Origin of the sequence: Nonomuraea sp. NPDC049158 (assembly GCF_040648335.1) — a bacterium.
Classification (GTDB): Bacteria; Actinomycetota; Actinomycetes; order Streptosporangiales; family Streptosporangiaceae; genus Nonomuraea.
The window spans coordinates 405,120-619,701 of record NZ_JBEZDM010000003.1; the positions used below are offsets into that span (position 1 = coordinate 405,120).

General features: G+C 70.6%; 157 protein-coding genes and 1 pseudogene. 91 read left to right on the forward strand and 67 right to left on the reverse strand.

Annotation, left to right across the window (positions count from 1 at the left end; translation table 11 throughout):
* Positions 1-406: 406 nt before the first annotated feature.
* The gene (locus tag AB0B61_RS09545) at positions 407-1,369 is read right to left on the reverse strand and encodes a D-glycerate dehydrogenase (protein WP_358430055.1); all 963 of its coding nucleotides are present in this window, start codon (positions 1,367-1,369) and stop codon (positions 407-409) included.
* A 164-nt stretch (positions 1,370-1,533) separates the two neighbouring features.
* Complete coding sequence (locus AB0B61_RS09550; RefSeq protein ID WP_358430058.1) at positions 1,534-2,382, reverse strand: phytanoyl-CoA dioxygenase family protein; 849 nt, start codon at positions 2,380-2,382, stop codon at positions 1,534-1,536.
* A gap of 104 nt (positions 2,383-2,486) precedes the next feature.
* On the opposite strand from AB0B61_RS09550, the gene AB0B61_RS09555 reads away from it, so the two are divergent.
* From AB0B61_RS09555 to AB0B61_RS09565, 3 genes are all read left to right on the forward strand, one after another.
* The gene (locus AB0B61_RS09555) at positions 2,487-3,359 is read left to right on the forward strand and encodes an AraC family transcriptional regulator (RefSeq protein WP_358430061.1); all 873 of its coding nucleotides are present in this window, start codon (positions 2,487-2,489) and stop codon (positions 3,357-3,359) included.
* Positions 3,360-3,488: 129 nt separating this feature from the next.
* Positions 3,489-4,766, forward strand: coding sequence for an ABC transporter substrate-binding protein (locus AB0B61_RS09560; protein WP_357952227.1), 1,278 nt, complete (start codon positions 3,489-3,491; stop codon positions 4,764-4,766).
* A gap of 127 nt (positions 4,767-4,893) precedes the next feature.
* Positions 4,894-6,339 carry a peptidoglycan recognition family protein gene (locus tag AB0B61_RS09565; RefSeq protein WP_358430063.1) on the forward strand — a complete coding sequence of 482 codons (1,446 nt, stop codon included), beginning with the start codon at positions 4,894-4,896 and terminating at the stop codon, positions 6,337-6,339.
* A gap of 56 nt (positions 6,340-6,395) precedes the next feature.
* Here AB0B61_RS09565 and AB0B61_RS09570 read toward each other — a convergent pair whose 3' ends face one another.
* A complete protein-coding gene (locus AB0B61_RS09570; protein ID WP_358430065.1) occupies positions 6,396-7,169 on the reverse strand; it encodes a FadR/GntR family transcriptional regulator in 774 nt (257 codons plus the stop codon).
* A 101-nt stretch (positions 7,170-7,270) separates the two neighbouring features.
* Between AB0B61_RS09570 and AB0B61_RS09575 the strand changes: the two genes are divergently transcribed.
* From AB0B61_RS09575 to AB0B61_RS09590, 4 genes are read left to right on the forward strand one after another with little or no spacing between them, the layout of a single operon-like run.
* Positions 7,271-8,641 (forward strand): extracellular solute-binding protein, encoded by a 1,371-nt coding sequence (locus AB0B61_RS09575; protein WP_358430068.1) that lies wholly within the window; start codon positions 7,271-7,273, stop codon positions 8,639-8,641.
* Between the two features lie 11 nt (positions 8,642-8,652).
* Complete coding sequence (locus tag AB0B61_RS09580) at positions 8,653-9,525, forward strand: sugar ABC transporter permease (protein ID WP_358430071.1); 873 nt, start codon at positions 8,653-8,655, stop codon at positions 9,523-9,525.
* A complete protein-coding gene (locus AB0B61_RS09585; protein WP_358430074.1) occupies positions 9,515-10,405 on the forward strand; it encodes a carbohydrate ABC transporter permease in 891 nt (296 codons plus the stop codon). Before AB0B61_RS09580 ends, AB0B61_RS09585 begins: the two co-directional genes overlap by 11 nt.
* Positions 10,406-10,419: 14 nt before the next feature.
* Positions 10,420-12,339, forward strand: a complete 1,920-nt coding sequence (locus AB0B61_RS09590) for a hypothetical protein (protein ID WP_358430076.1) — start codon at positions 10,420-10,422, stop codon at positions 12,337-12,339.
* Here AB0B61_RS09590 and AB0B61_RS09595 read toward each other — a convergent pair.
* From AB0B61_RS09595 to AB0B61_RS09605, 3 genes are all read right to left on the reverse strand, one after another.
* Entirely contained in the window at positions 12,256-14,184 is a 1,929-nt protein-coding gene (locus tag AB0B61_RS09595; protein ID WP_358430079.1) for a cytochrome c oxidase assembly protein, read from the reverse strand. The two genes, AB0B61_RS09590 and AB0B61_RS09595, sit on opposite strands and share 84 nt — an antisense overlap.
* A 103-nt stretch (positions 14,185-14,287) precedes the next feature.
* Entirely contained in the window at positions 14,288-15,844 is a 1,557-nt protein-coding gene (locus AB0B61_RS09600; RefSeq protein WP_358430082.1) for a M28 family peptidase, read from the reverse strand.
* Positions 15,845-16,020: 176 nt separating this feature from the next.
* On the reverse strand, positions 16,021-16,959 hold the full coding sequence (locus AB0B61_RS09605) for a methionyl-tRNA formyltransferase (RefSeq protein ID WP_358430085.1): 939 nt from the start codon (positions 16,957-16,959) through the stop codon (positions 16,021-16,023).
* Between the two features lie 81 nt (positions 16,960-17,040).
* Here AB0B61_RS09605 and AB0B61_RS09610 point away from each other — a divergent pair, with 81 nt between their 5' ends.
* From AB0B61_RS09610 to AB0B61_RS09640, 7 genes are all read left to right on the forward strand, one after another.
* Positions 17,041-18,366: a SidA/IucD/PvdA family monooxygenase gene (locus tag AB0B61_RS09610; RefSeq protein ID WP_358430088.1), complete on the forward strand. Its 1,326-nt coding sequence runs from the start codon at positions 17,041-17,043 to the stop codon at positions 18,364-18,366.
* On the forward strand, positions 18,366-19,448 hold the full coding sequence (locus AB0B61_RS09615) for an iron chelate uptake ABC transporter family permease subunit (RefSeq protein WP_358430091.1): 1,083 nt from the start codon (positions 18,366-18,368) through the stop codon (positions 19,446-19,448). The genes AB0B61_RS09610 and AB0B61_RS09615 overlap by 1 nt, the downstream gene beginning before the upstream one ends.
* Positions 19,445-20,506, forward strand: a complete 1,062-nt coding sequence (locus AB0B61_RS09620) for an iron chelate uptake ABC transporter family permease subunit (protein ID WP_358430093.1) — start codon at positions 19,445-19,447, stop codon at positions 20,504-20,506. Before AB0B61_RS09615 ends, AB0B61_RS09620 begins: the two co-directional genes overlap by 4 nt.
* A 99-nt stretch (positions 20,507-20,605) precedes the next feature.
* Complete coding sequence (locus tag AB0B61_RS09625) at positions 20,606-20,851, forward strand: MbtH family protein (RefSeq protein ID WP_358430096.1); 246 nt, start codon at positions 20,606-20,608, stop codon at positions 20,849-20,851.
* A gap of 53 nt (positions 20,852-20,904) precedes the next feature.
* Positions 20,905-22,806, forward strand: a complete 1,902-nt coding sequence (locus AB0B61_RS09630) for an ABC transporter ATP-binding protein (RefSeq protein WP_358430099.1) — start codon at positions 20,905-20,907, stop codon at positions 22,804-22,806.
* Positions 22,807-22,873: 67 nt separating this feature from the next.
* Positions 22,874-24,739 (forward strand): ABC transporter ATP-binding protein, encoded by a 1,866-nt coding sequence (locus AB0B61_RS09635; protein WP_358430102.1) that lies wholly within the window; start codon positions 22,874-22,876, stop codon positions 24,737-24,739.
* A gap of 5 nt (positions 24,740-24,744) precedes the next feature.
* Positions 24,745-48,441, forward strand: a complete 23,697-nt coding sequence (locus AB0B61_RS09640; RefSeq protein WP_358430105.1) for a non-ribosomal peptide synthase/polyketide synthase — start codon at positions 24,745-24,747, stop codon at positions 48,439-48,441.
* A gap of 94 nt (positions 48,442-48,535) precedes the next feature.
* Here AB0B61_RS09640 and AB0B61_RS09645 read toward each other — a convergent pair whose 3' ends face one another.
* The gene (locus AB0B61_RS09645) at positions 48,536-49,546 is read right to left on the reverse strand and encodes an ABC transporter substrate-binding protein (protein WP_358430108.1); all 1,011 of its coding nucleotides are present in this window, start codon (positions 49,544-49,546) and stop codon (positions 48,536-48,538) included.
* A 130-nt stretch (positions 49,547-49,676) separates the two neighbouring features.
* Here AB0B61_RS09645 and panD point away from each other — a divergent pair, with 130 nt between their 5' ends.
* Positions 49,677-50,093, forward strand: coding sequence for an aspartate 1-decarboxylase (gene panD / locus AB0B61_RS09650; protein ID WP_358430110.1), 417 nt, complete (start codon positions 49,677-49,679; stop codon positions 50,091-50,093).
* A 77-nt stretch (positions 50,094-50,170) separates the two neighbouring features.
* On the opposite strand, the gene ugpC is transcribed toward panD, so the two are convergent.
* The 6 genes from ugpC to AB0B61_RS09680 form a co-directional block, all read right to left on the reverse strand.
* A complete protein-coding gene (gene ugpC, locus AB0B61_RS09655) occupies positions 50,171-51,280 on the reverse strand; it encodes a sn-glycerol-3-phosphate ABC transporter ATP-binding protein UgpC (RefSeq protein WP_358430113.1) in 1,110 nt (369 codons plus the stop codon).
* Positions 51,281-51,295: 15 nt separating this feature from the next.
* Positions 51,296-52,309 carry an NAD(P)-dependent alcohol dehydrogenase gene (locus AB0B61_RS09660; RefSeq protein ID WP_358430116.1) on the reverse strand — a complete coding sequence of 338 codons (1,014 nt, stop codon included), beginning with the start codon at positions 52,307-52,309 and terminating at the stop codon, positions 51,296-51,298.
* An 8-nt stretch (positions 52,310-52,317) separates the two neighbouring features.
* On the reverse strand, positions 52,318-53,259 hold the full coding sequence (locus AB0B61_RS09665) for a carbohydrate ABC transporter permease (protein WP_358430119.1): 942 nt from the start codon (positions 53,257-53,259) through the stop codon (positions 52,318-52,320).
* The gene (locus AB0B61_RS09670) at positions 53,256-54,191 is read right to left on the reverse strand and encodes a sugar ABC transporter permease (RefSeq protein ID WP_358430122.1); all 936 of its coding nucleotides are present in this window, start codon (positions 54,189-54,191) and stop codon (positions 53,256-53,258) included. Before AB0B61_RS09670 ends, AB0B61_RS09665 begins: the two co-directional genes overlap by 4 nt.
* On the reverse strand, positions 54,192-55,604 hold the full coding sequence (locus tag AB0B61_RS09675; RefSeq protein ID WP_358430125.1) for an extracellular solute-binding protein: 1,413 nt from the start codon (positions 55,602-55,604) through the stop codon (positions 54,192-54,194).
* Between the two features lie 191 nt (positions 55,605-55,795).
* Positions 55,796-57,283, reverse strand: a complete 1,488-nt coding sequence (locus tag AB0B61_RS09680; protein WP_358430128.1) for a mannitol dehydrogenase family protein — start codon at positions 57,281-57,283, stop codon at positions 55,796-55,798.
* Between the two features lie 139 nt (positions 57,284-57,422).
* On the opposite strand from AB0B61_RS09680, the gene AB0B61_RS09685 reads away from it, so the two are divergent.
* Positions 57,423-58,220: a hypothetical protein gene (locus AB0B61_RS09685; RefSeq protein WP_358430129.1), complete on the forward strand. Its 798-nt coding sequence runs from the start codon at positions 57,423-57,425 to the stop codon at positions 58,218-58,220.
* Between the two features lie 43 nt (positions 58,221-58,263).
* On the opposite strand, the gene AB0B61_RS09690 is transcribed toward AB0B61_RS09685, so the two are convergent.
* From AB0B61_RS09690 to AB0B61_RS09710, 5 genes are all read right to left on the reverse strand, one after another.
* Positions 58,264-65,322, reverse strand: a complete 7,059-nt coding sequence (locus AB0B61_RS09690) for a hypothetical protein (protein WP_358430131.1) — start codon at positions 65,320-65,322, stop codon at positions 58,264-58,266.
* A gap of 99 nt (positions 65,323-65,421) precedes the next feature.
* Complete coding sequence (locus AB0B61_RS09695; RefSeq protein ID WP_358430133.1) at positions 65,422-65,775, reverse strand: hypothetical protein; 354 nt, start codon at positions 65,773-65,775, stop codon at positions 65,422-65,424.
* Positions 65,762-66,178: a YbaB/EbfC family nucleoid-associated protein gene (locus AB0B61_RS09700; protein WP_358430135.1), complete on the reverse strand. Its 417-nt coding sequence runs from the start codon at positions 66,176-66,178 to the stop codon at positions 65,762-65,764. Before AB0B61_RS09700 ends, AB0B61_RS09695 begins: the two co-directional genes overlap by 14 nt.
* Positions 66,179-66,277: 99 nt before the next feature.
* Positions 66,278-66,670: a hypothetical protein gene (locus tag AB0B61_RS09705; protein ID WP_358430138.1), complete on the reverse strand. Its 393-nt coding sequence runs from the start codon at positions 66,668-66,670 to the stop codon at positions 66,278-66,280.
* Positions 66,671-66,728: 58 nt separating this feature from the next.
* Positions 66,729-67,586: an SseB family protein gene (locus tag AB0B61_RS09710; RefSeq protein ID WP_358430140.1), complete on the reverse strand. Its 858-nt coding sequence runs from the start codon at positions 67,584-67,586 to the stop codon at positions 66,729-66,731.
* Positions 67,587-67,722: 136 nt separating this feature from the next.
* On the opposite strand from AB0B61_RS09710, the gene AB0B61_RS09715 reads away from it, so the two are divergent.
* Positions 67,723-68,181: a DUF1761 domain-containing protein gene (locus AB0B61_RS09715; protein ID WP_358430142.1), complete on the forward strand. Its 459-nt coding sequence runs from the start codon at positions 67,723-67,725 to the stop codon at positions 68,179-68,181.
* 155 nt (positions 68,182-68,336) lie between these two features.
* Here AB0B61_RS09715 and AB0B61_RS09720 read toward each other — a convergent pair whose 3' ends face one another.
* From AB0B61_RS09720 to AB0B61_RS09730, 3 genes are all read right to left on the reverse strand, one after another.
* Complete coding sequence (locus tag AB0B61_RS09720) at positions 68,337-68,567, reverse strand: hypothetical protein (protein WP_225295534.1); 231 nt, start codon at positions 68,565-68,567, stop codon at positions 68,337-68,339.
* A 49-nt stretch (positions 68,568-68,616) separates the two neighbouring features.
* Positions 68,617-69,744: an inorganic phosphate transporter gene (locus AB0B61_RS09725; RefSeq protein WP_358430145.1), complete on the reverse strand. Its 1,128-nt coding sequence runs from the start codon at positions 69,742-69,744 to the stop codon at positions 68,617-68,619.
* A 113-nt stretch (positions 69,745-69,857) separates the two neighbouring features.
* Positions 69,858-71,312, reverse strand: coding sequence for an alkaline phosphatase PhoX (locus AB0B61_RS09730; protein ID WP_358430147.1), 1,455 nt, complete (start codon positions 71,310-71,312; stop codon positions 69,858-69,860).
* Between the two features lie 201 nt (positions 71,313-71,513).
* Between AB0B61_RS09730 and AB0B61_RS09735 the strand changes: the two genes are divergently transcribed.
* A complete protein-coding gene (locus AB0B61_RS09735; protein WP_358430150.1) occupies positions 71,514-72,698 on the forward strand; it encodes an esterase-like activity of phytase family protein in 1,185 nt (394 codons plus the stop codon).
* 55 nt (positions 72,699-72,753) lie between these two features.
* Here AB0B61_RS09735 and AB0B61_RS09740 read toward each other — a convergent pair whose 3' ends face one another.
* From AB0B61_RS09740 to AB0B61_RS09785, 10 genes are all read right to left on the reverse strand, one after another.
* Entirely contained in the window at positions 72,754-73,845 is a 1,092-nt protein-coding gene (locus tag AB0B61_RS09740) for a hypothetical protein (protein ID WP_358430152.1), read from the reverse strand.
* Positions 73,842-74,183 (reverse strand): hypothetical protein, encoded by a 342-nt coding sequence (locus tag AB0B61_RS09745; protein ID WP_358430154.1) that lies wholly within the window; start codon positions 74,181-74,183, stop codon positions 73,842-73,844. Before AB0B61_RS09745 ends, AB0B61_RS09740 begins: the two co-directional genes overlap by 4 nt.
* A 43-nt stretch (positions 74,184-74,226) precedes the next feature.
* Positions 74,227-74,607, reverse strand: coding sequence for a YbaB/EbfC family nucleoid-associated protein (locus AB0B61_RS09750; RefSeq protein ID WP_358430156.1), 381 nt, complete (start codon positions 74,605-74,607; stop codon positions 74,227-74,229).
* Positions 74,608-74,758: 151 nt separating this feature from the next.
* The gene (locus AB0B61_RS09755; RefSeq protein ID WP_358430158.1) at positions 74,759-76,588 is read right to left on the reverse strand and encodes a glycoside hydrolase family 15 protein; all 1,830 of its coding nucleotides are present in this window, start codon (positions 76,586-76,588) and stop codon (positions 74,759-74,761) included.
* Positions 76,589-76,646: 58 nt separating this feature from the next.
* Positions 76,647-77,249 carry a nucleoside-triphosphatase gene (locus AB0B61_RS09760; protein ID WP_358430160.1) on the reverse strand — a complete coding sequence of 201 codons (603 nt, stop codon included), beginning with the start codon at positions 77,247-77,249 and terminating at the stop codon, positions 76,647-76,649.
* Positions 77,242-78,033, reverse strand: a complete 792-nt coding sequence (locus AB0B61_RS09765; RefSeq protein WP_358430162.1) for a caspase family protein — start codon at positions 78,031-78,033, stop codon at positions 77,242-77,244. The genes AB0B61_RS09760 and AB0B61_RS09765 overlap by 8 nt, the downstream gene beginning before the upstream one ends.
* Positions 78,030-78,908, reverse strand: a complete 879-nt coding sequence (locus tag AB0B61_RS09770) for a PfkB family carbohydrate kinase (RefSeq protein WP_358430435.1) — start codon at positions 78,906-78,908, stop codon at positions 78,030-78,032. Before AB0B61_RS09770 ends, AB0B61_RS09765 begins: the two co-directional genes overlap by 4 nt.
* A gap of 23 nt (positions 78,909-78,931) precedes the next feature.
* Complete coding sequence (locus AB0B61_RS09775) at positions 78,932-79,546, reverse strand: hypothetical protein (RefSeq protein ID WP_358430163.1); 615 nt, start codon at positions 79,544-79,546, stop codon at positions 78,932-78,934.
* Positions 79,547-79,550: 4 nt separating this feature from the next.
* On the reverse strand, positions 79,551-79,802 hold the full coding sequence (locus AB0B61_RS09780; protein ID WP_358430166.1) for an SWIM zinc finger family protein: 252 nt from the start codon (positions 79,800-79,802) through the stop codon (positions 79,551-79,553).
* 1 nt (position 79,803) lies between these two features.
* Positions 79,804-82,515, reverse strand: coding sequence for a tetratricopeptide repeat protein (locus AB0B61_RS09785; protein ID WP_358430168.1), 2,712 nt, complete (start codon positions 82,513-82,515; stop codon positions 79,804-79,806).
* Positions 82,516-82,848: 333 nt separating this feature from the next.
* Between AB0B61_RS09785 and AB0B61_RS09790 the strand changes: the two genes are divergently transcribed.
* Positions 82,849-84,375, forward strand: a complete 1,527-nt coding sequence (locus AB0B61_RS09790) for a glycoside hydrolase family 71 protein (RefSeq protein WP_358430170.1) — start codon at positions 82,849-82,851, stop codon at positions 84,373-84,375.
* A 103-nt stretch (positions 84,376-84,478) separates the two neighbouring features.
* Here AB0B61_RS09790 and AB0B61_RS09795 read toward each other — a convergent pair whose 3' ends face one another.
* Positions 84,479-86,290: a DUF1996 domain-containing protein gene (locus tag AB0B61_RS09795; RefSeq protein ID WP_358430172.1), complete on the reverse strand. Its 1,812-nt coding sequence runs from the start codon at positions 86,288-86,290 to the stop codon at positions 84,479-84,481.
* A 597-nt stretch (positions 86,291-86,887) separates the two neighbouring features.
* On the opposite strand from AB0B61_RS09795, the gene AB0B61_RS09800 reads away from it, so the two are divergent.
* The 4 genes from AB0B61_RS09800 (at position 86,888) to AB0B61_RS09815 (ending at position 91,049) form a co-directional block, all read left to right on the forward strand.
* Entirely contained in the window at positions 86,888-87,967 is a 1,080-nt protein-coding gene (locus AB0B61_RS09800; protein WP_358430175.1) for a dihydrodipicolinate reductase, read from the forward strand.
* Positions 87,964-88,470, forward strand: coding sequence for a carboxymuconolactone decarboxylase family protein (locus AB0B61_RS09805; RefSeq protein ID WP_358430177.1), 507 nt, complete (start codon positions 87,964-87,966; stop codon positions 88,468-88,470). Before AB0B61_RS09800 ends, AB0B61_RS09805 begins: the two co-directional genes overlap by 4 nt.
* Before the next feature lie 76 nt (positions 88,471-88,546).
* A complete protein-coding gene (locus tag AB0B61_RS09810) occupies positions 88,547-90,181 on the forward strand; it encodes a GMC oxidoreductase (protein ID WP_358430179.1) in 1,635 nt (544 codons plus the stop codon).
* 151 nt (positions 90,182-90,332) lie between these two features.
* On the forward strand, positions 90,333-91,049 hold the full coding sequence (locus tag AB0B61_RS09815) for a class I SAM-dependent methyltransferase (RefSeq protein WP_358430181.1): 717 nt from the start codon (positions 90,333-90,335) through the stop codon (positions 91,047-91,049).
* 199 nt (positions 91,050-91,248) lie between these two features.
* Here AB0B61_RS09815 and AB0B61_RS09820 read toward each other — a convergent pair whose 3' ends face one another.
* The gene (locus tag AB0B61_RS09820) at positions 91,249-92,313 is read right to left on the reverse strand and encodes a peptidase (RefSeq protein ID WP_358430183.1); all 1,065 of its coding nucleotides are present in this window, start codon (positions 92,311-92,313) and stop codon (positions 91,249-91,251) included.
* A 148-nt stretch (positions 92,314-92,461) separates the two neighbouring features.
* On the opposite strand from AB0B61_RS09820, the gene AB0B61_RS09825 reads away from it, so the two are divergent.
* The 6 genes from AB0B61_RS09825 (at position 92,462) to AB0B61_RS09850 (ending at position 97,608) form a co-directional block, all read left to right on the forward strand.
* Positions 92,462-93,646, forward strand: a complete 1,185-nt coding sequence (locus AB0B61_RS09825) for a DUF1266 domain-containing protein (RefSeq protein WP_358430186.1) — start codon at positions 92,462-92,464, stop codon at positions 93,644-93,646.
* Positions 93,647-93,804: 158 nt separating this feature from the next.
* Complete coding sequence (locus tag AB0B61_RS09830; protein WP_358430188.1) at positions 93,805-94,311, forward strand: toxin-antitoxin system HicB family antitoxin; 507 nt, start codon at positions 93,805-93,807, stop codon at positions 94,309-94,311.
* 61 nt (positions 94,312-94,372) lie between these two features.
* Complete coding sequence (locus AB0B61_RS09835) at positions 94,373-95,278, forward strand: DUF4097 family beta strand repeat-containing protein (protein WP_358430190.1); 906 nt, start codon at positions 94,373-94,375, stop codon at positions 95,276-95,278.
* Between the two features lie 28 nt (positions 95,279-95,306).
* A complete protein-coding gene (locus AB0B61_RS09840) occupies positions 95,307-96,275 on the forward strand; it encodes an ATP-binding cassette domain-containing protein (RefSeq protein WP_358430192.1) in 969 nt (322 codons plus the stop codon).
* Positions 96,272-97,075 carry an ABC transporter permease gene (locus tag AB0B61_RS09845; RefSeq protein WP_358430195.1) on the forward strand — a complete coding sequence of 268 codons (804 nt, stop codon included), beginning with the start codon at positions 96,272-96,274 and terminating at the stop codon, positions 97,073-97,075. Before AB0B61_RS09840 ends, AB0B61_RS09845 begins: the two co-directional genes overlap by 4 nt.
* Positions 97,072-97,608, forward strand: a complete 537-nt coding sequence (locus tag AB0B61_RS09850) for a DUF1707 domain-containing protein (RefSeq protein ID WP_358430197.1) — start codon at positions 97,072-97,074, stop codon at positions 97,606-97,608. Before AB0B61_RS09845 ends, AB0B61_RS09850 begins: the two co-directional genes overlap by 4 nt.
* A gap of 38 nt (positions 97,609-97,646) precedes the next feature.
* On the opposite strand, the gene AB0B61_RS09855 is transcribed toward AB0B61_RS09850, so the two are convergent.
* Complete coding sequence (locus AB0B61_RS09855) at positions 97,647-100,553, reverse strand: AAA family ATPase (RefSeq protein ID WP_358430199.1); 2,907 nt, start codon at positions 100,551-100,553, stop codon at positions 97,647-97,649.
* Positions 100,554-100,722: 169 nt separating this feature from the next.
* Between AB0B61_RS09855 and AB0B61_RS09860 the strand changes: the two genes are divergently transcribed.
* Positions 100,723-104,508 (forward strand): S8 family serine peptidase, encoded by a 3,786-nt coding sequence (locus tag AB0B61_RS09860; protein WP_358430200.1) that lies wholly within the window; start codon positions 100,723-100,725, stop codon positions 104,506-104,508.
* Here the strand turns inward: AB0B61_RS09860 and AB0B61_RS09865 are convergent.
* Positions 104,481-106,418 carry a BTAD domain-containing putative transcriptional regulator gene (locus AB0B61_RS09865; protein WP_358430202.1) on the reverse strand — a complete coding sequence of 646 codons (1,938 nt, stop codon included), beginning with the start codon at positions 106,416-106,418 and terminating at the stop codon, positions 104,481-104,483. The two genes, AB0B61_RS09860 and AB0B61_RS09865, sit on opposite strands and share 28 nt — an antisense overlap.
* A gap of 204 nt (positions 106,419-106,622) precedes the next feature.
* Between AB0B61_RS09865 and AB0B61_RS09870 the strand changes: the two genes are divergently transcribed.
* From AB0B61_RS09870 to AB0B61_RS09925, 12 genes are read left to right on the forward strand one after another with little or no spacing between them, the layout of a single operon-like run.
* Complete coding sequence (locus AB0B61_RS09870; protein WP_358430204.1) at positions 106,623-108,200, forward strand: amino acid adenylation domain-containing protein; 1,578 nt, start codon at positions 106,623-106,625, stop codon at positions 108,198-108,200.
* A 13-nt stretch (positions 108,201-108,213) separates the two neighbouring features.
* Positions 108,214-108,450, forward strand: a complete 237-nt coding sequence (locus AB0B61_RS09875; protein WP_358430206.1) for a phosphopantetheine-binding protein — start codon at positions 108,214-108,216, stop codon at positions 108,448-108,450.
* Positions 108,447-109,787, forward strand: a complete 1,341-nt coding sequence (locus AB0B61_RS09880; RefSeq protein WP_358430209.1) for an FAD-dependent oxidoreductase — start codon at positions 108,447-108,449, stop codon at positions 109,785-109,787. The genes AB0B61_RS09875 and AB0B61_RS09880 overlap by 4 nt, the downstream gene beginning before the upstream one ends.
* Positions 109,780-111,480, forward strand: coding sequence for a class I adenylate-forming enzyme family protein (locus tag AB0B61_RS09885; protein WP_358430212.1), 1,701 nt, complete (start codon positions 109,780-109,782; stop codon positions 111,478-111,480). The genes AB0B61_RS09880 and AB0B61_RS09885 overlap by 8 nt, the downstream gene beginning before the upstream one ends.
* Entirely contained in the window at positions 111,477-112,847 is a 1,371-nt protein-coding gene (locus AB0B61_RS09890; RefSeq protein ID WP_358430215.1) for a lysine 2,3-aminomutase, read from the forward strand. The genes AB0B61_RS09885 and AB0B61_RS09890 overlap by 4 nt, the downstream gene beginning before the upstream one ends.
* On the forward strand, positions 112,844-113,836 hold the full coding sequence (locus tag AB0B61_RS09895; RefSeq protein WP_358430217.1) for a hypothetical protein: 993 nt from the start codon (positions 112,844-112,846) through the stop codon (positions 113,834-113,836). Before AB0B61_RS09890 ends, AB0B61_RS09895 begins: the two co-directional genes overlap by 4 nt.
* Positions 113,833-115,062: an AMP-binding protein gene (locus AB0B61_RS09900; RefSeq protein WP_358430219.1), complete on the forward strand. Its 1,230-nt coding sequence runs from the start codon at positions 113,833-113,835 to the stop codon at positions 115,060-115,062. Before AB0B61_RS09895 ends, AB0B61_RS09900 begins: the two co-directional genes overlap by 4 nt.
* Entirely contained in the window at positions 115,059-116,312 is a 1,254-nt protein-coding gene (locus AB0B61_RS09905; RefSeq protein WP_358430222.1) for an MFS transporter, read from the forward strand. Before AB0B61_RS09900 ends, AB0B61_RS09905 begins: the two co-directional genes overlap by 4 nt.
* Positions 116,309-117,157: an SDR family NAD(P)-dependent oxidoreductase gene (locus tag AB0B61_RS09910; protein ID WP_358430224.1), complete on the forward strand. Its 849-nt coding sequence runs from the start codon at positions 116,309-116,311 to the stop codon at positions 117,155-117,157. The genes AB0B61_RS09905 and AB0B61_RS09910 overlap by 4 nt, the downstream gene beginning before the upstream one ends.
* A 20-nt stretch (positions 117,158-117,177) precedes the next feature.
* A complete protein-coding gene (paaI, locus tag AB0B61_RS09915) occupies positions 117,178-117,591 on the forward strand; it encodes a hydroxyphenylacetyl-CoA thioesterase PaaI (RefSeq protein WP_358430227.1) in 414 nt (137 codons plus the stop codon).
* Complete coding sequence (locus tag AB0B61_RS09920; protein WP_358430230.1) at positions 117,588-118,919, forward strand: MFS transporter; 1,332 nt, start codon at positions 117,588-117,590, stop codon at positions 118,917-118,919. The genes paaI and AB0B61_RS09920 overlap by 4 nt, the downstream gene beginning before the upstream one ends.
* A 9-nt stretch (positions 118,920-118,928) precedes the next feature.
* A complete protein-coding gene (locus tag AB0B61_RS09925) occupies positions 118,929-120,185 on the forward strand; it encodes a hypothetical protein (RefSeq protein WP_358430233.1) in 1,257 nt (418 codons plus the stop codon).
* Between the two features lie 10 nt (positions 120,186-120,195).
* On the opposite strand, the gene AB0B61_RS09930 is transcribed toward AB0B61_RS09925, so the two are convergent.
* A complete protein-coding gene (locus AB0B61_RS09930; RefSeq protein ID WP_358430236.1) occupies positions 120,196-120,672 on the reverse strand; it encodes a hypothetical protein in 477 nt (158 codons plus the stop codon).
* Positions 120,673-120,822: 150 nt separating this feature from the next.
* On the opposite strand from AB0B61_RS09930, the gene AB0B61_RS09935 reads away from it, so the two are divergent.
* Positions 120,823-121,428, forward strand: a complete 606-nt coding sequence (locus tag AB0B61_RS09935; protein ID WP_358430239.1) for an urea carboxylase-associated family protein — start codon at positions 120,823-120,825, stop codon at positions 121,426-121,428.
* A complete protein-coding gene (locus AB0B61_RS09940; protein ID WP_358430242.1) occupies positions 121,425-122,540 on the forward strand; it encodes an NADH:flavin oxidoreductase in 1,116 nt (371 codons plus the stop codon). The genes AB0B61_RS09935 and AB0B61_RS09940 overlap by 4 nt, the downstream gene beginning before the upstream one ends.
* Positions 122,541-122,560: 20 nt before the next feature.
* Here AB0B61_RS09940 and AB0B61_RS09945 read toward each other — a convergent pair whose 3' ends face one another.
* The 5 genes from AB0B61_RS09945 to AB0B61_RS09965 are packed head-to-tail and all read right to left on the reverse strand — an operon-like array spanning position 122,561 to position 128,150.
* A complete protein-coding gene (locus tag AB0B61_RS09945) occupies positions 122,561-124,120 on the reverse strand; it encodes a PucR family transcriptional regulator ligand-binding domain-containing protein (RefSeq protein ID WP_358430245.1) in 1,560 nt (519 codons plus the stop codon).
* Between the two features lie 54 nt (positions 124,121-124,174).
* The gene (locus AB0B61_RS09950) at positions 124,175-124,756 is read right to left on the reverse strand and encodes an ATP/GTP-binding protein (protein ID WP_357952297.1); all 582 of its coding nucleotides are present in this window, start codon (positions 124,754-124,756) and stop codon (positions 124,175-124,177) included.
* On the reverse strand, positions 124,737-125,087 hold the full coding sequence (locus AB0B61_RS09955) for a DUF742 domain-containing protein (protein WP_358430248.1): 351 nt from the start codon (positions 125,085-125,087) through the stop codon (positions 124,737-124,739). The genes AB0B61_RS09950 and AB0B61_RS09955 overlap by 20 nt, the downstream gene beginning before the upstream one ends.
* The gene (locus tag AB0B61_RS09960; protein WP_357641159.1) at positions 125,084-125,509 is read right to left on the reverse strand and encodes a roadblock/LC7 domain-containing protein; all 426 of its coding nucleotides are present in this window, start codon (positions 125,507-125,509) and stop codon (positions 125,084-125,086) included. The genes AB0B61_RS09955 and AB0B61_RS09960 overlap by 4 nt, the downstream gene beginning before the upstream one ends.
* A complete protein-coding gene (locus tag AB0B61_RS09965; protein ID WP_358430251.1) occupies positions 125,502-128,150 on the reverse strand; it encodes a nitrate- and nitrite sensing domain-containing protein in 2,649 nt (882 codons plus the stop codon). Before AB0B61_RS09965 ends, AB0B61_RS09960 begins: the two co-directional genes overlap by 8 nt.
* Positions 128,151-128,530: 380 nt before the next feature.
* Here AB0B61_RS09965 and AB0B61_RS09970 point away from each other — a divergent pair, with 380 nt between their 5' ends.
* Entirely contained in the window at positions 128,531-130,132 is a 1,602-nt protein-coding gene (locus AB0B61_RS09970; RefSeq protein ID WP_358430254.1) for a carboxylesterase family protein, read from the forward strand.
* 178 nt (positions 130,133-130,310) lie between these two features.
* On the opposite strand, the gene AB0B61_RS09975 is transcribed toward AB0B61_RS09970, so the two are convergent.
* Positions 130,311-131,147, reverse strand: coding sequence for an SDR family oxidoreductase (locus AB0B61_RS09975; RefSeq protein WP_358430257.1), 837 nt, complete (start codon positions 131,145-131,147; stop codon positions 130,311-130,313).
* A gap of 69 nt (positions 131,148-131,216) precedes the next feature.
* Here AB0B61_RS09975 and AB0B61_RS09980 point away from each other — a divergent pair, with 69 nt between their 5' ends.
* Complete coding sequence (locus AB0B61_RS09980) at positions 131,217-131,588, forward strand: helix-turn-helix domain-containing protein (protein WP_357952302.1); 372 nt, start codon at positions 131,217-131,219, stop codon at positions 131,586-131,588.
* A 71-nt stretch (positions 131,589-131,659) separates the two neighbouring features.
* On the opposite strand, the gene AB0B61_RS09985 is transcribed toward AB0B61_RS09980, so the two are convergent.
* From AB0B61_RS09985 to AB0B61_RS09995, 3 genes are all read right to left on the reverse strand, one after another.
* The gene (locus AB0B61_RS09985; RefSeq protein WP_358430260.1) at positions 131,660-132,259 is read right to left on the reverse strand and encodes a hypothetical protein; all 600 of its coding nucleotides are present in this window, start codon (positions 132,257-132,259) and stop codon (positions 131,660-131,662) included.
* Positions 132,256-133,350 (reverse strand): PASTA domain-containing protein, encoded by a 1,095-nt coding sequence (locus AB0B61_RS09990; protein ID WP_358430262.1) that lies wholly within the window; start codon positions 133,348-133,350, stop codon positions 132,256-132,258. Before AB0B61_RS09990 ends, AB0B61_RS09985 begins: the two co-directional genes overlap by 4 nt.
* 227 nt (positions 133,351-133,577) lie before the next feature.
* Positions 133,578-135,047, reverse strand: coding sequence for an MFS transporter (locus AB0B61_RS09995; RefSeq protein WP_358430265.1), 1,470 nt, complete (start codon positions 135,045-135,047; stop codon positions 133,578-133,580).
* Between the two features lie 128 nt (positions 135,048-135,175).
* On the opposite strand from AB0B61_RS09995, the gene AB0B61_RS10000 reads away from it, so the two are divergent.
* From AB0B61_RS10000 to AB0B61_RS10015, 4 genes are all read left to right on the forward strand, one after another.
* Positions 135,176-136,396, forward strand: coding sequence for a cytochrome P450 (locus tag AB0B61_RS10000; RefSeq protein WP_358430267.1), 1,221 nt, complete (start codon positions 135,176-135,178; stop codon positions 136,394-136,396).
* 4 nt (positions 136,397-136,400) lie between these two features.
* A complete protein-coding gene (locus AB0B61_RS10005; RefSeq protein ID WP_358430270.1) occupies positions 136,401-137,048 on the forward strand; it encodes a TetR family transcriptional regulator in 648 nt (215 codons plus the stop codon).
* 185 nt (positions 137,049-137,233) lie between these two features.
* On the forward strand, positions 137,234-139,360 hold the full coding sequence (locus tag AB0B61_RS10010) for a PQQ-dependent sugar dehydrogenase (protein ID WP_358430272.1): 2,127 nt from the start codon (positions 137,234-137,236) through the stop codon (positions 139,358-139,360).
* 10 nt (positions 139,361-139,370) lie between these two features.
* Positions 139,371-140,267, forward strand: coding sequence for a sugar phosphate isomerase/epimerase (locus tag AB0B61_RS10015; RefSeq protein ID WP_358430275.1), 897 nt, complete (start codon positions 139,371-139,373; stop codon positions 140,265-140,267).
* Positions 140,268-140,433: 166 nt separating this feature from the next.
* Here AB0B61_RS10015 and AB0B61_RS10020 read toward each other — a convergent pair whose 3' ends face one another.
* Positions 140,434-141,825, reverse strand: coding sequence for an MFS transporter (locus AB0B61_RS10020; RefSeq protein WP_358430277.1), 1,392 nt, complete (start codon positions 141,823-141,825; stop codon positions 140,434-140,436).
* A 233-nt stretch (positions 141,826-142,058) separates the two neighbouring features.
* Positions 142,059-142,976: a LysR family transcriptional regulator gene (locus AB0B61_RS10025; RefSeq protein WP_358430279.1), complete on the reverse strand. Its 918-nt coding sequence runs from the start codon at positions 142,974-142,976 to the stop codon at positions 142,059-142,061.
* A gap of 308 nt (positions 142,977-143,284) precedes the next feature.
* Here AB0B61_RS10025 and AB0B61_RS10030 point away from each other — a divergent pair, with 308 nt between their 5' ends.
* Genes AB0B61_RS10030 through AB0B61_RS10045 form a run of 4 tightly spaced genes read left to right on the forward strand, consistent with a single transcriptional unit; the run spans position 143,285 to position 148,106 of the window.
* Positions 143,285-145,768 (forward strand): CoA transferase, encoded by a 2,484-nt coding sequence (locus AB0B61_RS10030; protein WP_358430281.1) that lies wholly within the window; start codon positions 143,285-143,287, stop codon positions 145,766-145,768.
* Positions 145,761-146,549 (forward strand): crotonase/enoyl-CoA hydratase family protein, encoded by a 789-nt coding sequence (locus AB0B61_RS10035; protein ID WP_358430283.1) that lies wholly within the window; start codon positions 145,761-145,763, stop codon positions 146,547-146,549. The genes AB0B61_RS10030 and AB0B61_RS10035 overlap by 8 nt, the downstream gene beginning before the upstream one ends.
* Positions 146,546-147,709 carry a thiolase family protein gene (locus AB0B61_RS10040; RefSeq protein ID WP_358430285.1) on the forward strand — a complete coding sequence of 388 codons (1,164 nt, stop codon included), beginning with the start codon at positions 146,546-146,548 and terminating at the stop codon, positions 147,707-147,709. The genes AB0B61_RS10035 and AB0B61_RS10040 overlap by 4 nt, the downstream gene beginning before the upstream one ends.
* 10 nt (positions 147,710-147,719) lie before the next feature.
* Complete coding sequence (locus AB0B61_RS10045) at positions 147,720-148,106, forward strand: Zn-ribbon domain-containing OB-fold protein (protein WP_358430287.1); 387 nt, start codon at positions 147,720-147,722, stop codon at positions 148,104-148,106.
* 54 nt (positions 148,107-148,160) lie between these two features.
* Here the strand turns inward: AB0B61_RS10045 and AB0B61_RS10050 are convergent, their stop codons facing one another.
* From AB0B61_RS10050 to AB0B61_RS10060, 3 genes are all read right to left on the reverse strand, one after another.
* Positions 148,161-148,919, reverse strand: a complete 759-nt coding sequence (locus tag AB0B61_RS10050; RefSeq protein WP_358430289.1) for a glucose 1-dehydrogenase — start codon at positions 148,917-148,919, stop codon at positions 148,161-148,163.
* 13 nt (positions 148,920-148,932) lie between these two features.
* Positions 148,933-149,184 (reverse strand): hypothetical protein, encoded by a 252-nt coding sequence (locus tag AB0B61_RS10055; protein WP_358430291.1) that lies wholly within the window; start codon positions 149,182-149,184, stop codon positions 148,933-148,935.
* A 67-nt stretch (positions 149,185-149,251) separates the two neighbouring features.
* Positions 149,252-149,629, reverse strand: coding sequence for a nuclear transport factor 2 family protein (locus tag AB0B61_RS10060; protein ID WP_358430293.1), 378 nt, complete (start codon positions 149,627-149,629; stop codon positions 149,252-149,254).
* Positions 149,630-149,746: 117 nt separating this feature from the next.
* Here AB0B61_RS10060 and AB0B61_RS10065 point away from each other — a divergent pair, with 117 nt between their 5' ends.
* Positions 149,747-150,187: a GNAT family N-acetyltransferase gene (locus tag AB0B61_RS10065; RefSeq protein ID WP_358430295.1), complete on the forward strand. Its 441-nt coding sequence runs from the start codon at positions 149,747-149,749 to the stop codon at positions 150,185-150,187.
* A 24-nt stretch (positions 150,188-150,211) separates the two neighbouring features.
* Here AB0B61_RS10065 and AB0B61_RS10070 read toward each other — a convergent pair whose 3' ends face one another.
* From AB0B61_RS10070 to AB0B61_RS10100, 7 genes are all read right to left on the reverse strand, one after another.
* The gene (locus tag AB0B61_RS10070; RefSeq protein WP_358430298.1) at positions 150,212-151,708 is read right to left on the reverse strand and encodes an FAD-dependent monooxygenase; all 1,497 of its coding nucleotides are present in this window, start codon (positions 151,706-151,708) and stop codon (positions 150,212-150,214) included.
* 38 nt (positions 151,709-151,746) lie between these two features.
* On the reverse strand, positions 151,747-152,637 hold the full coding sequence (gene sigJ / locus AB0B61_RS10075; protein ID WP_358430301.1) for an RNA polymerase sigma factor SigJ: 891 nt from the start codon (positions 152,635-152,637) through the stop codon (positions 151,747-151,749).
* A complete protein-coding gene (locus AB0B61_RS10080; RefSeq protein ID WP_358430304.1) occupies positions 152,634-153,824 on the reverse strand; it encodes an FAD-dependent oxidoreductase in 1,191 nt (396 codons plus the stop codon). Before AB0B61_RS10080 ends, sigJ begins: the two co-directional genes overlap by 4 nt.
* A 118-nt stretch (positions 153,825-153,942) precedes the next feature.
* Complete coding sequence (locus AB0B61_RS10085; RefSeq protein ID WP_358430306.1) at positions 153,943-154,698, reverse strand: hypothetical protein; 756 nt, start codon at positions 154,696-154,698, stop codon at positions 153,943-153,945.
* Positions 154,699-154,812: 114 nt separating this feature from the next.
* On the reverse strand, positions 154,813-157,416 hold the full coding sequence (locus AB0B61_RS10090; protein WP_358430307.1) for an AAA family ATPase: 2,604 nt from the start codon (positions 157,414-157,416) through the stop codon (positions 154,813-154,815).
* An 81-nt stretch (positions 157,417-157,497) separates the two neighbouring features.
* On the reverse strand, positions 157,498-158,901 hold the full coding sequence (locus tag AB0B61_RS10095) for a glycoside hydrolase family 28 protein (RefSeq protein ID WP_358430309.1): 1,404 nt from the start codon (positions 158,899-158,901) through the stop codon (positions 157,498-157,500).
* 126 nt (positions 158,902-159,027) lie between these two features.
* Positions 159,028-159,999: a LysR family transcriptional regulator gene (locus AB0B61_RS10100; RefSeq protein WP_358430311.1), complete on the reverse strand. Its 972-nt coding sequence runs from the start codon at positions 159,997-159,999 to the stop codon at positions 159,028-159,030.
* Positions 160,000-160,210: 211 nt separating this feature from the next.
* Between AB0B61_RS10100 and AB0B61_RS10105 the strand changes: the two genes are divergently transcribed.
* From AB0B61_RS10105 to AB0B61_RS10155, 11 genes are all read left to right on the forward strand, one after another.
* Complete coding sequence (locus AB0B61_RS10105; RefSeq protein ID WP_358430313.1) at positions 160,211-160,918, forward strand: SDR family oxidoreductase; 708 nt, start codon at positions 160,211-160,213, stop codon at positions 160,916-160,918.
* Between the two features lie 97 nt (positions 160,919-161,015).
* Positions 161,016-162,320, forward strand: a complete 1,305-nt coding sequence (locus tag AB0B61_RS10110; RefSeq protein ID WP_358430315.1) for a YbfB/YjiJ family MFS transporter — start codon at positions 161,016-161,018, stop codon at positions 162,318-162,320.
* A gap of 119 nt (positions 162,321-162,439) precedes the next feature.
* Positions 162,440-162,808, forward strand: coding sequence for a hypothetical protein (locus AB0B61_RS10115; RefSeq protein ID WP_358430318.1), 369 nt, complete (start codon positions 162,440-162,442; stop codon positions 162,806-162,808).
* Between the two features lie 68 nt (positions 162,809-162,876).
* The gene (locus AB0B61_RS10120; protein ID WP_358430320.1) at positions 162,877-164,121 is read left to right on the forward strand and encodes a CoA transferase; all 1,245 of its coding nucleotides are present in this window, start codon (positions 162,877-162,879) and stop codon (positions 164,119-164,121) included.
* Positions 164,118-165,140 (forward strand): LacI family DNA-binding transcriptional regulator, encoded by a 1,023-nt coding sequence (locus AB0B61_RS10125; protein WP_358430323.1) that lies wholly within the window; start codon positions 164,118-164,120, stop codon positions 165,138-165,140. The genes AB0B61_RS10120 and AB0B61_RS10125 overlap by 4 nt, the downstream gene beginning before the upstream one ends.
* A gap of 92 nt (positions 165,141-165,232) precedes the next feature.
* Positions 165,233-167,623 carry a glycoside hydrolase family 2 protein gene (locus tag AB0B61_RS10130; RefSeq protein ID WP_358430325.1) on the forward strand — a complete coding sequence of 797 codons (2,391 nt, stop codon included), beginning with the start codon at positions 165,233-165,235 and terminating at the stop codon, positions 167,621-167,623.
* The gene (locus AB0B61_RS10135) at positions 167,620-169,311 is read left to right on the forward strand and encodes an ABC transporter substrate-binding protein (protein WP_358430327.1); all 1,692 of its coding nucleotides are present in this window, start codon (positions 167,620-167,622) and stop codon (positions 169,309-169,311) included. Before AB0B61_RS10130 ends, AB0B61_RS10135 begins: the two co-directional genes overlap by 4 nt.
* 54 nt (positions 169,312-169,365) lie before the next feature.
* On the forward strand, positions 169,366-170,352 hold the full coding sequence (locus AB0B61_RS10140; protein ID WP_358430330.1) for an ABC transporter permease: 987 nt from the start codon (positions 169,366-169,368) through the stop codon (positions 170,350-170,352).
* Between the two features lie 4 nt (positions 170,353-170,356).
* Positions 170,357-171,226, forward strand: coding sequence for an ABC transporter permease (locus tag AB0B61_RS10145; protein WP_358430332.1), 870 nt, complete (start codon positions 170,357-170,359; stop codon positions 171,224-171,226).
* Positions 171,223-172,293: an ABC transporter ATP-binding protein gene (locus tag AB0B61_RS10150; protein WP_358430334.1), complete on the forward strand. Its 1,071-nt coding sequence runs from the start codon at positions 171,223-171,225 to the stop codon at positions 172,291-172,293. Before AB0B61_RS10145 ends, AB0B61_RS10150 begins: the two co-directional genes overlap by 4 nt.
* A complete protein-coding gene (locus AB0B61_RS10155; RefSeq protein WP_358430336.1) occupies positions 172,290-173,207 on the forward strand; it encodes an oligopeptide/dipeptide ABC transporter ATP-binding protein in 918 nt (305 codons plus the stop codon). Before AB0B61_RS10150 ends, AB0B61_RS10155 begins: the two co-directional genes overlap by 4 nt.
* 4 nt (positions 173,208-173,211) lie before the next feature.
* On the opposite strand, the gene AB0B61_RS10160 is transcribed toward AB0B61_RS10155, so the two are convergent.
* Positions 173,212-174,120 (reverse strand): LLM class F420-dependent oxidoreductase, encoded by a 909-nt coding sequence (locus AB0B61_RS10160; protein ID WP_358430339.1) that lies wholly within the window; start codon positions 174,118-174,120, stop codon positions 173,212-173,214.
* Between the two features lie 249 nt (positions 174,121-174,369).
* Between AB0B61_RS10160 and AB0B61_RS10165 the strand changes: the two genes are divergently transcribed.
* The 3 genes from AB0B61_RS10165 to AB0B61_RS10175 all read left to right on the forward strand — a co-directional run bounded on the left by AB0B61_RS10165 (position 174,370) and on the right by AB0B61_RS10175 (position 178,620).
* Positions 174,370-176,709 (forward strand): glycoside hydrolase family 6 protein, encoded by a 2,340-nt coding sequence (locus tag AB0B61_RS10165; RefSeq protein ID WP_358430342.1) that lies wholly within the window; start codon positions 174,370-174,372, stop codon positions 176,707-176,709.
* A gap of 263 nt (positions 176,710-176,972) precedes the next feature.
* Positions 176,973-177,842 carry an MEDS domain-containing protein gene (locus AB0B61_RS10170; RefSeq protein ID WP_358430344.1) on the forward strand — a complete coding sequence of 290 codons (870 nt, stop codon included), beginning with the start codon at positions 176,973-176,975 and terminating at the stop codon, positions 177,840-177,842.
* Positions 177,832-178,620 carry an STAS domain-containing protein gene (locus AB0B61_RS10175; protein ID WP_358430345.1) on the forward strand — a complete coding sequence of 263 codons (789 nt, stop codon included), beginning with the start codon at positions 177,832-177,834 and terminating at the stop codon, positions 178,618-178,620. Before AB0B61_RS10170 ends, AB0B61_RS10175 begins: the two co-directional genes overlap by 11 nt.
* A gap of 26 nt (positions 178,621-178,646) precedes the next feature.
* Here AB0B61_RS10175 and AB0B61_RS10180 read toward each other — a convergent pair whose 3' ends face one another.
* Positions 178,647-180,062, reverse strand: coding sequence for a hypothetical protein (locus AB0B61_RS10180; RefSeq protein ID WP_358430347.1), 1,416 nt, complete (start codon positions 180,060-180,062; stop codon positions 178,647-178,649).
* Positions 180,063-180,539: 477 nt separating this feature from the next.
* Here AB0B61_RS10180 and AB0B61_RS10185 point away from each other — a divergent pair, with 477 nt between their 5' ends.
* Together AB0B61_RS10185 and AB0B61_RS10190 are read left to right on the forward strand one after the other, a co-directional pair.
* Entirely contained in the window at positions 180,540-181,859 is a 1,320-nt protein-coding gene (locus AB0B61_RS10185) for a hypothetical protein (protein ID WP_358430350.1), read from the forward strand.
* A 206-nt stretch (positions 181,860-182,065) separates the two neighbouring features.
* Complete coding sequence (locus AB0B61_RS10190; protein WP_358430352.1) at positions 182,066-182,863, forward strand: zeta toxin family protein; 798 nt, start codon at positions 182,066-182,068, stop codon at positions 182,861-182,863.
* A 1-nt stretch (position 182,864) separates the two neighbouring features.
* On the opposite strand, the gene AB0B61_RS10195 is transcribed toward AB0B61_RS10190, so the two are convergent.
* From AB0B61_RS10195 to AB0B61_RS10210, 4 genes are read right to left on the reverse strand one after another with little or no spacing between them, the layout of a single operon-like run.
* Complete coding sequence (locus AB0B61_RS10195) at positions 182,865-183,938, reverse strand: hypothetical protein (RefSeq protein WP_358430354.1); 1,074 nt, start codon at positions 183,936-183,938, stop codon at positions 182,865-182,867.
* Complete coding sequence (locus tag AB0B61_RS10200) at positions 183,935-188,089, reverse strand: zeta toxin family protein (protein ID WP_358430357.1); 4,155 nt, start codon at positions 188,087-188,089, stop codon at positions 183,935-183,937. Before AB0B61_RS10200 ends, AB0B61_RS10195 begins: the two co-directional genes overlap by 4 nt.
* 45 nt (positions 188,090-188,134) lie before the next feature.
* A complete protein-coding gene (locus AB0B61_RS10205) occupies positions 188,135-188,455 on the reverse strand; it encodes a hypothetical protein (RefSeq protein WP_358430358.1) in 321 nt (106 codons plus the stop codon).
* Positions 188,452-188,850 carry a YbaB/EbfC family nucleoid-associated protein gene (locus tag AB0B61_RS10210; protein WP_358430360.1) on the reverse strand — a complete coding sequence of 133 codons (399 nt, stop codon included), beginning with the start codon at positions 188,848-188,850 and terminating at the stop codon, positions 188,452-188,454. Before AB0B61_RS10210 ends, AB0B61_RS10205 begins: the two co-directional genes overlap by 4 nt.
* A 437-nt stretch (positions 188,851-189,287) precedes the next feature.
* Between AB0B61_RS10210 and AB0B61_RS10215 the strand changes: the two genes are divergently transcribed.
* Both AB0B61_RS10215 and AB0B61_RS10220 read left to right on the forward strand, forming a co-directional pair.
* The gene (locus AB0B61_RS10215) at positions 189,288-189,545 is read left to right on the forward strand and encodes a hypothetical protein (protein ID WP_358430362.1); all 258 of its coding nucleotides are present in this window, start codon (positions 189,288-189,290) and stop codon (positions 189,543-189,545) included.
* A gap of 75 nt (positions 189,546-189,620) precedes the next feature.
* Positions 189,621-190,349, forward strand: a complete 729-nt coding sequence (locus AB0B61_RS10220) for a hypothetical protein (protein WP_358430364.1) — start codon at positions 189,621-189,623, stop codon at positions 190,347-190,349.
* A 126-nt stretch (positions 190,350-190,475) separates the two neighbouring features.
* On the opposite strand, the gene AB0B61_RS10225 is transcribed toward AB0B61_RS10220, so the two are convergent.
* On the reverse strand, positions 190,476-191,153 hold the full coding sequence (locus AB0B61_RS10225) for a GntR family transcriptional regulator (RefSeq protein ID WP_358430366.1): 678 nt from the start codon (positions 191,151-191,153) through the stop codon (positions 190,476-190,478).
* Positions 191,154-191,250: 97 nt separating this feature from the next.
* Between AB0B61_RS10225 and AB0B61_RS10230 the strand changes: the two genes are divergently transcribed.
* From AB0B61_RS10230 to AB0B61_RS10295, 14 genes are all read left to right on the forward strand, one after another.
* Positions 191,251-192,102 (forward strand): FAD binding domain-containing protein, encoded by an 852-nt coding sequence (locus AB0B61_RS10230; protein ID WP_358430368.1) that lies wholly within the window; start codon positions 191,251-191,253, stop codon positions 192,100-192,102.
* 49 nt (positions 192,103-192,151) lie between these two features.
* Complete coding sequence (locus AB0B61_RS10235) at positions 192,152-192,658, forward strand: (2Fe-2S)-binding protein (protein WP_358430370.1); 507 nt, start codon at positions 192,152-192,154, stop codon at positions 192,656-192,658.
* A gap of 49 nt (positions 192,659-192,707) precedes the next feature.
* A complete protein-coding gene (locus AB0B61_RS10240; protein ID WP_358430372.1) occupies positions 192,708-194,138 on the forward strand; it encodes a molybdopterin cofactor-binding domain-containing protein in 1,431 nt (476 codons plus the stop codon).
* Between the two features lie 2 nt (positions 194,139-194,140).
* Complete coding sequence (locus tag AB0B61_RS10245; RefSeq protein WP_358430374.1) at positions 194,141-195,154, forward strand: molybdopterin cofactor-binding domain-containing protein; 1,014 nt, start codon at positions 194,141-194,143, stop codon at positions 195,152-195,154.
* Entirely contained in the window at positions 195,148-195,450 is a 303-nt protein-coding gene (locus AB0B61_RS10250; RefSeq protein ID WP_358430376.1) for an EthD family reductase, read from the forward strand. The genes AB0B61_RS10245 and AB0B61_RS10250 overlap by 7 nt, the downstream gene beginning before the upstream one ends.
* Complete coding sequence (locus tag AB0B61_RS10255) at positions 195,447-196,310, forward strand: MoxR family ATPase (protein WP_358430379.1); 864 nt, start codon at positions 195,447-195,449, stop codon at positions 196,308-196,310. The genes AB0B61_RS10250 and AB0B61_RS10255 overlap by 4 nt, the downstream gene beginning before the upstream one ends.
* Positions 196,303-197,517 (forward strand): VWA domain-containing protein, encoded by a 1,215-nt coding sequence (locus AB0B61_RS10260; protein WP_358430382.1) that lies wholly within the window; start codon positions 196,303-196,305, stop codon positions 197,515-197,517. The genes AB0B61_RS10255 and AB0B61_RS10260 overlap by 8 nt, the downstream gene beginning before the upstream one ends.
* Positions 197,518-197,519: 2 nt before the next feature.
* Positions 197,520-198,407, forward strand: coding sequence for an amidohydrolase family protein (locus tag AB0B61_RS10265; protein WP_358430384.1), 888 nt, complete (start codon positions 197,520-197,522; stop codon positions 198,405-198,407).
* Between the two features lie 99 nt (positions 198,408-198,506).
* Positions 198,507-200,129, forward strand: coding sequence for a protein kinase (locus tag AB0B61_RS10270; RefSeq protein ID WP_358430386.1), 1,623 nt, complete (start codon positions 198,507-198,509; stop codon positions 200,127-200,129).
* 110 nt (positions 200,130-200,239) lie between these two features.
* A complete protein-coding gene (locus AB0B61_RS10275) occupies positions 200,240-202,081 on the forward strand; it encodes a glycoside hydrolase family 97 catalytic domain-containing protein (RefSeq protein ID WP_358430389.1) in 1,842 nt (613 codons plus the stop codon).
* A gap of 183 nt (positions 202,082-202,264) precedes the next feature.
* Complete coding sequence (locus AB0B61_RS10280) at positions 202,265-202,411, forward strand: twin-arginine translocation signal domain-containing protein (RefSeq protein ID WP_358430391.1); 147 nt, start codon at positions 202,265-202,267, stop codon at positions 202,409-202,411.
* A gap of 143 nt (positions 202,412-202,554) precedes the next feature.
* Positions 202,555-203,448 (forward strand): CHRD domain-containing protein, encoded by an 894-nt coding sequence (locus AB0B61_RS10285; RefSeq protein WP_358430394.1) that lies wholly within the window; start codon positions 202,555-202,557, stop codon positions 203,446-203,448.
* A gap of 239 nt (positions 203,449-203,687) precedes the next feature.
* Positions 203,688-207,659: a metallophosphoesterase gene (locus tag AB0B61_RS10290; protein ID WP_358430396.1), complete on the forward strand. Its 3,972-nt coding sequence runs from the start codon at positions 203,688-203,690 to the stop codon at positions 207,657-207,659.
* Positions 207,660-207,717: 58 nt separating this feature from the next.
* Positions 207,718-208,851, forward strand: coding sequence for a HupE/UreJ family protein (locus AB0B61_RS10295; protein WP_358430398.1), 1,134 nt, complete (start codon positions 207,718-207,720; stop codon positions 208,849-208,851).
* A 25-nt stretch (positions 208,852-208,876) separates the two neighbouring features.
* On the opposite strand, the gene AB0B61_RS10300 is transcribed toward AB0B61_RS10295, so the two are convergent.
* Both AB0B61_RS10300 and AB0B61_RS10305 read right to left on the reverse strand, forming a co-directional pair.
* Positions 208,877-209,788 (reverse strand): LysR family transcriptional regulator, encoded by a 912-nt coding sequence (locus AB0B61_RS10300; protein WP_358430400.1) that lies wholly within the window; start codon positions 209,786-209,788, stop codon positions 208,877-208,879.
* Positions 209,789-209,856: 68 nt separating this feature from the next.
* Positions 209,857-210,378 (reverse strand): MauE/DoxX family redox-associated membrane protein, encoded by a 522-nt coding sequence (locus AB0B61_RS10305; protein ID WP_358430402.1) that lies wholly within the window; start codon positions 210,376-210,378, stop codon positions 209,857-209,859.
* Positions 210,379-210,752: 374 nt separating this feature from the next.
* On the opposite strand from AB0B61_RS10305, the pseudogene AB0B61_RS10310 reads away from it, so the two are divergent.
* The 4 genes and pseudogenes from AB0B61_RS10310 to AB0B61_RS10325 form a co-directional block, all read left to right on the forward strand.
* A pseudogene (locus AB0B61_RS10310) lies at positions 210,753-210,914 on the forward strand (BTAD domain-containing putative transcriptional regulator); the annotation flags it as partial.
* A gap of 435 nt (positions 210,915-211,349) precedes the next feature.
* A complete protein-coding gene (locus AB0B61_RS10315; RefSeq protein ID WP_358430437.1) occupies positions 211,350-211,481 on the forward strand; it encodes a S26 family signal peptidase in 132 nt (43 codons plus the stop codon).
* 178 nt (positions 211,482-211,659) lie between these two features.
* Positions 211,660-212,556 carry a hypothetical protein gene (locus AB0B61_RS10320; RefSeq protein WP_358430405.1) on the forward strand — a complete coding sequence of 299 codons (897 nt, stop codon included), beginning with the start codon at positions 211,660-211,662 and terminating at the stop codon, positions 212,554-212,556.
* 324 nt (positions 212,557-212,880) lie between these two features.
* Entirely contained in the window at positions 212,881-213,882 is a 1,002-nt protein-coding gene (locus AB0B61_RS10325; protein WP_358430408.1) for an SPFH domain-containing protein, read from the forward strand.
* A 49-nt stretch (positions 213,883-213,931) separates the two neighbouring features.
* Here the strand turns inward: AB0B61_RS10325 and AB0B61_RS10330 are convergent.
* Positions 213,932-214,582: cytochrome P450 (locus AB0B61_RS10330; protein ID WP_358430411.1), on the reverse strand; the 651-nt coding region annotated here is incomplete at its 5' end.

The window sequence follows — 214,582 nt, forward strand, 5'->3', positions numbered from 1 at the left end:
TCCTAGGGTGACGTCGACTCCGACGGCGACTCCTAGGGTGACGTCGACTCCGACGGCGACTCCTAGGGTGACGTCGACTCCGACGGCGACATCCACCTCCAGGACGACCACGCCCGATCACCACCGTGATCATCACCACCGTGATCATCACCACCGTGATCATCACCACCGCGGCCGCCACAACTGCGGTCACCACTGCGAGCTCGAACCGGCGCCCGAGCCCGTCCCGGTCGGCTCGCACCTGCGTGTGGCCGGCTGACGATCCTGTCCGGCTGACTGTTTCGGGGCGATGCGCGGGATGACCAGCTCGCTGAGGCCATCCCGCACGTTGCCGCAGCCGGTCGCTTCTGTGAGCATCAAGGCTGGGCGCGCAGAGAGTCATCGCCGCGTGGCCAGAGGACGGGCCTCAGGGGATAGGCGTCAGGGGTGGTTCGCCGTTCAGCACCGCGATGATGTTGTCCACGGCCAGGTCCACCATCCGGGCCCGGGTCGCCTCGGTGGCCGAGCCGATGTGCGGGAGGGCCGCCACGCGTTCGTGCTGGATCAGCGGGTCGCCGACGCCGTTGCGCGGCTCGCGGTCGAACACGTCCAGCCCGGCCGAATGGAGCCGCCCGGCCTGCAGGGCGGCGAGGAGCGCGCTCTCGTCGAGGACGCCGCCGCGCGCGGTGTTGACGAGTGTCGCGGTGGGTTTCATCATCGCGAGCTCGGCCGCGCCGATGAGGCGGCGGGTCTGTTCGGTGAGCGGTACGTGCAGGGACACCACATCGCTGGTGCTCAGGAGCTTGGGCAGGGACACCGCCTGGGAGAGCTCGTCGTCGGGTTTGCGGGACAAGGTGTGCTGCACCGTCATGCCGAACCCGACCGCCCGCCGGGCGACGGCCTGCCCGATCTCGCCGTAGCCGATGAGGCCCAGGGTCGCCCCCGCCACGTCGAGCCCGAGGTAGGCGTCCAGCCGGCTCCCGGTCCACCCGCCGCTCCTGAGGCTGTCGGCCGCGGTGAGCAGCCGCCGCCGCGCCATCAGGATGAGGGCGAAGGCGGTGTCGGCGGTGGTCTCGTGCAGGACACCCGGAGTGTTCGTGACCACGACGCCGCGGGCCTGCGCGGTGGCGACGTCGGTGCCGTCGTAGCCCGCGCTCGGCAGGGCCAGCACGCGTAGCCGGTCGCCCGCCTCGAGCACCGCGGCGTCGACGTGGTCGGAGTTCTGGCACAGCAGCGCGTCCGCGCCGGTGAGGAGGTCGCGCAGCCGCTCGGGCGGCGGCGGCGTGACCTCGGACCACTGGCGTAGCTGGGCGACGCGGCCGAGCCGTTCGAGACCCGTGCCCGGCAATGTCGGCCGGGTGACCACCACGATCGGCGCCGTCGCCTGCATATCGTTCTCTCCTCCCGATGGGGTCCGGCCTGAGCACGGACAACATCCCTCCATCAACATAGATCACCTGGATGTTGACCAAGTCAGGGGGAGGGTGGGCAGACGAGGTCGGCGAAGTTGGAAGGCGGGTGGGGGGACGAGCGGGCGAGGGAGGAGAGGTCGGATCAGTGTGGGTCGGTGGCTCCGGTGAAGGGCATGTGCTCGCCTTCCACGTACTTCGGGAACGGCTGGTAGACGTTCGCGCCCGGTTGGCCGCGCAGCAGCAGCGCCGAGACGAACGGCTGCTCCTCGCTGGTGATCCGGGTCGAGGTCGGGATGTAGCGGATGGTCAGGCCGCAGCGGCGCTTGGGGGAGGTGTTGGCGCTGGAGGCGTGCAGGATGTTCGGGTGGTGCACCTCCACGTCGCCGGGTGACAGCACCAGGTCCACGGCTTGGGACTCGTCCACCGTCACGGCGCTCTCCGAGCCGAGCACGTTGGCGACGTCGTCGCGCTGCCGCAGCTCGTGCAGGGCCTCCTTGTGCGAACCGGGGATCACCCGCATGCAGCCGTTCTCCGGCGTGGACTCGTCGACGGCCAGCCAGAGCGTGATCACCCGCATCGGCTCCAGCGGCCAGTAGGCACCGTCCTGGTGCCAGAGGACCGCCTTGCCGGAGAAGGGTGGCTTGCTGATGTAGTGCGAGGCGAACAGCGCGAGGTCCGGGCCGACAAAGAGCTCGGCGATGTCCAGCAGCCGATCGTCGGAGATCAGCCGCACCCAGAACGGGTCGTCGGCCACCAGTTCGGTGCCCAGGTCCTCGCCGAGCAGTTCGGGGTGCTTGGCCTGGAGCCAGGCGACGTGGTCGCCGGCCTCGGCGATCAGATCGGAGTCGATGACGTTCCGGAAGATCGTGTAGCCGTCGCGGTCGTAGTCCTGAAGACGGTCGTGGTCCTGAAGACGGTCGTGGTCCTGAAGACGGTCGTGGTCCTGAAGGCGGGTCGAGTCCTGAAGAGTGCGGTCGGCTTCCTGGGTCACGATGTTCTCCTGTGCGCGGGAGCGATGGACATCGATCCGGATTCTTCGGCCTCCGCGCCCCGACTTACTAGCACTCGCCGCCCCATAACTATTAATTTCCTGACATGCCGACTGTGCTGCGCTGGGTGGAGTTCGCGTACGGCCTGCCCTACCACGCGGCGCTGGTGCCAGTGAGCGGCGGCCGTCGCGACCGGCCCGAGCCGCACAGTCATGCCGATTTCCATGAGTTCGTCTTCGTGACCGCGGGAGCCGGCGCGCAGCGCGTCGGTGAGGCGGAGATGCCGCTGCGCGCGGGCGACGTGGTGCTGGTCCGGCCGCACGACCGGCACGAATTCGCGGGTACGGCGGCCGACGGGATGCGCTTCATCAACATCGCCTTCCCCAGTTGGCGCTGGCGTGCCTTCGCCGACCTCGCCGGGCTGGCGGGCACGGCGGAATGGGAGCGGCGCGACCTTCCCCTGGCGGCGCGCACCGACCTGGACGGGCCGGTCGCGGCGGAGTTCGCCCGCGTGCTGGCCGCGTATTCCGGCGTGCCGCGCGTGCTCGACCTGGTCGGGCTGTGGACGACGGTCGTGCCGCTCCTGGAACGGGCCGACGGCACGGCCGTGGACCGGCGGCCGGGCTGGCTGGTGGCGGCCTGCGTGGCGATGAGCCGCGAGGAGAACCTACGCGACGGGCTGCCCAGGCTGCTCGCGATGGCCGCGGTCAGTCCGGGGCATCTGGCCCGTTCCATGCGTACGCACCACGGGTGCACGCCGATCGCGTTCGTCTCCGCGCGCCGCCTGGAGCATGCCGCGCTGCTGCTCACCACGACGACCGAGGGCATCGGCCAGATCGCCCAGCGCTGCGGTTTCTCCGGCCAGTCGTACTTCGGCAGGCTCTTTCACCAGAAATACGGCCTAGCGCCCCGCGACTATCGGGAGGCCACCCGGCGAGCGGTGGTTCCGGCGGCCCTGGACACCCCACACATCAAGTGATTAGATGACTTCACTTGGGCGAAGGACGCATGGTGCGGCCGCCCGATCCACCTCCGGCGGACACGAGCACGCCCTCCCACTCGACGCCCACGTACGAGACACCCCCCAAGATCGAACAGGAGGCCGGGCATGATCCGGTCGCGTTTACTGTGCATGGCCGCCATCTGCGCCGTCGTCACCCCGCTCGCCCTCACGGGCTGCTCCTCCAGCGGTGACACGGCGAAGGAGGCGGGCAAGACCGAGCTGAAGCTGTACAACGACAAGGGCGCCTGGAGTAAGTACTTCGACCAGATGGGTGCCCTGTCCAAGCAGCAGATCGGGCTGTCGATGAAGCCGGTCGGCTACACCGACGAGCCGACGTACCAGGCGTTCATCAAGGCGTCCTTCCGCACCAACGTCAAGCCCGACCTGTTCACCTGGACGACCGGCGGCGGGCTGGCCGAGGTCGTCGCCCAGAAGCAGCTGGCCGAGACGACCGCCCTCTGGCAGGAGGCCATCAAGAACGGCGACCTGTCGGCGGACCTGGCGAAGTACTACACCGTGGGCGGGAAGCAGTACTGCGTGCCGCTGAACGCCGCCTACTGGGGGATGTTCTACAACAAGAAGGTCTTCGACAAGTACGGTCTCAAGCCCCCCACCACCTGGGACGAGCTGATCAAGATCGCCGACACGCTGAAGAAGAACGGCGTGCCCGCGTTCTACCACACCTCGGTGCTGTTCTCCTTCGTCTGGTTCGAGCAGCTGCTCGCCGGCACCGATCCCGACCTGTACGACCGCCTCTCCACCGGCCAGGCGAAGTACACCGATCCCGGTGTGGTCGAGGTCATGAAGCGGTGGAAGTCGATGATCGACGCCGGATACTTCAACAACGCCGGCGACAAGACCGACCCGGGTGACGTACTCAAGACCGGCAAGACCGCGATGGTGTCGTTCGGTACGTGGTTCAACACGAGCATGACGCAGCGCGATCTGAAGGCCGGCACCGACTACGGCTACTTCACGATCCCGAACGTCAACCCCGCGCTGCCCAAGACCTCGATGATCTTCGAGAGCGGCCCGCTCTGCTCGCTGGCCAAGGCGCCCGACCCCGAGGCCAGCACGAAGTACCTCAAGTGGTGGGTGACGCCGGCCGCGCAGGAGAAGTGGGCGACCGCCAGGGGAGACGTCTCGGCCAACCCCAAGGTCACCATCACCGACCAGGCGATCGCGGAGGTCAGCAAGGCGGCGGGCAGCGGACAGTATCGCCTGGTCAACCGCTACTTCGAGGCCACGCCGCCGCCCGTGCTCACGGCCGCGCTGGACGGCTTCGGCGCCTTCCTCGTCAAGCCGGACAGCTACCAGAAGGTCCTTGAGGACATCCAGGGCGCCGCCGACGAGTACTGGAGCAGTCACCAGCCCGGCAGCTGAGATTCGAGGGCGCACCGGCACCTGTACGAATTCTGTACGCCGCGCTTGCAGGCTGATCAACAGCGGGTGCCGCGTGCGGCCTCCACTCCTTGCGATGCCCCCCGGAACTGTTCTTGAGGAGAAACCTGTGCAGGTCCGACTCCGTCGTTCGGCCGCGCTGCTTGCCGGTGCGCTCATCCCCCTCTCGCTGCTCACCGGCCAACCGGCCGGAGCCGCGTCCGCCGATCCCATGACCGACGCCTTCGCCCGCGCGGCCACCACGTACGAGGTGCCCCGCGACCTGCTGGTGTCCCTCGCCTACTCCGAAACCCACCTGGACGGTCACCGCGGCCAGCCCAGCGCGTCCGGCGGCTACGGCGTGATGCACCTGGCCAGCAACCCTGTCACGCACACCCTTGAGCGTGCGGCCACGCTGACGAAGCAGCCCGTCTCGGCCCTGAAGGCGGACGCCGCGGCCAACATCACGGGCGGCGCCGCCGTGCTGCGCGCCTACGCCGACGAGCTGGGGCTGGACGCCAAGGCCCGCAAGGACGCCGCCAAGTGGTACCAGGCGGTGGCCAAGTACGGCGGCGCCTCCTCACCGGAGGTCGCCCGCCTGTACGCCGACACCGTCTACGACCTGATGGCCCAGGGGATCCGCGCCACCACCCCGGAGGGCGAGACCCTCACGGCCGCGCCGAAGGTCGTCGAGCCCGAGCGTGGTTCCTACGCCAAGGCGCAGGAGCTGGGCAAGACCAACACGCTCGCGGCGGCGGTCGACTACCCGGGGGCGACGTGGGCGGCGGCGCACAGCAGCAATTACGCCGTCTCCAACCGCCCGACCAGCGACGCGATCGACCGCATCGTCATCCACGTGACCCAGGGCTCCTACGCCGGGACGATCGACTGGTTCCAGACCGGGCCGCGGCCGAACCCCACGTCGGCGCACTACGTCATCCGTTCGTCGGACGGCGCCATCACCCAGATGGTCAGGGAGAAGGACCGGGCCTTCCACGCCGGTGACTACAACCGGCGCTCTGTGGGCATCGAGCACGAGGGATTCGTCGACAACGCCTCCTGGTTCACCGACGCGATGTACCGCTCCTCGGCGGCGCTGACCCGCAACATCGCCGACCGGTACGGCATCCCGAAGGACCGGGCGCACATCGTCGGCCACAGTGAAGTTCCCGGGGCCGACCACACCGACCCGGGTCCGAACTGGAACTGGACCACGTACATGAACTACGTCACCGGCGGCAGCGGCCCCACCAACCCGCACACCGCCGAATCGGTCTGCGGCACCGGGTTCAAGGTGATCGACTCGGCGGCGCTGGGCACGGCGGGCACCGTCTACCTGACGTACAACTCGACCACCGGCTACAACTGCGTGGCCACGATCAAGAAGACCCAGCTCGGCACGGCCTCGGCGACCACTGCCTACCTGGAGGTGGAGGGCCAGACGCGCATCACCGACACCGGCAACTTCGCCTACTACGCGGGTCCGGTACGCGCCAACGCGGCCGACAAGTGCGTCAGATGGGGCGGCAAGGCCGGCGCGTCCACCTACGACAGCCCGTCCGAGCACTGCGGATAACCAGAAACACCTGGGCCCCGACGCTTCGCCGTCGGGGCCTTCGTCGTGTCAGGCGGTCACTGGGCCGGAGTGGGGCGCCGCCGGTTCCAGGAGTCGAGGATGTGCGTGCGCATCGCCGCGGCCGCCGCCTCGGGATCGCCGGCCGAGATCGCGTCGCTGATCGCCTGGTGCTCGTCCAGCGTCTGGCGCATGACCTCCTCGTTGTACTGGCCGTGGTAGCGCATGCTGGTGCGGGCCTTGTCGTGGATGCTGTTGACGATGGCCCGGCCGAGCCGGTTGCGGGAAGCCGCCATGATCGCGTCGTGGAAGCGGACGTCGGCCGCGCCGAAATCGGGGGGAGAGGCGAGGTTCGACCGCATGACGCCCAGCGCCTCGGCGATGCGCTGATCGTCGCCGGCGGTGCGGGCCAGCGCCGCGGCGGCGGCCATCTCGGCTTCGAGCGCGGTGCGTACGATGACCAGCTCGTCGAGGAAGGCCGCGGTCTCGTCGTGCGCGATCACTGAGGTGAGCACGACGTCGTCGAGGAGGTTCCACTGCCTCGGCTCGGTGACCTGGGTGCCGCGACCGTGCTCGATCCGGACCAGGCCCTTCTCCTGGATCACCTTGACCGACTCGCGGATCACCGTGCGGCTGACGCCGAACTCCTCGCACAGGTCGGCTTCGGGCGGCAGCGTGGCACCCGGGCGCAGCGTGCCGCGGATGATGTCGTCGACCAGCTGCTCGACCACCGTGGTGCCCAGTTTGGGGGCGCGCTCGCGGCGTGGCCGCTTCGCGGGTGGTTGGGGCCGCACCGCGTCGTCCGTCCACGGACCCTCCGCGTGCTGAGTCAACGTGCCCTCCCTTGATCACGACAGCGCCTTGAGTATAGGCCATTGTGTCGACGTCATTCGTATGATGTCATATCTCGAAACATGCCGTTAACGGAGGCCCAATGAGACGACGCAGTCATGCCGCGTACCGCCGTGCGGTGCCTGCGGCCACCGCCGCCGCGGCGGTTCTTCTCGCCGTCGCGGCCTGCGGTCCCCCCAACCCCACGGCTTCGTCGAAGCCGACCGGCGCCGCCTCCCAGTACGGGTTCAGCACGGCCGAGCAGAAGGACGGCAAGCTCGTGGTCTGGGTGGACTCCACCCGGCTCGACGCCGCGAAGGCCTACCAGACGGCGCACCCCGGCGTGCCGCTGGACATCGTCACCTACGACGGCAACGCCAACGGCTCCAACACCCTCAAGACCAAGGTGCAGCTGTTCAACCGGGCCGGCGAGGGCTGGCCGGACGTCGTGTTCACCACCGACAACAACACCGCCTCCTGGGCCTCGCAGGGTGATGACGCCTTCGTCGCCCCGCTCAACAAGGGCCTGCTCGACGACGCCACGCTGAGCGGCTTCGCCAAGGGCGCGCTCGACGTGTGCGCCGTCGACGGCACGGTCTACTGCCTGCGCAACGACCTGGCCCAGGTGGTGCTCTGGTACAACAAGAAGCTGCTCGACAAGTTCGGCTACACGTTGCCCAAGACGTGGGAGGAATACACCGCGCTGGGGGAGAAGGTGGCCGCCGAGCACCCGGGATACATCATCGGCACGGCCGGTGACGCGTGGGCGCCGGAGATCTACATGTGGGGCGGCGAGTGCCCGGCCAACCAGGTCACCGGCGCCAAGGCGATCACCGTCAAGGCGACGGACGCCAAGTGCGTACGGACCGCGCGGATGCTGGACAAGCTCGTCGCCAACAAGACGATGTCCATGCTGCCGCTGTTCGGCCCCGACTTCGTCAAGAACCAGGGCGACAAGGTGCTCATGCTGCCCGGCCCGGCCTGGTACGGCGGGGCGGTGTTCCAGGGGACGATCAAGACCCCGAAGGGCGAACTCGCGGTCGGCGACGCGCTGCACTGGGCGGACCAGACCCAGCCGGTGACCGGCAACGTCGGCGGCGGCACCTGGTGGCTGTCGCGGCACACCGCGCGCCTGAAGGCGGCCAAGGACTTCATCAGCTGGGTCGCCACCGCCGACGAGTACCAGGTCGCCCTCTCACCGGGCTACCCCGCCTTCTCGGCCGCCGCGACGAAGTGGATCAAGAAGCAGCAGGACAGCGGTTACTACGCGGGCGACATCGCCGCCCCGATCGCGGCCGCGGCCGGACAGGTCTGGTCCGGCTGGGGCTCGCCCGAGTTCAGCCAGGAGGCGATCTGGGCCAAGACCGTCATCCCCGGGCAGACCGCCGGAAAGACCATCGAGTCGCTGCTGCCGGACTGGCAGACGGCGATCGAGCAGCAGGCTCAGGTGTCCGGATACCAGGTCACCAAGTGAGCGTTACGCACGTGCGGAGTCGTTCCTGGCGGCCTGCCGCCGGGCACGTCTTCGTCTCCGGGTACGTGGTGCTGCTGGTCGCGTTCGGCATCGCGCCCACGATGTACGCGCTCAATCTGGCGTTCACCGACAGCGAGGGGCGCTTCGCCGGCATCTCCAACTTCCTGCGTACGGCCCAGGACTACCGGTTCGTGGCCGCGCTCGGCCATGTGGCCACCTACCTCGTGCTGTGGCTGGTCACCCTGACCGTGCTCGTCCTGCTGCTCGCGCTGGTGGTGCACCGGCTCGCCTCGCGCTGGTCGCGGGCCGCGCTGCGGTTCGTCTACTACGTGCCGGGCGCGCTGGCCGGCGCGTCGAGCGTGCTGCTGTGGCTGTTCATGCTGGACCCCTCGGTGAGCCCGGTCGACGGCCTCGTCCGCTCGCTGTGGGGTGACACATTCGTGCAGGTGATCGCGCCGGGACACCTGCCGTGGATCTTCACGATCATCGCCTTCTGGACCGGCGCGGGCGGCTGGATCACGGTCATGTACGGCGCGTTGAACAGCATCCCGTACACGGTGATCGAGGCGGCGCGGGTGGACGGCGCCGGGCCGGTGAAGACGGCGCTGCGGGTGCAACTGCCGATGCTGCGCAAGTGGATCGTCTACATGCTGATCCTGTCGCTCGCCGCGGGCACGCAGCTCTTCGTCGAGCCGCAGCTCGTCTCGCAGGCCGGTTTCGGGGTGGTCGGGACCGACTACTCGCTCAACCAGCTCGCGTATCTGTACGCCTTCGACCAGAACGACTTCAACGGCTCGGCGGCGATCGCGATCGACCTGCTCATCGTGGCGCTGTGCTGCGCCGGGCTGTTCGTCGCACGGGGAGGTCTCTTCGATGCGGACTGACCAACGGCCCGGCATCGTCAGGATGGTCGGCCGGGGGCTGATCGCAGTCCTGCTGCTGGCCTTCGCGCTGTTCTTCGTCCTGCCGATGGTGTGGCTGCTGCTCGCCTCGACCAAGAGCCCGGCCGACCTGATCCACGCCAACCCGCTGTCACCGGGCTCGATCGGCACGCTCGTCACGAACTGGCAGCACCTCATGTCCTTCCAGGACGGGGCGGTGCTGACGTGGATGACGAACTCCGTCGTCTACTCGGCGCTCTCGGTGGCGCTGACGCTGCTGGTCGGCATCCCGGCCGGGTACGCGATGGCGCTCATGCGATTCGGCGGACGCCGCCTGCTGCTCATCGTCACCCTGGTGGTGATGCTGATGCCGGCCACCGCCCTGGTGCTGCCGATCTTCCTGGAGCTCAGCTACCTCGGGCTGATCAACAAGACGGCCTCGGTCGTGCTGCCGATGTCCTTCTTCCCCTTCGGCGTGTACCTGACCTACATCTACTTCTCCACCAGCGTCCCCGGCGACCTGCTGGACGCGGCCCGGCTCGACGGTTGCGGCGAGACCGCGACCTTCTTCCGGGTGGCGCTCCCGCTGGCCAAGCCGGTCGTCGCGCTGGTCGCCTTCTTCAGCTTCGTCAACAACTGGAACAACTTCTTCCTGCCGTACGTGATGCTGCCGAACAGCGGCAACTACCCCATGCAGGTCGGCCTGACGCAGATGCTGGCCGCGACCCCCACCTTCAACCCCGTCGTCGGCGCCAACGCCGAGGTTCAGCCGCCCGAACTGGTGCTGGCCACCCTCATCTCCATCGCGCCGGTGTTGCTGGTGTTCCTGTTCTCTCAGCGCTTCCTGGTCGCCGGGCTGACCGCCGGCGCGACCAAGGGATGAGGAGTACGCACCAAATGACCGACAGCTCCGCCCGGCGCCCGCCCGTTGTCACGGCGAGCGTCCCCGTCATCGAGCCCCCGGCCTGGGCGCTGTCCCAGCGCGCGCTGTTCGACCTGCTGGACAGCGGGTGGCGGCTGTTCTCCTCCCGGTACGCCCGCCCTGACGGCTCGCTGCGTTACTCCGGCCGGTTGTCCAGCCGCGACGGCGCGGACGACTTCTTCGAGCCGTTCTTCAACTGGCCCCAGCTCTACCTGCTGGGTGGCGCGGACGACCTGCTCCCGGCGTGCGCCCACCACTGGGAGGGGGTGGTGGCCCAGATGACCGAGCTCGGCATGTTCGCCGAGGAGTTCGAGATCGGCTACGACTGGTTCCACCAGGGCGAGAGCCTGCTCTTCACCTACTTCCTCACCGCCGCCGACCCGGCGGCCTGGGCGGAGCGGGCGACCCGGTTCGCCGACCTCTATCTCGGCCCGGCCAATTACGACCCGGACCACCGCATCATCAAGGCCCCGCACAACGGCAGCGGGGGAGCCCGCGACGGGGTGTCCGACACGCCCGCCTATCCCTGGACCGAGGCCGAGGCCGCGCAGTACGGCTACCCGCTGGACTGGCTGGTCCCGCCCGACGCGCCGGTGCCGCCGCTCGCCGACGACCCGCGGCTGGGCGCGGAGATGCGCGAGCGTATGGGCCGGGGCGACGCGGTCGGCAACCTGAGCGTGGCCGGCCTGGTCTGCAACGCCTTCCTGGTCTCCGGCGACGAGCGATACGCCGCCTGGCTGCGCGAGTACGTCGGCGCCTGGCAGCGCCGGGCCCAGGACAACGGCGGGATCGTCCCGGACAACGTCGGCCTGGATGGTGTGGTCGGCAGCCAATTGGACGGGCGCTGGTACGGCGGCCACTACGGCTGGACCTGGCCGCACGGCATGTACAGCGTCGGCCAGGCGACCGCCGTCGGCGCGCTCAGCGCCGCGCTCGCCACGCGGGACGACGGCTACCTCGACCTGCTCCGCTCGCTTCTGGACGCGATCATCGGCCTGGGCGTCGAGCTGCCCTTCAGCCAGAGCGACTCGGCCAACCAGGGCCGCTGGCGCGCCCATCTCGGCTCGGACGTGGACACCGCCACCCTGCTCGTGCCCTACCGGCACAGCGACAAAGGCTGGTTCGACTACAACCCGATCCAGACCTCGGTCCCGCTCGCGCTCTGGCACCACACCGGCGCGGCCGAGGACCGGGCCCGCCTGGACGCGCTGCGCGCCGCCGCCGGTTATGACTGGGCGACGGTACGGCCGTTCCGCGACAAGGAGGAGGCCGGGCACGAGGAGCCGTGGTACGCCTACCTGTGCGGCGACAACCCCGACTACCCCCAGCGGATCCTCGCCGCCGCGCACGCCCAGGCCCGGCGCCGCGTCGCCCTGCTGCTCGCCAACGCCGACCGGGACCTGCCGGAGGAGGCGATCCACCTGTGGCAGAACGTCAACCCGGTGGTGACCGAGGCGCTGGCCCAGACGATGTGGGGCGGCCCGCAGGTCATCTACAACGGCGGCCTGCAGCAGGCCAGGGTCCGCTACTTCGACGCCGAACGCCGCCGCCCCGGCGTGCCCGAGCAGGTCGCCGCGCTGGTCAGCGCGATCGAGCCGGAGGCCACCGTGGTCACGCTGGTCAACCTCTCGGCCACCGAGGACCGGGTGCTCATCGTGCAGGCGGGGGCGTTCGGCGAGCACGAGATCGCCACCGCCGTCGCGACCGGGGCCGAGCCCGGCTGGACCGGCCACGACACCGAGTACATCCACCACCAGCCGGTGCCGTCCGCCACCGAGCTCACCGTCGGCGGCCCGCACCTCACGGTGGAACTACCGGCCGGCACCACCGTCACGCTGACCCTGCGGCTGCGGCTGCACGCTTACCAGCCGTCGTACCGGCAGCCGTGGGACTGAGCCTTTCCGCCCTGCGGCCTTCCGCGACCGGGTCAGCCGTACGGCCAGGAGGGCGAGGGCGGCCACGGGGAGCGCCAGGTAGATCAGGCCGGCCAGCCATTGCCCGGCCGCCACGCCCGGCGCGCCGCGCGGCGTCACCTGCGCGAACCAGTCTCCGGCCAGCACCGGCCCGTACAGCAGGAGCAGGCCGACCACCACCTGCGTCGCGACGACGGCCGCGAGTAGCCGCGTGCGATCGCGCCGCGCGATCGTCTGGGGCAGCGGGTCGACCCCGGCCAGCACCCAGCAGCACAGCAGCCCGGTACTGAAGAACAGGCCCTGGGTGAGCAGGTGGACCGCCTGGTTGGTGACCGACCAGGCCAGCCACTCGGTGCCGTAGAGGACGAGGACCGGCAGGACGTAGATGGCCAGGAGGATCAGCGGATGAGTGAGCCGCCTGGCCAGGGGGCTGTTCAGGATGACGGAGGCGACGTCGCCGTACTGTGAGCCGGGTGTGATGGCCCGCGCGGTCAGCGTCAGCGGCGCCCCGAAGGCCAGCAGCAGCGGGCCGACGACGTTGAGCACCGTGTACTGCAGCGCGTGCGCCGACGGCATCGCCCGCGCGTAGGCGCTCACGCCGCCGGCGAGCACCAATGCCAGCACCGCCACCCCGGCGAACCAGGCGATCGTCCGGCCCACCGGCCACGGCACGCCGGCGCGGGCGAGCCTGCGCAGCCCGGCCAGATAGCCGATGACCGGAAGCGCCAGGGCGAGCAGGACCAGCGGGTTCGGCCGGAACTCGGTGATCAGGTGGCCGATCGAATAGGGCGCCAGGTTGTAGCCCAGGAGGTCGTCATGGCTGCCGGTGGTCGGCGGCGCGGAGCGCGACAGGCCGACGGCCAGGCCCATGGCCGCCGCCATCACCACGATCTCGCCGGTGGCCAGCCGGACGAAGGTGCCGCGCTTGGAGCGTTCGGCGATCCCGGCGACGGTACGGCGGCGGTGCATCCACCCGATGACGCCCAAGGCCACCAGCGCCGTCACCTTGGCCAGGACGAGCGTGCCGTACCTCGTCGTCCACAACTGCGGTACCGAGTCCAGCCGGACCCAGGCGCCGGCCACTCCGGACACGGTCACCGCGACGAAGCAGCACAGGGCCAGCGTGCTGAATCTGGCGACGACGCCGGCCAGCCGGTCCGAGCGGCGGAAGTGGATCAGCACGGCCACCAGGCCGCCGACCCACACGGCCGCCGCGAGCAGGTGTGTCATCAGCGCGGAGACCGCGACGTCGTGGTCTCCGGCCGAGGCGGCGTGACCGACGTAGGCGGGCGGCAGCAGGCCGAACGCGGCGGCCGCGAGCAGGGCGACCGCCCACCGGGGCCGCCGGCCGTCCCGTACCCGTGAGGAGCCGAGCACCACGACCGTGGCCGTGCACGTCACCACGAGCATGGCCTGCGTCTGGGGGAGGGTGGTGCCGAAGTTCAGCAGGGTGAAGTCGCCGAACACCTGGCTCGCCGGGAGGCTGAGGATGTTCGCGAGTGTCAGCAGGTAGGTCAGCAGCGCGCAGAGCGCCCAGCCCAGTGCCCAGCCGCCCGCGGCGCGTACGCAGGCGCTCGCCTCCGGCGCGTCACGCCGGACCAGGACCACCCCGGCGACCAGGGTACCCACCGTGCCGACGGAGCACAGCTCCAGCGCCAGCCGGGCCAGCGGCACTCCCCAGACGGTCAGCGGATCGGGTGTCGGCAGTCCCTGGATCGGCGGCGGCGTTCCGCCCCCGCCGATCCATGACGCGCCTACCAGCGCCAGGACGCCGACCGCGACGGCTACCCCGGCGTATAACGGCGCCCGACGCCCGGATGACAGCACCAGCGTCCTCCTTTGTCAGGGGGCGTCCCTCCGTTGGGTAAGCGTCCCCTATGGACGGGTACGTCCGCGTCCCTGCGGTGGTTCGATGGCCGCAGGGACGGATTTATTGCCTTGTTCTTCCGTGAAGCTTGGCGCCGGTGTCGGTGATCGCGGTGATCGCCGCGGTTTCCGCGGCGGCCGCGGCCGGGCCGGGCGGGGTGGGCTTGGAGGCGTAGACCAGGGCGGCGGTGGCAATGGCGCCGGTGTTCAACGCGAGAGCCCGGTCGTTGATGTTGGTCATGGTGTCGCAGGCCTTGTGGTAGCACGCGTCGTACGGCTGGCCGGCCGTACCACCGAACAAGGTCGCCTCCTCGGCCGTCTTGGTGCCCTCGGCCCCGGTGAACAGGCCGCCGGAGGCGATGCCCGCCGCGATGAACGGGCCGTAGTCGGAGCGGCCGTCGAAGTCGGTGCCGTTGTGGCCCTGGTGCAGCAGGTCGTAGTAGGTCTCGAACAGCTTCTCGATCTCGGCCGAGCCGGGCGGTCCGGCGGGCTCGCCCGTGGCGTCGGAGTCGTCACCGTCGTAGATCTTGAGGGCGTAGTTCGGCGAGGCGATCATGTCGTAGTTAAGGTAGAGCTTGATCCTGCTCCGCCGGGCGGGGGTCAGGTGCTCCACGTAGAACTTCGAGCCCAGCAGGCCCAGCTCCTCCGCGCTCCACCAGGCGAAGCGGAGCTTGTTCCGGGTGGGGATCTTGCCGAGCGCCTCGGCGACGGCCAGGAGCGCGGCGCTGCCCGAACCGTTGTCGTTGATGCCCGGCCCCTCCAGGACGGAGTCCAGATGCGCCCCGGACATGACCACCTTGTTCGGGTTGCCCCACGGGGAGTCGGCGATCACGTTGGAGGTGGTGCGTACCTCGCTGATCGTGTCGGTCTTGAGGTGGACCGTCGCCCCCGTGGCGAGCTCCTGGCCGACCGCGAAGGAGGCGCCGACGACCGGGATGGGGACCGGTTCGCCGAGGTTGCCGCGCGGAGTCTCGGTACGGCCCGGCTGGCCCTCGTTGAAGATGATCGCGGCCACGGCGCCCGCCGCCTGGGCGTTCCGCGCCTTGACGAGGAAGGTGCAGGTGCCGCGCTGCAACAGCGCGATCTTGCCCGGCGTGAACCCGGCGAAGTCGGTGGCCTCGCAGCCGGAGGTGGAGGTGCTCGGTGCCGGACCGGGCGGCAGGACCAGGTCGACGTTCTGCAGGGCCGCGATGACGTCGCCGCGCCCCGAGTAGCTCATCGTGGCGAAGTCGCCGAGGCTGGAGCCGTCGGGCGGGGTCGGGGCGTAGACCTTGTGCGCCGGGGCGACCCGCTCCATCAGCGCGGTGGATCTCTCCTGGTAAAAGGGGAACTCGAACGGCTGGACGGTCACCTGGTAACCGGCGGCCCTGAGCTTGGCGGCCACGTAGTCGCGCGACGCCTCGTGGCCGCGGGTGCCCGCCGCGCGGGTGCCGTGGTGGATGTTGGCGAAGAGCTGCAACGCCCGCAGGTGCTCCTTGACCGCCGTGAGGGCCCGGAGGCCGATCAGCCTCCCCTCGGCAGGGCCGGGGGCGGCGTCGGCGTGGGCGGCGACGGGGGCGAGGGTGAGTGCCGCGACCACGGTGAGGGCGCGGTAGACACCCCCGCGCATGACGGTACGCATAGGGCTCCTCCAACTGGCGGTGGGTGTAGTGCGATTCGGACACCATCAGCCGGGAAGAACCTGGCGACCGCCAGTCAGATGATCACCCCATTCTAGGAGCCGCCCCCGCGAAAACCGGACACCTTCCGGCAGCCAGGCATGTCGTGGCGCTATCCGAGGTGGCCGCGCCTGTTGCTTTATCCGAGGTAGCCGCCCATGGCGCGGAAGTAGTCGGTGGCCGCGTGCTCGGCGCCGTCCGGTGTTCGCAGCCGTTTGACCACCAGCCCGCGCCGCTGCCCCGTCCGCGCGTCCGCGCCGGCGACGATGACCACCCCGTCCCCCTCCCGGATGAAGATCCGTCCGGGGGTGCCTCCGTAGCGGGCCTGCGACACCGCGGCTGAGACGATCTGGATCCGCTCCCCGCGATGGTGGGTGAAGGCGTTCGGGTACGGGTCGGACTGGGCTCGTACCAGCCGTTCCAGGTCCTCAGCCGGCCAGGACCAGTCGATCCGGCTGTCGTCGATCGACCGCTTGTGGAAGAAGCTGGCCTGGGTGCGATCCTGGGCGACCCAGCGCGCCCGGCCGGAGGCGATCAGCTCCAGCGACTCCCGCACGAGCGGCTCGATCAGGTCCACCGTCCGGTGGAAGAGGTCGGTCGTGGTGTCGTCGTCCTTCACGGGTACGGCCCGTTGCAGCAGGATGTCGCCCGCGTCCAGTTCGGCGTTCATGCGGTGCGCGGTGACGCCGACCTCCCGCTCGCCGTTGATCAGGGCCCAGATCAGCGGGGAGAAGCCCGCGTACGCCGGAAGCAAAGAATCATGGATGTTGAGCGTGCCGTGCGGCGGCAGGTCGAAGATCTCCGGCGGCAGCCAGGTCCGCCAGTTGTTGGCGACGATGATGTCCGGCGCGGCGTCCCGGAGCGCCTGGAGGAGGCCGGCGTCGTCGGGCCGGTTGCGCAGCAGCACCGGCACGTCGTGCCGCTCCGCGAGCTCCGCGACCGAGTCGTCCCAGATCTTCTCGTAGGCGTGCTCGCTCTTGGGATGGGTGACGGCGAGGACCACGTCGTGGCCGGAGTCGAGCAGGGCGCGTAATGTCCGATGGCCCCACGTCTGGTACCCGAACATGACCACTCGCATGATCGATCCTCTCTGCCATGTTTCTTGAAAGGTTAGCCTTACCTTATCTACTATTGCCCCGATAAGGGAGGCGATGCCGCGGTGGAGACCCTGCCGAGTGGTCCGGACACGATCTACGACATCCTGGGAGTCGGATTCGGGCCATCCAACCTGGCGCTGGCCATAGCCGTCGACGAGCACAACGCGCGGGTCCCGGAAACGGACCGGCTGCGCGCCGGGTTCCTGGAGAAGCAGGCCGCCTTCGGCTGGCATCGGGGCATGCTGCTCGACGACGCCACCATGCAGGTGTCGTTCCTGAAGGACCTGGTCACCATGCGGGACCCGGCGAGCGACTTCAGCTTCCTGTGCTACCTGAAGGAGCGCGGCAGGCTGGTGGACTTCCTCAACCACAAGACGCTGTTCCCGTTACGGATCGACTTCCACGGCTACTTCGAGTGGGCCGCGGCCCGGATGCGGGAGATGGTCGAGTACTCCGCCGAGGTCCTGTCCATCGAGCCCGTCGTCACCGAGGACGGCGCGGTCCCCCTGTTCGACGTGACCAGCCGCGACCCCGGCGACCCGGAGCGCGTCATCGTCCGCCGGACCCGCAACATCTGCCTCGCCACCGGCCTGGAACCGCACCTGCCGCCGGACGCCGCCCTGTCCGACCGGGTGTGGCACAACAGCGAGCTGATCCCGCGCGTGGCCGCCCTCACCGAGGCCGGCGTCCCGGTACGCCGGATCCTGGTGCTCGGGGCCGGGCAGAGCGCGGCGGAGACGGCCGACTATCTCCACCGGACCTTCACCGGCGCCGAGGTGTGCGCGGTGTTCGCGAAGTACGGCTACACCCCGGCCGACGACAGCCCCTTCGCCAACCGGATCTTCGACCCCGAAGCCGTCGACACCTTCTTCCAGGCTCCGCCCCCGGTCAAGCAGGCGCTCCACGACTATCACCGGGGCACCAACTACTCGGTGGTCGACATGGACCTCATCGAGTCCCTGTACGCGACCATGTACCGCGAGAAGGTCCAGGGCAACGAACGCCTGCGCATCCTCAAGGTCTCCCGCATCAGGGACGTCAGCGTCAACGGCGACCGCCTGGACGTCACGGTGGAGTTCCTGCCCACCGGCGAGCGGGAGGTGCTGGCCACGGACATCCTCGTGCACGCCACCGGCTACCGCCCCCAGGACCTCGGCGTCGTGCTCGGCGAGACGGCCAAGCTCTGCCTGCGCGACGAGGAGGACGAGGTCCGGATCGGCCGCGACTACCGCGTCGAGGTGCCCTGGCACGTGTCGGCCGGCATCTACGTACAAGGGGCCAGCGAGCACACGCACGGCATCACCTCAACCCTGCTGTCCACCACGGCCGTCCGCGCCGGGGAGATCCGCGACTCGCTGCTCGCCAACCGCGCGCGAGCCACGAGCTAGTGGTCTCCCTGCGCCCACAACCTTCGCCGAAGCAGCCCAGGCAGCCGAAGCGGACGGAGCGGCAGCCGGCCGGCGGCGTCGCCGCGACGAACGCGGGCCGGAGCGCGTGGCTGGGGGTGTGCCTGGCGCTACTGGCCGTCGCCTGCGTCCTGAGCATCGTCATCGGCACCAAGAACATCGCCCCGAACACGGTCTGGAACGCCTTCGCCCACTTCACCAACACCGACGACCAGGTGCTCGTACGCGAGCTGCGCGTCCCCCGGACGGCGCTGGGCCTGCTCGTCGGCGCGGCGCTGGGCATCGCGGGCGCGCTCCTCCAGGCCGTGACCCGCAACCCGCTCGCCGACACCCAGATCCTGGGCGTCAACGCGGGCGCGGGCCTGTTCGTGGTCTTCGCGATCGGGGTGCTGGGGCTCACCGGGATCTGGTCGTACGTGTGGTTCGCCTTCCTCGGGAGTGCCGTCGCGATGGTCCTGGTGTACGCGCTGGGCTCGGCGGGCAGCAGGGGCGCTACGCCGATCCAGCTGACGCTGGCCGGTGTGGCGCTCGGCGCGGTCATGGAGGGCGTCTCGGCCGGGATCCGGCTGCTGAAGCCGCGGGCGTTCGACTACCTGCGGTTCTGGGACGTCGGCACGCTGGCGGGCAGACCGCTGTCGATCGCGGGGGCCGTGGCGCCGTTCGTCGCGGCGGGGCTGGTCCTGGCGCTGGCCGTCGCGCCTTCGCTCAACGCTCTCGCGCTCGGGGAGGATCTCGCCCGGTCCCTGGGCACGAACATCGCGCGGGCGCGGGCGCTGTCCATGATCGCGGTGACCCTGCTGGCCGGCGCGGCGACCGCGGCCGTGGGCCCGATCGGGTTCGTGGGCCTGATGGTGCCGCACGCCGTCCGCTGGATCGTCGGGGCGGACCAGCGCTGGATCTTCGCGTACACGATGGTGTGCGCGCCGGTCCTCATGCTCGCCGCCGACGTCGTCGGGCGGGTGGTCATCCGGCCGGCGGAGCTGCAGGTGGGGATCGTGACGGCGTTCGTGGGCGGGCCGGTGCTGATCTGGCTGATCCGCCGCAGAACGGTGAGCGGCCAGTGACCGGCCCAGCGGGATCCGGTCTGGGCTTCGGCCGGCGGGTCGTGGTCGTGCGTGGGGCGTCGGTGTCGTTGCGGTTCGGCGTGCGGACGGCGGTCATCTGCGGCGTGCTGGGTCTGGCGGCCCTCGCGGTGGGCGTCCTCGCTCTCGGCACCGGCGAGTTCGAGGTGCCCGTGGGGGAGGTGGTCCGCGTCCTGCTGGGCGGCGAGCCGGGGCCCGCCCGGCTGGTGATCGTGGAGTGGCGGCTGCCACGGGTGCTGCTGTCCCTGCTCATCGGGATGGCCCTGGGGCTGAGCGGTGCCGTGTTCCAGTCGTTGATGCGCAACCCTCTGGGCAGCCCCGACGTGATCGGCTTCAACACCGGCGCCTACACCGGAGTGCTGGTCGCGATGATGTTCGTCGGCCGCGACTACTACCAGACGGCCGCGGGCGCGCTCGTGGGCGGCCTGCTCGCCGCCGCCGTGGTCTACCTCCTTGCCTACCGGAAGGGCGTGCAGGGGTTCCGGCTGATCATCGTGGGGATCGCGGTCAGCGCGATCCTCGGCGCGGCCAACCAGTGGTTCGTCATCAAGGTGAACCTGCAGACCGCCGTCGCCGCCGCGATCTGGGGCCAAGGCAGCCTGAACACCCTGACCTGGGACCAGGTCCTGCCCGTGGCCGTCTCGGTCGCGCTGCCGACCGCGCTCCTGGTGGCCCTCGGGCCGCGCCTGTCCCTGCTGGCCATGGGGGACGACGCCGCCGCGGCGCTCGGCGTACGGACGGAGCGGTCGCGCCTGGCGTACCTCGTCCTCGGGGTCGCGCTGACGGCGGTGGCGACGGCCGCCGCCGGACCGATCTCGTTCGTCGCGCTCGCCGTCCCGCAGCTGGCCCGCCTGCTGACGCGTACGGCCGGCATCGCGCTCGCGCCGTCCGCGGTCACGGGCGCGCTGCTGCTGGCCACGAGCGACTGGCTCGCGCAGCGGGTCTTCGCCCCCACCCAGCTCCCGGTCGGCATCGTCACGGTGTCGCTGGGCGGCGTCTACTTCGCCTGGCTGCTGGCCAGGCACGCGCGCGGCCGATGAGGAGGGTCATCGCCGCCGTGGCGCGGGGCGACCCGTAGACGCACACGCCGCTGGTCATCCCGCGCTCCTATCCACCCACCCCGATGCCGAGGAGGCACAGTGTCCGACAACCCCTTCGACGACGAGAACGGCACCTTCTACGTCCTGGTGAACGACGAGGAACAGCACTCCCTGTGGCCGACCTTCAAGGAGGTACCCGGCGGCTGGCGGATCGTCTTCGGCGAAGGCGGCCAGAGCAAGCGGCAGGAGTGCCTTGATTACGTTGACGCGAACTGGACGGACCTGCGTCCCAAGAGCCTGCGTGAGAGCATGGCCCGCGCGTCGGCCCAGGGGAACGACAGCTGAACACGTCAGCCACGGCGCGGCCCCGGACGGGGTGGCGCGTTCTCCTGCGTACGGTGACCCGCAACCGGCGGCGGCTGGGCCTGGGAACCGGCCTCATCAGCCTCCATCAGGTGTGCGAGTCACTCGTGCCGATTCTCATCGGGGTCATCGTCGACCGGGCCATCGGCCCCGGCGACGGTGGCGCCCTCGTGCTCTGGGTGGCGGTCCTGGCGGTGCTGTTCGTCGTGCTGACGACGGTGTACCGGTTCGGCGCCCGGCAGCTCATGCTCGCCATCGCGGTGGAGGCCCATACCCTCCGGGTCGAGGTGGCGGAGAAGATCATGCATCCGCGCGGCATCCGTACCGACCGGCGCGCCGGCGACCTGCTCACCGTCTCGACCACCGACACCGACAACACCTCGTACCTGCTGGACTACGTGCCGCGCGTCGCCGGCGCGGTGACGGCGACCGTGGTGAGCGCGGTCGCGCTGCTCGTGATCGACGCCCGGCTCGGGCTGGCCGTCCTCGTCGGGACGCCCGTTGTGCTCCTCGCGCTGCAGGCGGGCACGCCGCTGATCACCAAGCGGGTGACCGAGCAGCAGGAACGCGCGGCGGAGGCCACATCACTGGCGACCGACCTGGTCAGCGGGCTACGCCCACTGCGCGGCCTCGGCGCCGAGGAGGCGGCCGCCCAACGCTACCGGGAGGTCAGCGGGCGGTCCTTGCGGGCCGTCGTCCGGGCGGCCCGCACGCAGGGCGTGTACGTGGCCGCCTCGACGACCTGCGGCGCGCTGCTGGCCTGCGGCATCGCGATCCTGGCCGGGTGGTTCGCGCTGACCGGCCGGATCAGCGCCGGGGAGCTGATCACCGTGATCGGGCTGGCTCAGTTCCTGATGGAGCCGATCGGGCTGCTCGCCATCGTCCCGAGCTGGGTGGCGGAGGCGCGGGCATCGGCCGAGCGCGTGGCCGTCATCCTGAACGCGGACCCACTGGTACCCGACGGCACCGAGCCACACGACAACGGGACGTCCGGTAACGGGGCGTCCGCCGACGGAGCGCCCGGTCTGGAGGTGTGCGCCCTCAGATACGGCACCCTCGACGGGGTGGACCTGCTCGTGCGTCCCGGCGAGTTCGTGGGCGTCGCGGCACACCGCTCCGCCGACGGAGAGGCGCTGGTCAAGGTCCTCTCGGGGCGGGTGGCGCCGGAGGAGTACGACGGCCGGGTCCTGGTCGGCGGTCGGGAGCTGGCCCGGATACGGCTGGCGCACGCCCGCCGGACGATGCTGGTGGAACCCCATCAAACGGACCTGTTCACGGGCACAATCCGGGACAACCTCGACGTCGGCGCACTGGCGGCGGGCCGAGACCCGGTGGACGTGGTGAACCCGGTGGGCCGAATAACCCCGGCGGACCCCGTGGGCTCGGTGGGCGCGGTGAGTTCGGTGAGTTCGGCGGATCAGGCGGGCTCGGTGGACTCGGCCGCTCAGGCTCTGCCGGCCGGGGTATCAGCTGGGGCGCTGGCTGGAATCCTGGCTGCCTCGGCTGCCGACCAGGTGCTGTCCGCCCATCCCGACGGTCTGGAGCACCTGGTCACCGAGCGGGGTGCCAGCCTGTCGGGCGGGCAGCGACAACGGGTCGCGCTCGCCCGGGCGCTGCTGGCCCGGCCGCCGATCCTCGTCCTGCACGACCCGACGACGGCCGTGGACGCCGTCACCGAACACGCGATCGCCCAGGGCGTACGGGCGTTACGGCACGCACAGGACCCAGGACAGGCCCCCGAGCAGGGCGTACAGGCTCCGTGGCACCCGCGCGGCGAGGCGGGGCCGTTCACCACCGTCGTGGTCACGAGCAGCCCCGCGATGCTGGCCGCGACGGACCGAGTCGTCGTCATCGACGGCGGCCGGGTGGTCGCCGAAGGCAGCCACGCCGAACTGGCCGCGACCGACAGCGACTACAACCGGGCGGTACTGAGATGAGCGGACCAGACGGGCGCAGTGCTGGCATGACCGCATCAGGCGGAAACCACGACCAGGCGAGGCCGACATGACCGGATCAGACGGCCAGGGGACGGACACTGGGCGAGATCGCGAGGTGCTCCCAGTCGCCGGTGCGCGCCTCACATGGTCGTGGCTGTGGCGCCGGCTGCGCGCCCGGTGGCCGGATCTCACCTTCGCGCTGCTGGTGGGCCTGGTGGGGGCGGTCGCCTCCGTGGTGCCGGCGTACGCGCTGGGCGCTCTCGTGGACCGGGTGCGGGAGCACGCCCCCGGTTCCGCGATCGTGCCCATCACGATCGTGATCACCGTCGCGGCCGTGGTCGGCGGGCTGGCCACCGGCCTGGCGACGTACCTGATCGGCCGGTTGTGCGGGCAGATCCTCGCGGTGCTGCGGGAGGCGACCGTGGCCAGGGCGCTGACCCTGCCGGCCACGACGCTCGAACGGACCGGGAAGGGCGACCTGCTCTCACGGGTGGGCAGCGACGCGGCCGCGATCGGCAAGGCGGCCTCCGACGTGATCCCCACGATGATCTCGGCGTTCCTGCTGGGCGTCCTGAGCGTCGCCGCGATGGCCGGGATCGACTGGCGGCTCGGGCTGGCCGGCGCGGTGGCGGTGCCGTTGTACGCGGTGGCGCTGCGGTGGTACCTGCCGCGCGCGGCGCCCCAGTACGCCCGGGAGCGGCAGGCGGTGGCGGACTCCTCGCAGCTCCTGGTCGAGAACATGCAGGGTGTACGCACGGTGCACGCCTACCGTCTGGAGCAGGCGCGGCTGCACGACATCGGGATCGCCTCCGGGCGGGCCCGCGACATCTCGGTCTCGGTCTTCACGCTGTTCACCCGCTTCGTCGGCCGGGTCAACCGGGCGGAGTTCTTCGGGTTGGCCGCGATCCTGGTGGCGGGGTTCCTGCTGGTGCGCGGGGGGTCGGTGACGGTCGGTGAGAGTGCCGCCGCGGCGGTCCTCTTCCATCGGCTGTTCAACCCGATCGCGATGCTGCTGTTCACCTTCGACGAGGTACAGGCGGCGGGCGCGAGCCTGGCCCGGCTCGTCGGGGTGGTCGAACTCCCCCCGGCACCCCGACTGGTCACCGGCGATGGCCCGCCACGACCGGTCACCGGCCATGGCCAGGACCGGGCGTCGCGCGTACCTGCGGACGGTTCGCTTGAGTTGTCCGGCGTGCGCTTCAGCTACGACGGCCAGGTCGATGTGCTCCACGGCGTGAGCGTGCGGGTCGCGGCGGGTGCGCGGGTGGCGCTGGTGGGGTCGACGGGGGCGGGCAAGTCCACCCTCGCGGCGATCGCGGCCGGGATCCTGCGGGCCGGGCACGGCGAGGCGCGCGTCGGCGGGGTGCCACTGGCGGAGCTGGCTCCGGCGGAACTGCGTGAGCGGGTGGCGATCGTCACCCAGGAGACCCATGTCTTCGCCGGGCCGCTGATCGAGGACCTGCGCCTGGCCCGGCCGGGGGTCTCGCCGGAGGAGGCCGCCGCGGCACTGGACACCGTCGGCGCGCTGGACTGGGCGCGGAGCCTTCCGGACGGCCTGGACACGGTGGTCGGTGAAGGCGGTCACGAGCTGACCGCGGCCCAGGCCCAGCAACTCGCCCTCGCGCGGCTGGTACTCGCCGACCCCGCGATCGCCGTCCTGGACGAGGCCACGGCGGAGGCGGGCAGCCTGGGCGCCCGCGACATCGAGGCGTCCGCCGCCGCGGCGACCCGGGGACGTACCGCCCTGATCGTCGCCCACCGCCTCACCCAGGCGGCGTCGGCCGACCGGGTGGTCGTCCTCGAACACGGCAAGGTCGTCGAGGAGGGGCCGCACCACGAACTGGTCGCCGCCGGCGGCCGGTACGCCGAACTGTGGCGGGCCTGGGAGACGCGCACACCCACTTCCCCATCAAGTAAGGCTAGGCTAACCTAAATCGCGTGGCGAATACCGTGAACCCAGGGCGTCCGGACGGCATAGGCGAGCGACTTGAGGCACTGCGCAGGTGGAACAACGCGACCACTCCAGAGACGATCACCACGGTCGCCGACCTGTTCACCGCACAGGTACACCGCACCCCCCACGCCCTCGCGGTGGTGGCGCCCGGCGCCCGCCTCACGTACGCCGAACTGAGCACCCACGTCTTCCAGCTCGCGCACCACCTGCGCGGTCGCGGCCTGGAGGCGGAGGACGTCGTCGCGGTGTCCACGCCCCGCTCCGCGGAGCTGGTCGTCGCCGTGCTGGCGGTCATGGTCGCGGGCGGCGCCTTCGTACCGGTCGAGCCGTCCTGGCCCGCGGAACGCCGAGCCAAGGTACGTGCCGAGGCCGGGGCGGGCCTGGTCATCGCCGCCCCCGGCATGGAGACCGGCGACTCCGTCGTAGAGGTGGACCTCGGCACCTGGCGCTACGGCCACGAACCCGTCGAACCGCCGCAGCTGCCGCCCATCGACGGGGGACGGCTCGCGTACGTGATGTTCACCTCCGGCTCCACGGGCACGCCCAAGGGAGCGATGATCCGGCACGAGGCGATCAGCACCCGGCTGCTGTGGCAGGTCGAGGAGATCCTCGGGTTCGGGCCGGGGGACGCGTCGCTGTTCAAGGCGCCGCTGTCGTTCGACATCTCGGTCAACGAGATCCTGCTGCCGCTCGTCTCCGGCGGTTACGTGGTCGTCGCCGAGCCCGGTGGCGAACGCGACCCCCAATACCTGCTGGACCTGATCGCGCGGGAACGGGTGACGTTCGTCTATCTGGTGTCGTCGATGCTCGACACCCTGCTGGAGATGGCGGACGGGACCTCGCTGCTGTCCGGGCTCAAGCACGTCTGGTGCGGCGGCGAGGTGCTCACCCCGGAGCTGTTCGACCGGTTCCGGAGCCGGCTGTCCACCACGCTCTACCACGGCTACGGTCCGGCCGAGGCGACCATCGGCGTCTCGCACGTCATCTACCGGGACACCGCCGAGCGCATCGCGACCTCGATCGGCCGCCCCAACCCGCACACGCAGCTCTACGTCCTCGACGACCGGCTGGAGCCGCTGGCCGTGGGTGCGGTCGGCGAGTTGTACGCGGCGGGGTTCCTGCTCGGGCGCGGATACATCAACGCTCCCACGCTGACCGGCTCCCGGTTCGTGGCCAACCCGTTCGGTGACGGCGGCTCGCGGATGTACCGCACCGGGGACCTCGCGCGCTGGAACGCCGACGGCTCGCTGGAGTTCGTGGGGCGGGCGGACAACCAGGTGAAGATCCGTGGCATGCGGCTGGAGCCGGAGGAAGTGGAGGCCGTGCTCGCCACCTATCCGGGGGTTCGGCAGGCGACCGTCACGGTGGGCACGAACGCGGCGGGCGTACGGCACCTCATCGGGTACGTGACCTCCCACGACGACCTTCCGGCGGCGGAACTACGGGGCTGGTGCGCCGACCGGCTGCCCGAGTACATGGTGCCGAGCGCCTACGTCGTCCTGGACCACTTCCCGGTCACCGCCAACGGCAAGGTGGACCGCCGAGCTCTGCCAGAGCCGGAGATGGGCCGCCGCAGCGGACAGGGTGGCGGCGTGGGCGAGTCGCGGGTCGCGCGGGAACGTGCTCTCTGTGAGATCTTCGCGCGGGTCCTCGGCCTGGAGGAGGTGGGGGCCGAGGAGGACTTCTTCGCGCTGGGCGGTGACAGCATCGTCGCGATCGGCGTGGTCCGGCAGGCGCGGCGCGCGGGACTCGTGGTGCGGGCGCGCGACCTGTTCGCCCATCCCACCCCCGCCGCGCTGGCGGTCACGGTGACCGAGGTCGCCCCGGCCCCGGGGCCCACCACCGGCGCCGTCGGGGAGGTGCCCGCGACCCCGATCACCGAGTGGCTCCAGGCCACCGGGCCATCGATGGACGGGTTCATCCAGTCGATGACGGTCCGCACACCCGCCGGCATGACGGCCGAACAGCTCGAACGCGTCGTCGACGCCGTACTCACCACCCACGACCTGCTGCGGGCCCAGACCGATGGCGCATCCCCCTGGGCCCTGTCGGTTCAGCCGGTGGGCTCACCCCGGGCGGCACAGCTGATCACCCGCGTGGACGTGACCGACCCGGCACAGGCGGCGGTCGTCCCGGACGGCGGGACGACAGCGGAGGCCGTCGGCGGACGGGAGCTCACGGCGGGGATGGATGCCGTGGCCAGCCGCGCGATCGCACCGGCGGCGCGGCGGCTCGACCTCGTGGTGGATCGTGAGGTCACGGCGGCGGCGCGGCGGTTGGATCCGGTCGGCGGCCGGATGGTCGATCTGGTGTGGCTGGATGCCGGGCCGCACGCGCAGGGCCGGCTCGTGGTGGTGATCCATCACGTGATCGTGGACGGGGTGTCGCTCCGCGTGCTCCTGGAGGACCTCGGCCATGCCTGGGCGGCGGTACGCGACGGGCGGGCGGTGTCGCTGCCCGGCGTACCCACCTCATTCAGGCAGTGGGCGACCCTGCTGCGCGAACGTACCCGCGCGGGCGCGTTCGCCGACGACGAGGCGTACTGGCGGCGGGCCGCGGCCACGCCGGACCCGATGCTGGGGGTGCGGCCCCTGGACCCGCGTCGTGACGTGGTGGCCGCCGAGGAGTCGCTGACCGTCGTGCTCCCCTCACCCGTGGCCGCCCGCCTGCTCGGCGCGGTGCCCGCGGCCGTTCATGGCGGCGTACACGATGTGCTCGTCGCGGCGGCGGCGATCGCCCTGGGCCGATGGCGGGCCGAACACCGCCCGGACGCTGGTTCCGAGACCGCCCTGGGCCGGTGGCGGGCCGGGCACCGCCCGGACGCCGGTTCCGAGGTGCTGCTGGAGCTGGAGGGGCACGGGCGCGAGGAAGACGCCGTGGGGGACGTCGATCTTTCCCGTACCTTTGGCTGGTTCACCACGCTCTTCCCGGCCGTACTCGATCCGGGCCCGGCCGACGCCGCGTACGGCGATGCGGTGAAGGCGGTCAAGGAGCAGCTCCGCGCGGTCCCTGGGCGCGGGCTGAGTTACGGCGCTCTGCGGTATCTCGGCGACGAGCCCCGTCCCGACCTGGCGGTGGCGCCGCAGGTGCTGTTCCACTACCTGGGGCGGTTCGCGGCCGGGTCCACGGAGGCGTGGGCGGCCGTCGGTGACACCGAGATCGTGGTCGAGCGGCGCGACCCGCGCATGCCGCTGCCGCGCGTGCTGGAGATCAACTCCGTCGCCGTGGACACGGCCGGCGGGCCGGTGCTGGAGACGCGGTTCAGCTGGCCCGGCGGCGTGCTCGACGCCGGCCGGGTACGGGCGCTGGCCGATCTGTGGACCGAGGTGCTCACCGGCATCGCCACGAGTGAGACAGTCGCCGGGCACACCCCCTCGGACTTCCCCCTGCTCGCCCTGGAGCCCGGCGACGTGGCCGCCATCGAGGCCGCGGCACCGGAGCTGCGGGACGTGCTTCCCCTGTCGCCGCTGCAGCTCGGCCTCTACTTCCACGCCACCTTCTCCCGCGACGCCGACCCGTACGTCGTCCAGCAGACCATCGAACTGACCGGCCCGCTCGACGGCGACCGATTGCGGCTGGCGGCGGACCTGCTGATCGACCGGTACCCCAACCTGGGCGCGGCCTTCCGTACCGTCGGCGATGGGCGGGTCGTGTCCGTGATCGCGGGCCGTCCCCGGGTGCCGTGGCGGGTGGAGGATCTCACCGGTACCGATGTCGCAGCCTTAGGGGCGGACGACTTCGCCGCCTTTGGTGCCGAGGACGTCGCAGTGCGGGTGGCCGCCATCGCCGCGGCGGAGCGGTCCGTGCCGTTCGATCTGGGTCGGCCGCCGTCCATGAGGTACGCGCTGCTCAGGCTCGGCGAGCGACGGCATGTGCTGATCCACACCGTGCACCACATCCTGGCCGACGGCTGGTCGGTGCCGCTGCTCCTGCGCGACCTGCTGGCGCTCTACGAGGCCGGGGGACGGTCCGAGGCGCTGCCCGCGCCCGCGCGGTACCGGGAGTTCCTGCGGATGCTGGCCGCGCAGGACCCTGACCTGGCGACCGAGGCATGGGCGGACGTCCTGGCTGACGTGCAGGAGCCGACCAGGCTCGCCGACGCGCTGGGCGCCCCCCAAGAAACCGGGCTCGCCGAAGGGGAGTTCGGACGGGTCGAGTGGGAGTTGCCCGCGGACGTCGGCGACCGGGTGCGTGACTGGGCGCGGGAGCACGGGCTGACGGTCGGTGCCGTCATCGGCGCCGCTTGGGGGATCCTCGTCGGGCGGTTGGCCGGTCGGTCCGACGTGACGTTCGGCTCGACCGTGTCCGGCCGCGGGGCGGCCGATGTCGCGGGCATCGACTCCATGGTCGGACTGCTGATCAACACCGTTCCGGCGCGGGTACGGTGGGTGCCCGGGGACTCGATCGCCACCGTGGTATGGCGCTTCGCTCGCGACCGGCGTGAGGTGGTGGAGCACGAGCACGTCTCGCTGGCCCGGCTGCAGCGGCGGCTGGGCGTGCCGGAGCTGTTCGACACGCTGGTGGTCATCGAGAACTACCCGGCCGAGCCCACCCCGGCGGGCGAGGTACAGATCGCGGCGGTGCACACCGTCGAGGCGCCGCACTACCCGGTGACCCTGATGGCCAAGCCGGGTGCGCGGATCGCCGTCACGCTGACCCACGACCGGCGGGTGGTCGGGGCGGACGCCGCGGCCCGGCTGGCCCGCCAGTACGAGATGGTGCTGACCGCCCTCGCCGACGACCCCGAGCGGGCCTGCGAGCGGCTGGACCTGGTGACCGAGGAGGAACGCGAGCGGCTGACGGCCGTCGGCTCCGGTGCTCCGGCTCGGGTGGGCAGCACGGTGGTGGAGCTGTTCGCGCGGCAGGTGGCCGGGCACCCGGAGCGTACGGCCGTCGTCTGCGGGGAGCGCGTGCTCACCTACGCCGAGCTGGACGATCGCGCGCGGAGGGTCGGCCGGGCGCTGACCCGGGCGGGGGTGCGGCGCGGCGACGTCGTCGCGGTGGCGACGAGCCGCTCGGCGGACATGGCCGTGGCTCTGCTTGCCGTCATGCGCGCCGGGGCCGCCTACCTTCCGGTCGATCCCGGGTATCCGGCGGCCCGGATCGAGTTCATGCTCGGGGACGCGCGTCCGGTGTGCGTACTCACCGACGAGGCGAGCGCCAGATCGCTGCCGCCGCACGACCTGCCGACGCTCACCGTACGAGCCGCGGCCGCCATCGCCGACACGGACGTCACCGCTGACGGGACTGGCGACGAACTTGGTGACGGGTCCGGCAACGAGGCCCGTGACGAGACTGGGGCGGGCGCGGGGGATGCCGTTTCGGTTGTGTACACCTCCGGCTCGACGGGACGGCCGAAGGCGGTCGTCGGGACGCAGGAGGCGCTCGCCAACCGGCTGGTTTGGGCCGCTCGAGAGTGGGGGTCCGGCGTCCGGGTGGCGAAGAGCTCGCTGAGCTTCATCGACGGCACCACGGAGCTGCTCGGCGGCCTGGTCGCCGGGGCCACGACGGTCATCGCCGACGCCACCGAGGCCACCGACGGCGCCGCGCTGGCCAGGCTCGTCGAGCGGTCCGGGGCGACCCAGCTGCTCGCCGTGCCCAGCCTGGCCGGTGCGCTGGCGGACACGGAACCGGTGCGGCTCAGCGCGCTCAGCCGCTGGATCTGCAGTGGGGAACCCCTCGATCGGGCCTGCGTGAACGCGCTCCGGCAGGCGTCCCCCGGTGCCCTGATCGTCAACTCGTACGGGTCTTCGGAGGTGGCGGGTGACGTACTCCAGGGTGAGGTCGAAGCGGCGGGGCCGGTGACGCTGGGCGCGCCTGTGCCCGGCGCTCGGGTCTACCTGCTGGATGCCGCTCTGGATCTCGTTCCGCCCGGTGCGGTCGGGGAGATTTACGTCGGCGGGGTTCAGCTCGCGCTCGGGTACCTGGGTCAGGGCGGCGTGACGGCCACCCGTTTCGTGGCCGATCCGTACACCGACGGCGCCCGGCTCTACCGCACCGGCGATCTCGGCCGGTGGACGGCTGACGGCCGGGTGGAGTTCCTCGGCCGGGCCGATGACCAGGTGAAGATCAACGGCTATCGGGTCGAACCGGGCGAGCTGGAGGCCGCCCTGATGCGCCGCCCAGGCGTGGCCGACGCCGTGGTCGCCGTACGCACTACAGGCAAGAGCACGCGTTCCCTGCACGCGTACGTGGTGGCTGCCCCAGGTGAGGAGCTCGATCCCAACGCTCTTCGCGCGATCCTGCGTGCCGAGCTGCCCGCCTACCTGGTCCCCGCGACCGTGACCGTCCTGGACCGCCTGCCGACCCTGCCCAACGGCAAGCGGGACCGGCGGGCACTGCCGGACCCCGAGCCCATCGCCAGAGGCGGGCTGCCGCGTACCGCCAGGGAGGCGCTGGTCTGCCGGCACTTCGGTACGGTGCTCGGCCTCGACGGCATCGGTGTCCACGACGACTTCTTCGCCGCCGGGGGCGACAGCATCCTCGCCATCCGCGTCGTCAGCCTGCTCGCCAAGGACGGGATCGAGCTGACCACGGAAGACGTCTTCCGCCTGCGCACTCCGTCCGTCATTGAGGCGCACCTGACCGGCGGCGAACCGGCGGCCCAACCGGTCCCGCCCCCACTGGCTCCGGCCGACCTGTCGACCGTGTCGCTGACGCGGGCGGAGATCGACCACGTTGTGGCGAACAGCCCGGTTCCGGTGGCCGACATCTGGGCGGTGTCGCCCCTCCAGGAGGGCGTCTACTACCAGGCGGCCTACTCCGAGGGCGCAGGCACGTACATCGCGCAGAATGTGTTCGACTTCGACCACCGGCTCGACGTCGAGGCCATGACCACGGCGTTCGTGGCGCTGCTGCGGCGCCATCCCACGCTACGGGCCGGGTTCACCGGCGACGGCGTGCCCGGTGTCGTGCAGTACATCGGCGCCGAGGTCCCGGCCGAGGTCGCGGTCGTGGACCTGTCCACCGACTCCAGAACGGATCCGTCGACCGCCTCCGGGACGGACGTGCCGACCGGTTCCGGAACGGGCCGCTCGACCGACACTACGGATCGGGCGGATGCCCTCGCTGAGCTGCTGCGGTCCGACCGAGAGGAGCCGTTCGACCTCAGTCGGCCGCCCCTGGTCCGGTTGACCGTCATCCACCTCCCCGGCGGCCGGGACCGGTTGCTGCTGACCGCCCACTTCCTGCTCTGGGACGGCTGGTCGCGCGAGCTGGTGCTGCGCGAGCTGTTCGCGCTGTACGAATCCCGAGGCGAGCGTGGCGCCTTGCCGCCGGCGCAGGCGGCGTTCACCGACCACCTCGCCTGGATCGCCGCCCGCGACCGCGACGCCTCCGCCGCCGCCTGGGCAGCCGCGCTCGCCGATGTCTCCGAGCCGACCATCCTGGTCCCGGAGGCGGCCGGCCGGGAGCCGATCCCGTCCGAACGCGTCCTGGCCGCGCTCCCGGCCGAGGTGACGACCCGGCTGGGGGAGCAGGCCCGGCGCGGCGGGGTCACGCTCAACTCGCTGCTGACCGCCGCGCTCGGCCTCCTCCTCGGGTACGAGACCGGGCGCACCGACGTCGTGTTCGGCACGACGGTCGCGGGACGGCCCGCGGGGTTGCCCGGGATCGAGAACGTGATCGGCCTGTTCCTCAACACCGTCCCGGCCCGGGTGACGGCCTCGCCCGACCTGACGGTGATCGAGCTGGCGCGCCGGGCCCAGGAGGACCGCATCCGGCTGGCGCCGCACGAGTACCTGGGGCTCGGCGACATCCAGCGCGCCGCCGGTCAAGAGCAGCTCTTCGACACCTTGTACGTCCTGCAGAACTTCCTGTCCGACACCACCTTCACCGACCTGGAGCGCGAGCAGGGCATCGTCGGAGTGGAGTACGTCGACACCACCCACTACCCCTACACCTGGGTCCTGACCCCCGGCGCCAACCTGCGGATCAAGCTCGAATACCGCCCCGACGCGGTGACGGAGGCGGACGCGCGGCGGCTGGTCCGGCGCTTCAGGCGGCTGCTGGAGTCGCTCGCCGGCGGCCTGTCGGTCCAGGCGGGCGCGCTGGACCCGCTGCTCGACGAGGAGCGCGCCGAGCTGGCCGGGCAGTGGACGGCCACGGAGCACCCGATCGGCGAGGCGACCATCGCCGACCTGCTCGCCGAGCGGGCCAAGGGTTGCCCGGACGAGGTCGCCCTGGTGTTCGGTGAGCTGTCGCTGACCTGCGCCGAGCTGGACGGCCGGATCAACCGCTGCGCCCGGCTGCTGCTGGCCAAGGGCGCGGGACCGGGCCGGATCGTGGCGCTGGGGCTGCCGCGCGGCGTCGAGATGGTGGTCGCGCTGTTCGCCGTCCTGCGTACTGGCGCCGCCTATCTCCCGCTCGACCTCGATCACCCGGTGAACCGGCTCGCCGAGATGCTCGACGACGCGCGGCCGGTGCTGCTGGTGTGCGCCGACGCGAGCACACCGCTGGCCGAGCGGCAGCGGCGGCTGGGCGGGGACTGCCTCGTGCTCGACGGCGAGCCGGCCACACCGCCCGCACAGCCGCTGAACGACGCCGAGCTGGGGGCGTTCGCCGGTACGGTTCCGGGCAGGCTGGAGCATCCGGCGTACGTCATCTACACCTCCGGCTCCACAGGCCGGCCCAAGGGCGTGGTCACCCCGTACCGGGGCCTGACCAACATGCAGCTCAACCACCGGGCCGAGATCTTCGACCCGGCCGTCGCCCGCGCGCGGAGCGCCGGGCGGGAGCGGCTGCGCATCGCGCACACGGTGTCGTTCTCCTTCGACATGTCGTGGGAGGAACTGCTGTGGCTCGTCGAGGGCCACGAGGTGCACATCTGCGACGAGGAGCTGCGCCGGGACGCCGCCGCGCTGACCGCCTACTGCCGCGCGAACCGCATCGACGTGATCAACGTGACCCCCACGTACGCCCACCACCTGTTCGAGGAGGGGCTGCTCGACCGGGACGGGCACCCGCCCCGCCTGGTGCTGCTGGGCGGCGAGGCGGTCAGCGAAGCCGTCTGGGACAGGCTGAGCGAGCCGGACGGCGCCGAGGGCTACAACCTGTACGGCCCGACCGAGTACACGATCAACACCCTGGGTGCGGGCACGCGCGACAGCGCCACCCCGACCGTTGGCCGGCCCATCTGGAACACCCGCGCGTACGTGCTGGACGCCTGGCTGCGCCCGGTCCACCCCGGCGTGCTCGGCGAGCTCTACGTGACGGGCGCCGGGCTCGCGCACGGCTACCTGCACGCGCCCGGCCTGAGCGCCGCGCGGTTCGTGGCGGATCCGTTCGTGCCGGGCGGGCGCATGTACCGGACCGGGGACCTCGTACGGCAGCGCCCGGACGGCAACCTCGACTTCCTCGGCCGGGTCGACGACCAGGTGAAGATCCGCGGCTACCGGGTCGAGCCCGGCGAGGTGGAGTCGGCGCTGGCCGCGCTGCCCCAGGTCCGGCAGGCCGCGGTCATCGCCCGTACCGACTCGGCGGTGACCGGCCTGAAGAAGCTGGTCGCGTACGTGGTGCCGACGACTGGGTCCGACCAGGCGGACGGATGCGACCAGGCGGACGGGTCCGACCCGGCCGCCGTCGTCGCGGACCTGCGAGCGGCGCTGGCCGAGCGGCTGCCCGGCTACATGGTCCCGGCCCTGTACGGCGTCGTCGGCGAGCTGCCGCTGACCGTCAACGGCAAGCTCGACGTCACCGCGCTGCCCGAGCCCGTGGCGCCCGTCAGCGGCGGCGACCGGCCGCGCGACGACCGCGAACGTACCCTTTGTGGCATCTACGCCGAGGTGCTCGGCCTGCCGGAGGTCGGCATCGACGACGACTTCTTCGCCCTCGGCGGCGACAGCATCTCCTCGATCGCCGTGACCGGCCGCGCCCGCAAGGCGGGTCTGCACCTCACCCCGCGCGACGTATTCCGCCGCCGCACCGTGCGTGCGCTTGCCGCGGCCGCGCCCCAGGCCGCTCCGAGCGCCGGGGCACGGGACAACGGCGAAGGTACGGTCGCGCTCACCCCGATGCTCGTCGAGACCATGCGGGCGGGTACGCCGCTGGAGCACTTCTACCAGTCGATGGTCTTCCGCACCCCGTCCGGCATGACCCGCGCGCACCTGGAACGCGTGCTCCAGGCCGTCGGCGAACGCCACGACCTGCTGCGGGCCCGGCTCGAGCGCGACGGCGACGCCGAATGGGCGCTGTCGGTGCCGCCACCGGAGGCGTTCCGCGCGGCGGACGCGCTCACCCGGTCCGCCCTCGGGGACATGGAGGAGGCCACCCGGCAGGCCGCCGACCGGCTCGACCCGGATCGCGGGATCATGCTGCGGGCGGTCTGGTTCCCCGATGAGCCCGAGCCGGGCCGGCTGCTGCTGGTCATCCACCACCTGGTGATCGACGGTGTCTCCTGGCGGGTGCTCGCCGACGACCTCGCGCGGGCCTGGGCGGAGGTACGGGCGGGGCGCGAGCCCGTGCCCGACGAGGTGCCGACCTCCTTCCGTACCTGGTCGAAGCTGGTCGAGGAGGCGACCGCGCGGGGGACGTTCCGCGACGAGCTCGACCACTGGCGGGCCGTCCTCGCCACCGAGGACCCCCGGCTGGGTACGCGCCCGCTCGACCCCGTGGCCGACACGGCCGCCACCGTGGAGTCGCTGACGGTCTCGCTGCCCGGCGAGGTGAGCGCCGCCCTGCTGTCGGCCGTGCCCGCCGCGATGCACGGCGGCGTCAACGACGTCCTGCTGACCGGCTTCGCCGCCGCACTCGCCCATTGGCGCGGCGAGACGGCCGGTTCGGCCGTGGTCCTCAGCCTGGAGAGCCACGGCCGCGACGCCCTCGACGGCGTGGACCTGTCCCGTACGGTCGGCTGGTTCACCGCCATCTACCCCGTACGCCTCGACCCCGGACCGCTGCGCTGGACGGACGTCACCGAGGCGGGACCCGCCCTGGCGGCGGCGGCGAAGCGGATCAAGGAGCAGCTCCGCGCCGTACCCCGGCAGGGCCTGGGCTACGGGATCCTGCGCTACCTGGACGGCGAGGCGGACCTTCAGGGCGAGCCACCGCAGATCCTGTTCAACTACCTGGGCCGGTTCGCCGCCGACGAGGGCGGGGACTGGGCGGCGGCCGGTGCGCTGCGCGAAGGCGTCCACCCGAGCAATCCCGCGATGGGGCTGGAGATCAACGCGCTGGCCCAGGACGGACGGGCGGGCACCGTGTTCTCGGCCACGCTGTCCTGGCCGTCGGGCGTCATGACGGCCGCCGACGTGGGCGAACTGGCGGAGCTGTGGATGGCCGCGCTGACCGCCCTGACCCGGTGCGCCGAGCTGGCCGGGCGTACTCCCTCGGACTTCCCGCTGGTCGAGCTGACCCAGGGCGATGTGGACCGGCTCGCGCCGGCGGGCGTGCGGGACGTTCTCCCGCTGCTGCCGTTGCAGGAGGGCATGTACTTCCACGCGTCCTTCGCCGAGGACCAGACCGACACCTACATCGTGCAGCAGGTGGCCGAGCTGTCCGGCCCGGTCGACCGGGCGGCGTTGCGCCGTGCCGTGGAGGCGGTGGTCCACCGCCACGACGCCCTGCGCGCCTGCTTCCGGGAGGTGGCCGACGGCCGGGTGGTCCAGGTGATCGCCGGCGCCGTGGACGTACCGTGGCGGGAAGTGGACCTGACCGCTCTCGACGCGGCGGTGGCGAGCGAGCGGCTGGCCGAGGTCATGGCCGCCGAGCTGGCCACGCCCTTCGACCTGTCGGCCGCGCCCCTGCTGCGCTACGCGCTGGTCTCGCTCGGTCCCACCGACCATCGGCTAGTGGAGACCATGCACCACATCCTCGCTGACGGCTGGTCGTACCCGCTGGTGTTCGGCGACCTGCTCGATTCCTACGAGCGCGGCCGGTCCGGAAGCGGGTACGACCTGCCCGCCCCGGCGGTGACGTTCCGCGACCATGTCGAGGCGGTGGCCGCCCTGGACCGGGTACGGGCCCGCGAGGTGTGGACCCGCGCGCTGTCCGGCATCGACTCCGCCACCCGCCTGGTCAGCGTCGCGCAGGGGGAGAAGGTGTCGCGGCACGACAGCGTCCACGTGGCGCTGCCCGCCGAGCGGACGGGCGCCCTCGTCGAGGCCGCCCGCGAGCAGGGGGTGACTCTCAGTACGTTCGTGCACGGCGCCTGGGGTCTGCTGCTCGGCAGGCTGCTCGGGCGGGAGCGGGTGGTGTTCGGCTCCACGGTGTCGGGGCGGGGCGGAGAGCTGCCCGGCGTCGAGTCGATCGTCGGGCTCCTGATCAACACCGTCCCGGTGCCGATGTCCTGGCGTCCCGGCGACACGCTGCGCGAGGTGCTCGCCCGGCTGCAGGAGCAGCAGACGGACCTGCTGGACGTACAGCAGGTGGGGCTGGGGGAGCTCGCCGCCGTGGCCGGGGTCCGGGAGTTCTTCGACACGATGGTGGTGGTGGAGAACTTCCCCGCCGTACGGGCCGGGGCGCGGGACGGGCTGAGCGTGCTGGGCTTCACCGGCACTGACGCGCCGCACTATCCGGTCTCTCTGGTGGCCTTCCCTGGGGAGCGGCTGACGCTGGAGATCAAGTACGACGTCGAGCTGGTCGGGGAGCGGGCGGCCCGCCGGCTGCTCGACCAGGTGGAACGCGTCCTCGACCAGCTGGCCACCGCGCCGAGCACGCCGGTCTCGCGGCTGGACGTGCCTGAGGTGCTTGATGTGCTGGGGGCGCGGTCCGAGCCGTCGTCCGGGTCGGCTGATTCCCGGGTTTCCCGGGTTTCCTCGGTGGTGGACGGTTTGACGCTCGCCGACGCGTACGCCGCCGCACCGGTCCGGCCGGGCTCCATCGCCGTCACCTCGGGCGAGACGGCGCTCACACACGCCGAACTGGACGCGGCCGCCGACCGGCTGGCCCGCGCGCTGGCCGCCGGCGGCGTACGGCCGGAGTCGCGGGTCGCCGTCGCGCTGCCCCGCTCGGCGGACCTCGTGGTCGCGCTGCTCGCGGTCGTGAAGGCGGGCGGCTGCTACGTACCGCTGGACATCAGTGCCCCGGCCGGACGGCTGAGCCACATCCTCGCCGACTCGGCCCCCGTATGCCTGCTGACCGACAGCGCGACGCTGGACTCACTGCCCCCCGTCACGGTGCCGGTCCTGCTGCTGGACGACCTGAACATCCTCGCGGGCCACCCCACCGCCCCACCGCCCGGGGGCCAGCCGTCGGCGGACAACGCGGCGTACGTCATCTACACCTCGGGTTCGACGGGGCTGCCCAAGGGTGTGGCGGTGACCCATCGCAACGTGCTGTCGCTGTTCGCGGCGGCTGGGGAGCTGTTCGACTTCGGTCCCACTGACGTGTGGACCATGTTCCACTCGTACGCGTTCGACTTCTCGGTGTGGGAGCTGTGGGGCGCGCTGCTGCACGGCGGGCGCCTGGTCGTCGTCGACCGCGACGTGGCCCGCGACCCGCGCCGCTTCCTGGCGCTGCTGGAACGCGAACGCGTGACCGTGCTGAACCAGACACCGTCCGCGTTCTACCCGCTGATGGAGGCCGAACGGAAGCGGCCGGGCGAGCTCGCGCTGCGGTACGTGGTCTTCGGCGGCGAGGCGCTGGACCTCGCGCGCCTGGCGCCCTGGTATCAGGGTCACGCGGACGGGGCGCCGCGCCTGGTGAACATGTACGGGATCACCGAGACCTGTGTACACGTGTCGTTCCATGCGCTGACCTCGGCCGACGCGGGCGGTGACAGTGTCGTCGGCGGGCCGCTGCCCGGCCTCGGCGTACACCTGCTCGACGGCCGTCTCCAGCCGGTCCCGCCGGGCGTCACCGGCGAGATCTACGTCTCGGGCGATCAGCTGGCCCGCGGCTACCTCGACCGCCCCGGCCTGACCGCCGAGCGGTTCGTGGCGCACGCCGGCGGCGGCCGGCTCTACCGCAGCGGCGACCTCGCGAGGTGGACTCCCGACGGTGACCTGGTCTATGTGGGCCGCTCCGACCAGCAGGTCAAGGTACGGGGATACCGCGTCGAACCCGGCGAGATCGAGTCCGCGCTGTTGACGCTGGACGGAGTCGTGAACGCCGCCGTCACCGTACGGGAGGACGAGCCGGGGCGGCGGCGGCTGGTGGCGTACCTGGTCGTGCGGAGCGGGGTGCGTCTCGGTGCCGCCGAGGCTCACGCCCACCTGGCCGAGCGGCTGCCCGGGTACATGATCCCGGCGGCGTTCGTCCCGCTCGACGCGCTGCCACTCACGGTGAACGGCAAGCTCGACCGCACGGCTCTGCCCGCCCCTTCGCCCGCTCGGGCCGCCGTCGTTGGCGACACCGGGGGGTCGCCTGTGGCTGTGTTGCGGGCGCTGTACGCGGAGGTTCTGCGGCTGGACGGTGTGGGCCCCGACGACGATTTCTTCGTGCTCGGGGGTGACAGCATCGTTGCCATCCAGCTGGTCAACCTGGCCCGGCGCCGGTCATTGCGGCTGTCCCCCCGGGACGTGTTCATCCACCGCACTCCGGCCGCGCTCGCCGGGGTGATCGGCGATGGTGTGCGTGGTGCGGTCGCCGGGGTGATCGGCCATGGTGAGCGCGGTGCGGTCGCCGGAGCGATCGGCCACGGCAGCGCGGACGCCGCGGCCAGCGGCCCGGACACCGGACCCGGTCGGGCGCCGGAGGAGGCCGTGTCCGACGGGTTGGGCGAGGTCATGCTGATGCCGATCGTGCACCGGCTGGCCGAGCTGGGCGGGCGGATCTCCCGGCTGAACCAGTCCGAGCTGCTGCTCACCCCACCGGGCGCGACCCACGAGCAGATCGTCACGCTGATCCGCACGCTCGTCCGGCGTCACGACGCGCTCCGGATGCGGCTGCACCGGCCGTCCCCGCTGCTGTGGTCCCTGGAGGTCCGCCCGGCCGCCGACATCCCCGGTCCCGCCGACATCCCCGGCCCCGGTGGTGTCCCCAGCTCGGCAGGCGTCTCCGATCCCGCTGTGACCTCGGTTGACGCAGTGGGTCTCGACGACGACGCCCTGCGCGCCCTGGTCGCCGCCGAGTCCGACGCCGCCGCCGACCGGCTGGATCCCGACGGCGGCCACGTACTGCGGGCGGTGTGGTTCGATCGGGGACCCGAGCACCAGGGCAGGCTGCTGCTCGTCGCGCACCACCTGGTGGTCGACGGGGTCTCGTGGCGGATCTTGACCGATGACCTGCGGCAGGGCTGGGACGCCGTGAGCACCGGGCGACGCGTACGGCTCGACCCGGTTGGCACGTCATTGCGCGCCTTCGCGCGGTCCATCGCGGAGAACGCCACCCAGGCGGCCCGGCTCGCCGAGTTCGAGCACTGGACGACGACCCTGGCACCAGGCGGCGAACTCGACCCGTCAACCCCGGCCATCGGCCTGACAGCAGGTCAAACCCGGGACCACGCCGTGCGCCTGCCCCCCGAGGTGACCGCACCACTGCTGACCACCGTGTCGGCCGCACCCGTTGTCGATGTGACCGCCGTACTCGTTGCCGCGCTGCACCTCGCCGTGTCGCGCTGGCGTGCGGCGCGTGGCGGTGACCCCGTGGCGCCGCTGGTGATCGACCTGGAGCGGCACGGGCGCGAGCAGATCGCCGACGGAGACGACCTGTCCAGGACCGTGGGGTGGTTCACCGCCATCGCCCCCGTACGCCTACCGGCGATCACCGGTGACCCCCGAGACGTACTCGGCGATGTGGGCCAGACGCTACGAGCCGCCCCGGACAGAGGCCTGGGATATGGGCAGTTGCGTTACTGCAACGCGCGCACCGCCCCCGCGCTCGCCCGGCTGGGCACACCCCAACTGCTCTTCAACTATCTCGGCCGATTCCCCACCGGAGGCTCCGGCGACTGGGACTCCGCACCCGAGGCGACGGCGCTGCGGGTACACCCGGACCCCGACCTGGGCACCCCGTACCTGCTGGAGATCAACGTCGCCTGCCACGACACGGCGGCGGGGCCGGAGCTGCACGCCGTGTTCACCTACGCGGACGGCGGGCTCAGCGCGGTCGACGTGGACGCGCTCGCCGGCGGCTGGGTGACGGCCGCCCGCGAGCTGGCCGCCACATCATCAAGCTCCGCCCACCCCAGCCTCACCCCCGATGAGATCGACCGGGTGGTTGCTGCGGCCCCGGTTGACGTACAGGACATCTGGCCCCTGTCGCCGCTCCAGGAGGGCCTGTACTTCCAGGCGGGCTACGCGGGTGACGCCGACGTTTACGTGGCGCAGAACGCGTTCGACTTCGCCGGGCGACTCGATGTCGCGGCCCTTCGCCGCGCCTACGCCACCGTGCTCGACCGGCACGCGGCCATGCGGCTCGGCTTCACCGCGGAGGGCACGACCCGGCCCGTCGCCCTGGTCGGGACCGCGCTGGACAGCGCGATCCACGTGATTGACCTGTCGGACGTGGCCGACGACCACTCGGACGTGGTCTACGGCGACGCGGCCGCAGCCAGCGGCGACTCGGACGTGGTCTACAGCGACGCGGCAGCAGCCGGCGGCGACTCAGAAGTCGTCTACGGCGACTCGGACGCGGCCGACGACGGCTCGGAAGGGGGCGACGACGATCGGCTCCGGGTGCTGATGGAGGAGGATCGTCGGCGGCCGTTCGACCTGGCCCGGCCGCCGCTGTGCCGCCTGACCGTGGTCCGGCTGCCCGGCGGGCGCGACCGGCTGCTGCTCACGTACCACCTGCTGCTGTGGGACGGGTGGTCGCGGGAACTGGTGCTGCGCGAGCTGTTCGGCCAGTACGCCCTCGCCCGCGACGACCGCCCGACCCCGGAGACCGCCGAACAGACGGCGACGTCCACCGACCACCCCGCCCCGCCGTCACCCGAACAGACGGCGACGTTCACCGACTACCTTGCCTGGCTGGGACGGCAGGACACGGACGCGTCCGCGCGGGCTTGGGGGCGGGCGCTTGCCGGGGTCGAGGAGCCGACCATCCTGTTCCCGGCCGCCGTGGGGACCGCGCCGGTGCTGGCCACCAGCCTGTCGTTCCGGTTGACCCGGGAGCAGACCGGGCGTGTCACCGACCGGGCGCGACGTGGCGGGGTCACGCTCAACGCGCTGCTCAGCACGGCACTGGCGATGGTACTGAGTCATGCCTCCGGCCGTCAGGAGGCCGTGTTCGGGACGACCGTCGCCGGACGGCCGACCGAGCTGGACGGCATCGACTCTGTGATCGGGGTCTTCCTCAACACCGTTCCGGTCCACGTTCGGTTGGCTGCGGGCGAGCCCGCGCTGGAGGTCATGCGGCGAGTGCAGGCCGACCGCGTGGAGATGATGCCGCACGAGTACCTCGGCCTGGGCGACATCCAGCGCGCGGCCGGCCGAGACCAGCTCTTCGACAGCCTGTACGTCCTGCAGAACTTCCTCGACGACGACACCTTCACCGACCTGGAGCAGGAGCACGGCATCGTCGGCGTGCAGAGCGTGGACGCCACGCACTACCCGCTCACCTGGGTGGCCACGCCGGGGGCGCGGCTGGCGGTGCGGCTGGAGTACCGCGCCGACGTGGTCGCGCCGGAGCAGGCGCGGGCGCTGCTGTCCCGGCTGGAACAGGTACTGCTCCACCTCTCCGAGCACCCCGCCACGACCGTGGCCGACGTGCCCGTCCTCCTCCCGTACGAGCACGCGGCGCTGGAGGCCGGATGGGACGCCGTCACCCACCCCATCGGCGCCGAGACCATCGCGGAGCTGATGGAAGCCCAGGCCCGGCGGACACCGGACGCCGCCGCGCTCACCTCAGGCGCGCGTACGCTGACCTACGCCGAGCTCGACGCGCGGGTGAACCAGCTCGCGCGCCTGCTGCTCGACAGGGGAGCGGGCCCCGAGCGGATCATCGCGCTGGCCGTGCCCCGGTCCATCGACATGGTGGCCGCGTTGTTCGCCGTCCTGCGCACCGGGGCCGCCTACCTTCCCCTCGAACTGGACCATCCCGACGACCGCCTGCTGGCGATGCTGGCCGACGCCGGGCCGGTCCTGCTGGTCACCACCGAAGCGGTGGCGCCCCGGCTCGCCTCCCACCCCGTGCCGGTGCTGTGCCTGGACGGCGCCGACGGGCGTACCGGATCGGCGGACCCGATCGAGGACCGCGAGCTGGGTGACTTCGCGCCCGGCAGTCCGGGACGGCTCGACCACCCGGCGTACGTCATCTACACCTCCGGCTCCACCGGACGGCCGAAGGGCGTGGTCACGCCGTACCGGGGACTGACGAACATGCAGCTCAACCACCGCGAGGCCATCTTCGCCCCCACGATCGCCGCCGCCGGGAACCGGATCCTCACGATCGCGCACACGGTCTCGTTCTCCTTCGACATGTCGTGGGAGGAACTGCTGTGGCTGGTCGAGGGCCATCACGTGCACATCTGCGACGAGGAGCTGCGCCGCGACGCCCGCGCGCTCGTCGCGTACTGCGACCGGCACCGCGTCGACGTCGTCAACGTGACCCCGACGTACGCCCAGCACCTGCTCGACCAAGGACTGCTCGACGGCGCGCGGTACGGGGGGCCGCCCGGTTCGTACCGTCCGGCTCTGGTGCTGCTCGGCGGCGAAGCGGTGTCGCAGACATTGTGGAACGCGCTGAGCGAGGCCGAGGGGGTGGCGGGTTACAACCTGTACGGCCCGACCGAGTACACGATCAACACCCTCGGCGCGGGCACCGAGGACAGCGCGGGCACCACGGTCGGCCGGCCCATCTGGAACACCCGCGGCTACGTCCTGGACGCCGCCCTGCGACCGGTGCCCGTGGGGGTGCCCGGCGAGCTCTACATCAGCGGGACGGGGCTGGCGCGCGGATACCTCGACCGCGCCGAGCTGACCGCCTCGCGATTCGTGGCGGATCCCTATCGTGGCGGCGGGCGGATGTACCGTACGGGCGACCTGGTGCGTGCCCGTGCCGACGGGAACCTCGACTTCCTGGGCCGTACTGACGATCAGGTCAAGATCCGCGGTTATCGGGTGGAACCGGCGGAGGTCGAGGCTGCCGTGACGGCACGGCCGGGCGTGCACCAGAGCGCGGTGCTCGCGGTCCCCGGGCCGTCGGGCGGCAAACAGTTGGTGGCCTATATCGTTCCCGACGAGCGCGGTGACGAGGACTCACTGCTTGTGGCCGTCCATCGCGAGCTGAAGTCGGTGCTGCCCGGGTACATGGTGCCGTCGGCCTTCGCGGTCGTGGAGGCGCTGCCGCTGACGATCAACGGCAAGCTGGACACCGCCGCGCTGCCCGCGCCGCGGTCGCTGCCGTCGAGTTCGAGGCCGCCGGCGGGTGAGCTGGAACGGCGGCTGTGCGAACTGTTCGGCGAGGTCCTCGGTGACCTCGGCGGGTTCGGGGCTGAGGACGACTTCTTCGACCGGGGTGGGCACTCCCTGCTCGCCATTCAGCTGTTCGGGCTGGTGCGTGCGGCTTTGGGCGTCGAGCTGTCGTTGCGCGACCTGTTCGACACGCGAACGCCCGCGCGCCTGACCGCCCGTCTCGCCGACCGAGCCGGGACCACACCCCCCGAGCTCACCTCCCGCCCGCGGCGGGAACGCCCACCGCTGTCGGCGGCCCAGGAACGCCTCTGGCTGCTCCAGCAACTGGACCCCACCTCGACGGCGTACAACTACCCGCTGCTCGTCCGCCTCCGCGGATCCGTCGACCACGACGCCCTCCGGGCCGCGCTCGGAGACGTCGTGGCGCGGCACGAGGCGCTGCGGACGCTGGTCACGGTCATAGACGACCAGCCGTTCCAGGACGTCCGCGACCCGTCCCCGATCGAGGTCGCGGTCGTGGACTGCCCGGCCGCCGAGACCGACGGCGTGGTGTCGGCGGCGGTGGCCCGACCCTTCGACCTGGCCGCGGACCCGCCGTTGCGGGTCACCCTGATCCAAGAGCAGGACACCGGGGACAGCGTGCTGGCCCTGATCCTGCACCACATCGCGATGGACGAGTGGTCCGACCGGCCGCTGCTACGCGACCTCGACACCGCCTACGCCGCACGGCGGTCTGGTCACGTCCCGTGGTGGGAGCCGCTGCCGGTGCAGTACGCGGACTACACCCAGTGGCAGCGCGAACTACTCGGCGACCCCGGGGACCCGGCCAGCAGGCACGCCGCCGAGCGGACCTACTGGCAGGAGCGCTTGCACGGCCTACCGGACGAGATCCCCCTCCCCGCCGACCGGCCCCGGCAGACACGCGCCGCCCGCCGGGCCGATCAGACCCGCGATGGCCGGGCCGGCCAGACCCGCGATGGCCGGGCCGGCCAGGTGTCCGCGCCGCTCTCGCCGGGGCTGATCGACCCGCTGCGGGAGCTGGGCCGTACCGAGTCGGCGAGTCTGTTCATGGTGCTGCACGCCGCACTCGCCACTTTGCTGCACCGCCTCGGCGCGGGCACCGACGTCCCGATCGGCAGCCCGACCTCGGGCCGCGCCGACGCGGTGCTGAACGACATGGTCGGCTTCTTCGTCAACACCGTCGTACTGCGCGCCGACCTTTCCGGCTCGCCGTCCTTCACCGAGCTGTTGCGCCGGGTACGCGAGGCCGACCTGGCCGCGTTCGAGCACGCCAACGTGCCCTTCCAGCAGGTGGTCGAGGTGGTCAATCCGGTACGCGAACAGGGCCGCAACCCGCTGTTCCAGGTGATGATCGGCTTCCTGCACCGGCCGACCGGCCACGACACCGCCCTGGGCCTGCCCACGGGCGACACGCCCTCGTACCTCTCGGATCCGAAAGTCGACCTGAACTTCACCTTCGTCGACGCCGGCCCGCGACAGCCGGTCGAACTCACTCTGGAGTACGACGCCACACGCTTCCACGACGGCACCGCGCGGCGCCTGCTCGACCGCCTCCTGGTGCTGCTCGACGCACTCGCGGCCAGGCCGGACCAGCCGGTCGGCACGGCCCCGATCCTCGCCGCGGCCGACCTCGACGACCTCGCCAGGTGGCGATCAGGCGGGCCGGTGGAACTCGATGACCTGCCCTGGTACATGCGGTTCTCCGCGCGCGCGAAGGCGGTGCCCGACGCGGATGCCTGCGTGTCGGGCGGCCGGACGATGAGCTACGCCGAGCTCGACGCGGCCTCGAACGCGTTCGCCGCCAGGCTCGCCGACCTCGGCGCCGGTCCAGAGAGCCTGGTCGGGCTCGCTCTGCCGCGCTCGGCCGATCTGCTGGTGGCGGTACTGGGCGTCGCCAAGGCGGGGGCCGCGTACCTGCCGCTCGACCCCGCGTTCCCGGCCGACCGCCTGCGATTCATGATCGACGACGCCCGGCCCGCCATCATCGTCGCCGACGAGCGATCGCGCGACCTGTTCCCCGCTGTGCCCGACGGTACGACCCTCATCGACTCGGCCCGCACCGACTTCGACGGCACGGCCCTTATCGACTCGGCCCGCGTCGACTCCCACGGCGCACCCCCGCACCCCTTCCACCCGGTCCCGCCCGATCCGGACGCCGCCGCCTACGTCATCTACACCTCGGGTTCCACCGGCAGGCCGAAGGGTGTGGTGGTCACCCAGCGCGACCTGGAGACGTTCCTGGCCGCCGTGGCCGCCGCCGCGCCGATCGGCGACTCCGACCGCCTGCTCGCCGTGACCACCCTGTCCTTCGACATCTCCGTACTCGAGCTGATGGCGCCGCTACGCGTCGGCGGGTGCGTCGTGACGGCCACGGAGGAGCAGGTACGCGACCCGCAACTGCTCGCCGCGCTGGCCGAGACCGAGCAGGTCACGGTCATGCAGGCGACCCCGTCCCTGTGGTCGGCGCTGGCGCAGTCGCCGGGCGCCGACCTCGGCGGCGTGCGGGCGCTGGTCGGCGGTGAGGCGCTTCCGCCTCCGCTGGCCCGGGAGTTGGCGGCCAGAGCCCGGAGCGTGACGAACCTGTACGGGCCCACGGAGGCGACCGTCTGGGCGACGTTCGCCTCCGTGGACAGCGGCTGGTGCGACCGCCCCACGATCGGCCGCCCCCTGCCGGGCACCACGGTCCACCTCCTGGACGCGGCCCTGTGCCCGGTGCCTCCCGGCGCCGTCGGTGAGCTGTATCTCGGCGGGGCTCAGGTCACCAGGGGTTACCTGGGCCGTCACGGTCTCACCGCGTCCCGATTCGTCGCCGACCCGTACACGCACGGCGCCCGCCTCTACCGCACCGGCGACCTCGCCCGCTGGACCGGTGACGGCTCGCTGGAGTTCCTCGGCCGTTCGGACCAGCAGGTCAAGGTGCGTGGCTTCCGTATCGAGCCGGGCGAGATCGAGTCGGTCGCGGCCGAGCATCCCGCCGTCCGGCAGGTCGCGGTGGCCGTCCGCCAGGACGCGCACGGCGAGACCCGCATCCTCGCGTACGTCACTACCCTCGACACCTCATCAGTGCCACCGCTGCAGGAGAATCTCCCCACCGGCGACGTCTCATCGGTGCCACCGTTGCGGGAGTACCTCGCCGGGCGCCTGCCGTCGTACATGGTCCCCTCGGTCGTGACGGTTCTCGACGAGCTGCCGCTCACCCCGAACGGCAAGGTGGACCGCGCGGCCCTGCCGGACGTCGACTTCGCCCGCCTGACCACGCCAGCGGCGCCGCGCTCGCGTACCGAGGCGGCCGTCTGCGCTGTCATCGCGGAGGTGCTGGGACTCGACTCGGTCGGTGTGGACGACGACTTCTTCATCCTCGGCGGTCACTCTCTGCTGCTGGTACGGCTGGCCGCGGCCCTGCGCCGGGAACTCGGCGCCGATCTCCCGATAGCGGAGCTGTTCACGACGCCCACGCCCGCCACGCTCGCCCAGCGGATCGCCGACACGCCCCTCGCCCGGAGGGCCACTGGCGAGGCCGTGCCCACCGGCGAGGGCTTCCCCGCCGATGACGCCGCGCCCACCGGCGACGTCGCGACCGCCGATCAAGCCGCGTCCACCGGCGATCCCCTGCCCACCGGCGACCCCGCGCCCGCCGGCGGTGCGATGGCTCCGCTGCTGGTTCTGCGGGCGGGCGGTACCCGGCCGCCGCTGTTCTGCCTGCCGCCCGCCAGTGGCCTGAGCTGGCAGTTCGCCGGGCTCAAGCGATACCTGCCCGACGACGTTTCGCTCTATGGGCTGCAGTCGCCCCTGCTGAGCCGTACCACCGGCCTGCCAGCGACGATGTCCGAGCTGGTCGAGGAGTACGCCGGGCTGATCGGCCGGACCGCGCCCGAGGGACCCGTCGGCCTGCTTGGCTGGTCGTTCGGTGGCGCGGTGGCCCACCAGGTGGCGGTACGCCTGGTGGCCGGCGGGCGCGAGGTCACGTTCCTCGGCATGCTCGACACGCGAAAGGACTTCGCCGAGAGGCCCGCGGGCGCATGGGACGGGCCGGCGGCGATCGCCGGCCTGCTGACCGAGATGGGCTGCCAGGTGCCGGAAGGGCGGCGGGCCACGATGTCGATCGCCGACGCGGTCGGCTTCGTCCGGGATCTGGGTGGCGGCGTGGCCGCGCTGGAGGATGCCCAGATCGCCCGGGTGGTGGAGAGCTATCTGGCCGGCGACCGCCTGATGGAGCGGGCCGAGTACGGCGTTTTCCCCGGAGATGTCGTGTTCGTCGACGCGACCGTGCCGGAGCAGGGGTTCGCGGGGACGGCTTCCGAGCAGTGGAGCGAGCACGTCGGGGGAGAGCTACGGACGTTCGCCATCGAGTGCGGGCATTCCGAACTGCTGGACACCCGCACTCTGGAGATCCTCGGCCCACTGATCGCCCGCCACTTCGCCCGGTGAGAGCCGTATGAGGCCCGCTGCGAGGCCCGCGCGAGGCCCGTGCGCGGGCCGTGCGAGGCACCTGACCGGCCGCGTGAGGGCCTCGCGCGGCCGGTCAGGTGATGTTGGACAGGTCGGTGATCGCGGTCGACGGCTTCATGTCGGCCGCGTTCGCCAGCTGGGGCACGAGCACGTCGAGCGCATAGAGCAGCGCGTCCGGCCCGCTGTACGACAACGCGCCCCCGAGCGGAGTGGAGAAGTCCGTATAAATGGTCCGGTCGGTCTTGACCACCTTCAGCCGGGAGAAGACCGGCGAGGCGGCCATCTTCGCCTTGGTCGAGCCGTTGACGAACAGTACGTCCTTGTCGAGCAGGTCCAGCCGCTCCTCACTGACGTCGCCGCTCTGGCTCTGGGCGGCGAAGCCGAGCGCGTCGAACAGCGCCCGGCGCGGGTCGCGGCCCGGGATCAGGTAGTGCTGCCCGTTCTCGGGACCGTAGTCCACCACCAGAACCTTGCCCGCGAACTCGGGATGCGCCTGCTTCGCCGCGGCGATCTTGCCGTTGACCTTGTCGACGAGCGCCTGCGCCTGCGCGGACTTGCCCAGTGCCTTACCCGTGGTGAGCGTCTGGACGTCCCACGGCGTCTGCTCGTCCGGATACGCGCTGGACTGGACCACCGTCGGGGCGATCTGGGAGAGCTTGTCGTACGTCTGCTTGTTGATCGTCTCGTAGATCGCGATGATCAGGTCGGGCCGCTGCTTGATGATGGCCTCGAAGTTGATCTCCGCCGAGAACGTGGGCAGGGGCTTGCCGCCCAGCGCCGTCTTGACCCACGGATAGGTGAGGTACTCGTCGAACCACTGCCGCGTGCTCACCGGCACCACGCCGAGGGCGAGGGCGTAGTCCTGGTCGTTCCATCCGACGGTGACCACCCGGGTGGGCCGCGACTTGATCGTGGTGGACCCGAACTTGTGGTCGATGGAGACGGGGAAGGCCGGATCGGCCGCCGCCGTGGCCTTCGGGGCCTGCGCGGAGCTCGAACACGAGATCAGCGAACCCACCATGAGGACGCAGGCCGCGGCGATCGCCGGGGCGCGCCAGGGACGGATGGTGCCGGGAGGAGTCATCTGAATTCCTTGTCTCTGTGTCCTCCGGCGTCTCGGTGACCGCTGGCCGGGGGGTTGCACAGGCGGGAGTCGATGGGTGAACTTAGGATAGCATTACCTAACTTTTACCGACTCCTCGGAGGGCATGGACATGCAGCGCACCCTGCTCGGCGGAAAGATCCACAGGGCCACCGTGACCCAGGCCGACCTGCACTACGTCGGCTCGATCACGATCGACAGAGTCCTCATGGACGCCGCCGACCTCGTCGAGGGCGAGCAGGTCCATGTCGTGGACATCACCAACGGCGCCCGGCTGACGACCTACGTGATCGAAGGACCGGCGGGTTCGGGCGTGATCGGCATCAACGGCGCGGCCGCCCACCTCGTGTCCCCAGATGACCTCGTCATCATCATGAGCTACCGGCAGGTGGAGGAGAGCGAGGTCAAGTCGTACGTCCCGTCCGTCGTCCACGTCGACGGGCGCAATCGGATCATTGACCTCGGATCCGACCTGTCCGCCCCGGCGCCGGGCGCCCCCGACCAGAAGTCCGGCTCGACGGTCGGCTGACCGCCCGGCAACCTCGGGCAAGCCGGTCAGCTGGGCAGGCCGGTCAGCTGGGCAGGCCGGTCTGGCGGGTAAGCCGGTCAGGCGGGCAGTCGCCGGCCGGTGGACGCCGAGAAGAGGCGTTCCTTGCCCGGCAGGATGCGCAGCCGGACCCGTTCGCCCTTGGCCGGGGGCATGTTGGGGTCGACGCGGGCGATGACGGTCTGTGTGAGGCGGGCCGGATCGTTCGTGTCGGCGTACTGGCCGTAGAGGAAGGCGTCCGAGCCGAGTTCCTCCACGACGGTGACGGTGACCGGGAAGCTGCCCGGCGTGCCCTCGCCCACCACCTCCACGCCCTCCGGCCGGAAGCCCAGGATGACGCGGTCGCCGCCCTCCTCCTTGAGCGCCTGGATCGTCTGGCGGCTCAGTCGCACCCGCGTGTCGTCGAGGATCGCCTCGTCGCCCTCGACCGGGTACTCGGCGAGGTTCATCGACGGCGAGCCGATGAAGCCGGCGACGAAGACGTTGGCCGGATGCTGGTACAGCCGCAACGGCGTGTCGACCTGCTGGAGCACCCCGTCCTTGAGTACGGCGACCCGGTCGCCCATCGTCATGGCCTCGACCTGGTCGTGGGTCACGTAGACGGTTGTCACGCCGAGCCTGCGCTGCAGGGCGGCGATCTGGGTACGGGTCTGCACCCGGAGCTTGGCGTCCAGGTTGGACAGCGGCTCGTCCATGAGGAACACCTTCGGCTCGCGGACGATCGCCCGGCCCATGGCCACGCGTTGCCGCTGCCCGCCGGAGAGCGCCTTGGGCTTGCGGTCGAGGAACTCGGTCAGGTCCAGCAGGCCCGCGGCCTCCCGTACCCGGCGGTCGATCTCCTCCTTGGGCGCCTTCATCACCCGCAGCGCGAAGCCCATGTTGTCGGCCACCGACATGTGCGGGTAGAGCGCGTAATTCTGGAACACCATCGCGATGTCCCGGTCACGCGGCGCCAGGTGGGTGACGTCACGGTCGCCGATGGAGATGCGCCCGCCGTCGACCCGTTCCAGCCCGGCGAGCATGCGCAAGGAGGTGGACTTCCCGCACCCCGACGGCCCGACGAGGACCAGGAACTCACCGTCGTGGATGTCGAGGTCGAGCGCGTCGACCGCTGGCCGCTCGGTTCCGGGATAGACCCTGGTCGCCTCGTCGTAAAGAACTCTGGACATGATCTCCCCTAAAACTCACTCCTGCGGCCGGACGACGGCTTTGACCAGCTCGGGGTCACGGGCGCCGGCGGTGAGCGCCTGCTCGACCTCGGCCAGTCCGTAATGGCCGGTCACCAGCGCGTCCAGCTGGACCCGGCCCGCGGCGGCCAGGGCGATGGCCGCCGGCCAGGTGCCGGCGTAGCGGAACGTGCCCGTCACCTCGAGCTCGCGGGTCTGTACGTGGGCCAGCGGCAGCGGGATCTCGTCCCCGCCCATGCCGACGAGGACGACCCGCCCGGCCCGGCCGACAGCGCGGATGGCGGGCCCGATCGCGGCCGGCTGACCCGAGCATTCGAGCAGCACGTCGGGCTCGAACCCGACGTCGGACAGGGAGGTCTCGCGCACGTCGAGGGTCTCGCCGGCGCCCAGGTCGCGGGCCACCCTGAGCCGTACGGGGTTCACATCGGTGACCAGGACGTCAGTGGAGCCGAAGGCCAGGGCGGTCTGCATGCACAGCAGCCCCACCGGGCCGGCGCCGGTGACCAGCACGCGGGTGCCCGGCTCGACCCGGGCTTTCCGGCAGGCCCACACGCCCACCGACAGCGGCTCGATCAGCGCGGCGGCGTCATCGGACAGGCTGTCGGGGACGGGGTAGGCGAACTCCTCGCGTACGACGACGTACTCGCAGAAGGCGCCGTCGATCGGCGGGGTGCCGAAGAACCGCATGCGCGGGCAGAGGTTGTAGCGGCCGGCCCGGCATTGGCGGCAGGTGAAGTCCGGCATGCCCGGCTCCACCGAGACGCGCCGCCCCACAAGCTCACGGCCGACGCCCGGCCCGCTGACGACCACGGTGCCGGACGGCTCGTGGCCCAGGATCAGCGGCGAGTCCACCACGAAGTCGCCGATGCGGCCGTGTTCGTAGTAGTGGACGTCCGAGCCGCACGTACCGACCGACGCGACCCGTACCAGCACCTCCCGGGGACCGGGCTCGGGCCGGGGGCGCTCCTCCAGCAGGATCTTGCCGATGCCGTGCAGTACGGCCGCGCGCATAGCCTCACCTACTCCCCGGTAATGGCGCCGAGGGTGAGTCCGGTGACCAGCCAGCGGCGCACGGCGAGCCCGGCGAGCATCATCGGCACGACCACGATCGTGCCGATCGCGGTGAGCTGCCCCCAGTCGATGCCCGTCTGCGTGACCAGTTGGGAGGCGGCGATGGGCAGCGTCTGGGAGTTCGGCCCGGAGAAGACCACGGCGAAGGCGTAGTCGTTCCAGGCGAAGACCAGGCACAGGATGAACGTGGTGACCAGCCCCGACTTGGTCAGCGGCAGGATGACCATCCAGAAGGCCTGCCAGCGGGAGCAGCCCGCGACCAGCGCCGACTCCTCCAGCGACGAGGGCACCTCGGCGAAGAACGCGCTCATCAGCCAGATGGCGAAGGGCAGGTTGAAGGTCAGGTAGGCCAGGATCAGCCCGGGAATCGAGTCGATCAGGCCGAGCCCGCGGAAGATGAGGAACAGCGGCACCACGACCGCCGCGATGGGCGCCATACGGGTGGAGATGATCCAGAAGGCCAGGTGCTTCTTCCCGCGCATGTGGGTGCGCGCCAGGCCGTACCCGGCCAGCGCGCCCAGGCCGACCGCGAGCAGCGCGGAGATCCCGGCGGCGAGCACGCTGTGCACGATGTACGGCCCGAGGTTGTTGGCCCCGGTGAACAGGTTGCGGTAGTTGTCCAGCGTCGGCGAGAAGAAGAACTGCGGCGTGGCCGCCGTCACGGCCTCGGCGTTCTTGAACGACGACATCAGCATCCAGATCAGCGGGACCAGCGTCCAGAGCAGCGCCAGCACGATGAGCAGCGTCACCAGCCATCGCGTACGCCGGCTGCTCTCCTCCAGCGGCGACTGGGCCTCGCCGCGCGGGGCGGCGGTGACCGGCGGCCGGGTGGCCTCGCCGGGCAGGGTCGGCGGAGGCATGGCCGACGGCGGTGTCATCGAGGTGCTCATCGGGTCAACCCCCTCACGTCCAGCAGCCGGACGAAGGTACGGGCGATGAAGATCGAGAAGGCCAGCATCGCCAGGCCGATGGCGGCGGCGTAGCCCAGGTCGAAGAAGCGGAACGCGGTCTCGTACAGCCGGACCGGCACGATCTTCGTCGCGTCCGCGGGGCCGCCGTTGGTGGTGACCCAGATGATGTCGAAGAAGCGGATGGCGTCCATGGAGCGGATCAGCAGCGCGACGAGCAGCACATTGGAGATCGCCGGGAAGAGGATGTAGCGCAGCGTCATCCATCCCCGGGCGCCGTCGACGGCCGCGGCCTCCCGCACCGACTGCGGCACGCTGGACAGCCCGGCCAGGGTGATCAGGGCGATCAGCGGGGTCCACTCCCACACGTCCATGAGCACGACGGCGGCGAAGGCGCTGACCGGGGCGCCGAGGATGTCACCGGTGTACCCGAGCCCGCGCAGCACCCACGCGTAGAGCCCGAAGGTGGAGTCGGTGAGGTAGCGCCCCAGCAGGCCGACGATCGACGGCGCCGCGAACATCGGCAGCAACAGCAGGCCGAGCAGGATGTTACGGCCGCGCAGCACGCGGAACAGGCACAGGGCGATGCCGATCCCCAGGACCATCTCCAGCCCCACGGTGAGCACGAAGAAGATGATCGTCCGCAGCCAGGACAGCCACATGTCCGCGTCGGTGAAGAAGCGCGCCCAGTTGTTGAGGCCCACCAGGTCGAGCTTCACCCCGCCCAGCAGCCGGACGCGGGAGAAGCTCATCGCGATCAGCGCGATGAACGGCACGATCGACAGCGCGGCCAGCAGCAGCAGGCCGGGGGCCATCATCCAGCCTTCGAAGCCGACCCGCGGCTCCTTGCGGCCGGAGCTCTTCGGCTGGGCCGAGCCGCGCACCGCCGCTGGGGTCTCCGCCGCATGTGCCATCTAGGCCACCCACCCTCGCGCCACGATCTGGTCCACCCGGGACTTGATCGAACGCATCGCGTTCGCCGGTGTCTCCGCCCCGCTGAGCATCGTGGACAGCTGGGTGAAGATCGCGGTGTTGCACTCGTTCCACATGGGGATCTTGGGTCGCAGGCCGATCCGCTCGGGCGTCCAGGCCTCCCGTACCGCCGCGGCCGTGAGCATGTTGGGCATCGACGACGGCCGCTTCTCGGCGGCGCGCACTTCCGGCATCTCGTAGACGGACGTACGCGTGGGGGTGCCGCCACCGGCCTTGCTCTTGAGGTTGGCCAGCTGCGTCTCGGGGGAGGTGGCCCAGACGAGGAACAGCCAGGCCGCGCCGCGCTCGTTGGGCATCGTGTTCGCGCTGATCCCGACCCCGGTGCCGCCGTACATGTTGGCCGTGGCGACCGGGCCCTTGGGCAGCACCGAGTAGCCGACCTTGCCGGGCAGCACCAGCTCGTTGCTGGCCGCGAACTCATGCCAGTTCGGGCACATCGCCAGCCGGCCCGCGCGGAAGGCGGCGCCGACGCCGTCCCAGTCCCACGTCTTCGAGGCCGGGTCGGCGATGGACAGCAGCCGGTTGTAGAACTCCGCGCCCGCGATGGCGGCCTCAGAGTCGAGCCGGCACGGTCCCGGATCCCGCGAGCCCAGACGGCCCACTTCCTTGCCATGGTCGAAGTAGGCGCCGCCGTAGGACCACAGCACGTTGCTGAAGTCGTTCATGAGGGAGTCGTGCTGCCTGGCCTGGTGCCCGGTGCCGTACTTGACGTCCGAGGTGGCGTTCTTGTTGAACCATTGGGCGATCCGGAAGTACTCCTCCCAGGTCCGCTCTCCGCTCGGCGTGGGGTCGAACCCGAGGTCGTGGGCCATGCGGTCGTGGTATTTGGCGAACAGGTCCTGCCGGTACTGCCAGATCATCGTCGGCGCGTCATAGGGCAGGGCGTAGTACGGCGCGGGCTCGACGAACCGGCCGGCGGCGTCCATCTGGACGGGGATGAAGTCGCCGATGCCGCCGGGCAGGCGGGGCAGGTTCGGGTTCGCCTCCAGCGTGCGCAGGTCCACCAGCCCGCGCTGGTACGGAGCGAGCACCTGGTAGGGGTCGGCGTAGATCACCTGGTACTGGGCCCGGCCCGAGGCCAGGTCCAGGGCGACCCGCTGGACCAGGGCGGTCAGCTCCAGCGTGACGATGTTGACGTTGATCCCGGTCAGGTCGGTGAACGGCTTGGTGTTGGCGGCGATGGCCGCGGTGGGGGCGGTGTTCTCCGAGATGAAGTTCAGGGTGGCGCCCTGGAACTGGCGCCACTGGTCGGTCGTGCTGGCTCGCGCCACGTCGCCGCGAGATCCACAAGCGCTCAGCCCGCCGCCGAGAGTCACCGCTGCGCCGGCGGCCATGGCTCCACGAAGAATGTCGCGCCTGCTCGGTTGAGGTTGAGGTGGATAGTTCACCGCCTCTTCACCCCCTGAACTTAAGAAAAGGGCGATGAGACTAGGTTTATCCCTTATCGACATTGCTTGAAAACTCATATGTGAGATTTTCGCGGAAATAAGGGGATATTTTGGCTTTCATGAGTTAAGTAAAATTGTCAGGTGCGATGCTCCGCGAGCTCTCGAACCGTGGCGCGGGCGCCTTTGGCGCGCAGCGACTCCAGCGCGCGCAGATACGGCCGGACGAACCGTTCGTCATCGACGAGATCACCGAAGAGCTCCCGATTCGCGATGAACGCCGTAGGGTCCTGGCGTTGCGTTCGCGCGATGGCCGTCAACCGGTCCTTCAGCCGGTCGACGATCGCGATGGGCGCCCCCGATTCGTCGACGCCCTCGGCATAACGCGCCCAGCTGGCCACCACGGCGGCCGAACGCGTCACCGCGCCGCCCTTGGCCAGTTGCTCGCGCACGACCGGAAGCAGCCACTTCGGGATCCGGTCCGACGTCTCGGCGCACAGCCGCGCGAGCGTGTCGCGTACCTCGGAGTTGGAGAAACGCTCGATCAAGGTCCGCTTGTAGACGTCCAGCTCGACGCCCGGCACCGGCCGCAGCGTGGGAGTGGCCTCGATGTCCATGTAGTCGAGCAGGAACGCCGCGATCGCCGGGTCGGCCGCGGCCTCGTGAACGTAGTGGTAGCCGCTGAGGAAGCCGAAGTAGGCCAGCGCCTGGTGCCCGGCGTTGAGCAGGCGCAGCTTCATCAGCTCGTACGGCTCGACATCCGCGACGACCTGCACCCCCACCTCCTCGAACGGCGGCCGGCCACCGGGGAAGCGCTCCTCCAGCACCCATTGCGTGAACGGCTCGCAGATGACCGGCCACTCGTCCCGGACCCCGAACCGCCGGGCCAAGGCCTCGCGATCCTCGTCGGTGGTGGCCGGGGTGATGCGGTCGACCATGGAGTTGGGGAAGGCGACCTCGCGCTCCATCCAGGCGGCGAGCTCAGGGTCGGCGAGCCGGGCGAAGGCCGTGAAGGTGCGGCGGGCCACGTCGCCGTTCCCCTGGATGTTGTCGCACGACATGACCGTGAACGGCGTCACGCCCCGAGCGCGCCGACGCCGCAGCGCCTCGGTGACCAGGCCGAACACCGTGGCCGGGACCGCGCCGGGCGCCAGGTCGGCGCGGATCGCCGGCGACTCCGGGTCGAACTCACCGGTGACGGGGTGGATGTTGTAGCCCCCCTCGGTGACGGTGAGGGACACGACGCGTACGGCCGGGTCGGCCAGCCTCTCGATGACCGCCTCCGGATCGTCGGGCGCGAAGAGATAGTCGATGATCGAGCCGATGACGCGGGCTTCGCGCGTTCCGTCAGGATGCTTCAGCACGAGCGTGTAGAGGCCGTCCTGCGCGGTCAGCGCCTCGCGCATCCGCGCGTCGCCGGGCAGCACCCCGACCCCGCAGATCGCCCAGTCGAACGCCTTGCCCTGGTTCATCAGCCGGTCGAGGTACATCGCCTGATGCGCGCGGTGGAATCCGCCGACCCCGAAGTGCACGATGCCGGTCGTGAGCCGCGACCGGTCGTAGGAGGGGACCGCCACCTGATCCGACAGACTCGTCACTGTCGCCTGCGTCAGTGTCGTCACCGCCATGAGTCCCCCTTCGGCCCTACGCTCAGCATGGCCAGCTCCACCGGCTTCAAACTCCTGACCTGCGTGTATGCCCGTGATCACCAGCCGCCGAGGCCAGGGCGGCTAGGTTGTCCTTGTCACGCGGATCTTTGGTGGAGGAATGATGTGGGAAGAGCAGTTCGCCACGCTTTCGGCCGTCGCCGCGCGCCAGAGCGGACTGATCACGGAGGCGCAGGCCGGCCGGCTGGAGATCGACAAGCCGGCGCTGCTCCGGTTCGCCGAGTCCGCGTTGCTGGTCGAGCTGGATTGGGCGGTCTACCAGCTCGCGTGGTCGTCCACGGGGCCGCGTTACGCCTATCCGATGGCCGCCTGGCTGGCGATCATGCCGGAGAGTTTCCGCTGGGAGCGGTCGCGGTCCGTCCATGAGGACGCTGTCCTGTCGCACGAGTCGGCCTGCGGCCTGCACGGGATGGGATCCGAGCCGAGCCCGTTGGTGACGTTCACCGTGCCGGAGGAGTTCGAGGGTCCCCGGGCGACGAAGATGCATGTCGCGTCCTTGAAGCCGGACGAGGTGAGCGTGGTCGAGGGGATTCCGGTGACGACCCCCGCCCGTACGATCGCCGATCTCGCCGCCGGCTGGGCCGAGCACGGCGAGCTGCGCCGCGTCCTCATGGACGCCGTACGGAAGGATCTCGTCGACCTGCGCCGGATCCACGCGGACCTGGCGCCGCTGGCCGGGCGGCACGAGTTCCCGGCGGACGGCCGGGAGTTCATGGCGTATTTCCTGCCCGACCTCGACCCGGCCGAGCTGTCCGCCCGTAACCAGCGCGGCTACGCCGCCCTGGCGCACCCGGACCGGGTGGCGGACCTGCGGCCCGCAGTGGCGCGGCTGATCCCAGAGGGCGGGGATGAGGCGCTGAGCTGGGACATAGCCGCCGAAATCATCGGCCGCTCCTGACGCTCATCCACCTCCTGGCGGACCGGCCGCTCTTGGCGCTCACTCACCTCTCCGGCGGCGGCGGATCCGCGAACATCGTGGAGATCTCGTACCCGTCCCTTTGCCGGTTGACCTGGAAGAAGAACTCGACGGTGCCGCCGTCGAAGCTCTCCATGGGCGCGGCCTGCGGCTCCGGCACGCCCGGCACCTCGCCGGCGCGCAGCGCCCTGACCCAGATCAACCGGTTCGCGACGGCGGCCTCCGGGCTGCCGTCGACCGGCACGATCCGGAATCCGGCGCAGTACAGATGGCCGTCGGGGCCGAGCAGCTCGCCGATCGGCAAGGACACCCGGCCGGGCCGCTGATCGGGGTCGAACGGGGTCGCCAGAGCACCGCGCATGAGCGGGTGCTCAAGGGCGCGGGCGAAGGCGACGGCGAAGGCCACCGGATCGTGGATGGCCGTGGCCGTGTCCGGGCAGCGGTGCTCCAGGTCGCCCGGCCGGAACGCGTCCGTGGCGCGCCCCCGCAGCTCCTCGTCGCGCTGCGCCGGATCTTCGAGGCGGGCGACGCGGCCGTGGAGCCGCCCGTCGGCGGCGAACGCTCCGTGCCGGGCGAGATGATGGCCCTGACCTTGGTCGATGGCGACGAGCACGCGCTGGACGGCGGGGTCCAGACCGGCCGCGGCGGCCAGCCACGGCCGCGTGGCGGTGTTCCGCGCGATGTAGGCGGCGGCCTTCCGCGCGCTCACCTCCGGCAGCCCCGCCCTGGTGGCGTCGAACCGGTCGAGCACCTGGCGGGGCGTCGGCTGCCCGTCGCCGAGGGGGACGTCGAGCCGGTCGGCGTACGGCCGCACCGGCGCCGCCGTCACCCGGCCGACCGCCTCGCCCAGGTCGCGGACCTCTGACCGGTTGAGCTGGAAGAGCCGCAGGTCGTCAAGGGCCTGGCGGGCGAAGCCCGGCGTGTCGAGCAGGGACTTGATCGCGTGCGCGACGGCGGCGGCACGCTCGCCGGGATCCAGGCCGTACGCCCGGGAGATCCGGATGGCGTCCACGTCGATGCGCGAGCGCTCCAGGTGCAGCACGGCGTACGGATGCGCTAGGGACACGCCCTCGTACTCCTGATCGACGATGAACTGCGGCTCCAGCACGCCCAGCAGGGCGAGCCGGATGCCGTGCCACTTGCGACCGGCCTCCTCGGGCGTCCTGGCGTCCACGCGCACCCATCGGCGCAGCTGCTCGGCGTAGTACGCGCTTCGCTTCCAGTCCTCCTCGCTCCAGTACGTCCAGCGGTCACCGTCGAGCGTGGCGCTGCGGCCCAGCCGCTCCGGCCACTGATCCAGCTCACCGCCGCGGATGAGCCGGTTGATCCGGTCCACCGTGACCGCGACGCGGGCCGGGTAGTAGACGGCGACGGGCTGGCCCCGGCGGTTGGCCGGGTCGGGCAGGTCGGGGCCGAACAGCAGCCGCCGCATCGCCGGCAGCGGAGCCTGGCTCGTCTCCGTCGTGACGAACCTCGTGATCGGCCGCCCGCTCGGATCGAAACGCGGATTGCCCTGCTCGTCGAGGACCGGCTCGAAGTCGCCGTAAGCCCAGTCCTGCCAGTACAGCTGCCAGCGGTTGCCCTTGTTCCCGTCGTGCTCCCTGGCCTCGAAGTAGACGGTGGGCACACCGAGCATGGCCGGGATCTCCAGCGCCCCGCTCTCCATCCCGATCTGGACCACGTCGCTCTGGGTGGTCAGGCGATGGAAGAACAGGCCCTGCTCGGCATAGCTCAGCGCCTGCCCGCCGTTGCGCTCGGCCGTCCAGAACTCCACCAGCGTCCGGGTGTCGACCCCGTCCAGCGCCCCTTCCTGGCGCCAGGCCTCTTCCAGCTCCGGACGGCCGGCGAAGACGTCGTCGCCGAGGAGGACGACGCGCCGTCCGGGATGGCGGGCGCGCAGCGCCTCGATCGTCTGGCGCAGGACCTCGGGCCGGGTGTCCAGGTGCGGGCCGTGCCGGCCGCCCACCGGCTGGCCCCGGGTGTCACGGACCCAGAGCAGGGCGTACTGGCCGGCCTGCCCGTTGGCCCGCGAGAGCCGGTCGACCACCGCCTGGGCCCGTGCCGTGCGCCGAGCCGCCGTCATCTCCTCCGGCCCCAGCATCGCGTCCACCATGCGCTGCCGCGCCGAAACCGGGTCGGCCTGGATCGCCTGGAGGGCGAAGAGCTGGGCCCGCATCCACTGCGACTCGCTGTAGTGGCTCTTCTGGCTCGTGTTGGCGAACGCCAGCCGGACCCGGTGCGGTGCTATGCCGTAGTCGTCGATCAGCCTCTGCCGCAGGGCCAGGGCGTCCCGGAGCGGCTTGGCGTGCAGCTCGATGAGGGCGTCGATTAGCGCCGCCGGGTCGTTGACGGCGCGCCCCTTGATCATCTGGTGCAGCACGGCGGCGTTGGCCTCGTCCAGGGTGATGCCGTCCGGCAGGGTGCCGAGGTAGGCCCGGTGGGACTGGTGGGCGTCCCACTGGAAGGTCTTGAAGCCGCGGTCCGGTTCGTAGGCGATCTCGACCGTGGTGTCCGGATCGGCCATCAGGGCGGCCGCGTGGCTGTACAGCTCGCCGCGCTGGTGGGCGTAGAAGCGCAGGTGCTTGAAGTGCTGGTTGTCCGGGCCGGGGACGCGGGTCAGCTCGACGTACCCGCTGTCGTACATCATCCGGCTGCGGATGAAGTCGACCTTCTCGGCGGGGGAGAGGTCGGTGCGCTGCTTGAGCTGGGACAGTTCCGCGTCGAGGTCGCCCGCGGACAGCCGGTCCCACGTCGCGATCATGTCCGGGTCGGCGTGCACCGCCGACGCCGGAGCGGTGCTGGGCACCTGCAGATGCCGTACGTCCGCGGCGCCGTCCGGCGCGACCGTGTCACCGGAGGCGTCCGGGGCCGTGACGTCGTCCGTCTCCACCCAGCGGCGGAGGTCGGGGTCCCAGCGGCTGGGCGGCGGCGCCTCCTCCCGCAGCAGCGGATCGAGGAACGCCCGCGCGACCGGAATGGCCTCGGTGAGCCCGGCGTACGGCAGACCGGGCGTCGTCCTGGCGTACTGGTCGAACTTCCGGAACCAGTCCGGGCTGGGAATCTCGAACGCCGGCGGCACCTTCAGGTTCTCGCCCTGCTCCAGCCGCCAGGCGAACTCCGCGTGCAGCATCGCGTGCGTGGCCGGGCCGTCCCACGACGAGTTCAAAATGATCATCAGGATGTCGACCAGGTCCTGGCACCGGTACGGCAGGTCGCCCGCCTTGCAGCTGAACAACCCCTTGCCACGGGCGACGCAGTCGTGGCAGCGCGTCTCCAGCGTCCTGATGCCGTGGGTGTAGATGCCCGACACCTTGTGCGCCAGCGTGTCGTGGTAGGAGATGACCCGCAGGCCCGGACTCTCATCGGGGTGCCCCGTCGCGAGGATCTGCTGGGGGAAGGGGATGATCTCCGGTTCCTTCCACACCGCACGGGTACGCGGCGGGGCGAGGTCCACGCTGAGCCGCATGATCTCCATGTCGCCGCAGTAGACCGTGTGCGCCATCCTGACCGCCTTGCCGTGCAGGATGTAGACCTTGGACTCCCGGACGAACCTCAGCTGGTCACCGTGATCGCGGGCGAGCGCGGCCTCATACTCATCGGCCATCGCGTCCGGATCCGGGTCCCCCGACATCCGGACGAGGTCGATGTCGGTACTCGCCCGCCCGCCCGGATTCCTGGAGAGCATCGCCTGGCCGCCCTTGAGCATCCAGTCGTCGGGGTTGGCGGCGAAGATACGGCCGATCGCACGCTGGAGCGCGAACTGCTGCAGCTCGTCGAGCGCTGACGTCCCGCGCCGGTGAGCTTCGGCCCGCACCTGATTCATCAGGTCGCGCCAGAACCTCAGGAACTGGCGGGGATCGCTGTCCGCGTTCCGGTCGCCGGTGGGGCTGAGACTGGAGCGGAGCCCGTCGGTGGGATCGGTGGCGGAATCCGTGCTGTGGTCCGCCTGCCCTTTCGTGGTGGGATCCGCTTGCGCCTTCGCGGTGGGGTCCGTCGTGGGCAGGCTGATTCCCGCGCGGCGGAGCTGGATGACGCCCGGCATCGAGCGCCGGAAACTCTGGATGGCCCGGCGCAGCGTGTCCGCGCCCGGCTCTCCGGGGTGGGGCGACGCGGTCGCCGCGAGGCGTACCAACAGGTGGATCTGCTGGACGGTCACCGGGGTGGTCGCGTCCCGGCCCAGTAACGCGTTGATCGCCGTCCGCAGCAGGTCGATCCGCGGTACGGAGTCGCCGAGCAGCAGCTCGGACAGGTGCTTCACGGCGGCGAGCTCGGCGATGGCGAAGGAGTACTCCGGCCCGGTGCCGTAGATGTCCTGCGCCATCCGGACCAGCGCGTCCGTGTACGCCAGGTGCTCGTTCGTCAGCGGGCGCCCGTCGGCGAACAGGCCGTCCATGCGCTCGAGGAGCCGGAGATGCTCCACGAGCGGCCGCCCGTCGGACGGGAACTCCTCGACCAGCCTCAGAACGTTGCCCGGCAGACGGCCGGCCGGCTCGAACTCCGGCCGCGCCCACTCCTCAGCCGGGGCGACGGGCGCGGGCCGGGTGAGCGGCACCTTGGGCCGCTGGTCGCTCTCCGGCAGGAGCGCGAAGAGGTGCTCCAGGTGCCGGTCGCGGAGGCCCGCCGTCTCGGCCACCGTACGGCCGTCCCGGTCGAGCACCGGCCGACCGGCCGACCAGAACAGCTGGGCCTGACCCAGCAGGTTGGAGTCGGCGTGCACGCTGGGCGCGGCCAGGTCGCGCCGGTCCTCGGCGGGCTGGTAGACGTATTCGTCGAGCATGCCGAGCAGATGCAGCGTCTCGTGCGCGAACACGACCGGCTCCATCCCCGCGTACCAGCTCAGGTAGTGGATCGGGGGCCGGTCGCGGTAGGACCGTAGCTGGTCCAGCGGGGTGCTGATCACCTCACCCTCGCCGTGCCAGCTCTGGCGGTCGGCGAAGTCGGCGGCGCGGGTGCCGGTCCCGGGGTGCAGCAGGACGACCGTGCCGTCCGGGGCGTCTTCGGGCGCGGCCACGAACTCCATCCGTACGTGGAGGAGCGATCCGTCGGCCAGTTGGTGCTGGTGGTTGTAGTAGAGGTCGATCCCTTCGAGCAGGCGGGCGTGCGCGTCGGCGACCTCCTCGGGGGTGAGCCGGGGGTCGGCGCGATACTGGACCAGGACGGTGAACTCCGTGACGGGGTGCGACCCGCCCCGCCACGGGACGAGCAACCTGCGGGCCTCCACTCGGGCCGCGCCCGAGGTGTGCGGGACGGTGATGGGCTCAGGGGTGACCGATCCGCGCAGGGGCTCCCACTGGGCGGCCAGCGGAACGTTCCGTGGGTCGTGGACGTTGGCGAGCGTCTGGCCGGACCTGGGGGGTGGGTCCATGTTGAGGGTCGGGGTCCGGGTCGCGTGATCCACGGCTGTACGGGGTGCGGTGTCCCGGTTGACGATGCCGCCTGCATGGGGTGCGGTAGCTCGGCCGCTGGGGTCGTCTGTACGTGGTGCGGTAGCCCGGTCGATGGGGTCGTCTGTACGAGGTGCGGAGTCCCGGTTGATGAGGTCGTCGATGCTCGCGGGCCGGTGATCTCCGTCGGTGGCGAGCGCCGTCGTCGCCGCCGTCGTCTCGCTGGAGGGTTGACCGGCCGTGTCCGCGACGCCCTGACCGCTGACCGAGGGTTCCTGGCCGCTCGCCGCCTGCGGGCCCGATCGGCTCGGGTCGGCGGCCTGCGGATCCGACTGGACCGCCGAGTCGGCGGTGGGTTGTGCCGTCTCGGAGACCGGCCCGCCGTAGGACCCCGTTCCGTTCGGCGGAGCCTGCGGACCACCAGCGGGCCGCGCGTCCGTGCCGGGCCGCGCGTCCGTGCCGGGCCGCGCGTCCGTGCCGGGCCGTGTGTCCGTGCCGGGCCGTGTGTCCGTGCCGGGCCGTGTGTCCGTGCCGGGCCGGGCACCTGTATCAGGGCCCGTGTTGGGCCGGGCGTCCGTGTCGGCCTGTGCCAGGTCAGTGGTCCGCGCCAGGTCGGTGGCCGCCGCGGTGTCCATGGCGGAGTTCAGAGCGCTCATGGGGTGCAGCACCGCCCCGGCCACGCTGGGATTGAACGGGCTGATCGTGTTCGTTCGGCCCGCGCCGCCCATGAACCCGCCGACGAGGGAGTCCGCGGTCGGCGGCTCCCACTGTCCGTACACCAGCCCGTTGGCCACGAAACTGCCCGCGGGCGAGGCCACCACGTTGTTCAGGCCCGTGTTCAACGCCCGGCCGGGGAATCGCCGGAAGGCGTTGCCCCACCCGGGCAGGTCTCCCGCCGTCCGGTTCAGGTGGCTGATCCCCGGGACGGCGCTGGTGAGCCTGGACACCGGAGCGCCGAGCTTGGTGCCGGCGACGGCGCCCACACCGGCGCCCACCGCCGCGGCCATGGTCTTGTCCCAGTCCCAGCTCAGCCGGGTGCCCATCTGGATCTGCTTGTACTGGGTGAAGGCGTCGATGAAGACCTCTTCACCGATCTCCTCGATCAGTTCGTGCGTCAGCGCGGCCGACATCAGCCGGCCGCCCAGTGTGCCGCCCGCGAGGCCGGCCAGCCTGCCCGCCGCCGTAACCCCGGCCGGGCGGGCCGCCGCGATCCCCAGGCGGGTGAGGATGTTCCTGATGGCCAGCCGCAGGCTTGCCGCAGCGGGACCCACCAGCGGCGCCGTCGCACCGGCCGAGAAGAACGAGACGAGCAACGCGACGGCGATCGCGATGACGGCCACCCAGAAGGCCACGTTGATCGAGATCTTGGAGTATTGGGTCTCCAGCGCGAAGGCGTCCGCCTGCTGGGCGTACTGATGGTGGGCGGCCATCTTGGCCAGCGCACCGTTCTGCTCGTCGTACATCCGCTCCACGCGGGTGAACGTGACGGGTTTGGCGGGAGACTCCCACTCCGCGGCGATGGTCCGAACCGCCGTGCCGGTCGGCTCGAACGTGGCCACATAGGTGTCCACGGCCCGCCGGTGCGCTTCCCGCAGTCGCCACAGACCGCTCTCGCTGGCCTCGGGCCACGCCTGCCCCGACATGAGCATCGGGATCAGCCAGTAGACCACCCAGTCCGGCAGCTTCTCCGTCTCCCACACCGGACGCACATCGCTGGCCGAGATCCCCCCGAACCTGTCCGATGGCAGCCCATCTGGCGTCTGTGAATTGACGTCACCGCGACCCGCCACGCTGGACCGTCACACTTCCCTTCTGATTCGGCCACCGGAGGCGAGATCCTCCGCGATCGCGCTGTCCGTGGAACGGGAGTTGGCGATGGTCTCGCGTAGCAGCGGCCCGGCGTCGACGATCTCGCCGACCAGCGCGGTCCCGGATTCGACCAGCCTGCTGGGGCCGTCGTCCTTGAGGTAGGCCTGCGCGAACATCCGCCCTTCCGCGCCGTTCCCCCAGGGAGCGGCCGCGTTGAGCGCCGTCAGCTCCGCGGACACCTCCGGCCACGCCTGCTCCAGGTCGAGGGCCATGGTGTTCCATCGGGCGATGCCGCTCTCGATGTACGGCCCCAGATACAGGGTCTGGCGGCTAGTAGCCGGCATGCTCCCTCCCCGCCATCTGGTCCGCGAGCTGCGCCAGCACGGTCTCCACGTCGCCGTCGAGGTGCGCCCGCATCTGCTCGGCGGGGATCACCGGCTCGAAGATCTCCACAACGCGCTGCCGCATCTTCTCCGCCGCGTGATGGGTGGTGTCGGTGATGACATCGGCCAAAGAACGCGCATCGGGGCGGCGGTAAATCCGGGGGTCAAGATCAAGCCGGATCAGATCACCACGCGCGTCGACCGTTACCGCGACCAGGCCGTCCGGGGATTTCTCCGTCACTTGTACGGCTTTCGCCTCCGCGAAAAGGCGAAGCCCGTCGTCCTGTAATCGAACAAACGCCTGGCGTAGTTCATCGGCGTAAGCCTGCATGCCAGACGCGTCCGCTTCTCCAGTCGATTGCACGTGCCGTTATCTCCTTATTACAGAGAGGTAACACCCGCCCTAGGAGTAACGGATCATATAGGCGTTATTCACCGTTGTTCATAGTGAATTCGTAAAAAACTAGAGTTTCCCGAGGTCAGCGGCGTGCTCGCGGAGCGCGGCCACCTCGTCACGGGCGACCCAGCGGCGGTACACGCCCCGCTCCACCCGCTCCAGCCCGAGCTCCATCGCCACGGGCGCCGACGCACCGGCGTACTCCAGCAGGACTTCGCCGTCCTTCTCCGCGATGACCAGGAAGGACGCGCCCTTCCACGCGCAGGTCGTGGTGACGAGGTCCACCCGCTCGCACTCCGCGGCGGGCACCGCCCTGACCCAGATGCCGGGAGCGACCTCCTCGAATCCGGCGCTCGGGGCGGTGACACGCAGACGCAGCCACACCCCGTCGGCACGCGACTCCGGAGCGGCCTCGTAGTCGGCCCCACCCCAGCGGGCGCGGTAGAAGGACCGCGTCATAGCGCCGCCAAGCGGTAGCAGGGCCGCGTCAGCACGCTGTCAGGCCGTAGAAACCGCGTCATTGCGCCGCCCGCAGGAGCCACTGTCCGAGGTCCCCGTCGAAGACGGCGCGGCCACGGGTCACCCCGTCGATCCCCAACTCCACGATCTCCGCCCCGTACGGGAGCGCGACTCCTGTCACCTTGTACTCCCTGATCGTCTGATCTACGCTCGGCACCAGTCCCATGCCGACGAAGGGCGGCTCCTCGATCACCCAGCCCGCGACAGCCCGCATTCCCTCCTCGTCCACCCCGCCGTAGGGCGTCGGGTAGAGATCGGCGCCGATCGCGGGCCAGCGCAGGATGTTCAGGGCGCCTTGGTCGGTGAGTGCGTCCTCCCGCGACAGCGCCTCGGCGAGCACGGATGGCGTCGCGATGTGGGCCACGTCGAGGGCGTGGTGGCAGTATCCGGACACCCGCGGCGCGCCGTCGTCGAGCAGCGCCTGGATCTCCGCGGGCCCCAGCAGTTTCTGCACGATCGGGACACCCGGTTCGACCGCGTGGTCCTGGGCCAGTGTGGGCACGGCGAGCCTGGCCACCGTACCCGGCTCCAGGAAGAACGCGAGCTCCAGCCCGGCGTTGATCGCCAACCCCCAGCGGAGGTCCGGCCAGCCCGCGGCGAGTTCCACCATCGACACGACCCGGTGCTCCTCCACGCCGGTGGCCGCTCTGAGGGCGGCTGCCGAGGTGTAGACGATCAGCCACGTACGCTCGTCGTCGGTCCGGGTGGCCCAGGCCATGGGCTCGTCGCCGGCGGCGGCGGCCTCGCTGATCGGCATCGCGAAGTCCGCCGCCCGCAGCAGGCCCAGGCAGAGGGCAAGGTCTCCTTGCGCCTGTGCTGCCGCTAGTCGTTCTTCGAAAGCACTGGCCTGCCACACACGGCACAGCCTATAAGCGCGCGCTCGCCACCCGCGGCCGTACGCTCGCCTGGTCTGTCTCGCCGGCGATGTCGAAACGGGCCGATCGGCCTCGACGTCCCCACCAAAGGCAAGGCGAGCGGACCAGGAGATCGCGATGAACCAGCAGATGAACCAGCCGACCATCCAGCAGGCGGAGCAGTCTGAGACGAAGATCGTCAGGATCCACTACTGGGCGGTCGTCGTCGCGGCTGTGGTGACGCTGTTCGCCAGTGCCGTCTACTACGCGGTGTTCGGCGGCGTGTGGATGAGGCTGAGTGGCGGGGTCGCTTCCACCTCTCCCCAGGCGTGGGAGATAGCCGCTCAGTTCGGCAGGAACGTCATCGAGATGCTCGTGCTGGCCACGCTCATGAGGTGGCTCCGGATCGTCACCTGGACGGGTGCGCTGCGGCTCGGCCTCCTGGTGTGGGGCGGGTTCCAGGCACTGGCGATCGCGGGCTCCGTCATCCACGAGCACTATCCGGTGGGGCTGTACGTCCTGCACGTCGGCGACGCGCTGATGACCACGCTGATCGCGGCGTCCATCCTCGTCCGCTGGTCCCGCCCTCGGGCGTAGAGGCCCTCGGGCCTAGGGGTCCTTTGGGTGCAGGGGTCTTTGGGTGCGGGGGTCCTCGGGTGCAGAGGTCCTCAGGTGCAGGAAGGAGACGCCGCGCGGTCGCCGTTCGGAGCCGCGCGGTCGCCGTGTCGCAGGTCGCAGGTCGCAGGTGGAGGTCAGTGGAACTGCGGGACGATCAGGTAGATGCCGTAGCCGACCACCGCCGCGCAGGCGGCGAAGCACAGGACGGCGGCGGCCAGCGGGCCGGTGCCCGTGGCATGCCGCTCCTCGGCTACCTGGCGGGCCGATATCGCCAGCACGCCGAGGGAGAAGACGACCACGACGACGACGCTGACGGCCAGACTGACGACGAGGACTTGGCCGAGAGCGGCCCATTTGATGTCCATCACGATCCCCTCAGGCGGCGACCCGCCGTGGTAGGGCGAGCAGTTCGTTTCAGGCGGCGACCCGCTGCGGCTGGGCGGGTAGTTCGTTGACGTTGCCCGCGTGTACGGGCTCGCGGCGGCTGGCCGCGTACAGGCCGGCTGAGACGGCGATCGCGACCACGGCGGCGATGGTGACGCCGAGCGTGCCGGTGGTGGCCACGGCGGCGGCCACTCCGCCCACCGCTGCCGCCGCGGGCAGGGTGAGCAGCCAGGCCAGTGCCATCCGGCCGGCCAGGCCCCAGCGCACCTGGGCCAGGCGCCGGCCCAGCCCGGTGCCGAGGATGGCGCCGGAGACCACCTGCGTGGTGGACAGCGCGAAGCCCAGGTGGGAGGAGGCCAGGATGACCGTGGTCGCGCTGGCCTCGGCGGCGAAGCCCTGCGGGGACTCGATCTCGGTGATGCCCTTGCCCATGGTACGGATGATGCGCCAGCCACCCAGGTAGGTGCCCAGGCCGATGGTCAGCCCGGCGGCGGCGATCACCCAGATGGGCGGGGCGGAGCCGGAGGCGAGCGCGCCGGTCGAGATCAGCGTCAGGGTGATGACGCCCATGGTCTTCTGCGCGTCGTTGGTGCCATGGGCCAGCGATACCAGCGACGCGGAGGCGATCTGACCGAAGCGGAAGGTGCTGGTCACCGACTCGTGCCGGGCCCGGGCGGTGATCGTGTAGGCCAGGTAGGTGGCGGTCATGGCGACGAACCCGGCGATCAGCGGCGAGGCCAGCGCCGGGATGAGGATCTTCTGCAGCACCGTGTCGAAATGGACGCCGCGCATCCCGGCCCCGACCCAGACCGCGCCGATCAGGCCCCCGAACAGCGCGTGCGAGGAGCTGGACGGCAGCCCGAACAGCCAGGTGAGCAGATTCCAGAGGATCGCGCCGATCAGCCCGGCGAACACCATCGGCGGTGTCACCAGCTTGTCGTCCACGATCCCGCCAGAGATCGTCTTGGCGACTTCCACTGACAGGAAGGCGCCCACGATGTTCAGTACGCCCGAGATCGCCACCGCCACCTTGGGCCGTAGCGCGCCGGTCGCGATGGAGGTGGCCATCGCGTTGGCCGTGTCGTGAAAGCCGTTGGTGAAGTCGAAGGCCAGCGCCGTGATGATCACCACGACGACCAGGAACGTCACGTGCTCCATGTCGTTGTCCCCATCGTCTCGCCGTAACTCGGACGTTAGGCGCACGTGGTGAACCGGCCGTGAACTCCCAGCGGAGACCGGATAACGAAGTCCGGTCTCCGCACCGAGAGGGTTCAGTCGGTGTTGGACGGACGGCGCCACGGGCCGGTGATCGCCAGGACGTGGCCGGGGGTCTGGATGTTGGCGAACAGGATCCGGCCGTCGGCGCTGAAGGTGGGGCCGGTGAACTCGCTGTCGTTGAGGTCGTTACGCGCCATCGGGTACGCCTTGCCCTGCGCGGTGACGCCCACCAGGTGCTGGATGCCCTCTCCGTCCTCGGCGAGGATCACTCCTCCGTACGGCGAGACGGTGATGTTGTCCGGCCCGTCGTAGTTCGTGTCCTGGGTGGGGTCGGGGTTGACGCCGAAGATGGTCTTCAGCGTGACCGTCTGGTGGTGCGGGTCGTAGAACCACACCTGGCCGTCATGCTCGTTGACGCTGCCGTCGGTGTGGCGGGCGTAGCTCGCGACGAAGTAGGCGCCGCCGTCCGCCCACCAGGCGCCCTCCAGCTTGCGGCTGCGGGTGACCTGGTCGTTGGGCAGCTGGGTGCGTACGGACTGGACGAGCGCGTCGCGTTCGGGCACCTCCACCCACCGGACCTGGTAGCGGGTGCCGGGGGAGGTGGCCTCCGACAGGTCGGCGACGTGCGTGCCGTCGCGATAGCAGCTCAACGCCTCCAGCTTGCCCGCGGTCGCACCGCCGTCGGAGAGGGCCAGCTCCCGCAGCGTGCCCTTGCCGCCGTGGAACCTCTTCGGCGGCGTCCAGCGGTAGTAGAGCCCGCTCGGGCCGGAGGCGTCCTCGGTCAGGTAGATCGCCGACGTCTTCGGGTCGACGGCGACGGCCTCGTGCGAGTAACGGCCGAGGAACTTCAGCGGCACCGGGTCCTGGTTGGCCTTCCGGTCGAACGGGTCGACCTCGAAGACGTACCCGTGGTCCTTCTGGAAGGCGCCGCCGGCCCGCTGCTCGGTCTCCTCGCAGGTCAGCCAGGTGTTCCACGGGGTCTTGCCGCCCGCGCAGTTGTTGTGCGTGCCGGCCAGGCTGACATATTCGCGGATCCGTACGCCGTGCGCGTCCACGTCGATGTTGGTGGTGCCACCACCCGCGCCCGGGTCATAGGTGAGGCCGGGCAGGGCAGGCACCCGGTACGGCTCGCTGCCGCCGATCTCGTGGTTGTTGACCAGTGTGGCGCCGCCCTTGCCACGCCCGAGCTCGGCGTCCGCCCCCTCACTCTCGAGCCCGGCGCTCTTGCCACGGGTGAAGCTCGCCGTCCCGTCCGCGTCGCTCGGCGTCGGCTCGCCGCTCTCCAGCAGCGTCACCCCCGCCTCCGCGACGATCCGGTAGGAGAACCCGGCGGGCAGGGCCAGCACCCCGGCCGGATCGGCGACCAGCGGGCCGTAGCCGAGCGGGGGCCGCGTGGCCGCGAACGCGGCGGGCCCGGCGATCGCCTCGATGCTGCCGGCGAACACTATGCCGAGGCCACCGGCGGCGCTGCGGCCGAGGAAGGAACGGCGAGAGACAGGTGCGGACATGGGACATCGCCTCCAACGTTGACGTCTGCAGGGCCGACCCAATTGCGTCGCGGGAAAGGGTGGCACCCCGCACTCCGTCCTTATGGTGAACGCTCGAGGAAGAACCGGCACCCCGATTGATCGTCTTGATCGCCGGAAAGTGAATGATTCGTACGCACTGCGTTTGGAACCACGTCATGTGACGCTCCTAGCGTGCCGGTCATGAAACGCATCTCCCTCGCGGTGGGCGCGGCCCTGCTGGCCGTGAGCCTCGCCCCCACGACCTACGCCGCCGCGGACGACGGGCGGGCCGGCACGGGCCGCGCCACGCTGACCGGGTTCGCCGCGCTCCCGGCGCAGACCTTCGTGCCCGGCAGCGAGCCCTCCGGCTCCCAGATCGGCACCACCCCGATCAACGGCGTCACCCCGCCCTTCGCCGGCCAGCCGGTCCAGGGGTTCAGCGGCATCGTCCGGCGCGGCGACGGCAGCTTCGACGTGCTGTCCGACAACGGGTACGGCGGCAAGAACAACAGCGCCGACTTCCTGCTGCGCGTGCACCGGATCAGGCCGGACTTCAAGGCGGGCACCGTACAGGTGCTGGGCGGGTTCAACCTGTCGGACCCGCGCGGCCGGGTCTCTTGGCCGCTGACCAGGGCGGACCGGGTGCTCACCGGCGCCGACTTCGACGTGGAGTCGATCGTCCGGGCGGCGGACGGCACGTACTGGATCGGCGACGAGTTCGGCCCGTTCCTGCTGCACTTCTCCGCCACCGGCACGCTGCTGGAGGCGCCGATCGAGCTGCCCGGCGTCAAGGCGCCGGAGAACCCGACCCTCAACGGGGCGACGCCGAATCTGGCCGGCAGCAAGGGCTTCGAGGGCATGGCCCGCTCCGCCGACGGCCGCTGGCTCTACCCGCTGCTGGAGGGCACGGTCAGCGGAGACCCGGCGGGCACGCTGCGGCTGAACCAGTTCGACGTGCGTAAGCGGGCGTACACCGGCAAGCGCTGGACGTACAAGCTGGACAGCCCGTCCAACGCGATCGGCGACGCCATCGCGGTGGACGAGCACCGCTTCCTCATCATCGAGCGGGACAACGAGCAGGGCGACGCGGCCAAGCTCAAGCGCGTCTACCTGGCCGACACCCGCGACCGCGACCACGACGGGGCGCTGGACAAGACGCTCGCCGCCGACCTGCTGGACCTGGCCAATCCCCAGGGCCTGGGCGGGTTCGGGGAGACCTTCCGCTTCCCGTTCCAGACCATCGAGGACGTCGTGATCCTCGACGACCGTACGCTCGGCATCCTCAACGACAACAACTTCCCGTTCTCGTCCGGACGGACGGCGGGGCAGCCGGACAACGACGAGTTCATCACCGTCCGCCTGCCCTTCCGCCTGCACGCCCGCTGACGAAGAGGGGGCGGGCCGCACCGCCCGCCCCACCGTCGTCAGCTGCCCGGGACTCTCAGGTGAAGTCGAGGGGCCCGTCGTTGAAGAGCTTGAACGGGCCCCCCAAGATCGCCTGCCCCAACCCGTTGTCGTGATCGCTCAGCTGGCGCTGGTAGCTGGAGCCGTATCCGCCGTCGAGGTAGGTCTCGCGGGCCGCCTGCTCGTGGCCCAGCTGACTCCCCATCTTGTACGCCTCCTGGTTGGCCGCCTGCTCCTGCTTGTCCCGGGCGGCGCTGTACTCGGCGAAGTCCGTGCCGACCGGGCTGTTACCCCACCGGTCCTTGGCCAGGTGAACCTGGCGCACGAACTCTCCCGCGAGCGCCTCGGAGCTGGCGGTCTCGGCTCCGCCGATGCGGATGACGTTGAGCTGCCGGTTGTAGTCGGACCAGTGGATGTTCTCCCCCTTTTGGTACAGCGTGGTGATGCCGTGCTCCCTGGCGTAGGCCAGCGCCTCCCGCCCGGCGGCGGTCTCGTTCAGGACCCGCTCGGTGTCCTCCTGCGCCTGCGAGTTGTTGTCCCACGGGTGGAGCGCCAGCGTGTTGGCTCCGACCAGGGCCGTCTGCACCCCCGGGATGATCATGAGACGAGCCAGCAGGTGCCTCGCCAGCTGGAGAGACGTGATCGCGCCCCTGGCGATGTTGCGCTCCACCTGGCCGAGAGCCAGGGCGAGGGCCTTGCGCGTCTCCATGATCCGCCGCCTGCCGAACAGCGCCCCCAGCACCGGACCGAGCTGGAACCCGCGGATGAGCGAGATCAGGAGCACCAGGAGGGTGATGACGAGCAGGTACTTCCACGCGGTCTTGAACACCACGAGGGTGGTGGTTCCGGCGCCGACCAGCGCGGTGGCCACGGAACCATCGTCCATCCGCTTCGATTCGAGGCTGTAGTCGTTTTCGAAGACGTTGACGTCGCCGCTGTAGTTACCGGCCGCCCGTACGTGCGCGGCGGCGGGATCGGCCTGAGCCTTGCCATCCTTGGCGGCGGAGGCGAGGTCCATCCATGAGCCGGCCCCCTGGAGGCGCGACATCTCATCGGATCGCGGCCAGGGAGCGTCGGCCGCGACGAAGCCGTGCACCGCACGCAGGGCGGGCGGCAGTTCCCAGGTCACAGCGCCTCGATCGGGGTGGTCGTCCGGCCCGCGGCCGCGGCGCTGGCCTGCTCGGCCTGGGTGAGGTTCGCCTCCGACAGGGCGTGCTTCGACGCGATGCCACGCAGACGTTCGGCGGTGCCGCCGTACGCGCCCCGCACCAGGTCGATCAGCCCTGAGAACTCGGCGTCGAACTGGGCGCCGGGCCGGTCGGGACCGTCGGCCGCCGCCGCGCGCCCGGCGCCGTGGAGCGAGCCCCACATGGACTGCTCCAGCCGGTCGGCGGTGTCCGCGAACCGGCTCGCCGAGACGAGCCGGCTGCCGAAGACGACCCGCAGCTCGTCGTTCCTGTCTTCCACTCGTGTCACCATCGTTCCGCTAGTAGCTCACGTCGCGTGCTCATCAGGTCGGCCGCATCAGCCGGTCCAGCCTCATGGTCAGCTCGTTGGCGACGGAGAGGATCTCGTTCATGTTGCCGTGGGCGTCGGCCTTGATGTCCTGAAGCAGGGCGTTCAGCTCGGGCGTCTCCTGCTTCAGCGCGTCGGGGATGGCCGCCGCCGCGCGCTCCTGGGCGGCGGCTCGCGCCTGGCTGAACGCCACCCTGATCGCGGCGGCCAGCTCGTACGAGGAGAGCCGCATCGCCCTCGGGTCGATCACGAGCCCGACCAGGTCGCTGGTGCCGTCGACCTCCGCCTTGACGAGGCCGTTCGCCGCCACGCCGGTCTCCCGCAGGGCGGCGAACCGGTCAAGGAAGTCCGGGGGATCCGAGGACTCGTCGTTCATCCGGGGGGTCTCCAAGCAGCATGGTGCGGTCAGCGCCTCTGGTGGCGCAGCCAAGATCCTAGGAGGCGGCCTCAGGGCTCTCCGTCAATGATCATCAGAGTTCATCGACGGTTAACCACGCGTTCTGGCCGTTCCCCAGGTCCCCGGGGAACTAGCCGAGGGCGTGGTCGAGGTTGAAGGCGGCGCTGATGAGGGCCAGGTGGGTGATGGCCTGCGGGAAGTTGCCGAGTTGCTCGCCGGTGTGCCCGATCTCTTCCGCGTACAGCCCCAGGTGGTTGGCGTAGGTGAGCATCTTCTCGAAGGCCAGGCGGGCTTCGTCGACGCGGCCGGCGCGGGCCAGGGCTTCGACGTACCAGAACGAGCAGATCGAGAACGTGCCCTCCGGCCCCTCCAGCCCGTCCGGGCTGGCCTCGGGGTCGTAGCGATAGACCAGCGAGTCGGAGACCAGCCCGCTGCCGAGGGCGTCGAGGGTGGACAGCCACTTGGGGTCGGTGGGGGAGACGAACTTGGCCAGCGGCATCATCAGGATGGACGCGTCCAGGACGTCGTCGTCGAAGTGCTGGACGAACGCCTGCAGCGAGGCCGACCAGCCGTGTTTCATGATCTGGTGGTAGATCGTGTCGCGGGCCCGCCGCCAGCGCGGTATGTCGGCGGGGAGCCCCCGATGCGCGGCCATGCGCATGGCGCGTTCGATGGCCACCCAGCACATCAGCCGTGAGTAGACGAAGTCCTTGCGCCCGCCGCGGGTCTCCCAGATGCCTTCGTCGGGCTGGTCCCAGTTCTCGCAGACCCAGTCTATTAGCGTGCAGACCTGCTCCCAGCGGTCGCTGGAGATGGGGTTGCCCCATTTGTTGTAGAGGTAGATGGAGTCGAGGAGGGCCCCATAGATGTCCAGCTGGAGTTGGTTGACGGCGGCGTTGCCCACGCGTACCGGCGCGGACCCCCGGTAGCCCTCCAGGTGGTTCAGCTCGGATTCGGGCAGCTCGCTGCGGCCGTCGATGCCGTACATGATCTGCAGCGGGCCCGTACTGCTGACGCCGGTGAGCGGGACGTGCGTGGACAGGAAGCCCATGAAGGCTTCGGCCTCCTCGGTGAAGCCGAGCCTGAGCAGCGCGTACACGCAGAACGCGGCGTCGCGTACCCATACGTAGCGGTAGTCCCAGTTACGTCCGCCCTTGACCTGCTCGGGCAGGCTGGTCGTGGGTGCGGCGACGATCCCGCCGGTCGGCGCGTAGGTGAGCAGCTTCAGCGTGAGGGCCGAACGGTGGACGACCTCACGCCACCTGCCGCGATAGCGGGAGGCGGACAGCCACTTCCGCCAGAATCGTACGGTGGAGGCGAACTGCTCCTCCGCCTCCGCGATCGGGCAGGGCCGTGGGGTGATCCCGTCGCCGATCCGGTCGAGGGCGAATACGGCGTGTTCGCCCTCCTTGAGCTCGAAGCTCGCCCAGGCGTCCCGTCCGTCGGTTTCGATGGGCACGCTGGCCGACAGCGCGAGGGACAGGGACTCCGACTCGAACGTCGTCCGGGACCCCTGTTGGTGGACCGTGTGGGGTGCCCTGGCGTAGTCGAACCGGGGAGCCACCCGGGCGCGGAACGGGAGGGCGCCACGGACGCAGGCCACCCGGCGGATCACCCGGTGCCGGTCCACCTCGTCGGAGTCTTCCTCGATCGGCATGAAGTCCTGGATCTCGCCCACCCCGTCGACGGCGAAGAAGCGGGTGATCAGGACATTGGTGTCGGGGAAGTAGAACTGCTTGGTCTTCGCCAGGGTGTCGGCGAACAGCTCGAACGACCCGCCCTTGTCGGCGTCCAGGATCGAGGCGAACACGCTCGGGGCGTCGAAGCTCGGGCAGCAGTACCAGTCGATCGTGCCGTTGGTGCCCACGAGCGCGACCGTGCGCAGGTCACCGATCAACCCGTGCTCACCGATCGGCAGGTACCGCGAGTCCTCGGGGTAGCCGCCTGGTCCAGCCGTCATATCTGTTCCCTGCCACGATTCCGGGAAAATATGCAGGTCAGAGCAGCTCGACGCGCAGTCAGGCTGCTGATGGAGGTGGGGGCATGCCGTACGAAGCGCTCATGGTCAGGACCCGCTTCTCCAGATACAGGCACATCATCTCTGTCACCGTGTCTCTGTTCTGCGGCGTGAGCTGGAATATCTCCACTGCCTCATGTTCCTTCAGGACATCGACCCACGGCTCGGCGGGGGACATGACAGTGCCCAGGATGAGGCACGGGCTTTCGAGCATGTCGAGTACGACCTGCCGAAACGCCGCGGAATACAGCTGCATGGGGCCGATCTCGTCCACCAGCACGATTCCCCCTGGATTACTGGACAGGGAGGCGCGCAGGGCGGGCACGGCGACACCGTCCAGGAATTCGAGGTCCACGCCATACTTGAGACGTCCATGGCTGAGCAGCCGTCCCACACGCATATCGCTGTCCGAATCAATCGACGCGAGCCGGCCCGAGCGGCCGTCCAGCATCTCGATCTCGAAGCCCACGCGCTTGCCGTCTATTCGCCGCTCGGTGGCGAAGAAACCTTCGACGCTCTTGGGCGCCAGTCTGGTCACGACGTTTCTCAAGGCCGTCGTCTTGCCGACCTTTTTGACGCCGGTGAAGAGCAGTGCCCTACCCATGATCGCTCCCCGGAATGAGTAGCCGCGGCAGGCCGGCGCCCTTGAGGTCGCCCCAGAGAACCGGGTTCTGGCGGCCGCTGCTGTGGTCACGCACTTGATGGAAAACCAGGTCGTACAGGCTGGCCAGACCGATGACGTTCGTGGTCCCGGGCCTGCGTAGCTGCTGGAGCAGGTAGTAGGAGAACACGCCATGTCCGAGAGCGCCGTCTTCCCGAGCGACCTCGTCGTCGGCGCAGGCCGACAGGAAGATCGTTCCTGAACCGAGCGGCAGGCTCTCCAGCCGGATTCGCGGTCGGTGAGTTCGGCGCTGCTCCGCCAACAGGGGCCCGGTGATCCCGCGCCCGTCGGAGTAGCCGGAAAAACAGGCATCGAGGATGAACACCACGAGGCGCGCGTTGAGTCGACTCGCCAGCCGGGCCAGATCTGTATGCACCTCGATGGCGCTCGAAAGCAATGACTGCCGCTGGGTGTCATGACAGACCAGGAAGCGTGACACTTTATCGAGCCCGGGATGAATTTCGGGGGAGCCATGCCCGGCGAAGTAGATCAGCACCGCGTCGCCGCGATCGACGCTCCGCGCCAGCCGCACCCCGATGAGATCCATGATGCCCGACCGGGTTGCCTGACCGTCGATGAGTGGATGCACCCGCACGCTGTCCGCGTATAACGCCTGCCCGAACAATCCGGCGAGGGCGAGCGCATCCGCTCGCGCGTATGACAGGTCGGGGATCGTCATGTCGGCGTACTTGTTCACGCCGATGAGCACCGCATGCAGCCGGGTCATTCGCGACCTCCCGCCGAGCTGTGTTCGAGGTAGTCACGCAGAGCCTCTGCCGCCAGCAAGTCGCCATAGCCCAGGAGCGCCGCCCCATCGGGGACGGGATAGGAGTAAGAAGCGTGGAGCTTGGAGCGAGAGACCGCCAACTGGTGATACCTCGAGCCGTCGCGGAGGCGGACGACGGCCAAGGGCGTCACCTTCAGCAGCGCGTCGGCCGTGTCAGACAGCATCGTCACTGTCTGCTTCTCGCCCTGACGCCCCAGCCCCAGCATGCGTCGCGCGGTGTTGGCCTCGGTGACCAGGCCGTCCAGGCCGCCCAGAATCTCCGCGACCTCGGTCAGGGCATCGAACAGCCGATAGAAGTCGTGCGGCACCACGTCGAGCACCACGAGGGCGCCACTCCGTCTGGCCTCGGCGGCAGCCGCGACGACCGCCGCGAACCGTGGTACGGAGCGGGAACGCAGGCAGAGCCCCGAGATCCAGATGAGATCCCATGGCCCGAATTCGCCGGCACGCACGAAGTCGCTCGCCAAGGCGTCATTGGCACTGATAGAGGACGTGAACATGTGGCGCGCACCGGACGCGTCGTAGGCCACGAGGGTACGAGCCGTGGGCGCCGTGGCACTGCGCTGAACCCGGCACTCGAACGGGGCTGCGGCCAGCACATCGCCGATGATCTCGCCGGCGGCATCCTCGCCTACTGAGCCGACGACCGTAGGCGAAAGCCCGAACTGTACGGCCCGTCTGGCGAACTGGTAAGCCGTGCCACCCACCTGGTCGGCTATGGGCGCGCGCACCAGGAGCTCGCCAGAGCCGGCGACGCGGGACCAGGTTTTCGGCAGCCAGGTCTCCACGACGGTATCCAGACACAGGTCGCCCATGACGAGCACTCGAGGCGGGTCGTTCACCGCTCTGTTCCCGTGGGCATGTCGAGAATGTGGCCGTGATTGATTTTATCCCGATAGTAATCACGTAGCTGCGGGTGGCGTTCGAGATCGACCGCCACCGGCAGTAGGTTCGCTACTTTTATCCCGTCTCCAGCAATGGCACCGGCTTTGGCCGGACTATTGGTCAGCAGGCGGACGGACGTCACCCGCAGGTCGTACAGAATGGCGGTCGCCTGCTCGTAGTGCCGCTGGTCGTCGCCGTAGCCCAGCCTCCTGTACGCCTCGGTCTGGGGGATGCCCTCCTCGGCGGACAGCTGCGTGGCCAGCATCAGCGCGAAATGTCCATTGGCTCGTCCCTCCTGGTCAAGCCAGATCACGACCCCCCTCCCGTGCTCCTGGATCGTCGCCTGCGAGGCGGCCATCTGCTCGCGGCAGTCGCATTCGATGCTGTTGAAGACATGAGCGGAAATGCAGGCCGAGTGAACCCGGCACGGCACTTCCTCCTGGCCGCTCACCTCGCCGTGGACCAGGGCGATGCTCTCCGCCGTCCCGTCGTAGTAGAGAATTTCCCGCCAGCTGCCGAATTTTGTGGTGAGCGGGCGCTCAGCGAGTCTGACGATCGCTCTTGGCATGCCTCTACTCCAGATTGTCGGGCACTTGTAGACCGGCCTGTTTCCGCAATATCAAGTTCAGGGCCATGACGTGGCTGCAGGTGGCATGCAGGGCGAAGAAGTCGCACGTGCACGACCAGGAGCCGGCCTCGAAGCTGATATGCCGCTCATCGTGCTCGGATCGCATGGTGACCTGCAGCGAGTCAAGGCAGAACCTGTCCTGCTCCCGGGCGTAACGCTCCGCCTTCTGCCACTTGGCGGCGACCGCCCCTGTCATATCAGGCATTGTTTTCCGTTCCTTCGTGAGTTTCCAGCCACGTCTGGATCTCCGTGGTAAGTCCGATCCGCAGGACACGGCTCTCCGTCAGGGCGCTCCGCGCGTTGTCCCGTGCGCTTTCCGGCGCGCTGTTGGCCCAGTCGAGGAGCGCTTGGCCGAATTGGGCGTGTACCAGCCACACCTGATCCCCGAGCGTCTCGGAGATCTGCCGGCTCTCCGTGAACAGCCGTTCCGCGTCGGCTGTTCGACCGGTCTCGAGAGCGAGTTTGGCCATTTGGAACAGTGTCGCCTGTTCCATTACGGGATCTCCGACCAACTGCTCCAAGAGCAGCGCCTCCTCGTACAGGGTTCGGGCGGACTCGGTCCGGCGCGCGGCGTGTTCTATTCGCGCCCGCTCATGGATGGTTTTGGCCAGGTCTCCGTCACGGCCGGCGCGTCGCCGGCTCTCGTATACGCGGGTCAGCAGCTCCAGCGCCTCATCCAGACGGTCCTTGCGATAAAGAATCTTGGCGATCTGATGATCGATGTCAGAGATCGCCTCTTCGTCGTCGGTCAGCTGACGCGCCTCCCGATAGACGGTTTCCGCCTGATCGAAATCGCCCATCCGGTAATGCACCTGGCCCACCCCGCGAAGTGCCTGCAGCCATAGGCCGCGGGCGTCCGCCTCCATCGCCAAGGACGCGGCCTGTCCGTAAGCGTCTTCCGCGTTCGTGAAAGCGGCCAGGCGATATTCCACCAATCCGCGGACGATGAGGAAAGCCGCCTGCCGTATGTGATCGCCGGACCGGGACGCGGCCCGGATGGCGGCGTCCAGCAGGTCAAGCGCCAAGGGCCACGGCCCTCTGCGGACCAACGGGAGGTCCCGGTGGCCCACCACCGCTTCGCAGTAGCTCAGGATGTCTCGCCAAAGCCCCAGATCTTCGGCGACGCGCAGCGCTCTGCGGATGTTGCCCGACTCGTCGGCGGGATAGTCGCCCTCACTCGCCAGTTCCATCTGCTGGGCAAGCTGCAGCCTTATGAGGTCGCTCATCTTTTCCTGGGACAGCCCCGCGTGCCGGCGTCGCAGATGGGCGACAAGGAGCGAATGCATGACGCAGCGCGTGCCGCCTCCCGGCTGGTCGTGGCGGTCGATCAACGCGGCGCCATGCAGCTCGTTGAGCGCCGCGTCGAGCCGGGATCTCGTCGCGGCGGTGAGATCACGGCCGCCCATCGCCACATGCCGCCACGCTGATTCTTCGGCTCCGTCCTCGAAGACGGCCCAGGCGTCGAGCAGGTCTCGCACCGCGGGAGTGCGCTCCTCCAGAACAGTGATCACCCTGCCGAGCATCTCGCTGTTGACCGCGAGCGGCCCGCCGCCGCTCAGCCGCAGGAGATCGCCCCGCATCTCCGTCCAGCGTTGCCCGAGCCGCAGAAGGGACGCTGTGCACTCGATGGTCTTCGGATGCCCGAAGCACAGCCGAGAGGCTTCGGCCACGTGCTCATCCGCGCCCACCAGCCTCCTCGCCCGCTCGGCCCCGCCCAGATGGGCGACCATGAGCTCGCGGGACGCGTCCTGGGGCAATCCCCGCACGGTGATCACATTCGCACCGATGATGCTCTGCAGTTCGGCGCGGTGGGTGTAGGAAATGAGCACGGCACGTCCGCCGAGGCTCGTGTCCCAGGAGCTCAGCAGGGCTATGACCTCCGCGAGGACGGATTCGGGCGCTTCATCGATGTCATCGAAGATGAGGAGGAAGCGGCCGCGCGAGAGTCGCATGGCGGCTTCTTCGGGCCGCATGGTGCCCTCCCCTTTCGGCCAGCCCAATACCTCGGCTAGATCGGATGCCGCGAAGCTGCCCCGTAGCGAGAAGTAACCGATGCCACCGCGAAATCGCCAACCGTAGCGATTGGCCATTGTCTGGACGATGGTCGTCTTTCCGTTTCCGGTGATTCCGACCAGGCCTATGTAAGGACTTCCTCTGTCTTCGTCGAACAGCCGGTGATAGAGGGCGAGCAGTTCGTCGGCCCGATCGACGACCGCGCGGTGCTGCGTCGGCACGTTCGCCGGCGGATTGCAGGCGAAATAGTTGGGGCGTCCGCTGGTCGGCATGACGTCGAACGCGGGCGCGCTTTCTCGTGGCCCGCGGACTCGAATGGGATCTGGCGTATTTCTCAGCGGCATACGACGAAGCACGGCTTGCGAGGCGCTGTTGACCACCTGGCTGAGCGGGGTCCTGGTGAAAAGGAGTCCGTAGATTTCCTCGATGGCGCGCAGGGCGTCAAGTCTGCTGATGCTGCCGGCCACGGAGATGGTGGTCAGGTTTCGATTGGCTAGCGCGAGCCGGTCGGCGAGGCTCTCGGTCGAGCATCCGTTCAGGACGAGCAGGCACTGTTGACGATTGGGAAACGCGTCGGCGAATTCGTCTTCGCCCACCAAGATCGCGGTGCCGTCATTGTCTTCGAACTCGATTCCGCCACCACTATGAGCGGCCACATGAACAATGTCGAACTTATCGCTGGCCAGCGCGCGCCTAAGGTTGCCGATGGTCGGCGGGGTTAGGCGGAGGATGTCCACTTCCGCCCCTGCTTCCTCCATCGCGGCAGTGACGTGCGCAAGCTCGGTTTCCGGGTGAAGCCGCCCAGGATCGTTGATAGGCGACGGCGTGACCAGGAGCAGCCGTATCGGCGCGGTGCTCGCCGCGAGGGCCTCGTTCAGTGTTACGGGCGTCGTCACGCTCGCCTCCCAGCATGAGGGGAAGCCCTAAATTATGCAGCCGCTCGCTTAGTCTAGACGGAAAGTTCACTCAGAAACATCGGCGAACTTCGAAGGGCGTTTCATCACACTGTGCCCCCTTTGTGGGCATCACAAGTAAACGATCAATGCTTCTTGTTGATCAACGGCGTGTCGCTCTTAAAGGTATTTATGGACTAGGGGCGGTGGGTGAGTCGATCTTCGCGCCCCACGCCGTCGGCTTGTGGCCTGTGCTTTATTTGTGCTCCCGCCTGCCAGGATGATCTCCGACCGCTCCTTCGTGGAACAGCCGAGAGACAGTCGGGGGTAACGAGCATGATTTCGCAGGTCAGGCCGGGAAGAGGCGTCGCCTTATCAATCGGCGTCCTGCTCCTGGCCATGTCGGGCGCCACCGCCGGAGCCGTGACGGAGACGACCACCGCCGGAGCCGTGACGGAGACGACCGCAGCCGGGGCCGTGGCCGGGACGGCCACGTCGACCGCCACGGCCGCGGCCACCGGACCCCTGCCGTTCGATCTGCCGGCGAAGGCCACCCTGCGGGCCTCCGCCAAGAAGGTGTTCGCGCACTACTTCACGCCGTACCCCGTCTCTCTGGACAACAAGGAGAGCGGCGTCGACTACTACACCAAGAACTACCTCAACCCGGCCGGCGAGAGCGGCAAGCACGCCGTCTACGGCGGGCTGCTGCGCGACCGCCCGCAGCCGCGTGCCGTGCTGTCCGGCGACTACCAGCTTCAGGACATGGAGAGCGAGGTCAAGACGGCCGCAGCGGCGGGCATCGACGGCTTCACCGTCGACATGCTCTCGCTGTCCAGCGCCAACTGGACCCGGCTCAAGCTGCTCGTGAAGGCGGCCGAGACGGTCGACACCGGCTTCACCATCGTCCCGATGCCCGACATGACGTCGTTGACGGCCGACGCCGCGACGCTCGCCGCCTCCCTCGCCGAGCTGGCCGCGTCGAAGTCGATCTACCGCCTGGCCGACGGCCGCGTCGTCGTGTCGCCGTTCAAGGCCGAGGCCAAGACCGTTGCCTGGTGGGCGGACCTCATCGACATCATGAACACCAAGTACGGCATCAAGGTCGCCCTCGTACCGACGTTCCTGAACTTCTCCGCCAACGCCGCGGCCTTCGCCCCGATCAGCTACGGCTTCTCCAACTGGGGCAACCGCAGCCCGGCCGGGCAGTCGGGCATCGCGAGCAACATCAAGAAGGCGCACGACCTCGGCAAGATCTGGATGCAGCCGGTCTCCGTCCAGGACGAGCGCCCGAACCAGAGCATCTACGACGAGGCCCTGAACACCCAGAACCTCAGGACCACGTGGGCGGGCTCCATCGGCAACGGCGCGGACTGGGTCCAGCTCACCACCTGGAACGACTTCTCCGAAGGCACCCAGTTCACCCCGTCCCCGCACAACGACTCGTCCTATCTGGACATCTCGTCGTACTACCTGACATGGCTGAAGACCGGTAAGGCCCCGGCGATCGTCCGAGACACGGTCTACCTGACCCACCGCACCCAGCTAGCCGCGGCCAAGCCCACGGGCGGCCAGACGAAGCTGATGGCGCCCCGCTCGGGCACCAGCACGCCCAGGGACAGCGTCGAGATCCTTTCGTTCCTCACCGGCGCCGCGACCGTGAACGCCACCATCGGCGGCGCGGCCAAGACCTACCAGGCCGAGGCGGGCCTGCGGACCCAGCTCTATCCGCTGGCCAACGGCACCAACAAGGTCTCCGTGGTCCGTTCCGGGACGACGACGGCCAGCGTCACCTCCCCCTGGACCGTGGTGGCCGCTCCCGTGGTGCAGGACCTGCAGTACCACGCGGTCAGCAGCGGACGCTGATCGCGAAAGGGCCACCCGAGGGAGTCCTCGGGTGGCCCTTTCGCGCGTTCCTCCTTCCGGCTGTGAACAGCTCCTTCCGGCTGTCAGCGGTTCCTTCCGGTTGTCAGCACCTCCTGCCGCTGTTGATGCATCGCACGACGTTGTTCATGAGCTGCTTCGACATCAGCGCGATGGCACCCGCGTGGTCGGTGTTCGGGCTGTTCCCTTCGCTGGGGGCGCTGTCCACCATGAAGGGGACGTTCGTACCGTCGGGCTGGGTGTTGGGCACGTCGTCGTAGACGAGCGTGACGCGCAGCTGCGGCACCGCCTGGGTGTCGGCCGGGCAGGCTCCGTTCTCGTCGGGGAAGACGACGTGGGTACGGTGGTCCGCGCTGTCGAGGTTCTGGCCGTCCCAGCAGCTGGGCATGTCGAAGACACGCATGAGGTTGCTGCCGGACGGGCAGAGCGGATACTTGTCGGTCAGCCTGTTGGCGAAGCCGGTGCAGCTCCACGTGGGCCGGGCGTTGGCCGCGTCACTGGCACTGGCACTGGCCGTGTCGCTGGCGGTGGCACTGGCCGTGTCAGTGGGCAGGTCGCTCGGCACGTCACTGGCCGTGTCGCTGGGCAGGTCGGTAGGCACGTCAGTGGGCAGGTCGGTGGGCACATCGGTGGGCAGATCCGTGGGCACATCGGTGGCAGTGTCGCTGGGCGCGTCACTGGCCGCCGCGTCACTGGGCCTGCCGCCGCTCACCGCCTGCGCGTCGCCGGTGATCAGCCTGAGGAACTGAGGCGCCGCCGAGACCCTCGACATGGCGTTGCCACGGAACTGCAACTGCACCACAGACGGCCGCACGGCTGTGCCGGCGCTGCCGTCCGCCCCGCCTACCCGCAGGACCGGCCAGAAGTACGTCGACCTGTCGGCGCGGATACGGCAGGTGGTGTCCGAGGCGGCCAGGCTCTCGTTCGTGGAGAAGGCGTCAGTGGACACATTGCCCACGTAGTCGTTCAGCTGCTGGCCCCCCTTGGCCACACCTGGAGCGGTGATGATGTTGTCGCTGTTGGCGTGACCCTCCTGGGGCGTGCCGCACCTGGAGACGAAGGAGCCGCTGGAAGCGGCCCGCTGCGGCTGCTGCACGGGGGAGACCGACTGGATGTCGACGAAGTCGTCGGCCGTCGGCCCGGACGCCGCCTTCGGGCTCGCGCTCGCGCTCGGCTTCGAGGTCGCGCCGCCGCCGCTGCCGAGCTTGCAGGTGGCCAGGCCGTCCAGCCCGGTGGGCCGGTCGGCCACTCGTCCGATGGCTGTGGCCATGCGGTTGATGGTGGCTGTTCGTTTGTCGGCCAGGGGGCCGAGGATGGCGTTCTGTACGAAGTTGGGGCCGCCTTCCCCTGCTGAGGTGACGAGTCGCTTGTTGGCTTCGTCGATCTGGGTTTGCAGGAGTTTGAGGTTGCGGTCGATTTCGGCTTGGGCCTGAGCGGGAATGTCCGGCAGCTTGCCCGCCACGTCCGGGCAGGTGATCTTGTTTCCGCCGTTGGCGGGGGGCGTGGTCGCGTTGTCGGACGGCGGCGACGTGGGGGGCTCCGAGGCCTCCGGGGCCTGCGTGGCGGGGGCGGTCGCGCCGCCACCGTTGCCGAGCTTGCAGGTGGCCAGGCCGTCCAGCCCGGTGGGCCGGTCGGCCACTCGTCCGATGGCTGTGGCCATGCGGTTGATGGTGGCTGTTCGTTTGTCGGCCAGGGGGCCGAGGATGGCGTTCTGTACGAAGTTGGGGCCGCCTTCCCCTGCTGAGGTGACGAGTCGCTTGTTGGCTTCGTCGATCTGGGTTTGCAGGAGTTTGAGGTTGCGGTCGATTTCAGCTTGGGCCTGGGCGGGAATGTCCGGCAGTTTGTCGGCGACGTTCGGGCAGGTGATCGCGTCCGCGCCGGCGGACAGGTTCACCATGTTCCGCGACTGCCCGGATAATGGGCCACCCGCCAGAACGAGGGCGACACCTCCGACTAGGGAAACAACTCCCAGCCAGGGCCTGAATGGCTTGCTCCCCGAGGCATTCGCCATACGGGAACTCCTCCCGGATTGATGACGTGAGCGGGAAAGCCCGCTTTTCATCAGATACGGGGGCATCGTCATCATGGTTCACCCGGATGGCGAAGTCGCAGGTCAGACCGGCGATTCGCGCTGACAGCGAAGGCCTCGCCGGGAGTCCGATCAGCTCGGCGGGGTCTTCGTGAGTCCATCGGTCATAGGGATTGTCGCAGGTGAGAAAGCCGTAGCGCTTCCTGTGCGCTGAACCTGGATCCGACTGATTTGACGGGCACGATTCCAGCGGTGCCGCCGCCGCCCATTTCGCCGGTGAGAACGGTCAGTGAACAGCGCTCCGGCGCACGCACGGAAGAATGCCACGGGTTATCGGCGAACTCTTCGCTGCCCCGGAAAATACGAATTCCGCCTTTTTTGTGCAGGGGGCTCCGGGTGGTGCCGGGCGCGGTCGGTGTCGCGATGGCCCTATGCACCTAACCAAGCGCTTGCTACGCTCCGCTCATGCTGTCCACGATCGTCTGGGGCACCGGCAATGTCGGCCGTGCGGCCATCCGTGCCGTCGAAGCTCATCCGGCACTGGAGCTCGCGGCCGTACTCGTTCACGATCCCGGAAAGGTCGGCCGCGACGCGGGCGCGCTCGCCCGGCTCGGCCACGATCTGGGGGTCGCGGCGACCGACGACGTCGACGCGGTGCTGGCCGCCGGTCCCCGCGCCGTCGTCTACGCGGCCTCCGGCGACATCCGCCCCGACGAGGCGCTCGCCGACATCATCAGAGCGCTCCGCGCCGGCGCCGTGGTCGTCACCCCCTCCTTGTACGCGCTCTATGACCAGCGCAACGCCCCGCCTGAGCTGCGGGAGCCGGTGCTGGCCGCCATCGCCGACGGCGGTGGCTCGCTGTTCGTCTCCGGCATCGACCCGGGCTGGGGCAACGACGTGCTGCCCCTGTTGATCAGCGGACTCGGCGGCACAGTCGACGTGATCCGCTGCCAGGAGATCTTCGACTACTCCACCTACGACCAGCCCGACTCGGTCCGGTACCTGGTCGGCATGGGCCAGCCGATGGACTACGAGCCGCCGATGATCGCGCCGACGGTCCCGACCATGGTGTGGGGCGGACAGGTACGGCTGATGGCCAGAGCCCTCGGCGTCGAACTCGACGAGATCCGCGAGAGCCGCGACCGGCGCCCGCTCGACGCCACGGTTCGTACGGAGACGATGGGCGAGTTCGACGCCGGCACCCAGGGCGCGGTGCGCTTCGAGGTGCAGGGCATCGTCGAGGGCGAGCCGCGCATCGTCATCGAGCACGTCACCCGCATCCACCCGTCCTGCGCCCCGGACTGGCCGACGCCGCCCGACGGCCACGCGGCGCACCGGGTGATCATCGAGGGCCGCCCGCGCATCGAGGTCACCATCGAGGCCACCGACGAGGGCGGCAACCGGGCCGCGGGCGGGAACGCCACCGCGGTCGGCCGGCTGGTCGGCGCCATCGACTGGCTCGTGGCGGCCGAACCCGGGCTCTACGACGCGCTCGACGTCCCACTGCGCCCCGCGATCGGCAAACTCGGGAGGAAACAACCATGAACCTCGACATTCCCGAGGGAAAGGACGCGATCGAGTACGTCTGGGGTGAGATGGTGCCCGGCATCGGGACCGCCGCCTCGCACTTCTCCCTGTCGGTGTACGCCCACACGACCCTCGGGCTCCGCGAGTTCGAGGCGGCACGGCTGCGGATCGCGCAGATCAACGGGTGCGCCTTCTGCCTGGACTGGCGTACCGAGCGGGACGGGCAGAAGGTCGAGGAGGAGTTCGCCGACGCGGTGACCCAGTGGCGCACCACCGACGCCTTCGACGACCGCACCCGGCTCGCCGCCGAGTACGCCGAGCGGTATGCCCTGGACCACCACGGCCTCGACGACGAGTTCTGGACCCGGATGACCGCGCACTACAGCCAGCTCGAGATCGTCGAGCTGAGCATGAGCATCGGCTCCTGGCTGGCCTTCGGGCGGCTCAACCACGTACTGGGCCTCGACACCGTGTGCCGGCTGCCCAGCGGCCGTTCACCCGCCACGCGGCGGACCCGCTAGATCTTCTCCAGGCTTTCTCCAGGCGCGAGCTGCAGCAAGAACCTGTTCTCATCCCACCGAGAGTAAGGAACATCGGATGAGTGACAACACCCCGGGCGAGGCCGGTTCCAGAGGTGTCTCGCGTCGTGGCTTCATCGCCGGAAGCGTGGGCGCTCTGGCCCTCGCGGCCCGCCCCACCGCGGCCCAGGCCGCGGCTCCGGCGGCGGCCGGTCCGATCGGCAACGGGGCCCATGTCCAGGCCCTGGTGATCGGCACCGGATATGGCGGCTCCGTGGCGGCACTGCGTCTCGCCCAGGCGGGTGTCGACGTACACATGATCGAGATGGGTATGGCCTGGGACACCCCCGGCTCCGACGGCAAGATCTTCTGCAGCACGCTCTCCCCGGACAACCGCTCCTTCTGGTTGCGTACCAGGACCAAGGCGCCCCTCAACTACTTCCTCGGCTTCCCGATCGACCGGGACATCTCCCGCTACACCGGGGTCCTGGACGCCGAGGACTTCAGCGGCATCACCGTCTACCAGGGCCGCGGCGTCGGCGGCGGCTCGCTGGTCAACGGCGGCATGGCGGTCACCCCCAAGCGGGAGAACTTCGCCGCCATCCTCCCGTCGGTCAACGCCGATGAGATGTACAGCACCTACTACCCGCGGGCCAACGCCGGTCTCGGGGTGGGCACCATCCGTTCCGCCTGGTTCGACTCCACCGACTGGTACCAGTTCGCCCGCGTCGGCCGTAAGCACGCCCAGCGCTCCGGCTTCCCGTTCGTCTTCGTACCCGACGTGTACGACTGGAACTACATGGAGCAGGAAGCAGCCGGAACCGCCACCAAGTCCGCCCTGGCCGGCGAGATCCTCTACGGCAACAACTACGGCAAGAAGTCACTCCAGAAGACCTACCTCGCCCAGGCCAAGGCCACCGGCAAGGTCACCATCTCGCCGCTGCACAAGGTCACCTCGGTCGCCCCGGCGGCCGGTGGCGGCTACACGGTCGTCATCCAGCAGATCAACACCACCGGTGACACCACGGCCACCAAGACCGTGACCGCGGACCGGGTGTTCTTCGCCGCCGGCAGCGTCGGCACCAGCAAGCTGCTGGTCAAGCTGAAGGCCACCGGCGCGCTGCCCAACCTCAACAGCGAGGTCGGCAACGGCTGGGGCGACAACGGCAACGTCATGTGCGGCCGCGCCAACCACCTGTGGGACCCGACCGGCGCCTCCCAGTCGACCATCCCCTGCGCCGGCATCGACAACTGGGCGGCCGGTGGCGCGTTCGCCGAGGTCGCGCCGCTGCCCACCGGGATCGAGACCTTCGCCTCGTTCTACCTGTCGATCACCAAGAACCCGAACCGCGCCCGCTTCTCCTGGAACGCCACGACCGGCCAGGTCGATCTGAACTGGCAGACCGCATGGAAGCAGCCGGCCATCGACATGGCCAAGTCGATCTTCGACAAGATCAACGAAAAGGAGGGGACGATCTACCGGACCGACCTCTTCGGCGTCTACAAGGTCTGGGGCGACCACCTCACGTACCACCCGCTCGGGGGCGCGGTCCTGAACAAGGCCACCGACAACTACGGACGCCTGGCCGGCTACCCTGGCCTGTACGTCATCGACGGCTCGCTGATCCCCGGCAACACCAGCGTCAACCCGTTCGTCACCATCACGGCGCTCGCGGAACGGAACATCGAGAAGATCATCGCCACTGACTTGTAGCGAGTTACCGACCGACCGAGCGACCGAGCGACCGACTGAGCGGCCGAGCGGCCGAGCGGTCGGTCGGCCGCTCGTGCCGGTAGCGGGGTGTGTCGGGGTCCGCCGGTAAAACGGGTGGCGGGGTGCCAGGTTCGGTTGACATCGTGGCGGGATGGTCGCATCGCGCGGTGAGGCGCTGCCCACTGACTACGACGACGATCCGGGCCGTTTCGCGGCGAACCAGCGGGCGACGTCCCGGTTCTCGGCGGCGGGAGACATCCATCCCCTGGTGGCCGCCCGGCTGGCGGAAGAGGGCGCCCGTCCGGTGCTGGACGTCGGCGGCGGCAACGGGGTGCTGGGGCGGCTGCTGGCCGATGCCGGTGTGCCCGCGGTCGTGCTCGACGCCGCGGCGTACGTCGTACAAGCTCCCCGGCCCGCGGTGCGAGCCGACGCGCTGGCGCTTCCGTTCGCCGACGGCGTCTTCGGCGCCGCGGCCGCGCTGTGGATGCTGTACCACTTCGCCGACCCGGCGCCGGTGCTGGCCGAGGTCCGCCGGGTGCTGCGACCCGGCGGGTTGCTGGCGGTCTCGGCGCCCAGTCGCCGCAACGACCCCGAGCTGTCGGCGGTCCTGCCGAACTGGGGGCGGCGGTTGAGTTTCGACGCGGAGGTGGCGCCCGCCGTCGTCGGCGAGGTTCTGGACGTGGTGGGGGTGACGTCCTGGGACGAACCGCTGGTGAGCCTGTCTGACCGCGCGGCCGTCGCCCTCTATCTGCGGGGCCGCGGCCTGTCGGAGCCGGCGGCACGCGACGCTTCGCTCCGCGTGGCCACCCCACTGCGGGTGACCAAGAGAGGATCGCTCGTCTGGGCCCGCCGCCGCGCGCACGATTGATCAGCCCGCTCGTCCGGACGAATCGTCGTGCGCGGTTGAAGAGCCCGCTCGGCTGGGCGAGGTGGAAAAGGTCGCTCGGCTGGGCGAGATCGAAAAGGTCGCTCGGCTGGGCGCGGTGAAAAGTCGTCCGTCTGGGCGGCCCGACCCCGCCGCCTGGAGATGTCATGTACGGGCGGGGCCGGGGGACCGGTTCCGGGGCTCAGGTGGCGTTGGTGTTCTGCGCGGCCTGGTAGACGGCCATCGCCTCGTTCCCGAAGAAGGGGCCGAACATGAAGTCCGGGGCGAAGTCGTACTTGAAGCTGTTGACCGAGTTCAGCCAGCCGAGCCCGGTCGCCTCGTTGAACCCCTGGAACCACGGGCCACCACTCGCCCCGCCGGTCATGTTGCAGCGCAGTCCCTGGTCCCTGGTCATGACGGTGTCGTTGAACGCCCGCCCACTGCAGTAGATCAGCCTGGAGCCGTCGAACGGCGGCGCCGCCGGGTAGCCGAAGGAGAACATCTGCCGCTGCCGAGGCTGGTTGAACGCCACCCCCTGCCCGCCCACGACGTCCGTCAACGTCCGCCCCTGCAGCGGCGCGACCACGACCGCCGCGATGTCGAAGTTGATGTCCTCGTTGGCGTTCCACTGCTGGGTGGTCAGCATCCTGCTGGCCACCCAGGTGCCGAACGGCCGCCGCCCGTTGTCGAAGCCCGGGATGAACACCCAGTTGCGGTGGGCCGCACCGTCGATCTTCACGCAGTGCCCGGCGGTCATCACGACGCTCTCATTGGCGCTGGTCACCGCCGTACCGGAGCAGGAGGCGTTGCCGCCTTCGGCGGTGGTGAAGAAGACGCGTCCGGTGGTACGCACGACGGCGCCGCCGTCCGTCCACCGGAGGCCGGGGCTGTTGGGCACCCGGGCCCCCTGCTGGGCGGTGGAGGCCGAGGCGGTCTGGACGCGCGACGTGCCGCCGCTGGTCCACGGGGTGCGCTGGGTGATGGTGGACGAGGCGCCGCGGGTCGCCCACGGGGTTCCCTGGGTCGGCCCGCCCGAGCGATTACCACGTCGCGGCGTGGGCGTATCCAGCGGCCGCGCCGCCAGCGTGCGCTGCTGCGTCCAGTACTGCAGGACGTTCCTGCGTTCCGACGAGGAGTCCGTGGCGGACCACCTGACGGGCCTGGGGTCGAGGCCGGTCCCGCTCCTGGCCTGGGCGGCGCCCGCTGGGACCAGGGCGCCTGCCACGGTGAGCGCGACGGCGGAGAGCAGGGCGACTCTGCGGTGCATACATACCTCCCGAAACCGGAATCTGCCGTCAGGAGGTACGTACGGAAGCCGCCATCTTCCTCAAGCTATGCGCATTCGGGTATGGCAGCATTTGCCGGACAGGAGGCGGATCGATGCCTCCCGCGGCCGTGCTCCACAATGGGGTGCCATGAATCTCGCCGCTCCCGAGGCCGTCTGGCAGGCGCCCACCGACGTCGAACGGGACCTGTACGCGGCCAAGACGCGCGGCGACTGGGCCGCGTACTTCGACGTCCTGGCCGGCACGGATCTGTATCACGCGATGTCGCGCGCTCAGGCCGACGCCAAGCCGGGCTGGCTTCACTACAACGCCGCATACTGGGGCCCGCGGCCGGGAAGCCCCGTGAGTCTCGCGTTCGTCACCGAGGGGATGCTGCCCGCGCCCGCGCCCGACCCGGTCTTCTTCGAGGTCGATCTGGGAAAGCTGGTCCAGGACTGGCCCCAGGACGACGAGTGGCTGGCCATCAACCCCGGCACCCCGTGCGAGGCGTTCTTCCCCGCGACGGCCGCCCATCGGCAGACGTGGCGCTGGCATGCCGACCGGATCTCCAGCACGCGCCGCAACCAACTGCGCACGCTGTGGGTCGGGGGTCCGCTGCACGGCAACGTCGCTCACGGCCTGGCCTGCGGCGCGCTGCTCTGCGTGAACAACGCCTCCCTCTGGAACGCGATGGGCTGGCACGGCACCGGCTACGTCCGTGAGCGCAGACGCCTGGAGGAGTGGTGGGAGATCACCAGCCGGGAAGGGTGGCAGCAGGCCCAGGAGGAGCTGCTCAAGGGCCGGATGAGCAGCTCGGTCTGGGGACTGGTGCTGGGGATACGCGGCACCCTCGCCCGCGACTTCGGCGGCGCGGTCGAGGTGGATCACTGGCGCCAGGTGACGTCACGGGTCATCCGGCACCGCGCCACGGAGGACTCCGAGACGGAGGCCCAGGTCGCCGGAGCGCAGCGGCTCATCGGACGGATCCTTCGCTATGAGGCGCGATTCCGGGCGGACGGGCTGCTTCCCGAGGGCGGGTTCGTCCGCAGCGTGGAGGCGTGGGACTACGGGCGGGCTTCCAAGATGGCCCGCTGGGGACTCGGCGCCCGCTACTGCGACCTGGCGGAGGCCGAAGCGGCGGTCCTGCGGGCGGGCGCGGTCAGCCGGATCAACTACCGCTCCTGGGAAGAGTTCTCGGCCGGCTACATCCTGGGCCGCTGCCTCCACTTCGACGAGGAGGAGTTCGGCGACTGGTACGGGGAAATGCTCAACGCCCACCGCATCCTGACGACCGACCCGAACAGCCCCTGGCTCAACATCCCCTTCAGACGATGAAGGCGATCTAACACCCCCAAAACCGCTGGTCGCCGAGCGCCGAGCGGACGGCCGCAGAGCCGATCCGGTCGGCGCTCGGCGCTTTGACGCCTCCATGACATCACAGTGGATGGCTCAAGGCCCTTGAAATGACGCCATAGTGACGTCATAGTTGCGTCATGGACCTCGCGCCGTACGTAGACCACCTCCGCCGCGAACTCGCGAACACCGCCCGAGCAGGAGACGACGACGCCCGCGCGATCGCCGAGCGTCTCGCCGCGGCACTCGAACCGGCCACCCGGCTCGCCCTGCTGGAGGCGCTCTCCGCCGCCGCGGACGAGATCACCCGCGATCTCGCGCCGGGCTCGGTGGAGGTGCGCCTGCGCGGCCGCGAGCCCGGCTTCATCGTGACGCCACCGCCCGCCGGCCAGTCGTCCGGGGACGCGGGCGAGACCGGGCCGGTCAGGGCGGCCGATCCAGGTGTCCGAGCGGACGAGGGCGGGACCTCGCGGATCTCGCTGCGCGTCCCCGACCACCTCAAGCCGCGCATCGAGGAGGCGGCCGCCGCAGACGGGCTCTCGGTCAACACCTGGCTGGTCCGCGCGCTCTCCGCCGCGCTCGAACGCGACGGGAGCCGGCACCGGGGCTCCCAGACCGTTCGAAGCCACACCGGCTGGGTGCGCTAGCCGGGCTCACGACCACGCGTTCCGACAAGCGGAATGCCGCCGAATCCATGAGGGAAACGCCATGCCAACGTTCGACACCCCCGAGCCCATCGTGGCCATCATCGACCTGGCGACCGCCAAAGTCCGGATCAACGCGAGCGACCGCACCGACACCGTCGTCGACGTACACCCGAGCAACGAGTCCAACGACGCCGACCGGCAGGCCGCCGAGCAGGCCCAGATCGAGTACGCCGGCGGCCGGCTCCTGGTGAAGGTGGGCAAGCCCCGGCCCGCGTCACTGTCCGGGTGGAGCGGCTCGATCGACATGCTGGTCGAGTCGCCCAAGAACTGGGCCCGTTCGCTGCTCGGCTGGGACGGTTCGGTCGACGTGACGATCGACCTGCCGGCCGGCTCCCGCGTCGAAGCGAACGGGGCGGCGGACTTCCGCTGCAGGGGCCGCCTCGGCGACGTGAAGTGCATCGCCTCCTACGGCGACATCCGGCTGGAGCGGGCCGGCCGGCTGCAGCTGAAGACCGGCTCCGGCGACATCTCGGTGACCCGGTCGGTCGGGCACGCCGACATCACCAGCTCCAACGGCACCATCCGGATCGGCGAGATCGACGGCACGGCGGTGGTCAAGACCTCCAACGGCGACCTCGTCCTCGGCGCGGTGACCGGCGAGTTGCGGCTGAACACCGCCTACGGCGACATCACCGTCGACCACGCCCTGGCCGGCGTCGCCGCCAAGACCGCCTACGGCAATGTCCGGGTCGGCGAGGTGGTGTCCGGCGCGGTCGTCATGGAGACCGCCGGCGGCCGGCTCGAACTCGGCATCCGGGAGGGCAGCGCCGCCTGGCTGGATGTGAGCTCCCAGTACGGCACCGTGGACGTCGATCTGGACGCCTGCGACGGCCCGGCGCAGGCCGACAAGACCGTCGAGGTGCGCGCCCAGACCGCCTACGGCGACATCGTGATCCGCCGTTCATGACACTGAAAACCACCAAAGGAGAGATCTCATGCCCCCCGTGATCGTGGCCGAGGGTCTGGTCAAGAAATACGGCACCGTCACCGCCCTGGACGGCATCGACCTGTCGGTCCCCGAAGGCACGGTCTTCGGATTACTCGGTCCCAACGGCGCCGGCAAGACGACGACCGTGCGGATCCTGACCACCCTGCTGCGGCCGGACGCCGGACACGCCACCGTCGCCGGGCTCGACGTCGTCGCCGACGCCCAGCGCCTGCGCTCCCGCATCGGGGCGTCGGGCCAGTACGCGGCCGTCGACGAGCACCTCACCGGCGCCGAGAACCTGGAGATGGTCGGCCGCCTCTACCACCTGGGCACCAAGCGCAGCAAGCAGCGCGCCCGCGAGCTGCTGGAGCGCTTCGACCTGACCGACGCCGGCGACCGCCCGGTGCAGGGCTACTCCGGCGGCATGCGCCGCCGGCTCGACCTGGCCGGCGCGCTGGTGGCCGATCCGCCGGTGCTGTTCCTGGACGAGCCCTCGACCGGCCTGGACCCCCGCGCCAGAGCGGGTCTGTGGGAGGTCATCTCCGGGCTGGTCGCGGGCGGCACGACCGTCCTGCTCACCACCCAGTACCTGGAGGAGGCCGACCGGCTCGCCGACCGGATCGCGGTGGTCGACCACGGGCGGGTGATCGCGCTCGGCACCGCCGACCAGCTGAAGGACCAGGTCGGCGGCGACCGGATCGAGCTGACGGTGAGCGACGCCGCCGATCTGGAGACCGTGCGCCGGGTCCTGGCGCCGCTGGCCGTCGCCGAGGTCCAGGCCGACCCCACCAACCTGAGCGTCACCATTCCCGTGGCGGGCGGCGCCGCCTCGCTCACCACCGCCCTGGGCCACCTGGCCGCCGAGCGCGTCACCGTACGCGACGCCGGGCTGCGGCGGCCGACCCTGGACGAGGTCTTCCTCAGCCTCACCGGCCACCAGGCCGCCACCGACGACACCCAGGAGACGATCCGATGAGCCCCCTTCAGATGGCGATCGCCGACGGCGTGACGATCAGCAAGCGCAACGCGCTCAAGATCAGGCGAGCCCCCGACCTGCTCGGCGGCGTGATCATCTTGCCGGTCGTGTTCGTGCTGCTGTTCGTGTACGTGTTCGGCAGCATGATCGACCTGCCCGGCATCTCGTACCCGGAGTATCTGCTCCCGGGGATCTTCGTCCAGACGATCGTCACCAGCGCGCAGATCACCGGCTACACGCTCACCCAGGACCTGCAGAAGGGCATCTTCGACCGGTTCCGCACGCTGCCGATGGCGCCGTCCGCGGTGCTGGTCGGGCAGACGCTCTGCGACATGCTCATGAACATCACCAGCATCGCCACGATGGCGCTGGTGGGACTCCTGGTCGGCTGGCGCGTCCACTCCTCGCCGCTCGAGGCGGTCGGGGGGTTCCTGCTGCTGCTGTTCTTCGCCTACTCCTTCTCGTGGGTGACGGCGACGATCGCGCTGGCCCTGCGCACGCCCGAGGTGTTCAACAACATCGCCACCCTCGTGTCGTTCCCGCTGGTCTTCCTGTCCAACGTCTTCGTCGACAGCTCCCGGCTGCCCGGCCCGCTCAAGCCCGTCGCCGAATGGAACCCGGTCTCCACCTTCGTCCAGGCGGCGCGCGAACTGTTCGGCAACACCACCGCTCTCAGGCCGGTGCCCGACGCGTGGCCGCTCCAGCACGCGGTGGCGGTGTCGGTGGGCTGGTGCGTGCTGATCCTGGTGGTGTTCGTCCCGCTGGCCACGCGGCTGTACAAGAGGGCGGTCTCCCAATGAACCTCCCCGCGGGACGGCACGACGACGTCGAGCGCGACCGGATCGTTCAGCGTGTCCAGCAGGCGTACGCCGACGGCCGCCTCGGCTTCGCCGAGATGGAGGAGCGGGTCGAACGGGCCCTCACCGCCGTGACCCAGGACGATCTGGCGCGGGTGGTCGTCGACCTGCCCGAACCTCGCGACGAGGTGGTCCGGCTGCGGTCCACCGGAGGGCGCGTCAGGCGGACGGGCGACTGGCAGGTCCCGCGCGTGCTGCGGATCGAGTCCGAGTACGGCGGTGTGCACCTCGACCTGTCGGGAGCCGTCATCCAGTATCCCGAGATCGGGATCGAGCTCCGGCTCGCGTACGGCTCCGCGACGATCGTCCTGCCGGCCGGCGCGACGGCGAACGTCGACCAGACGCGGACCGAGTGGGGCAGGGTGATCTGCAAGGCGCCTGGCCGTCCCCGTCCGGGACGGCTGCACGTCCAGATCGCCGGGGACCTCGCCTACGGCCATCTGCGGGTCCGCCGCCCGCGCGGCCTGGTCAGATAGGCGCCTCCGACGGACCTGGAAGAGCCGCCGGGCTCGGCTCAGACAGGCGCGTCCGACGGGTCGGCCGGGAACGCCGTGAGCCCCCGGAGCTCCTTGCGTGACAGCAGGCCGAGCTTGCGCAGCGAGCTGGAGACGTGGCTCTCCACGGTCCGCCTGGACAGGAACAGCTCGGTCGCGATCTCCTGGTTGGTCTTCCCCGCCGCCGCCAGCAGTGCCACCTCCCGCTCCCGCGACGACAGCGTCTGCCCATGAGAGGGCCGCCCGCCGCGCCACGGATAGGGGATGGGCACTCCGTTCTGCCGCATGATCCGGCAGATGCGGGCGATGTCCCGGTCCGCGCCCATCGCCCCGTACCGTCGCAGCGCGCTTTCGAGCAGGTCGCCACCGTCGGCCGCGCCACGTTCGCGGCGCCACCTGCCCAGGCGCTCGCCGGCCAGGGCCTCCTCGTAGCGGAGCCCGGCCTCCCGCAGCGTGGTGCGCGCCGCGTCGATCAGCCGCTCGGCCGTCAGCCGATCCGCCCGGGAGCGGGCGATGACGGCCCGGGCGCTCAGCGCGGCGGCCTGCGCGATCGGCGCGTCGGCGCCGTCGATCGCGGCGCTCAGCTCGTCGACCAGCGCGGCGGCCTCGCCCGCCTTCCCGAGGGTGTCCAGGGCGTCCACGAGGCACAGTACGGTCTCGGCGCCCCACACCCAGTTCCCCTTGGCCCGCACCTGGTCGAGCCCGGCGTTGGCCTGCTCGACGGCGCCCACCGCGTCGTCGAGGGTCAGCAGGAGCCGGGACAGGGTCATGCGGGCGGAGATGAGCGGCCAGACGGCGCCGACCCGCTCGGCGATCGCGATCACCTCGCCCAGGCCCGTCACGGCCTCCTCGGCCGGGCCCCTCGCCGCCAGCAGCGCGCCCCGCATCAGCCGCGAGTCCAGGGACCCGGCGGCGAACGTGGCCGACGCGCCCTCCAGCGGACGCAGGCGGTGTTCCAGCCCCTCCCACCGTCCGGCGGCTCGGTCGACGGCGGCCGTCACCAGCTCGACGACGTCCGCCACCCGGAGATATTCGGCCTGGTCAGCCACCTGACGGCCCTCGGCGAGCAGGCCCTGCGCGCGTTCGAGCCGGCCGATGTGCAGGGCGCCCTGCGCCCAGTTGAGGCAGGCGCGGGCGTGCTCTCTGGGCGCGGACCGCAGACCGTCGTCTCGGAGCAGGTCGTCGATCAGCCGCCAGCTTCCCGGGTCGCCCTGTTCCAGCAGAAGCGAAGCCCGCGCGATGCGTACCGCGATGTCGACGTCGCGGTCGCCGCTGCGACGCGAGGCCTCCTCGGCCTGCTCGCAGCGCGCGGTGTGCTCGCTGACGTGCCGGTTCACCACGGTCTCCGGTACGGCGAGCACGGCGAGCGCGCGGCCGAGGAGCGCGGGCCGCTCCGCGAGGTCGTCGATCGCGCCCTCGATCTGCAGGTAGCCCGCCCGCGCCTCACCTTGCTGACGCAGCAGGCGGCCGAGGGCGAAGCGCAGCTCACCACGCAGCGGCGCGGGGAGCGGCTCGGTGGCCAGCAGGCGTTCGAGTATCGGTACGGCCTGGGCGTGCGCCAGCCCGTCGACCGCCACCCGGCCGAGCTTGACGGCCAACCGCACGCGCAGCTCACGGGGTAGCTCGCCGATCTCCAGCGCCTGGAGCAGGAACCGCGCCGCCGTGGCGTCGTTGCCGTGGGACAGGGCAGTGTCGGCGGCGGCCTCGGCGTTGCCGACGAACTCCGTCGTCCGGCCCGCGAGCCGGAAATGGTGGGCGAGCCTGGCCACCGGCCGGGGACCGGCCACCGACTCCAGGGCCCGCGCGGTCCTGAGATGCAGCCACCGCCGGCCGGACACCGCCACGGACTCGTACACGATCTGCCGCGCCAGGGCGTGCCGAAACCGGCAGCGGCCGTCCTCCTCGTGCAGGAGTCCGACCGCCTGCGCCTGACCGAGAGCACGGGCGATCTGCGCCGCGCCGCGCTCCGTGACCTCTGCGAGTACCCGGTCATCGGGCGTCATGCCGATGACGGCGGCGGCGCCGAGGATCTCCTGCGCCGCTTCGTCGAGCGAGGACAGCCGCCGCAGCACCACGTCCCGCAACACCGTCGGAACGGCGAGTTCGGCCAGGACGTCCGACCGGCTGGGGATCTCGCTCGCGGGCAGGCGCTCCAGGAGGGTACGGAGCACCTCCTCCACCACGAACGGGATGCCGCCCGTCTTCTCGTACAAGAGGGCGGCGAACGTGGGGGGCAGCTCGGCCTTCAGGATGCTCCGCGCGAGCTCCTCCACCTCGGACCTGCTCAGCGGGGTGAGGCTGACCGAGCGCGCCGGCCCCGACGGCGCCCGGGCGAAGGCCTCCCGGATCGGGAGCAGCCCCGCCTCCGTACGGACCGTGAGGATCACCGACAGGTGCCTCGGCTGGTGGGCGGCGAGGAAGGCCAGGAAGTCGTGGGTGCCGCTGTCGGCCCAGTGCACGTCCTCCAGGACCAGCACCAGCGGGCTCAGATGGTCGAGCAGGGCCACGGCCGCCCGGAACACCCGGTGCCGCTCCGCCCGCTGGTCGGGCAGCGGCGGCAGGGGCTGCGGCAGGTGCTGGGCGATCTCGGGGAGCAGCGGCGCGAGCGCCCCGATGACGGGGTTGACCGGGCGGGACCGGGCGAGCTCGGCCCCGGCCAGGCGGAAGGCGTCGAGCAGGGGGGACAGCGGCAGGGGCTCCTGAAGCTGCTCGCACTGGCCCACGAGCCGGCGGGTCCCGGCCAGGCCGGGTGTGGCCAGCAGCTCATTCACCAGGCGGCTCTTGCCGATGCCCGCCTCGCCTTCGATCAGGGCGAGGGAGGGCGGGGCGGTGATGACCGTGCGCAGGAGCGCGAGCTCCGCCTGGCGTCCGACGAGCACGTCGGACAGGGAGCCCGAGGGGGCGATGCGGGCCGGTCCCAAGGGCATGTGGCGAACCCCCTACCTGCTGGTATCAGCATGAGCAGGCTACCGGATCTTAAACCCGCGGTAAGTGGCGGCCAAAAATCCGTATACGGTACGGATGCTCCATCCGGCCGGCTCTCAATAGCCTCGGCGATCGTCCGCGTGATCCGCGGCGATGCACTGAGGGGCGACGATGGATCTGTCCACATCTCCTGGACGCACTACCACCAGGCGCCGCCGGCTGGTGGCGGCCATGGCATTAGCCGGATTGACGCTGACCGGAGCGGCCTGGCCCGGTCCGGTGACCGCGGAAGCCGAACCGGAACAGCAGAAGACCTACATCGTGCAGATGGCCGCCGACCCCGTCGTGACGTACGAGGGCGACGTGGCCGGGCTGTCCGAAACCAAGCCGCAGCGGGGCGAGAAGATCGATCCCCGCTCCACCGAGGTGACCAGGTACGTCGACCACCTGCGCGGCCGGCACGACGCCGCGCTCAAGAAGGTCGGCGGCGAGAAGGTCTACGAGTACGCCTACTCCTACGGCGGTTTCGCCGCCCGCCTGACCGCGTCCCAGGCGTCCCAGCTGCGCGCGATGTCCGACGTCGTGACCGTGGTCGAGGACAAGAAGGTGTCGGTGCAGACGTCCTCGACGCCGTCCTTCCTGGGGCTGGACGCGCGCGGCGGGCTCTGGGACCAGCTGGGCGGCCCCACCGGGAAGCGCCGGGGCAAGGGCGCCGGCGAGGGCCTGGTCATCGGCGTGATCGACAGCGGCATCTGGCCGGCCAGCAAGAGCTTCGACGGCCGCGACGCGGACGGGAAGCCGTACGGCCCGGTCCGCGGATTCCACGGCACGTGCGCGACCGGGAGCCCGGACGACTCCTGGAACAGCGGGATGTGCAACGGCAAGCTGATCGCCGCCAAGCACTTCGACGCCGGGTGGGGCGGTGACGCGGGAGTCAAGGAGCAGCTCCCGTGGGAGTTCCTGTCGCCGCGCGACTACAACGGGCACGGCACGCACACCTCCTCCACCTCGGGCGGCAACTACGGCGTGCCGGCGACCGGTGCGGCCGCGGCGTTCGGCAAGATCAGCGGCATCGCGCCGCGGGCCCGGATCGCCGCGTACAAGGCGCTCTGGTCGACGCAGGACGCCTCGACGGCCAACGGCTACTACTCCGACCTGGTCGCCGCCATCGACCAGGCGGTGGCGGACGGCGTGGACGTCATCAACTACTCGGTCTCGGGTACGCAGTCGGACTTCCTCGACCCGGCGGAGATGGCGTTCCTGTCCGCCGCGGAGGCGGGCGTCTTCGTCGCCGCCGCGGGCGGCAACAGCGGACCGGCCGCCGCCACCGTGGCGCACCCGTCTCCCTGGGTGACCACGGTCGCGGCCGGTACGCACAACCGCGGCACGCAGGGGTCGGCGACGCTCGGCAACGGCACCACCTACAGCGGCGCCTCGCTGGCCGCCACCAAGGTCGGGCCCGCGCCGCTCGTCGACGCCACGGCGGCCGGGCTGCCCGGCGTCGATCAGACCCGGCTGGCGCAGTGCTACGCCGCCAGGGACAACGATGGCAAGGCGCTGCTCGACCCGGTCAAGGTGAAAGGCAAGATCGTCGTCTGCGACCGCGGCGAGACACCCCGCGTCAACAAGAGCGTGGCCGTCGCCGAGGCGGGCGGCGTCGGCATGATCCTCACCAACACCGACGAGAACTCGCTCAACGCCGACCTCCACTCCCTGCCCACGGTGCACCTCGCGGTCAAGGACAGGCAGGCCGTCAAGGACTACGCCGCCGCCGACGGCGCGACGGCGACGATCGACCAGGCCAAGATCAACAACAACACGCCGGCTCCGTACGTCGCGGAGTTCTCCTCGCGCGGTCCGCTGTACGCCGCGGGCGGCGACCTGCTGAAGCCGGATGTGATCGCTCCGGGGCAGGACATCCTCGCGGCGTTCGCGCCGCCGGGCGCCAACGGGGCCGAGTTCAACATCTCCAGCGGCACCTCGATGGCGGCCCCGCACGTCGCCGGGCTCGCCGCGCTGCTGAAGGACCTGCACCCGGACTGGTCGCCGATGGCGATCAAGTCGGCGCTGATGACGAGCGGCTCCGACATCCTCGACGGGCCCGGCACCGATCCGTCGGTGATCTTCAGCCAGGGTGCCGGCCACGTCACCCCGAACAGCGCCGCCGACCCCGGCCTGGTCTACGACAGCGGCATCAAGGACTGGATCGCGTTCCTGTGCGCCACGACCAAGGGCGTCTCGGAGCAGGTCTGCGACGCGCTGGCCAAGAAGGGCTATTCGCTCCAGGCGCGTGAGCTGAACGTGCCCTCGATCTCGCTCGGGCGGATGGCCGGCACCCAGACGGTGACCCGCGAGGTCACCAACGTCGGCCGCTCGACCGCCACGTACACCGCCTCCACCGCCGGCCTGACCGGGATCACGGCCAAGGTCACACCGAGCCGGATCACGCTGCGGCCGGGGCAGACGAAGTCGTTCGCGGTCTCCTTCGCCCGTACCACCGCCCCGATGAACAGCTACCAGGGCGGGCGGCTCATCTGGAAGGACGGCCGCCACACCGTACGCGTCCCCGTCGTCCTGCGTCCGGTGCCCGAAACATGGGCGGCCACCCACGGAGTCACGGGCGGGCAGGACTCCGCCGAGTTCATCGCCCTGGACCCCAAGGGCAAGCGGGTCTACGTGACCGGCGCGAGCTTCGGGTCCTCGCCCGGCATGCTCAGCCCGCGGATCGAGACCGTCGCCTACGACGCGGCGACCGGCGCCGAGTTGTGGAGCAAGGGCTACACGGGCCCCGCGGGGAACTATGACGAACCGCACGGGCTCGAGGTGAGCCCCGACGGGAGCAAGCTCTTCGTCACCGGCACGAGCGCCGGGAAGGAGACCGGCAACGACGCGGTCACGATCGCGTACGACACCGCCACCGGCGAGGAGCGCTGGATCGCTCGGCACACCGGCCCGGCGGGTCTCTCCGACTTCGCCAACGCGGTCACGGTCGGGCCCGACGGGAAGAGCGTCTACGTCACCGGCATGTCCACGCTGGCCGAGGGCGGCAAGGACGACTTCTTCACGGTCGCCTACAACGCCGACAGCGGCGAGCGTACGTGGCTCGCGTACTACGACGGGCCCGGAGCGGCCACCGACGACGCCAGGGCGATCAAGGTGACGCCGGACGGGTCCAAGCTCGTCGTCACCGGCCAGAGCCAGGGCGAGCCTGGCACCGGCCTGTCCGACTGGGGCACGGTCGCCTACGACGCCCGCACCGGCGAGCAGCTCTGGACGGCCCGGCACAACGGTCCGGCGAACAGCATCGACATTCCCGTCGGCATGTCGGTCGCCCAGGACGGTAAGTCGGTCTTCATCACCGGAGCCAGCCAAGCTCCTGGCACGCAGACGGACATGACCACGATCGCCTACGACACCACCTCCGGAAAGGAGATCTGGGCGGACCGCTACGACGGCGCCGCGCACGGCAGCGACAACCCGCACGACATCACCCTGGCGCCCGGCGGCGGCAAGCTGTACGTCACCGGCAACACCGAAGGCGAGGGGACGAGGTCGGACTACACCACGATCGCCTACGACCCCGCCACGGGTAAGCGGTCCTGGGTCCAGCGCTACGACGGTCAGGCGAAGGGCGACGACGTCGCCTGGGACGTCGCCGTGACGCCGGACGGCGGCAAGGTCGTCGTCACCGGTCAGAGCACGGACGACGAGGCCAGAGGCGGAGACTACGTGACGATCGCCTACGACGCCGCGACCGGTGGGCAGACCTGGACGGGCCACTACGACGGCGCGGCCGGCGCCTCGGACAACGCGCACGCGCTCGCCGTGGACGCGGCCGGCGGTGCCGGTGTCCGGATCTTCGTGACCGGGTCGAGCGCGACAGGCGGGAACCCGCCCGACGCGCTGGAGATCGACTTCGCGACGGTGGCCTACTTCGAGCCCTGGAAAAAGCCCTGATCCTGGAGTGAATCGCGCGCCTCCGGCTCCCGCCGGGGGCGCGCGAGGCGCGCCAGGGCTTCGGCGAGGGTACGGTCGAGCTCGCTCTCCTCTGCCCAGGCACGTTCGCGGGCATACTCCCGCATCAGGTCGTGGAAGGTGTAACGGCCCGGCTCACTCTCCTCGATGAGGTGCGCGGCGGCCAGCCGGGACAGCAGGTGGTCGGTCTCGCCCGGGGGCGCGCCGGAGAGCGCGGCGGCGGCCTCGGCGGTGAACGTCGGCCCGGGGATGAGGCCGAGCAGCCGGAACAGCCGCCGTGACGGCGGGTCCAGGCGGCGATAGGACAGGTCGAACGCCCCACGCACCGCCGCGTGCGGATCCCCGTTGACCGCCAGCGAGGACAGCCGGGTCCCGGCGAGCCGGCGCACCTGCCCGGCGATGCCCCCGGCGGGCCGGCCGAGGACGCCGGCCGCCGCGACACGCAGCGCCAGCGGCAGGTAGCCGCAGGCCCTGGCCAGCTCACGGGCGGCGTCCCGCTCGGCCGCCAGGCGCTCGTCGCCGAGCAGCCTGCCGACCAGGGTGCCCGCCTCGTCGGGGGCCAGCATGCCGAGCGGAACGGGGAGTGCGCCGTCCCGGGCGACGAGGCCGGTCAGCCGGTCCCGGCTGGTGATCACGGTGGCGCAGCGCCGGCCGCTGGGCAGGAGCGGACGGACCTGTTCCTCGCTGCCGGCGTCGTCCAGGATCACCAGGACCCGTCGGTCGGCGAGCAGGCTGCGGTAGGCGGCGCTGGCCTCCTCCTCCGCGTGCGGCACCTGTTCGGCGGGCACGCCGAGCCCGCGCAGGAACTGCCCGAGCGCCTCGATCGGGCGCAGCGGCCGCTCCGGCGAGTGGCCGCGCAGGTTGACGTAGAGCTGGCCGTCCGGGAACAGGGAGCGCATCCGGTGCCCCCAGTGGACGGCCAGTGCGGTCTTCCCGACCCCGCCCGTGCCCGTGACCATGGAGATCGCCGCCGCGTCGCCGCCGGTCGCGGCCGAGTCCAGGAGACGGAGCTCGGCCGCCCGCCCGGTGAACTGCCTCGGCTCCGGCGGCAGCTGCGCCGGCATCGCCGACGCCTCCCAGGCCTCCGTCTCGTCCAGGGCGGAAAGGCCGGGAGACCTGATAGTGGAGACCTTCCCCCGCAGGATCCGCTGGCGAAGCTGCCGCAGCTCGGGACTGGGGTCCAGGCCCAGCTCCTCGATGAGGCGGCGGCGGGTGCGTTCGTAGCGCTCCAGCGCGTCCACCCGCCGGCCCGCCCGGTACAGCGCCAGCATGAGCAATCCGACCAGACCCTCCCTGAAGGGATTCTCGGCGACGAGCGCGATCAGCTCGGGGACCAGGCCGGCGTGACGGCCCGCCCGCGTCTCGGCGTTCAGGCATTCCTCGGTGACCGCTAATCGCTCCTCGACGAGGGCGTCGCGCAGCAGGTCCAGCAGCCCGCCGCCGGAGACGCCGCTCAGGGGCTCGCCCCGCCACAACGTCAGCGCGCGCCTCAGTCCGGTGGCCCGTGCCTCGGCGGACTCCATCGCCCGCGCGCGGGCCACGGCGTTCCTGAACTCGTGCACGTCCACCTGGTCAGCGGAGAGCCTGAGCAGGTAGCCCTGCGAGTAGTACGCGATCGTGACGTCGGCTCTGGCCAGGGCGGGGCGCAGCCGTGAGACGTACCCCTGCACCATGCCCCTGGCACCCGTGGGAGCCCGCTCTCCCCACAGCCCCTCGATCAGCCGGTCGACCGACACGGTCCGGCCCGCCTCCAGCGCCAGCAACGCCAGCACCGCCCGTTGCCGCGGCGGTCCGAGCAAGATCTCCTGATGTCCGTGCCAGGCCCGTACCGCTCCCAGCAGCCCTATCTTCAGCGCTTGGCCGAGGCCCGGCAGTTCTAATCCGTCTGGCATATCGCTCCCCGTCTGGCACGTCGTGGTTACAGGCCGCCATACGAAAGACACGAGACGCAGTCCAGTAGAAATCCTTCCGGATTCAAGCCCCCCTGCAGCGCCGTGCGGCACTCTGAACGCGTTCTCCGGGGTGCATTCGAAGTCGAATGACCGTGGGATGAAAATACGCGGTGCTCCCCGGGGTCAGCTCGGAAAGAGGCAACCTTGTTTTTTCCGTACGACCTGATGAAGGACTTCGCCGGCGCGGTCAGCCGCCATCCCGACCGCCCGGCGATCGCGCACAACGGCCGGACCCTCACCTACGCCCAACTTCACGCGTGGACACGCGCGACCGGCCGGCGGCTGGGCCCGCGTCCCGGGGTGGTCGGGGTCATGGCGTCCCGGTCGCCGGCGACGGTGGCCGCCCTGCTCGGCATCCTGGCGGCGGGCGGAACGTACGTACCGATCGATCCGGCGTTCCCGTCGCCGAGGCGGCGGGCGCTGATGTCGGCGAGCGGCTGCACGACGCTGATCCCCACCACCAAGCCCACCAACAATTCCACTGGCCCCGGCGACCCCACTGGCCCCGCCGACCCCGGCGAGCCCGGCGTGCGCCTGGTGGATCTCCCCGATCTCCCCGCCCGCGCCGAAGCCGGCCTGGTCGCCCCTACACCGGAGACGGACGCGGTCGTCGCCGGGGACGATCCGGCGTACATCCTGTTCACGTCCGGCTCCACCGGCGCGCCCAAGCCCGTGGTGACCCCGAGGCGGGCCATCGCCGTCGTGACCGGCGCGCTGCGGGAGCTGTTCGGGCTCACCCCCGAAGACCGCGTCCTGCAGTTCGCGTCCCTGAACTGGGACACCTGCTTCGAGGAGATCCTGCCCACGCTCACCACGGGCGCGACGCTGGTCTTCCACGACCACGCCCATTCGGGATCGTTTCACCGCACGCTGCGCATGATCGCCGCCGAGCGGATCACCGTCCTTGACCTCCCTTCGGCGTTCTGGCACGAGCTGGTGCGCCACCTGGTGGACGAGGGGGCCACGCTGCCCGCCTGCGTCCGGCTGGTCGTCATCGGCGGGGAGGCCGTGAGCGCGGCGCGGCTGGCCGACTGGCGCGCGCTCGGCACCGCCGGGATCCGCCTGGTCAACACCTACGGGTGTACGGAGACGACGCTCATCACCCACGCCATAGACCTGCACGGCCCGCTGGCAGCGGGGGGGCGGGTACCGACCGAACTGGCCGTCGGGGGAGCGGGGGAGCGGGTGTCGATCGGGCGCCCCCTGCCGCATGTCCGGCAGCACCTCAGCGAGTCCGGCGAGCTGCTGGTCGGCGGGCCGTCACTGGCGCTGGGCTATCGGAGCCTGCCGGAGGCGACGGCGGAGCGGTTCGTCGAGCTCGGCGCCGAGCGGTACTTCCGGACCGGCGACCGGGTCGGCCTGGCCGCCGACGGCACGCTCACGCACGAAGGCCGGCTCGACCACGAGCTCAAGATCCGCGGCATCCGGGTCGATCCGGGCGAGGTCGAGGCGCAGATCGCCGGTCATCCGCGGGTGGGCGCCGTGGCGGTGACGGGCGTCACCGTCGCCGACCACACGACGCTCGCGGCCTACATCGTCCCCGGCGCACCCGCATATGACCACACGACGCTGGCCGCCGACGTCCGGGACTATCTGCGCGACCGCGTCCCCTGCCATCTCGTGCCCAGCCGGATCACCGTCGTCCCCGAACTCGTCTACACGGCGAGCGGAAAAGTCGACCGGGCGGGTTCGCATCGGCGATACGCGTCCGCCACCGTTTGAGGGAGACCATTCCGTGAATGTCAACGCCGTCTCGGCGGTATTTCAGCGTGTCCTGGAGAACCCGGAAGTCAGCGCGGACTCAGACTTTTTCGTCATGGGCGGGGATTCGCTGCTCGCCACCCGTGTCCTGAGCGCGATCGCCCGTACCAGCGGCGTTGAACTGGATTTCGACGACTTCCTCGACGCGCCGACCCCGAGCGCCCTCGCCAAGAAGATCGCGAGCGCCGACCAGAGTGCGAGCCCCGCATGAGCGTCGTCGTCGTGGGAGCCGGCCTGGCCGGGCTCACCGCCGCCACCGACCTCGCGGCAAGCGGCGTCGAGGTCACCGTCCTCGAGGCACGCGAGCGGGTCGGCGGCCGCACGCACGGCATCGAGGTCGCCCCGGGCGTCTGGGTGGACGCGGGCGCCGCGTACCTGGGAGACCGGCACACCGCCCTGACCGCCCTGCTGGCCGAGCTGGACCTGAAGACCACCCCGACCACCATGACCGGCGCGAGCCGATTCGCGCTCAGTGGTGAGGGCCAGACCAGGGTCGGCCGGTTCCCGCCGCTGTCGGCGGTCGCGCTCGGCGAGCTGTTCGACGCGCTGGACGAGCTGGACCGCGGGGTGCGCGCGGACGCCCCCTGGCTGTCCGCGCACGCCGCCCGGCTGGACGCGCTGACCGCGGCCGAATGGGCGCGCGAGCACCTGCGTCACCCGGACGCGCGGCTGTTCTTCCCGCTGTTCCTCGGCGAGATGATGGCCGCCGACCCGGCGGACGTGTCCGTCCTGCACATGGCCTTCTACCTGCGCTCGGGCGGCGGGATCCGCTACCTGAACGCCTTCGCGGGCGGCGCGCAGGAGGACCGGATCGACGGCGGCGCGCACCAGGTGTGCCGGCGGCTGGCCGCCCGGCTGGGCGACCGGGTGCGGCTCGGCGAGCCGGTGCGCGCGATCCACCAGGACGGCGACGGCGTGACCGTCATCGCCGCGACCGGATCGGTACGGGCCCAGGCCGCGATTGTCGCGGTGCCGCCGTCGCTCGCCGACGCGATCGACCACCGGCCCGGCCTGCCCGCGACCCGCTCCGGCGAGCGTACGGCGCCAGGCTGCGCGGTGAAGGTCCACCTGGTGTATCCGACGCCCGCCTGGCGGGAGCAGGGGCTGTCCGGCTGGTCGGTCAACGCGCGCGGCCCCTTGCTGTCCACCGTGGACGACTCGCCCGCCGACGGCGAGGTGGGCGTGCTGACCGGATTCGTGACCGGCAGGGAGGCGCACAGGTACGCGGCGCTGCCCGCCGCCGAGCAGCGCGAGCAGGCGGTCGCCCAGGCCGCGCGGCTGTTCCCCGGGCTGCCGGAGCCGATCGGCTGCCACGTCACCGACTGGGTCCACGAGCGCTACAGCCGGGGCTGTTACGCGGCGCTGTTCGGGCCGGGCGACTGGCCGCGGCTCGGCCCGCGGCTGACGGCCCCCCACCGACGGGTGCACTGGGCCGGCACCGAGACGAGCACGGAGTTCTTCGGACTGATGGAAGGCGCCATCCGATCGGGGCACCGGGTGGCCGCGGAGACAAGCGCGACGTACCGATGGAGGGACATCCATGACTGACAGCACGTCCATCGCCCCCCTGGCCGTCCGGCAGGGATTCATGACCGAGCCCGGCCTGGGCGCGGGCAACTTCCTCGACCACGCCCTGGCGGCCAACCCGAACCGGGCGGTGCCGTTCGTCTACAGCCACCACAACGACCACCGTGGCGGGGTGGTGCTGCGCGGCCACAGCCTGCTCGACCTCGCGGCGCTGCGCGACCGGTACGCCAAGTGGTACTGGGCCAACGGCGTGCGGCCCGGCGAGCCGGTGGGCATCGTGGTGGCCGAAGGGCTCGAACCGCTGCTCCACTTCCTGGCGCTCACGGCGCTCGGCGCCATCCCGACGATGATCAATGACGCGATGCGGGCCGACATCATGGTCCGCTACCTCGACCACGTGGGCGTCGTCGGCGTCGTCGCCGACGACACGACCAGGCTGCAGATGGCCTACCGCAACGCCCCGCAGACCAGGCCCAGGTTCGTCGCCCTGGCCGCCGAGGTGCGGGCCTACGACGCCGACTCCGGCCGGTTACCGGAGGAGTACCCCTACCAGCACGCTCCCGACGACATCGTGGCGTTGATCCACTCCTCCGGCACCACCGGCACCCCGAAGTCGACGACGCTCGGGCATCGCAGCTTCTGGGACGGCAAGCAGCCGAGGATGCTGCGCTTCCCCGCCGAGCCCTACGACCGGCTGATGTCGCTCATGCCGCACACCCACGCCGGCGGGCTCAGCTACTTCCTCACGGCGGTGCTGCTCGGACTGCCGACCGTGGTCATGGCGGACTGGCGGCGCACGGGCGTGGAGCCGGTGATGGAGGCGTTCCAGCCGACCATGGTGGCCTCCTTCCCCCGGACGTTCGTGGAGCTGGCCACCGGTGAGCTCCCGGTCAAGGGGGCGGCGAAGGTCCACTCCTGGTTCAACACCGGAGACAGCGCCCACTACGGGCACATCAGGCGGCTGGTCGAGCTCGGCGAGCGGCCCGCCGGACTGATCAAGTCGTGGCTGCTCCCGGAGGGCGACGCCGGCGAGCCGCTGCCCGGCTCCCAGTTCGTCGACGGGCTCGGCTCCTCGGAGATGGGGATGGCGCTCTTCGGCCAGGTGACCGCGCCGGAAACGCCGCGCGACGACCGGTGCGTGGGCAAGGCGCAGGACGCGGTGATCAAGGCCGCGGTGCTGGACGAGAACGGCGAGGAGGTGCCCGACGGCACCGTCGGCCTGCTGGCCGTGATCACCCCCTCGCGTACGCCGGGCTACTGGAACGACCCGAGGCTGACCAGCAGCTTCGAGCTCAACGGCTACTGGCTGACCGGGGATGTGGCGCGCCGGGACAGCGAGGGCAATTTCTACCACCTCGACCGCACCGTGGATGTCATCGACACCGCGACGGGGCCGGTCTACAGCCTGCCCATCGAGGAGATCCTCATCGCCGACTGCGCGGACCTCGTCCAGGACTGCTCGGTCGTCGGCGTGCCCGGCAAGGCGGGGGAGGGGCAGCGCCCGATCGCCGTGGTGCGGCTGCAGGCCGGCGCCGCAGACGCCACCGCCGACGAGGTCATGGACAAGGCGAACAAGGCCCTCGCCGACGCCGGTCTGGCCACGCTCGCCACCGTGATCATCGCGCGGACGGACGAGGACTATCCGCTCGGCCCCACGGGCAAGGTGCTCAAGCGCGAGCTCCGTACCCGCCACGCGGTGCTGTTCACCGGATGAGCCATCAGATGAACGCCGACGTCGCCCGCGGCCCGTACACCTATGTGCGCCGTCCGCTCGTCGAGCCGGACTGGCGGCGGCTGCCGGGCTGGCGCGGCGTCACCGACGCGCAGTGGCGCGATGCCCAGTGGCAGCGCGCCCACTGCGTGAAGAACGCCGGGCAGTTGCGCGCGGTGGTGGGCGACCTGCTCCGGGGCTCCTTCTACGCCGACCTGGCGGCCGACGTCGCCCGGTTCGCGACCATGTCCATGCTGATCACACCCCAGTTGCTCAACGTGATGGCGCCGGACGCCGTGAGCGATCCGGACGCGTTCACCCGGGCCTTCCTGGCGGACCCGGTCCGCCGCTACCTGCTGCCGGTCCGCTCCGACCGGCATCCGGTCTGGCCCAGCCATCCGCGCGCCCGCCGCGACTCGCTGCACGAGGCCGAGATGTGGGTGGTGGAGGGGCTGACCCACCGCTACCCGACGAAGGTGCTGGCCGAACTGCTGTCCACCTGCCCGCAGTACTGCGGGCACTGCACCCGGATGGACCTGGTCGGCACCTCGACGCCGCAGGTCGTCAAGGCCCGGCTCGCGCTCAAACCCGTGGACCGGCAGGAGCTGATGCTGGACTACCTCAAGCGCACGCCCGGCGTACGCGACGTGGTGGTCTCCGGCGGCGACGTGGCCAACCTGCCGTGGCCGAGGCTGGAGGCGTTCCTGATGCGGCTGCTGGAGCTGGAGTCCATCCGGGACGTCCGCCTGGCCAGCAAGGCGCTGATCGGCCTGCCCCAGCACTGGCTGCAGCCCCGCGTGGTCGAGGGGATGGGCCGGGTGGCCGCCGTCGCCCGCGCCCGCGGCGTGAACCTGGCCATCCACACCCACGCCAACCACGCGCGGTCGGTGACGCCGCTGGTCGCCGAGGCGGCCCGGGCCATGTTCGAGGCGGGTGTACGGGACGTGCGCAACCAGGGCGTGCTCCTGCGGGGCGTGAACACGACCACGGAAGACCTGCTGGACCTCTGTTTCGCGCTGCAGGGCGAGGCCGGAATCCTGCCCTACTACTTCTACCTCTGCGACCTGATCCCCAACGCGGAACACTGGCGGATCCCGGTCCACCAGGCCCAGCGGCTGCAGGAAGCCATCATGGGCTACCTGCCCGGCTACGCGACGCCGCGGCTCGTGTGCGACGTGCCGTACGTCGGCAAGCGCTGGGTGCACCAGGTGGTGGAGTACGACCGGGAGCGCGGCATCTCGTACTGGGCCCAGAACCACGGGATCGGGCTCCAGCCGGTCGAGGACCGCCTGTTCCCCTTCTACGACCCGATCGACACCTTGCCCGAGCCGGGCCGCCGCTGGTGGGCCGACGGAGAGGGACGACCATGACCCCGAGCACGCTGCGCCGCATGTGCTGGATCTTCCCCGATCGCGAGTCCACCCGGGGCACCGCGATGTGGCACCCCTTCTTCTGGGACCTCTACGCCGAGGTGGCCGCCGAGCTCGGCCTGAGCTGGTGCCGGCATGCCCCGGACGCGGTGACGGTCGACGGCCTGGAGACCGGCAAACCGCGCGTCTACGTGGACGACGAACTCGTCACCCCGGAGGACACGCTCTTCATCACCGCGTTGTACTCGCTGCCCTACCAGTCCATGGACGTCTTCAACCAGTACGCCCTGTACGCCGTGCTGGAGCAGGCCGGCTTCTACCTGTCCTTCCCGCCGAGCCTGTCGCCCATCGCCAACGACAAGCTGGCCACGGTCCTCTACCTGCACGATTCGCCCATCCCGCCGGTGCCCACCCTCCGCATCGGAACCGGCCGGGACACCAGCAAGCACCTGTACGAGGTGGCGCTGGCGAACCTGACCTACCCGGCCATCGTCAAGCCGTCCGGCTGGTGCGGCGGCGGCGGGGTGAACCTGGCCCGCGACGCCGAGGAGATCCGCGGCCTGGCCAGCCTCGCGCAGGGCGGCGACACCACGCTGGTGATCCAGCCCTACCTGGGCGACGGCACGGTCGACTACCGGGTCTACGTCGTCGACGGCGAGCCGTACGCCGTGATGAAGCGGATCCCCGAGCCCGGCTCGCCGGTCGCCAACGCCAGCCGGGGCGGCGCGATGGAGTTCCCGCCGGTCCCGCCCGAGCTGGCCGAGGCGACGGCGTACTTCTACGAGAAGCTGCCCATCCCCTTCTTCTGCGTCGACTTCCTGTACGACGGCGAGCGGTACTGGTTCTCCGAGCTCGAACCCGACGGTGTGATCGCCCCGGACTACGGCGACCCACACCGCACGCTTCAGCGCGAGGTCACCCGGGCCCGCTGGACGGCCTACCGCGACGCCCACACCCGCTGGCTGACCGAAAGTCAGGTGAAGAAATGACCGAATCGTTCTCGCTGTCGCCCGAGGCGGCCGAGCCGCATCTGCGCGTCCCGCGCCGAGCCCTGGAGCGGCTCAAGACCGTCCCCGCGCTCGCGCCGCGCTACGCCGGCTGCGACAAGCTGCTCACGCTGGAGGACGTCGCCGCGCTTCCGCCGCTGGTGAAGGACGACCTGAACGTGGCGCTGGCACACCTGACGCCCAAGGCCGAGCAGGGCGCCACCTGGCTGTTCCAGAGCGGCGGCAGCACCGGCGCGCCCAAGGTCGGCTACGCCCCCACCGGGTTCTACATGGCCGGCGTGTACGAGCAGTGGCGCCCGCTGGAGCCGGACGACGTCTTCGTCAACGGCTGGGGCGCCGGCCGCATGTGGGGCGCCCACTTCCTGGCCGGGGCCTTCGCCGACCTGTCCGGCTGCCGGGTCATCGCGCTGGGCTCGGTGACGAAGGAGGAGTACGGCGACTGGCTGTCGTTCTTCGCCGCCCAGGGCGTGACCGCGTTCGGCGGCACCCCCAGCGTGCTGCGGCTGTGGTTCGCGCACGCGCGGGCCGCTGGCGTGCGCCTGCCCGCGCTGCGCAAGGTGCTCTGGCTCGGCGAGGCATGGCACCCCCAGCTCGACGAGGACATGGCCGTGGTGGCGCCGGACGCGCGCCGCTGGGGCATGTTCGGCAGCACGGAGACCTGGGTGATCGGCACCAACACCCCGCAGTGCCCGGCGGACGTCTTCCACCCGCTGCCCGCGCAGCTCGTGCACGCCGACGCCGACGAGCTGCTCGACTTCACCACGCTCGACCCGGACATGCTCAACCCGGTGCTGCGCTACCGCACCGGCGACGCCGGCCGCTTCGTCACCTGTGAGTGCGGCCGGGAGGACCGGGCGTTGCGGGTGCTGGGCCGCCGTGACTCGGTGGTGCAGGTACGCGGGCTGGGGCTGCACGTGGACGACATCGTCGCCCAGGCGGAGCGCGAGCCGGGCGTCTCCCGGGCGCAGATCCTCATCACCGAGCAGCGGGGCCGGGTCTCGGCGGTGGACGTGCTGCTGCTGACCGACGCGGACGCGCCGCCGGACCTGCCCGAACGGCTGCGCGCGGAGCTCATGTCCGCGACGTTCACGATCAGCACGGCCTTCCAGCACGACCCGCACGCCTTCCGGGTCACGGCCGTCGACGCGCTGATCAGCAACGAGCGCACCGGCAAGACCGCCGGCTTCGTCGTACGGGAGGAGCCGTGAGGTTACCGGAGTCCCTGGGCAGGCAGTTCAACCTGTACTGGGGCGGCCAGACGGTGAGCCTCGTCGGCGACCGCGTCACGGTGTTCGTGGTCCCGACCCTGATGATCTTCGTGCTGCACGCCTCCGCGTTCGAGGTGGGCGTCGTGGCCATGGCCCAGTACCTCGGCATCCCCGTGCTGGGCCCGGTCGCCGGGGTGCTGGTCGACCGGTGGGACAAGCGCCTGACCATGCTGATGTGCGACGTCGTACGGCTGGTGGCGGTGACGGTGATCCCCGTGGCCTACTGGTTCGGCGTGCTGTCGACGCCGTTGCTGTTCGTCTGCGTGGCGCTGGTCAGCGGCGCGACGATCTTCTTCAACGTCGGCTACCTCGTCGCCGTGCCCACCACGGTGCCGGAGGACAAGCTGGTGCGGGCGTACTCGCGCCTTGAGGGCAGCAGCACGGTGTCCGAGCTGGCCGGGCCGTCGATCGCCGCGGGCCTGTACCACGTGCTCGGGGTGGCGGCGCTGCTCGTCGACGCGGCCAGCTATCTGGTTTCGGCGGCGTGCTTCCGCGCCATGCGGCCCTGGGGGGTCAAGGCGGTCCAGCAGGGTTCCGTGTGGTCGCGGCTGGTGCTGGGGTTCCGGCTGAACTGGGCCGATCCGGTGCTGCGCCGGGTGGTCGTGGCGGCCGTCACCCTGAACTCGGGCGGCCCGATCTTCGTCACGGTCCTGCCGGTGCTGGCCTACCAGGGCCTGGGCATCTCGGTGGGTGTGTTCGGGGCGGCGATGTCGGCCGGGGCGGGCGGCGCGGTGATCGGCGCGCTCGTCGCGCCCAAGATCAGTGACCGGCTGGGCCTCGGCCGGACCATGGCCTGGGGACTGCTGCTGCACTGCCTGGTCGGCCTGGGCATCCTCGCCGCGCCCGCGCTGCCCGCCGCACTCGTGATCGGCGTGACGTTCGGCTGCTACGGCTTCTTCATGTCGTGCATCAACGTCTGCAGTGCCCCGATCCGCCAGTCGCGGATGACGGCCCAGAACCAGGGCGTGATGCACGCGGCCTTCCGCACCGTGACGTGGGGAGTGATCCCGCTGGCCGCGCTCGTCGGCGGCACGGCGGTCACCCTGCTGACCGGCAGCCTGGGCGTGCTCGACGCGGCCAAGGTGGTCATGGTCGCCGGCACGCTGCTGGCCGCCTTCTCCTTCCTGCCCGCGGTGGGGATCCAGCCGCTGATGAATCGCGCCAAGAACCTTGAGGAGAGCCCGGCATGACCGTGCTGATCACCGGTACGTCCTCCGGCATCGGCCTGGCGACCGCGGTCACCGCCGCCAGGGCCGGGTTCACCGTGGTGGCCACGATGCGCGACCCGGGCAAGGACGGCGCGCTGCGCGAGGTGGCCGACCAGGCCGGGGTCACGCTGGACATCCGCCGCCTGGACGTCACCGACGCCGCGTCGATCGACTCGTGCCTCCAGGGCGTGCGGGAGGAGTACGGGCGGCTGGACGCGGTGGTCAACAACGCCGGCGTCTCCAACTTCGACCCGACGATGGAGATGTCCACCATGGAGGCGCTGCGGGCCAACCTGGAGGTGAACTTCTTCGGCGTCATCGCCGTGAGCCGGGTGGCGATGCCGCTGCTGCGCGCCGCCCGTGGCCGCCTGCTGACCATCGGCAGCGTGCACGGCGTCGTCGGGCAGCCGTTCAACGAGGCGTACGCGGCGGCGAAGTGCGCCGTCGAAGGGTTCATGGAGAGCCTGGCTCCGGTCGCGGCGGCGCACGGGGTGCGGGTCAGCGTGGTCGTGCCCGGCTTCGTCCCAGACACCGAGTTCGGGATTTTTCCGGACATCAACCGGGGGACCATCCGCGCGGCCTCGGGGCCGTACGCGCGGACGTTCGACGGCTACCTCGACTGGGTGCGCGGCGCGGGCTGGGAGGGAGCCGGCCAGTCCAAGTGGGAGGTGGCCGAGGTGGTGGTGCGCGCGCTGAGCGAGGACGAGCCGCCGTTCCGGGTCCCCACCAGCGAGTGGGTGGCGGCGTACCTGGCGCGCAAGCTCGCCGATCCGGACGGGTCGGCCGTCCAGGCGCAGGCCAGGACCTGGATCGGAGCAACGGTATGAAGGGCCGCGGCATGAACGGTATGACCACTGAGGACCCGGCCTGCCGCTCGCTCGGCATCGCGCTGGAGGAGGTGGCAGCCGGACGGGCGCGGCTGCGGATGCGGATCACCGACGAGATGGTGAACGGCCACGGCATCGCCCATGGCGGCTACCTGTTCCTGCTCGCCGACGCCGCTTTCGCGTACGCCTGCAACAGCTATGGCCGCGTCACGCTGGCGCACAGCGCGCAGGTGACGTTCCTGCGCCCGGCCGCGGCCGGTGACGAGCTGGTCGCCGAGGCCACGGAGCGCGTCAGGTACGGCAGGAACGGCGTCTACGACGTGACCGTACGTCGCCCGGCCGGCGAGATCGTCGCGGAGTTCCGCGGCCAGAGCGTGACGGTCTCCGGCCGGCCCGATGAGACCAGGCAAGCCGACGAAGGGAAGCATTCATGAGCGGGCAGCAGCCGGCGACCCGGCGGACCGGGCGCTGGATCGATCACTGGGAGCCGGAGGACCCCACGTTCTGGGCGGCCACCGGGCGCCGCGTCGCCACCAGGAACCTGGTCTTCTCCATTTTCGTGGAGCATCTAGGCTTCGCGATCTGGCTGCTGTGGAGCGCGATCGTCGTCATCCTCCCCAAAGCGGGGTTCCCCTTCACCGTCGACCAGCTCTTCTGGCTGGTGGCGGTGCCGAATCTGGTCGGGTCCACGCTGCGGCTGCCGTACACGTTCGCGGTCTCGGCCTTCGGCGGCCGCAACTGGAATGTGGCCAGCGCGCTGCTGCTCCTGGTGCCGGTAGGGCTGCTCGCCTGGCTGACCACGGACACGGCGCACCCGTACTGGATGTTCCTGGTCGCCGCGGCGGCGGCCGGGTTCGGCGGCGGGAACTTCGCCTCCTCCATGGCCAACGTCTCCTACTTCTATCCCGAGCGGCGCAAGGGGTTCGCGCTGGGCGTGAACGCGGCCGGCGGCAACCTGGGAGTGGCCGTGGTGCAGGCGCTGATCCCGCTCGTGGCGACGGCCGGCCTGGTGTACGCCGGTCTGGTGTGGGTCGTGCCGATCGTGGCCGCCGCGCTGTGCGCGTACTTCTTCATGGACAACCTGGCCGTGGCGAAGACCGACTTCGGCACCCAGGGGAAGGCGTTCCTGCGCAAGCACACCTGGGTCATGTCCTTCCTCTACATCGGCACCTTCGGCTCCTTCATCGGCTATTCGGCGGCGTTCCCGCTGGTCGTCAAAGCGACGTTCGCCGAGTCCGCGTCGCCGTACTTCGCCTTCCTCGGTCCCCTGGTCGGCTCGCTGTCGCGGCCGGTCGGCGGGTGGCTGGCCGACAGGTACGGCGGGGCCAGGGTCACCGCGTGGTCCTTCATGGCCATGGCGGTGGGGGTCGTCGGGGCGCTCGCGGGGCTCAGGCAGCACGGGTTCCCGCTCTTCCTCGGGGCGTTCATGCTGCTGTTCACCGCCTCGGGGATCGGCAACGGGTCCACGTACCGGATGATTCCGGCAATCTTCACCGCCCAGGCGGAGCACGGCGAGCCGGACGCCCGGCTGCGCGCCAGGCGGGAGGCCGCGGCGGCCATCGGCATCGCCTCGTCGATCGGCGCGTTCGGCGGGTTCCTCATCCCGCGGGGATTCGCCATGTCACTCGGGCAGACCGGGTCCATCGACCTGGCGCTGTACGTGTTCGTCGGCGGTTACGCCGTTTTCCTGGCGACGAACTGGTGGTTCTACCGCCGCAGGGTGCTGACCAGGGTCCCCAATCTGGCCCACAGCCGAATCTAGGAGAGACACATGCCCGCCAAATCCCTGCGTGACCTGGTCGACTTCGCCCGCCGCCACTCGCCCTTCTACGCGGAGGCGTACCGCGACGTGCCCGACGGCGCCTCCGACCTCACCCAGTTGCCGATCATCGACCAGACGGCCTTCTGGGCCGCGAACGTCTACCCGGACAACCGGCTGCTGACCGGCCCGCTGACCGACGCCGGCGTGTACACCTCCGGCGGCACCACCGGCGCGCCGAAGTTCTCCCCGTGGACCCGCACGGAGCACGCCGACTCGGTGACCGCGTTCGGCGCGGGCATGGTCCGGGCGGGGTTGAAGCCGGGGCACCGGGTGGCGAACCTGTTCTCGGCCGGCGAGATGTACGGGGGCTTCCTCTACATCGAGCACGCGCTGCACAACGCCCCGGTGGAGAACGTCCGGCTGCCCATCGCCTGCCACGCCTCCGACGACTCCGTCGCCGACCTGATCGCGTACTTCGGCGTCGACGTGCTGGCGGGCCCGCCGATGAAGCTCGCCACCGTGGCCGACGCGGTGACCGCCCGTGGGCAGGCGGCCGACACGGTGGAGCTGCTGCTGTTCGCCGGCGACTTCCTCTTCGACGACCTGCGTCCCCAGCTGGCCAAGGCGTTTCCCCGGGCCACGATCGCCTCGCTCGGATACGCCTCGGTGGACGCCGGGCTGGTCGGCGGCCCGGTGCCGGGCGACGACGTACGCGTGCACGAGGCCTTCGCCAACCGCACCCTGGTGGAGCTGATCGACGACTCGACCGGCGAGCCGATCACCGTGCCCGGCGTACCCGGCCGGGTGATCGTCACCAATCTGTTCAGGACGCTGATGCCGATCATCCGCTATCCGGCCGGCGACCTGGCGGAGTGGACCGACGCGGACTGCCGCGGATTCCGGCTGCTCGGCAGGTCGGCCGAGGGCGCCAGGGTGGAGACGGTGTCGATGTCGACGGAGGCCATCCGCGCGGTCCTCATCGCGGCGGACCCGAGCCGGGCCATGTCGGGGATGCAGATGGTGCAGCGCCGCTGGAACGGCAAGGACGGGCTGACGCTGCGCCTGGCCTGCACCGAGGAGCCGCCGCCCGAGCTGACGCAGCGGCTCATCGACGCGGTGTACGCGGCCAGGCCGCTGTACCCCCAGACGGTGGAGGAAGGGGGCGTCCATCCGCTGACGGTCGAATGGGTACGGCCTTCGGAGCTGGCGCTGCATCCCCGTACGGGGAAGGTCCTGCAGGTGGTCGACGAACGCCTCGGGTCCTGACCCGGGAAGGTCAGTCCATGGCGAAGCGGACGATCACCCAGGTCGTGTTCCCGCCCACGCGCTGGCAGGGGTTGGGGAAGACCTGACCCTTGTAGTTCGCGGCCAGGCAGAATCCTGGCGCGGCGCCCTGCCAGTTCACCATGTAGTGGTCGCCGTCGGCCTCGGTGCCGAGTTTGGTGAAGGTCAGCCGTTGTCCCTTGGCGTCGTTCGCGCATCGCCCTGCGAGGACCTTCTTCTCGTCGGCCGGACCGGTCGGCCGGCCGAGGCACATCGAGCCGGTGGCGAACTGGGAGCGGGCGGTGCGCTTCCACAACATGTACTTGGAGTGGGGGTCGCAGTTTCCGGCGGCGGCGATGGTCTTGCCGGTCGGCACATAGGTGCCGTAGGTCAGGCACAGGCCGGAGTCGACGTTACGGAACAGGCGTGGCCCCTTCGCCGACTCCGTCGGCGCTCCGGGCAACAGGACGGCCAGCAGGGTCGCGGTCAAGACAGTGGATAAGATCACGCGTCAGCGTACGGGGAAGGTCCCGCAGGTCATGGACGAACGCTCCTAATATGGAGATTCATCCACCATAGGGATTGAATGCGGTAGCAATCTCCATGGTCAGGCCCGTCTCCCGGCTGCTTGGCTGTCGGCATGCGAGTCATCGTGCCCGCCGGCGAAGGGCGGGCGGTAAAGGTCAGTACCGGTCAGCGTGTGCGCGTCACCGATCTTGACGGAGGTCAGGTCGGTGACGTGTTCGCGTTCGCCGCGGACGACGTGAGCGAGCACCTCAGCGCGTCGCACACGCGGGCCGCCATCAGCCGCCTGTTCCCGCTGGTCGGCGAGCAGTTCGTCACCGACCGGCGCAGGCCCATCCTCACCCTGGTGGCGGACACCTCGCCCGGCCGGCATGACATGCTCATCGCGGCCTGCGACCCGGCGCGCTATCGCGCTCTGGGCGTGCCCGGGTTCCATGCCTCCTGCGCGGACAACCTGGGCGAGAGCCTGTCCCGGCTCGGCCTGGCCTGCCCGGGCATCCCGCAGCCCGTCAACGTGTTCATGCGGATTCCCGTGGCGGACGACGGCCGGCTGAGCTGGCTGAGCTCGGTCAGCCGCCCGGGTGACGCGATCACGTTCGAGGCGGCGATGGACTGCGTGTTCGTGCTCTCGGCGTGCCCGCAGGACCTGGTCGGGATCAACGGGCACCGGCCGACGCCGCTGGCGATCGACCTGATCACACAAGGAGAGAGCGAACGATGAACGATGTCCAGCACCCCGCCCTACGGCCGGAACGCGTCGGCGAGCTCAGCCTCGCCAACCGGCTGGCGGTCTCGCCCATGACCAGGGTGTCCGCCGCCGCCGATGGCACGCCGACAGCCGAGATGGCCGACTATTACCGGGCGTACGCCCAGGGCGGCTTCTCCCTCGTCGTGACCGAGGGAACCTACACCGACACCTGGCACAGCCAGGGGTACACCAACCAGCCGGGCATCGTCACCGACGGCCACGAGGCCGCCTGGCGGGAGATCGTCAGCCAGGTGCACGACGCCGGAGCGTCGATGATCCTCCAGCTCATGCACGCGGGCGCGCTGTCGCAGGGCAACCGCTACCGCGACGAGACGGTGGCGCCGTCGGCCGTCCCGCCACGTGGGGAGAAGATGCCCGAGTACGGCGGGCACGGCCCATGGCCGACACCTCGCGCGATGAGCCAGGAGGACATCGACCGCGTGGTGGCCGGTTTCGTGGCCTCGGCCGTCCGCGCCCGGCGGGCGGGTTTCGACGGGGTCGAGGTGCACGGCGCCAACGGCTACCTCGTGGACCAGTTCCTGACGGACTACACCAACGAGCGCGACGATCGCTACGGCGGCACGGTCGCCCATCGGGTACGGCTGGCCGCCGACATCGTCTCCGCCATCCGCGCGGAGCTCGGCCCGGACTTCTGCGTGGGGATCCGGCTGTCCCAGGGCAAGGTCAACGACTTCACGCACCGATGGGCAGGCGGCTCCAGGGACGCGGAGACCATCTTCGCCGCGCTCGCCGGGGCGGGCGCGAGCTACCTGCACATCGCCAGTGAAGGACGGGATTGGGTGGAGACGGCGACCCTGGACGGAGGGATGACGATCACCGGCCTCGCCCGGAAGATGACGGGGCTGCCCGTGCTGGCCAACGGCGGCATGCACGACCTCGACCAGGCGGCCATGCTGCTGGAGGACGGCCACGCGGACGTGCTGACCCTGGGCCGGGGCGCGCTCGCCAACCCGGACTTCCCACGGCGCCTGGCCCAGGGGCTGCCCATGGCGGCCTTCGATCACCAGATGCTCCAGCCGATGGCGACACTGAGCAACGCCCGCCGGTGGCGACAGACGGCTTGAGATCAGGCAGCGCGACGAGCTCAGTCCATCGCGTCGATGGTCAGCGCCAGGAACAGATCCACCCGATCCTCGGTGCGCCCCACGTCTCTGCCGGTGAGCTCGGTGATCTTGGCCAGCCGGTTGCGGAGCGTGTTGACATGCACATGCAACGCTCCGGCAGTCGCCGCCCACTGCCCATCGTGATCGAGGTAGGTCCGCAGCGTCAGCTCGAGCTCACCGCCACGCCGCGCGTCATGGTCCTTCATCGGCCCGAGGAGCTCGCCGGAGAACTGGCGCAGGGTCTCCACGTCGAGCGATCCGAGGAGCAGCCGGTGCGTACCCAACTCGGTGAAGGCCCGTACGGAAGGTCCCGTGCGGGTCCGCCGCAGCACGCGGCAGGTCTCCCTGGACTGCAGGAGCCGGGGTCGCAGCTCGGCCGAATGGGCGGCGAGCCCGCCCAGGCCCGCGACCGGGCGGAGGCCAGGGAAGCGCGGTTCGACGCCGCGTAGCAGGCGCTCGGCGAGCAGCGGCAGCTCACTCTCGGGATGGCGCCAGGGGAGTACGGCGACGACGTCCTGCGTGCCATCGGCGACGACGACCGGCACCCCTTCGGCCGCGAAGAACTCCCCGATCACCTCGGCGAGCCCGTGCATCGTCGCGGTCTCGCCGAGCGCGAACGCCACGGCGCAGACGGCCAGCGGACCGCCCGGATCCACGCCGAAGGCGCGCAGCCGGTCAGGGACCTCGGCGAAGCGCCGGCCTCCGGACAGAATCATCTCCAGCAGCTCGCTGGCGAAGCGCATCTCGATCGCCTGGACCGCCTGCTGCTTCGCCACCTCCAGACTGAGGAACCGGGCCGTCTGCTCCAGCGCCTCCCGCTCGTTCGCGGCGAGCTCACGCAACGGGCGCAGGCAGATGAGCGCCGCGTCGAGGTCGCCGACGGCACCCACCGGGAACAGCGCCGCGCGCCCGGCGTCCCCCAGATCCACCTCCAGGGCCGGCGGCCTCTTGACCAATCCCGTGGCCACGGCGTGCAGCTGGTCCGTGCCGAGGTCGGCGCCGGCCATCGCGAGCGACCGCGCCATCCTGTCGACCACCGCGAGCGGCAGGTCATGGTCACGCCGCAGGACGTCGAGCACGCCGGAGGCGCCGGCTCCCCGGGAGATCGCCGTGGCCAGGGCGTCTCCCCGGCGCACCATGCCGACCAGCGCCTGCTTGCGTTCGTCGGTCAGCATGTCGGCCACGGCCTGCGAAACCGCCGTGAACGGCACCGCGATGGAGATCTCCAGCAGCGGCAGCTCCCCTTCGCGGCAGGCGTCGACGAGCTCCGGGGGAGTGGCGGGCGTCTCGGCCCGCAGGCCGAACACGATGCCGCCGGCCTTGGCCTTCATGACGTTCCGCACGAAGTGCTCCGGCGGCACCTGGTCGAGCCACAGGCCGTTCGTCAGTACGAGCTCGCCTTCGCGTACGTAGTGCGAAGGGTCGGGCAGCTCGGTGTTGTGCACCCAGGTGACAGGCTCGTCCAGCGCGCCCGGCCGGCCCGGCGCCAGCACACGGAGTTCGAGTGAGGCGCGATCCACCAAGGCTTGAAGCGTGAACACGCTGTAACTATAGACAGCCGACAGCTGATTCCATGGAACTTCCTCCGATGGGGGTCAGGCCCCTTCCACCGCGTACGTGACCAGCGTCGTGAGCACTTCCTTGACCGACTCGCGCTCGCGTACGTCGCACAGCACGACCGGGGTGGTCTCGGCCAGGCCGAGCGCCCGCCGTACCTTGGCCGGGTCGTAGCGTTTGGCCCCGTCGAAGCAGTTCACGGCGACCAGGAACGGGATGCCGCGCTGCTCGAAGTAGTCCACCGCCGGGAAGCAGTCCTGCAGGCGGCGGGTGTCGGTGAGCACGACCGCGCCGAGCGCGCCGACCGACAGCTCATCCCACATGAACCAGAACCGGTCCTGCCCGGGGGTGCCGAACAGGTACAGCCACAAGCCGTCGCGGATGGTGATGCGGCCGAAGTCCAGCGCCACAGTGGTGGTGACCTTGGAGTCCACGCCCGAGGTGTCGTCCACCCCGATGCCCCGCTCGCTCAGGAGCTCCTCGGTGTGCAGCGGCCGGATCTCGCTGATGGTGCCGACCATGGTGGTCTTGCCGACGCCGAAGCCGCCCGCGATGAGGATCTTGATGGCCAAGGCCGAGGCGACCGCGGTCGCCCCCGGCTCAGAGGCTGCGTAGCCCATGCAGCACTTCCCTGTAGATGCGTTCGTCGATCGTCTGCGCCGCGGGGCGCGGGCGTTCGATGGTGACAAGACCCTCGCGTCGCAGGTCGCTCAGGATCACCCGCGTGATGTTGAGCGGCAGCTTGAGGTGGGCCGCGACATCCGCCACCGGTGTGGGCCTGCGGCACACCGACAGCACGGTGCGATGCTCCGGGATCAGGTCCGCGGCCTCGTAGGCGCCGCCGACCGTGGTGACGATGGCCACCAGGTCGAACGTCTCGCCACGCGGTCGCGCCCTGCCTCCGGTCAGCCCGAAGAGCCGGATCAGCGGCCCGGGATCCTCCCCGGTCACGGTCTGGCGCCGTTCCAGGCGGGTGCCGGTGCCGCTCCCCTCGGCTGAGAGGAGAGGTGCTCCCCGACGCGCTTGACCATGAGCGCCATCTCGTAGGTGACCATGCCCAGCTCGGCGTCACCCGAGGCGAGCACGGCCAGCCGGGCGCCCTGGCCCGCCGCGGTGACGAACAGGAAGCCACCCTCCAGCTCGATGATGGTCTGTCGTACGCCGCCCAGGCCGAAGTGCCGTCCCGCGCCCATGGCGAGGCTGTGGCTGCCGGCGGAGATGGCGGACAGGTGCTCGGAGTCCTCCCGCGTCAGCTCCCGGGAGCCGCCCATGGCCAGCCCGTCGGCGGACAGCACGATGGCGTGCCGGATGCCGGGGACCCGCTGGGTGAGGTCGTCGAGGAGCCAGCTCAGTTCACTTCTGGCGTCAGGCATCGGGATTGTCGTCCTTTCGGTTCCACACGTCGTGTTCCTGCTCCGTCTGGTCGCGACCTTGCTGCCAGCCACGTTGCATGGACGACATGATCTGTGCGAGCTCCTCCGGCGAGCGCACCGAGACGGCGCTGCGGTCCGCGCGCCGCGCGGCGCGCAGCTGAGGAGCCATGTTGGCTTGAGGTACGCGCATAGGCAAGCCGTCGAGGTCCTCGTCGGCCTCCTGGGCGGGCACTGTGCGGCTCCACTCTACGGATGGACCCGGGGACCCGGCGGAGCCGCGTCCCGATCTCGAAATCGGTCCGGTACTCGGCTCGGCGAGGAACTCGCTCCCCGGCCCATTCGCCGAGCCGTTCCCCAGCCCATTCCCCAGCCCATTCCCCAGCCCGTTCGCCGGGCCGGGTGCCGGCCGCGGCACAGGACCGGCCTCGAACCAGGTCGCGCGCTCGGGCTCCGGAGCGCGGCCGCCCGCGTCCGGCGGGCCGTCCGGGGCAGCCGCGTCCCCGTGGTCACGGGCGTGGTCACCAGGGACCTCCCAGCCGTTCACGGCCTCCGCCGCGCGGGCGGAGAAGGCATCCGAGGCGAGGGGGGAGTCCGAGGCCAAGGGGGAGAAGGGTTCCGGAGAGAACGGCTCCGGGGACAGGGACACCACGCGGGGCCGGGCCTCGGCGGGCGCGGTGCCGATCGCCCGCATGGGCCTGGGCGCGCGACCGGCGTGACCGACCGGGTGCGCCGCGGCGACGGCCAGGGCCTCGGCGTTGGCGAGCAGCGCGGTGGGGATCAGCATGATCGCGGTGGTCCCGTCGTACGGCGAGCGGCGCAGCATGATCTTGATGCTGTGCCGGGCCGCCAGCCTGGAGACCACGAACAGGCCGAGCCGGTCGCTGTCGGCCAGGTCGAACTCCGGCGGGTTGACCAGCCGGGCGTTGAGCTCGTCGAGAGTGTCCTGGTTCATCCCCAGCCCCCGGTCCTCCACCTCGAGCGCGAAGCCGTTGGCCGCGGTCATGCTGCGGACGTGCACGGTCGTGTCGGGCGGGGAGAAGACGGCGGCGTTCTCCACCAGCTCGGCGATCAGGTGGATCACGTCGGTGACCGCGGCGCCGACCAGCAGCGGGGAGTCCGGCATCGGGGCGATGGTGACGCGGGTGTAGTCCTCGACCTCCAGCACCGCCGCGCGTACGACGTCGAACAGCGGCACCGGGTCGCGCCAGCGGCGGGCGGGGGCGGAGTCGGACAGGATGATGAGGTTCTCCGCGTGCCGCCGCATGCGGGTGGTCAGGTGGTCGAGCTTGAAGAGGTCTTCCAGGACCTCAGGATCGTCCACCCGGCGCTCCATGGTGTCGAGCAGCGCGAGCTGGCGATGGAGCAGCGCCTGGTTGCGCCAGGCCAGGTTGAGGAAGACCTGGGCGACGCCCTTGCGCAGCGTCGCCTGGCCGACCGCGGCCTCGACCGCGGTGCGGCGTACGGCGGAGAACGCGTTCACCACGCGATCGACCTCGGCGGTGTGGGCCGGGTCGAGGCCGGGCGCCTCCGTGGCCGGATCGACGTCGTCGCCGCGGCGCAGCCGCTCGACCAGCCGGGGCAGCCGTTCTTCGGCGAGTTCGACCGCGGACGCCTGAAGCCGTCTGAGCTCACTGATCAGCGACTGGCCGAACCGGTACGACAGCGCCACCGACGCGACCACCGCGGCCAGGCCCAGGATCAGGACCAGCCAGATCCGCCAGTACGCCCCGGTCTTCTGATCCTCGGCCTCCACCGAGGTGCGGCCCAGCTCGGCGTGCGTGTCGAGGTTGATGGCGCTGAGGAGGGTCTCGGCGTCGGCCTTCCATTCGTCGGGGTCCACCGGCGGCGATCCGTTGGTGTCCCAGTTGAACAGCCGGTCTTCCACCGACAGCAGCCGCTTGTACGGGGCACTGGCGACCAGCTTGTCGTAGTTCTCCCGCAGTTCGGGGCCCGCGTCGCGTTCGGCGTTGGCGAAGACGAGCCGGCGGCTGGTCATGGCGGCGACGAACGAGGCACGGTCCGTGGGGGACATCTTGCGGCGCACGATCGTGCTGGTGAGCACGGCGTGCTCCTGGCCCAGGTATTCCGCCGTGGAGCTGTAGGCCGCCATGCCGCGCACCGCGCGGTAGGACGAGAGGCTGCTCAGCGCGTCGTAGTCGGTGAACTGCCGGTTGGCGACGCTGATCAGGTTGCTGTACGCGTCGATGATCTTCAGCGGCGGGGACAGCGCGCCCTCGTCCGCGCGCTCGCGCAGCGACTGGAGGCCGTCGAGGGCCCGTACCAGCTCCCGCACCTCGGCCGGGGTGTCGTCCTCCGACCCTTCGCCACCGGTGCCGATGGATCCGATGGCCTCGCGCAGCCGCGCGACCTTGCCATCGGTGATCGGCCGCTGCTCGGCCAGCAGCGCGTACGTGCCGGTGCTGCGTGGCGCCGCCGCCGAAAGCTGGCGCTCCTGCTGCAGCTCGATGATCAGCTCCAGGACCGGCGATCCGATGGCGTCCCACCGGTCCTGCCTCTGGGAGACCGCGGCGATCTCATCCGCGCTGGAGTAGGCGATGAACCCCCATAAGGCGACCATCGAGACCAGCGGAAGCAGCAGGATCCTCAGCAGTTTGGTGCGGATCGGCGGAGGCGAGCTCATCCATCGTGTCCAATTCCGCGCGTAGTGGTGCGCCGCTAGGCAGTCGTGAACTGGTAGCGGCCCCCCAGGATGCCCGCCACGACTGATACGCCTGTGGTGCGTCCACTATGCCGATGGGGCAGATGTACTTCAAGCTCCAGATGTGAAGATTCGTGCACAATGGTGGGTTGACTCTTTGTCAGCACACGGTTTGTGATCGTGACGGTTGGCGTCTGACGCACAGTGACGAGTATGGGCGCCGCCGTGGCCCGGATCGCCGACCGGCTCGGGCTTGGCGTAAAAGCCTTCCGTCCACCGGGAGAGCGCTATCCGCGAGATCGGACCAGAGCTATGTTTCAGGCGCATGATTCCCTCCGGCCCGTCCCGAAGGAGTTGCGTACATGCCTGAAACTCTCGCTCCGACGCCGAAAAGGAAATCGAGCCGTCGCGTTTTCGCGCTGCTGACCGCCGTCATCACGTTTCTCTTAGGAATCCCCGCGAGCCCCGCCCTCGCCGGCGCGGCCCGCCCGGTGGTGCGGGCGGAGACCGGTCTGCTCAGGGGCGCCGTGGCCGATCGTGTGGACCGGTTCCTGGCCGTCCCGTACGCGCAGCCGCCGGTCGGCGACCTGCGCTGGAGCGCGCCCCGCCCGGCCCGCGCGTGGACGGGCGTTCGCGACGCCGCCGAGTGGGGCAACCGCTGTTCCGCCGCGGCCAGCAGCAACGGACCGCGTTCCGAGACCGAGGACTGCCTGTACCTCAACGTCTTCAGGCCTGCCGGCACCAAGGCCGGGCAGCGGCTGCCCGTGCTGTTCTGGATCCACGGCGGCGGCCTGGTCAACGGCTCCGGCAACCAGCACGACGGCAGCCTGATCGCCCGGCTGGAGAACGTCGTGGTGGTGAGCATCAACTACCGCCTGGGCGTGTTCGGCTTCCTGGCCCACCCGGCGCTCACCCGCGAGGCCGGTCAGTCCGGCAACTACGGGTTCCTCGACCAGCAGGCGGCGCTGCGCTGGGTACAGCGCAACATCGGCGCCTTCGGCGGCGATTCCCGGCAGGTCACCATCGACGGCGAGTCGGCCGGCGGGTTCTCCGTCTGCGGCCACCTCACCGCCCCCGGATCGAGCGGGCTCTTCAACCGCGCGATCATCCAGAGCGGCTCCTGTGTCAGCCAGCCCGTCAGCCAGGGGGAGCAGTCCGGCACCTCCATCGCCGGCCAGCTCGGCTGCGCCGACGACGCGACCGCCGTCGCCTGCCTGCGCGCGCTGTCCCCGGCGCGGCTCGTCGACGGGCCGCAGTTCAGCTCGTTCGTGTCCGGCGGCCCGGTGCTGCCGGAGGCTCCCGGTGACGCCGTCCGCGCGGGTCACTTCCAGCGCGTGCCCCTGATCGTGGGCTCCACCCGCGACGAGGGCCGTACGTTCGCGCAGGGCAATCTGGACTGGACGCGGGAGCAGTACGAGAGCTTCGTCCGCTCCCTGTACGGCGCCAACGCCGACGCCATCCTGCGCCGGTATCCCTGGCCGGCGGCGCCGGACCGGTTCACCGGCGCGTACCTGTCGGCGGCGATCTTCACCGACTCCGGGTTCATCGCGGGCCTGGGCGGCTGCCCGACGCTCCGGTTCATCAAGGACCTGTCCGGCTACACCCGCGTGTTCGCCTACCGGTTCGACCACCGTACGGGGCCGGGCCTGACCCCCCAGCCGGTCGGGTACGAGTGGGGCGCCGGGCACGCCGCCGAGCTGGCCTACCTGTGGCCGAGCTTCGACAACGGCACGCCGATCGCGCCCACCTTCGACGCGGCCGAGCGCCGGCTGGCGGCGGACATGGTGCACTACTGGGGCTCGTTCACCCGGCTCGCCCGGCCGCAGGCGCCGTTCGCGTCGCCCTGGCCGGACTACAACCGCACCTCGCGCGTCATGTCGCTGCGCGCGGGCGGACGGTCGGTGATGGTCCCGGCCACCGAGATGGCCACCGAGCACAACTGCGACCTGTGGGACGCGCTCTGACCTTCTGCCCGTGGGACCAGGGCGACTTGCCCGTGGGACCAGGGCGCGGACAGGACGACTTGCCCGTGGGACCACGGCGCGGACAGGGCGACGAACGTGCCGCGGCACCCTGGCCGATGACCCGATCCTGAGGGCCGCCCCCGTCGTACGGGCGGCCCTGAGCGGGGTGTCGCGGTGACTAACCGAGCAGGGAGCGGACGTACTCGCCGACCGGCTGGGTCGGCCGGCCGATGAGCTCGCTCAGCGTGCCGGGGGTGTCGCCGAGCCAGCCACGGGAGATGTGGACGTCCACGTCGGCCAGGAGCGCCGCGAACGGAGCCGGGACGCCGGCGCCGGCCAGAACGCCCGCGAAGTCGTCCTTCGGCAGGTCCTGGTAGGCGACCTCCTTGCCGGTGACCTTGGAGATCTCGGCGGCCAGGTCGGCGAGCGTCCAGGCGGTGTCGCCGCCCAGCTCGTAGACCTTGCCCTCGTGGCCCTCTCCGGCCAGCACGGCGGCCGTCGCCGCGGCGTAGTCCGCGCGCGAGGCGGCGGCGATCCGGCCGTCGCCCGCGGCGCCGTAAATCGCGCCGAGCTGGGGAGCGTTCGCGATCGACTGCTCGTAGTTCTCGTGGTACCAGTTGTTGCGCAAGATCGTGTACGTCACGCCGGACGCCTTGATGTACTCCTCGGTCGCCTTGTGGTCGGCGGCGAGGCCGGCCTCTGTGGTGTCGGCCTTGGGCGCGCTGGTGTAGGTGAGCGTGGCGCCGGCCGCCTTGGCCGCGTCGACGACCGCCGAGTGCTGCTGGAGCCGGTTCTCCTCGGTGCCGGAGACGAGCAGCACCTTGGTGGCGCCCTCGAAGGCGCTCTTGAGCGTCTCGGGCCGGTCATAGGAGGCTTCGCGGACCTCGACGCCGAGATCCGCGGCCTTCTCCGGGGTACGCGCGGCCGCGACGATCCGCTCGGCGGGGATCCGCTTCTTGAGCTCCTCGACCACCAGTCGGCCCAGGTGTCCGCTGGCTCCGGTTACCACGATCATGATTACTCCATCTCAGTACTAGCTAGTGGTTAGTACTTTCTATCAGAAAGCACTGTTAAGCTAGCATGCATGGAGGAGTTCGAGAACCTGGTGGCCGACGTCTTCTCGCGCAAGTGCACCTCTCGTTCGGTGCTGGAGACGATCACCGGCCGCTGGGCGATCCTGGCGCTGGTGGCCCTCTACGAGGGGCCCTACCGCTTCAACGCGCTGCGCCGCCGCGTCGACGGGGTGAGCGAGAAGATGCTGTCCCAGACCCTCCAGACTCTGGAACGCGATGGCATGGTGCTGCGGGTGGCCGAGCACACGATTCCGCCCCGGGTCGAATACAGCCTCACTTCGCTGGGCCGCGAGGCCGCCGAGCGCCTGATCCCCCTCATCACCTGGCTGGAGGACCGCATGCCCGACGTCGTGACCGCCCGCGAGGGCTACCAGGGCCGTTAGAGGCGCGCGGGGACATCAGCCCGCAGCTAGCAGTCAGCGCCGGCCGCGCTGGTACGCCGGTCGGCCGGCCGTCAGCTCGCCGTCCGTGCCTCTGGCAGCAGGGCGAAGCCCGTCCCGAAATCGCGGTTGATCGGCAGCGTGACCACCACGAACTCCTTTCTGGCCACCTCGACGCCCTGGATCTTGCAGGCGATGGCGGCCGTGCAGTCGCCCCCGGTCAGCCCCATCAGCCGGCCGCCGCGGACCCTGGCCTGCACCACGGTGAGATGCAGGATGAGGTCCACGCCGAAGGTCACCCGGCCCACCGGCCGGCCGTTGACCTGTACCTCGACATAGGGCTCGTGGTGGGAGACGACCTCGTGCTCGGCCAGCGGCACGACCTGTCCCGTACCCGGGTTGTCCAAGGTCCTGCGGGCCGCGGCGCGCAGGCTGCGGTACTTCGCCCAGCCGCCCAGCAGCACCGACCCCACATCGATGCCGCCGAGCAGGTCGGCGCCCGCCTCGGCGGCCCTGCGCGCCAGCTCGCCGGGCGGCGCCTGGACCTGCCGGGTGATCTCGTCGAGCACCCGGCGGGCGTCCACAGCCCGCGCCAGCTCCTGGGCCGCCTGTTTCGGGTCGGCGTAGAGCAGCAGGTCGGCGGTGCTGGGCTGGGTGATTAAGGTAACGGTCACCGTACGATCTCCCTGATCTCCTGCCGGCCCTGGTCGTGGTGGCAGACGAAGTCGAGGCTGAGCGAGGGCGCGAACTCACGGATCTGCAAGCTCGGCGAGAGGTCGGCGTACGGGACGCAGACCACGGAGGGCGTCGCGGACGTCCGCCGGCCGCGGCGGGCGCGGCGCAGCGCCCAGACCACTACGCCCGCCGCCACGAGCGCGCTCACCAGCAAGCCGGGCAGCGGCGAGCTCGACGCGTCGGTCTTGTCCGAGTCGATATCGCTGACCTGCGGCGACTCGTCGGTATCGGTCGGCGTGACGTCGGGGCTCGCGGGGTCGGTCGGCGTGGGCGCCGGGGTCAGCGTGACGGTGACGGAGCTGCCGCGATCGACGGTGGTGCCGGCGGCCGGATCCTGCCCGCTCACGCGGCCCGAGTCCCCGCTGCCGACGACGAGCGTGAGCCCCAGGCCCTGAAGCTGCCGCCGCGCCACGTTCGCGCTGAGCCCGTTCAGGTCGGGGACCTCGACGCGGTCGTCAGGTGTCGGAGACGTCGGCGCGGGGGGACGCAGGGTCAGCGTCACGGTGCTGCCGCTGGGCACCTGCGTGCCGGCGGCGGGATCCTGAGCGTCCACCACGCCCGTACCGTCTCCCTCGGCCACCGACGGGACGAGCCCCTTGTCGCGGATCTTCTTCTCCGCCACGTCCCGCTGGTCGCCCACGACGTCCGGGACCTCCACGGTCGGTGCCTGGAGGTCGATGGTGACGGTGGAGCCGCAGTTCGCGAGCTCCTCGCTGGTCGGGGTCTGGTCGGTGACCGTCCAGTCGCCCGCCGCGTCGGAAGGCGTGGACTCCGTGTCGAAGCCGCCCTGGGCCAGCGCGGCGACCGCGCTGTCCCGGGTCATCCCCATGACGTTCGGCACCGGCCCCGGGCGGGTGCCGTCATGCGTCTCGCTGTTCCATTCGGACAGCGTCGGGCAGGACGGCGCGGCCGTCGGCGACGCTGCCCCCGCTGCCCCGGCCGTCGCCGGGCTCAGCCCGATCACGCACGCGGCCATCAGCACCATCACGCTCGCGGCAAGTATGTAGGCCACCAGGCCATACCGGCGCATCGCCACCTCCCCGGCTCAGGGCTTCGACGCTAGGCGCGCAACCCGGCCGGGTCATGAGTAGGCCTCTACTCAACTCGCGTGGTGTCTTGAGCGGGCCCCTACTCAACTCGCATGGCGGTTTGAGCGGGCCTCTGCTCAAGCCGCGTGGTGGCTTGAGCAGGCCGCTACTCACCTCGCGTGGCGGCCTCCCCCCAGGGCCGCCGGAGTGAAAGGGCCGCCGGAGCGAATCAGCCCTTCGCGTGTGCGGGGACGGTGGTGCGCGGCGTCCCGGCGGAGGCGGCCGGGCGGCGGCCGGGGATGAAGGACATGATCACCAGGGCGATGAGGGCCATGGCGGCGCCGAGGGCCAGGACGACGCGGAAGCCGTTCTGCGAGGGAACGGTCACGGGTCCGAGGGACATGGTCAGCTGGGCCAGGATGGCGCCCGAGACGGCGCTGGAGATCGAGGTGCCGATCGAGCGCATCAGGGTGTTGAGGCTGTTGGCGGCGGCCGTCTCGGACAGCGGCACGGCGGCCATGATGAGCGCGGGCATGGCCCCGTACGCCAGGCCGATGCCGGCCCCGATGACGGCGGAGACGAGCACGAGCTGCCAGATGGCGGACATCAGCACGGTGCCCAGGCCGTACCCGATGGCGACCACGACGGCGCCGACCATCAGCGTCGTCTTGGGGCCCCTGGCCCTGGAGATGCGCGCGGACAACGGGGCCATGGCCATCATCACCAGGCCCGACGGACCCATCACCAGGCCCACGACCAGCATCGACTGGCCCAGCCCGTAACCGGTGGCCTCGGGCAGCTGCAGCAGCTGGGGCAGCACCAGGGACATCGCGAACATCGCGAACCCGAACACGGCGGAGGCGAGGTTCGTGAGCAGCACCTGACGGCGCGCGGTGGCGCGCAGGTCCACCAGCGGCTGCCTGGTACGCAGCTCCCACCAGCCCCACAGCAGCAGGACGACGGCCGAGACCGCGAACAGCCCGATGGTACGGCCGCTGGTCCAGCCCCAGCCGGCGCCCTGGGAGATGGCCAGCAGCAGGCACACCAGCGCGGTCGACAGCCCGGCCGCGCCGACCAGGTCGAATCGGCCCCCGCTGCGGACACTGGACTCGGGGACGAGCGTCAGCACGAGCACGGCGGCCAGGGCGCCGAAGCCCGCCGCGGTCCAGAACAGCACGTGCCAGTCGGTGCGCTCGGCCAGGAAGGCGGCCGCGGGCAGGCCGAGCGCCCCGCCCACGCCGAGTGAGGCGCTCATCAGCGCGGTGGCCGAGCCGAGGCGTTCGGCCGGCAGTTCGTCACGCATGATGCTGATGCCCAGGGGGATGACGCCGGCCGCCAGACCCTGAAGGGCCCGTCCGACGACCATCGGCACCAGGGAGTCGCTGAGGGCGGCGACGATCGAGCCGGCCACCAGCAGGGTCAGGCTGATGAGCAGCATGAGCCGTTTGCCGTACATGTCGCCCAGGCGTCCCATGACCGGGGTGGCGACGGCGCCGGCGAGCAGTGTCGCGGTGATCGCCCAGGTGGCGTCGGAGGCCGAGGCGCTCAGGAGCCGGGGGAGCTGGGGGATCAGCGGGATCACCAGGGTCTGCATCAGCGCGACCACGATCCCGGCGAAGGCCAGCACCACCACGACGGCATTGGTCCGCGGCGGGCCGGGCGGCTCGGCCTCGAAGGGCTGAGCTTGTGCATGGCTCATGGAAAGGTCTCCGTCCGAGCGGCCGGATACCTGTGATCCGGCCATAACTTAAATCAACTGTTTGACTTAAATTAGCAGGGCCGGTTGACTGGGCGCGTACCGAGGGCCGAATTCGAGGAGGACGTACGGTGAGCCAGAGCCAGGACCAGCAGGCGTTGAGCTACCCGCTTTCCAGAGAAGGGGCGCTGGAGCCGCCGGCGGAGTGGGCGCGGCTGCGGCAGGAGTGCCCGGTCGCGCGGGTGACGCTGCCCAGCGGGGACGAGGCGTCGCTGCTCACGCGCTACGCCGATGTCAAGCAGGTGCTGTCCGACCCGCGCTTCTCCCGGCAGCTGAACGCGGATGACGCGGCCCGGATCTCCGACAGCGAGTCGGGCGGCGTGTTCAACAGCGAGATGGCGACGGCGCTCCCGCAGAGCGGCGAGGGCCATCTGCTGTGGCGGCGGATGATCACCAAGTGGTTCACGGCCAAGCGGATGAACGCGCTGCGGCCGGGGATCGAGGCGATGGCCGAGCAGCTCATCGACGACATGGTGCGGCAGGGTCAACCGGCCGATCTCAAGGCGAGCCTGGGCTTCCCGCTGCCGGTCTGGGTGATCTGCGACATGCTCGGGGTCCCCGACTCCGACCGCGACAGGTTCTCCTACTGGTCCGACAGCCTGCTCAACCTGACCCGCTACACGCAGGCGGAGACCGAGGCGGCGCAGGCCGAGTTCGTGGCGTACATGGCCGGCCACATCGCCGCCAAGCGCGAGGAGCCGGGCGACGACCTGCTCAGTGAGCTCATCACGGGCACCGACGCCGAGGGCGGCAAGATGTCCGACGCGGCGCTGGTGGCCACCGGCATGGGCCTGCTGGTCGCCGGGCACGAGACCACCGCGAACATGATCGCGAAGATGCTGGCCATGCTGCTGACCGACCGGAGCCGCTGGGAGCGGCTGCTGGCCGATCGGTCGCTGGTGCGCACCACGGTGGAGGAGGCCCTGCGCTTCGACGCCAACCTCGGGTTCGGGATGCCGCGTTACATCGGCGAGGAGGTCGAGGTCGGCGGCACCCTCCTGCCGCGTGGCACCACGGTGCTGTGCGACATGGCCGCGGCCAACCGGGACGAGAGCGCGTTCGACGGTGCCGGCGAGATGGACCTCAGCCGCAGCCCGAACCCGCACCTGGCCTTCGGCGCCGGCGCTCATTCGTGCCTCGGCCAGCCACTGGCCCGCACGGAGTTGCAGGCGGTGCTCGACGTGCTGCTGCGCAAGCTGCCCACCCTGGAGCTCGCCGTCACAACTGAGGAACTGCGCCGGGTCGAGGGGCTCGTCGTCGGCGGACTGAGCGAGCTTCCAGTACGGTGGTGACCTGATGGAGAGAACCGCCCGGGCCGAGCGCGTGAGCGCGACGCGAGAGCAGATCCTGACGGCGGCGGAGCGGCTGTTCGCCGAGCACGGGGTCTTCGCCGTGTCCAACCGCCAGGTCAGCGAGGCCGCCGGACAGGGCAACACGGCGGCGGTCGGCTACCACTTCGGCACCAAGGCGGATCTCATACGCGCCATCGTGCGCAAGCACTCCGAGCCGATGGAGCGGCTGCGCCTGCGCATGCTGGCCGAGACGGCCGGCTCCACGGACGCGCGTGACTGGGTGGGCTGCCTGTTGCGCCCGATCACCGAGCACCTGGGCGCTTTGGGGAACCCCACCTGGTTCGCCCGGTTCAGCGCCCAGGTGATGACCGACCCCGCACTGCGGGAGATCATGATCGAGGAGACGATCAGCTCGCCGTCCCTGCGCCAGGCGGTCGACGGGCTCAACCGGTGTCTCCCCGATCTGCCGCTGGAGGTACGCCTCGAACGCGGCGACATGGCGCGTCAGCTGATGGTGCACATGATCGCCGAGCGCGAGCGCGCACTCGCCGAAGGCACCCCCACACCCCGGTCCAGCTGGCACGACGCCGCGACCGGGCTGATCGACGCGATCGTCGGTCTCTGGCTGGCTCCGGTCACGCCCCGCTCGTAACCGCTGGACCGTTCAGGTAGGGCTCACCGCACCTGGACGGTCCAGCGGCGCGCGGTACTTAGTCCAATCTGAGGCGAAAGATGTTTGATCGTGCGTAATTAGGCCCTCCTCGATCGGCGTAAGACGGGTTACATTCACGTTAATTTGCCCTCTCTTATCCCCCTGAGCAGAACGAAGGGAGAGGCATGAGAACGAGAACCGCGCTCGCCGCCCTGACCGCTGCGGCGATCCTCATGCCGGCCGCCGCCGCCAACGCCACCGGGACCGCCACCGCGACTGCGAACACCAGCGGGACCGCCGCGGCTCCGCCGCCCGACGCCCAGTTTCAGAAGGTGACGCTGAACGACAATCCGGGCGAGCCCATGGACCTGGCGGTGTTACCGGATTCGAGGGTCCTGCACACCACCCGGCCCGGTGTGGTCTGGTTGCACGATCCGAAGACCGGTCTCAACACGGAGGCCGCCCGGCTCGAGGTCTACCGGCACGACGAGGAGGGACTGCAGAGCATCGCCCTCAGTCCCGGCTTCGGCAAGGGCTCCAAAGCCGACGACTGGGTCTACCTCTACTACTCCCCGCCGCTCAACACCCCCATCGACGACCCGGCGACGCCGGACTTCAACGAGGGCGACGCCCCGGTCACCGGCACACCGGCGGACTTCGCGCCGTTCAACGGGCTGATCCGGCTGTCCCGCTTCCGCTTCACCGGCGCCACCATCGACCTCCGTACCGAGCAGCGCATCCTCGACGTGCCGGTGAACCGCGGCATCTGCTGTCACGTCGGCGGGGACATCGTCTTCGACGGCGACGGCAACCTCTACCTGTCCACCGGCGACGACACGAACCCGTTCTCCTCCGACGGCTACAACCCCATCGACGAGCGGTCCGACCACAACCCCGCGTTCGACGCCCAGCGCAGCGCCGGCAACACCAACGACCTGCGCGGCAAGGTTCTTCGCATCAAGGTCCGCGCCGACGGGTCCTACACGATTCCGCGCGGCAACCTGTTCCCGCCCGGTACGGCGCGCACCCGGCCGGAGATCTACGCGATGGGCCTGCGCAATCCCTTCCGCATCGAGGCCAACCGGTCCACGGGTGAGCTCTACGTCGCCGACTACTCGCCCGACGCGCGGGAGGCCGATCCCCAGCGCGGACCGTCGGGGACCGGCAAGTGGACGGTGATCCGCAAGGCCGGTAACTACGGCTGGCCGTACTGCGCGACGGCGCGGCTCCCGTACGTCGACTACGACTTCGCGACCGGCACGTCAGGCGCGGCGTTCAACTGCGCCGCGCCCGTCAACGAGTCGCCGCACAACACCGGCCTGCGCGCGCTGCCAGCGGTGACGCAGCCGAACGTGTGGTACTCCTACGGGGCTTCAGCGGAGTTCCCGCAGCTGGGCACCGGTGGCATCGGGCCGATGGCCGGTCCGGCCTACCACTTCGACCCGCGCGACACGCGCGGCCGGACTGCCGTGGGATGGCCGAAGTACTTCGACGGCGTTCCGCTCTTCTACGAGTGGACCCGCGACTACGTCAAGGCGTTCCACCGTGACGGGCGCATCGAGGACGTGCTGCCCTCGTTCGTCTTCGACAACCCGATGGACATGGAGTTCGGCCCTGATGGCGCGCTCTACGTGCTGGAGTACGGCGACGGTTACTTCCAGGAGAACCCGGACGCCCAGCTCTCGCGCTACGACTACATCGGCAACACCGGCAACCACACGCCCGTCCCGGCCGCCGCCGGCTCGCCGACCGATGGCCACGCGCCGCTGACCGTCCGCTTCACCAGCGCCGGTACGACCGACCCCGACGGCGACAGGCTGCGCTACGCCTGGGACTTCGACGCCGACGGCAAGGTCGACTCCCGCAGCCCCGAGGCGTCGTACACCTACCAGAAGAACGGCCTCTACAACGCCACGCTCAAGGTCACCGACACCGCCGGCATGTCCGCGGCGACGTCGGTGCGGATCGTGGTCGGCAACGCCGCGCCGGTCGTGGAGCTGGTCCGGCCCGCCGAAGGGCAGGCTTTCCACTTCGGCGACGTCGTCGAGTTCGAGGTGCGGGTCACCGACGACCAGCCGGTGGACTGCGCCAAGGTGACCGTGGACTACATCCTCGGCCACGACGACCACGGCCACCCGCAGACCACGGCCCGCGGCTGCACGGGCTCCATCCAGACCACCTTGCCGAGCGGACACGATCCGGAGACCGACCATCTCACCGGCGTCTTCGTCGCCGGCTACACCGACCCCGGCGGCACCGACCTGCCCCCGCTGACCGGCAGCGACCAGGTCGTCCTCCAGCCCACACGTTAGGAGCTCTCCCATGTGCTACGGCTACGGTCCCAGCAGGCGCTCCCTGCTCGCCGCGGGCCTCGGATTGGGGGCGGCCGCCCTGGCCGCCGCTTCCCCCGCCGCCGCGGCGACGCCGCCGCACCACTCCGGCGGGGAGCGCATCCCGCCGAACCAGATCAGCATCCAGCTCTGGACGGTACGCGACGACCTCGCCCAGAACTACGACGCCACCCTCACCTACCTGGCCGAGACCGGCTACCCGAAGGTCGAGCTGGCGCTCGGCTACTTCGGTCGTACGGCCCAGCAGCTGCGCCAGTTCCTCGACGGGATCGGCATCCGGGCCGGCTCCAGCCACGACGGCCTCACCACCGACCAGGCCGGTCTCGACACGAAGATCACCAACGCGCTGACCCTCGGCCAGTCCTTCATGGTCGTGCCCTACCTGAACTCCACCAGCGAGGACGAGTGGAAGGCCTGGGCCGAGCGCATGAACGTCGAGGCGCGGGCGGCCCGCTCGGCCGGGCTGCGCTACGGCTACCACAACCACGCCCACGAGTTCACCACCGACCTCGGCGGCGGCAAGACGCCCTGGGACGTGCTCACCGCCGAGCTCGATCCGCATCTGGTCCATCTGGAGATCGACCTGTATTGGGTGGTCACCGGCGGTGTCGGGCGCGGGGCCGCCGACCCGGTGCGCTTCGCGCTCGACGTCATCCGCAGGGCGCCGCAGCGGGTGCTGCAGTTCCATGTCAAGGATCGAGCGCCCGACGGCGACATGGCCGATCTCGGCACCGGGACCATCGACTTCCGGCGCATCTTCGACAAGCACCGCGTGGCGGAGTACATCGTGGAGAACGACACCCCCGATGTGACTCCCCGGCGTACCGCCGAGGTCGGCTATCGCTATCTGCGGAAGGTGCGGTTCTAGAGGGTCTGTTTCCGGGCGCCCAGATTCCTGGGCGCCCGGCTTCTTGTACGCCCGGCTTCGGGCGCTCGGCTTCTTGTACGCCCGGCTTCTTGGGCGTCCGGGTTATTGGGCGTCCGGGTTTTTGGGCGTCCGGGTTTTTGGGCGTTCGGGTTTTTGTACGTCCGGGTCAGGCGGCGATCTCGGTCAGTGAGCGGTCGCGGGTGCGCACGCCGAGGCGGATGATGCCGGCGGCGATCACCAGCAGCCCCACCAGGACGAACGACGCCGGCCGCGCGCCGAAGCCGGTCAGAATGGGCAGCACCACGAAGGGGGTGACCGCACCGCCCAGATGCCCGACTCCGTCCGCGATGGCCGACGCCGTGCCCCGCGCCCGGGTGGGGAACACCTCCGCCGTGTAGGTGTAGGCGGGGGTCGCCATGAAGGCGATGCCGAACGAGCTGAACAGGGCACCGGCGGTGGCGACCGCCTCACCCATGTCCAGGGTGATGAGCAGCAGGGAGGCCGCGAAGACCAGCGTGCCGATGATCACCATGGTGCGGCGTTCCATCCGCTCCACCAGCAGCACGGCCGCGACGGTGGAGACCAGCGGCATGGCCCGGGTGAGCACGCTGACCAGGACCGCGTCGGAGGTCGAGATGCCGATGCCCTCCAGGATGAGCGGCAGGTAGCTGGCGTAGCCGTACATGGCGATGTAGAAGATGAACCAGAAACCCAGCACGATCAGCATGCGGCCCAGGTACGGCGCCTTGAAGAGGGCTCGGGCCGGCACCGACTCCTCGGCTGGAGCGGTCTCAAGAGGCTCCTCTTCGAGCGTGTCCTCGGTGCCGCCCGGGGGCAGGCCGACACGGGTCTCCATCTCGCGGACGATGCGGTCGGCCTCGTCGGCGCGGCCCGTCGCCACCAGCCAGCGCGGCGACTCCACCAGCGCGTGCTTGCCGACCAGCGGCAGCACCAGGAGTACCAGGCCACCGAAGCCCAGCAGGTAGCGCCACCCGTCGGGGGAGGCGCCCAGGACCGGCAGCGAGGCGAACCCGATCGCCAGGAGCAGCACCGTGCCCACCAGGTACAGGCGCGACAGGTAGCCGCCGCGCTGGTTCTTGGGCGCCAGCTCGCCGATGTAGGCCGAACAGAGCGCGAGCACCGCCCCCATCCCGCACCCGGTCAGGAACCGGAAGAAGGTCAGCGACCACACGTCCCACGAGAACGCCGTGAGGAACCCGCCGATGCCGAGCGCCAGGATGGTCAGCGTCAGGCCCTTCTGCCGGCCGTGCCGGTCCGCGATGTGGCCGAACGCGTACGCGCCGATGCAGTAACCGACGAGGTTCCAGGTGATCGGGTAACCCAGCTCGGCTCCGGCCAGCCCGAACGCGCTGCGCATGGAGGGCAGCGTGATGGTCAGGACGCCGATGTCGTAGTTGGCGAAGAAGAAGCAGAGCATGAGCGCGAGCCAGGCCGCGCGGCTGAGCCCGACTCTCGGCATCGCGTCGATGCGGGCGTCGACACCGCGGGCTGACACCGGCGGTTCCGGGGCGGGCGAGTCGAGGGGCGTCTGAGACATGGCGGCCTCCTTGGAGTGGGGCAACGGAGCATGAGCTGGAGGCGCTCTCCTGCGGTTTCCAGGACATGAGCAGTGAACGGACATGAGCGGTGAGCGGTCCGCGCCGGTGGGATGGGGGCTGTGACAGGGCTCACGTAGAGGTGGTGCTGGGAACCGTAGGCAGGTCCCGGCGGTGGTGACCATCGCGTTTTGGCGCATGTGCACATGCGCCAAAACGCAACGAAGGGGACGCCCTAGAGGGTGAGTGCCTGCCCGGACCACTCCTGGTGCAGCGCCTGGACGAGCCGGCGTACGACGTCGTCCTGCCCCGCCCGCGACCGGTGCCAGGCCACGCCGAGCAGGAATTCCAGGTCGTCGCGGAGCGGGACGATCACGAAGGCCGGGTCGTCGAAGACCCGGGCGGCGCCGCCGTTGCGCGGGTCGAGCGTCAGCGTGACCCCGTGGCTGCGGCGGATGTGGCTGGCCAGCATGACGGAGTCGTTGTCCGGCATCTCGTGGAGCGAGGTGACGCCGGCGCTCTTCAGCCGCCGGTGCAGCCGGTTCATCGCCAGGGGCTGGGGCGTGAGCGGGCCGACGGTCAGGATCCGGTGCGTGAGGTCCCGCAACGTCAGCTCGCCGGCGGCGGCCAGCGGGTCGTCGGCCCGCATCGCCGCGGAGAACGCGTAGCGGGCCACTACGAGACTGTCGAGCTCGGGCTGATCCAACGGGAGATGGACCAGGGCAGTGTCGAGCTCGCCGCGCTCCAGCGCCGGCAGAAGCTCGGCCGACGGCGCCGCCGTCGCGTCGACCGCGAAGGAGGGGAACGCCTGCTCGGTCACCGCCAGGAACCGGTCCATCACGGCGGGCGGGCACAGGTGCGTGCCGCCCACGCGCACCACCCGGCTCCGGGTGCCTGACGCCTCCAGGATCGCGTCCTTCAGGCCGTCCACCTGCTCCAGGATGCCGCGTACCCGCTCGACCAGGACCGTGCCGCCGGCGGTGAGCTCCACCTGGTGGTAGCGGCGGACGAACAGCTCGACCCCCAGCTCGCGCTCGAGGTCCTTGACGGCGCGGCTGACCGGTGACGGAGTCAGGTGCAGCCGCTCCGCCGCGCGACCGAAGTGGAGCTCCTCGGCGACGGCGAGGAAGCATCGCAGCTGCTGTACGTCCATGAGCAGGGAGTCTGTGGCGGCCCGTCGCCGCGCGTCAACCGGCATGTCCCGTTTCGCGCCGGTAACCAGGTGGAACCGGCGGTTGGCAGCCGGACGCGGCCATGTTGCCGATCCGGACGCGTGCCACGTTGCCGATTCGGACGTTTTCAGACCGGAAACCGAGTGGCATCCTCACGGTTGTAGGAAACCTGTTCGCAACAATCCTGGCGCGCGGCCTTCCAACCGCCGCTCGCGGGCCGGGATCCCTCCGCCGCGACAGGTCATGTCCGGCGTACTCGCGCATCCTTCACACCGTGGGGTGATTCACCATGCCCGCAGCCAGGGGCCTTCCCCTCGCCGGTCTTCGGGTCATCGATGTGGCCGACGGCAAGGCCGAGATGTGCGGCCGCTTCCTCGCCGACCTCGGCGCCGACGTCATCCGCGTCGAGCCGCCCGGCGGCGCGCCGACCCGGCACCGCGAACCGATCCATGACGGCGTGAGTCTCTACTTCGCCACGCACAACGCCAACAAGCGCGGCGTCACCCTGGACCTGCGCGACCCCGCCGGCCGTGACCGGCTGCTCGACCTGGCCGCCGGGGCGGACTTCCTCATCGAGACCGAACGCCCCGGCACGCTCGACGCCCTCGGTCTGGGCGCGGACGCGCTGCTGACCCGCAACCCGGCGCTGGTCGTCGTCTCGATCACCGACTTCGGGCAGACCGGCCCGTACCGGGACTGGATCGGCACCGACTGGACACACATGGCGCTCGGCGGGGTGCTGTCGCGCTCCGGCATCCCCGGCCGTGCGCCGGTCATGCCGCCCGGCCCGCTGGCCTACGAGTCGGCGGCCATCCAGGCCGCGTGGGCGGGCCTGCTGGCCTACCAGAACCGGCTCGACACCGGGCGCGGCGATCACGTCGACTGCTCGGTGTACGAGATGACCGCCCAGGTCCTGGACCCGGGCTTCGGCATGGGCGGCTCGGCCACCGGCGGCGTCCCGGCCACCCGGCTGCCGCGCGGCCGTCCGCGGGCGGGCGACCTCTACCCGATCTTCCGCTGCGCCGATGGGTACGTCCGGATCTGCGTGCTGGCCAAACGCCAGTGGCGCGGGATGTTCGGCTGGCTGGGCGAGCCTGAGGAGTTCGCCGACCCCAAGTACGACAGCATGGGCGCCCGCTACGGAGCCGCTGAGCGGCTGCGCGTCCTCATGGGGGACCTGTTCAGGGACCGGACCAGGGACGAACTCGTGGCGCAGGGCCAGGAGCGCGGCGTGCCGATCGCGGCGCTGCTCGACCCCGGCGAGGTGCTCGACAGCCCGCACTTCCGCGCGCGGGAGAGCCTGCTCGACGCCGAGGTCGCCCCCGGGCTGACCGGCCGCGTGCCGTCCGGGTATGTCGAGGTGAACGGGGTACGGGCCGGGTTCCGGCACCGGGCCCCCGAACCGGGGGAGCACGACGACGAGGTCTTCGCCGAGGGGACGCCCGGCAGTCCGGTCACCTCCGACACAGCCCCCGGCAGGTCGGTCACCTCCGGCACGGCCTCCGATAGGCCGGTGACCTCCGAATCGGCTGAGGTCGCGCCACGGCGGCCACTCGACGGGCTCCGGGTGCTGGACCTGGGGGTCATCGTGGTCGGCGCGGAGCTGGGGCGGTTGCTCGCCGACCAGGGCGCCGAGGTCATCAAGATCGAGAGCCGCGCCTACCCGGACGGCAGCCGCCAGTCGCTCAGCGACGAGGTCATCAGCGCCGGCTTCGCCTGGGGCCACCGCAACAAGCTCAGCGCCGGGATCAACCTCCGCTCACCCGAGGGCCTGGAGCTGTTCAAGCGGCTCGCCGCCGACTCCGACGTCATCCTGTCCAACTTCAAGCCGGGCACGCTGGAGTCGCTGGGTCTCGGCTACGACGTCATCAGCGAACTGAACCCCGGCGTCATCATGGCCGACAGCAGCGCCCTGGGCCCGACCGGGCCGTGGAGCAGGCGCATGGGCTACGGCCCGCTCGTCCGCGCCTCCGCCGGGCTGACCGGGCTCTGGCGGGACACCGAGGTGGAGGCCGGGTTCTGCGACGGCATCACCATCTATCCCGACCACATCGCCGCGCGGGTCGGCGCCGTCGCCGTGCTCGCCGCGCTCATCGAGCGGCGGCGTACCGGGAAGGGCGGCACGGTCAGCGTCGCCCAGGCCGAGACGATCCTCACCCAGCTGTCCACCGGCTTCCTGCGCGAATCACTCGAACCCGGCTCGTTCACCGCCCACGGCAACAGTGGCGAGTGGGACGCGCCCCAGGGGGTCTACCCGTGCGCGGGCGACGACGAGTGGTGCGTGGTGAGCGTCGACGGCGACGAGCAGTGGCGAGGTCTGTGCGCGGTGATCGGCCGCGCCGACCTGGGTGCCGACGCGCGACTGGCCACCGCGGCGGGTCGCCGCATGCACCGCGACCTCGTGGACGCGGCCGTGGCCGAGTGGACGGCCGCCACCCCGCCGGGAGCGGCCATGGAGCGGCTGCAGGAGGCCGGGGTGCCCGCCGGGATGATGCACCGAGTCATCGAGTACCTGGACGATCCCCAGCTCACCGCCCGTGGGTTCCTGCGGGAGATGCGCCATCCGTACATCGAGCACGCCCTGCGCACCGAGAACGCCCCGGCGACCTTCCGCGGGCTCGCCGACCCTGAGCTGCGCCCCGCGCCGCTGGCGGGGGAGCACACGCGGATGGTGGCCGCCAAGCTGCTCGGCCTGGCCGAGTCCGAGATCCAGGCGCTCATCGACGCGGGCGTGCTGGAAGAGGCAACGAATGAAGGAGCAGACCATGGGTGAGCCCGCCGCGCTCGTCGAGCGCCGCGATCACATCGTGTTGATCACATTGAACCGGCCCGAGGTCCGCAACGCCGTGAACGCGGAGCTGACCCGCGCCGTCGGTGAGGCCCTGGACGAGGCCGACGCGGACACGTCGGTCCGTGCCGTGGTGCTGACCGGGGCGGGGGACAAGGCGTTCTGCGCCGGTGCCGACCTGAAGGCGGTGGCTCGCGGGGAGTTCTCCACCGAAGGGCTCAAGCCGCACTGGGGCTTCGCCGGATGTGTCACGCATCCCATCTCGAAGCCGGTCATCGCCGCCGTCAACGGGTTCGCGCTCGGCGGCGGCACCGAGATCGCCCTGTGGGCCGACCTGGTGGTGGCCGCCGAGACCGCCGCGTTCGGGCTGCCGGAGGTCAAGCGGGGCATCCTCGCGGGCGCGGGCGGCGCGTTCCGGCTGGCCGCGCAGTTGCCCACGAAGGTCGCCATGGAGATCCTGCTGACCGGCGAGCCCGTCACCGCCGCCGAGGCCCTGCGGCTCGGCCTGGTCAACCGGGTCGTACCGCAGTCCGAGCTGCTGACCGCCGCCTTCGCCCTGGCCGAGACGGTCAGCGCGAACGCCCCGCTGTCGGTGCAGGCCAGCAAGCGGATCGCGCGCGGCATCTCCGACGGCACCATCCCGTCCGAGCGGGCCGCCTGGGAGCGGACCGCCGCCGAGAGCGCGGCGCTCATGCGGTCGGCGGACGCCAAGGAGGGGCCACGCGCCTTCGCGGAGAAGCGCGCCCCGGTTTGGGAGGGACGATGAACGCCACGTCGGTCATCGCCGGTCTCGGCATCACCGAGATGGGCAAGGTCTATGGCCGGAGCGCGCCCGAGTTCGCCGCCGAGGCCGTACGGCTCGCCGCCGCCGACGCCGGTCTCGACCTGCGCCAGGTGGACGGCCTGCTGACCAACACCGGCCTCACCGCCGACGTCGGCCTGAGCCTCCAGCGGGACCTGGGGCTGCGCGAGCTGCGCCTGCTGTCGGAGGTGCAGGCGTACGGCTCGTCGGCCGGCGCCATGGTCCAGTACGCCGCCATGGCCGTCGCCTCCGGCATGGCCGACGTCGTGGCCTGCGTCTTCGCCGACGCGCCGCTCAAGGACAAGGCGTCCGGGGGCGGCGCGGCCTACGCCGGCGCGGGCCGCAGACTGGCCGGCTGGCAGGGCCTGACCGCGGCGTCGGGGATATACAGCGCCAACACCATGTACGCGCTGGCCGCCCGCCGGCACATGCGGAAGTACGGCACGACCAGCGAGCAACTGGGACACATAGCCGTCGCGCAGCGCGCCTGGGCGGCCAGGAACCCCCTGGCCCAGATGCGGGCCCCGATCACCCTGGAGGACCACCAGAACTCCCGGTGGATCGCCGAGCCGTTCCACCTCCTCGACTGCTGCCTGGTCAGCAACGGCGGCGTCGCGGTCATCGTCACCTCCGCCGACCGGGCCGCCGACCTCGCCCAGCCCGCCGTGCACATCCGCGGCTGGGGACAGGCGCACCCGGGGTACGTGATGGGCAAGGACAGCGAGTTCGGCCTGGTCAGCGGTGCCGCCCTGTCAGGGCCGACGGCGCTGAAGATGGCCGGGGTGTCGATCGACGACATCGACGTCGCCGAGCTGTACGACTGCTACACCTACACCGCGCTCATCTCCCTGGAGGACTACGGCTTCTGCGCCAAGGGCGAGGGCGGCCCCTTCGTGGCCAGCGGCGTACTGGGACCGGAGGGGACGCTGGCCGTCAATACCGGCGGCGGCCAGCTCTCCTCCTATTACATGTGGGGGATGACCCCGCTGTCGGAGGCCGTCATCCAGGCCCGCGGCCAGGGCGGCGACCGTCAGGCCCCGCGCAACGACATGGTGCTGGTCAGCGGCAACGGCGGCGTACTCGACCACCACTCCACCCTCATCCTCAGCCCGCACGCGCGATAGGAGCATGCCGATGCCCGTGGGAATCGTCCACCGCGACGCGGCCACCGCCGAGTTCTTCGACGGCACCGCGCGCGGCGAACTGTTGATCCGGCACTGCGATCAGTGCGGCACCTTCTCCGCTCCGCAGGCGCGTACGTGCCCGCGGTGCGGCTCGCCCGAGCTGTCCTGGACGGCCGCCTCCGGGACGGGGTCGGTGGTGAGCTGGTCGGTGGTGCACACCAAGGGCGCGCCGCCGATTGTGGTCGCGATCGTCGAGCTGGAGGAGGAGCCGTGGCTGCAGCTCCAGATCACCGGTGCCGCGCCCGAGGAGGTGTACGCCGGCCTGCCGGTCCGCGTCGCCTTCGAGCAGCCGGAGGGCGGCGAAGCGGTCCCCGTCTTCCGCCCGGCCTCATCGTGAGCCGCTGAGCAGGCCGGTTTCACGAGTCACGGGCCACGGGCAGGGGGTCGCGAGTCATACCAGCACCGCGCCACCGGCGATGTCGACGATGACGCCGGTGATCCAGCTCGAGTCGTCGGAGGCGAGGAAGAGCGCGGCCCGGGCGACGTCTTCGGACGTGCCGAGCCGCCGCAGCGGGTGTGACTCGGCCAGCGAGCGCTGGACGTCGGCCGGTATCCACTGCTGATTCGTGTCGGTGAGGATCGTCTCCGGGGCGAGGCAGTTGGCGCGGATGCCGAACGGGCCCACCTGAGCGGCCAGATCCTGGGTGAAGAGCTGCACACCGGCCTTCGCCGCCGCGTACGCGACGATCGTCCGTTCGCTCGGCTTACGCCCGGCCGCCGAGGACAGGGTGATGATGTTGCCGGTCCGGCGCTCCTTCATGCCGGGCAGGAAACACTTGACGGTCAGGAAGGTGCCGGTCAGGTTCCGGTCGATGTCGGCCCGCCAGCTCTCCTCCGTGATGTCCTCGATGGGCATGGGGCGGCTGTCCGAGCTGCCGGCGTTGACGACCAGCACGTCGACGTGGCCGTACCGGGCGAGGATCTGCTCGCGGATCCGGTCGAGGTCGGTGGCGACGGTGACGTCCCCGGTCACGCTGATGGCCTCGCCGCCGAGGTCGTCGACGCGCGCCTGGACCGCGGCGAGCGCGGCCTCGTCGCGGCCGTGCAGCACGACTCGGGCGCCGGCCTGGGCGAACGTGGTCGCGATGGCCGCCCCGATCCCTCGGGAGCTGCCCGTGACCAGGGCGACCCGGTCCTTGAGAAGGCTCATCGTTCCTCCGGGGTCAGGCCGTCGCCGTCAGGACGATGATCGCCACGGCCAGGGCGGTGTCGAGCACGAGACAGAACTCGGCGAGCGACCGGGTCACCACTCGGTTCGCCCGGTAGTGGTAGACGTCCCATGCGGCGTGGCAGAGCAGGCCCAGCGCCACCAGGTAGCTGCCGACCACAGCGCCCGGCCGAGTGGAGGGGTCGTCTGTATCGTCATGGTCGTTTACCGCCTTGGGGGGATCGCGCAGTTGCCCTTCATCCTCCATCGTCGGCAGACGATCAGGCCAGGACAGCAACCGGACATTCACCGGACATCAGGCCTCATGGTCCGGGCTACGCGTCGTCGGCCATCGGGCTGAACTGGATGCCCGCCAGCCGCCACGAACCCTCCTGTCTGACCCACGTCTGGGACACCCGCACCCGCAGCGCCACCGCCCGGCCATGAGAGGTCGCCTGGTTGCTCTGCACGTTGCGCACGATCGCGGCGTCGCCGTACATCCGGATGTCGATCTGGCTGGTGTCCAGGGCGTGGTACTGGAACTGGGCGTGGCGTCCGATCCACTGCTCCTTGTCGAGCACGTACCCCTTGGGCCCGATCGACTGGAAGTCGTCGGCCAGTAACTCGCGCAGACGTTCGGCGTCGGCGGCCAGCTCCGCCGCGTCGAACTGCCGCTGAAGGTCGAGAACCGTCTCTTTCTCTCTGCTCTCCATGGGAGCAGAGCATAAGCGGGAGAATCGGCATGGTCACCGGACAAAATGCCATCCCGAATTGTCCGGTTAATGTCCTGGGCACCTTTCTGCTAGCCGCGTGCCGTAAAGTGCAACATCATGGTGGATTGGGGTATTCGGCGGGCTTCGGCGGCGGACCTCGAGGCGATGGTCGAGCTACGCGCTGTGGTGATGCGGGCGGATCTGGAGCGGCTCGGACGCTACGACGAGCAGCGAGTACGGCAGCGGATGAGGGACGCCTACGACCCGTCACACACCTGGGTGATCGAGGTCGGCGGCGAGTTCGCCGGCTGCGTGGCGCTACGGGAGGCCGAGGACGCCCGCTGGCTGGAGCACTTCTTCCTGGCCCCGCACCTGCAGGGTTCCGGCATCGGTTCGGGCGTCCTGCGCGAGCTGCTGGATCGGTGCGACCGTGACGGTGTCCCTGTCCGGTTGAACGTGCTGCAGGGAAGTTCGGCCCGGCGGCTGTATGAGCGGCACGGGTTCACCCTGGAGGCCGAGGATCCGGTGGACGTGTTCATGGTCCGCGGGGTTTCCTGAGATCGGTGATGCGGAGCTTGCCGCTCACGCCGGATTACCGAACCAATGGCCGGCGGCCCGTTCGAACGCTTCACGATCAGGGGCGCGATCGCCTGCCCAGGCGACTATGCCGTCGGGTCGGACGAGTACGGCCCCGAATCCGAGGTCGTTTCTCGCCGGTCCGGCCGCATACCGGATCCGGTTCTTCCAGCCCATCGCCGAATCGTGCAGGCGTCGGTCGGTGCTGAAGTCGAGTGCGACGCCTCGTCCGTCCCGCATCAGGTCGCCGAGGCGAGTGCCGTCCTCAAGGTGAAGGTCCGGGGCGTTGCGGCCGACCAACTGCTGCTCGCTGCCGAGGTCATAACGGAGCGAGGATCCCGATATCTTCTGGAACGCGTAGGTGGTTCCGTCACGGGTTCCGAGCAGGTCGCGGATCACTGTTTGGATGGCCTGGGCGTGCGGGTCCGGCCGCATGACCGCCGTCTGGGCGCGCGTCCAGTCGAGCACCCAGGCGGCGATCGGATGGCGCTCGCGGGTGTAGGTGTCGAGCAGCCCGTCCGGTGCGTCGCCGTCCACGGTCGCCGCGAGCTTCCACCCCAGGTTCAGGGCGTCGCCGATACCGGTGTTGAGTCCCTGCCCGCCAAAGGGAGGGTGGATGTGTGCGGCGTCGCCCGCGAGCAGGACGCGTCCCTGCCGGTAGGTCGTCGTCTGCATCGCCCGATCGGTGAAGCTCGAGGCGAGGTGGACGTCCTTCAGGGTCACGTCGGTGCCGGACACACGGCGCAGAACCGCCTGGAGATGGTCGCGAGTCGGCTCCTGCGAGCGGTCGAACGTGCCGCCGTCGAAGTCCAGCATGCCGATGTGCCCTTCTGCGGCCATCTGGAGGTACATGCCGGTCGCGGTCGGGTTGAAGCCGGGGCGTAGCTTCTCGGGATCGGCGATGGTGGCGAGCATGGTGTAGCCGGTGAACTGCGGCTCGGTGCCGACGAAGTCGAAGCCGGCGAGCCCGCGCACCGTGCTGCGTCCGCCGTCGCAGCCGACGAGCCAGCGCGCCGCGTATTCGTGCTCGCCGGCCTGCGCGACCACGCTTTCATCGGTCTGCGCGATGGCGGAGACCGTGACGCCACGCTTGACCTGCACGCCGAGCTTGGCCGCCCGCTCGGACAGCACCGTTTCGACCGCTTCGAGGCTTGTCAACAAGAACTCCGGTGCCGGGCTGGGCAGCCGGAACGGCAGGGCGGCGAGGTCGACCTTGGCCGGATCGAGCATCATGCCGGCGAAGTGGCCCACGCCACGAGGGGGTGACGGCTCGTCCGCGCTGGGAGCGCCTGAGGCTGTCAGCAGCGGGTGCAGCATCCCGCGTCGGTAGAACGCCTCTACCGACGCGGCGGACAGGCCCCGCGTCCCGAGCGGGTACGCCTTCCACGGGGAGCGAGGCTCCGGCTCCCGCTCGAGCACCAGGACAGAGCAGCCCGCGAGGCCGAGCTCGCAGGCAAGAAACAGACCGACCGGGCCGCCGCCCACGATCACTACATCATGCATGAGAGCCCCCTGTTGCTGACGGACATGTGAACGTGCTCCTATCGGCTGATCCGGCGCGGGACCGCCACCGCGAGAAGTTTGTCTGGGTTGCGAATGGCGTAGAGGTTGGTGATCTTGCCATCGGCGATCTCGATCAGGAAGACGCCTTCCAGGCGCTCGCCGCTGAGGACCAGCGCGGGCGTGTTGTTGCAGTTGACCATCTCGATCCGCAGGTCCGCCAGTCGCTCCTGGCGGAACAGGCTCATCAGGACCGCGGCCACCTTCCGCGCGCCCACCACCGGCCGGCGCGACGCGGTGGTCTTGCCGCCGCTGTCGGCGGTCCAGGTGACGTCCGGCGCGAGCAGCCAGAGCAGCCCTTCCAGGTCTCCGGTGGCCGCCGCGGTCATGAACTGCTCGGTGATCCGCGCGCTGGTCGCGGCGTCTACGGGCTCGAAGCGCTGACGCCGCGCCTGTACGTGCTCGCGGGCGCGGTGCGCCACCTGCCGCACCGCCGCCACGGACTTGCCCACCGCCGTGGCGATGTCGTGGTGGCCGAAACCGAACACCTCACGCAGCACGAACACCGCGCGCTCATCGGGGGTGAGGGTTTCGAGCAGCACGAGCATCGCCATCGACACCGACTCGGCGAGCACCACATCGGTCGAGGCGTCGTTCTCGTCGAGCAGCAGCGGCTCGGGCAGCCACGGGCCCACGTAGTCCTCGCGACGGCGCGCGCTCGCCCGCAACGCGTTGAGCGCCTGACGGGTCACCAGCTGCGCCAGGTACGACTTGGTGTCCCGAACCATCGTGAGATCCACGTTGGCCCACCGCAGATAGGCGTCCTGCAGCACGTCGTCGGATTCGGTCGCCGAGCCGAGTATCTCGTAGACGATCGTGAACAGCAGCGGCCGCAACAGGGTGAACCGCTCGGCGTGCTCGTCGGTGCTCACGGGGAGGTGACCACCCGCGTGGCGGAGGCCGGCTGCTCGGGACGCGGGCCGCCCTTGGGCCAGCTCATGGAACCCGGTTTGCGAGCCTCGCCGCGGATCCGCTTCGCCACCACGAACTTGCAGGTCACCTCCTTGATCGCGGCACCCATGCGGCCGCCGATGAAGACGTTCACCGCGGTGTCGTCCTTGCGGGCGAGCTGTCGTATGCCGGCGTGCCGGCCGAGGCTGACGCACGCCCCCGTGAAGGCCAGGTCGAGCACCGCCGGTTCGGTCCCCGCGATGCGGCTCAGCACGGTGTTGGCGGCCTGTGCCCCGAGCGGCCCGGCGGCGTAGCCGCTCATCCGCAGCGGCTGGCCCGACGGCGCTGCGGCGTCGCCGGCCGCGACGATGCGGTCGTCGTCGACGCTGGTCAGCGTCTCGTCAGTGAGCAGCCGGCCGAGCGCGTCGGTGCGCAGCCCGCTCGCCGCCGCCAGCTCCGGCACACCGAAACCGGCCGTCCAGATGGTCAGCGCGCTCGCACGCACGCCACCGTCGGCGACGACGACCGCCTCCGCCCGCACCTCGCTCACCACGGCGGCCTCGAGCACCACGACACCGTGCCGCGACAGCCATGTGGCGATGTATCGGCGACCAGCCGCGCTGAATGTCGGTGCCAGCGTCCGGCCACACACCAGCGTGACCCTGCGCCCTTGCTCGGCCAGCTCGGCGGCCGTCTCGATGCCGGTCAATCCGCCGCCGACCACGGTGATCGGAGCATCGGGGGGCAACTCCTCCAGCCGGGCGCGCAGCCGCTGCGCGTACTCGAATTCCGCGATGTCGAACGCGAACTCGGCCGCGCCGGGCACCGCTGACGATACGGCCCCGGTGCTGCCCACCGCGTAGATGACGTAGTCGTAGTCCAGGCTACGGCCCGACGCCAGCCGCACGGCGCGGGCGGCGGGGTCGATGCGCGTGACGCTGTCGACGACCAGGCGGATGCCCTCGCCGAGCAGCGTGCCGTAGTCGATCGTGGGGTCGCCGGTACGGGCCACGAACTGGTGCAGCCGGATGCGTTCGACGAACTCCGGGCGCGGATTGACCAGCGTGATGTCGACGTCGTCGCGCATCCGCAGACGGTTGGCCGCGAGCGTTCCGGCGTAACCGCCGCCGATGACCACGACCTTGTGGGATGTGTTGTGTTCGCTCATGCCCTCAGGACACCGCCGACCGCCGCGCCGTGACATCACGCGACGTGACACGCGTCACCCTGTCGCTCGGGCCGAACGCGGTCCACCGGTTGCTGCTTTCGTCGCCAAGCCGCTGCGGTCATCTGTCCTGGTACGCCCGTGGCCAACTGGGCTGGTAGCAGCAGCGCATGCCCGTCTGTACGGCGGTGCGCAGTTCGTCGCCGATGATCGGGTCGATCTCCGCGATGCGGTTCAACGTACGCCGGATGGCCTTGCCCACCGCGACCCTGGCGCGCTCGGCGCTTCCGGCGAAATGGCGGGTCCGCTCGCCGAGGCCGGTGGCCGCGGCCAGTTCGTCGAGCAGCCAGTCGCGCTCGGCGCGTACCGCGGCGACCCGTTCTGGGTCGTTCATCGACTCGAGCTCGTCGATCTCGGCCTGTAGCTGCGACAGCCGCTGCATGTAGCGGCGTTTGGCCAGGTCGTCGAGCACCGGCTGGGCGCTTTCGCCGTCCCGGCTCGTCGACTGGCTGGGCAGCGCGGAGCCGGCGGCCAGTTCGAGGGCGGAGATCTCCTGGTACGGGTTGGCGAGCAGGAGCGCAAGGTGGTTCATGCCCACGCTGTGGTCGACGTACGCGATCCGGCCGGCCAGCTCGATCCGCCATTGCCGTCCCCAGCGGTGGCAGGACACGGCCGACCGGCCGCTACCTTCGATCGGCGGGTGATCCTGCCGTGCCAGCAGGGCGCCCAGTTCCAGCAGGCAGCGCTCGGCGCGCGCGTCCGTGGGCTGGCACAGGTCGACGATGCGCCGCAGTAGCTCCATGAGCAGGTCGGCGCGACCGCCGTCGCTGATGCTCGGCCGCATGTCCATGACAGACGGGCTGGTACGCCGCGCCATGCTGCCCCCTTATAGCCGTAATGAGTCCCCGTGCAGTGGTGTGTGGCTCGACCGTACGAGGACGGGGCGGCGGCGGGGATCGGTGGCCGATCCCTATATTGCGGCGGGCGATGCCTAACTTTCCGCCCTGGGTTCCCGCTCGGCCAGGCCGAGCCTGATGGCCTGGTCGGCGGCGGCGTTGCGGCTCGGGGCGCCCAGTTTGGCGAGGATGGACGAGACGTGGTGACCGACGGTCTTGACGGAGATGAAGAGCTTCGCGGCGATCTCGGCGTTGGTGCACCGGGCGCAGAGCAGGGCGAGCACTTCGTGTTCGCGCCGGGTCAGCCCGAACGGATGCCCCCGGGTCGCCGCCCGCGGCCCGGCAGGGAGTGACCGGGCGCCGAGTTCGCGTAGTTTGCGCCTGACGATGCGGGTGGCGGGGAAGGCGCCGAGGCCGGTGAGGATCTCCAGGGCCTGGCGGAGCTCCGGCTCCCGTGGGGCGTGTGCCAGGGCCAGCGCGGCGTCGTACGGGCTGTGCAGCACGGTCCAGGCATGCGCGGCCTTCGCCGCGTCGCCACCGAGTTCCAGCCGGTACGGCTCGGCGTGCGCGCCATGCGCCGGGCGGCGAGAGCCGGTCCGCCGCAGCCAGACGGCGACCGCGCCGAGATCCCACGCGTCGCACCCGTCGGAGGCGTCCGCCGCCAGTTCGGCCTCGCGGCGGGCGTGGTCCGCCTTCCCCTCCAGCCAGTACGCCTCGGCGCGGGTGAGCCGGACGGGCACGATCTGCTGCGGCTCGCAGGTACGGTCGGCGATCTCGGCCGCCTCGTCCAGATACGCCCAGACGCCGGGCTCGCCACGGCGGGCGTGGATCGCGCCGAGCTTGCGTACGATGCACAACCGGCTGCACGAGGAGAGCGGCGTGACGGCGAGGATCTCGGCGCAGAGCGTCACCGCCTCGTCCCAGCGTCCCGTCCGCTCCAGCATGGTGGCCTGCTCACTGCGCAGGTGCATCGCGTACGTGGTGAGATCCCGCTCATCGCAATAGGCGAGGCCCTCGACCAGTAACGGCTCGGCCGCGGCGAACCGCCGCTCGCTCACGTACGTGGCGCAGAAGTTCGCGAACGCCCGGCCCGCCTGGTCCTGGTGGCGCCCGGACAGACCGAGGTCCAACGCCCGGCGCATGCCCCCCACCCAGTCCTCGCCCTTGGCCGCGGCCGACGCCGCCATGGTGTTGAGCACGTCGCTGAGCACGTCGGTGGCACCCAGACGCTCGGCGATCGTCTGTGCCCGCCGTGCCAGGTCGATGGCCGCGTCGTGCTGGGCCTGCAGCATGCGCCGGTTGGCGAAGATGGCGTACGCCCAGGCCAGCTCGACGCTCGGCCCGAGTGGTTCCAGGACCGACACGGCGGCTTCGACGGCGGCGACCGCCTGATCCGCGCGGACCAGGTTCCACAGGGTGCGTGACAGCCGCCGCAGCGTGTCGCCCTCCCGCAGCCGATCTCCCGCCTCGCGCCACTGCGCCAGCGCGTGCTCGCAGGCATCCGCCGCATCCTCCCACTGGTCGAGCAGCGCCGCCTCGTCGGCCAGCCCCTCGTACAGCCTGGCGATCGTCGCGCTGTCGGCCCCGTCCGCGAACCGCAGCGCCCGCCGGAACTGCGCCGCCGCCTCACGGTGCGAGGCCAGCCACGCCGCACGGCGGGCGGCGGCGGGGGCGTGACGCAGGACCGCCTCGGCATCGCCCGCCGCCTCGGCGTGGAAGGCCATCCGGGCCTCGTCGTCGCAGCCCAGGTCGGCCAGCGCGGTCAGGACGAGACCGTGAATGGCCCGGCCGCGATGCGCCGAGACCGCCCCCGCCACCGCCAGCCGCGCGATCTCATGACGGAACCTCAGCCACGGGCCGTCCTCGATCACCAGCCCGCACCCGAGCAACTCGTCCAGGGCGGACGGCGGGCAGCCGGTCACCGACTCCAGTAATCGCGACTCGACCCTGGTCCCGGTCAGCGCCGCCACGTCCAGCACCTGGCGGGACCCGCCGTCCAGGCGCGTCGCCCGCGCCAGCACCGCGTCCCGCGCCGACGGCGGCACCTCTGTCACCCCGGCCTGTACGACCTCGGTCACGTAGAACGGGTTCCCGCCGGTCAGCCGGTGCAGCGCGGACGCCTCCCACCCGCTCCCACGAGCCAGCAGCCCCACGGCGTCGGCGGACAGCGGCGCCAGCGCGATCCGCCGCGTCGGCCGCTGCGAAGCCAGATCGCCCAGGGTGACCCGGAACAGGTCATCCGCTGCTCGGCCCTCGTCCCGATAAGTGGCGATGACCAGCACCGGAGCGCCCCAGAGCCGCCGGCTGAGGAACCGCAGCATGTCCAGAGTGGCCTCGTCGGCCCAGTGGACGTCCTCGACCGCGACCACGTTCAGCGTCCCGGGCTCGCTGACCTCGTGCAGCAGCCCACGGAACAACTCCTCACGCCCGGCCCCCGCGCGACACAGCTCCAGCAGCGCGCCCCGACGCTGGTCCGCCACATCGAAGAGCGGCCCGAGCGGTCGTGGAGTGAACAGCCCGTCGCACATCCCCCACGACCACCGGGCATCCAGCAGGTCCTCCTGGAAGCGCTCCACCAGCGCCGACTTCCCGACACCCGCCTCACCCGAGACCAGAACCAGCCGCCCGGCACCCTGCCTGGCCTCGGCCGCGTACTCAGCCAGCGCCGCCAGCGACGGCTCCCGCTCCAGCAACCGCATGCCCGCAGTATCCGATAAATCCACGGAAACCGTAAGACGAAGGATCGTCGCCCGCCTTCGGGCGACGGGCGCTGAAGGGCTTCAGTGCTGCTCCACCCCGTTCACGAACACCTTGCGCAGGCTCAGGTCGTCGGTGAACGTGATCGTGTTCGCGCCGGTGATGTTCGTGAACGCGCACTTCTCCAGGCGTACCCCGGTCAGGTGGTCGGTCTCCAGGCCGACGAGGTTGAGTACGGCGTCGGCCCCGTCGAGCCTGGTCCGCTCCATCCGGATGTCGCGGACCGACACCGGCTCGGTGCCTCCTTCGTTGCTGTTGTAGGCCATGTTGACGAACATCACCTCGCGGTCCACGTTCTGGCCGGTGAAGCCGCGTACGTAGACGCCCTCGATGAAGGCGCCGCGCTTCTTGCTGGCCTTGATGTAGACGGGGTACTTCACCGGGTAGTTGCCGGGGAAGTCCGGCGAGTTGATCACGCACCGTTCGGCGAAGACGTTGCGGACGCCGCCGGACATCTCGCTGCCGACCGTGATGCCGCCCCAGCGGCCGGAGAAGGCGCAGTCCTGGACGACGATGTTCTCGCTGGGCACGCCCACCCGGCGGCCGTCGGCGTCGCGTCCCGACTTGACCGCCACGCAGTCGTCGTTGGTGTTGAAGCGGCAGTCGTGGATGTGCACGTACGACGATGCCTCGGGGTCGCAGCCGTCGGTGTTGTACAGCGTGCTGACGACGGTGATGCCGCGCACGGTGACGTTCGTGGACAGGACCGGGTTCACGGTCCACATGGCCGGCTCGAGGATCGTGAGGTCGCTGACCAGGATGTTCTGACATTTCACGAACTGGACCATGGCGGGGCGCAGATAGTGGCCCGCGCCGAACACGCGCTGCTCGACCGGCACGCCGTCGTCGCCCATCTTGCGCAGCGCCCGCTGGTCGGCGCCCTGCGGGCCGCTGTTGGCGTACCAGCTCTCCCAGGGGCCCTGCCTGGCTTGGCCGTCGAGTGTGCCCTTGCCGGTGACCGCGATGTTCCGCTGGCCGTGGGCGTAGATGAAGGGACTGTAGTTGTAGCACTCCGTGCCCTCCCACCGGGTGAAGACGACCGGCAGGTAGGCGTTCGGATCGGTGCTGAAGGCGATCACACCGCCCTCGGACACGTGCAGCTCGACGTTGCTGAGCAGATGGACGGCGCCGGTCAGGAAGCGTCCCGGCGGGACCACGACCCGGCCGCCGCCCCTGCGATGGCACTCGGCGATCGCCGCCTTGAACGCGGCCGTGCAGTCGGTCGTGCCGTCCCCCACGGCGCCGAACGCGGTGACATCCCACCTTCGGTTGGGGAAGCGTGGAGGCCGGATCTTACGCAGGATGTCCGGCACCTGGTGCCAGGGATCGGCTGACCGGGCCTCGGCCTGCGCCGACGCTGTTCCGGGGACGAGTGTGGCTGCGGCTAGAGCGCCGCCGGCCTTCAGTAGAGATCGTCTGGATGGCATGGTCACCACCGGGGGGTGCGGAGACATCGGATCTCTGGAGCGTAAATGCGGCCCAGGCGGAATTCAATTCTTGACGAAGGAAATGATGAGATTCGCTCGATCCCTGCTGGCCTCTGTGGCGCGGAGCTAATCGTCGGTCGGCCCTGTGACCCTCGCCCAGTGCGGTAATGCCGCGCCCGGTGCAGGCGGGCGGAACGGGTCGCCGACCGGCAGCCAGGCCGTGTCGGCGTCCAGGCCGAGCCTGCCGACGTCACGGGTCAGGGCCTCGACGGCGGCTCGTACGGCGCCGCGCTTCTCGCCGTGGCGGCACACCAGGGCCCAGGTCCAGTACGGCGACGGGTCGATCACCGGTCGCCGGACGAGATCGGGCGGCAGGGGAGTGGTCTGGCCCTTCGGTGAGTTGATGACGGGGCGGCGTAGCCGGCGTACGTGGTCGAAGAACGCCGCGCCGGTGATGCCACCATCGTCGATGTGCACAGTCTGGGATCCGGTATCGCGGGCGAACTCCTTGGCGTAGCGGTTCCAGGAGTCCCAGGTGACGGTGTCGGCGTCCAGCAGTACCAGGGTGTCCTTGGCTCGGACCGCCGACGCGTCGGTGCCCGTGGAGATCGCGTGGAGCCGATCCGCGCCGATCAGCCGAGCGTCGAGGTCGTAGGCGGCCAGGTCGTCGGTCTGAACCCAGCAGATGGCCAGGTCGATGCTGCCATCGGCGACCCGACCGGCCTGGGTGTGTGACGGCATGACCCACGCGTCGACGTGCAGCTGCGCGATGCCGGACATGCGGGCGGCCAGGTCGGGGGGTCGCCAGTTGACGTACCCGAGCCGGACCGGTTCGGGGGCGGCCAGGCGGGCCGCCGACCGGCGCACCTCGTCGGCCTGTTCGAGCAGCGCCCGGGTCGGGGTCAGCAGCGCCGCCCCGGCCTGAGTCAGCGCGACCGAGCGGCGGTCCCGGTCGAACAGCCGCACCCCCAGGTCCCGCTCCAGCGCCTTGATCTGCTGGGAGAGCGACGGGCCGGCGATGCGCAGCCGGGTCGCGGCGCGGCCGAAGTTCAGCTCTTCGGCCACCGCGACGAAATAGCGCAGCTGGCGTAGCTCCACCCGCCCATCGTAGTGCGGTAGGAGGCTGTGCCTACCAGCAGAGAGCAAGCCCGTCGTGGCGCGACGGCGACCGCTGGGTGCACGATGGAAGCCATGGCCCGAGGGCCGGTCGGGACACGGCCGCCCGTTGTCTGAGCCACTCCCCCCACACCGGCACCGCCGCAGGCGCGGTGCGGGTCACAGGTACATATGCACTCACAAGGGGGAAGTAATGAGTACGCCGAAAGTCGCCGTGATCACCGGCGCCTCCCAGGGCATAGGCGCGGCGCTGGTGGCCGCCTACCGCAAGCTCGGCTACGCGGTCGTCGCCAACTCCCGGTCGATCGCGGATTCCGACGACCCCATGGTGCGGGCCGTCGCCGGTGACATCGCCGCCCCAGACGTCGGGGCGCGGGTCATCGAGCAGGGGCTGAAGGCGTTCGGCCGCATCGACACGTTGGTCAACAACGCCGGCCTCTTCGTGGCCAAGCCGTTCACCGACTACACCGACGAGGACTACGACCTGGTGACGGGAGTGAACCTGCGCGGGTTCTTCGAGATCTCCCAGCGGGCCATCGAGGCGATGCTCCGCCAGGGCGGCGGACACATGGTCAACATCACCACCAGCCTGGTCGATCACGCCAACAGCAAGGTGCCGTCCGCGCTGGCGTCGCTGACCAAGGGCGGCCTCAACGCGGTCACCAAGTCACTGGCCACCGAGTACGCCACCCGGGGCATCCGGGTCAACGCGGTCGCGCCCGGCGTCATCCGCACTCCGATGCACCCGGCCGAGACCCATGAGTTCCTGGCCGAGCTGCACCCTGTGGGCCGGATGGGCGACATCAGCGACATCGTGGACGCGATCATCTATCTCGAGAACGCTCCGTTCGTCACCGGGGAGATTCTGCACGTCGACGGCGGGCAGAGCGCCGGTCACTGAGCCGGTCACTGAGCCGGTCACTGAGCTGGTGGGCGGGCAGTCGGTGACCCCGGGCGCCGTCCGCCCCCACGTGCCGTAAGAGCCGAAAGAAGGGCGCATGTTGACAGCCGTACCGGAGCAGACGATCGAGGCGACCTCGCTGGAGCGGCCTTGGCGGGTCGTCGGGCAGGGCGCGGCGGCGCTGGCGGCGGGCATGGGGATCGGCCGCTTCGCGTACACCGCGATCCTGCCCCTGATGCACGCGCACGCCGGGCTGTCGCCGCAGCTCGGCGCGCACCTGGCCACCGCGAACTACATCGGCTACCTCCTCGGCGCGGTCGCCGCGATCATCGCCCCCGCGATGGCCGCCTCCCGGACGACGCTGCGTCTGTCGCTGGTGATCCTGATCGCCACGCTGGCCCTCATGCCGCTCACGCACGTCGGCGCCCTCTGGTGGCTGCTCCGGCTGGTCGCCGGGGTCGCGAGCTCGCTGATCTTCGTCGTCGCGGTCAACGCCATGCTCACCGGGCTACGCGGCCACGCCCACCATCTCACCGGATGGGCTTTCGGCGGCATCGGCGCCGGGATCGCCCTGTCCGGCGTCGTCGTGCTGATCCTGCGTACCGCCGGAACGTGGCAGCAGGCGTGGTGGACCACGGCCGCACTGACCGCCGTGTTCACGGCCCTGGCCTGGCAACTGCACACCGGCCCGGTCCCGCCCCACGCCGCGCCGGTCCCGTCCCGTGCGGCGTCAGTCTCGACCCACGAGGCGCCGATCCCGACCCACATCGCGCCGGACCCGATTCGCGCGGCGCCACGCCCCTCCCGGCGCGGTGACGCGGTCGGGCTGCGCTGGTTCGGTGCGTTGCTGGTCGGCTACACCCTCGAAGGGACCGGGTACATCATCGCCGGCACCTTCCTGGTCGCCGCGATCGACCAGACCGCGCCCGGCTGGGTCGGTAGCTCCGCCTGGATACTCGTCGGCCTGGCCGCCCTGCCGTCGTCGGCCCTGTGGGCCTGGTTCAGCCGTACGTGGTCGCGGCCGACGCTCCTTCTCGTCGCGCTCGTCGTACAGGCCGTCGGCATCGCGCTACCGGTCCTGGTCAGCGGGGTCGCGACGGCTCTGGTCTCGGCGGTGCTGTTCGGCGCCACGTTCCTCGGCATCGCCTCCCTGACCCTGGCCGTCGGCGCCCACCTGCGGATCCCGCGGGCGGTCGCGATCCTCACCACCGGCTACAGCGTCGGGCAGATCCTCGGTCCCCTGGTCGTCACCCCGCTCCTGCACCAGGGCTACAACCAGGCGCTGCTCGTCGGCGCCGCCCTCGTCGCGCTGGCCGCGGTCGCGACCGGCGCGCTGCGCCACCGCTTCCCGCACCACCTCGGCCCGCTGCCCCGCCTGGTCGACACCGCCCGCCGGAGCTGAACGCCGATGCCCATCACGATCCACCCAGCCGACCACTGACATCCGACCGACCGCTGACATCCGACCGACCATTGACATCCGACCGACCACTGACATCCGACCACTGACAGGAGAGCGCCATGACCAGTGCCGCCGAGGCCGAGATCCTCCACACCGTCCTGGACCGATGGAAGAGCGCCGTCGACGCGCACGACCCCAAGCGCGTGGCGTCGTACTTCACCGACGAGGCGATCTTCCAAGGCCTGCACCCATACGGCGTCGGTCCCGAGAGCGTCGCCGAGTACTACGACTCGCAGCCGATCGGCATGACCGCCGCGTACAACATCCTGGAGACCCGGCGGATGGCCGACGACCTCGTCCTCGGCTACCTGCACGTCGACTTCACCTTCACCGACCGGCCGGTCGTGACGGTCAACCTGTGCGTGCTGGCGCGGCGGGTCGGCGACGACTGGCTGATCGACCACTATCAGGTCTCACGGCTGCCCTGATCCCCTGAAGCGCAGAAGGGCGGCTATCGTCTCACTGCTGATGTCTTCGTGCTCAAGGGGGCGGCCCGGTGACGGATACCCGGCGCTCGCAGCCGTTGCGCGGTCTGCGGATCGTCGAGATCTCCAGCTATGTGGCGACCCCGCTGAGCGGGATGACGCTTGCCCAGCTGGGCGCCGACGTGATCCGGGTCGAGCCGGTCGGTGGCGCGGTCGACCGTACGCGCTGGCCACTGGCCGAGAGCGGGACGAGCCTGTACTGGTCGGGGCTGAACAAGGGCAAACGCGCCATCGAGGTGGACCTGTCCGCTGAGGAGGGCCGCGCGCTCGTCGGCGAGCTGATCGTCAGCGGCGGGCCGCGCGGCGGGATCGTGATCAGCAACTCCGAGCGCTACCCGGAGCTGTCCTTCGAGGCGCTGAGCGCGCGCCGCCCCGACGTGATCCACGTGCTGCTCACCGGCCGCCGGGACGGCGGGCCCGCGGTGGACTACACGGTGCAGGCGGCGACCGGGTTCCCGCTGCTGACCGGTCCGGAAGACGTGGCGGAGCCGGTGAACAGCGTGGTGCCCGCCTGGGACGTGGCCGCGGGGCTGTACCTGACGGTCGGGCTGCTGGCCGCGGAGCGGCACCGCCTGCTCACGGGGGAGGGGCAGCAGGTACGGGTCGCGCTGGAGGACGTCGCCCTGGCGACCGCCGGGAACCTGGGCTACCTCGCCGAGGCGCAGCTGAGCGGCACACCGAGGGAACGCGGCGGCAACTACGTCTACGGCACCTTCGGCCGCGACTTCACCACGGCCGATGGCGGGCGGCTGATGGTCGTGGCGCTGACCGCCCGGCATTGGCGCGGGCTGCTGGCCGCGACCGGCCTGACCGACGTGGTCAGCGCGCTGGCCGCCGCCCTCGGGGTGGACTTCGCCGACGAGCCGGCCCGCTACCGGCATCGCAAGGTGCTCGGCGAGCTGCTCGCGGGCTGGTTCGAGGGTCGTACGCTCGCCGAGGCCGAGTCGGCGCTGCGTGCCGCCCGGGTGCTGTGGTCGAGATATCGCAGCTTCACCGAGCTGGCCGCGCTGCTGGGCGAGAGCCCGCTGATGGGAGCGGTCGAGCAGCCGGGAGTCGGCGGGCACTGGGCGCCCGGCTCGCCCGTGGTGATGGACGGGGAGCAGTCGCCGCCCGCGGCAGCGCCGCAGGTGGGCCGGCACACCGGCGAGGTGCTGCGGGCCGAGCTCGGACTGTCGGCCCAGGACATCGCGACGCTGCGCGAGCATGGTGTCGTACGCGGAGTAAGTGAACCGGTAAATCCAGGGACGGCCGGATGAAGCGACCCACGATCGACGACATCGCCCGCCGGGCCGGCGTCTCGAAGGGCGCGGTGTCGTTCGCGTTGAACGGCCGTCCCGGTGTCTCCAGCGAGACCCGCCGCCGTATCCAGGCCATCGCCGCCGAGCTGGGCTGGCAGCCGAACAGCCTGGCCCGGGCCCTGTTCGACGGGCGGCCCGACGTGCTGGGCCTGGTCGTGGACCGGCCGGCGCGCACGCTCGGGCTGGAGCCGTTCTTCATGCAGTTGATCTCCGGCATCGAGGCCACGCTGTCGGCGGAGTCCGTGGGGCTGCTGCTGCAGATGACCGAGGACCCCGAGACCGAGATCACGATTTATCGGAAATGGTGGGCGCAGCACCGGGTCGCCGGGGTGTTCGTCGTCGACCTGCGGGCCGAGGATTCAAGGATCGCCGTGCTGGAGGAGCTGAAGCTGCCCGCCGTGGTCATCGGCGGACCGGAGGGTACCGGGCGGCTGCCCGCCGTCTGGAGCGACGACGCCGGCGCGATCGGCGTCGTGCTGGCGCACCTGGCCGGGCTGGGCCACCGCAGGATCGCCAGGGTCGCGGGGCAGGAGGAGCTCAGGCACACCCGCGTCAGGACCGCGGCGATGCGAGAGGCGGCGGTCAGGCTGGGCGTGATGGCCGTCACCGTGTACGCCGACTACAGCGGCGAGAGCGGCGAGCGGGCCACCCTCGACCTGCTGCGCGGCCCCGACCGGCCGACCGCCATCGTGTACGACAACGACGTGATGGCCGTGGCCGGCACCGCCGCCGCTCGCGAGGCGGGTTTCTCGGTGCCCGCCGATCTGTCGGTCGTGGCCTGGGACGACTCCGCTCTGTGCCTGCTGACCCGGCCGCATCTGACGGCGGTGAGCAGGGACATCGCCGCGTTCGGCGCCAACGCCGCCCGGTCGCTGCTCAGCCTGGTCCAGGGCCGGGAGGTGGCCGACTCGCGGCAGGCCGAGCCGCGCCTGGTGAGCAGGGGGAGCACGGCCCCCTGCCCTGAATCGGTTCAGTAATCGAGCGGAAATGTCCGCGACCAGTCATTGAAACTAAACGGGTTTAGTGATGGCATGGCGGCTAATCTCCGCTGCTCAACTCCGGAGGGTTGATGACCCCGCTCCGCCCCTTGACCGATTCCTGGACCGTCCGCTCGGCGAGCGGCGACGTGCGGGCTCCGGCCACCGTGCCCGGTTGCGTGCACACCGACCTGCTCGCCGCCGGTCTGATCCCGGATCCCTACCTCGACGACAATGAGACCCGCCTGGCCTGGGTGGGGCGTACGGAGTGGCGTTACGAGACGGAGTTCTCGTGGGACGGCACCGAGCACGAGCGCACCGATCTGGTCTGCGAAGGACTCGACACCGTGGCCGAGATCGAGCTCAACGGCGTGCGCGTGGGCGAGACCGCGAACATGCACCGCTCCTACCGGTTCGACGTCCGGCCCGCGCTGCGCATCGGGAGCAACCGGCTGGCGGTGACCTTCCGGCCGGCGGGGGAGTACGCCGAACGGCTGAAGGAGGAGCTCGGCGACCGGCCGAGCGCCTACACCGAGCCCTACAACTTCATCAGGAAGATGGCCTGCAACTTCGGCTGGGACTGGGGGCCGACTCTGGTCACGGCGGGCATCTGGCGGTCGATCGGGCTGCACGAGTGGAGCGGCGCCCGGCTGGCCGCCGTGCGGCCGGTGGTGACCGTCACCGACGGCGTCGCCCGGGTCGCCGTGCACATGGAGATCGAGCGGGCCGTACAGGCAGTGCAGGAGGAACTGCAGATCACCGCCACGGTCTGCGGCAGGTCTGCTATGGGAGCGCTCCCATCGGACACGGCGGTACTCGAGGTCGAAATTCCCCAGCCCGAGCTCTGGTGGCCACGCGGATACGGCGAACAGCCGCTGCACGAGCTGACCGTGACACTCGGCGACCACCTCGACACCTGGCAAGGGAAGATCGGCTTCAGGACGATCGAGCTGGACACGGCCGACGGCGCCTTCACGATCGTGGTCAACGGCCGCCCGATCTTCGCCAAGGGCGTCAACTGGATCCCCGACGACTGCTTCCCAGTCAGGATCGACCGCGCCCGCTACGCCGAGCGCCTCGCTCAGGCATGTGAGGCGGGCGTCAACCTGATGCGCGTCTGGGGCGGCGGGCTCTACGAGAGCGACGACTTCTACGACCTGTGCGACGAACTGGGGCTGCTGGTCTGGCAGGACTTCCCCTTCGCCTGCGCCGCCTACTCGGAGGAGGAGCCGCTGCGCTCAGAGGTCGAGGCCGAGGCCCGCCAGAACGTCACCCGCCTCATGCCGCATCCGAGCCTGGCCCTGTGGTGCGGCAACAACGAGAACATCTGGGGCTTTTTCGACTGGCACTGGCGCGAGCGGCTGGCCGGACGTACCTGGGGCGAGGGCTACTACCTCGACCTGCTGCCCGGCATCGTGGCCGAGCTCGACCCTGGCCGGGCGTACTGGCCGGGCAGCCCGTACTCGGGGTCGATGGACGTCCATCCCAACGACCCTGGCCACCACAACATCCACATCTGGGACGTCTGGAACGAACGCGACTACACCGCCTACCGCGAATACCGGCCCCGGTTCGTCTCGGAGTTCGGCTTCCAGGGGCCGGCCACGTACGCGACCATCAAGCGCGCCATCAGCGACGAGCCGCTCGCGCCCGACTCGCCCGGCATGCGCCTCCACCAGAAGGCGATCGACGGTGACCTCAAGCTGGCCGCCGGGCTCAAGCCGCACTTCGCGCCGCCCGCCGGCTTCGCCGACTGGCACTACCTCACGCAGGTCAACCAGGCCAGGGCGATCCAGCTCGGCGTCGAGCACTTCAGGTCCTTGTGGCCGCACTGCGCGGGCACGATCGTGTGGCAGCTCAACGACTGCTGGCCCGTCACCTCGTGGTCCGCGATCGACGGCGACGGGCGCAGGAAGCCGCTGTTCCACGCGCTGCGCCGGGCGTACGCCGACCGGCTGCTGACCGTGCAGCCGCGCGACGGCGGGCTGGCGCTCGTGGCGGTCAACGACACCGACGAGCCGTGGGTGAGCGGCGCGGTGGCTGCGCGGCTCGGGGTGGACGGTACGGAGCTGCGGGCCGAGAGCTTCGAGCTCGAAGTGCCGCCGCGTGGCGCGGTGACGGTGCCCCTTGGCGTGGGCGAGCCGGCCGACCCGGCGAGAGAGCTGATCGCGGTGCGCGCGGGGGAGCGCAGGGCGCTGTGGTTCTTCCTGCCGGACAAGGACCTCGACCTGCCCGAGGGGCGGTGCACGGTGACGGTCGAGGGGCGTGACGTCATCGTCAGCGCGCACACGCTGGTACGGGATCTGGCGATCTTCCCTGATCAGGTACACCCCACCGCCGAGGTGGACGACCAGCTCATCACCCTCCTGCCCGGCGAAAGCCATCGCTTCACGATAAATCGGGAAATCGGGGCTGATGTGCCCATGAGGTGGGTGAACGACCGCTCCGCCCTTCTGCCTAACCCCCCTGGGAGAAGTACATGAGAAGAGCCATGGTGATCGTGGCAGCGGCCACGCTCGCCCTCCTCACCGCCTGCTCGGGCGGCGGGGTGCCGCTGACCGCCGGCAGCACCGCCCCCTCCTCCGGTCCAGCCTCAGCTTCCGGAGGCGCCGCCAAAGACACCATCGTGAACGTCATCGCCGGCACGGGCCAGTTCAACGAGAACCTCAACCCCCTGGTCCAGGGCGCGCCCAACCTCATGGGCACCTGGGGGCTGATCTACGAGACGCTCATGTTCTTCAACCAGTCGAAGTCGGGTGACGTCCAGCCTCTCCTGGCCACCAAGTACGAGTTCGGGGACGAGGGCAAGTCGATCACCTTCACCCTCCGCGACGGCGTGAAGTGGAGCGACGGCAAGCCGTTCACCGCCGAGGACGTGGCGTTCAACTTCCTCTACCGCCGCGACAAGAAGGACCTGAACGCGGGCGGCAGCAACGTCAAGGACGCCCAGGTCCTCAGCCCCACCTCAGTGAAGATCAGCTTCACCGAGAAGATGTACACCAAACTGTGGGACGTGGCCGGCCACCAGTACATGGTGCCCAAGCACATCTGGGAGAAGGTCGACAAGCCCACCAAAGAGACGAACACCAAGCCGGTCGGCACCGGGCCGTTCATGATGGGCGAGTTCACGCCGCAGAGCTACACCATGGTCAAGAACCCGAACCACTGGGACACCGGCAAGCCCAAGATCGCCGGAATGCGGTTCTGGTCGTACAACAACAACGACGCCTCCCTCCAGGCGATGGTCACCGGGCAGCTCGACTGGGGCGGCATGTTCATGGCCGACCCCGACAAGCAGTTCGTGGCCAAGGACCCCGAGCACAACGCCTACAAGAACGAGTCCCAGCTGTACGTCACCAACCTGGTGCCGAACCTGACCAAGGCCCCCATGAACGACCTGGCCGTGCGGCAGGCCATCAACCTCGGGCTCGACCGCGACAAGATCATCGAATTGGCGTTCGCCGGGCTGGGCAAGCCGGCCAGCCCGGCGGGCATAGTGCTGCCGCTCTTCCAGGACTACCTCTCGCCCAAGTACGCCACGGCGAAGCTGGAGTTCAACCAGGACAAGGCCCGCCAGACCCTGGAGGCGGCCGGATACGCCAAGGACGGTGACGGCTACTACGCCAAGGACGGTAAGCGCCTGTCGGTGACCTGCCATCTGGTGAGCGGCTGGACCGACTACGTCTCGGCCGCCCAGGTCATCAAGCAGCAGCTCAAGGAGGTCGGCATCGAGTTCAAATCGAAGGAGGTGTCCTTCAACGCCTTCGTCGACATGCAGCAGAAGGGCGACTTCGAGCTGATGATGTGGAACGCCTATGGCGGCCCGCACCCGTACTACATGTACGACAACATCCTCAACAGCAAGAACATCCCCCCGGCCAACCAGAACATGGCCCGCTACAAGAACCCGGCCGTGGACGCCGCGCTGAAGGTCATCGCCGACACCCCGCCGGAGCAGACGGACGCGATCAAGCAGGCGATCTACGCCATCCAGGACGCCGTCGTGGCCGACCTGCCCTACATCCCGCTGCAGCAGTCCAGCGCCCTGGCCGAGTTCCGGACCACCAACGTCACCGGGTGGCCCAGCGAGCAGAACCCGTACGCGCTCGGCCTGCCCTTCTCCCACCCCGACAACGGCATCGTGGCCAAGAACCTCCAGCCGGTGCAGTAGGAACGACGAGGACGCGACCGGGGCCGCGCGCCCCGGTCGCCCGGGGAGGATCACATGGCATACCTTTGGCGCAAGCTCGGCTTCTACGCGGTGGCGCTGTGGGCCGCACTCACGATCAACTTCCTCATCCCGCGCCTGATCAGGGGCAACCCGGTCGACATCATCCTGTCGCGCTTCCAGAGCAGGCAGCCCCCGCCGCCGGAGTTCCGCAAGACCCTGGAGGTCATGTTCGGGGTGAGCCACGACCCGCTGTGGGTCCAGTATTTCGCCTACCTCCGCCAGCTGGCCACCGGGAACCTGGGCACCTCCGTCACCTACTACCCCGCCCCGGTGGGCACCGTGATCGGCCAGGCGCTGCCCTGGACGCTCGGCCTGGTGTCGATAGCGCTGCTGATCACGGTCGGGCTCGGCGTCGGCCTGGGCATGGTGGCCGGGTGGCGGCGGGGGAGCTGGCTGGACGGGCTGATCCCGACCACGACGTTCCTGGCCGCGATCCCGTACTTCTGGCTGGCCCTGCTGCTGCTGTTCTTCCTCGGGGCCGGGCTCGGCTGGTTCCCCCTGAACGGCGCCTACGACTACGCCCACGTACGCATGGGCTTCACCGGCGATTTCATCGGCAGCGTGCTCTACCACGGCGCGTTGCCCGCGCTCACGCTGGTGATCTCCGGCATCGCGGGCTGGCTGCTCGGCATGCGCAACATGATGGTCTCGACCATGGCCGAGGACTACGTGGTCATGGCGCAGGCCAAGGGGTTACGGCCGCGCCGGGTGATGGTCGCGTACGCGGCCCGCAACGCCATCCTGCCCAGCGTGACCGGGTTCGCGATCATGCTCGGCTTCTTCGTCGGCGGCCAGGTCGCCACCGAGGTCGTCTTCTCCTACCCGGGCGTGGGGTTCGCGCTGCTGCAGGCCGTCGGCAGCGCCGACTACCCGCTCATGCAGGGCCTCTTCCTGATCATCTCGGTGGCCGTGCTGGCCGCCAACCTCCTGGTCGATCTGCTGTACGGGCTGATCGACCCCCGAGTGCGGAAGGCGGGCTGAGGCAGTGACCGCTGTTGTGACCCTGGCCGCTCCCCGGGACCGGGTGCTCGGCCTGCCCAGATCGGGCAAGCTCGTCGCCGGACTGGTGATCGTCGGCTTCTTCGCCCTGCTCGCCATCGTCGGCCCCATCCTGGCCGGAGACCCTGAGGCCCTGGTGGCCGGCCGGCTCGAACCGCCATCGGCGGAGCAGTGGCTCGGCTCGACCGACACCGGGCAGAGCGTGCTGGCCCAGCTGATGCACGCCACGCGCGGGTCGATGCTGATCGGCGTGATCGCCGGGGTGCTGGGCACGGTGGGCTCGCTGCTCATCGGCGTCGTCGGCGGCTATTTCGGCGGCTGGGTGGACGAGGCGTTCTCCCTGCTCAGCAACGTCGCCCTGGTCATCCCCACGCTGCCGCTGCTGATCCTGGTCGCCGACTACGTCGAGGACAGCGGCCCGTTCACCTACGCCCTGATCATCTCGATGATCAGCTGGGCGGGTCCCGCGCGGGTCATCCGCTCCCAGGTCATGTCGCTGCGCAACCGCGACTACGTGGACGCGGCCAGGGTGAGCGGCGAGCCCGGCTGGCGGATCATGGTCTTCCAGATCCTGCCGAACCTCGTCCCCGTCATCGCCTCCGGCTTCGTCTGGGCGATCATCGGCGCCATCCTCACCGAGTCGGGACTGTCCGCGCTCGGCCTCGGTGGCGGCGCGGTCACCTCCTGGGGCGGGATGCTCTACTACGCCCAGAACGGCTCCGCGCTCTCCATGGGCGCCTGGTGGTGGTTCGTACCGCCGGGGGTGTTCATCGCCGCGCTCGGCACCGGGCTCTCACTGATCAACTTCAGCATCGACGAGCTGATGAACCCGCGACTGCGAAAGGCGGCCGCATGAACGACCCCGTCCCGTCGGTACGCGACATGAACGACACCGTCCTTTCCGTACGCGACCTGAGCGTGGCTTATGGGCGGACCCGCGCGGTCCGTGGCGTGAGCTTCGACCTGGGCCGCGGCCAGGTCCTCGGCATCGCGGGCGAGAGCGGCTGCGGCAAGTCGACGCTGGCGTACGCGGTCAACCGGCTGCTGCAGCCGCCCGGCCGGACCACCTTCGGCGAGGTCGTCTTCCACCCCAAGGACGGCGACCCCATCGACGTGCTGGCCCTGGAGGGCGAGGAGCTGCGACGCTTCCGGTGGCGGCGGGTGGCCATGGTCTTCCAGAGCGCCATGAACGCGCTCAATCCCGTGCTCAGCGTCCGGCGCCAGCTCCACGACGTGTTCACCACCCACGAGCCGTCGATGTCCAGGCGCGAGCGGGAGGAGCGCTCCCGCGAACTCCTGGAGCTGGTCGGCATCGACCCGGGACGCATCGGCGCCTACCCGCACGAGCTGTCGGGCGGCATGCGCCAGCGGGTGCTGATCGCGATGGCCATGGCGCTCAACCCCGACGTGGTCGTCCTGGACGAGCCCACGACAGCGCTGGACGTGGTGGTGCAGCGCGACATCCTGGAGGAGATCGACCGGCTGCGGGAGATGTTCGGCTTCGCCGTCGTCTTCATCACCCACGACCTGTCGCTGCTGCTGGAGATCAGCGATCATCTCGCGATCATGTACGGCGGCCGCATCGTCGAGTACGGCACCAGCAAGGACACCCTCCTCCAACCCCGCCACCCCTACACGGTCGGCCTGCTCAACTCCTTCCCCAGCCTGCGCGGCGAACGCCAGGCGCTGCACGGCATCCCCGGCAGCCCGCCCGACCTGTCGAAGGAGCTCACGGGCTGTTCGTTCGCGCCCCGCTGCCCGTACGCGTTCGAGGGCTGCCACACCCACGAGCCCGAGCTGGACTCGATCCAGGACTCCCTGGTGGCCTGCCTGCAGTACGACCGCAGGCTGCACCCCGCCCGCCCCGACCGGCGCCTGCGGGAGCGCCGCTTCGACCACGCCGACCACGAGGTGATCTCATGACGTCGATGAAGGTCAGCCACCTGAGCAAGACCTTCAAGCTGTCCAGGAAGGAGCACCTTCGGGCGGTCGACGACGTCTCCTTCGAGCTGAGCTCCGGCGAGACCACCGCGCTGGTGGGGGAGAGCGGCAGCGGTAAGTCCACGATCGCCCGCATGCTGGCCAGGCTCGCCAAGCCCACTTCGGGCGAGATCCTGCTGGAGACCTCGAACTACCGCAAAGACGTACAGATGGTCTTCCAGGACCCGTTCGCGTCGCTCAATCCGGCCCACACGATCGGCTACCACCTGCGCCGGCCCCTGGAGATCCACAAGTCGCCGGGCACGGCCGAGGAGCTGCTGGAGCGGGTCAACCTGCCCGCCGCCTACGCCCGCAGGTATCCGCACGAGCTGTCCGGCGGCCAGCGGCAGCGGGTGGCCATCGCCCGCGCGCTGGCCCCGCGCCCCAAGGTACTGCTGGCCGACGAGCCGGTCTCGATGCTGGACGTGTCGATCAGGCTGGAGATCCTCAACCTGATCGACCGGCTCAAGAGGGAGGAGGAGCTGGCCGTCCTCTATGTCACGCACGACCTGGCCACCGCGCGCTACTTCGCCCGCGACATCATGGTCATGTACCGGGGGCAGATCGTCGAGCGCGGCCCGGCCGACGACGTCATCCTCGCGCCGCGGCACCCGTACACCCGGCTGCTGGCCGAGGCCGCCCCCGACCCCTGGGCGGCGCACGAGGACGGGCGGCCCGCCCGGCAGGAGCGTAGAAGCGGCCCGGCCGTCGCCGATGGGTGCCTGTTCCGCAACCGCTGCCCGTACGCCGCCGACGCGTGCGCCGGCCAGATCCCCACCTATGGCGAGGAACATCGCGTCCGATGCGTCCTGGGGGAGGGCGAGCCCGCGGCGTCCGACGGCGAGCTCGCTCCGTGAGGCGTCAGCTTGAGACGATGTCGCTCTGGGCCAGGATGCGCAGGTGTTCCAGCAGTTCGCCGCTGGTCTCGGCGAGCGGCTGGATGCAGACGTGGTCCGCGCCGGCGTCGAGGTGGGCCCGTACCCGCTCGATGATCGTCTCCGGGTCGCCCCAGGCCACGATGGCGTCGACCAGGGCGTCGCTGCCGCCGTCGGCGAGGTCCTTGTCGTCCCAGCCCAGCTCGCGCAGGTTGTTGGCGTAGTTGGGCAGCGCGAGGTAGTGCGTCGTGAAACCGCGGGCGGTCCGCCGGGCCCGCTCCGGGTCGGTCTCCAGCAGGACCGTCTGCTCCGGTGCCAGCACCGGATCGGGGCCGAGGACCGCGCGGGCGCGCGCGGTATGCTCCGGGGTGACGAAATAGGGGTGCGCGCCCTGGGCACGCTTCGCGGCCAGGTCCAGCATCTTGGGCCGAAGCGCGGCCAGCAGCCGCGGCGCCGGCTCCGGCAGGGGACCGCCGTACTCCGACGCGTCCATGGCATCGAGGTACGCGCGCATAGCGGACACCGGCTTGCTGTAGTCATGGCCTCGCGCCGACACCAAGGGCGCGTGGCTCACGCCGAGACCGAGCACGAACCGGCCGTCGTACGCCTCCGCGAGGGCGTTGGCCCCGGTCGCGATGGCGGTGGCGTCCCGGGCCCAGATGTTGGCGATGCCGGTGGCGATCATCATCTGCCGCGTCCCGCTCAACAGGATCGCCGAGTGGACCAGCGCCTCCTTGGCCTTCGGCCCCTCACCCACCCACAGGGTCCCGTAGCCCAGGCTCTCGATCTCGGCGGCCGCGTCCCGCTCGAACGAGGCCGACTCGCCGCCCAGCGTGCTGTTCCAGACCCCTACCCGGCCCATGCGCCGTTTCAGCGCCGCGACATCAATCGTCATATCGGGCATCACAACTCCCCGCCTCGTCGTCACAGTGGATCTCACGATACGCAGCGGATCATCGGGGCAGGTTAATGCCCGATTCACGGGTTGCCGTATTCCGGCGGTCCGCGACGTGCCTGAACCCGGGTGCCGCGGGAGCCGTACCTTCTGACGACTGTCTGGAGCGGAAAGCCCTGTTGCCTGCAGGCGTCAGCAGGACCTGGCGCCTTTCTGGACAGGACCTGGCGTCTTCTGGATGGGCAGGCGATGGCACACGGCACCAAGCACGGCGGCACGATGGACGGGATGATCGGCGGTGATCCCCGGCTGGTCGGCGGCCATCGCATCATCCGCCGGCTCGGCGCGGGCGGGATGGGCGTGGTCTACCTCGCCGAAGGCGGGGCGCGGACACTGGTGGCGATCAAGGTCATTCACCGGCACCTGGCCGGCGACCCGGAGTTCCGCCGGCGCTTCCGCCGCGAGGTCGCCACCGCGCAGCGGGTCGCCCGCTTCTCCACGGCTCCCGTGCTCGAGGCCGATCTGGACGGCGACCTGGCCTATGTGGTGACCGAGTACGTGCCGGGGCCGACGCTGTACAGCGCGGTCAAGGAGTGGGGCCCGATGGTGGGCTCGGAGCTCGAAGGGCTCGCCATGAGCATGGCGGTCGCGCTGGGGGCGATCCACGCGGCGGGCGTCGTCCACCGGGACCTCAAGCCGTCCAACGTGCTGCTGTCCCCGGCGGGTCCGAAGGTCATCGACTTCGGCCTCGCCTTCGCGGCCGACTCCACCACCCTCTCCGTCACCAGGATGGGCACGCCGGCGTACATGTCTCCGGAGCAGGTACGGGGGCTGCCGCTGGCGAGGGCCTCCGACGTCTTCGCCTGGGGCGGGGTCGTGGTCTTCGCGGCCTGCGGGCAGCCGCCGTTCGGCTACGGGGCGGGGCACGAGGTGCTCTACCGGGTGGTCCACGACGATCCGGTACTCCCCAAGCTGGACGGGGTTCTCGGGGAACTGGTGCCACGAGCGCTGAGCAAGGACCCGGCGGCGCGGCCGACGGCGGCGGAGCTCGTGGACGCGTTCGCCGAGGGCCCGACGAGACGCCTCCCGCCCACCGCCGTCCCGGCTCCGACCCCGGCCGACACGCTCGCGACCGAGCCCCGCCTCGGCGCCGCACGACCACCTGCACCCGTGCGTGAGGCCCCGATCGTCGCGCCCGACCCCGAGCCTCCGAGCACGCCATCCGGAGCAGGGGCCGAGCCGCCGGACGGCGATTCTAGGAGCCAGCCGACCACCCCTGAGCCAGGCGGCGGCGTAGGTGCCAGGGCGGGCAAGGACCAGCGACGACGCCGCAGGGCCACATCGCGACGGCGGGTGTCGAGACGACGGTGGGTGTGGGGCGCCGCCGCCCTCGCCCTGGTGACGGCAGGAGCCGTCTTCACCTCCCTGGCGATCACCCCCCGAGACCCGTTGCCTCCCGGTCTGTCCGCGCGGCCCGCCGGAAACCCCGACGTGGCGCAGGACGCGGGCACGCGGTGGCGGAAACTCCCCGGCCAGAACCCCCTGCGCGCCGCCGGCGTCCGCTTCTACGTGCAGCCGGACACCGACGCGGCCCGCCAGGCGCGGACCTGGTCGGCGCAGGGCAGAACGGCCGACGCCGCCCTGATGCGGGCCCTGTCGGAGGTCCCCCAGGCCATCTGGCTCAGCGGCGGCTCACCCGCCGACATCTCCCGTACGGTACGCGAGACGATCACCCAGGCGAACCGGCAGCGGACCGTCCCGGTGTTCGTCACCAACAACATCCCAGGCCGTGACTGCTGGAACGGCGGCGCCCCGAACACCGACACCTACCGCACCTGGATAGACGCCGTCGCCGAGGGCATCGGAAACCGGCCCGCCGTCGTCGCCCTGGAGCCCAGCTCCCTGGCCCGGCTGCCCGGCGGCCCGGAGTGCCCGCAGGGCGGGGAGGCCGCCGCCGTCCAGCGGTACGCCGATCTCTCCTACGCCGTGGAGACCCTCACCGGCCTGGCCGGCACCGCCGTCTACCTCGACGGCGGGCTGGCGGGGTGGCCCGCGTTCACGCAGATCGCCGACCGGCTGGTCAACGCGGGAGCGGTCCGCGCCGACGGCTTCTACGTCAACGCGGTCGGTTACCGCCCGACCGCCCGCTCGCTCGTGTACGCCGCGCAGCTGTCCAGATGCGTCTACCTGAGGGCGGCCTCGCGGACGGCCTCGTGCGCCGACGCGGCCCTGGCCGCCGTGCCGGACGACACGCCCGGCCTGCCGCATTTCGTCGTCGACACCAGCCGGAACGGTACGGGCGAGTGGCAGCCGCCGGCCGGGCGCTTCCCGGCACCGGACGAATGGTGCAACCCTCCGGGCCGGGGCGCGGGCGCCCGGCCGACCACCGACACCGGCAGCCCACTGGCCGACGCGTCGCTGTGGCTCAACAGCCCGGGATTCTCCAATGGCCAGTGCACACGGGGCACCTCGGGACCGGCGGACCCGGCGTACGGCATCGTCACCCCGGCCGCCGGCCAGTGGTGGCCCGACCAGGCCCTTGAGCGGGCCCGGAACGCGGTTCCGCCGCTACGGCCCGGGACCCCATAGTGGCGGCCGCTCTGCCGCCCCTACGACAAGCGGTCGTAGACTCGCTGTCGGGCGGCGGCCTGAGTCGAGAAACGGCACGTCAGAGTGGTACGGGGTGGCACCTGAATCCGCGACCCACGGATTATGAGGGCGCACATCGGGCAGGTGGGGCCGGGAAGAGTTACGGGCGACATCCGGAATCCCCTACGGTCTGTTGGTCACTACTCTAAGTTCCGCAACGGTGCGTGCTCCGGGAGGTGGCCGCGATCGGGAAGGTGGCATGGGTGACGGTCGGTGCTGAAACGCAGATCACGGATCTGACCATCAACGATCATGCCTGCCTGACGTTCGGGGAGCATGAGGAGTTGCTCGACCTCACCACGGCCTTCGTACGGGACGGACTGGCCGAGGGGCAGCGCGTCGTCTGGCTGGCAGAGGAGCCGGCGCGCGGCCTGGCGGAGCTGGGCCGGCGGGGAGTGGTCGCGCGGGAGGCGACGACGGCTGGGCGAATGATGGTCATGACCTGCAAGGACGGGCTGCTGGACGGGCAGGCGTTCACCGCGGAGCACGCCACGCGGTGGCTGCGCGATCAGATGGTACGCACCGCGCGCGAGGGTTATCCCGGGCTGCGCGTGGCGCTCGACATGAGCTGGGCCTTAACGCCGGTGAGCGGCATCGAGCAGTTGCCGGCCTTCGAGGAGGAGATCGCGGCGACGCTGGCGGGCGGCGGCGCGGCCGTTCTGTGCCAGTATGACCGCGAACGCTTCGACCCGATCACCCTCGCCTCGGTCTCGGGCTATCACACCCATACGGTGGCCGCGGCCACCTATCATCACGACGCGCTGCTGCGCATCTGCCGCCAGTACGCCCCGCCGGGCATCCGGCTGGCCGGGCAGCTCGACAGGTCGGCCGAGGACGCGCTCAGGCTGGCCTTGAGCGAAACCATTCGGGTCGATGACGACATCACCGTTAACATGGCCGAACTCTCCTTCATCGACCTGTCCAGCGCTCGTATGATCATTGACGCCGTCCGCAGCCTGCCCGATCCTCGCAAAGCGACACTGCGCTGCAGTCCCACCATCCACCCGCGATTCGCCCTGCTCGGCGCTTCCGGGGTGCCCGGACTCAGCTTGGTGGCCACTCATGACGGGTAACCGGCCACCTGACCGCCCGACGCCGTCCTCCGGAGAGCTGGAGGATCAGCGGCATCCGGAGGGCCCGGTCGAGTCGGCCGTACTCCTGGACCAGGCCTTCGACCGCGACTCGCTCTACGCGCTGCGGGCGACACTGGAGGCGCACGCGATCCAGGCGGGGCTGCCCGAAGGCCGAAGCGCGGACCTGGTCCTCCTCGGACACGAGCTGGCCAGCAACGTCATCCTGCACGGCTCCGGAAGCGGATGGGTACGCCTGGAGATCGCGGACGGCATGCTGCGCTGCGAGGTCATCGACAGCGGCGCCGCACAGCCGGAGCAGGGGACTCCTGGATGGCCGTACCAGTTCGGGCACGGGCTGTGGATGGCCCGCTTCCTCAGCGACTTCCACACCGTGAGCCATGGCCCCGGCGGCACCGTCGTCACCGTGGGGTTCGCGCTGCCCAGCCCGCTCCGCCCGGCCTTCAAGCTGACCCGCCACTCCCAGAACGGCCGCACCACACTGAGCCTGGTGGGCGATCTCGACCAGCGGACGGCTCCCGACGTCGTCGCCACCGTCGAGGACCTGATCTCGACGACCAAGCCCCTCCGGCTCGTCCTGGACCTGAGCGGGATGACGTTCTGGGACTCCACCGGCATCACCGCCCTCGTCACCTCACAGGAGAACGTCACCGCCGCTTCGGGCGCGACCATGGCCCTGGCCGGGCTCTCGACGGAGCACCAGGGGCGCCTTGACTCCCTCGGGTTCGTCTCCTTCACGTACGACAACGCCAGCCACTAGAGCGGTGTCGTCGTCGACTTCCCTTGTCACCATGCATGGACCAAGGGTGGGTTCTGCTCGCCGGGAACCACCTGGGTGTGAGCGGTTTCGAGGTCGAGGCGCAGCAGTTGTGAGCGGGCGCCGCCGCACGGAGGCGGTCCGCCCAGAGGCGGCTGGTCCATCTCCGCGGCCTCCCGGTTGACGCCGACCAGCACGTTCCGACCGGTCGGGTTCAGCGCCAGCGCCTGGATGTGGCCGCAGTCCACCGCCAGGACCTTTCTGACCAGCCGCGTCCCCTCGTACAGGACGAGCGTGCGAGCCGGCCTGCCTAACGCCCGCAGCTGCCGACCGCCGGGCAGGGACAGGAGCGAAGGGGTCAACTCGGGCTCGGCCGGCACAGCGACCTTTCCGATCGCGCCCGTGCCCACGTCGAGGGTGGCCAGGCCGCCGGTCGGGACTCTGTGCTCGGGGAGCGCGAGGATCCGGGCGTCCAGCCACTGGAGACCATCGCCGCTGACCGGCCATTCGCGTTCCAGGGTGCCCGCGAAGTGGGTTTCGCCCGTTATGCGCCCGTAGGCGACGCGGCCCTCGGCCGAGACGGCCAGACCGGTGACCGTGCCCTTGAGGGTGGGAGTGAGCCGCTCGCCGACCGTGATCCGGCCCTCGTCGCTCATGGACAGCCGGTAGAGGCGGGAGTAACGGCCCGACGGGCTGGTGAGCGCCGCTACGTAGTGGCCGGGTTCGGTGTCGCGGACGACGCGATCGTACTGAAAGTAGGTCCGCGTCGCCTGGGGCAGCAGGCTCACCGGCTCACCGGACTCCAGGGCGAGCACGTACGGCCGGTCCACGCCGGCCACCGCGAAACGCGGGGTGCCGTCGGCGTTGACCGGCGGCCCGATCAGCGCGGCGAGCAGGAACGCGGCCAGTACGACGGCCGCCACCGCCAGCCCGGCGGCACGCAGCTCGGTCGGACGCGGCCTAATACCCGCACCCGCGATCCCGGCCAGCAGGACCATGATGGCGGGGGAGAGCAGCCAGACCAAGATCAGGCGCGGCACCAAGAACGACGGCGGCGGCACCTGCGCGTACAGGCACTCCTGCCAGGCGAAGGGCAGGTCGGGAGACAGCCGGTCCTCGGCCTCGGCCAGCGCGGCGGGGAGCAGGGCGACCACCAGTCCCAGCGTGACGGGGAGCAAGGAGCTGCCCCGGCTCGCGTCGGGACCGCCCTGGGGCCGCGACCGGATCGCCCAGCACGCGGCCGGCGCCAGCAGTACGGGCTGGAGCCAGACGGCCCAGTCACCGAGGAAACTGGCCACCTGGGCAGCCGGAACGGGCTGGGGCCAGTCCATCAATCCGTCACCGCCGCAGCGGACCATCACCGTTTCAGTGAGCAGCGGCTCGGCCAGCAGTTTCCACAGCGACAGCGCCACGGCTGCCGACCAGAAGAACTTCGTTACGCGCATCGGGGGGCTTTCCGCGCTCTGAGTAGGGGGGCCGGAGCAGCTTAGCGGCCGCCGCAGCCGGTAGATCAGCCGCCTCGCCTCGCCCGGCGGTAGCAGCACAGGGCTGCCCTCGAGGTCCTGCGGCGCAATCTGCCGCTATTTGTTCTTCCTCTGCGGAGCCTGGCCTGAAAGGTTCACTAAAGCCGGAAGTGTTACGGCTGGTCGCCATCGGAGAGCTACGCTCCCCCTTTGCCGGGCTCCTCTACGGAGGCCGGTGGACCGAGCTAGTAGCGATCAGCGAACGGAGGCATCGTGGCACAGCCGCCCTACCAGGCCGGGCCCGGTGCGTGGCAGCCGCAGGGCCAACCGCGCCATGCCAGTAGCGGGCCGCAGGGCATGTACGGGAATGCGCAGCAGCCGCAACGGTCCTACCCCCTTGGCCCGCCGTATGCGCTGGGAGGGCCACAGCCCCCGCGGCGGCGCAGGAAGTCGGGGTGTATGGCGGCGCTGCTGGGCGTCTCAGGGCTGCTGATAGCCGCCTTGGTGATCGCCGTCGGCTTCCTGGTGGTGCCCAAGCTGCGAGGCGATGTCCGTCCGATCGCACGGGGAGACCGCACCGCCTCGCCGGAGCCCGGGCGGGACATCGCCGAGGGTGGCGGCAAGCTGAAGACGGTCGAGCGTGACGGCTACGACGGGCTGAAGGGGGAGGAGGCGGAGGGGATCGCCGATCCTGGGCCGCTGGTGGCGAAACCCGGCCGCTCGCCGCGCCGGTACGCCGGCTCACCGGTCATCTCAGCCTGCACTCTGCTGACGTTCGCCGATCTGACCAAGCTCGGGCTGCTTCTGCACCCTAATCCCCTGATCGGATCGTACCGGCGCTCCTACTTCGACGGGCAGGGCAACGGTCCGATCGAGAAGGACGGGCTGTTCGTCCCGAGCGACCCGCCGAACAGCTGCGAGTACGTGCTGTTGCCGAAGTCCCCGGTGAAGATCTCGGTTTTTCAGGAGAGCTACACCAGTTCCCGCGCCATGGACTACTCCTTCGATCGCTACAGCACGAGGCCGGCGATCGGCGACGTGACGGTGCGGGAGCGCAAGCCCAGCTCGAGCCGGGTGAACAAGACCATCGACTACCTGTACTACGTTCTACGGCTGAAGAACACGGTCGTGCAAGTGGACTTGTCGCTACAGCGCGGACCCCGGCAGGCGAAGCTCAAGCGGGCGCTGCTGGCGACGATCGCCGGCAACCTGGTGAAGCGCTCGGCGGATCCGGTGGGCATCCCTTCTATCGCCTATAACAGCCCTCTGATCACCGCGAAGCCGGCGCCCGCGTGCGCCCTCATCGCCGCCAAGGACTTCCAGACGCTGTTCCACCGGCCGGCCGCGCCGTTCGTCGGGGAGGAGTTCGGCAGCGCGGCCGGCCGGACGAACTTCAGCATCGGCACCAGCATCCCCGACCAGAACGAGTACGCCTACGTCTACACACGGTGCGAGCGGAGCACAGGGCACAACTACCTCACCGACCGGTACAAACTGCAGGTAGAGGTCATCAGCTACATGGCCGATGCCGCGCCCGCGCACTCTCTCGGCTTCAGCAGGCCGCTCGACGGCGGGCAGCCGCTGACCCGTCCTGCGGGCGAGGAGTCGTACTGCGTGACCCGGCCCTATGCCCGATCGGCCGGCGCGCTGGTGTTCCGGAAGGGGCGATTCCTGGTGACGCTGTGGATGACTGATCCCGATGATGTTCAGCGCATCGATCCGCGCGAGCGGTGCAGGCGCATCGCCTCCGTGGCGCAGCGGGTGGCCGGCAGACTGTAAGGCCCCTGCCCTGGAAGGCACGCCGACCGCATGCGGCGGCTCGTCGCAACCGCGCCGCGTCACGAAGACCGTGAAGACGCCGATCATGATGAACGCCGCGCCGCTGACGATGGCAGCACTGGCAGGGCCGCACGGCGTTTCAGCGGGCAGGATAGTCTGGCCGGAAGATCGCGAGGTGGAGCCTTTCCCTGACGGAGGCCGGGGCAGTGGGTGGGACAGACGGCTGGGACGAGGCGGTGTGTTTTGAGGCCGCCCTGGACGTCATCGGCAGCCTCATGGCCTGGTGCACCGCCCAGGAGCACGCCGCGGAAGGCGATCTCTTGGCGCGAGAGTCGTGGCGGGCGTTGCGCGGCAGGTATCTGAGGGAGTTCACCGGCCTCGACCCGGCCGACCGGGTCGCCGTGCGGCGGGCCGTCAAGGCGCACGGCGCGCGGGTCGCCGAACTGGGCGGCTCGCTCGAAGTGGTTCCCCGCACGCTGCCGGACGAGTACCTGCTCACCCGGGCGGAGCACACCCGCCTGTTCACCGAGCGGATCGTGCCCGAGATGCTGGACGCCGCGACGCCCAGTCCGGAGCCGGCCGCGCTGCTCGTCGCGGGGGAGCCGGGCTCCGGGAAGACGACGCTGGTACGCCGGGCGACGCGGGCCCGGGTCGCGCCCAACGCGTGGGAGGTGATCGACCCGGAGGCGTTCCTCGCCCATCACCCCTACAGCTGGGACCTCGTGCTCCATGACGACCCGGCCGCCGGTGACCGGGTGATGACGGACGCGCTCGGCTGGTGCGCCCTGGCCGTCGAACGGGCGATCGCCCGCCGGGTGGACGTGGCGCTCGAGGTCGGCGCGAACCACGCCGAGGACGTGAGCGACTACGCGGAGCTCTTCCGGGACGCCGGATATCGGGTCGAGGTCGAGATGACGGCCGTGCCGGAGGCGGTCGCCAGGTTGCAGCTCATGATCCGCTACCACTGCCGCCACGGGAACTGGGAAGTGCTGCCGGAGCGGTGACTCAGGTCGCGGACGTGGCCCGCCGGAAGAGCGCGGCCCGGGCGCGGAACCAGGTCACCGTGTCCAGGGACGGCGGGCGGGCGCCGGCGCCGCCGAGGTGGGCGAGGAAGTCCGCCTCGGGTGCGAGGGCGTGCTCGCGCAGGTAGTACGCCACGGCATCGGACCAGATCCAGGCGCCGTCCGTCCGGAAGCTCCAGGGGACTACGCGGTGTCGCGAGGGGTTCACGGCGTCGTCCCGGAGGACCGGATTGTCGCGGATCACCGTCGCGGACGTGAGGTAGCCGATGATCCGCTCGCGCTGGGCCGAATCGGTCATGAGCGGATGGTCGGCGTGGAAGCGGGGGCCCGTTCCGCCGTCCATGGCGTCGTACACCCGCGCCCTGTGGAAGGCGTACGGCCGGGTGGGCGCCCACAGCAGTGACGAGCGCGCCTGGGCGGTTCGCTGGTACGGCGGCAGGGCCGACGCGTCCGTGTAGACCTCGACCTGCGGATCCGCCTCGCCCCGCTCACTCAGGGCGACCTGCGCGCGCAGCGCGAGCAGGCAGGGATCAGTGTCCGGGGCGACCTCGGCGAGGTACACCCGTTTCGCGCGAGGTCCGGGAGGGCCGTCGGGAGGGAAGCGCCACGCCCGCCACAGGCCGAGGGCTCCCGGCCGGGCGGCGACCAGTTCGATCATGGTCGTGTCCCGGTCGTCCAGCAGGGTGTCCGCGAGTGCCAGGTCCCTCGTGTCGGTGAGGTCGAGGCAGCGGCCGATCCGTTCCCTGTGCACGCGGAGCACGGCCAGCGGCGCCGGGGCGAACTCCCATGCCGGGCCCGCCGCGTCCGGTTCGGCGGCGAGCGTGGCGTGAACGCCCGCGCCGGCCAGCAGGTCGGTGAGGAGGCCGGCGTCGCGATCGGTCAGCGGCACGCCGCGTTCGGCGACCGCGACGGCGACGGCCTTGGCGAGGCTCTCCAGATCCTCGGCGACCAGCCGGTCCCTGGCCTCGGCGATCAGGCCGTCGGGCACCCGCCCGGACAGGCGCAGCAGCATCGCGTGACAGTCCACGACCAGGCTCGGGAACCGGTAGGGGGTCATCCTGTCTCGTTCCTTCGCTGCCGATCCGCGGTGACGTTCATGCTGATTTCCTGAGGAGAGAGGTGGCGGTACAGGTCCATCGCATTCTCATATCCCTCGAACGAGCGTGGCGACGCCACCTCCACACCGCGGATGACCTCGTATATCGAATGATCCTCCGTCGGCAGCATCCAGCCCAGCAGCGCGCGGACGAAATGCTCTTCACTGACGCCGGCCGGCCGTATCCAGAGGAATATCGAGTGGAGGCGGGCGGCGGTGCCCGATATTCCGGCGATGACGGGGAAACCCGCCCCGGTGGAGACCTCCTCGAACCACGGGTGATCGGTGTGCATCCCGAATTGGGCCGTTCCCAGCACCCAGCTCATAGGCTCCAGCGGATCGGGGTCCTCGGCGTCCGGCCTTGCCAGGAGGTCCGACCAGTTCTCCTCGGCGGCCGGGTCGTCCATCACGTTTCCGGCCTCGGTCGAGGCGGGCGGCTCCTTGATCGAGTCCGCGGGCTGTGCGGGCAGGGGTTGCCGCTGGGCCGCCAGTTCGAGCGCGTGCAGGGGCATCCGGCGGTCCTGGAACTCCTTTGGCGTTCGCCGGAAGGCCTGCGTCTCCTCGAGCGTACGCGACCATCTGGCAGCCTGGCTCTCCTTGTACTCGGCCACGACGACGGCGGCGTCCGGCGAATGCGCGCCCAGGGTGGCGATCTTGAAGATCTCCCTGGAGTTGGCGAGCGGGCGCTCCAGGATGGGTTCCAGCCGGGGAACGTCCAGACCGACGCGGGCGGCGATCTGCCGCCAATCCGGCCGGGCGCGCAGCTCGTACAGGGTCTCCTTGAGCGTCAGGTCGTCCTTGCTGAAGAACGACGCGTTGTACAGCGCCGTCATCAGCATGCGCAGGTTGCCCTCGCGGCGCAGGTCCGCGAGCGGGATCACGTCGCGTCCCACCTGGCCGGGGCTGCTGGGGTCGTGCTTGAAGAACGCCTGCTCGGTGCGCGGTGCCGGGGTGCCCGGGTAAAGCTCCTGATGGAGGGCGGTGAGGACGTCGAACAGCCTGGCCACCGTCCGCTCGGCGGCCGCCCGGGCGGCGGGGTCGTGGAACAGCGCGTCCCCGAGCCTGCGCTCGAGGTCCAGCCGCCGCTCGGCGGGCGGGGGATCGGGCGGGTGGGGTTCGTCTGGCCGGGGCTGGTAGGCGGCGGGTTCGTCGGGGGCCAGCCACGGCCGTGCCATGGCCTCGACCGCGTCGGCTTCGTGGCCGAGCTGGTCGTACGTCGCGGCGTTCTCGGGGTGCTCCAGGCGTTGCCGGTCGAGGGTGGCGCGCAGATCGTTGAGGCGGCGGGTGAAATCTCGGCGCTCGGCCGCCGACCAGGGGCGCTCCCGCTCGGTGAGCAGGGCCTCCTGCGCGCCCGTCCGTCCGATCCAGGCGCCATCGGGGCCACGGCGGTTGGAGAAAATCGCCTCGCCGTTGCGCAGCCGGATGCGCACCGCGTTGACGATCGCGGGCGGGTCGTCGGACTCCAGGTGGCCCACCGTCTGCGCCGATCCGTGGAAGCGGCTGTCGTGCGCGCTCGCGGGCACGAAACGGCCGGCGCCCTCGCTGACCTTCTCGCTCAGATAACGGGTCAGGATCGACAACCGGCTCTGCGCTCCGGACACCGCCACGAACTCGGTCTCGACCCGGTAGCCGTGATCCTTGAACTGCCGGACGAACGCGCCGGCCTCACGCGGGTCGCCCAGCGTGGCCTCCACGACCACGTTGTGGCCCTGCTGGATGACGTGCTCGAACGCCATCGCCTGCCACGCCTTGGCGATCGGCTGGATGATGTTGTTGGTCGCGACCTCGTCCCAGGCCAGCAACTGAGTGTAGGTGGGATGGAAGACCTTGAAGTCGTCGACGATGATCTGGACGGCCCCGCCCTTGCTCTGGAACTCGTCATGGAGCCGGCGGATCGTGGTCGACTTGCCCGCCCCCGGCTGGCCGCCGACGACGATCATCGTCGGCTCCTGGGAACGCGTGGCGCCGGAGAGCAGCTCGGGGACGATGCGCCGGTCGAAGATGTCACGCATCTCCTCATCGGTGAGCGTGTGCCTGACGGGGGCGTCCTGCGGGCCCCGAGGCGGCTCGGTCGGCTGTTCGGGGCCGGAGGGTGAACGGCCTGTCGGTTCGCCGGAGACGGGCGAAGCGGCGGAGGACTTGGGTGCGAGGGGGGTGCCGCTGAGGGCCTGGACGAGATCGCTGTGAGTGGGCACCAGCTCACGGCGCGCGGGTTCCGTCGGTGGTGTGCCCTGATGAGGGGCGGGCGGTGCCGCGGCCCGGGTTCCTTCATCGCTCGGAGCCGGAGTGGGAGCAGCGGTGGGAGCCGCGGTGGGAGCAGCGGTGGGAGCAGCGGTGGCGAGTGGCGCGGCGGTGGAGGGTGGCGCGGCCATGGGTGTGGCTGGGGTGGGCGGCGCGGCGGTGGATGGTGGCGCGGCCGTGGGTGCGGCTGGGGTGGGCGCGGTGTTAGGTGGCGCGGCTGCGGGTGCGGCTGGGGTGTGGGCGGGGCCGGTCGGCGTCGAGGAGGCGGGCGGTTGAGGCGTCCCACTCGCGACGGGCGGCTGAGATGTTCCGCTGGGAACGGGCGCGCTGGGCGCTCCGGCAGTGACGGGCAGCTGAGGGGGTCCGGTGGCGACGGCTGTACGCGGCGCTTCGCCGGTGGCGGGGGAGGGCGGGCCGCTGCCTGCGGGGGCCACCGGGCTGGGGGCCGTGACGGATGCGACGCTGTTCGTGGCGGTGGCGGTGGCGGTGGCGGTGGCGGTGGCGGTGGCGGCGGTCGCGGTCGCGCCCGCCTGCGGGCTCGCCGTCACACTCGCCGTACTGCTGACGGTGCTCGACGTGCTCGTGCTCGACGTGCCCGGGGTGCCCGGGGTGCCTGGCGTCGCGGGCGGGGCGGTACCCGAACGCGAGGCGTCAGCGGCGGCGGCCGTCGCGTGGGCGGCGTCCAGGGCGGCACGGGGATTGGCGATCGCGCCGGCGACGTCGACGCTGAACGGGCTGATCGTGTTCGTACGCCCGGCACCGGCCGCCATGCTCCCCAGCACCCCGTCGGCCGAGGGCAGCTGCCATTTGCCGTACACGACACCATTGGCCACGAACCCGGCGGGCACCGACACGGCCCCGTTGGTGAGCGCGGTCTGGAGTGCGCGGCCGGGGTAGCGGCGGAATGCGTTGAGGACGCCCGCGGTGTCCCCGGCGACGTCGTTCAGGGCCCTGACCCCCGGAAGTCCGTTCACGAACCTGGAGATCGGCCGGGCGAGCCGGGAGGCGAGCACGGCGCCGCCGGCGTCGCCGAGCATGGTGGCCATGGTCCGCTGACCGTCCCACCGCGTGCGCGTGCCCAGGTCGCGCTGTCGTTGCTGGGCGTAGCCGTCGATCACCAAGCCCTCGGCAAGCTCCTCCGGCACCTCCCTCACCGCATGGCTGCCGATCGCCCTGGCCAGCAGGGCCTTTCCGCGTCCAAGCCCGCTCAGGCGGGCGGTGTTCACCACTGCGGCCTTGGGGGCGGCTCTCCCGGCGAAGCGGGCGCCCGCGGCCTCGTCCAGCCGTTTGAACACCTGGTCAAGGAACCCGCGCAGCTCCCTGGCGTATGGACCGAGCAGGGGAGCGGTGGCGCCGGCGCTGAAGAACGTGGCGCACGCGGCCACTGCGGCGGCCGACAAGGTCACCCAGAACCCGGCGTTGATCGACAACTTGGCGTACTGCGTCTCGCGCGCGAAGCCGTCGTGCTGCACCGCGTACGCGTACGCCACCTGCGCGTGCGCACTCAGCCCCGACTCCGCGGAGCCGAGGCGTTCGACCTGACCACGGAAGGCGTCGGCGGCAGGGCCTCGCCAGCCTTCGAGGATCTTGCCGCCCGCGATGCCGCAAGCTTGGGCGGCGGTCGTCGAGCACGTCGCCAGGTCCGCCCATGCCACAGCCAGCGCCGCCTGCCGGCTCTCACTGCCCTCCGGCCACAGCTGCCCGGAAGAGATCAACGCGAGCAGGGTGTCGGCCAGCGGCGGCAGGCTCTCGCCCCACGCCTTCTCCACGTCGGTGGCGAACCCACTGCTGCCGATCGTGTCGTCCCGGCTCCCCGGGGTGCCGGTGACCGGGGAGCTGATGTTGCGCCCTGGACCGGTGTCTATGGCCATGTCCGCCCCGGCCCGCCCTCGCGCCGATGGGCTGTGGTCAAGCTGCTAGGTCCTTCTCCTGGGGAACGACACAGCCTCCGCCTCCACCGAGTCGTCGACGCTCTGCCGTACTGCCGTACCCGTGTCGACGATCTCGCCGACCATACTCCTCGCCCAGGAGAGCACCAGGTCGGGGCCGTCGTCCTCCATGTACGCCCGCTGGAACTCCCTGCCCGCCGAGTCGCCGCCCCATGGGGCGGCGACGTGCAGCCGTTCGATGCGAGCCACGGCGTCCCGGACCGCGCCGTCGAGGTCGGCGGCCATGGTGTCCCAGCGCGCCAGGCCCGCCTCGACCGGCCCGCGCTCTATCCGCAGCCTCTCCCTCACGGGCTGTCCGGGCTCTCGCTCCGCGGCCAGAGCCCGGCATCGAGGTCGCCCTGGAGCTGCGCCCGCATCTGAGCCGGCGGGATGAGCGGCTCGAAGATCGCGATGACCTCCTCCTGAGCCTGGGCTGCCGCCTGGTGCACGGTCTCCGTGATGACCGTGGCCAGCGCCCCCGAGTCCGGCCGCCTGAACACCCGCGGATCGAGATCGAGGCGTACGAGGTCGCCGCGCGCGCCCACCGTCACCGTGACCAGCCCGTCGGGCGAACGCCCGGTTACCCGCACTGCCCGGGCCCTGTCGTGCAATGCCCGCGACTCGTTCTGCAGGCGTACGAAGTTGTCGCGCAGCTCTTGGGTGTATGCGCGCAGCCCGTCGGCGTCCACCGGCAGCGAAGACACCAATTATCACCACCACGTTCACGGGAGAGATTTCCCGCCACCCTAGCCCGCGATTGATGCGTTTTTGAATACTTGAAGGTTTTTCGAAGTATGCGGAGTAAGAGATAGGGGAGGAATTCCTGTTTCAGGAATGCGCTGTGACGTCGTTCGCGGAAATCTGTCGGTGGCATGGCGGCAGTCTTCGCCAGGGCTAGTGGTGTGGCCGTGGGAGCTTCACTGGGCTCACTGCACAAGCCCCATCCCTCCGAATCCGTGGTCACCGATGACAACCCAGCTCTCCGAGGTCACGCCCTCCGGCCAACGGCCGACTCCGACGCCCCCGTCGGTCGTGATGTCGCTCCGCAGCCTGCCCCCCCGCCCAGAGGCCGGCACTGGCCCCGGGAGACCCCGCACGCACCTATGACGCCGGCGACCTGCCGGGTTTGGAGTGTGGCGCCGTGAAGATCGAATTCGCCACCTCCGCGACATCGCGGCGGGATCTGGAAACGCTGAAGCCGGGCGCCATCATCATGGATCCCGACTCCGGCATCGACGACCCTTACCACTGGGTCGTCGAGGGGAAGCCGTGGCTCGCCGATTGGCGCAAGATCCGCCGCAAGAACCGATTCTTGGTGGCTGTGTCAACGATCGAGGACTACGCCGTCGACCCGCGCTGGACTCGAAGTCCCCTGCCCGTCCAATCCCATAGCCGGTGAGTCGCTTCTCCGCCGGCTGAGTTGCCGAACCGCCCTCCCTTGCGAGTCCATGAGCATGGGCGGCAAGCTGGGGCGGTGGACTTAAGCATCATCAGTCTGGTCGTCTCGATCGCGATCGGCGTTCCACAGATCTACCTCGCCTGGCAGCAGGTACGCCTGTCCCGGCACCAGGCGACACCCCAGCGCAGGGCCGAGAACGCGCCGCGTCACCCATCGCCTCCGGCTGCCACAGGCGCCGAGCCGACGGCCTCTCCCGGCCCCGCACAGCCACCCCACGACGCCCCCACCGAGCCCCCGCTCGCAGAGCCCCATCAGCGCCACGATCAAGAGGCCCATCGGCGCCACGATCAAGAGGCCCATCAGCGCCTCGATCCGCGGCCCAACCCGCGCCTGGATCCGCAAGTGGCGGAATCTCGCCCCGCCCCTCCGCCGCCGGACGCCCCGTCCGAGGATGCCGTGCGCGCTTTCGTCCCTGACCTGCGGGCCTACATCGCGCCGGCATCCTTGTTGATCGGGGGCTTCTTGGGCCTCTCCGCCCTCGGCTGGATCTTCGGATATGACGACCTGGCCAAGGATTACACGAGCCCCATGGAGCGCGTCCAGCTGTCCGTCAGCCTCTGGTTCATGGTCGTGGCGCTCCTGATCACCAGCTCTTCGACCGGGTTCACGGCGTACGCGTGGCACCGCGACAAGGCCGTCAACGACGACAATGAGGAACGCTTCAACCTGTACGTGGTGATGGCGGTGCTCGGCCCGACGCTCGCGCTGTGGCTGTTGATCGCCCGGCGCGCCGTGATGTTCTGACCTCTGGCGATCTGAGAAGGTCTGCCGGAACGATCACGATCGAAGACGACCCGGGCGTGCGTGCGGGAGGTTGGCGGTCAGCCTGCGGCGAAGTCGCGGGTGCGGCCGTGGGCGTCGTGCGGGTGGTCAGCCTGCGGCGGAGTCGCGGGTGCGGCCGTGGGCGTCGTGCGGGAGGTCGGCATAGTGCCACTGGTGGTCGCGGGCGTGTCGGCACGCGGTCTCCAGGTCGCCGTCCTCGATCGTGGCCAGCAGGTCGGCGTGGTCGCGGGCGATGTCGTACAGGTCGACCTCGGTGGCGACCATTGTGACCGACGTGCGCGCCTCGATCTGCAGGCCCTCCCAGGAGAGCTTGAGCAGCTCGTTGTGCGCGGCCTCGACGATGCGCCGGTGGAAGGACACGCTGGCGCGCGCCGACGCCTCGCCGTCACCGCTCTCGGCGGCGGCCCGCATCGCGGCCACGTCCGTACGCAGCGCCTCCACCGGCATGGTTCCGGCCAGCAGGGCGAGCCGGGTGGCCGTCTCCTCCAGCGCCGCCCGTACGACGTAGCTCTCCCGGAGGGTCTCCTGGACGAAGGGCCGGACGAAGGTGCCGCGGCGGGGCTGGGTCTCCACCAGCCGCATCACCTCAAGCTCGCGCAGCGCCTCGCGTACGGGCGCCTGACTGGTGCCGTAGGTCGCCGCGAGCCGGGTCTCCACCAGCCGCTCGCCGGGCCTGAACTGGCCGGACACGATCCTGCCGACCAGCGAGTCACGGATCTGCCGGGCCAGCGTGAGACGCGGCAGTTTGGAGGGCTCATCAGCCATGGAGTGATCCTACCGATTATCGATAGCCGTCTTGACTGACCATACCTCGATAATCAATTATCGATAATTACACGCCGAGGGCTGGGAGGGCCGCGACATGGTGATCCAGGCGGTGCATGTGCCGGAGTCCGCCGAGGCCGTGGTCGCCTGCTCGGCGCGGGGTGGCTGGATCATGGGCGGTGGCACCGTCGTGATGCCGCTGGTCAACAGCGGGGCCGCGCCCGCGACCGAGCTGGTCAGCCTGCGCCGGGCGGGGCTGGACGGCATCGAGGTACGCGACGGGGTGGCCAGGATCGGGGCGGCGGCCACCCTCGCCGCCGTGGGCGAGCATCCTGGGCTCGCCTTCCTGCGCCCCGCACTGCGGACGATCGCCTCTCCGACCATCCGCAACCAGGCCACCGTGGGTGGCAACCTGTTCGTCGCGCAGCCGTACGGCGACCTGGCCGTGTGCCTGCTCGCCCTCGACGCGACCTGCGAGATCGCCGGGCCGGACGGTCGGCGTGACTCGCCGGTGGCCGACGTGCTGGGCTCCGGGGTCGGCTCGGGCGAGGTCGTCGTGGCGATACGGGCTACGGTGCCGGAACCGGGCACCTGGTACTACCACAAGGCCATGCGCCGCCGCCTCAACTCGGCGGCGATCGTGACCGTCGCCTCCGTGACCCGTACCGCCGACGGCGTGGTCGCCTCGGACGGCCTGGTGACCTCCGATGGCGTGGTCACCTCCGCCACGATCGCGCTTGGCGGTGTCGCCCCGCGTCCGGTGCGCGCGGTGTCGGCCGAGCGCCTGCTGCGGGGGCGTCCGCTGACCCACGAGGTCCTCACCGAGGCGGGTGAGGCGGCCCGTGGCGACATCGACCCCTTCGATGACGCTTACGCCAGTGCGTGGTATCGCAGGCGGGTGCTGCCCGTGCATCTGCGGCGTGCGTTCATCCCTCCCGTGGTGCGGTGACCACGATGGTTTCCCAGGTGGTTCGTGACACGACAGAAAGAGGTGGACCGTGCCGTCACAGATCGTCTCGCTCGTCGTCAACGGTGAGCAGCGGGAGTTCATCGCCGCGCCCGGGGTCACGCTGCTCGCGAGTCTGCGTGAGTCGCTTGGGCTCACCGCGGCCAAACGCGGCTGCTCGCAGGGCGCATGCGGTACCTGCACCGTCCTGGTCGACGGTCGGCCCGAGGTCGCGTGCCTGGTCGCGGTGGAGACCGTCGCCGGTCGCGAGGTCCGCACGCTGGAGGGAGTCGCCGCCGGTGGGGAACTGGACGAGGTGCAGAGCGCCTTCGTCGACTGCTTCGCCACCCAGTGCGGCTTCTGTACGGCCGGCATGATCATGGTTGCCGAGGCGCTGCTCGAACGGGATCCCGATCCGAGTGAGGAGGACGTCGTGGAGGCGATCTCGGGCAACGTCTGCCGGTGCACCGGCTACCGGCCCATCGTGATCGCCATCCTGGAGGCGGCCAGGCGTCGGCGCGCCCAGCCCCAGCAAAAGGAGGAGGCGGTGGCGCGATGACCTATCGGCTCGCCCCTACCGAGACGAGCACGGAGGAGGCGGTGGCGCGATGACGGATCGGCTCGCCCCCACGTACCGGCTCGCTCCCATCGACACCAGCACGTTCGCCGACGAGCGGGCCGCCGCGCGCACAGGGGTGGACGGCGGTGGCGACTTCACCGTGATCGGCTCGGTGGTCCAGCGGTCCGACGCGCGTGGGCACGTCACCGGGCGTACCGAGTTCTTCGAGGACGTGGCCCCGGCGCGGCTCGCCCACCTCAAGATGCACCGCTCGTCACGGCACCACGCCAGGATCCTGGACGTGGACCTGAGCGAGTCCCTGGCCGTGCAAGGTGTCCTGCGGATCCTCACCCACGCCGACATCCCGAACAACCTCTACACCCCGCTCAAGCTGATCGGCGTCGGACCCGACGACGAGCCCATCCTGGCCGTGGACAAGGTGCGTTACCTCGGCGAGCCCATCTGCGCCGTGATCGCCGAGACCGAGGCGGCCGCGCTGGAGGGGGCGGCCAGGATCAGGGTCGTCTACGAGGACCTGCCGCCGGTCTTCGACGTCGAGGAGGCGTTGAAGGAGGGCGCGCCGCTGGTCAACGAGTACCACGGGCAGAACCACTTCATCTACGAGGGCCACCACTGCCGGCGGATCCGGTTCGGCGACGTGGAGGCGGCGTTCGCGCGGGCCGATCACGTCTTCGAGTGGCGCTACCAGTCCGCGCCGATCGAGCAGGCACCCACCGAGACCACCGGCTGCGTCGTGGTGCCGCAGGCCGACGGGCGGCTGCGCATCCACTCCGACACCCAGGCGTGCTTCTTCACCCTGGACAACACCGCGCTGATCCTGGAGACGCCGTTCAACAAGTTACGCATCGTCGGCGGCACGGTCGGCGGCGGCTTCGGCGGCAAGGTGGACGTGGTGGTCGAGCCGGTCGCGTGCGTGGCCGCGATGGCGACCGACCGGCCGGTCAAGTTCGTGTACGACCGGGCCGAGGAGATGCAGGTCTCCTCGCCGCGCGCGGCCGAGCGCATCTACATCAAGGACGCGGTGATGGCCGACGGCCGGATCATCGGCCGCAAGGTCACGCTGTACGTCGACGCCGGCGCGTACGCCCGCCACACCCCGTACGGCACCACCAAGGCCGCCGCGCACCTGCCCGGCCCCTACTCGATCCCGAACGTGTGGGCCGACTGCCACTGCGTCTTCACCAACCGCACCCCCTCCAGCGCCATGCGCGGGTTCGGCGTGACCATCGCCGACTTCGCGCTGGAGTCGCAGATGGACCGGATCGCCCGCGCGCTGGACCTGGACCCGCTGCGGCTGCGCCTGCTCAACGCCTACCGCGACGGGGATCTCAAGGCCCACCGCAAGGTCGCCGAGGGTACGGCCCTGGTCGAGGTGATCCAGAAGGCGGCGGAGATGGCCGGGCACGAACTGCCCGAGGCGTACCGCCGCATGTCCTCCACGACCCGAGAGGGGCTGTAGCGATGGCGCTGCTGCGCGGGCGCGGATACGCGTCGGTCAACTACCCGACCGGGATGAACCTGGGCGGCGACCCCTCGCAGGCGCTGATCCACGCCACGACCACGGGCACGTTCGTGATCTCGCTGTCCTCGGTGGACCTGGGCCAGGGCATCAAGACGATCGCCGCCCAGTGCGCCGCCGAGACGCTCGGCCTGCCGATCGGGAACGTCCTCGTCGACACCGCCGACACCGACACCGGCCCGCACTGCATGGGTACCTTCGCCAGCCGCGGCACCCACCGCGTCGGCAACGCCGTCATCATGGCCGCCGCCGAGGCGCGCGGCGTGATGCTGGAGGTGGCCGCCGAGGAGCTGGAGGTGGACGCCGCCGACCTGGAGACCGACGGCAGCGGCTTCATCCGGCTCAAGGGCGCGGAGGAGAAGCGCATCCACATCACCGACCTGGCGCTGGCCGCGCACTTCAAGCACGGGCGGACGATCTCCGGTCGCGGCATCTACCTCAAGGAGCCGAGCGCGCCGGTGCCCGAGACGGGGGAGATGGACCCCGACTCCTGCCAGGCGCACGCGTGTACGGCCGCCGTCGTCGAGGTCGACGACGAGACCGGGGTGGTGGAGGTGCTGGAGCTGTACAACGCGTACGAGATCGGCCGGGCGCTCAATCCGGCCATGGCGACGCAGCAGGTGGAGGGCGGGGCGTGGATGGGCGTGTCGCATGCCCTGTTCGAGACCACCGAGCCCTACTACCCGTCGCGCGACCACGGCCCGCGCGACTTCGCCGGGTATCTGATGCCCGGCCCCGCCGACATTCCCGTACAGCACAGCCTGTTCCTTGAGCGCCCCGCCGGAAACGGCCCGTACGGCGCGAAGGGGATCGGCGAGATGACGGCGAACGCCCCGATCCCGGCCATCGCGAACGCGATCTTCGACGCCTGCGGCGTGCGCCTGGAGTCGATGCCGTTCACCCCCGAACGCGTCCTGCGCGGGCTGGACGCCCTGAAAGTGGAGGAATCATGCTGAAAGTAGTCTCCTTGCTCAAGCGGGCCGAGGGCCTGTCCCACGAGGAGTTCGCCAAGTGGGTGGTGGAGGACCACGTCGAGTTCGCCAAGAGGCTGCCCGGCCTGCGCAAGTACACGGTCAGCGTCACCACCGGCGACGGCGGGGCGTACGACTCGGTGAACGAGCTGTACTTCGACGACGAGGACGCCCGCGCCGCCGCGTTCGGCTCCGCGGACGGCAAGGCGGCCGCGGCCGACGCCGCCGCGCACACCTCCCAGCGCGTCCACCTGCTGACCACCGAGCACGCCCAGTTGTGACCCTCTGGCGCGAGGGCGAGCTGGCCGCCGCGCTGGAGGGCGCGGGCTACTTCGCCGACGAGGGGCTGTGCACGGCCATCCACCTGGCGTTGCGGCTGGGCCGGCCGCTCCTGCTGGAGGGCGAGCCGGGCGTCGGCAAGACCGAGGTGGCCGCGGTGCTCTCGCGCGTCACCGGCCTGGACCTGATCCGCCTGCAGTGCTTCGAGGGGCTGGACTCCGGCCAGGCGTTGTACGAGTGGGACTATCCCAAGCAGCTGCTCCAGGTCCGGATGGCCGAGAGCCGTGGCCAGGACGTCGGTGACCTGTACCGCGAGGAGTTCCTGCTGCGCCGGCCGCTGCTGCGCGCCGTACAGGCCGAGCACGGCGCGGTGCTGCTGATCGACGAGATCGACCGGGCCGACAGCGAGTTCGAGGCGTTCCTGCTGGAGTTCCTGGGCGACTTCCAGATCACGATCCCGGAGCTGGGCACGGTACGGGCGGGTACGCCGCCGATCGTGGTGCTGACCTCCAACCGCACGCGCGAGCTGCACGACGCGCTCAAGCGGCGCTGCCTCTACCACTGGATCGCCTTCCCCGAGCCGGACCGCGAGCGGGCGATCCTGCGCGCGGCCGTTCCCGGGCTCGAGGAGCGGGCGGCGGAGGGACTCGTACGGGCGGTGCAGCGCGTACGCCGGCTGCCGCTGCTCAAGCGGCCCGGCATCGCCGAGTCGGTGGAGTGGGCGCGCGGCGCGCTGGCGCTGGCCGACGGCGGCAGCCCGTGGCCCGTGGCGCTGCGCCGGGCACTCGGCCTGCTGATCAAGGACGAGGAGGACACCCGGCTGCTCCTCGCGCACGCGGAGGAGGTCTTCGACGATGCCTGACCCGGTGGCCGCCGGTGGCGGAACTCGCCGACAGCGAGACGCCGCCGCCGCGCTCGCCGCGGACCACCTGTGGGGGTTCCTGACCGCGCTGCGCGGCGTGGGCGTGCCCGCCGCGCCGACCAAGCGCGCGGACCTGCTGCGGGCGATCGCCGAGTCGCCGCCGCCCGACCTGACCACGCTGTACTGGTACGCCCGGATCACCCTGCTCCAGGATGTCGGCGACCTGCCCGCCTTCGACCGGGTCTTCGACGCCTGGTTCCGGCAGGGCGGCCCCGCCGGGGAAGACCCGCCGCCCGAAGGCGACGACGGCGAGGCGCCGTCCCCCGGCGGACCCGGCGAGGACGACCCACCCCGTGAGGTACGGCCGGGCGACGGCATCGATGCCAGCACCCTGAGCACCTACGGAACCCGCGAGTTCGGCCGGACCGGCGAGGGGCGGCACGCGCTCATGCGCACGCTCGAAGCCGCCTGGCCCGCCGTACTCCCCGCCACGCCGTCACGGCGGCGCCGCCCGGCCCGGTCGGGGGACCGGCTGGACGTGCGGCACGCGTGGCGGCGCGCCCATCGCCACGACGGGGAGATCATCGAGCTGCGCCGCCTCGCCCGCCCGCCGCGTCCGCGCCGCCTGCTGATCCTGGTCGACGTCTCCGGCTCGCTGCGGCTGCACACCCCGGACCTGCTCCGCGTCGCGCACACCGCGCTGCGCGCGGCGCCGGCCCGTACCGAGGTGTTCACCTTCGGCACCCGGCTCACCCGGATCACCGCCGCGCTGTCGCACCCGCACGCCGACCAGGCGCTGCGGGCTGTGTCGGGGCTGGTCACGGACGCGGACGGCGGCACGGCGATCGGCGCGGCGCTGGCGCGGTTCCTGGGCAACCCGCGCTTCGCGGCGCTCGCCCGAGGCGCGCTCGTGATCGTGCTGTCCGACGGGCTCGAACGCGGCGACTGCACCCCCATGGTGCGCGCCACGGCCCGGCTGTCGCGGCTCGGCCACCGGCTCGTCTGGTGGTCCCCGCTGGCCTGCTCGCCGACCTACCGCCCCGCCACGCGCGCCATGGCCGCCCAGCTCCCGAGCCTGGACCACCTCGGCGGCGTACGCGATCTGCCCACCGCATTGGCGGAGGTACGCCGCCTGCCCGCCGTCCTGTCCGGCCCCCGCCATACCGCGGCGCGGCGCTGGTCCACCCTGCGACCCCTGGGAGCCTAGTTTTGGCTGGAATCGTGGACGCGCACCACCACATCTGGCGGGCCGCCGACCTGCCCTGGCTCCAGGGGGAGATGGTCCCGCGCATCTTCGGCCCGTATGAGCCGATCCGCCGCGACTACCCCGCCTCCGAGTACGCCGGGGAGGCCACCGCCTGCGGCATCACCTCGGCGGTCTATGTCCAGACCAACTGGCCGCTCGACTGCTCCGTGGACGAGGTGCGGTGGCTGCGCGACGTACACGCCGAGACCGGCTGGCCCACCGCCGTGGTGGGTTCGGCCGACCTGTTCGACGAAGGCGCGGTCGGCATCCTGCGCAGGCAGGCGGCCGTCACCCCGCTCGTGCGCGGCACCCGGCTGCAACTGCACTGGCACGAACGGCCGGAGTTCCGCTTCGCCGCCGCTCCCGACCGCATGAAGGACCCCGTCTTCCGGCGCAACATAGGCGCGCTCGCCGACCTGGGCTGGCTGTTCGAGCTCCAGGTGTTCCCCGCCCAGATGGCCGACGCCGCGGCCCTCGTGTCTGACTTTCCGGACGTGACATTTGTGCTGGTCCACGCCGGAATGCTGGTCGACGCCGAGCCGACGGCCGTCGCGGAGTGGACCCGTGGCCTGAGGCTGCTGGCCGAGCGGCCGAATGTCGTGGTGAAGCTCACCGGCCAGGGCACCTTCGTGCACCGCGTGGACCGGTCGTTGATCGAGCTGGTGGTGGCTACGTGCCTGGAGCTGTTCGGCTCCGGTCGCTGTATGTGGGGCAGCAACTTCCCGATCGAGAAGCTCTGGACCGACCTGCCCACCCTGGTTTCTACGTGGCAGGACGTGCTCTCGGGCCGATCCGCCGAGGAGATCCGGGACGTGTTCGCCGCGACGGCCACCCGCGTCTACCGCCTCTGACGGCCTGGGGTGGAGATCGCGTAACGTACCTGAAAATCGGGATCTATCCCGTTAAGGTGCATGGGGTCCGTTCCGGCCGTCACAGGAGTCACCCCACTCATGCCGAATGCCGAACCGCCGCGCCCCGGCGACCCCGAGGCGATCGCGGCCTACCGGATCATCGGGCGTCTCGGCGAGGGCGGCCAGGGCATCGTCTACCTCGGTCAGGCTCCGAACGGGCGGCCGGTGGCCGTCAAGGTGCTGCGGCAGTCCCTCGGCGGCGACGACCGCTTCGCCAAGGAGATCGCCGCGGCCCGGCGCGTGGAGCCGTTCTGCGTCGCCCAGGTGCTCGACGCGTCGATGGGCGGACGTCCGTACATCGTCAGCGAGTACGTCGAAGGCCCCTCCCTGCAGCAGGCCGGCCGCCATGTCGGCGGCGACCTGCAGCGCCTGGCCGTCAGCACGGCCACCGCGCTGACCGCCATCCACCAGGCGGGCATCGTGCACCGCGACTTCAAGCCCGCGAACGTCCTGCTCGGACGGGACGGGCCGCGCGTCGTCGACTTCGGCCTCGCCCGCGTCGCCGACTCCGCCGTCACCGTCACCAGCAGCGTCGTCGGGACGCCCGCGTACATGGCCCCCGAGCAGCTCGCCGGCGCGCATGTCGGCCCGGCGGCGGACGTCTTCGCCTGGGCCTCGGTCATGGTGTACGCGGCGACGGGCACGCCGCCGTTCGGCGAGGATTCGCTGCCCGCGGTCATCAACCGCATCCTGAACCAGGAGCCGTTCCTGGGCGACCTGCCGGAGCCGCTGCGCTCGGTCGTGTACGCCTGCCTGGCCAAGGACCCGGCCGCCCGCCCACAGATGCGGGACGTCCTGCTGCGCCTGCTCGGCGGGGCCAACAGCGCCGGAAACCAGCACATGCCGCCGGCGGCTCAGTACGCCCCACCCACGCCGGGGCATGTTCCGGCAGGTGGCGGTCAGCGTCCCGCGCGGCCGCGTCGTCGCTTTCCGCTGGTCGCGGTCGTCTCCGGAGTGGTCGCCGTGTGTCTGGCGGCCGGCGTCGTCGTCTGGAAAGGCCCGCTGAACGGGGGCGCCGCTCTATCGGCTCTGGCCGCGAACTCCAGCGAGCCGTCCCCCTCTGTCACCACGACCAAGCACAAAAAGACCGCCGCGCCCAAGAAAACGCAGACCTCACCGATCACTCCCAAGCCCACGCACTCGCGCTCCACCAACAAGCCCACGCACACGCCCTCCAGCCCCGAGCCGTCGCCGGAGCGCACGCCCGTCCGCTCTACCCCCAAGAACACGCCCAAGAACACGCCGAGGCCTACGAGCACGCCTACGAACAAGCCCACGAGCACGGCGACGAAGAAACCGGCGACAACCCGCCCGTCGCCGACCGCGACCAAGAAGACCAAGACCGCCTCCTTCAGCCTCGCCTACGTGCGGGTCGCCGGCTCGTCGAAGATCAACGACGCGGGGATCACCTGCTACAGGGGCTCGTTGGGCTTCGGCGTCGGCATTGACTCCTCCGAAATGGGAGCCCTGTTCTCCTACCAGTGGCTCGTCGACGGCCAGGTGATCGAGAGCGGCTCCAGGCGGATCCCGTCCTACGGCCGAAGCGACTATTTCGGGTCGAAGAAGCAGATCACCCCCGAGCTCGGGTCCAAGCACACGGTCGTCTTCCGGCTCACCTCGCCGACACAGCGCACCGAGTCGACCTCGTGGACCATGTGCTGACCCACGGCCCCCAAGGTCCCCCAGGCCTCGCGGCTGGACAATTCAATTCTTGAGGAAGTTAATTACCAGTACAATCGGTTGCACACCCCAGCCCTCTCGGGAGGCACCAGTTGCACTGGGTTATCACCGGCACACTGCTGGCCGGATTGCTCACCGTTCCCACCGCCACCGCCCCTACCGACACCTGGACCGTCAAGGCCCCCACAGGCGGCCCCGTCGCCACCGTCCACCTCGACGCGCAAGGCCGCCCGTCCGTGGCCGTGTCTCGCGACGGCGCGACCGTACTCGAACCCAGCCCGCTCGGCGTCACCACGGAACAGGCCGACCTCACCACCGGCCTGAGCCTGACCGGCCGCTCCGGCCGCGTGGTCGTCGAGAAGTACACCACCACCGCCGGCAAGCGCCTCAATCGCCTGTCCGTGATGAACGAGACCCGCTTCCGCTTCGCTCGCGGAGACTCCAAGCTCGACCTGGTCGTCAGGGCCGCCCGCGACGGCGTCGCCTACCGCTACGAGCTGTCCGGCGCGGGCGCCGTCCTCGGTGAGGCGTCGGCGTTCGCCGTCCCCGCCGGGTCCACCGCCTGGCTGGCCGGATATCGCCGCGACTACGAGAACCCGTTCATCCAGTACGCCGACGTCCCCCCGGCCGAATACCAGATGCCCGCCCTGTTCGGGGTCGGCCGCAACCACCTCCTGCTGGCCGAGTCGGCGCTGAACGGCTCCTACACCGGCCCCCGCCTGGTGCGCGACCAGGACACCTACAAGATCGCCCTCTGGGACGCGCGGGTCCCCTACGACCACGGTCTGACCACGCCCTGGCGGGTCATGGTCACGGGCGACCTCGCGACCGTCACCGAGTCCACCCTCGTCGACGACCTCGCCCCCGGATCCCAGGTCGCCGACACCTCGTGGATCAAGCCGGGCAAGGTGCTGTGGAGCTGGCTGGCCGGTGGCCGGAGCGTGCAGCAGAGCCTTGAGCGGCAGAAGGAGTTCGTCGACTACGCCGCCCAGCACCGCTGGCCGTACGTGCTGGTGGACGCCGGCTGGTATGACGACCCGGTCACCGGCGAGCGGGCCTGGACGGATCGGACGGCCGAATTCAGCTGGATACCCGAGCTCGTCGAGTACGGCAAGGCTCGCGGGGTCAGCATCATGACCTGGCTGCGATTCTCCGACTTCGACACCCACGACAAGCGCGTCCAGCGCTTCGGGCTGCTGCGTCAATGGGGTGTCAAGGGTGTCAAGCTGGACTTCATCGACTCCGAGGCGCAGGAGCGCCTGCAGTGGTACGACGGGACGCTGCGTGACCTGGCCGACAACCAGCTCATGGTCAACTTCCACGGCTCGACCGTGCCCAAGGGGATCAACCGCACGTGGCCCCAGGTGATGAGCATGGAAGGAGTGCACGGCGCGGAGAAGTCGTCGAACCTGACCACCAGCCACCTGGCGGCCCTGCCGTACACCAGGAACGAGATCGGCTCGATGGACTACACGCCGATGGCCTTCCAGCGCCCCGGCCGGCCCACCTCCGACGCGCACGAGCTGGCGCTGTCGGTGGTGTTCGAGTCGGGGCTGGAGAACCTGGCCGGGTCGCTGGAGGCCTACCGGGCGCGGCCCGAGGCCGAACGCTTCCTCGACCAGGTGCCCACGGTGTGGGACGAGACGCGGCTGCTGTCCGGGAAGCCGGCCGACCACACGGTGATGGCCCGGCGCAGCGGCGACCGCTGGTTCATCGGCGCCGGAGTCTCCGGGGTGGCCCGGACGCTGCAGGTGCCGACGGCCTTCCTACGGGGGCGGTGGCTGGTCGAGGTGACCGGGGACGGCACCGACGGGCTCGTCCGTGAGACGCACGTGGTGCAGGGCGGCACGCTGCCGGTGGAGGTCAAGGCGGAGGGCGGGTTCGCCGCCATCGCCTGCCGCTGGCGCCCCGGCCTGACGACCTGCGCCCGCTGAGGATGCAGCGGTCAGGGACGTGGGCACCCGAGCCCGCGTCCCTGACCGACCCTTCAACGGCCCGGCAAGCGGTTGCATAAGCAAGGAACTCGGATCTTTACAGAGCCTTGACCGTACTCAACGCCCGAAATACCGTCATTGGTGCCTAACACCTCCGATCTCTTCACGACGAGAGGGCATCCTATGGATCGGCGAGACCTGTTGAAGGCCGGGGGTGTCCTGGCCGGGAGTGCGCTGATGGCCGGCGGCTTACCCGGACCGGCGTCGGCGGCACGGGCGGTGAACTTCCGGGTGATGACGGCCGCGACCGGCGTGGCGGGCCTGGCCTGAGCCGGTCGTCCAAGCGGGCGAGGATCGGCAGGTCAGCACCACTGCGCCACATATCGCCGAGAATGCGCATTTATCAGCAGTTGAACCCCACAAGGGAGGCAGCCGTACCAGGCCGAGAGAGAACGGAAAGGGTAATCATGAACATGCGCACCCTCATTGTCCCCGGCCTTGCTGCCTCCCTCGTACTGATCGCCTCCTCGCTCAGCCCGATTTCCGCACAAGCGACCACCCCCGTTTACCTGGCCGCCTCGCTCAAAGGCGCGAACGAAGTGCCCGCCCAGGGCATGAAGGTAGGTGACGTGGACGGGAGCGCGCTCGCCGTGTTCCGGATCCATGGCAACCGGGTCGACTACGCCGTCCGGTGGAGCCAAGTGGACGCGCCCAGCGGGTTCCACATCCACCGTGGCGAGGCCGGTGAGAACGGCGACGTCAGGGTCCCGTTCTTCGGCGAGGCACTGCCCGCCACGTTCCACGCCGTCAAGGGCACGGTCCAGGTGCAGGACGGCGCGCTGCTCAGCCGCATCGTCAGCCACCCCGGCAAGTGGTACGCCAACCTGCACAACGCCGAGTTCGGCGGCGGCGCCGTACGGGCTCAGCTGTACCGGATCCGCCCGGTGGAGCTGGAGTCGGTGCTGTCGCACGGGTTCGGCGCCACGCTCACCACGCGGGCCGACGGGCATCAGGAGATACCGGCGCCCGGCATGAAGGTCGGCGACCGCGACGGGCGCGCCGGGTGGCTGGTGCAGCCGGAGGGCAACCGGGTGTGGTTCGCCGCCGCGTGGGCGGGGGTCGGGCCACCGGTCGGCGCGCACATCCACCGCGCCCCGAAGGGCAAGAACGGGCCGGTCGTGGTGCCCTTCTTCGCCGCCGAGAAGGGCCTGCCCGCCAGCGTCAACGGCATCGCGGGCAGCACGACCACCTCTACCGCTGTGGCCCGCCGCATCTGGAAGAAGCCGAAGAACTGGTACGCCAACCTGCACACCGCCGCGTTCCCGGGCGGCGCGGTACGCGGCCAGCTCTACAAGGGCGACTGGTAAGCCGTCCGACCCCTGCAAGGCAAGGGCTCACGCGCCGTGCGAGCACGGCGCGTGAGCCATGTAGAGACGGGTGATCGACCAGGTCATGGCCGACGGCGGTGGCAGCGAGCACGCACAGTTCTTCTTCCCGTCAGTCTCTCCATGCACAGCGTTCACACGTGCGCTCCAACGTGTCCGCTTGAGGGCAACCGGCCTGGCCGGTTGTCCGTGTGAGCATGCAAGTGAAGGGACTGCGCCTGATGCGGCCAGCAGCAAGACATTTATTCGGCGGCGTACGGAGCCGGGGGCGCCTGGCCGCCGTCGGCACGGCCGTGGCGCTACTCGTGAGCAGCCTCGTGACGGCGGCGTACGCCGACCCTGGGCCGGCGGACGCGGATCGGGGACGGCCGACCCCGACCCCGACGCCGACCACTTCCCAGAGCCCTCCGACGCTCACTCCCATCAGCGGGTCCTACCTTGAGGGCAAGGTGAAGGTCGTGGCAGCCCCGGTCGCGGCCGGGGACAGCGTCACGAAACTCGCCATCGACGGCGGGGCGGTCAACGCCACCAAGACCGTGGGCGTCTCGAAGCTCCGCTTCGACGTGGGCACGAACTCCACGGAGGCGCAGTACCACAGCTACGTCCTCGTCAACGGCGCGCACCGCACCGACATCGGCGACTACGTCAACGAGCGGGCCACCATCGACATCCCCAACGAGCAGCTCGTCAAGGGCGAGAACACCGTGGAGATCGTCGTCGGCACCGTCCAGTCCTCCTGCGGCGTCAACTACGACGACTTCGTGCTGTCCGACGTGGGCCTCGAACTGCTCGGCGAGGTCGCGGACGGCGAGGACAACCCGTACACCCTGTCCTTCGGCGACGGCAGCTGCGGCACGAACACCTCGCTGCTGAAGCGGGCCACGCTCAAGTTCTTCGTCCAGGCCGACCCGCAGGGCACCACTGGTCTCACGGCGGAGGTGGACACGACGACGCTGACCAACGGCGAGCACGCCATCACCGCCACGACCGCGGCCGGGGCGAGCGTCAAGAACACCGTGACCGTGAACAACGCTCCGGCCGGCGCGCCGCGGCTGATGCCCACGGACGGCACGCTCGTGGCGGGCACCAAGCCGGTCTTCGCGAACGTCCCGGCCACCGCCGAGGGCGGCGTCAAGTCGCTCACCGTCGACGGCGCCGAGCCCGTCACGAAGGCGACGCTCGGCAACGGCGCCGCGAAGCTCAGTTTCGACGTGGGCGCGGACTCGATCGACGACAAGTACGACAACTTCCTGCTCGTCAACGGCAAGCGCGTCGACCTGGGCGGCTCCTGGGTGAACCAGCGGGTGACCGTCGCGGTCCCGGCCAGGTTCCTGGTCTCCGGCGACAACACGATCAAGCTCGTCACCGGCGACTACAAGGAGACCTGCGGCAACGGTCGCGACGACTTCACGATCACCAACCTGGACCTCGCCCTGGCCGGGGCCACCGTCAAGGGCCAGGACATCAAGTCGTCGTACGAGATGGGCGACGGCACCTGCGGCAGCAACCAGGCCGCCCTGCGCGAGGCCGAGCTGCGCTACACGATCGACGCCCCGGCGGCGCACGTCGTCGAGACGCTCGGCTCGGGCGACGCGACCCTCAGCTTCAACGTGGGCACCAACTCGATCGAGGCGCGCTACCAGAATTACCTGCTCGTCAACGGCCAGAAGGTCGTGCTCGACGGCGACTTCGTCAGCCGCCGGGTCGATTTCACGATCCCGAACGAGTTCCTGGTGCCCGGCTGGAACACCATCGACTTCGTGGCCGGCACCTTCCCGACCTCGTGCGGCAACAACCGCGACGACTTCGCGATCTCGAACATCGCCCTCACCCCGGCGGGTGGCACGGCGACCGGTCAGATGATCAAGACCTCGTACGGCATGGGCGACGGCAACTGCGGCGACAACGTGAACCCGCTGACCGAGATCGACCTGGAGTTCCTTGTTGACGCCCAGGCCCGCGGCCTGCGCGCCGACCTCGACACCGCGGCCATCAAGGACGGCAAGCACACGCTGGAGGCCATCTCGGCCGCGGGCAAGGCCGCCACGCGCCTGCTGGTCACGGACAACTCGGCGCCGAAGGTCGCCAAGAGCGTCCCGGCCGCGAACGAGAAGATCACCGCCTCGGTGATCCTGGACGTCAAGCTCGAGGACGCCTCGGCGGTGGTGTCCGGGCCGGACGTCAAGCTCGACGGCCAGCCGATCGAACTGGGCGCCAAGGTGGGGCCCGGTCTTCGAGCCGGCAAGCACACGCTGGCCGTGACCGGCGCCGACGGTCTCGGCAACACCGCGGTCCGCGAGGTCGTCTTCGAGTCCGCGGGCATCCCGGACGTCCCCGCCGAGCTGACCCCGGCTCTGGGCACCGTCGACGTGTCGGACCCCGTCAAGCTTTCGGCGAAGGTCGCGGAGCCTGATGGCGGCAAGCTGACGGCGACGTTCTCGGAGGCCAAGATCCTGGCTCCGGAGCAGGCGTACCAGGGCACGACCCTGACCGTTCCCACGACCTTGCAGGTTCCGGGGGAGAAGCGCGTCAGGACGGACGGGCTCGACCCGGCCGACGGCAAGACGCTCGACGCGCCCACCGGCCGGGACATCACGTACCAGCGGTTCGACGTCAAGGTGGAGGGGCACGTCGACTCGCCGGTCCTGCGGTGGGAGGGCGCCATCGACCCCGAGCGCCTGGTCGCGCTGCGGGTGTGGAACACCAAGGCCAAGACGTGGGATCTGCTGACGAGCGCCCGTGGCGCCGCCACGGGCAAGACCGCGCTCACGGCCGTCGTCGACACCAAGTACATCGACAGGCGGCAGGTCCACGTCATGGTGACGGGTGAGGACCCGTTCGCCGACGATGTCGAGCCCGGCGACCCGAACGGCTTCGCCGACCCCGCCACGTACGACTTCTCGATGGTCCATTACACCGACACCCAGTACATCTCCGAGGGCGCGGTCGAGCAGGAGACGCCCGAGGAGCGCGCGGTGTGGGAGCGCGCCTACTCCGGCGTCGTCGACTGGATCAAGGCGAACAAGGACCAGCGCAAGATCTCGTACGTCGCGCACACCGGCGACATCATCGAGAACAACATCCGCAAGCCCGCCGACGAGGCCACGCAGAAGCAGATCGCGGGCGAGTTCGAGGTGTCGTCGAAGCAGCAGCGCGTGCTGGACGAGGCGAACATCCCCAACGGCGTGATCGCCGGCAACCACGACAACCAGTCGGGCACCGAGGACGGGCCGGAGGCGATCTACAACAAGTACTACGGCCCCAACCGGTACCAGGACGCCTCACAGGGCTGGCAGCACGCCAAGTACGGCGGCCCGTGGAAGGAAGGCGACAACCAGAACCACTACGACCTGTTCTCCGCCGGCGGGCTGGACTTCGTGGTGGTCGGCCTGTCGTACGGCGTGACGAGGGACGAGGCCGAGTGGGCCGACTCCATCTTCAAGAAGTTCCCGGGCCGTAACGGCATCCTGCTCTCCCACGACTACCTCGTGCCGAGCACCAACCCCGACGGGCGCGGCGCCGGATTCTCCGCGCCCGACGGCTCGATGCTGTACAAGACCGTGGTCGAGAAGAACCCGAACGTCTTCCTGATCCTCGCCGGTCACGAGCACGGCGTGGGCACCAACGTGAAGCCGAAGGTGGGCCAGGTCGGCAACGGCGTCGTCGAGCTGCTGGCGGACTACCAGTTCTACACGGTCTCGGCCGACCGTCTCGGGCTCACCGAGATCGGCGGGTACAAGCCGGACGACCAGCTCCAGTTCGGCGCGAGCTTCTTCCGGCTGCTGTCGTTCAACGTCAAGCGGGCGGAGCTGAGCGTGGACACCTACTCGCCGCTGCTCAACGACTTCGGCGCCACCGAGTTCGATCCGCTGCGCCGTTACAACGGCAAGGAGGACAACATGGTGCTGCCGGTCGATCTCACCTCTCGTACGACGAGCTTCCAGACCGACTCCCTGGCGCTCTACAAGCCCAGCCGGATCATCGGCAAGAGCACGGTGACGTCCGGCGAGGTGGCCTCGGTCACCTGGGACCGGCTCAAGGACGACACGGCCTACGCCTGGTTCGTCACGGCACGCTCCGCTGGAGGCGGCGTGACCGCGTCCGAGCCGAGCGTCTTCGTCACGAAGGACAAGGACGGCCGTCCGGGCAAGTGGGGGCCTGACTCGCCCCTCTATCACTGGTTCAACCGCTGATCCATCCGCCGCCCCGGACCTGGTCCGGGGCGGCATCCCCCTCTTGGAGACACGAGACATGCCCCATATGCGGCGGCTGGCCACCCTCCTCCTCGCCGTCGTCCTCGGCGGCGTGCTGGCCGGCCTGGCGCGTCCCGCCCCGGCGGCGGCGCACGACGTCACGACGACCGCCCAGGCCGAGGTGACCGGGACAGGGGCGAACGTCAAGGTCGTGCTCGACCTCGAGTACGACCTGCTCATGAAGTCGGCCTGGCTCTACGCGGAGGCCTACGAGGCCAAGGAACGGGCCGAGCAGCTCCGCCAGCTCACGATCAACCGCGACGCCGTGACCACGTACGTCACGCGCCGCTTCGCCGTGGCGTACGAGGACAAGCCGTGCGCGCCCACGCAGGTGGGCGCGGCGGACATACGCCTGCGCGACAAGGTGGCCTTCGCCGTGCTGACCTACGCCTACGCCTGCCAGGGCGACGGCGGGGGAGCGCACGCGATCTCCAGCGCGCTGTTCCCCGACGCCGAGAGCTTCGTCCACAGTACGAAGACCATGGTCCGCTACGACGTCGACGGCGAGAAGGGCTCCGCCGTCCTGGCCGCGGCCAACCCGACGCTGAAGGTCGGCGAGCATCCGGCGCCGAACCAGATCGGGGAGTTCTTCCTGCTCGGCGCCGAGCATCTGCTGTTCGGCCTCGACCACGTCCTCTTCCTGCTCGCGCTGCTCATCGGCGCGCGCCGCCTGCGGGACGTCGTCATCACGGCCTCCGCCTTCACCGCCGCCCACAGCATCACGTTCCTCCTGGCGGCGATGGGGGTGGTGGACGTTCCCGGTCAGATCGTCGAGCCGATCATCGCGGGGTCGATCATCGTCGTGGCCCTCGCCAACCTCCTGGGCCGGGGCGAAGACCGGCTGGGCCGGTGGCGGCTGCCCATCGTGTTCGCCTTCGGCCTGGTGCACGGGCTCGGCTTCGCGGGCGCGCTGGACATCGACCAGAGCGGATCGTGGGAGCTGCTCCTGTCGCTGCTGAGCTTCAATCTCGGTATCGAGGCCGCGCAGCTCGCGATCGTCGCCGTGCTGTTCCCACTGCTGGTGCTGCTGCGCCGCACGCCCGCCGCCCGCTGGGGCGTGGTCGCGTTGTCGGTCCCCATCGTGGCGGTCAGCCTGTACTGGTTCGTCGATCGCATCCCGCTGCCCCTCTGACCGGGCACCGGCTCGGCCGGGGCGATCAGAGGATGGTGAGCGGGTCGGTGGCGCGCTCGCGCAGGGTCGTGATGACGCTCGCGAGCGGGCCGCCGCGCTCCGCCGCGCCCGCCGGCCAGACCACGCCCAGCCGGAAGTGCAGGTCCGGGTCGTCCAGCGGCACGAGGACGAGCCCGGACTCGGCCAGGACGCGGCCCGCGATCGTGCTGGGCGTTATCAGGGACAGAGCGCGCGAGTGGGTGATGTGCGCGGCGATCTGCACGACGTCGCTGTGCGGCATCTCCCGGATCCGGGTGACCCCGCCCTCGCGCAGGTGGTCGCGCAGCCCCTTCATCACCAGCGGGTGCACCTTGAACGAGGTGAGCAGCATCTGCCGGTCGGCCAGGTCGCCGAGCGTGAGCCGGGCCCGGCCGGCCAGCGGGTCGTCGGCCCGCATGGCGATGGCGAAGCTGTATTCGGCGAGGGCCAGGCTCTCGAGGCCGGGAGCGTCCACGGGCAGGTGGACGACGGCGATGTCCAGCCGGTGCGCCGCCAGCAGGGCGAGCAGCCCCGCCGATGGCTCCAGGCTCACCGGCAGCTCGATCCCGGGGCTCACCCGCGCGAACGTCTCCAGCACCAGGTCCAGGACCTGGGTGGGGGCGAGCGGCGTGGCCCCCACCCGTACGGCCGGGGCGACGGCGACGGGCCCGGCCGCGAGGTCCGCCAGCGCGTCGAAGCGGGCCAGCACGTCGCGGGCCGGCTCCAGGAACGCCCGCCCGAAGGCGGTCAGCTCGACCTGGTGGTAACCGCGGTCGAACAGGTCCTTGCCGAGCTCCTTCTCCAGCTCCCTGATGCGGCGGCTGAGCGGGGACGACGTCACGTGCAGCCGTTCGGCGGCGCGCCCGAAGTGGAGCTCACCGGCCACGGCCACGAAGTAACGGAGCTGCTGGATGTCCATCCCGCTCAGGGTAGCGACGGCCCCCGGCGATCAGTCGCCCGCGGCCCGGGATCGTGCGCTAACGATGATCACGACGGCGCCAGCAACGAGACGAGATCGTCCCATCGGGCGAACAGCAGCCCCAGAGTGGCGCCGAACACGCCGACCACCACGCTGAGCGCCGGGTCGAAGGAACCGCTCACCAGCGACCCCGCCAGCCCGAGCAGGGCGATCACGACGAGCACGACGTTGCGCACCACGTGTTCTACGCCCAAGGGCGTCTGGGTGGGGCCGAAGCAGCGGCAGGCCACCGTCTTCCCCTTCCGGACGACCAGCGCGACGGCGACGGTCAGACACCCGAGCAGCCCGGCCGCGAGGACGAACGACGCCGATCCGGCCCAGCGAAGGGGAACCGCGGCCAGCACGATGACCCCGCCCTCGGCCACCACCGTGGCGACCGCCGCCGGGACCTTCACGCCGCCGACCAGTCCCATCGCGCCGACCGAGGCGACGAACTCGTCCCAGGCCCGGCGGCTGGAGACCTTGCCCACCAGCGCGAGCGTGAACATCGTGAGCAGCAGCAGTCTGCTGGCCACGTCGACGTACTGCATGATCACAAGGTAGCCACGGGCGAGCGGATCCAGCAAGTGGGGCCTCGTTACGCTCGGAGATTCACGAGCAGGGAGTAGACCGTCGTGCTGATTCGGTTGCTCGGACCCGTCGAGGTGGAGCGTTCGGCCAGACCCGCCCCGTACGGCCGCCGCAGGTCGCGCTCGCACTCGCCGCGCTCGCGTGGGAGGTCGGCCGGGTCGTGGCCGTCGAGAGGCTCCTCGCCCGGGTCTGGGGCGAGCAGGTTCCGCCCGGCGCGCGGCGCACCCTCTACACCGTCATCACCCGCATCCGCCGCGACGTACTGGCCGGCGGTGGCGCCGTCGTCCAGCGGCCCGGCGGCTACCTGCTCGACGTGGACGAGTCCGCGGTGGACGTGTCGCGCTTCCGGAGCCTCGCCTATCAGGCGATGGCCGAGCCGGATCCGGCGCCGCTGCTGGGCGAGGCGCTCGCGCTGTGGCGCGGCGACCCGCTGACCGGGCTGCCCGGCGAATGGGCTGAGCGCGCCCGTCACCGGCTGCGCGACGAGCGCAAGGCGACCATGCTGCGGTTTCTCGGGACGAGGTCGACCCGAACTATCGGGACGAGGTCCGCCCGACGGGAGCGGCGCGTTGATCGGCGTGCTCGCCGGCGTCGCCGTGGTGGTGCTCGGCGTCCTGTGGCTGCGCAGGCGGTATGTGGTGGTGACCGTTCATGGGGAGAGCATGCTGCCGACGTATCGGCCGGGCGAGCGCCTGGTCGTCCGGCGGGCGTCACCCCGTTCACTGCGTACGGGGCAGGTCGTGGTGCTCGCCGGAGTGCCGAGAGGGCCGCTCGGCGGAGGGGCGGGAGGGCGGCTCGCCGGTGTGAGAGGGTCGCGCGCTGGAGCGGTGAGAGGGTCGCGCGCTGGATCGTCAAGCGCGTCGCGGCCGTCCCGGGCGACCCGATACCCAGGGAGACGGTGCCCGCGCTGCGGACCGCGCCGGGTACCCGCGTGCCCGCCGGCCATCTGGTCGTGCTGGGGGACAACGCGGACCGTTCATACGACTCTCGCCGTTCCGGATATATGACGACGGACCGCTTGCTCGGCGTGGTGCTCCGCAAGGTCGGTCAGTCGCCTCGCTGATTCGCGGTCGCTATTGAATACGCGAAGAATAGGCCGGATATTTCTGGCCGAAAAGCGGCCCATCTTTTGATCGGCCCCGGTCGTTTCGCCATTGTGGCAAAAAGCGGTCACCAGCCTTGTTAGGTCGCTTGCGCGGGCGCACAGTCAAGGCATCGCCTACTGGAATGGAGCGCCATTTATGGACAGAACGGTCGCACCACAACGCCGCGCGAAAAACCTCGTGCGACGTCTCTTCTCCGCCGGTATCGCCATGTTCGTCGTGGCCTTCCTCGTCGCGCCGCCCGCGCAGGCACTGGCCCTGCCGACGCCGAATGCATTCGTGACGAACCTCGACCTGGAATGCTTCAAGACCACCCCGTACCAACCGCCGGCCATCACCCTGAAGCTGCGGCACCTCAACCCCGTACTCGCCAATCAGCCGAACCTGCAAGTCACGCTCGGACAGCGCGAGCAGCTGTGCGTCCCGGTGGCCAAGAACAGCGTGATCCCACCGCCGGGCGTCCTCGATTTCATCAGGTTCGTCGACCTGTCGTGCTACCGGGTCACCGGCCCCTCGCTCAACCTGAGCCTGGCGCTGCGCCACCTCAACCCGGTGCTGCAGAACGTACCGGGCATCGGAGTCGTTCTGAACGTGCCTGAGCATCTGTGCGTCCCGGTCTCCAAGAACGGCGTGGTGCCCTCCTCGGACGTCCTGCGGCTCATCTCCCACATCGACCTGCTGTGCTACGCCCACACCCCGAACCCGGCCATGAACGTCGGCCTCACCCTCACCCAGCTCAACCCGGTGCTGACCAACCAGATCCCGACCTCGGACGCCCGGGTCGCCGCCGCCCGCCAGCTCTGCGTGCCGGTGCAGAAGTCCGGTGACGCCATCCCGGCGGACGTGATGAACATCGTGCGCTGGGTCGACCTGGAGAAGTTCGACATCACCGCCTCGACCATCACGCCGGTGCCGCTAACCCTGAAGCACCTCAACCCGGTGCTGGCCAACCTGCCGGCCGAGGACGCCAGGCTGACCGCCGCCATGCAGCTGGCTGTACCGGTCTCCAAGAACGGAATGATCCCGCCGAACTGAGCCATCGATGACGCCCGGGGAGAGCGACGACCGCGCGCCGTCACTTTCCTCGGGCGCGGCCTTATCATCGCCGGGTGGTCGAAGTGCGAGAGATCACGTACGCGTCGCCCCGCGCGCCGCCTCTGAGAGGTTGCTGGAGCCGGTGCTGAGGTGGCTGCTGCGGTGGGCGATCCGTGCCGACATCCGCCGCCTGACCGACCTGCTCCACGTCGACCCGCAGGCGGGCTCGTCCTGAGCTTGTCCACGGCGTTGACCAGGACTTGACGCCTTCCTTGCCTGACAGGTGCGTCCCCGGATCTAGCCTTGAGCTGGAAGGGGCACGCCATGATCATCAATATCGTGCTCGGGCTGATCGTCCTGTTGACGGTCTGGGTGGCCGTCAGCGCCATCAGGGTCGTCAACCAGGTGGAGCGCGGTGTGGTCTTCCGCTTCGGCAGGGCTCAGCGGGAGGTCCGCCCGCCAGGGATCACCTTCCTCATTCCGGTCGCGGATCGGATGAAGAAGGTGAACATACAGATTGTCACGATGCCGGTGCCCACGCAGGAGGGCATCACCCGTGACAACGTCTCCGTTCAGGTCGACGCCGTCGCCTATTTCCGCGTCGTGGAGCCGCTGCGGGCGGCCATCGCGGTGCAGGACTATCTGTTCGCGATCGAGCAGGTGGCGCAGACCTCACTGCGCTCGATCATCGGCAAGAGCGATCTGGACGACCTGCTGTCCAACCGCGAGCAGCTGAACAAGGGCCTCGCGCTGATGATCGACAGCCCTGCGCTCGGCTGGGGCATCCACATCGACCGCGTGGAGATCAAGGATGTCCATCTGCCCGAGGGCATGAAGCGACCGATCGCCCGCCAGGCCGAGGCCGAGCGAGAACGCAGGGCCAGGGTGATCACCGCGGACGGAGAGTTCCAGGCGGCGCGGAAGCTGTCCGACGCCGCGGCCATCATGACCGAGGCGCCTGGCGCGCTTCAGCTGCGGCTGCTGCAGACCGTGGTGGAGGTGGCGGCCGAGAAGACCTCCACACTGGTCATGCCACTGCCTGTGGAGCTACTGCGCTTCTTCGAACGCTCCGCGAGGAGTGCGCCGACCGTGGACACTGCCAGCGCGCCGGAACAGCCGGCTGTGGACGCCGGCAGTTCGCCGGAGCGGCCGGCTGTGGACGCTGCCAGTGTGCCGGAGCAGCCGACCATAGACGTCGCCGGTTCGCCGGAACGGCAGGCCGAAGAGCAACCGGCCATGACGGACTCCACCACGCCCGAGCTGGCTCCGCCAGGGCCGTCCGTCGACCGCTCCGCCGCGAAGAACGGGGCCTCACGCGCCACATAGACACATAGGCATATAGACCAGGACGCAAGCATTCGAGCGGACTTAATCGTCAAGGCTCAGGGCCGGTCGGGCGGGATTCGGCGGGCAGGCCGGTCGGGAGGAACGCGGCGCGCAGGCCCGCCGGTGCGAGGCGTCCGCAGAATTCGGGTTCCGCGGCGTCCGCGTTCGGCGCGTGTACGTGAAAACGCTGGGCGATACGGGACGTGGCGAGGGTGAGCTGACGCATCGCCGCCGCCTGGCCAAGACAGTAGCGAGGCCCGGCGCCGAACGGTATGTAGGTCCCGGGCGCCGGGCGGGCGGTGTCCCATCGAGACGGATCGAACTCGTCCGGGTGAGGCCACCAGCGCGGGTCGCGATGGATCAGGTACGGCGTGGTCAGCACCTCGTCTCCCGGCCGCAACCGCCACTCGCCGAGCGCGACCGCGGTGCGCGCGACCCTGGTCATCATCCACGCCGGGGGAGTCAGCCGGAGAGTCTCTTTGACCACCGCCTCGGCCAGCGGAAGACGGCCCACCGGGCATCCGGCCCCGGCCAGTGGGACATGGGCGCGCGGGCATTCGGCCTCCGCCGACGCGCCCGCCTCCGCCGACGCGCCCGCCTCCGCCGACGCGCCCGCCTCCGCCGACGCGCCTGCCCCCTCCGACGCGGGAGCCACCCCCCCGCCGCCGGCGGCCAGACCCGCGCCGACCGCGAGCACGCC

Excerpts from the sequence above, each read along its gene's own strand:
- AB0B61_RS09545 (WP_358430055.1), bottom strand. The coding sequence starts at position 1,369 with ATGCAGGCGACGGCGCCGATCGTGGTGGTCACCCGGCCGACATTGCCG.
- AB0B61_RS09555 (WP_358430061.1), top strand. The coding sequence starts at position 2,487 with ATGCCGACTGTGCTGCGCTGGGTGGAGTTCGCGTACGGCCTGCCCTAC.
- AB0B61_RS09560 (WP_357952227.1), top strand. The coding sequence starts at position 3,489 with ATGATCCGGTCGCGTTTACTGTGCATGGCCGCCATCTGCGCCGTCGTC.
- AB0B61_RS09575 (WP_358430068.1), top strand. The coding sequence starts at position 7,271 with ATGAGACGACGCAGTCATGCCGCGTACCGCCGTGCGGTGCCTGCGGCC.
- AB0B61_RS09585 (WP_358430074.1), top strand. The coding sequence starts at position 9,515 with ATGCGGACTGACCAACGGCCCGGCATCGTCAGGATGGTCGGCCGGGGG.
- AB0B61_RS09590 (WP_358430076.1), top strand. The coding sequence starts at position 10,420 with ATGACCGACAGCTCCGCCCGGCGCCCGCCCGTTGTCACGGCGAGCGTC.
- AB0B61_RS09600 (WP_358430082.1), bottom strand. The coding sequence starts at position 15,844 with ATGCGTACCGTCATGCGCGGGGGTGTCTACCGCGCCCTCACCGTGGTC.
- AB0B61_RS09605 (WP_358430085.1), bottom strand. The coding sequence starts at position 16,959 with ATGCGAGTGGTCATGTTCGGGTACCAGACGTGGGGCCATCGGACATTA.
- AB0B61_RS09635 (WP_358430102.1), top strand. The coding sequence starts at position 22,874 with ATGACCGGATCAGACGGCCAGGGGACGGACACTGGGCGAGATCGCGAG.
- AB0B61_RS09645 (WP_358430108.1), bottom strand. The coding sequence starts at position 49,546 with ATGACTCCTCCCGGCACCATCCGTCCCTGGCGCGCCCCGGCGATCGCC.
- panD (WP_358430110.1), top strand. The coding sequence starts at position 49,677 with ATGCAGCGCACCCTGCTCGGCGGAAAGATCCACAGGGCCACCGTGACC.
- ugpC (WP_358430113.1), bottom strand. The coding sequence starts at position 51,280 with ATGTCCAGAGTTCTTTACGACGAGGCGACCAGGGTCTATCCCGGAACC.
- AB0B61_RS09660 (WP_358430116.1), bottom strand. The coding sequence starts at position 52,309 with ATGCGCGCGGCCGTACTGCACGGCATCGGCAAGATCCTGCTGGAGGAG.
- AB0B61_RS09665 (WP_358430119.1), bottom strand. The coding sequence starts at position 53,259 with ATGAGCACCTCGATGACACCGCCGTCGGCCATGCCTCCGCCGACCCTG.
- AB0B61_RS09670 (WP_358430122.1), bottom strand. The coding sequence starts at position 54,191 with ATGGCACATGCGGCGGAGACCCCAGCGGCGGTGCGCGGCTCGGCCCAG.
- AB0B61_RS09675 (WP_358430125.1), bottom strand. The coding sequence starts at position 55,604 with ATGGCCGCCGGCGCAGCGGTGACTCTCGGCGGCGGGCTGAGCGCTTGT.
- AB0B61_RS09680 (WP_358430128.1), bottom strand. The coding sequence starts at position 57,283 with ATGGCGGTGACGACACTGACGCAGGCGACAGTGACGAGTCTGTCGGAT.
- AB0B61_RS09685 (WP_358430129.1), top strand. The coding sequence starts at position 57,423 with ATGATGTGGGAAGAGCAGTTCGCCACGCTTTCGGCCGTCGCCGCGCGC.
- AB0B61_RS09695 (WP_358430133.1), bottom strand. The coding sequence starts at position 65,775 with ATGCCGGCTACTAGCCGCCAGACCCTGTATCTGGGGCCGTACATCGAG.
- AB0B61_RS09705 (WP_358430138.1), bottom strand. The coding sequence starts at position 66,670 with ATGACGCGGTCCTTCTACCGCGCCCGCTGGGGTGGGGCCGACTACGAG.
- AB0B61_RS09715 (WP_358430142.1), top strand. The coding sequence starts at position 67,723 with ATGAACCAGCAGATGAACCAGCCGACCATCCAGCAGGCGGAGCAGTCT.
- AB0B61_RS09720 (WP_225295534.1), bottom strand. The coding sequence starts at position 68,567 with ATGGACATCAAATGGGCCGCTCTCGGCCAAGTCCTCGTCGTCAGTCTG.
- AB0B61_RS09725 (WP_358430145.1), bottom strand. The coding sequence starts at position 69,744 with ATGGAGCACGTGACGTTCCTGGTCGTCGTGGTGATCATCACGGCGCTG.
- AB0B61_RS09730 (WP_358430147.1), bottom strand. The coding sequence starts at position 71,312 with ATGTCCGCACCTGTCTCTCGCCGTTCCTTCCTCGGCCGCAGCGCCGCC.
- AB0B61_RS09735 (WP_358430150.1), top strand. The coding sequence starts at position 71,514 with ATGAAACGCATCTCCCTCGCGGTGGGCGCGGCCCTGCTGGCCGTGAGC.
- AB0B61_RS09750 (WP_358430156.1), bottom strand. The coding sequence starts at position 74,607 with ATGAACGACGAGTCCTCGGATCCCCCGGACTTCCTTGACCGGTTCGCC.
- AB0B61_RS09755 (WP_358430158.1), bottom strand. The coding sequence starts at position 76,588 with ATGACGGCTGGACCAGGCGGCTACCCCGAGGACTCGCGGTACCTGCCG.
- AB0B61_RS09760 (WP_358430160.1), bottom strand. The coding sequence starts at position 77,249 with ATGGGTAGGGCACTGCTCTTCACCGGCGTCAAAAAGGTCGGCAAGACG.
- AB0B61_RS09765 (WP_358430162.1), bottom strand. The coding sequence starts at position 78,033 with ATGACCCGGCTGCATGCGGTGCTCATCGGCGTGAACAAGTACGCCGAC.
- AB0B61_RS09770 (WP_358430435.1), bottom strand. The coding sequence starts at position 78,908 with ATGGGCGACCTGTGTCTGGATACCGTCGTGGAGACCTGGCTGCCGAAA.
- AB0B61_RS09775 (WP_358430163.1), bottom strand. The coding sequence starts at position 79,546 with ATGCCAAGAGCGATCGTCAGACTCGCTGAGCGCCCGCTCACCACAAAA.
- AB0B61_RS09780 (WP_358430166.1), bottom strand. The coding sequence starts at position 79,802 with ATGACAGGGGCGGTCGCCGCCAAGTGGCAGAAGGCGGAGCGTTACGCC.
- AB0B61_RS09790 (WP_358430170.1), top strand. The coding sequence starts at position 82,849 with ATGATTTCGCAGGTCAGGCCGGGAAGAGGCGTCGCCTTATCAATCGGC.
- AB0B61_RS09795 (WP_358430172.1), bottom strand. The coding sequence starts at position 86,290 with ATGGTGAACCTGTCCGCCGGCGCGGACGCGATCACCTGCCCGAACGTC.
- AB0B61_RS09800 (WP_358430175.1), top strand. The coding sequence starts at position 86,888 with ATGCTGTCCACGATCGTCTGGGGCACCGGCAATGTCGGCCGTGCGGCC.
- AB0B61_RS09805 (WP_358430177.1), top strand. The coding sequence starts at position 87,964 with ATGAACCTCGACATTCCCGAGGGAAAGGACGCGATCGAGTACGTCTGG.
- AB0B61_RS09810 (WP_358430179.1), top strand. The coding sequence starts at position 88,547 with ATGAGTGACAACACCCCGGGCGAGGCCGGTTCCAGAGGTGTCTCGCGT.
- AB0B61_RS09815 (WP_358430181.1), top strand. The coding sequence starts at position 90,333 with ATGGTCGCATCGCGCGGTGAGGCGCTGCCCACTGACTACGACGACGAT.
- AB0B61_RS09820 (WP_358430183.1), bottom strand. The coding sequence starts at position 92,313 with ATGCACCGCAGAGTCGCCCTGCTCTCCGCCGTCGCGCTCACCGTGGCA.
- AB0B61_RS09825 (WP_358430186.1), top strand. The coding sequence starts at position 92,462 with ATGAATCTCGCCGCTCCCGAGGCCGTCTGGCAGGCGCCCACCGACGTC.
- AB0B61_RS09830 (WP_358430188.1), top strand. The coding sequence starts at position 93,805 with ATGGACCTCGCGCCGTACGTAGACCACCTCCGCCGCGAACTCGCGAAC.
- AB0B61_RS09835 (WP_358430190.1), top strand. The coding sequence starts at position 94,373 with ATGCCAACGTTCGACACCCCCGAGCCCATCGTGGCCATCATCGACCTG.
- AB0B61_RS09840 (WP_358430192.1), top strand. The coding sequence starts at position 95,307 with ATGCCCCCCGTGATCGTGGCCGAGGGTCTGGTCAAGAAATACGGCACC.
- AB0B61_RS09845 (WP_358430195.1), top strand. The coding sequence starts at position 96,272 with ATGAGCCCCCTTCAGATGGCGATCGCCGACGGCGTGACGATCAGCAAG.
- AB0B61_RS09850 (WP_358430197.1), top strand. The coding sequence starts at position 97,072 with ATGAACCTCCCCGCGGGACGGCACGACGACGTCGAGCGCGACCGGATC.
- AB0B61_RS09855 (WP_358430199.1), bottom strand. The coding sequence starts at position 100,553 with ATGCCCTTGGGACCGGCCCGCATCGCCCCCTCGGGCTCCCTGTCCGAC.
- AB0B61_RS09860 (WP_358430200.1), top strand. The coding sequence starts at position 100,723 with ATGGATCTGTCCACATCTCCTGGACGCACTACCACCAGGCGCCGCCGG.
- AB0B61_RS09865 (WP_358430202.1), bottom strand. The coding sequence starts at position 106,418 with ATGCCAGACGGATTAGAACTGCCGGGCCTCGGCCAAGCGCTGAAGATA.
- AB0B61_RS09880 (WP_358430209.1), top strand. The coding sequence starts at position 108,447 with ATGAGCGTCGTCGTCGTGGGAGCCGGCCTGGCCGGGCTCACCGCCGCC.
- AB0B61_RS09885 (WP_358430212.1), top strand. The coding sequence starts at position 109,780 with ATGACTGACAGCACGTCCATCGCCCCCCTGGCCGTCCGGCAGGGATTC.
- AB0B61_RS09890 (WP_358430215.1), top strand. The coding sequence starts at position 111,477 with ATGAGCCATCAGATGAACGCCGACGTCGCCCGCGGCCCGTACACCTAT.
- AB0B61_RS09895 (WP_358430217.1), top strand. The coding sequence starts at position 112,844 with ATGACCCCGAGCACGCTGCGCCGCATGTGCTGGATCTTCCCCGATCGC.
- AB0B61_RS09900 (WP_358430219.1), top strand. The coding sequence starts at position 113,833 with ATGACCGAATCGTTCTCGCTGTCGCCCGAGGCGGCCGAGCCGCATCTG.
- AB0B61_RS09910 (WP_358430224.1), top strand. The coding sequence starts at position 116,309 with ATGACCGTGCTGATCACCGGTACGTCCTCCGGCATCGGCCTGGCGACC.
- paaI (WP_358430227.1), top strand. The coding sequence starts at position 117,178 with ATGACCACTGAGGACCCGGCCTGCCGCTCGCTCGGCATCGCGCTGGAG.
- AB0B61_RS09920 (WP_358430230.1), top strand. The coding sequence starts at position 117,588 with ATGAGCGGGCAGCAGCCGGCGACCCGGCGGACCGGGCGCTGGATCGAT.
- AB0B61_RS09925 (WP_358430233.1), top strand. The coding sequence starts at position 118,929 with ATGCCCGCCAAATCCCTGCGTGACCTGGTCGACTTCGCCCGCCGCCAC.
- AB0B61_RS09935 (WP_358430239.1), top strand. The coding sequence starts at position 120,823 with ATGCGAGTCATCGTGCCCGCCGGCGAAGGGCGGGCGGTAAAGGTCAGT.
- AB0B61_RS09940 (WP_358430242.1), top strand. The coding sequence starts at position 121,425 with ATGAACGATGTCCAGCACCCCGCCCTACGGCCGGAACGCGTCGGCGAG.
- AB0B61_RS09950 (WP_357952297.1), bottom strand. The coding sequence starts at position 124,756 with ATGGGCTACGCAGCCTCTGAGCCGGGGGCGACCGCGGTCGCCTCGGCC.
- AB0B61_RS09960 (WP_357641159.1), bottom strand. The coding sequence starts at position 125,509 with ATGCCTGACGCCAGAAGTGAACTGAGCTGGCTCCTCGACGACCTCACC.
- AB0B61_RS09965 (WP_358430251.1), bottom strand. The coding sequence starts at position 128,150 with ATGAGCTCGCCTCCGCCGATCCGCACCAAACTGCTGAGGATCCTGCTG.
- AB0B61_RS09970 (WP_358430254.1), top strand. The coding sequence starts at position 128,531 with ATGCCTGAAACTCTCGCTCCGACGCCGAAAAGGAAATCGAGCCGTCGC.
- AB0B61_RS09975 (WP_358430257.1), bottom strand. The coding sequence starts at position 131,147 with ATGATCGTGGTAACCGGAGCCAGCGGACACCTGGGCCGACTGGTGGTC.
- AB0B61_RS09980 (WP_357952302.1), top strand. The coding sequence starts at position 131,217 with ATGGAGGAGTTCGAGAACCTGGTGGCCGACGTCTTCTCGCGCAAGTGC.
- AB0B61_RS09990 (WP_358430262.1), bottom strand. The coding sequence starts at position 133,350 with ATGCGCCGGTATGGCCTGGTGGCCTACATACTTGCCGCGAGCGTGATG.
- AB0B61_RS09995 (WP_358430265.1), bottom strand. The coding sequence starts at position 135,047 with ATGAGCCATGCACAAGCTCAGCCCTTCGAGGCCGAGCCGCCCGGCCCG.
- AB0B61_RS10005 (WP_358430270.1), top strand. The coding sequence starts at position 136,401 with ATGGAGAGAACCGCCCGGGCCGAGCGCGTGAGCGCGACGCGAGAGCAG.
- AB0B61_RS10010 (WP_358430272.1), top strand. The coding sequence starts at position 137,234 with ATGAGAACGAGAACCGCGCTCGCCGCCCTGACCGCTGCGGCGATCCTC.
- AB0B61_RS10015 (WP_358430275.1), top strand. The coding sequence starts at position 139,371 with ATGTGCTACGGCTACGGTCCCAGCAGGCGCTCCCTGCTCGCCGCGGGC.
- AB0B61_RS10020 (WP_358430277.1), bottom strand. The coding sequence starts at position 141,825 with ATGTCTCAGACGCCCCTCGACTCGCCCGCCCCGGAACCGCCGGTGTCA.
- AB0B61_RS10025 (WP_358430279.1), bottom strand. The coding sequence starts at position 142,976 with ATGGACGTACAGCAGCTGCGATGCTTCCTCGCCGTCGCCGAGGAGCTC.
- AB0B61_RS10030 (WP_358430281.1), top strand. The coding sequence starts at position 143,285 with ATGCCCGCAGCCAGGGGCCTTCCCCTCGCCGGTCTTCGGGTCATCGAT.
- AB0B61_RS10035 (WP_358430283.1), top strand. The coding sequence starts at position 145,761 with ATGGGTGAGCCCGCCGCGCTCGTCGAGCGCCGCGATCACATCGTGTTG.
- AB0B61_RS10040 (WP_358430285.1), top strand. The coding sequence starts at position 146,546 with ATGAACGCCACGTCGGTCATCGCCGGTCTCGGCATCACCGAGATGGGC.
- AB0B61_RS10045 (WP_358430287.1), top strand. The coding sequence starts at position 147,720 with ATGCCCGTGGGAATCGTCCACCGCGACGCGGCCACCGCCGAGTTCTTC.
- AB0B61_RS10050 (WP_358430289.1), bottom strand. The coding sequence starts at position 148,919 with ATGAGCCTTCTCAAGGACCGGGTCGCCCTGGTCACGGGCAGCTCCCGA.
- AB0B61_RS10055 (WP_358430291.1), bottom strand. The coding sequence starts at position 149,184 with ATGGAGGATGAAGGGCAACTGCGCGATCCCCCCAAGGCGGTAAACGAC.
- AB0B61_RS10060 (WP_358430293.1), bottom strand. The coding sequence starts at position 149,629 with ATGGAGAGCAGAGAGAAAGAGACGGTTCTCGACCTTCAGCGGCAGTTC.
- AB0B61_RS10065 (WP_358430295.1), top strand. The coding sequence starts at position 149,747 with ATGGTGGATTGGGGTATTCGGCGGGCTTCGGCGGCGGACCTCGAGGCG.
- AB0B61_RS10070 (WP_358430298.1), bottom strand. The coding sequence starts at position 151,708 with ATGCATGATGTAGTGATCGTGGGCGGCGGCCCGGTCGGTCTGTTTCTT.
- AB0B61_RS10080 (WP_358430304.1), bottom strand. The coding sequence starts at position 153,824 with ATGAGCGAACACAACACATCCCACAAGGTCGTGGTCATCGGCGGCGGT.
- AB0B61_RS10085 (WP_358430306.1), bottom strand. The coding sequence starts at position 154,698 with ATGGCGCGGCGTACCAGCCCGTCTGTCATGGACATGCGGCCGAGCATC.
- AB0B61_RS10090 (WP_358430307.1), bottom strand. The coding sequence starts at position 157,416 with ATGCGGTTGCTGGAGCGGGAGCCGTCGCTGGCGGCGCTGGCTGAGTAC.
- AB0B61_RS10095 (WP_358430309.1), bottom strand. The coding sequence starts at position 158,901 with ATGCCATCCAGACGATCTCTACTGAAGGCCGGCGGCGCTCTAGCCGCA.
- AB0B61_RS10105 (WP_358430313.1), top strand. The coding sequence starts at position 160,211 with ATGAGTACGCCGAAAGTCGCCGTGATCACCGGCGCCTCCCAGGGCATA.
- AB0B61_RS10110 (WP_358430315.1), top strand. The coding sequence starts at position 161,016 with ATGTTGACAGCCGTACCGGAGCAGACGATCGAGGCGACCTCGCTGGAG.
- AB0B61_RS10115 (WP_358430318.1), top strand. The coding sequence starts at position 162,440 with ATGACCAGTGCCGCCGAGGCCGAGATCCTCCACACCGTCCTGGACCGA.
- AB0B61_RS10125 (WP_358430323.1), top strand. The coding sequence starts at position 164,118 with ATGAAGCGACCCACGATCGACGACATCGCCCGCCGGGCCGGCGTCTCG.
- AB0B61_RS10130 (WP_358430325.1), top strand. The coding sequence starts at position 165,233 with ATGACCCCGCTCCGCCCCTTGACCGATTCCTGGACCGTCCGCTCGGCG.
- AB0B61_RS10135 (WP_358430327.1), top strand. The coding sequence starts at position 167,620 with ATGAGAAGAGCCATGGTGATCGTGGCAGCGGCCACGCTCGCCCTCCTC.
- AB0B61_RS10140 (WP_358430330.1), top strand. The coding sequence starts at position 169,366 with ATGGCATACCTTTGGCGCAAGCTCGGCTTCTACGCGGTGGCGCTGTGG.
- AB0B61_RS10150 (WP_358430334.1), top strand. The coding sequence starts at position 171,223 with ATGAACGACCCCGTCCCGTCGGTACGCGACATGAACGACACCGTCCTT.
- AB0B61_RS10155 (WP_358430336.1), top strand. The coding sequence starts at position 172,290 with ATGACGTCGATGAAGGTCAGCCACCTGAGCAAGACCTTCAAGCTGTCC.
- AB0B61_RS10160 (WP_358430339.1), bottom strand. The coding sequence starts at position 174,120 with ATGACGATTGATGTCGCGGCGCTGAAACGGCGCATGGGCCGGGTAGGG.
- AB0B61_RS10165 (WP_358430342.1), top strand. The coding sequence starts at position 174,370 with ATGGCACACGGCACCAAGCACGGCGGCACGATGGACGGGATGATCGGC.
- AB0B61_RS10175 (WP_358430345.1), top strand. The coding sequence starts at position 177,832 with ATGACGGGTAACCGGCCACCTGACCGCCCGACGCCGTCCTCCGGAGAG.
- AB0B61_RS10180 (WP_358430347.1), bottom strand. The coding sequence starts at position 180,062 with ATGCGCGTAACGAAGTTCTTCTGGTCGGCAGCCGTGGCGCTGTCGCTG.
- AB0B61_RS10185 (WP_358430350.1), top strand. The coding sequence starts at position 180,540 with ATGGCGGCGCTGCTGGGCGTCTCAGGGCTGCTGATAGCCGCCTTGGTG.
- AB0B61_RS10195 (WP_358430354.1), bottom strand. The coding sequence starts at position 183,938 with ATGACCCCCTACCGGTTCCCGAGCCTGGTCGTGGACTGTCACGCGATG.
- AB0B61_RS10200 (WP_358430357.1), bottom strand. The coding sequence starts at position 188,089 with ATGGCCATAGACACCGGTCCAGGGCGCAACATCAGCTCCCCGGTCACC.
- AB0B61_RS10225 (WP_358430366.1), bottom strand. The coding sequence starts at position 191,153 with ATGGCTGATGAGCCCTCCAAACTGCCGCGTCTCACGCTGGCCCGGCAG.
- AB0B61_RS10230 (WP_358430368.1), top strand. The coding sequence starts at position 191,251 with ATGGTGATCCAGGCGGTGCATGTGCCGGAGTCCGCCGAGGCCGTGGTC.
- AB0B61_RS10240 (WP_358430372.1), top strand. The coding sequence starts at position 192,708 with ATGACGGATCGGCTCGCCCCCACGTACCGGCTCGCTCCCATCGACACC.
- AB0B61_RS10245 (WP_358430374.1), top strand. The coding sequence starts at position 194,141 with ATGGCGCTGCTGCGCGGGCGCGGATACGCGTCGGTCAACTACCCGACC.
- AB0B61_RS10250 (WP_358430376.1), top strand. The coding sequence starts at position 195,148 with ATGCTGAAAGTAGTCTCCTTGCTCAAGCGGGCCGAGGGCCTGTCCCAC.
- AB0B61_RS10260 (WP_358430382.1), top strand. The coding sequence starts at position 196,303 with ATGCCTGACCCGGTGGCCGCCGGTGGCGGAACTCGCCGACAGCGAGAC.
- AB0B61_RS10270 (WP_358430386.1), top strand. The coding sequence starts at position 198,507 with ATGCCGAATGCCGAACCGCCGCGCCCCGGCGACCCCGAGGCGATCGCG.
- AB0B61_RS10280 (WP_358430391.1), top strand. The coding sequence starts at position 202,265 with ATGGATCGGCGAGACCTGTTGAAGGCCGGGGGTGTCCTGGCCGGGAGT.
- AB0B61_RS10285 (WP_358430394.1), top strand. The coding sequence starts at position 202,555 with ATGCGCACCCTCATTGTCCCCGGCCTTGCTGCCTCCCTCGTACTGATC.
- AB0B61_RS10290 (WP_358430396.1), top strand. The coding sequence starts at position 203,688 with ATGCGGCCAGCAGCAAGACATTTATTCGGCGGCGTACGGAGCCGGGGG.
- AB0B61_RS10295 (WP_358430398.1), top strand. The coding sequence starts at position 207,718 with ATGCCCCATATGCGGCGGCTGGCCACCCTCCTCCTCGCCGTCGTCCTC.
- AB0B61_RS10300 (WP_358430400.1), bottom strand. The coding sequence starts at position 209,788 with ATGGACATCCAGCAGCTCCGTTACTTCGTGGCCGTGGCCGGTGAGCTC.
- AB0B61_RS10305 (WP_358430402.1), bottom strand. The coding sequence starts at position 210,378 with ATGCAGTACGTCGACGTGGCCAGCAGACTGCTGCTGCTCACGATGTTC.
- AB0B61_RS10320 (WP_358430405.1), top strand. The coding sequence starts at position 211,660 with ATGGACAGAACGGTCGCACCACAACGCCGCGCGAAAAACCTCGTGCGA.
- AB0B61_RS10325 (WP_358430408.1), top strand. The coding sequence starts at position 212,881 with ATGATCATCAATATCGTGCTCGGGCTGATCGTCCTGTTGACGGTCTGG.